Source organism: Koromonas soli, assembly GCF_059726265.1.
Window position 1 is genome coordinate 2,068,740 of sequence record NZ_AP040872.1, and the last position, 230,686, is coordinate 2,299,425.

Sequence of the window (230,686 nt, forward strand, 5' to 3'; positions counted from 1 at the left end):
ATGTCGAGACTGCTCTTTACCGTAACGCCCGAACTTAGTTTGGCAAGGGTTGCCTGGGTCAGGCGGAGATCGATGGTCTTCTTCATGCCGGTGATGAATTGCCCATTGTGATCGAACACTCCGCATACCTCGGTAAGCGTATCGATACTGCGATCCTGCTCGCGACGGAGGCGCAAGGATTGCAGACTGAAACGCGCGACAACTGAAAGCTTGGCGGATGTTTGCGAAGGCTTGAAGAATTGGGTGTGAACATCGAGCGGGATTTCCTGCAACTCTTCCTGCGAGAAGAGCGTGTCCTCCACTTGCTGGCGCGCGGCGAGTTCCGGATCGGTTTCCCGAGCGGGCGCGTAGAAGCCCTTGCGAGCCGAAATGGTGTACTTCACACGTTTGTTGAGCTTTACGCTGATCTTGTGAAACTTGCCGTCGCTCTTGAGATTCAGGGGAGTGAACGAGAGCAGGTAAGCCGCTTCAGGCGCGCCGGCCAGCATCTGCATGCCTATATTTACATCGTTGCGATTGTGAAAGAATGTGCCGCCCGTGGTATAGGCCACTTCGGAAGGAATGTCGGCGCGGGCGGATTGCACTGCTCTCTGATATTCAACCAGAGGTCCAGAAACACCATTTTGGCTTGCGTCAAACATTGGGTCAATCCACAAGCCGCGCGAATCCAGCGCGTGAACAACGACCCCGGAATGCAGCGCATCCTCCAGAATTTTCGTCAAGTTGTCGTGATGCTCAAAAACGAAGAAGCCAGGACTGACCAGAATGATCTCACGCTGCCCGATGACACCAGCGGAGATGCGAACCATCGCTTTGAGATTGTTCAGCAAAGTTTGTTCGTCCGATTTGCCTTCAGCCAGAACCTGATAAGCCGCTGACTCAACATGCCGCCTGGCAATTTCGATTGCGTGAGGAGTGCTTTCCAGGTGTTCACAGTGAATCGTATCCGGAACGGCGGCATCCAGAGCAGCGCTGTCATGCAGTTCTTCCACTTGATAGGCGAAGTAGTAGTTCATGTAAGGGCAGGTGGATTCGGATTCGCGCCTGAGAGTTTCGGGCATGAGGCGCTTGAGGGCCGCATGCAACAAGGCGCGGTCACTGGTGAATTCCTGGCGAATGAGGCCGGAGGTGGTGTACACGGCCATTCTTTCCCATGGTAGCGAGCGATCAATCTGCTCATCTGCGGCCTTGCGGCTAAGGCTCAGATCGCCGGGCGTGAGATGCATGTCGTCAAAGAAGTAGAGAATGAAACGTGACGGCACCGCCCCCGGCTTGGGTGCGATGATTTCCCCATTCTCATCATGCATCTGCAAAGCGGCCGAAACCGGGTCAGGCTCGCTTCCCTTCATCTCGCGGAGCGACGTAATGAGTTGCGGCTTGCCACCTTCGAGGATTTCAAAGTCCTCCCGATTCAGTCCGGAAATGGCCTTGCCCTGGGCATCGCGAACAACAGCGCGAACTAGCACCTGATCCACGCGAACCTTGAATGTGGTCGGCACGTCTTGCTGCGAAATCTCAGGTTGATTTGCGGCCGGCTGCGTCGCTTGTGCGGCAGAGGTTACCGAAACGGTCGCACACAACACGAGAGCAAGCGCAAACGCCGCCTGCTTCCAAATGACGTGAATACGGCACGTACTTCTGCTGGGCATCGTCTGAGCCTCTGGTCACAAAGATTCAATACGCTCCGCTACCAAATTCAGAGTTGAAGAGTTGCCCAATGGTACACCGCAAGGCCAAATTGAATGTAAACAAAGGTAAATCAATAACGGAAGCGATACCGCAGTTCTGCGTAGATTTCGCGAGGTGAATTCCAGTGGAAGCCACCAAAGGTCACGCTGTTGTCGAGTTCAACGCGGCGGTTAGAAATGTTGAGCCCGTTGATGGAAGCAGTGCAGCGCTCGCCAAATTGCTTACTGAGGCTCAAATCGAACGTGGTGTGCGCTGGCAGATACGCGCCGGGATAGGGCTCGCCGGGAAATGAGTTCACAAACCCCGAACCATAAGCGATGTTGGTGGCGGCGTGCATGCGCCACGGCAGAAGGACATTGCCTCCAATGCTGAGCGTGTGGCGCTGATCGTGATCGAGCGGCGACAGTATGACAGGCCAGGTGGATGACTCAGTAAGCGCATTGATGAGTCCACCCGTGATGGCTCCGCCAGCTTCGGCGATTTGATTGGAATAGGCAAGGTGAAGCTGCGTGCGTCGTGCGAGGCGAGGCGAGCGAAGGGTCAGTTCCCAGCCGCGTATGAGTGTAGCCTGGATGGTGACTGGGAAGAACAGGTTCGACTCACCAATGTTGTTGTGGTCGAAATAGTTCGTTGCACGCGTGCGGAAAGTGTCAACATCGAGCGTCCAGCCGCGGAAAGGAATGACGATGCCGAACTGATGTTCTTCATCACGCTCGCCATGGAGAGGGACGAAGCCGAAACTATTTGCGCTTGCAAATTGAAGCAGCGGGCCGGAAGCGGTAATGAGAGGCGGTGCCTGGTAATAGTGTCCGTAAAAGGCGCGCAGCGTCCAATGTAGACGAGGAATCAGCAGGGCGGCGCTGAAGCGCGGACTGATGGCACTCTCGGAAATTGAACCTTCAAAGAGCGTGGGGCGCAGACCGGCGGAAAGAGTGAGCCACGACGCGGGCTTCAGTTTGTCATCTACAAAGAGCGAAACAAGATTGCCAGAACGATGCTCTCGATCGGCAAAAGGAGAGCGCCCACTGCCATCGTTGAAAATTGCGCCGAGCGTCTCACCATCACTCTGGTAAAAGCTGAACATACCGAGTTGAACGTGATTCTTGGGCAGATGTGCGTCGAGAGTAATCTGGCCTCCGGCGTAGCTTGAGGAACGATCCTGACGAGTGGCGATAGGAAAATCAGTGGCAAGCCCGTCATAGTTGGCGCGGTTGAAATGATAAAAGGGCGAAACTGTCAGCATCGCATTTGCGCTGAATGTATGCACCAAGGAGAGATTGAGCAGTGCGTCTGACTCGTGATCTCCATCGCGAAGGCCAAGGCTGGGATACTGACCGTTGCTGAGATTGTTCTGGAGGTCATTGGGAAATGGATCAAAGGGGATCTGGTAATAATCCCGGCGCATCGAAGTAACTAGACGAAACTGATTGGCTCGGTCGAGATTAAAAACCAACGTGCCGAAGGCTCCGTAGCCATTAGTTGCATCGTGCACGATTTCGGGAACCGGTGTCTGAATGCCAAGGTCGCTCCTATTGCCATTGACGCTGGCATAGTATGCAAATCGCTCCGTGTGATCTCCTAGATTGAACTGATCATTGGTCTGGTGGAAGCTGCCCCCACTCAGGACAAGTTCGGCTTCGCGATTGCGTTCAAAGCCGGTGCGCGGGACGACGTTGAACACGGCGTAGGTGCGGTCGCCGAGTTCGGCTCCATAGCTGCCGCGATCTACTTCGAGATAGTCAATGTCCTTGGGATCGAACTGCGGCCCGAGATTGGATGCGATGTTCGTATTGGGAATGGGAACACCATCGACCAGCCAACTCGTCTGATGTCCTCCGCGAACATGTAGCTGATCGTGAGTCAGGTAGGAGCCGGGGACGTAATCGGTGATCATCGCCAGACTGTTGCTGCGCGCCGCTCCAGGAGTGCTTGCGATATCAACGCGACTGATGGTGGTGACGGGAGTGGCCGAGTCGTTGAAGACATTTTCAGCTCGATCCTCGATACTGACACTCTCATGCGCAACAGCGGGGGCGAGTTGAAAATGCAGTATTGGCTCGCTGCCGGAATTCACAACGACTTGCTGCGAGGATTGCGCAAAACCAGCGCTGTCCACGGTAATCGTGTAACTGCCAACCGGAACAGCAGTGAAGAGAAATTCCCCGCTCGCGTTGGAGAGCCCGCGTAACGACCAGTCCGAGGAAGTCGATCGCAGAGTTATGGTCGCGGCCTGAATTGGCCTGTGTTGTGGGTCGTGAACAATACCGCGCGCGGCGCCAAATGACACTGCAAAGACCGATGCCGCCAAGAATAGAATGAGTGCCGAAAGAAATGCTCCGGTGCGAAGCATGCCGTTCCCTCCCCTGCTTTCGCTCCTGTACTCCCCAAAAAGAACACGGGTTAAGCGCGCCCGAAACATTGCTCTCCATTGGGGATGTGAGTTCTCGGCTTTGGGTTGGAAGATAGTTGCTCGATGGCAGCTTTGTGCGGCTCAGAGAGGCAATGGCTTGGCAGCAATTCAGCGGCTGTGCGACACTAAATCTGCTGGCAGTCGCGCGCAACTCATGGCAGCGGCTAGTAACCGATCAAATGCCGGGATGGCGAAATTGGCAGACGCAGCGGACTTAAAATCCGCAGACTCGAAAGAGTTGTGGGGGTTCAAGTCCCCCTCCCGGTACCACAAAACAAAGCACTTATAAGATTTTAAGCCCCTCAACTTCGAGGTGCTTTTTTCGGCTAGTGCTAGTTCTAGTGCTAGCTTGATCAATTTAACTACTCGCAGCGACAACGCCCCCTAATAAGTAGTTGCTAGTTGTGTGAATCTTTGCATGCGAGTTCACCCACACAGGGAATATTGCATCGCAAATTACCTCGAAGTTGCGTTTGCTTTCACCCCACTCGGCGGGAACCAGGCCGGTTCCAGCGCTTTCGAATCGGCCAATGGGGAAGGTTGCAATGCGATGGGCCCAGCGCAGCCAAGTAAAGCTCGTCACACTGTCAGTCAATTTGTGGACCGGATGCACTAAAGGATGAAACCTTCGTTCTGGGCCTCCAAAACAGTGCCCATTATCAATAAACGTGACAGTGTACTTCTTATCCCGAGAGTATCTCCAGAATATGGATTGCCTTACATCACGGTTGCATGTCCACAAGTCAAAAAGTTGAATGCCAACTAAATCATCTGGATTGCGAATTAGATAACGAGAGTTCTGTGGCAAGCAATCGTAGGAGCGGCCCTCCACGCTCGTGACGACCACACTAGATCCCAGGTGTAGCCCTGGATGGATACGCTTTCGGCCTGCGGGTGTTTCGAAGTAGAGTTCCTCGCTGAGATCAGGCGTTAGCTCGACGACCACGGTGGTTGGGACCGGAAGTCCCAAAAGTGCTGCAAGCCTAGCTGCGAGCATTTCATTGGCTAATACGCTGGTGCCCTGAGGATTACATTGAAATTTCACCACATAGAATTTTCCGTCAGCGGCTTGCATCATGCGGGGCTGTGAACCACCGCGTAGGGCACGGACGTGTTTTGTCAACAATATGGGCATGACTAAAGTGCTTGGTCAAAGTGTGGAGATTATGAGCCTGACAATAGGCCAGTTGGCCAAAACGGACAAGTTACGTTGGTTTGCGGGTGTATGAAGCCGTGGGCTTCATACCAATCGACCTGCGCCTGGGTCGTGGCTCTGTGGGACGAAAATCGCGCTCTGAATCGCCCTGCCGCACTAACCGACGGTGCACCCGGATATTGAGAGGGCCTGCGGCTGTTCTGCGGAGGGCATGGGAGATCAGGCCAGAGTGCCGCGGGCTCGTTTGCTTTGCACTTCCCGCAGCGCTGTCCCGCGGCCATCTCCGATGTGTAGCGAGCACAAACGACAGTTCCGACGAGCCAAACTTCGGGCATTACATATAGCCAGTGCCAATCTTGATTGAGATAAGCCAAGTAGTCGCTTGTCGCGGTGCGGTCGCCAGCCTTGGCCCTCTGCCAAACGGTTGAGAGACCGCTGGCCAACAGGCACGATCTCAAAGCTCTGGACGGGATGTGCTGGCAATCGCCCTCAGCTCTTCTAGTCGCGAAAAGCCACATCTGTATTGCGTAAGCGGCGCTGAGTTCCGCGGCATTTACGCCGGGTCTTATACACGTCCGCGCAGGGCTTCGTCTGCATCCTCGGCGAGATCACGAATCAGTTCGAAGAACGCGGGAGACTGTCCGATGAAGAGTCCCATGGCGGTGAGAAACTTCACCACTGCGGTTGCTGCACCCTTGGTTGCCGTCGGACGCACGATGGAGCACGTAGGAAGTTTTCGGCTAAGAAATATAGCCGGCTCAGGCACGATGAGGTTTGTCTGAAACTCTTCTCCTCCAAACGGAGGGGAATTGAGATCTGGGAAAACCAGGGAAGAATCTTTAGGATCGGTCAGCGCAGGCGCATTGCCTGCCTTGTCGCTCCAGGTCTGAAAGTGCATTGCCTCAGTTGGACCGATACTGAGAATAATGCGCAACACGTCTGGATTGGTGGCACGTTGCGCGAGTTGCGGATAGAGGCTGGTCCCGCCCTGCTCGATGGTTCCGAAGTGAAAGCCTGCAGTGTTGGCGATTGCCTGGATGTGATCCTTAGGAGTCAGGTCATCGTCTGTCCTGGGAATTGCAGGATGCTGGCCGACACTCAGGGTTGGAACTGCCTCATCGAAGGTGTCGCCGAAATCGGGGTTCTTGTTGCCACTGCGATATCGCGTCCACTCTGCGGGGTCCAACCTGTACCCAATCCGCCTATTCGGTAGTGCAAGAAGCTCAATGTCGGATGCGTGGGACGAGTTGGACCAAGCGAAGCATGTAGGAGCTCAAACGATGAATAGACTGCTTCTGAAACCAACGCTAATGATCATGGTGGTTAGCCTGCTCTATTCAAGCTGGCTGCCCGCGCAGCAAAGTCCTACTACTAGAAAAGCTACAAGCGTGTGGATCAGTCAAGGCCCCGAGGTTGAACGGGCTGACCCCGACTTTGCGATCGTCAGGTGGACAAGCAACAACCCTGGGGGCTCACCCGTGCACTACGGCATTGTGCGCTACGGCACGGATCCCACACAACTGAGCCAAGCGGCTAAATCTCCAATCCGGCTGAACCCGGGCCATACCTATACGGTTTTCCGCGTGCGCGTGGAGAACCTCAAGCCGCATACAATCTACTACTACACGGTTGACTCGATGGAAGCCAATGGCAGGGGCGACCAGGTGAAAAGCCCCGTCAAGCATTTCACCACACCTTAACAGAGATGTATTGCCGGAATACGGCAGCTCCGTGCTGATATTAAGTGCGCAGTCTCAGCCTGATCACACAGCGCAAGCGCAACTATTCCTTCCGAATCATTTACCCTGAAGTAAGAATGTCATCTAGCATGGCCACAATTACCGCTGTATTGGCGGAGAAGCCCTCGGTTGCGCGCGATATAGCCCGCGTTCTTGGGGCCGCCAAAAAGGGTGAAGGATTTCTGCACGGAAACGGGTACGTGGTGACCTGGGCCGTGGGGCACCTGGTTTCTCTGGCACAGCCGCACGAGATGCGATCCGAGTGGAAGCTGTGGCGCCTGGATTTGTTGCCCATGCTGCCAGCCGACTGGCCTCTGGTAGTGTACGAAAAGACCAAAGACCAGTTCGAGGTGGTTCGGAAAATTCTGAACTCGCCGCGCGTGACTCAGGTAGTGTGCGCAACGGATGCCGGGCGCGAAGGCGAACTGATTTTCCGCTACATATACGGCGCGGCGATGTGCGACAAGCCAGTGAACCGGCTGTGGATCTCGTCAATGACTGCCGATGCGATCCGAAGGGGTTTTGACAATTTGCAGCCTGGCAGCGCCTACGACGGACTGGCCGATGCCGCGCACGGGCGGAGCCGCGCTGATTGGCTGGTGGGGATGAACCTGTCGCGCGCCTATTCTCTGATTTACAACGAGGAACTCTCCGTGGGGCGCGTGCAGACACCGACGCTTGCCATGGTGGTCGAGCGAGAGCTCGCTTTGCGGCAGTTTGTGCCGGAAGAGTACATCGAGGTGATTGCCAAGTTTGAGGGCCTCAGCGAGCGGAAGAAGCAGTTCTACACCGGCACATGGTTCCGGCCGCGCAGTGACCAGGGAAACGAGAAGGAAGCGCAGGCGAAGTTGTCACGACTTCCGGCGGACGGCGAAGAGGCGCGGCGGATCGTTGAACGAGCGCGAACCGGTGAGGTGGCAATCGAGTCCGTAAAGTCGGAGACCCAGCTTGCGCAGCCGCCACTGCTGTATGACCTGACGGAGTTGCAGCGCCATGCCAACCGGCTGTTCGGTTTCAGCGCGCAGGAGACGCTGACGTATGCGCAGGCGCTTTATGAGCGCCACAAACTCATCAGCTATCCTCGCACCGACAGCCGGCATTTGACGGCTGACGTGGCAGCGACTGCACGGAAGATTGCGGATGTGGTAGCGCCGCAGTATCCGCAGATGATGGCCGAAGGAACGGGTACACGGCCGCTGGGCCGACGTTTTGTGGACGACAGCAAAGTGAGCGACCACCACGCGATTCTTCCAAACGCGGTGAATCCCGGCAAGCTAAGCCTCAGCCCTCAGGAGCGCAAGATCTACGACCTGGTGTGTCGGCGCTTTTTGACCATGTGGCATGACGACCATCTGCAGGCCGTTACGACAGTGATCACGGCGATTACGAACCCCGGACAGGATGGCACGGAGGCCACTGTGGATCGCTTCCGTACGTCGGGAACGCTGGTGCAGCAGATGGGCTGGAAGGTGCTCGATCCTCTACCGGAAAAGCGGAAGAAGGGCTCCAAGAGCGGCGATGAGGACGAGGCGGAGCAGGTGCTGCCGCCGGATCTGGTGCAAGGCCAGCCGCAACACGTGTCCGCCATCAATGCCAAGACGAAAAAGACTAAGCCGCCAAAGCGATTCACCGAGGGCACCCTTCTGACAGCAATGCAGACGGCGGGACAGACGCTGGACGAGAAAGAACTCTCGGATGCAATGAAGGACACTGGGCTAGGGACGCCAGCCACGCGGGCCGCGATCATCGAGGTGCTGCTGAAGCGCGAGTACATTGTGCGCAGCGGCAAAATGCTGGAGGCCACGGACAAGGGCATTCACTTGATCGAGGTGGTGCATCCGGAGGTGAAGAGTCCGGCGATGACCGGCCAGTGGGAAGCGTGTCTGAAGAAGATTAACCAGGGACAGGCACAGCTTGGACCGTTCATCGAGGGCATCGGCACATACGTGAGCACGGTTCTGGAGAAGGTGCGAGTGACGCCCAGGCGGCGGTTCGCTCCTACAGCGAAGGCATCGCAAGCTGCAAGCGTTGAGAAAGCAGGCAATGCGGCACCAGCGGCCGCAACTCAAGACAAGATCAGGAAGCCATCGAAGACGGCACGGTTGAATTCCCTGCTGCAGGAGAGGTTCGGGTACAAGACGTTTCTTCCAGGGCAGAAAGCTGCGTGTTTGGCTGCATTGTCGGGTAAAGATTTTTTGTTGGCACTTCCAGACAGGGCAGGAAAGACGTCGTGCTACCAACTGGCCGGGCTCGCACTGGAGGCACCCACACTGGTGGCAAGCGCGCGGGTGGAGTGGATGGAGACCGAGGTTCGAAAGCTGCGCGAGCGCGGGATACCGTGCGACTATATTCACGCGAACCGCCGCCGCGATGCGCTTCGTGCTGTATGCGTGGACTATCTAAGCGGACGGCTCAAGTTCCTTTACTTTGCACCGGAGCGACTGAGCGTGGCTGGGTTTCCGCAAATGCTTGCGAAGCGAGCCCCGGCTCTGATTGCGATTGAGGATGCAGAACGTGCGATACGGTTGAGCCAAGAATTTCTTGCGGACTACGATTTGCTTCGTGAGCACCTCCCGGCGTGGCGCCCAGCGGCGGTGCTGGCGCTTACGCGTGAGCAGACGCCCGCCATTTATAAACAGCTTGCAGAGCTCTTGGGATTGGCGCTGTAGTTGGTCGGGTGCCTCCCCCCAAGGGATGTTCCTCGCCGTCGCTCGAGGTGGAATTAACACCACGAGCGGAATTGCCCTTTGCGGAATTTCCAAATACAAAGATATAGCCTTCGAAACCCCAACTTAGCCCTCGCGCAGCCTCCATCGAGGGAATGAGACTTTGTACTATCCATTTCTGATCGGTCTCGCTTGGTGGGAAGGCTGTGAACTGAGCATTGGAGAGAGCGCGCATGTTAATCCGAATCCTTGGACCGACAGCAGCCGCGGAACTACTGCCGCCGCGCCTCTTACGTCTGCTGAGCTCCGAGCAAGAAGTGGCACAGCGCATCGCGACTGAAGTTAATTAGATGTCATCCGAACTGCTGACCAAGCTCTCAATTTCGTCTACCTTTCGCATGTAGCATTTGTCCGCCGGTAATGGGTGAGCTTGATATTCGCCTCGGAAGGTATGGAGAAGATGAATGAAGTCTCAAATGCGGCCCCAACACTCACACCGCAGTTGCTAAGCAGATTTCGTCATCGGAACTCTCCATTTCCTGGTGCACTACGGAAATCCGCTCTTTGCCCAAAACGGGTCGCGAATCGGCAATTGGTCCAGCAAACTCACGCGGTAGGCGCGAGATACGTTCCCATTGCCACCAGCAGTACTCGGCAGCTAACGTGTTCGACGTAAACAGTCCGGCGGCAAGCTGCCACTCCATCGCTGCCGCGAAGCGGAAGCCATTGCGCTCGTCTTTTTGGGCAGCGCGGACATAATGGACAGCATTCACGACCGCAGCGAACATAGAGAAACACTGTGCACCGACGGCGGCGATCACTGATGTGTGGGTGTGATGGTTGTTCATGGCGTACCTCCTTGCCCTTCGAACACGTAATCACTGTGCAACTGCCATGCCAAATCAATAATTTCGCTAAATAGCTTAAAACAAGGCAGAAGCGAACGAGTGAATATCTGTCGATGTCGAAACTGTAAATAGCACTCCGACACGTCTCGTAAGGAGTAAGACACCAGAGTTGGCGATTGCAGTTGAACTGCAACTGCCGGTCGAGATGAATCATCATCTCTCTTGAGATAAACTGTCCCCCGGTGTTCGACTTTCCAAGAAGAACGATATGAACGGAGATGTCCATCGGCAGGAAAACAGTTCGCGGTACGCAGCAGTGCTTCGCATCAGCGAGGCGATTTCTGCGTGTAAGGATCCACAGGAATTGGCGGCAATTCTGGCCGATCAGCTGATTGATCTTCTTTCCTTCGACCATCTCGATGTAGTCATCTTCAAGGAGGAGTCCACTGAAGTCGAATGGCACGCGTGGGGCAAAGGTCCATTGCCTTTCGCGGGTCTGCCACTGGAAGAAATGCCGGAATGGAACGTGTACAACAGCCAGGAACCCCTCCATATCTGGGATTGGAGCAAAGACGAACGTTTTTCCCGGCTGAAGGAACTGGGCGCCGCATTGGGCGGGGATGCAGGAACTATCGGCTCAGTGATACGCGTTCCCCTGACGACGCCACACCGCCGATTGGGTGCGTTAGGTATCACCAGCGCCCCAGGTACCACCTACAGCACTGATGACGTGGCATTCTTGCAGCTTATCGCACGTGTCGTTGCCTTCGCGATTGATGACAGCCTTAATCTCAGGCGGGCGCAACAACAAAGCGAGAGGCTTCAGTTGCTCCTGAACTTAACGAGTCGAATCACCTCGAACCTCAAACTCCGCGAACTCCTGCGTGCCATTTCCGCCAACATTCGAGAAGTCATGGACTGTGACGTTGCAGTCATTTCTTTGGCTGGAAAGGAAGCAGGAACGTTTAGGGTTTATGCACTGGATTTTCCTGGCGGCAAGGGCCATGTTAACGAAGAACTGCTTGTGTCCCCGGGTCCAAACGATCCCGGAAAGCGGGCCCTTGAGACGTTGAAACCAGTGATCGGAACCATCGCCGATGCACCTGACCCAGGTTGGAAATACTACGAATTAGCTATTGCTGAGGGCGTACAGAATTTCTGTGTCATTCCGCTAGTGAATCATGGCCGCGCGCTCGGGACCCTAGCGCTTGCACGGGTGAGCGAGGGTTCCTTCACGCCTGAGGATGTCGAAATTCTCAGTCAGGCCGCCGGGCAGATAGCGATTGCCATCGAAAACGCGTTGGCTTACGGCGAGATCTCCGAATTGAAAGACAAACTCGCGCAAGAGAAGATATATCTGGAAGAAGAAATTCGCAGCGGGATGTATTTTGAGCAGATCGTAGGGAGCAGTCCCGCGCTAAGCCACGCTCTGGAACTGGTTGAGACCGTCGCCCCAAGCGATTCCACGGTTCTGCTTTTGGGCGAGACCGGAACCGGGAAAGAGTTAATCGCCCGAGCGATTCACGACCGCAGCCGGCGCAAGGACCGAACGTTTGTAAAGCTGAATTGCGCTGCCATTCCTACGGGCCTGCTTGAGAGCGAATTGTTCGGACACGAAAAAGGTGCGTTCACCGGCGCAATCAGTCAAAAGGTTGGGCGAATGGAACTGGCAGATCAGGGGACGCTGTTCTTGGACGAAGTTGGCGACATTCCTACTGAGATTCAGCCGAAGCTGTTGCGTGCGTTGCAGGAGCGGGAATTCGAACGTCTGGGCAGTACCCACACTCGTAAGGTAAACGTTCGGCTAATCGCGGCGACTAACCGTGATTTGGAAGAGATGATCGCTAATCGCGAGTTCCGCAGTGACCTGTTCTATCGCCTGAATGTTTTTCCCATCCGGATTCCTCCACTTCGGGAACGTAAAGAAGATATCCCCCTGCTGGTTAGCTACTTCGTCCAGAAGTTTGCGAAGCAAATGCAAAGGAATATAGAGACGATTCCTACGGCTGTAATGAAAGGGCTGACCGCTTGGGAGTGGCCAGGAAATATCCGGGAACTGGAGAATTTCATCGAGCGTGCCGTGATTCTTACACGTGGCAAGGCCCTCGATGCGCCGCTTGGCGAACTTCGAAAATCAAGAGCAGAGGAACCTGTGCAGAACGTGGCGCCCATGCATGTCGAGATTGCAAGAATCGTGAAAGAAACGATTAGTGCTCTGGACGGCAAGAAAGATCTTACCGACGAATATGCAAGCAAACAGCGCGAAGAAATTGTGGGTGCACTTACGGAATGCAAGGGCCGGGTTGGTGGCGCCGACGGGGCTGCCGTTCGCATGGGCATCAACCGCAGCACTCTCATCTCCCGCATGAAGAAGCTCGGCATCGACCCGCGGAAGTACGCCTGAAGCGGGAGGATGCGCGTCCTCTGCTGCAGCCTCCGCGTTAATGTCTCGGTCGCTTCATAACGGGAGTTGGTTCACTCCTCCCGACGATCTCTACTCCGCATAGCTGTTGAAGCTGCCTTCGACAGTTTCGACTCTCCACACCGCTACTTTCGACACCACCCTGAAAATTCATCAAGTTACGGCCCCTACATGTTTGGCATGTGCCTTGCATTTCTTATCACGCGCGTAGAGGAAAAGACGCATGTTGAGAATTTCGATCGTTGAGGTTCGTAAAGAACGGCGGTTGCTCGTGGAAGGCATGCTCATCGCGCCGTGGTCGGCCGAACTTGTGAGCGCATGCTACAGCGCCCGAGAGGGCTTGGACGGGCGTGAGCTTGTTGTTGAGTTGAAGAACCTGACGGCCATCACCCATGAAGGCGAAAACGCACTGATTGCCCTGATGAACGAAGGAATGAAGTTCCGTAGCTGCGGCGTATTCGCGAAGCAGGTGTTGAGGGAACTCGCTCGTCGAACGAGGAAGCCTTTTCGGGAGGCAGAGGGATGACGTTCTTCAAAGGGGTCGCAAACAGCAAAGCAAACAAATACGAAGGTGCCGAAGGATCGACGGAGCGAGGCACAGACAAGATCCTGACCATGATGTTGAGACGGCATGGGGACAAGGTATGCATCAGCGGGGTAACACGATGAAGTTCAACTACCTATTTCTGATTCTCTTCGCATTCGCGGTTGTATGGCCGTCCACATTGCTGGGTCAACGGCAACAGACGACCGACAATACGCAAACTCCACTGCTCACTCTGGACAATGCTGTCTCCATCGCCTTAGAGAACAACCGTCTGGTAAAGAACTCTGCGCTGGAAGCGCGCAAGTTCGATTTCCGGGTGAGCACGGCGAAAACCCGGCGCCTGCCTCAGTTCCAGGTCGGAGTATTGAGTGGCGAATTGTTACATTCCTTCGACTATACGATTCCCGCCGGTACGTTTGGCACCTACCCAGCTACGGGTCCGATACCGTCGAGGGAGGGGAAAATCCATAATCCAGCGCGATTCACGACAGACGCCACGGCGGCAATCGATCAACCTGTTTCGCAACAGTACAAGATTCACCTTGGCATTCGCGCGACCGAACTTGCACGTGACATTGCGAAGGAAGATGTTCGCGCGGAGCGTCAGAAGATCGCTGCCGAGGTCCGAAACGCGTACTTCAATCTTGTCTCGACGCAGGCGGGGGTCGATGCGACGCGCGAGGCTGTAAGAACGCTGGAAGAAGCACAGCGCGTCACCTCCAAGTACCAACTGGAGCAAACCGTACTGCGGGCCGATGCCTTGGAGATCGACGCGCGACTGGCGAAGGCTGACTATGACTTGTCGGTAGCGGAGAACGGCCTTGCGACTCAGCGCGAACACTTGAACCAACTACTAGGCCGCGATCTGACGACATCTTTCCGGGTTGATTCCATGCCCGAAACTGAAGCAGCGGACCTTACGTTGCAGGTGGCACGAGAGCGCGCAGAGAGGAGCCGGCCTGAAATCCGACAGGCTCAGCTTAAACAGAAGCAAGCCGAGTACGACCGTCGCATTGCAAAGGCTGAATACCTACCCGATCTGAGCGTTTCGGTTCGTTACCTCGGATTCAACAACACAGAATTCATTCCGGGAAACGTTGGTGTCGCAGGTTTCTTCCTCAGTTGGGAACCGTTCGATTGGGGCCGTAAGCACAACGCGGTATCCGAAAAGACTAAGACCGTGGAACAGGCTCGCAATGGCGCCGCGGAAATCCAGTCGCAGATCGCGGTCGAAGTCGGGATGAAGTATCGCAAGTGGCATGAGGCTGCTCTGCTTCTTAAGGTGAGACGAACGCAGCACGAGGCGAATACAGAGCGGCTGCGAGAGGTGAGCACCAAGTACAAGGAACAGGCAGCGCTCATTAAAGACCTGCTTGAGGCACAAGCTCGCACATCGGAAGCGGATTACCAGTATCAACAGGCACTCTCATCGTATTGGGGCGCTCTGGCGGATCTTCGCCGCGCTTTGGGGGAAGAGTAATGATGAAAAAGACTTTTGCAATAGTAGTGGCGGCGCTGCTGTTAATGGTTGGCTGTCATTCCAATAAGCCGCTCGAGCAACCAGCGCAGGGCGTTCACGTCCAGACAATCCAGGCTGCTTCGAACGTTAGCGACGGCCTGCGGTTCTCGGCAGTGGTAACACCTTTTGCGCAGGTTCCGATGGCGTTTCGTATCCCCGGATACGTTACTTCGCTTAAGCAGGTGCGCGCTGAAAGCGGTATTCGCGATATCGCGGAAGGCGACAGCGTGACCAAAGGGGCCGTTCTCGCCCATATCCGCGCGACCGAGTATGAATACAAGGTACACGAGGCGTCGTCGCAGGTAGAGGCCGCGAGAGCCGCGGCCATGAAGGCGCAGCTTGACTTCGATCGTGCCTCGCGCCTCTACGAGGCTCAGAGCCTGACGAAGCCCGAGTTTGAGGCGGCGCGCGCGCAACACGATGGGACACAGGCACAATTGCGAGCTGCCCAGGCGCAGACGGCGGAGGCTGAGGTTTCCTTGCGCGATACCACGATCATCGCGCCGTTCTCCGGCGACATTGTGAAGAAGTCCGTGGAACTCGGGTCCTTCGTAGGACCGGGATCGCCGGCATTCGCACTCGCCAACACCGATGTAGTGAAGATCGTGGTCGGCGTGCCTGATACGGTTGTGCGGTCCATCAAAGTCGGCCGGCCAGTTGATGTCGCTATCGACGCGTTCCCATCGCGCCCCTTTCATGCACGAATCAGCAGGATCTCATCGGCAGCAGATTCCACGACGCGCAACTTCGACGTCGAAGTTGCCATACCAAACCGCGAGCACCTGCTCAAGGTGGGCATGATCGGCTCATTGCAACTGGCGCACAGCTTAGAGGCGAGCGAAAAACATGCTCCGGTTCTGTTAATTCCGCTTTCTGCTATTGTGCAGGCGAATGCTGGCAAATATGGCGTGTTTTTGATCTCACAATCGGCCGCCGGAGACGTAGCGAGTCTTCACAGTGTAGAAATCGGCTCTGTAAATGGGACCGACGTGATGGTGGTAAGTGGGTTGAGTGCAGGCGAGCGGATCATCACTACCGGCGCCAATTTACTGAAGGACGGCCAACGGGTGGAGGTAGTTCAGTGAAATCGGGAAACGTTAACAACAGCCGGAATCTGGCACGATTCTTCACGCATAACCGTCAGATCGCGTGGGTCGCTTTGATTGTCACGTTGGTCTGGGGTGTCTTCGGGTACATGAACATGCCCAAACGTAAAGACCCTGACATCCCCGTGCGTGTTGCCCTTGCCATCTGCCCATGGCCGGGTATCTCCGCAGACAAGGTGGAGCAGTTAGTAACGCGAAAGATCGAGCAAGCTGCCGCAGGCAACAGCAAAGTGGATCGCGTGGAATCCACGACGCAGGACAATGTCTCCGTCGTGACGGTTCGCCTGCTTGATAATATCCAGAACACACAACAGGAATTCCAGGACATCGGGCACCGGCTCTCCCAAATCAACGATCTTCCCGACGGCGCAGGACCGATCACCTGGATCAGTGACTTCGGCGACACGGCGGCGTTGATGCTGACCGTAGCCAGCCCGCCCGTTCCGGATCTGGAAATCGAGTTGCGCGCCCGTGGTGTGCGAGACGCAATCGAGAAGGCGCGCTCAGGAGAGGCGCAGGGACGGGTGACAGCCCTCTACTGTTATCCAGAATCTGTTTCGCACGCCGTCGTTGAGCGCCCCTTTGCAGTATTCGGCACACAGCTGCAGCGGGATGGTATCGGGCGGGATGTTCGTCCGTTATCTGTGGGAAGCTGTTCCGGAATCGATTTTGCAACATCGAAGTCAGACAATGAGATTCAAGCCTACGGACAACAGTTTGTAGAGAAGCGGCTACGAGAGTATGACCTCCATCCAGACGCATGGGGTCCGATCATCATTCGCGATCCCCAATCGGCAAAAGAACGCATCGCGGAAGCCGCCAGCGACCGGTATTCATATCGCCAGCTTGATGACTACACCGATCTGATCCAACGCACCCTGCAACGTGTGCCAGAGGTAGCAAAGGTGCAGCGCGCGGGAGTTCTGCCGGAACAAATTTACCTGGAGTACTCCGACGCTCGGCTTGCGGCCTTCAAGTTGCAGCCGACGAAGATCAAAGACATCCTGAACGCGCGGAATGTCACTGCTCCCGGCGGAGTCGTCCAGACCCAATCAAGAAATGTGCTGATTGACTCGACCGCCGAATTCAAAAGCGCGAAAGAGATTGGCAACGTACTCGTCGGAACATCATCAACTGGCGTCCCTGTGTATCTGCGCGACCTTGTGGATACCTCGCGTGATTACCAGTCGCCAAAGAGATACCTGAATTACATGGACACTCGCGATGCGAAGGGCAATTGGCATCGCAACCGTGCCATCACCCTGGCTGTACAGATGCGCTCGGGCGAGCAGATCTTCAAATTCGGTGAAGCAGTCGATAAGGCGCTTGCAACCGTACGTCCGCAATTGCCTGCTGACCTGATTGTTTCGCGGACTTCCGACCAGCCCAAGCAAGTGCATGAACTTGTCAGTCTGTTGATGGGCAGCCTCTATGAGGCTATCGCCCTCGTCGTCATCGTCGCACTGGTTGGTTTTTGGGATTGGCGTGCGGCGATGCTGATGGCTGCTTCCATCCCGTTGACGCTGGCGATGACCTTCGGGATCATTCACGTTCTGAACGTCGATATTCAACAGGTCTCGATCGCGACGCTGATCATCGCACTCGGATTGCTGGTCGACATGCCCGTAGTTGCCGGCGACGCGATCAAGCGCGAGTTGGGCTCCGGTTCCCTGCGCGATCTAGCCTCCTGGCTAGGGCCCACCAAACTAGCCAAGGCGATCATATTCGCGACCATCACCAACATCGTCGCCTACTTGCCGTTCCTGATGCTGACCGGCGACACTTATTTCTTCCTCTACAGCCTTCCGGTCGTGATGACCTGCACGTTGGTCGCGTCTGTCATCGTGTCGTTCACGTTTATTCCGTTGATCGCCTACTACCTGATCAAGCCGCCGAAACATGTGGAGCCTCCCATGTCGGAGCGGCGCACACATGGCTTTCCGGGTCTCTACTACAAAGTAGGTGACTTCGCGCTAAGACACCGCTGGGGCGTGTTTGGAAGCTCCCTCATTGTGCTGGTGCTTGGTGGAGTGTTCTTCAAGATGCTTGTGCCGCAGTTCTTCCCCAAGGATCTCTCGTATTTGTCGTATGTCGATGTCTGGCTACCGCCGGACGCACCGCTCGGCGCAACAAACACGATTACCGAGCAGGCAGAGTCGGTCATCCGGCAGGAAGCAGAACGGTTCGGGAACGAACATCATCAAAAAGATGTTTTGAAATCACTCACCACGTTTGTCGGTGGTGGTGGTCCGAGGTTCTGGTTCTCCGTCGAGCCTGAGCAACAACAGCTCAACTACGCGCAGATCATCGTCGAAGTTTCCGACAAGCACTTTACCAACAAATTTGTCGGCCCCCTGCAGACGGCTCTGAGCCGGGAAGTCCCTGGAGCCCGGATCGACGTACGGCAACTGGAGACTGGAAAACCAGTTGGCATTCCTGTGTCAGTCCGGATTTCCGGCGCCGACACAGAGGTGTTGCATCGGCTCTCCACCGAACTTCAGACTCTTTTCCGTGCCCAGTCGAATGCGACGCGTGTACGCGACGACTGGGGTGAACCGGCGGTGAACGTCCGGCTGAAGGTTGATCCCGATCGTGCAAATCTCTCCGGGGTGACGAATCTCGACGTTGCACTCTCTTCCGCGGCGGCGATGACCGGAGTACCGGTATCAAACTACCGGGAAGGCGACAAGCAAATTCCTATCGCCGTTCGCTTGCGCATGGAGGAACGTGCGGGACTGTCTGACGTTCAAAACACATACGTGTACTCCAATACCAGCAACCAGCGCGTGCCTTTGCGGCAGGTGTCGCAGGTCACTACTGACATGTCGATACCAAAGATCAAGCGCCGCAACCAATTCCGTACGGTTACGGTATCGGCGTTCCCGATCCCAGGGGTGTTGCCATCACAGGTGCTTACCCCCTTGTTGCCAAAAATCCAGGAATTCCAAAAGCAACTGCCGCCTGGCTATTTCCTCGAGATCGGAGGCGAATACGACGAGCAGCAGAAGGGCTTCAAGCAACTCAGCTTGGTAATGGCTATTTCCGTGTTGCTCATCTACATCGCGCTGGTGCTCCAGTTCAGGAACGCGATCAAGCCTCTGCTAGTGTTCGCGGCGATCCCCTATGGAATGACGGGCGCGTTCGCGGCATTGGCAATCATGGGGCAGCCCTTCGGTTTCATGGCGTTTCTTGGAGTTGCGAGTCTGGTGGGCGTGATCGTCAGCCACGTAATCGTGCTGTTCGACTTCATCGAAGAAGCGCATGAACGGGGAGAGCCATTGCGCGAAGCGTTACTCGATGCGGGTATCGTGCGCTTGCGCCCCGTGATGATCACTGTCGGCGCGACCGTGCTGGGACTCGTGCCGCTGGCCATGCACGGCGGTCCGCTCTGGGAGCCGCTCTGCTACGCGCAGATTGGCGGTCTGACCATCGCGACCTTCGTCACTCTCATACTTGTGCCGGTGCTCTATTCGATCTTCGTGTTGGACTTGAAGCTGATCAAATGGGAAACCGTCGCTCCGGCAGCCGAGTCTGCGACAACTCTGCAAGTCTTGGGCTCGGCGAGTGATGTGAATTCATGAATACTATCGTCCAATTCGTTCTGAAGCACGGCTTCTCAGTCCTGTTCGCTGCGATGTTCGCGCATCAGATAGGGTTCCCCTTACCAGGACCTCTATTCTTGATTGCTGCTGGGGCGCTCGCAAGGAACGGGAACCTAGGCTTCGCGCCCGCGCTCTTCCTGGCTGTCCTTGCATGTGTGCTGGCTGACTGGGTGTGGTACGAGGCGGGTCGGCGGCAGGGTGCCAGGGTCTTGCACTTCATCCATCGTATCGCGCGAGACCCTGACGCCCACGATCGCAGAGCAAAAGAGACCTTCGCTCGGTATGGGCCTCAACTGCTCTTGCTTTGCAAGTTCGTCCCGGGATTGGACGCCGTGGTGCCTCCCATGGCTGGGATAACCCGCACCAGGCGACTCCGTTTTCTTGCCTTAGAAGCAGCTGGAGCGGGCCTCTATTCAGGTGCGTATGCCGGACTCGGTTATGTTTTCAGCCATGACCTGAACCGCGCGGCTAGTTATGCTTCCAGGGCGGGAAAAGTTCTGGCAGCTCTTGCGTTTGCTGGACTGTGCATTTACTGCGCCACGCGCAGGCTGGTTCGGTGGCATCGCCGGTTGCGCGACTCTCGATGTTTGCGCATCACCCCAGCTGATCCAGTGAGATGTGGAGCCTCCGTCGCCAATCCTTGCAGCATCGTTCGAGGACTCGACCATGATCACTAAGACTGAAGCGAAACGGCAGACAGTGTCGGATGCCGTCAGGCTCATGAACACTCAATACGGATGCGGTCCAGTACGGTTCGCCGGAACGCAAGAAGCACTCTATGAACGGCACCTGCTGTTTGACAATAGCGTCAACCTGGCCGGGGCAACGGCGCGCGACAGGTTCGAGGCGCTTGCCCGGTCAGTGCGCGACATTCTATCTCAGCGATGGCTATTAACAGAGAAAACCTACGAACAGCAAAATCCTAAGCGGCTCTATTACCTCTCGATGGAGTTCCTCATCGGCCGCTCGCTCGCAAATAACGTTACGAATCTTCTGCTCGCTCCGCTGGCGAACCAGGTCATCAAGGATAAGAAACTCGACCTCCTGGAGATATTGGAGCAGGAACCCGATGCGGGCCTGGGCAATGGCGGGCTTGGACGTTTGGCAGCCTGCTTCATTGAATCCACCGCGACGATGCAACTCCCGGCGATGGGTTATGGACTGCGATATGAGTACGGCATGTTCCGGCAATTGATTAGGAACGGATGGCAACAAGAGGTGCCGGACAATTGGCTCCGTTCTCCCGACCCGTGGGAAGTCGCTCGCCCGAAGGTGGAACTCAGTTTGGGGTGCTCGTTCGAGCTTAGGGAAGGCAGTGTGCGTCCGGTACCGGGGCGTCCATCGACGCTGATTGGTATCCCATTTGACCGCCCAGTGATCGGATACGGCGGGTCAACGATCAATACGCTCCGTCTCTGGGCCGCGGCCACGCCGGACTACTTCAACTTTGAAGAGTTCTCTCACGGCGATTTTGTAGAGGCCTTCACTCAGATCCTCTCGGCTGAAACGCTAACGCGAGTCCTTTATCCCGATGATTCAAGAGTCATGGGGCAAGGGCTGCGACTTATGCAGGAGTACTTCCTGGTTGCCTGTTCGCTCGCGGATGCGGTGCGCCGGTTCCAACGCGACAACTCGGATTGGCGTTTGTTTGCAGACAAAGTGGCGATTCAGATGAACGATACACACCCGGCTCTGGCAGTGCCGGAGCTCATGCGAATCCTGGTTGACCAGGTGCACATTGGTTGGGACGAAGCCTGGCATATCACACAGAAAACGCTAGCGTATACGAATCACACCTTGCTACCCGAAGCGCTCGAAAAGTGGCCGGTGGAGTGGTTTCAAGACATGCTGCCCAGACAGCTCGAAATCATTTACGAAATCAATCGCCGTTTTCTCGGCGATGTTCGTCGTTGGTTCCCAATAGATGAAAACCGCATGGAGCGCGTGAGCATTATCGAAGAGGGATCCGGCAACAAGAAGGTACGCATGGCCAATCTGGCCGTCGTTGGCTCCCACAGCACCAATGGAGTGGCTGAGATCCACTCGAAACTTCTGCGTGAGACAACGCTAAAAGCCATGGCAGAGATCTTTCCTGAACGCTTCAACAACAAGACGAACGGAGTTACGCCCAGGCGCTGGCTGCTACTGTCCAATCCGGAGCTTTCCAGACTGATCACTGACGCGATCGGAGACGACTGGATCCGTGACTTGAGTCAATTAAGCAAGCTGAATGAGTTCACCGCCGATAGCGCGTTTCGTGACGAATTCAGGAAGACGAAGCGAGACGCCAAGCGCCAATTTTGCGATTGGTTCAGGTGGTCGACGGGGCAGATCCTTGATCCGGATACGATCTTCGATTGCCAAGTTAAACGCATCCACGAGTACAAACGTCAGCTCTTGAACGCGCTTAGGATTGTAGTGCTCTACAATCGGTTACGCGAGAACCCCGGACTGGACATCCATCCCAGGACGTTCATCTTCGCCGGCAAGGCTGCCCCTGCCTACCAGCTCGCCAAAGTGATTATCAAATTCATCAACAATCTGGCTGGCACCATCGATGGCGACCCCGTAGTGCATGGGCGGCTTAAAGTGGTATTCCTCCCCGACTACTGTGTCTCAGTCGCAGAGCACCTGATTCCCGCCAGCGACGTCTCGAACCAAATTTCGACGGCAGGCTACGAAGCCAGCGGTACAAGCAACATGAAATTTATGATGAACGGCGCGCTGACAATTGGCACACGTGACGGAGCGACGATTGAAATGGCCGCGGAGGCGGGCGAGGAAAACTTCTTCCTCTTCGGCCTAACAGCGGAGCAGGTGACCAGCAGTCGCGGGTGGTACAACCCGCACTGGCATTACAAACATGAGCCCGAGACCCGCAAGGCCTTGGATTTGATATTCTCCGACTATTTCAGTACCAACGAACCAGGCGCATTTGCCCCGTTGCGCGACATGTTGCTAACGCACGGTGATAACTATATGCACCTGGCGGACCTGAAGTCATACCTTGAGGCAGACGGGCGGCTGCGCGCGTTGTATGCCGACCCGGACGAGTGGGCGCGCAAGGCCATCTTGAACGTGGCTGGCTCGGGAAAGTTCTCCAGCGACCGCACTATCGCCGAATACGCCGCCGACATTTGGAACGTGCAACCATGTCCAGTGCCAGAGAGGGCATAACCACGGGTTCTTTTATTGGCATAGATTCACAAATCGATTTAGGTAATGATGCCAGGCGGTACGAGGTCTTGGCTCGTTTGGCTGGTTCCTTGGCCTCTCGCACGCCAGAAGAGCTGGCGCGCGACTTGGCCGGTGAACTCCGTCGCGTTTTTGATTTTGATTTCCTTGATGCTCTCGTCTATAAGGATGGTTCCAGCGAAGTCCTCTGGCAGGTAACTGAAACGGGCCAAAGCCCCGCACAGGACATCGTAAGCGAGGAGACGGCGACCTGGTGGGTTTACCAAAATCAGCAACCGCTGATCATCGCTGACTGGAACGACGACGCTCGCTTTCCATGTGTCAGAGACGCACTGAGAGCACATGGAAGTGAGGTTCGCTCTTTCTGCCGCCTGCCTCTTACCACACCTCAGCAGCGCTTGGGAGTATTTGGTATTGCCAGCCTCCAACCCCGTTTGTATACCGCAGAAGACCTCCGGTTCCTCTCGGTGCTGGCCGACAGCTTGGCGCTAATCATCGCGAATGTCCTTGACGCTGCAATATTGCGCAGGACGCAGTCGGACCTAGAAGACAAGAATGCGCGCCTCAGACTGCTTCTTGATCTCACAAATCGTATTACTTCCAACCTCGACCTGCGTGAACTGCTACGGGAAATCTCCGCGAGCATTCGCCAAGTCATGGCTTGTGACGGCGTAGGCATTTCGCTGCTCGACTCGGAGGGAGAAAAGCTCCGTCTTTATGCCCTCGACTTCCCCGAGAGCAAAGGATTACTTCGCGAGGAACTGTTGATTTTACCTGGTGAGGGACCGACTGCAATGGCTCTTGAGAAGCTCAAGCCGGTGATTCAGAACAGGCACGACCCGGTTGCGTATAGCTCCGAAGCCTACAAGAAAATCGTTGGCGAGGGAATCAAGTCCACTTGTCTAGCTCCACTGGTTAGCCGTGGACGTGCGCTCGGTCTCTTGTGCCTCGGACGCACAAACGAAGACTCGTTTAGCAACGACGATGCGGGTTTTCTCATTCAAGTGGCAGGGCAAATTGCCATCGCAGTTGAAAATGCAATTGCCTATGGCGAGATCTCTGAGCTCAAGGACAAACTCGCACAGGAAAAGCTTTATCTAGAAGATGAGATCCGCAGCGAAGCTGATTTTGAAGGAATTGTTGGGCGCAGCGCGGCGCTCCGGCACGTTTTGCAGCTGGCTGAGACCGTCGCGCCCAGCGACTCCACTGTTCTGCTTTTAGGCGAAACAGGGACAGGCAAGGAACTGATTGCACGTACCATCCATGATCATAGCCGACGCAAGGACCACACGCTGGTGCGTTTGAACTGCGCGGCCATCCCCACCGGCCTGCTGGAGAGCGAGCTCTTCGGTCACGAGAAGGGCGCCTTCACCGGCGCGATTTCTCAGAAGATCGGACGGCTCGAGCTGGCCGATCACAGCACACTGTTTCTCGACGAGGTTGGAGATGTTCCCCCCGAGATCCAGCCAAAGCTGCTCCGCGCCTTGCAAGAGCGGGAATTTGAACGCTTAGGAAGTACTCGAACGAAGAAGGTCGACGTTCGCTTGGTCGCCGCCACCAATCGCGATCTGGAAAAAATGACCGAGGACCGGGAATTCCGCAGTGATTTGTATTACAGGCTGAACGTGTTTCCTATCCGTATCCCGCCACTACGCGAGCGTCCGGAAGACATACCGCTCCTGGTACGCAGCTTCACGCAGTGATACGGGCGTCGCATGAGTAAGGATATCCAGACGATTCCCGCATCCACAATGAAGAAGCTCGTTGCCTGGCATTGGCCGGGAAACATTCGGGAGCTGGAGAACTTTATTGAACGCTCAGTGATCCTGACACGTGGCACGACCCTTCAGGTTCCGTTGGACGAGCTAACCCACAGCAAAAGGGCGGTACCTCTCGCTGGTACCCGCGAGTCAGGTGAGCGAGAGGAGATCCTGAGAATTCTCAAGGGAACTAACGGACGCGTTGCTGGACCCCATGGCGCAGCCGAGAGATTGGGATTACCTCGTACAACTCTGATTTCCCGAATGAAGAAGCTCGGAATCGACGCGCGACGACTGTCATAGGGAGCCGAAGAGTCGCAGGAGCAGATCCATACGAGCTTGCGATCACAGAACTCAAGAAAATTGCCAGCCAATCCGCGATGACTCTCTATGCCGTTTCTCTTAGCGAGCCAAGTCGATCCGTCGTGAAGCTATCGACGATCACGATCCCAAAGAATGCTTACAAAACACGCCTTCTCGCCACGATAACCTTGACTATGGCCCCCTCTCACCTCCAGCTTTTCAGTTGCTTACCTACAGCGCTCGCGACGGCGGCCAGAGCAATGCAATCACGGCAATTCAGAAACCGCCGTTCTAAGCTGGCGCACGCCCCTCGAACGCACCAGGAGCTCATGTGATTAGTAGAGTAGGAAGTCGAGTGGCTGTCGAAGTGTTTCGACATTAGTCGAAACCCACATCTCAATGTTCGACACACTTCAGAATGACAACCGCCTCACCTCCTGAAATCCCAACAGATTCAGTCGTTTTACTGTAGGGCGCTCTTTTTGTAGTTTGGCACCTCCCTTGCCTATACAGAAGACGACAAGCCGCAGTCACCCCCAGGGCTTTGTCGATGTAAAGGACTCCACCGTGAGGCTGCTATTACAGCAATGGCGCACCCGAAGAGACAAACCAGCCTGCCGCATCATCCCGAAGTTCCGCGAACTCAGTGGGGAGATATGCGGCAGGCACACTACCTTCGAGAATGCGTTTCTGTCTTTGCGATGGGGTGGCCCCAGGTAGGCGCCGGGCACACTGGAAATTGTCCGGCGCCGCTTAATGAATGGAGTGTGATCATCATGTTTTGGTTCAACAAGAACAATGTCCGGCAGATTTATCCAAGAGATCCTCGATTCGCATCCGTCGCCGAAGTTCGAGAGACATTTGAGTCGCTGAACGAAGAGCTGCTCTGGCTCGCCGAGGTAATTACTGGGGATGCCGACGTGGCGTCTGACTGCGTCGTCAACGCAACCAGACTCAGCGAGAGCCACTCGACAGTCTTTCGCGATTGGCTTGCACAGTGGGCGCGCAACGCGACCGTCCGCGATTCCCTCGGCCATGTGAGAGCGGAAATCTGGCGCACGGCGGAGGAAAGGTATCAGCATGTTCGTTGTTCTCACAGAGGACACGAGGTTCTATCGAGTGCTGAGACTTCAGCACTGCAGTGTTGGCCTGCGATGACATTGGCGGCGCATCTGGACCCACTCTCCAGGACCGTGCTGATTCTCCGGGGGGTCCAACACGCGGCGGTTCAGGATTGTGCATTGAAGTTGAGCGTGCCACGTTCGGCGGTTCTGGCCTCGTACTGCTATGCCATCGGCTGGCTTGCGCGCGGGACGGTATCGCAATTCCACGAGCGCGAGTCAATGTTCGCGCGTTACTTAACTCCGTCTTTACAGAAACTGTAATCGTTTTTGAGAAACGCTGCGCCGGGGGGGAAACGTGAACTCGCTCTGTGTCAGGCGATCGGATCAGAATAACTCTCAAAGTCGTACCGATTCGCGAAGAAGCAATTCTCTAACAGTGCTCGCTGAGAGATTGCTTTGCATTTTGATAGCGTGTCTGTCAGTTGCAACTGCTGCGATTGGCCAACAGGTAGATACCCCCGAGCCGCAAAAGGGAATTATCCTTGGCACAGCAATCGATGTGAACGGCGGCGCCATCCCTGGCGCTACAGTCGTTCTCGCGGTCGTCGAAACAGAGGGCCAGCGTATGGTTGCGGCGAACAATATTGGATTTTTTGAACTTACGGAACTTGAGGCCGGGACACCCTATCAATTAACGATCAGTGCCCAAGGATTTGCAAACTGGACGTCGCCAGTCATTATCCTCAAGCCAGGCCAGTGCCTGATCCTCACGGACATTAAACTGCGGGTCGCAGAGGAACTGACCACGGTAGATGTGCATTACTCATCCGTGGAGGTTGCCACCGAGCAGGTCAAGGTCGAGGAGCAACAGCGCGTGTTTGGTATCGTCCCTAATTTTTATGTTGTTTATGATCAAAACGCCGAGCCACTCACGACGAAGCTGAAATTCAAACTCGCGTTGAAAGTCTCTACAGATCCAATCACTTTCGCCGGCGTAGCTGGCTTTGCCGGAATACAGCAGGCTGCAAACATTCCCAACTATGTTCAGGGTGCGAAGGGCTACGGTCAGCGCCTGGGCGCGGGCGCCTCAGACGGCTTTGCCAATATCATGATTGGCGGCGCCATCCTGCCGTCGCTGCTGCATCAGGACCCGCGCTATTTTTACCAGGGCACGGGGACAAATAAGTCGCGAGTGCTCCACGCACTCTCCAGCCCATTCATTTGCAGGGGAGACAACGGCCATTTGCAGCCAAATTATTCGAGCTTAGGTGGCGATCTGGCCACGGCTTCGCTTGCGAATGCGTACTATCCGGCGTCGAATCGCGGTGCGGGGATGGTGTTTGGAAATTTCCTCATCGGCACCGGCGAGCGGATGTTAAGCCATCTTGCGCAGGAATTTATCCTAGGTAGAGTTACATCCAAAGCTAAGCAGAAGTATTGATGACGCAAGCCAATGCAAAGCGAAGCGGAACTGCGCTACTCGTGAACTTATGAGACCTCCATTCGTGTCGCCGCCGTTTACATCGGGGCTCTCAGCTTGTTCGCTCTCATGGCATCCTAGAAGTCACAAAGAACCTGTTCTTCGTGCTTTAGGGCATTCTTGAGCTCCCGGAGAGAGCCTCCTGTGATCGTTTGTAACAGGGACACTGTCCCTCTGGATGCATCACGACTGCGTTCCGCGTACTCGGTTCCTCGGCCCCGGTGGATGTGGCTGTTGCGTCAGAGCGTGTGCAACTCTGAAGAACTATAGCCACCTCACGCTAACCAATCTCGAGAGAACAGCCGGGACGTTACGGCGGCGCTTCTTACGTTCGCGTTATAGACCTTGACCTTCTTGAACTCGTCGTGCAAACCGCGGTAGTGTTCGAATGGAAAGACGTGATCATCTGCTTACAATTCGGAACTCAATCCTGCATATGCGGTCCACCGGCAACGTCACCTATGGCCTCTTGAAAGAGCGATACCGCAACATCCAGTGCGGAGATGACAGCGGAATCACCTGCCTCTGTGCCAGCGGTCACTGAACGATGATCCTATGGCCATTACGCTGCCCATATCACATGTTCCCAAAGAAACTTGCTAGTGAAGCGTCCGTCATAGCAACGGCCAAAGCAGGTTCACCCGCGTCTGAGTTTCTTCGAATTTCGTGGAAGTAAGTTGCCAAAGGAATCAGATGAGTTTGGCATGACAGTGAGCCGTGCATTTCCATCAACAATCTTTGGAGCGATCAGCAGGCGGCGTTGGATGACTGTCTGCACTTTGATCCTGGCGATGTCCTCCATTATGGCTGCACAGGTCCCCGTAACTTGCGGCGGCACCCCATCGGAGAACACCGCTGCGATTCAAGCGGTGCTCAATGCCAATGCAGGAACAAGCATCGTCTTCCCCGACGGTGTGAACTGCACAGTAAATCCCAACATACTGACGCTTTCGGCCGGCACGATCCTGCGCGGACATGGCACGCTAAAAGTGCCAGACGCCTTCGGACCGTATGACTACGTCCTGACATCGCCCGACTGCACCGGCTGTGACATCGAGGAGATCACAATTGACGGCAACATTGCCAACAACCCAATTCGCAATTTCGACGAGATTGTAGCTCATCCCCGGAATGAACTATTCATCACCGGGGGGCAGAATATCAACATCCAGAACATCACTGTGAAGAATTCAAGCGCGGTAAATAGCGTGGTTGTGAACGGGCTGGGCGTTCAAAATGTAAGGATAACCGAGAACATCTTTACTAATATGGGCGATGATCCAAACCACGTCATTCACGATATGTCGTCGGTATACACGAATGCCGCAAACGTGGCTGTCATCGGGAATACCCTCACGGCGGCGGCGATTTCATCGCCAGCCGGTTACACCGCCATTGAAGTGCATGGCTCGAACACTACTGTCAGCGATAACGTCATCCAGAACTACATTAACGGTGTGAATCTTGCGGGCATCTGGGCTGCTGACGTGAACAACGTATCGGTGACCAGAAACATAATTACTGGCAGTCAACTGTGCGTAGAGATGTGGTCCAGCACTTACGGCTCTCACATGAGCGGCTATGGACTCGATGGGGTGGAGGTTGCAAATAATTCCTGCCGAGTCAAGCAAACCGCGTTCAAGGGTCCAATTTGGGGGAGCTACCATGCGACCTGGGGAATCACAATAGACCCAAATGCTAACTTGCCCGTCGCCAACATCAAGATTCATGACAATTCGATTCTGTTTGACCTTGAGGACTCGGTTAGAACGGGCGACCCCATTTCGCATGGAATTGGCTGGTACTCAGTTAACAAAGTTGCGGCCGACCACCTACTCATCAAGGACAACATTATTGAAAATGCTCCTGTCACAGGGATCAGGGTGTCAGCAGGAACAATATCCGGACTCGATGTGTCGGGAAACACAATTCGCAATGCGGGTTCTTCGCTCGATGAGACCATTTTGTCCTATTTCAAGGTTCCGATCTTCTTATGGTCGTCCGGTTCGATCACCGGCAATGTTTCATACAACCAAATCCTTGACGATTTGGACACCAGCCGCACCGTCTACGTTTTCGTATTAGGAGCGAGTGCGGTAGGCGACCTAGAGATACTTGGGAACAACGTCGCTCTATCCGGAAGCACAACATCTAGCTGGGAAAGCTACTTCTACCAGGACGATGATTACGCGAATCCGCTCGTACAAATGTCGGTTGCTTCGAAGCCTTGGACGATACCCTCCCGCAAGATGCGCGGCGGAAGCGCGGTGTGGGACACGACAATCAATGAGCTCTGGAACTTGCCGGTAGATGGTAGAGATTGGAGTGCCACCTCGGCACTGGCCGGACCATCAAGTGGACCTTATGGCCTTTCGCCGAGCACGACAAGCACGGCAATCAGCACGGGGAGCAATGCCCCGGTGATACTTACCCTCATTTCGACGAACTTTACGGGGACAGTTACACTGACAGCAAACAGCAGTTCGTCGGACGTCAACGCCACCTTGAGTGCTGGTACAGTAACGCTCACCCGCGGCGGGGTGCAGACGGTGACGCTGACGATAGCTCAAGGTGTGAGCGCGGCACACCATGCTCCGTTTCTTCCCTGGAAGAGTGGCGGGGTGATGGTATTCACTGCATTATTGGCGGGTGTACCATTCGCACCGCGGCCAAAGAAGGCGTCGGCAGTGTTGCTGACCGCGCTGGCAGTTGCGGTCGCAGGATTCATGACAGCTTGCGGTGGCGGCGGCACCAGCGCGGCAAAGATTGCTACGAAACGGACTTGCAATGTGACGGTAACAGCAACGGGATCGGGTGCAGTGACAAACCCATCTCCAGTTGTGATTACAGTAGTCGTACCTTAAGGGCGTTATCTGAATCCTTCCCGGCACGCCTTGAATCCTCAAGAGACCTCTTGTCGTCTAAGCAGCAGCTAGAGCTGGCAGCGCATCGGGCAGAGGCGCGAAGTGTCTCCGAACATGCAGATTCAAGACATAGACAGAAAGAAAGAGAGTCACAACCTCAAGGTTGAGTCGGTAATCGTTGGCTCGAGTCTTGCGTTCTCTCTGTTGCAGAGCATCTGCTCTGCCTTTGTGCTGATCAGCGGGGTTCGTCTTGCAATCGGGCTTAGTGCACTGAGTTCCGCGGCTGGCCTCGGATATGCGCTCGAACATTTCCATCGGATCACGTGGCTGCGACTCACGTTGCTCGCAGGAGCGGTTATTGGCTCCCTAGCAACCCTTCTTTCCGTCGCTCGAGCCCGTCGTTTACGTGCGCGTCCCGAGGCACACTGGCGGGTACGCGCGATTTCTCTGCGACAGCGGAGGATGGAGAGCCTTAACCTTCTGATAGCGGTTGCGACCCTCGTCATTGCTTTGGCTGAAGAGTTGCTTCACTTCCGTCTTCTTCGTCACTTCTAACCCGATTGGGTGTCAGCGCACCGTGTTCACTGTCCGCTTCGCCGACCCGCGCTCTCGATGTGCAAGCATCGGCACCAGGCTTCGCTCTTTTCGTCTGAAGAGCCATCCATCAATCGAGAACTTGTCCGGAGTGTTCAACGCAAGGGTGACCAGGGCTGCAATGTACAGCAGATTCATTTCGTAGCCCACTGGGCCAAACTGCGCGCCCGCTGCGGTCACCGCCTTCAGCCTCACAGACGAGAAGCCGTACTGGAGGTGAACGCTGAAGATGGCAGTGAGCATCACCACCGTGAGCGGAATGCTTAGCGGCAACACAAAGGCACCAAGCATGATGCCGACGCCGCCCAATAGCTCGACTGAACTTGTCATCCACGCCATCAGGCTCGGGTGCGGAACTCCGATGGCGGACAGGATAACCGCAAACTGTTCCGGACCTCTGCTTAGCTTGGCGTAGCCGTGAGAGGCGAATCCGAATCCGACAACGAGTCGGAGTGGAAGGAGCGGCCAGCCGTTTTCCGTGAGTCCCATTCGCAGGTCATCAAGAAGTTTCATGACTATGTGACCGGCGAGGCACGAAAAAGTTACAACGCCGCGAGTGCAGTTTGAACTTTGGTCTGATCAATCCTTCTCTGGCGACTTCTCTGCGCCACCCAGCGCCTCGAGATCAAGCCGCGCATGCAAACGCTTGCTGAATCCGAGGGGAAGTTCGAATACCCGGTCATCCGCCGTCAGCAGCAGAATGTTCCGCGTCGAATCCAGAATCGCCGAGCAGATTTCGCAGTGTTCCAGGTGCTTCTGCACCAGTTCCCGAGTTTCCAGCGGCAGCGTGTCGTCCAAGTATCCGGAGATGTAGTCCCACACGTGTTTGCAATCTAGAACCATGGGAAACGCCTCCTGACTGGACTCGGAATCACGTTCTTCAGTTTGGGTGCGAGTTGTTTTTGAAGCATGATGCGCGCTCGATGCAGTCTTACCTTCACCAGGGCGATGCTGATGCCGAGCGCGTTCGACGTCTCAAGTACGCTAAGCTCTTCCACATCTCGCAGCAGAAAGACACGACGATACGTGTCCGGCAAGGTTGAGACGGCCTCTTCTAGCATGCGACGAACCTCTTCCCGCTCCAGAGCTTCCGATGGAATCTCTCGCCAATCTCTCAGCATTGCCGGAGACGCACTTCCCTCTTCTGTCTGCTCATCCAACGAATCCATCTTCACGATCCCCCGGTGTCGAAGACGGCCCCGTGCTTCATTCAGAGCAATACTGATCAGCCACGTGCCGAAGCGAGACTCGGATCGGAAGTCCGCGAGGCTACGGAAGGCCTTCAGGAATGCCTCCTGCGCGACATCCTCCGCATCCGCTTCGTTGTTCATGTAGGAGAGTGCCATCAGTTAAACACTTCGTTCGTATGGGCGAATCAGTTCATGAAAGAGCTGACGGTCGCCGGCAAGAATGGCGGCGATCATCTCGGTCTCGTTTCTTCTGTCGGACTGAGTCTTCATCCGAATACGCCGGCTCCCTTGAATGTTCTGCGCTGCAGGCGTCCGCCTTTGTCGATTAGACCCACAGTGCCACAAAGAGTTACACGAAACCTCTAAGGAGACGTACAAACCTCCCCGCTGGTTGAGTCAATCGATGGATTGAGACATGCAGGATTAGCCTTCGATCGACTTGTCTAGTCTCCGGCATAGCGCATGTTCTGGAGATCAGAGATCAGTCCTGGGCCGTTGGGGTTCCATCCCAACTGTTCCCGTGTTCTCGCGCTGGAAGCCGGGATGTCCCATCCAGCAAATGCCGCGAGCCAGCCAAAATGCTGAGCTGCCTCTTCCGCCGAAAGAGAGACAACCGGAACCTTCAGTCCCTCGCCGATGACCTCCGCTATCTTTCGCATCGGTACGCCTTCTTCTGCGACTGCGTGATATCTGGCTCCAGCGCTGCCTTTCTCCAGAGCCAGGCAATAAAGGGTCGCCGTATCCAGGCGGTGAGCTGCGGGCCAACGATTGAGGCCATCTCCAACATACGCCGAAACGCCCTTTTCGCGAGCCACCTGGATTGCGTAGCTGACAAGCCCCTGCTTCACGGTGTCATGAATTTGGGCAAGACGCACTACCATCACCTTCACACCACGAGACTTCACGGCAGCGGCAGCCTCCTCTGAAGCTGATCGTGGAACCATAGCAGAATCCGCCGGTGCGTCTTCTTCCGTGGCGAACTGAACATGTCCCAAGTTGGCCATCCCGGTTCCAGAGGTGACGATCAACGGACGAGCAGAGCCCGCTAGCATGGAACCAAAAGCCTCGATCACACGGCGATCCGCCTCACAGTTCTCTACATACTTTGAGAAGTCGTGATTGAACGCGGTGTGGATCACCGCGTCGCAGCTTGTGGCTCCAGCACATAGGTTTTCGATGTTTTCAAGATCGCCCCTGTGCGCCTGCGCTCCCGCACGGATGAGCGTCTCAGCTCCTGCATCGGAGCGGGTAAGACCGAGGACCTGGTGGCCGTTGTTGATGAGTTCTGGAACGATGGCGGAACCAATGAAACCAGTAGCACCTGTAACGAAAACACGCATATCAAATCACCTTTGCACTTGTACCGATTGAGTCAAGCTTCGTAAGAACTTCAGCGGGAATCTGCAGCGTTGCCGCCTTTAGATTTTCTCGGAAATGAGCGGCAGAAGATGTTCCAGGAATTACCAGGATGTTTGGTGAGCGCTGGAGTAGCCAGGCAAGCGCAACCTGCATTGGCGTGGCACCCAGGGTGGCCGCCGCATCCGATAAGGCCGACGATTGTAAAGGCGTGAAGCCTCCGAGTGGAAAGAACGGCACGTAGGCGATGCCATCACGAGCGAGATCCGCGATGAGCGAATCGTCGGTTCGATGCGCCAGGTTGTAGTGGTTCTGTACGCAGACGATCGGAACAATCCGTCGCGCTTCTTCGACCTGCTCAGGCGTGACATTGCTCAGCCCAATATGACGTACCAAGCCCTTTTGCTGAAGCTCGGCCATCACCGTGAGCGGTTCCTCTATCGACCCCTCGGCGGGTTCGTGGACATTGAACATACCGCGCAGATTGACCACATCCAGTACATCGAGACCCAGATTGCGAAGATTTTCGTGAACCGCGGCAATCAGTTCCTCGCGAGAGAAAGCAGGAATCCACGATCCGTCGTCGCCACGCCGCGCACTGATTTTGGTAACGATCACCAGATCGTCGGGATAAGGGGATAGCGCCTTTCGTATGATCTGGTTCGTAACATGAGGGCCATAAAAATCGGCTGTATCAATATGATTGACGCCACTCTCAACCACTTCGCGAAGAAGAGCAATCGCCCCCTCGACATCTGGAGGAGGCCCCCATACCAACTTGTTGCCATCTCGCCCTGCAAGCTGCATTGCGCCGTAGCCCATTCGGTTCACAGTCATTGATGTGCCGGGCAATGTGAAACTGCCGCCTGGAGCAATCTTTTCAGTCATTGCGCTCCTCCTGATTCATCCACCACCGCAAGCGGAGATGTTTGGTTAGTTTAGAATTATTTGATGAAGAATTCTTCAGTTTTGGAGTTCGCATTATGCCGACCGACACGGTAGGCCCATTCGCGCCAAGAAAGACGCCCCTTCAAGCACGGGCAATGCTCACGGTCGAAGCCATTTTCGAGGCGACCATTCAGATTTTGCTCAGTTACGGGATGGACCGATTGACCACCACCCGGGTCGCAGAACGAGCCGGAGTCTCAGTAGGAACGCTGTACCAGTACTTCCCCAACAAGCAGTCATTGCTGTTCGCCGTGCTGGAGGACCATCTGGGGAAAGTGGCGAAAGCCGTGGAAGATGCTTGTCGCCTCGCGCATTCCAAACCGCTCGACGATATGGTGCGAGAGGTGGTGGAAGCTTTCGTCGATATCAAGTTCGAACGCGCGGATATTTCCGTCGCGCTCTATCAGATCTCGGCAGATGTCGGCGGACCAGCACTGGTGAAACAGATGGGCGAACGATTGCGGAGGGCATTTGAGACCATGTTGCGAACTGCGCCCGATGCGAAGTCGCTGCCCGATAAATTCTCCATCGACATGTTACTTGCCGCAATGTCGGGCGTAATGCGATCTGTGTTGGAGGAGGGCGCATCCCCGGCAATGATGCGCAAACTGCGCGTGAACCTGGTGCTGCTCTGTCAATCCTACATGGCAGCCGTGATGTGCCATCAAGGCAAGCAACTTCACGACTAGTATCTGACTGTGATTACATACCTACGAATTTGGCATAGAGACTACGCGCAATTGCGATGTCGGTTGTCCCTTTGATGATGGCTCTCCCATCGGGGAAGAGTGTCAGGTCGTACGGATCGCGCCAGAATCTCAATGCAAATTCATTACGTCGGACAATACCCTGCTGACTGAGTCGCTGTTCAAGTTCAACCAGATTGATGGCTCTTCTCTGCTCATGGATCTGGACGGAATTCCTGCCACATAGCGTAATATGGGGCCGTTCTTCTCCTGCAAGGTATGGGAACTCGCGTCGCACGCAGCACTTGCAATCAGGCCTCGGCTCAGATGCAGGAATCTCGGCGCGATCGGTCCACCAGACATCCTGCGTGAGCAAGGTGCGCCGCACCAACTCACTTGCCCCGACAAGAAATTTCAGCGCTTCTCCCGATGCAATTGCACCAATCCCAGCAACCGCCGCATTCAATATGCCCGCAGTCTCACAGGTTTCCAACGATCCGCTCGGAGAATCGGGAAACATACAGAGCAGGCACGCAGTCTCGCCCGGCACTATGTTCATCGTCACGCCAACACTGCCGATTGCCGCTGTATATATCCAGGGAATGTTCTTTGAAATTGCGAAGTCATTAACAAGATAGCGAGTCTCGAAGTTATCGGTCCCATCCATGATCAGGGAACAGTCCCCGATTAGTTTCTCAATATTGTCGGGTGTCAGATCCGCTACTTCAGCTTCGACCCTCACATTGGAATTGCACTGCAGAAGCATTCTGGCGGCGGCGACTGCTTTCGGAAGAAACTCCGCCGCATCTGCCTCGTCAAAAAGAGTCTGTCTTTGCAGATTGCTTGGCTCAACATAGTCCCGGTCGATAATACGTATGGTTCCGACTCCGGCGCGAGTAAGCAGCGAAGCGATTGTCGAACCGGTCGCGCCACAGCCAATGATGGCTACTCGCGAATCTTGTAACTTCCGCTGCCCCTCTTCTCCAATTCCTGGAAAGAGTATCTGACGCGAATAGAACTCGCTGGTTGCCAGTGGCATCAACTATCCTCCACCAACCATCGGAAACACCCCGAGCTTTGCACCCTCATGTAGAGCCTGGTCCAGCGTTGCGTACTTTGAATCAATAAAGACAGTGCCAACCTGCGACTTATCAATCGCAAGCTCTTCCAGCACTCTTTCAATACTGGTGCCCGGCGGATATTCCCGAACCTGTTCGTTGAACCTGCCAATGCGAAATGTAGCGTAAAGCCTTACCTGGACATGCATGAGTCGAACTCCGCGGCTCTCACTTTCTCAAATGCCATGGGCCGCAGCGGATATGTTTCCACTGCGGCCCATGTGTGTTACGCATTCTTAGAAGTTCCAGAATGCATCGATTTCTTCGCCCGTGAAATCCCAAACTGCGTTGTGCGGAGGAATCGTCTCAAGCGAGAAGAATTCAGGCAGCCGGTCGTCTTTGTTTGTAAGTCCAGCATCAAGATTGAACTTGTGCTCGGTCTTAAGAACATACTTACCTAACGACGCGACATCGTCTCCGGTCAAATTGATGCCGAACCGTGCGTTGATAAGGTCCACCAGCGCATTGAAACACGCTGGGTTATCCAAAACAGGGAACGCGATGAAGAGGCACATGCCCGTCGAATCCACCGCCGCTGTAGCGATCTGTAGATTACGTGACAGCTCTACCTGCCCCTCTTTCTTCAGAGGATCGACATGCCCGCCAACTCCCAGGATGTTCGTGGCAACAGAGTAGCCCGAAGTGTGGTCGGCACCCATTGGCGTGGTCACGTAGGTGATTCCAATTCCTTTTACAGCACGAGGATCGTAAGCAGGAATTGCCTGGTTCTTCACGACCGGAACACGGGTCACGCCATACGCTTTGCCTACAGCCGCAGTGCCACCACCAAGGACGCGGCCCAGAGGAGTTCCCTTGCCGATTTCATCCTTGAGAATCCGGATCATCTCCGGGCCATCGCCCCACTTCAGGACGCCGGCTTCCATTGCGACTCCAAACATGACTGACGTCTCGATTGAATCAAGACCAAGGTCATCCATGATGTGATCGGCATCGGCGATGTGATCGAGATTGTCCACGCCATCGTTGGCGCCAATGGCCCAAATGGTCTCGTATTCAAAGCCCGAAGTCATGTACTTGCCCTGCTCATCGTTGTAAATCTGCGAGCACTGTATCAAGCAACCAGGATGACAACCGTGCGTTGGTTTTCCCTTGCGTGCCAGGATCGTATCGTGGAGCGTCTCGCCGGAAATCTTTTCGTGACCCTCGAACTGTCCATACCTGAAATTGCGCGTCGGCAAACCACCAGCTTCGTTCAACACGTTAACCAGAATGCTCGTGCCATAGGTCGACAACCCCTGTCCACTGACTGGGTGCGCGATCAGCGCCTCTGCAAACGCCTTGCCTGCAGCCGTGAACTTTTCCGGGTTGGCGATGGGAAGCTTGGCAGCTCCCGTCGCATCGATGGCGATAAACTTGATCTTCTTCGCACCCATCACCGCGCCGAGTCCGCCGCGTCCGTGACTGCGAAGGTGACTTTCAGGATCTTTGACCGAAATGTTTGAGGTCAGCATTTTCATTTCGCCAGCGGGACCGAGTACGATGACACCGAGTCGCTTGTTATACCGCTCGTTCAAGATCTGGACCGTCTCGAAGTTTCCCTTACCGATCAGTTCGGTCTCTTCCTCAATCCGGGCACCGTTTTGATCGATATAGATTCCACGCCACTTGTCGTCCTTCGGCATGCCTTCGATCACAAGAGCCTTGATACCTAAACGAGCCAGCATCTGCCCAGAGGTCCCTCCGGAATTGCTCTCCTTGATGCCTCCAGTGAGAGGGCTCTTTCCACCTACAGATAACCGTCCCGAATTTGCAGCAGGGGTTCCCGTCAGCAAGCCCGGAGCAAATACCAACTTGTTGAATGGCCCCAATGGATGACACGTTGGCGGCACTTCCGCAGCAACAATTGTCGAGGTCATCGCTCGACCGCCGTATCCAGCCCAAGCTTCTGGAACCGGCTCGCTTTTCACGCTCAGGTCAGTCAGATTGATACGTAAGATTTGGTCCATAACTACTCCTTGACGATCTGTCATTTAACGAGCTCGGAGACCAAAGCGTTCTCGAAGAGTTCTTCTTCAATTTTTGTAAGGGGGACTCCCCGTTAAGGCTCGAAACTCAAACCAAACGACTTGGCACAGAGCTTAGCACTGAAACAGATTCATTTGCCACCCGTTGAGAGTAGTATGTATCACTAATTTGGATTGTTGCGTAAACTCAGAAGTTCGCCCCACTTTTGAGCCCACGGAGACTGCCCAGCAAAAACTGAACTTGAACTTTGCGCGAGAGAGAGTCGAGCACTAGGGCAACCGACATGGGGATTGCCCGTAATCTCTCTAGCAAGTTTGCAGAATGTAATCGCAGCCGGAGGAGCACCATAGACCATTCACGGAGTCCGTCTGGTTTTCAGAGCCTTTTCTCAGTCCCGGCAGTTTGCATATGCCTCGTTCAATATCTCCACCGGGTGAAACACTTTGTAAGGCAGCGCCTGGTTGAACTGGATGCGGCAGCTCAGACAGTCGCTCACCAGTCGCTCAGGTGCGGCTTTTCTGATCTTCTCCATCAAGGGGCGGCCCATTGCCAGAGAAACATGGTGAAACTCCCTCTTCAGGCCCATGATTCCTGAAATTCCGCAGCAGTCAAAAGGACCGCCTACTTGCTCCAACGAGATATTCGGCACCAGGCTGAGAAGGTCAGGCCAAGGTTGTCCAATATTCTGCTGCTTCAGGTGGCAAGGCGCGTAGTAGGCCATGCGTTCTGGCACGCCTCCCAATCTGAGATCGAGTTTGCCCTCGGCGTGTAGTTTCTTTAGGTACTCACCGAGGTCATACACGTGGCTCGCAATCTTGATTCGCTTGAGTCCATCGAACGAGGCGAAGTATCCCTGATCCCGCAGCAGACCATGCACAATGAGATTGAGGGGTAAGGAGGGCTTGTTCCGCTCAGATGCGGGTGTCGCTTTGCCTACTTTCAAATGTTCGTCGAGGCTATCGAGGGGAATGTTGTTCACGTCCCCACCGAATTCGCCCTGAAGCTTTTGAACCATTGCTTTGTATTGGGGCGAAAAGTAAGCGCCTTCAGCAAACATCTCCTTCAACATGTATCCACAGGTTGGACAGGAGCAAACGATGTCGTAACCTTCGTCGATGGCCTCACTGAGCTTTTCCATGTTGAATGCTGCGACGTCAAACGTGAATCTCCTGTCTCCCTCGAGCAGGCTTGGCATACCACAACATTTCTGGCTGGGAACATACACATTCAGGCCGTTGCGTTCCATGACTTCGACCGCCGCCTTGGCCACTTCCGGGAAGAGATACTGAGCAGTGCAGCCCGCGAAATAAGCAACTTTCCGCCCTGCTGACTCCCGCTTCTGATCCAACCCCCGTTCCCTTGCCCATCGCGAGAAGCCCTGGGAAGGAAACTTCGGGAGCTTTCGATCGGCATGAATTCCTGCGACACGCTTCAACAATCCTGCGGTCGCCGTGTTTTCCATGAGAATATTTGCAACTCGCGGGTACGCGCCGCAGACTTTACCGATGCACTGTACATCTTCGAGCACCCTAAGAGCAGGCTTTAGTCCGTCTCGGGCGACGAAAGCATCTTTTGCTTCTCTGATCTTCGCCCGAACGTTGGCGCAAGTACACAAGCCGCACATATTGCAGAGGTCGACAAGACGACGCAGATCTTTCGATGTGATCTGTTCGCCCTTATCCCTCTCCATGTCGTAGAGCTTGTACAACCTGGGGAAGAACAGGCAGGACTGATCCTCCATCGAGGTTCTGCAGTGATCGCAGTCCGCACATAACTCGATTACTTCCCGTGCCATGGCTTCAGGGCTCTTCATGTTCGTTTCTCCAACATAGTCCATGGCAATTGGAATCGCGATGCTCCATCGTTGGCCACAACGGGATTTCAGCAGACCACGTCAGGACAGCATCAAAGCGACTCCTGTCGCTAAGCGCTCAAAGATTACACCACTTCCACGATCGCGACCCATGGCTTTCGGAATAATCTGCGGCGGTTGAGAGCAGGTTCTTTGTTGCTGGCCAGAGAGCCTAGAAAAAAGTGAAACCAGCCTTAGGCGAAATGCCCGAGGCGCACGCGGTAGCGTGATTAGCCTCACAGACAGCCCATATAACCAGTGGGAGCATATCGGAACGGAACGTCTCGTAAACGGAAAAATCGGCTTTCTGGTTGGTGAATGCGTAATTGGATTTTCTCTTGGCTACGTTCAATACTCAGCCCCTTCAACAATTGACAATTGTCATTCAGGAGTTTGCTGACCACAGATTGTCAGCAGCGTAAACCCACGCAAGCAAACAGTTGTACAGGAGATAAGTTAATGGCTACAGTTCGCACCTATGAGCCGCAGGCAACTCCTTCGGCGGCGTCCAGCCGCTCAGCACTCCTGAAGGAGCGCCTACTCAAAGTCACGCCCGAGATCGATTTTGAACGCGCCGAACTCGTAACTGAGTCCTACAAAGCAACGGAAGGTATGCCGACGATTTATCGTCGCGCCAAGGCTCTCGAAAACATTCTCGCCAAGATGGCCATCCGAATCGGTGATGACGAACTTATCGTGGGGAACCACACGCCCAAGCCGCGCAGTTCGCCGATTTTCCCAGAGTTCTCCTACGCATGGATTGAGGCGGAGTTTGATCGCCTTGCCCAGCGAAAAGGTGATGTCTTCCTGATCTCGGACGAGTGCAAACAGAAACTCAGCTCAGTGTTCAAGTATTGGGCCGGAAAGACCTCGCAGGAATATGCAGCGAACTTGATGCCACCGGAAGCCAAGGCTGCACAAGCAAACGGCGTGTTCACCGTGGGCAACTATTTCTTCCTTGGCGTCGGACACATCTGCGTCGACTATGGCAAGGTTCTCGAGAAGGGCTATCTCGGCATCAAGGCCGAGGCGATGCAGGAGCTCTCTACTCTTGACCTGACCAACCCCGAAGATCTGAAGAAATCGCAGTTCCTGAAAGCCGTCATCATTGTTTGCGAGGCTGCCATCAATTTCGCTGACCGCTTTGCAAAGCTGGCGACGGAAAAAGCCAAAGCTGAAAACAATGCCAACCGCAAGACCGAGTTGGAAGAGATTGCCAGCATCTGCCGTCACGTACCTGCAAATCCGGCGCGGAATTTCCACGAAGCCCTGCAATCCTTCTGGTTTGTCCAACTCATCATTCAGCTCGAATCGAACGGCCACTCCATCTCGCCTGGTCGCTTCGATCGCTACATGTTCCCGTACTACGAAAAGGACATCAACAGCAAGAAGCTGACTCGCGAACAGGCCCTGGAATTGATCGAGTGCCTGTGGGTAAAGTTCAACGAGATCAACAAAGTCCGCGACGAAGGTTCAACGAAAGCCTTCGGCGGCTATCCAATGTTCCAGAACCTCATTGTCGGCGGAGTCACTCCGGACGGTCATGACAGCACGAACGACTTGTCGTTCCTGTGCATGGAAGCTACGCAGAACGTGAGAATGCCGCAGCCTTCACTCTCGATCCGTTTCCATCAGGGCACGCCGGAACCGTTCCTGCTGAAAGCTTGCGAAGTTGCTTCGCTCGGATTGGGAATGCCAGCCATTTACAACGACCACGTGGTAATCCCGGCACTGGCATCTCGCGGAGTTACGCTGGAAGATGCGCGCGACTATTGCATTATCGGTTGTGTAGAACCGCAGAAGGGCGGCAAAACGGAAGGGTGGCATGATGCCGCATTCTTCAGCCTTGCCAAGTGTCTTGAGATCGCGCTCAACAATGGTGTCGATCCCATCAGCGGCGAACAACTGGGACCGCTTACCGGAACGTTGGAAACCATGTCCACGTTCGACGATGTTCTCGATGCCTATCGTAAGACAGTCGCTTACTTTGTAAGACTCCTGATCATCAGCGACAATTGTTGCGACCTCGCTCATGGTGCGATCAACCCATTGCCGTTCCTGTCCTCTATGGTTGAGGACTGCATCGCGAAGGGCAAGTCGCTTCAAGAGGGCGGCGCACACTACAACTTCACTGGCCCCCAGGGCGTTGGAGTTGGAAACGTGGGCGATGCGTTGGCGTCGTTGAAGAAAGTCGTTTACACCGACGGTCTGGTTGACCGGAAGGTTTTGGCCGAGGCGCTCCGCAAGAACTGGCAGGGTCACGAAACAATTCGTCAGACCATGCTGAACAAAGCTCCCAAGTTTGGCAACGATGACGACTCTGCCGATGATCTTGCTCGAATCGCTGCGCGCATCTACTGCCAGGAAGTGGAGAAGTACACCAATCCTCGCGGTGGACAATTCCAGGCAGGTCTGTATCCGGTTTCGGCCAACGTTCCATTCGGCGCAGTTGTAGGTGCTTTGCCCGACGGTCGTATGGCTGGAACACCTCTGGCCGATGGTGTCTCGCCGGTATCCGGACGCGATGTTCATGGCCCGACGGCGGCTGCGAAATCAGTCGCAAAGCTCGATCATGAAATCGCCTCCAACGGCACGCTGTTCAATCAGAAGTTCCATCCGTCTGCGCTGAAAGGCGAGTCTGGATGGTCCAATCTTGCTGCCCTGATCCGCACGTACTGCAGTTTGGGTGGAATGCACGTGCAGTTCAATGTAATCAGCAAGGAGATTCTGAAGGAGGCACAGAGCAATCCAGAGCAGTATCGTGGCCTGGTGGTGAGAGTTGCTGGTTACAGTGCTTTCTTCACTTCACTGGACAAGAGCCTGCAGGAAGACATCATTGCCAGAACCGAGCACAGCTTCTAGGGGTGCTTTTGTTTGCTTGAACATTGGGAGCGGCGTAACACGCACGCTCCCAGTTGTTCATCCAGCGTAGAGCTTTGCATGCAGGGCAAAGGAAGTGGAGTGGAAGTATGGATGGCATAGTCTTCGACATTCAAAGATTTACGGTTCATGACGGGCCCGGGATACGAACCGCTGTCTTCATGAAGGGCTGTCCGTTGCGCTGCCCATGGTGCCAAAACCCGGAGTCAGTTCGCAAATCTCCTCAAGTCGCTTACTTCGAGACACTTTGTATTGGTTGTGGAGCTTGCGCCCCGGCCTGTCCCGAAAAAGCAGTGAGAGCGACTGGCAAGCGGATGATCGAAAAAGTAAATCTGGCACTATGCAAACACTGTGGTCTTTGCGCAGAGGCCTGCTGCTCCGGAGCGTTGCACATGACCGGCGCAGTAATGAGCGTAGAAAAAGTTTACGAGACTGTAGCTCGGGACATTCCTTTTTATAAAAACTCCAATGGAGGCGTCACGTTTACTGGCGGGGAGCCCACCTTCCAACCGGAATTTCTCACCGCGATGGCTTCCGAGTTTAAGCGGCGTGGTCTGCACCTCGTGATTGAGACATGTGGCTATTTCCCTTGGGATTCTGCCGCTAGAGCGCTGGAGTTGATGGATATCTTCTATCTGGATATCAAGCATGTCGATGAAGCGAAGCACCGCGAAGTAATAGGAGTAGGCTCCGCTCTTATCCAAGAAAACGCTCGCCGCCTCGATGCTCTGCAAAAGCCGATTCGAGTTCGCGTTCCACTCATACCTGGATTCAATGACACGCCGGAGGAATTCTCGGCCATCCTGCGCTTCGCTTCTCAACTGAAAAATCTGGACAAAGTACAGGTGGAACCCTATCACCGGTTTGGCATCTCCAAATATGGTCACATCGGCTGGGGCTACTCACTAGACGATCTGCAACCACCGACCGATGCTTCCGTCGATGATCTTCTGAGATTAGCCGACAGCATAGGCGTGCCTTGTACCAGATGACAGTATCCTAGCGTTTGCAGCAAAGGTTCAATCATGACCGACCCCAGTGGCCCGGTCATTTTCTTGTCAGCTTTTTTCTACTCAGGCGATGTCAGGAAAGTGCGCCGCGGGGCAGAAGGATGGAACGGGTCAGACTCCGGCGTGAGGCGCAACCCACCCGAGTCTTTTTGCATTTTTTCAGCAGCATGCAACTCGTTTTTGCCCTGCGGAGTGTACGGCGAGCAACTCTCAGGCTGTATTTTCGATCTCCGCGTACAACTAAAGTGCGTCCAAGGTGTTTAGGCATCAAGGAGGTTACTATGCGGGGTGTTCTGATTGCATTCGTAGGTACAGTTCTTGCAGTAGGCACCTGTTTCGCTCAAGGTGGACGCTCCGGGGGCGGGCATGGTGGAGGCTTCCATGGCGGCGGAGGATCGCATGCATTCCATGGCGGCTCCGGCTCTCACGGCTATGGCGGAGGAGGTAGTCGCGGTGCAGCCGTGATGCGCGGCGGTGGAGGTGCCTACCGAGGTAGCGCGGTTCACAGCTATGGCGGTAGCCGTGGCGGGTCGGGATCAGGCTACTCTGGCGGATATAGCGGCAACTATCCGGGCGGCTACAAGGGCGGCAGAGGAAGCGGGTACGGCAGCAACAGCGGCTATGGCGGCGGCTACAACGGAAATTACCCGGGTGGCTACCCGAAAGGCGGTAATGGCGGCGGCTACGGTGGCGGATATAACGGGAATTATCCCGGCGGATATCCGGGCGGTGGCGGCAGTGGACACGGTGGGCACGGCGGATACTATGGCGGCGGATATGGCCATGGCGACCGTGATCATGATCATGGATACTACGGACGTGGCGGATACGGTCGGGGCTATTATGGCCGCGGCTACTACCCGCGTTATCGCTACTATCCGCGCTACTACGGTGGCGGATACACGACCTGGAACATTGGGATTGGGTACTATCCGTACTATGGCGGCTACTATGCCGGATACCCATGCAACCCGTACTACTATGGCTATCCGTACTATGGATGCCCGTATCCGTACGCTCCGTACTACGCGCCAGGAGACGACGAGTAATCAGTTCCCTATTTCGAAGCGGTCTCGGAGGCATTCACTCGGAGCAATAGTCCCGTGCCGCTTCGAAGTTTGAGATCTCCCTTGGTGGATTCGAGGACGAAGTGTCCTTCGGGACTCGTGCGACCTGCATCCTTGATCACGGCTTCAAGTCCAAACACTCCGCAAGCATCATGAGAAAAGACCCATAATGCCTGGGGGCGGTCGTTACCTGCGACCGCACCTCGGCAGTCTGTCCCGGGGCCGGACTCGACCCGGGCAAGAATTCCCCAATCTCCCGCTACACAGACTCTCCCACACGCTCGCCACGCCGCTCGACGATGCCGGGTTCTCGGTACACCGCGTCTCCTCCGATCTGAATCGTATTCTGAGACCACGGCGGGAGCGCGCCACGTTCGAACCCCGTGCGCTGGGATTGCGCAGCTTCGACCTCGAGTTGCGAGGCGATGGCTCGAAGATTGGTCGAGACCGGGATCGCATGGCCAGGAAGATTCACCTGGTTGAAACGAAGTGTCATTGACGCTGGTTGCGATCCGCGCGCACCAGAGGAGGCAATAACCTGACCTACTACGCGCGTCCCCGCCTTGATCCGCTCCCCGTTGGGCAGAGGCACATCCTGCGCAATTCTGGCGATGACGTTTTCACCGGGCTTGGCTTTATTAGCGTCCAGCGGGGTGTCAAGAGAGAGCGGCAGGATGGTTCCGACCGGAATCTGCGGTTGCGCAAAAGCCATGGTGGCAAAGGCACAGACAACGAGGAGAAGAGCTTGGGATTTCATGCGGCACCAGGACGGGTTTTCGCTGAATGATGGGCCTCGCGGAAGCCCGGGTTGCAGAAGCGAAAAAACAAGCGCGGCCCGATATGAGGCCGCGCAGATAAAACGAGAAAATTTCTAGTTGGATCCGCCGCTCATGACGGCCTTGTCGATGCCAGCCTGAAATGGAGTGGCGATGGCGGCGCTTTCAGGATTGAGCAGGCCTTGCTGGCTGGGTCCCAGTCCTAACTTGATGAGCGCCCGAGCATCCGGAACAATCTTGGTCTGCCAGTGATTGTCGCTCTGAAACCGTGTGAGGGCCTCGCGCGTGGCCTGATCCCACTGTCCGCTAGGTTCGCCATTAAGATAGTGTTCACGAATGAGTGCCTGCTGAATCTCGAGGGTGCGAGCCGAATCGATTGACTGCTGACCCCGGAACTTGGGTTTGCTCGCCGCTACGGTCTGGGTCTTCCCTTTCCGTCCACGACGACTGGCGCGAGTAGGCCTGTCTGAGTCGTCGTCCTGAATAGCTTTAGAGGACTTGACTGATTTAGACGATGTTCGAGATGAGCTGACAGGCTTTGTTTTCGATGCAGAGACCGAGTGGTGCGCTCTTACTCGTGTCGGTCCGGGCTTACTCTTGGTGGCGGCCGCTGCCGGCGAGGTGCACAGCAGAGCTGCGGCGGTCACTAGGACTACCTGTTTAAAACTTTGGAATGAAAGCATCCGTTGCACCTCGATGAAATAGGACGTCCGTTACGCCTGCGTGCGGCGTTTGGGCTCGACCGAGGCCAAGATGAAGTGCCAAGCTGAAAGCTGCGCAGCTTCCCTGCAAATAAGTTCGGTCGATCTCCCAAGAATGCTGCCGGACACGTAAAGTTTGATGCCCGGCAACATTCTGGAGATTACTCTAGGGTACTACGGCAGAGTCCCTCCCAAGAAGGTATTTGTCGCTTCGCGGCCTTGTGCGGCCTGCCGAACCACGAACACCACGTCCTGTCCGGACTTCAAACCCGCCTCGATTTTCGTCAAGGAATCCGGGTCGTTTACGGGCTGACGGTTTACTTCAAGGATCACATCGCCGCGCGAGAGCTGAACGGAATCGGCAAAGCTTCCGGGCTTTACGTCGGCAACCAGAACACCCTGATTCGGCTGTAGATTCAGCCTCTTAGCGGTGGCCGCCGGAACCGAACGCACGGTAATTCCGAGTTTGCTCTCCTTGGGCGCCTGCTCCTCGTCGTTGTCCTCGTTGGTGCCGAGTTGAGAGCCGAAGAGTTTCTGACGATCCGCCACGGTAACGGTCGTTTCCTGCGGCTTGCCGTTACGGAGGTATCCAATCTTCAGTTTGTCTCCGGGATGATGCGAGCTGACCTCGTTCACCAGTTCGTCACCGCTGTTTACCGCCTTGCCGCCAACCGACACAATCGAGTCGCCGCTCTTGATTCCACCCTGAGAGGCAGGTCCGCCGGGGGTTACATCCTGCACGACCACGCCCTTGCCGCCGCCGTACATACGGGTGACAGCAGGACTGGTTTCCGCGCTGAAGGTAATTCCGATGGAGCCACGCTCAACCTTGTGCGCGGGCGAGACCAACTGATTGAACACCTGCGCGATAGTGTTCGACGGCAGAGCGAAACCAACTCCCTGGTAGCCGGAACTCTCGGTGTAGATCGCGGTGTTGATGCCGATGATCTCGCCGTCCATGTTGACGAGCGGACCGCCGGAGTTGCCGGGGTTGATGGCGGCATCGGTTTGGATGAAGGACTGGAACTGGCGTCCGGGAACAATGTTACGACCCTTCGCACTGATGATTCCGGCCGTGACCGTGGACTTCAATCCAAACGGGCTGCCGATCGCCAGCACCCAGTCGCCCACCTGCATACTGTCCGAGTTGCCAAGCTTGGCGGCGGGCAGGGGGTGGTTCACGTCGATTTTGATGACGGCGAGGTCGGTTTCACGGTCCGTACCCACGACCTTGGCAGGGTAGCTGACCGTGGCGGGTTCGCCCATCAGGCTGACGCGAATGCGGTCGGCCTTATCGACCACGTGGAAGTTCGTAATGATGTAGCCGTTGGGGCTGACGATGACGCCAGACCCAAGCGACTGTGAGGTCATATCGCCACCGCCGGGCGCTCCCGGGACACTGTCAGGATTCTGTCCGAAGAAGCGATCGAACCAATCCTGAAGACCGCCATTGCCATCCTGCTGATCCTGATCGCCGTCTGGCTGTTGCTGTTGCGGTGGCATGCGGCGGAGGCGCCGATGGGGATTCTTAACCGTGGATTCGGTATTGATATTGACGACCGCAGGCTCTACGGCCTTGGCGACTCGCGCGAATTCATTGTCGTGGGTACGTGCAGCGGGCACCGTCAGTTGGGGTGCGTCGGCGCTGTCCACATTCTTGGCGCGCGCCGTGTAGGTCAGTACGGTGCCGATCAGCAGCACCAACGCCATAGTGACCGACCCTACAAATAGTGGCGCAAAACGATTCTTCTTCTGATACGTCATCTGTTCCTGCGACAATCCGCTTGCATCTTTCAGCGGTTCCATGTGCCCTCCGGCAATTCAATCTGCAACCCATTCTAACTTGTAGGAAAGAAAGGCGTGCACTGGGCCGGGCGCGGAAATGAGCCACGCCGGTTCAGGTTGGTTAGACGCACTGGTGTGGGAATTCGTCAACATTATTTGGGCTACGGCAGGGATATCCGAATTAGGGAAATCCACTGAGCACCTGATCGCTAAGAATTTACCACGTCGTGGTCTCGCCCATCCCCAGCCGCAGGCGTCAGCGGCAACATCCGCAGCTCTGGCCCCGAAATGCGAGGCGGCCTTCCACTATCAGTGTGGGAATGGCTGCCAGAGCGGCAGCGGAGTCCGCCCAGCCGATACGGAACGCGGCGGTGAGGACGAGTCCGGCCAGCGAAATGAGGGCAAGGTAAGCACAGGTGGCAGACTGTACGGCATCGGCTGCAAGAGCGTTGTTCTGCGTTCGCTGGGCCAGTCTGCGCTTCTGCCAGGCGAGCAGCGGCATGATGACAAGCGCCGCGGCAGTAATAGCAATGCCAAGGAAGCTGGGTTCCGGCTGAACTTTGCCCATCAGGGCAAGGATCGAAGCCAGCGCGACGACGGCTGCCAATGCAAACAGCAGCGATCCGGCGATGCGATCGACACGTTTGCGGCTGATGCTCGGCGCGATTGCCAGAATCACAAGCGCAGCGGACAGCAATTCCACAAAGCTGTCTGCCCCAAAAGCGAGTAACGCCGAGCTATGGGCTCGAACGGCGGAGAAGAGCGATACGCTGCACTCGATGAGCATCCAGATGAGCGTGACCGACTGCAGCAGGACAAGATGACTGCGCGATGATGAGAGCGAGTTGGGTATGGTCGTCATGTCCTATCTCTCTAGATGCCGCGACTCGCTGTTCGGCTAGATTGCTTCCTCCGCGAGCTCTTCTTCGGGCTTCTGGACATGTCCGAGAAGTTCGCTGGCGAGAACACCAAGCAGGATGAGGCTGGCTCCGATCACACCACGGGAGCCCAACCGCTCGCCGATCAGCAGGTAGGAAGTCACGCCGGCGAAGACCGGCTCAAGCGAGAAGATAAGCGCGGTGTGCGTAGGGGGCGTGAAGCGCTGCGCCCAAGCTTGGACGATAAAGCATGCGACGGTTCCCACAAGTGCCGTCACCGCCAAAGCCGTAAGCATGGCGGGAGTGAACCGAATGTACCCATGGCGCTCAGCAATGGGGATGGAAACAATCATCCAGCCGGCACAGACCGCGATCTCGATGGGAACAAGGTGCGCGAAATCGTAGTGCTGCGCGCTGCGGCCAAGAACGATGATCTGAAAGGCAAAGGCTACTGCGCAGCCCAGCGTGAGTAGGTCTCCACGATTGAGCGAGGCCAGAGAAAGTCCCTGCCCCGGAGGAACACACAGAAAGTACAGACCGACGAGCGCGGCGAAGACTCCGGCAAGCGTGTAGCGATTTACATGCCGACGCCAGAAAACGGCCAGCAGCAGCGGCACGAGCACAACCGAAATGCCGGTGAGAAATGCGGATTTCGATGCCGAAGTGTAGAGCAGTCCCGCGGTCTGAAATTCATAGCCGAGCCACATGAGTGTTCCGACCTCGGACCCTGCCCGGAAGGCTCCGACGGGCATACGCCGCAGTTCGCGGAAGAAAATCATGCAAAGAACGACGGCTGCGAACACCATTCGAACCGCATTGAACACAAGCGGTGTTGCGTCCGAGAGCGCCGACTTGATTACGATGAACGTGGAGCCCCAGACGAAGGTTGCGGCCACCAGCAGAAGATGTGCCTTGAGCGAACGAGACATCAAACCGACTCCGGCGAAGGGGGCGCAGCAGTCTTCCGTTGGGTCGGAACGGCGGGCGGAAGACCAGCCAGCAGCAGAACCAGCAGGGAGAGACGTTTGAGCGCCTGCTCGCGCCCGATCGGATCGTACCATTCGCGTAACGTATGCGCTCCGCCACCGGAGCCGCCGGCGCCAAGAGCGACCGCCTCCAGGCCAAGCGAAAGCGGAATGTTCACATCGGTCGAGGCGCGGAGGATCTGTGAGTGAATCCCTAGCTGCTTATCGACCGCTCGGATCGCAGCAAGCAGCGGCGAGGTGGCCACGAGTTCTCCCGAGGGGCGCTCGCCAACCTTGGCAATGTGGTGGCGAAGTTGGACCCGCGCGTGAGGGTTGGCCGAAAGTAATTGCGTTTCAGAGCAGGCCTCTACGGCGGCCTGTCGAATGCGTTGTTCGAGTGTGTCCAGTCGATTGGGCTCGCTGGAGCGAATATCCACCTTGAGCACAACGCGCTCGGGGATGGCGTTCACCGACGTTCCGCCCTCGATAGTGCCGACATTGAGTGTTGCGCGCGGATTGGTCGGGAGCGAGACGCGGGCGAGCTTTTCGATCAGGATCGCAGCAGCGACCAAAGGGCTTGGCGTGCCATGGTCGCTCCAGGAATGCCCACCCGGCCCTTCAATCACGATTTCGAAGCGGCGGCTGCCTAGCGCCTCCGAGATAATGCTATCCGTTCCGGCTCCATCCACCGCAATCAGCAGCGCGATCGCCGGCGGAGGCGTGTCATCGGAAATAGTCAGCGGGGTCTTGCCTATATATTCCCGGTAAATGTGGCGCATGCCCTGCAGGTTTCCCTCGCCCTCTTCGCCTACATTGGCGATAAAGAGCAGAGGCAGCGAGGTGACCAAGCCCGAATCATGAAATGCAGACGCCAAGGCCCAGAGCGCGGCCAATCCGGAGCCGTTGTCGCTGATGCCAGGGCCGAGAAGGCGGGCGTGTTCGCGCCGAATGTCCAGTTCAGTCGTAGCCGGAAAAACCGTGTCGAGGTGCGCGCTGAGGGCGACCGAAGGCGCTTCGGAACGAATGCCGGAGCGCATGTCCTCCTGGGTACCGCCTCGCGTCGCCAACACGTTTCCAGCGGCGTCCAGGTAAACGCCGAGTCCCAGCGGTTGCAACCGTTCGAGTAGCCATTCGGCCCGAGTCTGCTCGGCAAAGGTCGGAGCAGGAACGGACGTTATTGCCAGCTGGAAATCGGCAATTTCGCGCTCGTGATGAGAGAACCAGTCAAATAGCTGATGCACGCGCGGGTCAGCGCACAGCGAGTCCACCTCCTGCGCGAGAGCACCGGGCTGGAGCTGATTGCGCTCGGAGGGGAACCTCCACCGATTAAAGGGGCGAAAAGCCATTTCAGACTTGATGGTACACGACAGGCACGGTAGGCGGGCAAGCGATACAGAGTGTCAGCCACACTAGTGACGCGCGCGGAACAGGAGAGAGATGGAGCGCAAGGCAGCCGAGAGTCGCTGGCGAATTCCTCTGCCGTGAACAAAATCCGCAAAAGCCGCCAACGATGAGTATTTGCTGGCGTACGGATACCACCAAAGCTTTTTCGTCCGGGGTAGCAGATCGACGTCCATATAGCGGGGCCGAACCAACTCCTGCATACCGAGAAGGCCGTGCGTGCGTCCGATGCCGCTAAGCTTGAATCCTCCATGCGGTGCACCGCTCACCGCAAATCCCGAGATCAGGTCGTTGATCATCACCGTCCCGGCTGAGATCTGCCGGCCAACAGCAATGGCATGACTGCTAGTGCCCCACACGCTTGCAGCAAGACCAAAACTGCTGTCGTTCGCCAGTGCGATGGCCTCTTCGTCCGTGCTGAAAGGCAATACGGGCAACACTGGGCCGAAGGTCTCCTCACGCAGCAGGTTCATGGACGAATCGACTTCGGTGACGAGTGTGGGTGCGTAGAAGTTGGAACCTATATCCGGGAGGCGGGTTCCGCCGGTATGAATCGTGGCTCCGAGCGCCCGCGCTTCATCCACCTGCTGCTCGACGATTTCAAGTTGCTTAAACGAGATCAGCGGCCCGAGATCGGTATCAGGATTGGAGCCATCGCCAATCTTCAGCTTCGCGATCTTCTCCAGACATTGCGCAATGAACTTCGAGTAAAGGCTGCGATGCACGTAACAGCGCTCGACCGAAAGGCACGTCTGCCCCGCGTTCATCATGGAACCCCATACCGCTGCGCTGGAGGCAACATCCACATCAGCGTCCTCGAGCACGACCATTGCGTCTTTGCCGCCAAGTTCCAACGTCACCGGGAGCAATCGCTCCGCCGCCGCAACGGCCACCTTGCGGCCAGTCGGTACGCTTCCGGTGAAGATCAGCTTGTCGATCGCACTCGCAATCAATGCCTGTCCGGTTTGCGCCAGCCCGGTGATGACCTGGAATGGACGCGGCCGGGAAGCCAATCCTTCCTCGTCGAGAGCAGCACAAACAATGCGTTCCAGTTCGAGCGCAATCTGCGGCGTCAGTTCGCTGGGCTTGAGAACGACGGTGTTCCCTGTGGCCAGTGCGGCAAAAGCGTCAGCGGCAGGAATCGAAAGCGGGTAATTCCATGGCGAGATGATTCCAACGACGCCTAGCGGCTCGTAGGAAAGCTGGCCGCGCTTGAAGCGCAATGCCGGATTCGTGTGCGGAATATCTTCATTGCGAAAAATCTTGGCTGCATTTTCGGCGCAGAAAACAGCTGCGTCGGCGGCCACCATAACATCGTTTACTAACGCCTCCTGCAAAGGCTTACCGGATTCCGCAGTGATGACCTGAGCGAGCGACTCCTTCCGCGCGCAGAGGCTTTTCGCAATGCGGTGCAGTACGGCAGAGCGGCGAGCAATCGGCAGGCGAGACCACCAGAGCTGAGAGAGGTGAGCATCGGCCACCACCGCGGCAACCTGCTCAGCCGAAGCGGCAAAGTATTCGGCCACCGGTTCTCCCGTCGCCGGATTGAAGGTGGAGAACCTCTCGCGGGAGCCGAACTTGCTTACGAGATGAATGCCGGAGTCCATCAGGGCAGTTGTACAGCAAGTTGGATGCAAGAGGAAAGTGGAAGATGAATCAGATTAATATGTCAAACATTGACAATCTTCGTTATCGGCAGCAGCATATGAGATATGAACGTGTCTCTTACGCCAGAACTGGAAAAATTCGTCGCCAGCAAGGTCGAGTCTGGCCGCTACAACTCTGCCAGCGAGGTTGTACGGGAAGCTTTGAGATTGTTGGAAGAACACGACAGAGCGCGCAATGCACAGATCGCAGCTTTCAACCACGAAATTTCCGCACGATTGGAGTCACTGGATTCCGGCAACCATGTTGATCAGGCGGATGCGCGCGAACGCCTGAAACAAAAGTTCCGCACAAAAAAGCTGCGCAGTGCATGAAGCACCTTGTACTAAGCTCTGACGCGGAGCTAGACCTCGACGCAATTTGGGAATACATAGCGCAGGACAGTCTGGATGCGGCCGACAGCTGGATCGATAAGTTATTCAGCGCCTTCGACCAAATCGCGCAATCACCAGGGATTGGACATAAACGCGAGGACCTGACGTCCCTCCCAATGTTGTTCTGGCCCGTGGGGAGCTATATCATCCTCTATCGCGTGAAATCGGAACGAGTCGAAATCATCGCCGTGGCTCAGGGTGGTCGCGATATTCCGAATTTTCTGCATAGACACGACCTCGGCTTCTAATACTCAACCTCAACCAAGTAAAGCCCCTCTGCAGGTGCGGTGGGCCCCGCGGCGCGGCGGTCGTGCGCCTCCAGAATTTCGGGAATTGCAAAAGGGGCGATGCTTCCCTTGCCTACCAGCAGAAATGTGCCTACAAGATTGCGCACCATGTGGTGCAGGAATCCGTTACCGCGCACGACATAGCGCAACTCATCCTCGATGCGCTCAAAGCGCGATTCAAGGATGGTGCGAACGTTGGAAATCGCTTCTGCATCCCCCGCGGCTTCCGCAAGGCGAAGCTTGCGGTCAGGATCAACGGCGGCAAACGATGTGAAATCGTGCTCGCCAACAACCAGAGCAGCCGCCTGTTGCATGGCAGATTCATCCAGCGGATACGGATGGTGCGTAACATAACGTGCGAGAAACGGCGGAACGACATCGCCACGCCATATCCGATATTGATAGGACTTCCCACGCGCCGAGTGCCGCGCATGAAAGCCCACAGGCATTTCCTCCATCGACAGCACGCGTATCGACGCTGGCAGACGATCATTGAGAACGGTGCGAAAGTTGGGCAGAGGAATCGCACTCGCCGTCTCAAATGTCGCCACCTGCGCGAGCGCGTGCACACCGGCATCGGTGCGTCCGGACCCCTGCGGCAGAAGTTTTTCTCCTGTAAGGCTTTCGATGACCTCGGCGAGCGTGCCTTGAATAGTGGGCTTGCCCGGCTGGATCTGCCATCCGTGGAATGCGGAGCCGTCGTAGGCGAGCGTGAGTTTGAGTGTTCGCGTCAACGTTTAAAGGGTGCTGAGTTTCGCATGCAAAGTCAACTGCGCAGGATGTGAACAGTCATCACCACGACATGACAGAACTTGTGTGATCCGGTCAGCTATACTCATTCCTTGCGTGCATCCGCCATCAGAACTGTTCCCGTGCGTTGCAAAAGTTTACAAGCACCGGGAACTTCGGGTGGGAGAATTGCGTAAGAGTTCTTGTGCTTCAACGAAACGCAACCCATTTCCTTCAGGTTGCAGAACGGGTCTTGAGCCCGAGACGAGATTACTGAATTCATAACGGAGAAGAGCGAATGTCCGTTTCGCGTCCAGACAACGTGTTTCACCGAATGGTTGCGTCCATTTCCATCGTCGCTTTAATGTCCTCCAGCTTAATGGCGCAGACGGCAGCGGCGCCTATTCCAAATGCTCCCCAAGCGAGCACGCAGTCGGCAATACAGACAGCGGCACCGAACCCGAAGGCGCAGGAGCAATACACGGCTCCACTCAGCGACTCCACGAAACCGTATTCGATTCTCGGCGTCTGGAAGCCTTACAAGCCGCACGGATTGCCCGAACCTGCCATGAAGAACAGCGACCGCCTTCACATGCTGATTAAAGACGGCAAACTCATGCTTTCGCTGAACGATGCCGTGGCGCTTGCGCTTGAAAACAACTTCGATATCGCAATCGCGCGCTACAACCTCGACATCGCCGACATGGACTTGCTTCGCACAAAAGCAGGTGGAACCGTCCGCGGTGTCTCCAATGGATTGCTGACCGGAACTCCGGGTGGAAACGCTGCAAGCACTAGTACGGCGGGCTCTACCGGAAGCGGTTCCGGTGGTACCACGACCGGCGCGGGCGGCGCAGCATCTGGCTCGGGCGGCATCGTGCAGTCCACGCAGAACTCGGTGGGTTCGGCGATCGATTCCTATGACCCGGTCCTGACGGGAACCGTTGCGACCGACCGCATGCAGACGCCTGTTTCGAATCCGTCAGTGTATGGCGTCAACAGCTACCAGCAGAACACGAATACCTACAACTTCAACTACGCGCAGGGATGGGCGACGGGCACCCTGGCGCAGGTAGCCTATTCGAACCAGAGATTGATCAACAACATCCCGGCAAACAGCCTGTTTGCCTCCACCTTCAATCCGGAGCTCACGGCATCGTGGAGAGCCACGGTTCGCCAGCATTTGCTGCAAGGCTGGGGAATCGACAACAACCGGCGCCAGATCATCATCGCCCAGAACAACCGCAAGGTGACTGACGCGGCATTCCGTGCACAGGTCATCTCGACCGTAGCGCAAATCCAGAACATCTATTGGGACCTGGTGAATGCCTACGAAGATGTGAAGGTAAAGCAGACTGCGATTGAGTTCGCCCAGCGCACTCTGAGCGACAACAAGAAGCAGGTGGAGATCGGTACGTTGGCTCCGATCGAGGTGGTCTCGGCACAGTCGTCGGTCGCGACCGCACAGCAGAATCTCATTGTGTCGCAGACGAACCTGCAGTATCAGCAGTTGATCACCAAGAACGCCATTGCTCGTAACTTCAGCGATCCCTTGTTGACCACCGCAGCGGTGATTCCGACCGACACGATGGTGTTGAGCGATGAGCCGATTCCTCCGGCTGAGGACCTGGTGGCTTACGCGCTGGCGAACCGCCCGGAACTGCTTGAAAGCGAACTGAACCTGCGCAATGGCGAAATCAACAATCGCGCGGCAAAGAATGCTCTGTTGCCGACCTTGGACCTGGTTGGTTATTACGGTTCTTCGGGGCTCAACAACAACTATGGCGATGTGTTCTCGAGCCTCGTAAACCGGAGCCGTCCGGACAAGGGCGCATACGTCTCGCTTACGGTTCCTTTGCGCAATCGCGCAGCTCAGTCCGATCAGATGCGCTCGGAGCTGGAGTATCGCCAGAATCAGCTGAACTATCAGCAGCAGCGGAATCAGGTGAACCTGCAGGTTCGCAACGCCGCTTTTGCCCTTCAGCAGGCCCGGGCGGGAGTGGATGCAGCCCGCGCAGCTCGCGACTACGCACAGCAAAACCTGGAAGCCGAGCAGAAGAAGTATGCCCTTGGAGCTTCGACCAGCTACGCAGTGTTGAATCTGCAAAGCGTCTCGACGCAGGCGGCCTCGAACTATGTAGCTGCGCTTTCGACTTACGAGAAGGCCCGCGTGGCCCTGGATCAGGTGACAGCCCAGACGCTGGAACGCAACGGAATCTCCATGGACGACGCGGCAGCAGGAAAAGTGGCGCATATGCCTGCAATTCCAGGACTTCAGCCCAACCTGACGCCTTCCACGGTGGCTCCTCAGCCTATCGCGAAATAATTTGCTAACCTTTTTCGGGAGGTCACGTCTATCACGTGTAACCTCCTGATGAAGTCTTCAGGCCGGAACGGTTCTTAACCAGAACCTACCGGCCTTAACTTTTTGGCAGCAACTTTGGCCTGCAACTGCTTGCATTTGTTACGATGGGCCGTGCCAGAACAGAGTACAACTCCAGCAGAACTCCAGTCGCTCTCCGTTGCCATCATCTGCTGCGACGAAGAGGCAAACATTGGAAGAACTCTGGAGAGCGTATCTGATCTTGCGGATGAGATCGTCCTGATCGACAGCGGATCAACCGATCGCACGCTGGAAATCGCACAATCCTTTGGCCCTAAGGTACGGATCTACAAAGAGCCGTGGAAGGGGTTTGCGCGGCAGAAGAACTCCGCCATCGATAGAGCCCAAACCCAATGGGTGCTTCTACTGGATGCAGATGAGGCAGTCAGCCCGGAACTGGCTAGGGAAATCCGAGCCCTGCTTTCCGGAAATACGCAGTACAACGCCTACTTCGTGCCGCGCCTTAACTTCATTTTTGGAAGATGGATTCGCCACGGCGGATTTTATCCCGACCGCAAACTGAGGTTATTCCGCAAGGGATCGGCGCGGATTCCCGAGGACATGGATGTGCACGAAACCCCATGCACAACCGAGCGTACCGGGACACTGACCCACGATCTGCTGCACTATCAATACCCTACCCTTGGCCAGTACATCGAGCACATGGACCGTTACAGTTCCGCTAGCGTGCCAAGGGCATTGTTGCGGGGCCGAACAAGCCGCTCACCATGGGCTTTCATGGTGAATGTGGTCCTGAATCCCGCAGCTACCTTCGTGAAGAACTACTTTTTCCGGTTGGGCTTTCTCGACGGACGCGAAGGATTGCTGCTGCACATGTATCACTCGATGTACGTAAGTTGGAAATACGCCAAGGCTTGGGAAAAGAGCCGTTCTGGCGACTTCCCACAATCCCGCTGAACCCCTCTTCGTCAAAGTCGCCTAAGTCACTTCTTCCCCCTTCGTTGTCTTCATTTCTGCAGCAAACCCCTCCTAATTGAGCCGGAGATGATGCTCCTTGCATCTGAAGCATGGGGAGGGTGTGAGATGGCCGAGAGAAAGATTGCCACGGTGATTCCGATAGCGGATGTTCAAGGGCGCAAGGCAAGCCCAAGCGAGCGGCGTTGGGCTGAAACTACTCTGAGGCAGGCCCTCGAACGGCAACCGGAAAAGCCAATCGGCGCGGCCACCGGAACAAATCTGAACAAGGACGGAACGGCCCGGTTCACAACGGTTTCCGGGCGGCCCATCCAACGCCTCTATACACAGGCCGATCTTCCCGAGGATTGGTCGGAGGAAAAATACCTCGGCTATCCCGGCGAGGCTCCCTACACGCGCGGCATTCACGCCACGGGCTATCGCGGCAAGCTATGGACCATGCGGCAGTTCTCCGGGTTTGCATCGCCGGAAGAGACCAACCAGCGTTATAAATACCTGCTCCAGCATGGAGGCCATGGGCTCTCCGTTGCCTTCGATCTTCCGACCCTGATGGGCTACGACAGCGATCACGCTTTCAGCGAAGGCGAGGTGGGAAAGTGCGGCGTGGCGATCGATTCTCTCGAGGACATGGAGATCCTCTTCGACGGAATCGATCTGGAGAAAACGACCGTCTCAATGACGATCAACTCTCCTGCTAGCGCGTTATGGGCGATGTACCTCGTCGTCGCCGAAAAGCAGGGTGCCGACTGGAAGAAGATTTCAGGCACGCTGCAGAACGACATCTTGAAGGAATACATAGCGCAGAAGGAGTACATCTATCCGCCCGCACCCTCCATGCGGCTGGTCATCGACACCTTCGAGTTCGGCTCGTTCTACACTCCACGCTTCAATACCATTTCAATCTCCGGATACCACATTCGCGAAGCAGGTGCGACGGCGTTGCAGGAGCTGGCATTCACCATCTATGACGGTGTCGAGTATGTGGAGTGGGCAATGCGCCGCGGGCTTAACGTGGACGAGTTCGGGCCTCGGCTCAGCTTCTTCTTCAACTCGCATAACGACTTTTTCGAGGAGATCGCAAAGTTCCGCGCCGCCCGCAAGATCTGGTACCGGCTGATGAAGGATCGCTTCGGCGCGAAGAACGAGCGCACATGGCTCATGCGCTTCCACACGCAGACCGCCGGCGTATCACTCACCGCGCAGCAACCGCTAAACAACATCGCCAGAGTCGCCATCCAGGGCTTGGCGGCCGTGCTCGGCGGAACGCAGAGTCTGCATACCGACAGCTACGACGAAGCTCTCGCGTTGCCCACTGAAGAGTCGGCGCGCACCGCTCTGCGCACCCAGCAGGTGATTGCCTTTGAGAGCGGCGTGGCCAATACAATCGATCCTCTCGCTGGATCGTACTTTGTCGAACGCCTGACGCTCGACATGGAAAACGGTGCATTCGAGTATTTCGACAAACTGGACGCCATGGGTGGAATGGTGCGGGCCATCGAGCACGGGTATCCGCAGAAGGAAATCGCCGAATCGAGCTACCAGTTCCAGCGGGCGACCGAGGCGAAAGAGAAGATCATGGTCGGCGCTAACGGTTTTGTCATCGAGGAGGAGCCGCCAAAGACTCTCTACATCGATGAACAGGTTGGCGAGCGACAGAAGGCGAAGCTGCGTGCCGTGCGCAACCGGCGCGACAATGCGGCGGTTCAACGCGCGCTCGATGCACTAAAACGGGCCGCAACGCAAACACCTGAAGCGGGAAAGAACGGGAAAATCTCCGAGGCGAATACAATGCCGTATATCCTCGAAGCAGTGCGCGCGTACGCAACCGTAGGAGAGATTTGCGCGGCGCTGCGCGATGTGTACGGAAGCTATGAAGAGTCAGCCTTCGCCTAAACGTGAATCCGGCGCATTGATCCGCGATCACTACCGCAACCGCACGACCGCCCCGCAACCTCTGGTGCTGATCACCGGCGTGGTCTGGGGTATTGCGCTCCTGTGCCTGAACGTTGCATCGCGCCCAAAATGGGCATGGGCGATGGTCGCGTGCGCCTCGGTGTTGACCGTGTACGTGGCCGTGCGACTGTGGAAGTATGCCGCGGCCATGCGGCGTTAGCATTTGAAGTCGAAAATGTGTTGCACTACATTCAAAGCGTCCGGCATTTGCCGGGCGTTTTCCTTTGACTTCTGGAACAATTGCACGCGAAAGGAGAAGCGATGGCGGAGAGCAAGAGCGCAGTCGAACCATGGATGAGGGGGACTCATCAGGACGTGAAGGCGGTGCTGAGAGCGGTGATTCATGCGCTGGAGCTTGCGCGCGAAGACGTCCACCGGTGGTGCGGTCACCTGACCGATGAAGAATGGAACCTGCGCCCCAACGGACTGGCTCCAGCGGCATTTCACGTCAGGCACATGGCCCGCAGCATCGACCGTCTGCTCACCTATGCGGAAGGCCATCAACTCTCCGAAGAACAATTGCAATTGCTGAAGAGCGAAATGGACCAGCTCGCCACCGGTAAATCAGTTCTGGACGAGTTCGAGGCCGCGCTGACCTCAGCCGAGCGACGCATTCAGGCTTTTGCCAACGCCGACCTGGAGGAGAAACGCGCCTTGGGCCGGAAAGCCCTACCTACGAGCGTAGGCGGACTGCTGGTACACGTTGCCGAACACACGGCCAGGCATGTGGGGCAGGCCGTGACGACAGGAAAGTTGGCGGTCGCCTCCCGAGGAGTGTTCTAGGGCAAAGCTGGCCCTTTTTCCTGACAGTACAAGGAATGTAATCTTTCCACTGGACAAAAGAGCTATGTTTTGCGTATCGCAACAGCTTGCGTAGCGGTATCATAGAGGCGAGTAATTCCTTTTGTATTGGGGACACTTCGCACTTATATGGCAAACGAAACCAGAATTCGCGTACTAGTAGCAAAACCCGGCCTCGATGGACACGACCGGGGCGCTAAAGTGATTGCCCGCGCCCTGCGCGACGCTGGCATGGAAGTTATCTACACAGGACTGCGGCAGACGCCGGAGATGGTAGTGCAGGCAGCGCTGCAGGAAGACGTGGACGTCATTGGATTGTCCATTCTCTCCGGCGCACACAACGCAATCGTTCCGCGCGTGACAGAGCTGATGAAAGACCAGAAGATGGATGACGTGCTGGTTCTGGTGGGCGGAATCATTCCCGATCAGGACGTGGCCGGACTGAAGTCTGCCGGCGTAAAAGGCGTATTCCAGCCTGGCACGCCGATGGAAGACATCGTCAACTTCATCCGCGAGAACGCAAAGCCCCGCGGAGTGCCCGCCTAAACTGATCCGTTCTTTAGAGGCGAATTTGCCCTCACAAAAGTGTATCCGGCAGACCGTGAGCTCTACGGACCTGCCGGATACGGTTGTGAGACGTGGGCATCTGTCAGATCGTTCTCCTTCGATGCACCCGAGATCGAGAAACGATAAAAACCGACCGCCGTCCCGTTATCTGACGACTTAGAGCGTTTCCCTCCCCAAAAGTTTGCTTCCAATCGAGAGCGCGTGCGCGTTTGTGGACGATTCACAACGGGCAGCCACAAAACACCTGCACCTCCGAGCCCTCAGCAAGAATCGCAGATGCGGGTTTGCCCTGAAGAATCGTGGCGAGCTCTCGACCATAAAGTTCAGCCGCATCGCCTTCAAACTCCGCGCATTCTGTCTTCCATACTCTCCAGGGGACATGCTCGACGCGATACTCCAATGTTGTCCCGTCGCGCTGACTGGTGTAGCCCCAGTAGTGCTCCGTAATGAAGTTCTCGTGAGAATACAAGGCGGGCAGATAAGGATCTCCCATCGTCCGTAAACACATCCGGTTCCAGCGAGAGTCGCGCCATCCGTACTCGACAAATCTTCCCGCCATATCATGCCATTCGCTCTTGTGCTTCATCGGAAGGGCGACATACTTCTCGTTGTAGATTCCACGAGCCACGGCGGCAATCGCCCAACGAGGAACCACCTCCCGGATGAACACAACTCCTCTTCGGACTTCTCCAGCCACCAGTCGCCGAACGTAAATTCGCAGGTTCACCTCATCGAAATCACGATGGAACGGGATGGAGAATCCGCGAACCTTTGTCTCAAGAAACCGAAACCCGACAAGGCTGACATATGTCCTTCCATTCCAGCTATCCAGTTCCGTTCCGAGTGGAACAAATCTCGCAATTACGCTTGGATCAACCTCGAAATTCAGCATCAGGAGATCGCGCCACGTGGCCTGAAGGAATATCTTGTCCTTGCTCATAATGTTCGGAGAATCACCACCTCGGGGCACCCGAGTGTAATCCTTCGCACCCGATTTGTGAATCAAAGCCTGAGTACCAGCTTTCGGATGGATGATTGCCTGTTGATTGGGCACTCGGGTAGGCTGGTGCGTTTGCATCTACCTCTGGTGAGGAACTGATGACCGATCTGAAATCCCCTTTGCTCGACAACCAATTAACGTCGACGGTAAAGACCGATACCCCGCGCTATCTCCGCAACCTGGAGTCCTTGAGAGCGCTGGTCGCCGGCTTGCGAGCCGAAGAAGCCAAGCTGCGCGAAGGCGGTGGAGCGAAAGCCATCGACGCTCAACACGGCAAAGGCCGCCTCACGGCTCGCGAGAGGATTTCCCTGCTGCTCGACGAAGGCACTGAGCTCTTTGAGGTCGGCTTGCATGCCGCTCACGGAATGTACGAGGAATGGGGTGGAGCTCCGGCAGCAGGCGTGGTGACCGGACTGGGCCGGGTGCATGGTCGCCTGTTCATGCTCATCGTGAATGATGCAACGGTGAAAGCCGGAGCCTTCTTCCCGATGACGGCCAAGAAGGTCATCCGCGCGCAGAACATCGCCATTGAGAACAGCTTGCCCACGATCTATCTTGTCGATAGCGCAGGAGTCTTTCTGCCCCTCCAAGAAGATGTATTTCCCGATCAGGACGATTTCGGGCGGGTATTCCGAAACAACGCCGTGATGTCTGCCAAGGGCATTCCGCAGATCACGGCCATCATGGGCATGTGCGTTGCGGGAGGCGCATACCTGCCCGTGATGTGCGACCACATCCTCATGACCGAGGGCAGCGGCCTCTTCCTCGCCGGACCGGCACTGGTTCAGGCTGCGATTGGGCAGAAGGTCAGCGCCGAAGAACTCGGCGGAGCCAAGATGCACGCCGAAATCAGCGGCACGGTCGATTTCCGCGAGCCCACCGACGAGGCCTGCATTGCACGCGTCCGCTCGCTGGTGGAAAAAATGGGAGCACGACCCGAGGCTCCGTTCGACCGCATCGAGCCCACCGAGCCTTTGTATGCTGCCGAAGAACTCTACGGCATTGTAGAGACCGATCCGTCGCGCCAGTACGACATGCGCGAGGTAATCGCCCGCATTGTGGACGGATCGCGATTCGACGAGTACAAGACCGGCTACGGCGAGACGCTGCTCTGCGGATACGCCCGCATCGATGGCCACGCCGTGGGCATCGTCGCCAACCAGAAACTGCACGCCACGCAGATCGACCACAACGGCAACAAGCGCACAGAATTCGGCGGCGTCATCTACACGGAGAGCGCCGAAAAAGCTGCACGCTTCATCATGGACTGCAACCAGGGGCGCATCCCGCTCGTGTTTCTGCATGACGTAAACGGCTTCATGGTAGGCCGTGACGCGGAGTGGAGTGGCATCATTCGCGCCGGGGCAAAGATGGTCAATGCCGTATCAAACTCCGTGGTGCCGAAGATTGCCGTCATCATTGGCGGCTCGTTCGGCGCAGGACATTACGCAATGTGCGGCAAGGCCTACGATCCGCGATTCATGTTTGCATGGCCCACCGCTCGCTACTCGGTGATGAGCGGTGAGAGCGCGGCGGGCACGCTGGTCGAGATCAAGCTGAAGCAACTGGAGCGCGAAGGCAAGCCAGCGGACGAAGCCGCGCGAAAGGCTCTCTATGAATCCATTCGCGCCACCTACACCGAGCAGATGAAGCCGCAATATGGCGCAGCCAGGCTGTGGATCGACAAGATCATAGATCCGGCAGAAACGAGGCAGGCTTTGGCGTGGGCACTGTCCGCTGCCCGGAGCAATCCGGTGGTTGAGCCCTTCAGCGTGGGAATCCTGCAGACATAGAAATGCCCTGCGGCCTGTACTTCTCGCCGCAGGGCAGATGGTTTAGAACGCGAAGAAATCGACGACGATATTTGTCTTGCGGTTCACCAGCACGACATTGGCACCAATCAGCACGTGAGCGCAGTTCGGAGGCGGAGGCGGAAGTCTCCGCTCGAGTTCCGGCGGGCATGGATACATATTGCGGCGCAATCCCGGAGGCAGAGTTCCGCGACGTACAAGCTGCCGTTCCAGCCCAGGAGGCAGACGGTCGCGCTTGGCGAGACCCGGTGGCAAATGGTTGCGATTGGAGGCATACCACTCGCGTGCGGCATGCGATTCACGATCGCCATAGTAGCGGTCGCGCGCGAAATCCCTGCGTTCCTCGTCCCGTTGTTCCTGCTTCTCTTGCCCGCGTCCATGGCCATTGCCGCCTTTGTCGGCTAGAGCATTGCCACTGAACAGCAGTGAGGCCGCGAGTGCTGCGGAAACTGCATATCTTCGAACGTTCACATAGTCTCCTGTAGGATGTCGTGCATCCGACGATACGGCGTCCAGCAGTATACGTCCAGATGCTCTTAGGACAATGCCCGTGCGAGGAAACGTCGGCATCCTTTATCCTGTAACGTTATGACTGAGAACACAGTAAAGATCGTGGAGTGTCCTCGCGACGCCTGGCAGGGCCTGACGCGGCAGATTCCCGCCGAAACCAAGGCCGACTACCTGCGCGCGCTGGTAGGAGCAGGATTCAAGCACATCGATGCGGTTTCGTTCGTCTCTCCTCGCGCCGTGCCGCAAATGGCCGACAGCGAAGATGTGTTGAAACGGCTGGACCCGCCGGATGACGTCGAAATCATCGGCATCGTGGTAAACGAGAAAGGTGCAGACCGTGCCCTCGCCACCAACGCCGTGCGCACGCTCGGCTTCCCCTATTCTCTGAGCGAAACGTTCCTCAAGAAGAATCAGAACCAGACAGCCGAAGAAAACAGCGACGCCCTCGAAGCCGTTTGGCGAAAAGCCGAAGAGAGCGACCTCAGCATGGTCGTCTATATCTCGATGGCCTTTGGCAATCCCTACGGTGATCCGTGGGATGTGAATGAGATCGTGCAAGCGGTAGAAAACGTAGCCGACATGGGCATTCAAACCGTTTCGCTGGCCGACACCGTGGGCCTCGCGACACCCGAGCAGGTCGCAGAAGTCTTCGAAACCGTGGTCGGTCAGTTTGATTACATCGAGGTTGGCGCTCATCTTCACGGAACGAAAGACAATGCCACGGCAAAAGTCCTTGCCGCCTACAAAGCAGGATGCAGGCGTTTCGACTCCGCTCTGGGCGGCCTCGGTGGATGCCCGTTCGCGCAGGATGCGCTGGTTGGAAACCTGCCGACCGAAATCGTGCTGAAAACCCTTGCTGACCACGGCGCACAGGTGCCGATCCGCAAACCGCTGGACAATGTGCTGCGCATGAGCGAAGACATTGCGCTGAGGTTTGCGCGATAGGAGCTGCGCTCTAGTGCCGACTTACTGAATTTCGGTGCAAGCCGATTCAGCATACGATAAAATCGCGCGCGATTATGAAAAGAACCCAGAACATCACTCTCGGCCTGTTGGCCGGGATGGCGATGGCCTTCACCTCCGGCTGCCATCGCCAGGCTGAGCGCCGCGACTGCGTGGACGAGCTTGGCCGTATCACCTACGACCAGAATTGCCAGGCGGCCGAGCAGCGCCGTCGATCTGGCTACGGCGGAGGCTTCCCCTACTATCACTATCTCTACGGCGGCAGCTCGGGCGGACGCATCGGCGACACCGTGTTCAACGGCAATCCCATGCCCGGCATGAGTTCCGGCACCGGGCGCTCAGGTGGAATCAGCGGATTCTTCGGCGGCATATCGCGTGGAGGATTCGGCAGCACCGGAAGTCACGGCGGAGGCGAGTAATGCAGCGGCACACGATCACTCCACGCGCAGACTGGAAGGAGAAGGTCGAGAAAGTCGGCTTGGTCTTCCATTCTCTCGACGATGGCAGCGGAACCTACTGGGACGAGTCCGCCTACTACGAATTCACTTCTGCCGAGGTGGATCGTCTTGAGGCCGCGACCGAAAAGCTGCAGGAAATGTGCCTCGCCGCAGGCCAGTACATCATCGACAACAATCGCTGGAGCGACCTGAATATTCCCATCGAGGCAATCGCCGCCATCAAGAAGACGTGGAACGACGAGCCTCCCGCGCTCTATGGACGTTTCGATCTCGCCTATGACGGATATCAAATCAAGCTGCTCGAGTACAACGCAGACACTCCGACCGCGTTGCTCGAAGCCGCTGTTGTGCAGTGGTATTGGTTGCAGGAGTGTTTCCCCCAGGCCGACCAGTGGAACTCGATTCACGAGAAGCTCATCGCAAAGTGGAAAGATCTCAAGGGCTACCTCACCGAGCCGGTCTCATTCGGCTACGTCGAATCCATAGAGGACGAGTTCACCATCGGCTACCTGCGCGATACCGCCGAGCAGGCAGGAATCAAGACGCAAGCCATCCGGATGCTCGACATCGGCTACGACGTCAACACATTCACATTCGTCGATCTTGACAACAAGCCAATTAAAACGATCTTCAAACTTTACCCTTGGGAGTGGATGCTGAAAGAGCAGTTCGGCACTCGGGCACTCGACTTCATGGACAAGGTACAGTGGATTGAGCCCATCTGGAAGATGATGTTCAGCAACAAGGGGCTGCTGGCCATCTTATGGGAGATGTACCCGAACCACGAACTGCTGCTGCCCGCTTATCTCGACAGCCCACGCGACATGAAAGACTTCGTCCGCAAGCCGCTTCTCGGGCGCGAAGGCGCAAACGTCCAGATCGTGCGCAATGGCGAAAAAGAGCAGTCCTATGGCCCCTATGGCGACGAGGGATTCGTGTATCAGGCAATTGCGCCAATTCCCTGCCTCGGTGGCCACTATCCCGTGCTGGGCTCGTGGATGATTGCCGACCAGGGAGCAGCAGGCATGGGCATTCGTGAAAGCGACACCATCATCACCAACAATCGCAGCCGTTTCGTGCCCCATCTGTTCCGGTAATCCAGCGCGGTTGCAGAGGTGGCAGATGCGAGAGTAAGCTTCTGCCGCCATGTACACGACGCTCCGGCTCGACTACGACGCCAAAATCGCAACCATCACCCTGAATCGCGCCGAAAAGCGCAACGCCATCAACCAGCAGCTTATCGATGACTTCCTCGCCGCACTCAAGGAAGTAGAGGACTCTCCCGCCCAGGTGTTGATCCTCACCGGCGAAGGCAAGGCCTTCTGCGCCGGCATGGATCTCGAAGACCTGCAAGCGCTCGTCTCGCAAACGCCCGAGGAGAATCATCGTCACAGCGAGCGCATCGCAACGCTCTGCCGCTCGTTGTATAACTTTCCGAAGACTACGATTGCGGCGGTGAATGGTGCGGCCATTGCCGGAGGCACCGGGCTAGCGACGCTGTGCGATCTCACATTGGCCTCGACAGCGGCGACTTTCGGCTACACCGAAGTGCGGATTGGATTTGTTCCGGCAATTGTCTCAGCGTTCCTGATCCGGCAGGTGGGCGAGAAACATGCGCGCGAGTTGCTGCTCACCGGACGCATCATCACCGCCGCCGAAGCCTATCGCATGGGATTGGTGAACGAAGTCGTCGAACCCACGAACCTGTTGTCCGGCGCCCATAGCCTGGCCGAGCAGTTACTCGAAAACTCACCCGCATCACTGCGCGCCACCAAGTCCCTGCTGCGCGACTACGCCAAAGACACACTGGAGCGCGACATTCTGAGCGGGATGCAGGCAAACGCGTCGATTCGCATGAGCGCAGATTTCAAGGAGGGCGTTGCCAGCTTCCTCGAGCGTCGCAAACCGCGCTGGAGCGAGTAGAGCGCCCCACACGCAATCACGGAATGCGAGTGGCTGCATGTTGTAACCTACAATCATGAGCACAATCTGTGAAACAACGATTCGGGTGCGCTACGCCGAGACGGATCAAATGGCTGTTGTCTATCACTCAAACTACCTCATCTGGTTTGAGGTGGGGCGCGTCGAACTGCTGCGGCAAATGGGATTCAGCTATCAGGAGTTGGAAAACGAAGGCCTGAACCTTCCAGTGGTCGAAGTGAACTGCCGTTACAAACATCCGGCACGGTATGACGACGAACTCACAGTCCGAACCCACATAGGGCATCTCAAGACGTCGGTGGTCCGCTTCGACTACGAGCTCGTGCGCAAATCTGACAATCGCGTGCTGGCCGAGGGCAGCAGCACTCACGTGGTCACGGGACGCGATCTGAAGCGCGCCCACCTGACAGGAAAGTATTGGAACGCGCTCTCGATGGCCGCTGCAAAAGCTGAGCCCGGCGCGAAATCGTAAAAGGGGATTTCATGGCTGCACTGCATTTAAACGGAAACGATCTATCACTGGAAAGTTTTGAACAGATAGTACTGCAGAATCAGCCGGTACTGCTTGAGCCCGATGCGCGCGAGCGTGTATCACGTGCACGCGAGGTGGTGGACGCCCTCGTCGCTGGCGATCGCGTCGCTTACGCCATCACCACCGGAGTAGGACAACTCGCCGACGTGCGCATTTCGCATGAACAGGCACGCGAGTTGCAAATTAACCTCGTGCGCTCACACGCCGTTGGCGTAGGCGAGCCGCTCACGGAACACGAGTCGCGCGCCATGATGCTTCTTCGCGCCAATTCACTTGCGAAGGGACTTAGCGGCGTGCGCACGGAAATCATCGACACGCTCTGCAACATGCTCAACCGGCGCGTCCATCCCGTGATCCCTTCGCAGGGCTCCGTCGGCGCCTCGGGAGACCTCGCTCCGCTAGCGCATCTCGCTCTGGTCCTCATCGGAGAAGGCGAAGCATGGTTCGAAGGACGTCGCATGAGTGGCGGCGAGGCCATGAAGGCCGCCCAGATCCCCACAATCCAGCTTCAAGCGAAGGAAGCCATATCCCTCATCAACGGCACCCAGGCGATGCTCGCTCTCGGATCGATCAGCCTTCTTGAGGCGCGTACGCTGGCCACCACCGCCGACGTGATATCGGCCATTTCGCTCGATACCCTGCAAGGTACAGACGTCGCGTTCGATGAGCGAATCCATCATGCGCGTCCTCATGCAGGGCAGACCATCGTCGCCAAGCACTTGCGCACCATGCTTGAAGGCTCCGCGCTCCGCGAGCGGCACCGCGACTGCAAGCGCGTACAGGACGCTTACTCTATGCGCTGCATCCCTCAGGTGCACGGAGCCGTCCTCGACGTGCTCGACTACGCTCGCCAGGTGTTTGAAACCGAAATGAACTCCGCCGTGGACAATCCCTTAGTGTTCGTGAAGCCGCGCCCCGCGGGCTCGACTCGTCCCACTCCGGCAGAACCGGCCGAGGGCGACGTGATCTCGGGCGGCAATTTCCACGGACAGCCCATTGCATTCGCCTTGGACTTTCTCGCGATCTCGATTTCGGCCCTGGCCGGCATCAGCGAGCGCCGTATCGAGCGTATGGTCAATCCGGCATTGAGCGAAGGCCTGCCACCGTTCCTCGCCGCGGGCGCTGGATTGAACTCCGGCTTCATGATGCCGCAGGTGACCGCCGCAGCACTCGTCAGCGAAAACAAGGTGCTGGGACACCCCGCATCGCTCGACTCGATCACCACCAGCGGAAACAAGGAAGATTACGTCTCCATGGGCATGACCGCCGCGCTGAAACTTCGCCGCGTACTGCAGAATGTGCGCAACGTGCTGGCGATCGAGGCATTGGCCGCAGCACAGGCCGTGGACTTGCTCTCACCGCTCAAGCCCGGTAAGCGTGGCCAGCAGGCACTAAAGGAGATCCGAGCCGTATCGCCCTCAGTCACGCACGACCGTTCGCTTGCGCCCGACATTGCCGCCGTAGCCAACGTCATCTTGCAGGGAAAGATCGCGGTGGCCTTGCGTTAAGCGGCCACAATCTACCGGATTCTGGATGTAGCCCGAACGTGCTATGGAATTCCAGAGGCTAGGAATCCACAGCGCGGCGCAAGCTGGTGAGCCCATGGTGGTTATTTCCAGCCACTTTGGCCGATCGATTGCACTCTTGGAGAGCATTCTTCCTACGTCGGTCGTGTCCGCAGTCTGGGAGCCGACGTGTTTGTGGCGCGGAGTTGAAGACTCCAACGCCACGTGCAAGTTTGTGCCAGCTTGAATTCAGTCAGGGATCAGTCTGCACACAGAGCCATCCGCATGGATGGCTCTTTTTTATGAACCACAAGAGTAAACATCGTTAAGCATTTAGCGTTTGGGTTTTTATGGGTCTTTCTTCGGGTTTCTCCTGAGATTGTTTGCCGTCTCAGGCGTTTCGCACAGATTTGTCTTAAATACCTATTGACATCGCCAATAGAAACACCGCAGATTATGAATTGTCACAGGTGTACGCATTCGCGTGTTTCCTCGTGACGGGAGTTTGCCCCCGCTCTGGCGGCTCCGTACAAATCGAATGGCTACGACTCTAGCGCCCGTTGATTCACGGGAAGTGGTTCGTTGCGACGATTGTCAGTTGGTCCAGTTCCGGACTTCCAACAACATGTGCCGCCGGTGCAAGACCTATTTGGATGCCGTTCCAGAGGTCATTACCATGCGTACTCCTGCCTGCACGCCGGCGGTGGCGACCATGCCTTCCAGTCAGGTCCCGGTTGCGGCGGCAATTCGCTCGCTGCGCATGAGGGCAGGACTGAGCCAGCGCCAGCTTGCACAGCGGATGAGCGTTCCACGCACTTATGTCTCGAAGATCGAGAACGAGAAAGCTTGCCCAACGCTGGGTTCACTGGAACGTCTTGCAGGAGCGTTGCGCGTTCGGGTCTGCGATCTGCTCACAACCGGGCGTACAACCGAGGATGAAGTTCGCGAGCTTTCGCAGGACGAGTTCATTGCCGAGTTGATGCCCTACGTTAGTCAACTGAATGGCATGCAGTGGATGAGCGTTCTGAACCAGGTACGCGAAATGACTGCGATGACCCGCCGTACGGCTTAGGCCGGGTCATCGCAAGACTCGCGCGCACGGCGCACAGGCACTCGTGCGCACGTTAGCAGAGCTGGATAGATAACTTTAAGGGATTCGCTCGCTTCTTATTTAGTGAATGAGCAGTCAGCCGTCTTCCGACTGCCCGACGCAAACTCCGTATAACCGACGACGTGGAAGGCCAGGCGGCTGGCCCATGGGAAGGATCGGTCAGGACACGATGAACAACGCGAATGTCTCGAAGTGCGCGAATCCGGAATGCCATCAAGAATTTCGGCGACTGGGCGAAGGACGATTGTTCGTTCGTCCGGCGCAAAAAGAAGACAAAGGAATCAAGCAGAAAGCCCTCTGGCTGTGCCCCAAGTGCGCGCAGCACATGGAATTGCGGTACGATCGGCGAAAACAGCAATACAATCTGGTTCACCACCGGGCAGCTTGACCGCTGCCCTATACATGGATTGCAAGAAGCCGAACCGTGTGCTAGCTTCAAACTACTCGATTTTTGAGGAATTGCTTTGCACACCACCATCCCCGCCGGGCTGACTCGAAAACAGGCCGAACTCTACGCCAAGCTCGATCCAGAACGGCTACCACAACACATCGCAGTGATCATGGACGGCAATGGCCGCTGGGCCCAGCGCCGCCATCTGCCTCGCATCGCCGGACATAAACGCGGAGTCGAGGCTGTGCGCGATGTGATTACGCTCGGCGCACGCATCAACCTGCATGCGATGACGCTGTATGCGTTCTCGGCGGAAAACTGGAAGCGTCCAAAGACCGAAACCAGCTTTCTCATGAGCCTGCTGCGCACCTACCTCAAGAACGAAGTGCCGCTCATGAACGACAACAACATCCAGCTACGCTACATCGGACGCATCCACGAACTGGCGCCCGAGGTACAGGACCGGATGAATTGGGCGCTGGAGCAGACAAGCAAGAACACAGGCATGATCATGACCCTGGCGCTGAACTATGGCGCACGCGCTGAGCTGATCGATGCCTTTCAGGCGATTGTGGCGGCGGCGGCCAACAACGGTGGCCTCGAGCATCTGAAGATTGACGAAGAAATGGTGTCGCGCAACCTGTACAGCAATCTGCCCGACCCGGACTTGGTCATCCGCACCAGCGGCGAGATGCGACTGTCGAACTTCTTGCTCTGGCAACTGGCCTACACCGAGATCTACGTGACGCAGACGCTGTGGCCCGACTTCGACGGCACCCTCCTTCTCGAAGCTCTTGTCGATTTCCAGAAGCGCGAGCGTCGTTACGGCGACATCGGCGCGGCTGTCTAGAGACTCCTCCGGACGAAATACACAGTCTCCTTTTGCGTCCTGAGTACGTATGAAGGTACCCTTGCTGGTATCGACATGAAACGCATTATTACCGCCGCAATTCTCATCCCGCTTGTGCTGCTTGCTGTTTTCCGTGCGCCGCTGTGGCTGTTCCTCATTTTCACTGTAATTGTGGCGCTGGCCGCAGCCTTCGAATACCTCGGCATCACCGCCGCCTACGGCTTTGAGCCATTTCGACTGCTGACCTACATCTATACGGCTGCGTTGTTCGTGGTCTATTACTACGCTCAGGGATTCGGTGGCGGAGCCCTGCTCGCGGGACTTCTGCTGTTATTCCTGCTTGCGCCCTTTGTGTTGATGATTGCTGCCATGGGTCGGGAAGATCTGAAGACTGCGCTCCCGGGCGCCGCTATGAGCTATCTGGCACTTCCCTACATCGGTCTGCCGCTGCTCATTTTGGCCATGATGCGCGAATCGTTCCGCGGATGGGTATTTGTTCTCTTCACGTTTTTCGCCGTCTGGGTCGGAGACACCGCTGCCATGTACGTTGGCAAGAGCATGGGGCGGCACAAACTAGCTCCCAGAATCAGCCCCGGCAAGACCGTTGAGGGAGCCGTGGCTTCGTTGCTCTTCGCTACCGCTATCTGCTGTCTCTTCACCTACTTCGTACCGCAAATCGCAACCGCCCTCACTAGATCGCACCTGCTGGTCGATCCAATGGAATCGCTGCTCGTCGATACCCCTGCCTATCCCCGTGCACCGCTCTGGATCGCCGCGATACTTGCTGCGGTCATCAACATAGCTGCCCAGGTAGGAGATTTGCTTGAGTCCGTGCTGAAGCGCGGTGCCGGAGTGAAGGATTCCGGAACCATTTTGCCCGGCCACGGCGGCATTCTGGACAGGATCGATGCCCTGCTGCTCGCATTGCCGGTTGCTTTCCTGTTATTCCTTGTCTTTGGGCGCAAATTCGTGCAGGGCTAAACCGGAGCAGTAAGTTAAACTAGTAGTACCTCAAATGAAACGTATCGCAATTCTGGGCTCGACCGGCTCCATCGGTTGCAGCACCCTGAAAATCGTTGAAAGCTATCCTGACTGTTTCGCGGTCGCAACCCTGGCCGCGGGCTCCAATCTTGATCTCGCCTTTGAACAAACTCTTCGCTGGCACCCCAAGCTGGTTTCCGTTGCCCGCGAAGACGCCGCCGAGGCTCTTCGCAAACGCCTGCGCGACGCCGGAGCAACCGACACCGAAGTCGTCTGGGGCACCCCCGGAACGGTAGCCGTAGCCACCCATCCCGAAGTCGACTTTGTCGTGAGCGCCATTGTTGGCGTAGCTGGGTTGGAAGCCACCTATGAAGCAGTGAAGGCTGGCAAAGAAATTGGCCTTGCAAATAAGGAATGCCTCGTCGCCGCCGGTGAGTTGATCACCGCCGAAGCGCACCGCCAGGGCAAGCCCCTTTTGCCCATCGATAGCGAACACAATGCAGTTCATCAGTGCCTGCGTGGCGGCCGCATGAACGAAGTTGATTGCGTTTGGCTCACGGCATCGGGCGGGCCTTTCCTGAACACTCCAAAAGAAGAGTTCGCCAACATCACCGTGGCGCAGGCGCTGAACCATCCCACATGGAAGATGGGTCGTCGCATCACCATCGACTCCGCAACGCTGATGAACAAGGGATTCGAGGTCATCGAGGCCGTCCGGTTGTTTAACACCCCTCCCTCGCGCACCAAGGTCGTCGTTCATCCTCAGAGCACCGTGCACAGCATGGTCGAGTTTGTGGACGGAAGCATCCTGGCCCAGGTGAGTGTTACTGACATGCGGCTGCCGATCCTGTATGCCCTGACTTGGCCGGAACGGATCCAGAGCGATCTGCGATTCGACGTCCTGTCGCTGAAACATCTCGACTTCTGCCCGCCGGATCTGGATAAATTCCCTTGCCTGAGGCTGGCCTATGAGGCGGTCGAGGCGGGCGGAGCAAAGACGGTTGCCCTGAATGCCGCCGACGAAGTAGCCGTAGCAGCTTTCCTTGAGGGCCAAATTCCGTTTAACGGCATTCCGGCCACAATTCAATCCGTTCTAAGTGAAACGCCAGCGCGCAAACCGGAATCTATATATGAGGTTCTTTGTATGGATTCCGAAGCACGCGATTTGGCCCGACGGTATGTAAACGCAGGCGCGAGCGGCTCGCGGGTAGCCGTTACAAGACAAGCACTCCGGTAGGAGGCCAACTATCTCCCATATGATTAGCGCTCTTTACACAGTGGCCGGTGCGGTTCTCGTGCTTGGCGTCATGATTTTGGTGCACGAATTCGGTCACTTCGCCGCCGCAAAACTGCTCGGCGTACGAGTCGAGGTATTCTCGCTCGGCTTCGGCAAGCGCCTGTTCGGCTTCCGGCACGGTGAGACCGATTACCGCGTCTCTGCCCTGCCTCTCGGCGGCTACGTGAAGATGACGGGAGTCAACGCCATCGAAATGCCCGAGGAACGCGCGGAAGGCGACCCGAATGACGAAGGTCAATTTCTGAAGCATCCTCGCTGGCAACGGCTGATCATCGCCGCCGCCGGTCCCGCCGCCAATGGCATCCTGGCCGTCGTACTGCTCACGGCTGTTTTCGCCCTGCACCACGAGATCCCTTATGGGCTCTACCAGCCTGCGGTCGTCGGCTGGTGCGTCCCCGGATACCCGGCGGAACAGGCAGGCCTGAAGGCTGGCGACAAGATTCTCCAGGTTGCCGACACCAAGAATCCGACCTGGCAGGACGTACACAATAAAGTTCTGATCAGCCCCAATCAGCCTCTCGCCCTTACGGTGAAGCGCGGCGATGAAATTTTGCCCATCACGCTCACTCCCAAGGCCGATGGTAAGGCGCAGAGCGGCGATGCGGGATGGCTGCCCCGACAGCCCTTCATCGTCACCGCGCTTGAGCCCGAAATGCCGGGTGCCAAGGCTGGTTTGCAGATAGGCGACGAGATTCTGTCAGCGGATGGCACCCCGATCCAGGCTACCGGCGCCATGCAGGCTTATCTGCAGCAGACCAAGGACAAGCCAGTACACCTGCAAGTGCAGCGCAACGGCAAGCCGCTCGAACTGACGGTCACGCCTCGGCTGACGATGATCGATTCACACCCGATCTACCGTATCGGATTCGGTTCCGAACCCGTACAGGTCGAGCAACTTCCTCTGCCCGAGGCCTTTGGCCGTTCGCTCGAGGAGTGCAAGAAGCTCTCAGGATTGATCTTCGACCTCATCGGACGCATGGCAGAGCGCAAGGTTTCCGTCAAGCAGATGTCCGGCCCCATCGAGATTGTGCGCGTTTCCGGCGAGATGGTTCACCACCGCAGCGCCAACGATGTCATGGGATTCATCGCGATGATGAGCCTGCAACTGGGGCTCTTCAACCTGCTTCCCATTCCCATCCTCGATGGCGGATTGATCGCCATGCTGCTGGTCGAGTCGGCCATGCGCCGCGACATCAACGAGGGGATCAAAATCCGGCTGTATCAGGCTGCGTTTGTCTGCCTTGTGCTCTTTGCCGGAATGGTGATCTTCAACGACGTGGTGAAGATGTTACCGGGGCAGTAGTTCCATTGTGTTCAGCGAAGGGCGCCTGCGGGCGCCCTTTTCACCACCCCGCCAGTGATAAACTATCCAGAGAGCTCTCCATGGCAATCATCAAACGCAGAAAAAGCTACACAGCAAAGATCGGAAATGTCCGAGTAGGTAGCGACGCGCCTGTAATGGTGCAGTCGATGACCAACACAGATACGGCGGATGTCGCCTCCACCGTCAAGCAGGTTGCGGCTCTTGCCGCCGCCGGTTCTGAAGTCGTGCGAGTCACGGTGAACAACGAAGCTGCAGCGGCAGCCGTGCGTCCCATCGTCGAAGAGCTCGCAAGCCGCGGCGTCCATGTCCCCATCGTCGGCGACTTCCACTACAACGGACACATCCTGCTCAAGAAGTTCCCCGATTGCGCGAAGGCTCTCTCAAAGTACCGCATCAATCCCGGCAACGTCTCCATCGGGCGCAAGAACGACGACAACTTCCGCACCATGATCGAGTGCGCCATCGAGAATGACAAGCCGGTCCGCATCGGAGTGAACTGGGGTTCGCTCGACCAGCAACTTCTCGCCCGCATGATGGACGAGAACGCCAAGCTGGCCGAACCCAAAGACCCGCGCGATGTGATGATCGAAGCCATGATCGAGAGCGCGCTTCACTCTGCCGAACTCGCCGAAAGCTACGGCCTGCCGGCTGACCACATCCTGCTCAGCGCCAAAGTAAGCGGTGTCCAGGACCTGGTCGATGTCTATCGCGACCTCGCTTCGCGCTGCGAATATCCTCTGCATCTCGGCCTCACCGAAGCCGGCATGGGAGCCAAGGGCATCGTAGGCAGCACCGCCGGACTCTCAATCCTCTTGCAGGAAGGCATTGGCGACACCATTCGCGTTTCGCTTACGCCCACGCCCGGCGGAGACCGCACGGAAGAAGTTCAGGTCGCGCAGCAGATTCTGCAATCGCTCGGCATTCGCAGCTTCCTGCCGCAGGTCACTGCCTGCCCCGGCTGCGGACGCACCACCTCGACCTACTTCCAGGAACTGGCGCAGCAGATTCAGCTCTTCGTGCGCGAGCAGATGCCCGCATGGCGCAATGAGTACGAGGGTGTCGAGACCATGAAGCTCGCCGTCATGGGCTGCATCGTCAACGGCCCGGGCGAGTCCAAGCACGCCAACATCGGAATCTCGCTGCCAGGAACGTTCGAGGAGCCGAAAGCTCCCGTGTTTATCGATGGACGGCTCGTGACCACGCTCAAGGGCGATCACATCGTTGATGAGTTCAAGCAAATCCTCACCGAGTACGTCGAATCCAAGTACGCAAAGAGGAACGAACCCGCCGAGGTTTAAACTTTACTGCAACTGAAGGAGCCCCACTGCACATGTGGGGCTCTTTTGCTTGCTCCCGAGTTCACCCCACATGCCTTTAACCTTTGTTGGCAAGAAACATCAGTCCGAACACCACCCAGAACCATGCGGAAAATGCAGCCGCGCTCATCATGCTGCGGATTGGAACGCTGTCGATAATCCAGTTATATTTCGCTTCCATCGCTCTCGCCTCCTCACGTAATGTGAACACCCCACGTGTTCCCTTCTGATGCCAGAGATACGCGGGGAGGCCCGAGCTAGTTCCCGATTTCACAAAAATTCATATTGCCTAGAAGTAAGTCACCACCACGATCCAGAAGACCGGATTTTCGTAGCTCGAACTCTTCTGATAGCACGCTCCCACCGAAAAGCCGCTCGCTGGCTGACTCCTGAGCCGTTCCAGCGATTTCGGCGTTTGCGTCAGGTCAACCGTCGTAAATGTCACAGCATTGCTCACGTTCGGCACCGACAGCGCCGCACGCGGATTCAGCTTGTTGCTGGCCGCCATGTCACATGCCTGCCTCCGCAAGCTCGGCGCAGGCACCCGGTTGAGCAGCGGAGCCCCCGCAGCACGACGCATCCGATTCAAGGTAACAGCGATCTGCTCCTCCGCCTCACCTACACTCGCCTCAGGCATCCGCCTTGCAAAATCCTGGGTGACATAAATCCCCTGCGGCGTTCGCACCACCCCAATACCAATCGAGTTGTACTGCGCATCGAGAATGTTGGCGCGGTGCCCCGGAGAGTGCATCAGCGCGTCGTGTGCGCGTTCGGCATTCGCCGCCAGCGCCACGTTTTCTCCGCTCACGTCGAATCTGATTTCCGTCACTCCCAGCCGCTGTGTCAGCTTCGGCTCGTTACCGATCTGATGCTCGACTTCTCCCGTCCGCGCCATGATCTCGCTATGCTTTCGTGCCGCCACCACCAACCGATCATCCACCACCAGCGTGGAAAGCCCTCGCGCCTGCCGTTCGCGATTCACCAGCCGCACAATCTCCTGCTCCGCGTCCGGCGCATAGCGCGATTGCGCCATCGCGCTCGCGGTCATCAACAGCAACAGCACAATGGGGGGAATCATCCGCGATACCCCCCGGCGATAAAGGTGGGGTACAATCCAAGAACCCGGAGTCATCTTATTAGTCATGCAAATCCTTATTGCTATTCTTGCATTCCTTTTCGGAGCATGCATCACGGCAGTGGTCCTTGGTAACCGCAGCTCGGCGATGAAAGCCCAACTAGCCTCGCTCGAAACCGAACTCGCCACCAGCCGCACCAGCCTGGAAACCTCGCAGCAACAACTGAATAAACTCTCGGCCGAGTCGAAAGTTGCCATCGAAGCCCGCTTTGCTGCCGAACGCGAATCCACCCGCCTTGCCGAGCAGCTCAAGCAGCAGGAATTGCAGTCCTCCCAACAACTCGAACAGCAGGAACAGCGATTCGCCGAACAGTTATCCAGCGAGCGCCAGCAATCCCGCGAAAAGCTCGAACTGCTCACCGCCGCACGCGTCGAACTTTCCAACCAGTTCAAGACGCTTGCAAACGACATCCTCGAAGAGAAGTCCCGCCGCTTCACCGAGCAGAACCAGCTAAACCTCTCGCAGTTGCTCGCTCCACTGGCAACGCAGATCAAGGGCTTCCAGCAGAAGGTCGAAGAAGTTTACGTGCAGGAGGGCAAAGACCGCTCCGCCCTTGCCGAGCAAGTCAAGATGCTGATGGGCCTCAACCAGCAGCTCTCCGACGACACCGGAAAGCTCACTCGCGCGCTCACCACCTCGGCTAAAGCTCAGGGCGACCTCGGCGAAATGATCCTCGAGAAGATCCTCGAATCTTCCGGCCTGCGCAAGGACGAGGAATACTTCATTCAGAACAGCTTCCGCAACGAGGACTCGCGTCAGGTGCGTCCCGACGTCATCCTCAAGCTGCCCGAGAACAAGCACCTCATCATCGACTCCAAAGTCTCGCTCACGGCCTATAACGAGTACGTCAACGCCGAAAGCGATGACGTCCGCGACATCGCTCTCGCGCGTCACATGGACTCCGTGCGACGCCACATCAAGGAACTCGCCGAGAAGAACTACCAATCTCTGCACCAGTTGCAGTCGATCGACTTCGTCTGCATGTTCATCCCTATCGAGGGCGCGTTCATGGCCGCTATCAGCAGCGATTCCGCGCTGTGGGGCACCTCCTACGAGCGCAACGTGCTGATGATGAGCCCCAGTACCCTGCTCTTCGTCGTGCGCACCGTCGCCCACCTCTGGCGGCAGGAGCGCCAGAAGCAAAACGTGCAGGACATCGTAAAGCGCGGTGCCGAACTCCACGACAAACTTGTCGGTTTCGTCGAGGACCTCAAGTGCGTTGGCGACCGTCTCGAACAGGCGAAATCAAGCTACACGGACGCCTTCAGCAAACTCGCCACCGGACGCGGGAACGTCATCCGTCAAGCCGAAATGCTGAAAGCCCTCGGCGTAAAACCAAAGAAAAGTTTGCCCGCGGATTTGGTTGAGGCCAGCATGGACGATGAGCCGCTACTCGCGGAGCATGCCGACGCGGTGAGCACATCGTAAGAATTGCAGCATGAAAAGCCCCGCGTGCGCCGCGGGGCTTTTGTTATTTCTAGGAGTGACTATCCGCGCAACGTCCCACCCAGCCCTTCCAATGCCTTGATGATCTGCTGCGACCAGTTCGCAACCTCATCATCGCGCAGCGTGCGCTCCGCTGACTGGAACTGCACCCGCAACAGGAATGAATAAGTTCCCGCCGCCAGCGATCCACCGCGGAAAACCTCAGCAGGAATGATCGCCGTGAGTTCCGCAATCCCGAGCGCCGCAACCTTCTCGCGAATGCTCTCGAACTCCACGCCATCCGGCAGCACAAACGAGAAGTCGCGCGCAACCGCCGGATACTTCGAGATCGGCGTGTACGCAGGCTGATGCAGCGCGTGCTTATACAGGGCCTCAACGAACACCTCTGCGATCAGCACATCCTGTTTCAGCTTGCGGCTTGCCGCGATCTCCGGATGCAACTGCCCGAAGATGGCTACTGTCGTTCCATCCACCCGCACGCGTGCTGAGCGCCCCGGATGCAGCCACGATGGCACCGCGCGATCGTACGTCACACCATCGGTATCGAACGCCGCGAGCAGGCGCTCGACGTCACCTTTCACATGGAAGAAATTCAGCTGCTCCGGCTTACCATGAACGCTCGATTCCCGCGCCGCACCGGTCGCAACGAACGCGAGCGAGTTGTGCTCATCGACTGCCTCGCCTTCCATCGCATACACGTGTCCCGCCTCAAAGAGACGTACATCACTGTTGCCGCGGTTCAGGTTGTACGCCACCTGCAAGAGCAACCCCGGCACCAGAGAAGTGCGCATGAACGAAGCTTCTTCGCTCAGCGGATTTGCAATGCGCACGGGCTCGGCCTTCGCCGCCGCATCGATAAAGAACCGCGCATCCTCCTGCGGAATGAACGTGGACGAAAGAGATTCGTTGTAGCCCAAGGCCAGCAAGCGACTGCGCAGCTCCGCCTGCTTGCGCGCATTCGGCTGTTCGACAACGCCACCCGAAAAGGAAGGTAGCGTGTTGGGAATCCGTAGGTAGGAGTAGATGCGCGCGACCTCTTCAATCAGATCGATCTCTCGCTCTACATCCAGCCGCCATGTCGGCACCATCACCTGGAACTCCGGCCCGTCTCCTTCAATGCCAAACCCAAGCCGATGCAGGATGCGCACGATATCAGCTGGCGCAATCTCCACGCCCAGAATGCGCTTCACTTCGCTTGCTTCCAGCGCAATGCACGGCTGAGGAATCGTGCGGCCCACTACATCAATCTCCTGCGAGACTGCCCCGCCCGCACTGGCCACAATCAGTTCAGCCACGCGCGTGCAAGCCAGTTGCGTTATTCCGCGATCCGCTCCTCGCTCATAGCGATGGGAAGCGTCCGTGTGCATTCCAAGCCTCCGCGCCGTGCGTCGGATGGAAGCCGGATCGAACCACGCCGACTCGATCAACACGTTCTTCGTCGAGTAGGTGATCATTGTAGCTTCGCCGCCCATGATTCCCGCCAGAGCGACAGGCTTCACTGCATCGGCAATCACCAGGTCTTCGGGCGCAAGCTTGCGTTCAACACCGTCGAGCGTTGTCAGCATTTCGCCCGCCCGTGCGCGACGCACAATAATCTTGCCGCCCTCGAGCTTGTCCAAATCGAATGCATGCGTAGGCTGCCCAAGTTCGTTCAGAACGTAGTTCGTCGCGTCCGCCACATTGCTAATGCTGCGCTGGTCAATCAGCTCAAGCCTGTGCGCAATTTCCGCCGGAGCCGCGGCCACCTTCACCCCGCGCACCACGCGTGCCGTGTACCGCGCGCAGCCTTCGGCATCTTCAATCTCGATCGAGAAATCCGCCCGGCCGCTCTCGGTAATCTTCGGTGCAATTGGCGCAAGGTCCAGGTTGTACACAGCCGACACTTCACGCGCCACGCCGTAGTGATTCATCGCATCGACGCGGTTCGTCGTAATTTCGGCTTCCCACGTCTGATCGACACCTTCGCCGAAATAGCCCTCAATGGCGATGCCCGAAATGGTAAGTGCTTCTGCGACATCGCGGTCACTGACCGAGGGAGAGACAAAGTCGCGAATCCAACTTGCTGAAATTTTCATTACGCAAACTGCTCCAGAAAGCGCATGTCACCGTAGAAGAACTGCTGAATGTCATCGACGTTGTAGGTCATCATTGCCAACCGCTCCACGCCCATGCCGAACGCGAATCCGCTAAGCTTCTTCGGGTCGTAATCGACAAAGCCAAACACATTGGGATCGACCATTCCGGCACCAAGCAGCTCAATCCATCCGCTCTGCTTGCATGGACGGCACCCTTTGCCTCCGCAGAACGGACACGAGATCGAAACCTCCACGCTTGGCTCAGTGAACGGGAAAAACGATGGTCGGAAACTGGTCTTCACGTCCGAGCCAAACATCGACTTCATCGCGTGATCAAGCGTTCCCTTCAGATCGCCAAAGGTGATATTCGTATCGACACACAATCCCTCAAGCTGGTGGAACACCGGCGAGTGCGTCGCATCGGGTGCGTCATTACGATGCACCTTGCCGGGACAAATGACGCGCACCGGAGGCGACAGCTTCTCCATCGTGCGGATCTGCACAGGCGAAGTGTGCGTGCGCAGCAGCAGCCGGTCGCGTTGCGCCTTCTGCTCCTGGTTGGCCACAAACAGCGTGTCCTGCGTGTCGCGCGCCGGATGGTTCGGCGGAAAGTTCAGCGCCTCGAAATTGTAATAGTCGCTTTCAATCTCCGGGCCTTCGGCAATCGAGTAGCCCATCTTCACAAACACCGAGATCAGCTCATCCAACGTGCGTAAAACGGGGTGCCGCACGCCAAGCGGGCGCTCAATGCCAGGCAGTGAGATGTCCACCGTCTCCGACTTCAGCTTTTGCGTCAATCCAGCGGTCGTCGCCTTTTGCTCGGCTTCAGCGATAAGGGCCTCAGCCTTCTGCTTCAGTCCATTCACGCGCTGGCCGACGTCGCGTTTTGCAGGACCGGGCGCGGCTTTCAGCCACAGGTCGTTCACCTGCGCCAGCAGGCCGTTCTTGCGCGCCATCCAGCGATTGCGGAACTCCTCGAACGCCTTCGGGTCGGAAGCCGCCTGCGCCTCGGTCTCCAGTGCCGTCACAAACTCCGCGGCAGCCTGGTCGAGCGCGGCGGGAGAGAAATCTTCAAGCTTGGGAACGCTATACATGAGTGCTTTGCTGCTCCTGACTTGCTAGAACAAGAAAAAGCCACGAACGGCTCTAGAAACTCATGAACCGTTTCGGTTCTTGTTTCCGTGCCATTCGTGGCTTTTGATACTAGGTCGAGGACTGCTTTACGCTTGTGCCGGCACGGCGGCCTTGGCCTGCTCGACCAGGGCGGTAAAGCCCGCGGGATCGTTGACGGCGATATCGGCAAGGATCTTGCGATCCAGCTCGATACCGGCGACCTTTAGGCCGTGAATCAGTTGCGAATAGCTGATGCCGTTGAGCTTGGCGGCGGCGTTGATGCGCACGATCCAAAGCGAACGGAACTGGCGCTTCTTCTGCTTGCGGCCGATGTAGGCGAACTTGAGGCCGCGCTGGACGGCTTCCTGGGCTGCCTGGTAGAGCTTCGACTTTGTGAGGAAATACCCACTTGCGCGCTCTAAAAGTTTTTTGCGCTTGTCATGGCGCTTAGTACCACGTTTTACGCGAGGCATTGCTGCTACCTTCCTTTTCAAAACCGCTGGATTCAGAAATCCGCGGGATTATGGCGGCTGGAGGCAGGAGGCTTAAGCCCTTGAACCTCTTCACACACCCGGGTCTGCACCACTTGGTTAACGACCCTTTGTTACACCGGACGAATCGATGCCGTCCGGCGGGAGATCGTCCTACTAGTAGGGGATCATCCTCAACACTTTAGGCAGATCGGCCTTATCGACCATTCCGCCCATATCCATCTGGCGCTTACGCTTCGTGTCCTTCGAAGTCAGGATGTGGCGCTGGAAAGCAAAACCGCGCTTTACCTTGCCCGAACCTGTCTTCTTGAAGCGCTTGGACGCGCCACTGTGAGTCTTCATCTTCGGCATTGTAGGGTCCTAAAAACAACTACTGTTCATTAAACACGAGAACACCCCTTCCGGGCAAACTGCACCGGCGGGAAGTCCTCGGAAATCTTCGCGGAGCGGCCATTAATACAGTAAAAGCCGCAATCAGGGCAGCGCGGCGGTAATCGTCGGCTGCGGGTCGCGCTACTTCTGAACCTTCGGCGGAGCGAGAATCAGATGCAGGGTGTTGCCTTCCTGCCGGGGCATATTCTCGACCACAGCCTTGTCCGCGACGTCTTTGATCAACCGCTGCAGGATCTCACGACCGAGCATCTGGCGGGTCATCTCGCGACCGCGGAAAAAGATGGTCGCCTTCACCTTGTCACCTTCACCCAGGAAGCGCAGAGCATGATTCTTCTTGGTCTGATAGTCGTGCTCGTCCACATTAATGCGGAACTTGACTTCCTTGATCGTGATGACTTTCTGATTCTTCTTGGCCGCGCGCTCCTTCTTTTCCTGCTCATACATGTACTTACCAAAGTCCATGATGCGGCACACAGGAGGCTGCGCGGTGGGTGAAACCTCCACCAGGTCGAGTCCTTTTTCCCTGGCAATTTTGAGCGCGTCGAGCGGCGACATAATGCCGAGCTGCTCGCTTTGATCGTCAATCACGCGAATTTCGCGGACGCGAATACGCTCATTGGTGCGGATAAAACGCTTATCGATACGGTCCTCCGATGGTACTTATAACCGCCATAAAGTATAGCATGGAAAGGAAGTAGCTCCTCAATGCCATCGCGGCGGCAGAATTGTCGAAAAATGCCCGGCTAAGCCTTTACCTTTAGAGCCTTAGCAATGTCATCGCTGATCTGTTCCGGGCTGGTGACGGGAGCAAAACGGCCAAGAACCTTACCCTTGCGGCTCACCAGGAACTTGGTGAAGTTCCACTTAATGGAGTCGCCAATCAGGCCGCCTGCCTCACTCTTTAGATACTTGAACAACGGATGCTGATTCACTCCGTTCACGTTGATCTTCGAGAAGATCGGAAACGTAACGCCATAATTCAGCTCGCAGAAGCCGCGAATCTCGGCATCATTCCCCGGCTCTTGGTGCCCAAACTGATCGCACGGGAATGCCAGGATTTCCAGTCCTTGCTTGCGGTATTGTTCGTAGAGTTCTTCCAGTCCCTTGTACTGCGGCGTAAATCCGCATTTACTCGCGGTATTTACAATCAGCAGAACCTTCCCGCGATAATCCGCAAGCGACTTCTCTTCCCCGCTGTTCAACTTCGCTGAAAAATCGTAAACGGTGGCCATGGAGTCCTTTCAGGGCGAGCCTACTCCACTACCTCACCCAACAGCGCATCACCCTCAATGGAGTGGATGCGCGCATTCAGCATACGATTCGACGCCAGCAAACCTTGCAACCAGAGTTTCTGATAGTTGTTCGTCAGCGCCTCGGTCCTTCCTTGGGAAACCTGCGTCAGCGTGAGCGCCGGGATCATCTTGCCCACGAACTGCTCCTGAAATTCCCGCTTCTTCCCTGCCGCAAGCTCGCGCAAAACGCGGTTGCGCTCCCGCGCTCTCTGCACAGGAACCTGGTCGGGCATTTCGGACGACGGCGTTCCCGGACGCGACGAATAGGTGAACACATGAAGATAGGTGAACGGCAGGCGTTCGATAAACGCGCGCGTCTCCTCGAAATCCTCCTCCGTTTCGCCGGGGAACCCGACCATTACGTCGGCGCCTATCGCGGCCTCGGGCATCGCAGCGTGAATGCGGCGGATGCGGTCTTCGTAATGCCACGGCCTGTAGCGCCGATGCATCCGGCGCAGGATGCGGTCGCTCCCGCTCTGCAGCGGAACATGCGCATGCTTGGCAATGCGTGGTGACGAAGCCGCTAGCGCAATCAACTCATCGCTCCAGTCCATCGGCTCCACCGAACTGATGCGCAGCAGCGGCACGCTCGTGCGGTCGAGAATGCTCTGCAGCAGATCGACAAAGCGCAGGCGCTCCGGCCCCGAGTCGCCGCGCAGATCGCGTCCCCACCGGCCAAGATTGATTCCGCTCAGCACCAGTTCCTGGTAGCCATTGGCCACTAGTTGATCCACATTGCGCAGGATCTCACCCACCGGCAGCGAGCGGCTGCGCCCGCGCACAAAGGGAATCACGCAGAACGAGCAGCGGTTGTTGCAGCCGTCCTGCACCTTGAGATTGGGCCGCGTCTTCTCGTTGTCTGAGTCGAACACCGGAGCGGCCATCAACTGCGTGTGCGCAAAGATGTCTTCGACCACAACCGGCGCCTGATGCTCGCGTACACGAAGTTCGGGCACGCCAAGATGCGCCATCTCTTGCTGTATTGCAGCATTCGAAAGTGAGCCAACCGACACAAAACCATTCCCGGCAGCGATCTCTCCCAGGCGATGCTTATGTGAATTCCCAATCACAATCGACACGCCTTCCAGTGCGGCGATTTCCTCGGGAGCGCGCTGTGCGTAACAGCCTGTAACCAGAATTCGGGCATTAGGGTTAGCACGATGAATGCGACGTATCGCGGCGCGCGCGTCCTGATCGGCCGACGATGTAACCGTGCATGTATTGAGGACGACGACTTCGGCATCCGCAGCCGTGCCCGCTCGACTCAACCCTCGCTCTGAGAGTTGCCGTTCGATCGCGGCTCCGTCGGCCTGCGTGGCACGACATCCGAAGTTTTCAACATAGAAGCTGCCCACGGGAGTATTATATGGGACTCGGGGTGATGCAGTACCCGCTTTACGCCGGTTCTGCGTGATTGAGTTTCATAGTCAAAGATCAGCCATAACCAAAAACAGCCAGCCGCATCCAATGAGAGCTGCTATTCACAACCGGCATTGCCAAAGAATTCTGGGAGCTAGCAATGAAGAGACGAATTTTGATTGTGGACGATGAACTGGCGATCCTTCTTACATTGAAGGCAGTCCTGGAGATGAACGGATTCGAAGTCGAGACCGCCAGTTCCGCGCGTGAAGCGGAGCATAAACTGCGTGCCGGTAAATTCGAGATGGTGATTACCGATATGCGGATGGAAAACGAGACTTCGGGATTCGCCGTGATCCGCGCCGCCCGTGCACAGTCCTACAATCCCGCGACCGCCATCCTCACCGCGTTCCCCAATCTCGGTAGCGACTGGAAGACCCAGGGCGCCGAATCCCTGCTCGTAAAGCCGATGAATACCGGAGATCTTCTTCGCCAGATTGAGGCGTTGTTGATCGCGCACGCCGACAGCAAGCAGAATGGAAAGGCGAGTCAGGAAAGTAAGAAGAATGGGAAGCAGCAGTCCACCGCCGCCCAAAATCCCGTAGTCGTTGAGAAGCAGACTGCCGGAAAGGAAAGCGCTCCGAAAGCCGGTTGATACATCCCGGCTTTATCCTTGTTACCTCACCGCACAAGACTCCGCCTCCCCTTCGGCAGGCGGATCGCATTCCAAAAAACTTCAGGCGGAAACGCTTGATGCCTTCTTGCTCTGACCGAAACATGCGCGGCAATACACCGGTCTTCCCTGTGTCGGACGAAACGGAATGATTGTTTCCTTGCCGCATGCTGAACACACGGCATGAGTTTCGTTTTTCTTGAAGGTGCTCGAGGCCTTGTCCGCTGGAGTCCTCTTCTGCTTGCAAGCCTTGCATCGCTTGGGGAGGTTCTTAAACTGCTTGTCGTGGAAGAAGAGCTGCTCACCGGCGGTGAACACGAACTCCTCGCCACAATCGACACATTTCAGCATCCTGTCCTGGAACTCCATGGGTTCTCCTTTCGGCCCTGACTCCCAAACCTCGTCACCGCTGCCTGCGCCCTCGCGGGGGAGAGGCGATTACCGGAAATGCGATACATATGTTGCGAAATCGTGAAGGGATTACGATCACAGCTAAACTGATCGGGGAATCATACTCCGAATTTGGCATTTTCGTGGGATTTCTATCCAGAGTTTTTGCTGCCAGTTTTGGAAACCGAACATCCACATGTTGGCCGTTCCCCAGCAGTTCCTTCCGTGACGCTTAACTTACTCGAAATCGCCCATACATGGCGTGACCGGTAACAGGAGCTTGGCTGGTTTTCATCGCGCCTTTGGTTCTGGTATGGTCAGAACTCTGGGACGATTTGTTTCACCAGGTGACCGGACGATGGCTTTTGCGCCATTCGCCCGTCCGAGGCTGGAGGTTTCGTTGATTCGACCCTACAAGGGCGTCATGCCCACCATTCCCGAGTCCTGCTACGTGGACGTTTCTGCCCAGGTGATTGGCGATGTCTTGCTGGGTGAAAACGCCAGCATTTGGATGAACGCGGTTGTGCGCGGCGACGTGCATTACATCCGCCTGGGGAAGAACACCAACATACAGGACAACTCCGTGCTGCACGGAATGCTGGGAAAGTGGCCTGTCGTGCTGGGCGATGATGTTACTGTGGGCCACAATGTCACCCTGCATGGCTGCGTAGTCGAAGACCGCTGCCTCATCGGCATGGGTGTTATCGTCCTCAACGGCGCACGGATCGGGCATGACTCGATCATCGCCGCCGGAACGCTCATTCCCGAAGGCACGGTCGTTGAGCCGGGCTCGTTGTGGATGGGCTCGCCGGGCAAGTTCCGCCGCTCCTTGAGCGAAGAAGAGAAGGCAAGCATTTTGACGTATCGAACGAACTATCTGGGCTACAAAGATCAGTATCTGCGGGAGTTGGCCAGTGAGCGCTAGCGCAGAGCCACTTACCACGGAAAAAAAGATTGTTGGCATCCTCATCTATCCTGATGCCGAAGTGCTGGATTTCTGCGGGCCCTATGAGGTTTTTGCCACTACGCGCCTCGACGAGGAAACTCGCCGCGAAACCAAGTCCCCCATCCAGCAACTGCTGGTTTCCGCCACCAAGGACATGGTGCGCGTCAGCGGCGGCATGCAACTGTTGCCGGATGTCGATTTCGCCAACTGCCCCAAGCTAGATATGTTGCTGGTTCCTGGCGGTCATGGCGTCCGCGCTCTGATGCACGAGACGGAATTCGTGGATTGGCTCAAGCGCATGGCGCAGCAGGTGGACCGCCTCGCCTCCGTCGGCGCAGGCTCGCTGTTACTGGCACAAGCCGGACTGCTGATCGGAAAGACCGCCACCACGCACTTTCATTCCGTGGACTTCTTCCGCGAACGGTTCCCGCGCACCTCGCTGCTCCCGGAGTTGCCCATGGTCGTCGATGGCAACATTACAACTGCCAGCAGTATTCGCGCCGGCATTGATATGGCGTTGTACCTGGTGGCTCGCATCTACGGCCAGACGATCGCGCGCGAAGCTGCGCGGCAAATGGAATACCCATATCCGGATGAAAACAGACTCCGGTCAAGGAATAAACAATGATCAAAGCAGTACGCGGAACCCGCGACCTGCTGCCTCCCGACACAGAGCTTTGGAACTTCGTGGAGTGCAAGGTGCGCGAGGTTTTTGCCCGCTACAACTATCGAGAAATTCGCACGCCGATCTTTGAGTCCACCGAGCTTTTTGCCCGCGGAGTCGGCGAAGAAACCGACATCGTCTCCAAAGAGATGTTCACCTGGGAAGACCGTGCTCGCGCCGCCAGCGAGAAAACACAATCGCTCACCCTGCGTCCGGAAAACACCGCGGGCGTCGTGCGCGCCTACATCGAACACGAGCTCGGCCGCAGCGGCCTGCTGCAAAAGCTCTACTACATCGGACCGCAGTTCCGCCGCGAGCGTCCGCAGAAGGGCCGCTACCGCCAGTTCTTCCAGATCGGCGCCGAAGTCATCGGCCCGACCTCCGCTGGCAGCGAGCTTCCTATGCGCGATGCCGAAGTGCTCGACATGCTCACCGCACTGCTCGATGCCGTCGGCCTCACCGGATGGACCCTCTATCTGAACTCGGTCGGATGCGTGAACTGCCGCCCCGCCTACAACGAGGCTCTGCGCAAAGCCTTGGCCAATGTGAAGGACCAGATGTGCAGTGACTGCCAGCGTCGTGCCGAGACCAACCCTCTGCGCGTGCTCGACTGCAAAGTTCCCGAAGATCAGCCCATCATCGAGAAGCTTCCGAAGATCTCTGAGTATCTCGACGAGGGCTGCCGCGAGCACTTTGCGCAGGTGCGCACCATTCTTGACACGCTCGAAATCCCTTACCAGATCAACGAGCGCATGGTGCGTGGCCTCGACTACTACACCCGCACGACCTTCGAGTTCACGCATGGCGAACTCGGTGCACAGAGCGCCGTGCTCGGTGGCGGCCGCTATGACGGCCTCAGCGAGCAGATCGGCGGCCCCAAGGCTCCGGGCATCGGCTTTGCCATCGGCGAAGATCGTCTCGTGCTCGCGCTTCAGGCGCAGCAACAGCAAGCCCTCTCGCCGCTCAAAGCCGTCGTCTTCCCGCTTGGTGCCGGAATGAATCGGCACGCGCTGAAACTCGCCAAGCAGTTACGTTCCGAAGGCGTAGCCGTGGACGTCACCGATGAGAGCTTCCGTATGAAGAAGAGTTTCGAGACCGCGGAAAAGCTGGGCGCAACTTACGCCATAATCGTTGGCGAGAACGAAGTGCAGGCGGATGCTTTCGCCGTGAAAAACCTTAAGAGCGGTGAGCAGACCACGGTTTCACGTGCGGATTTGCTCGCATATCTCGGAACATAGCGGATAAATTTCGCGAAAACCCATGGCGCGCCCGCGAGAATGGCGCGCCATTTGTCGTACGATGGAGAATGCGGTGTTTCTCTCCGCATTTATGGAAAGCGACGATGCAACTTGATTACTTGGGAACACTGAAGCGGACGCACCGCTGTGGCGAACTGCGCGCCAGCGATGCGGGAAGCACGATCACTTTGATGGGCTGGGTGAACCGGCGGCGCGATCACGGAAATCTTATCTTCATCGACTTGCGCGACCGTTCGGGCATCACTCAGATCGTATTCGACAAGGAACGCAATCCTGAAATGCATGAACGCGTCGAGGCCGTGCGCAACGAGTATGTGCTGGCCGTAACCGGCGTAGTTGAGCTGCGTTCGGAGAACACACGCAATCCGAAGATGGACACCGGCGACGTCGAAATCATCGCCACCGAACTCAAGGTACTCAACGAGAGCAAGGTTCCTCCATTCTTCCCTGGCGATGCGAACGTCAACGTGAACGAAGAGGTGCGCCTCAAGTATCGCTACCTCGATCTCCGCCGTCCGGAGATGCACTACAACATCGAGATGCGTCACCGCGTCGCGCTAGCCATTCGCAACTATCTTTCGAGCCAGGGCTTCTACGAGATCGAAACGCCCATCATGACGCGTTCCACTCCCGAGGGCGCGCGCGATTACCTCGTGCCCAGCCGTGTACATCCCGGCGAGTTCTACGCCCTCCCGCAGTCGCCGCAGATCTTCAAGCAGATTCTGATGATTGGCGGCATGGACCGCTACTTCCAGATCGCGCGCTGCTTCCGCGATGAGGACCTTCGCGCCGACCGCCAGCCCGAGTTCACGCAGATCGACCTCGAACTGACCTTCCCCACCGAAGAGATCATCCACAACGTGGTCGAGGGCTTCCTCGATGCGGCCTTCACTGCCGCAGGCTGCACCATCGAGCGCCCCTTCCCGCAGATGCCCTACGACGAAGCGATCCGACTCTATGGCATCGACAAGCCCGACCTTCGCCTGCCCGCGATGACCGACGTTAAATCGGCCTTCGCCCCCGACGCGCTCGAAACCCTCGGTATCGACGCCACTCTGCCCGTCATCGTCATTCGCACGCCGAAGGTTGGCGAGCTCTCGCGTAAAGAGCGCGACGAACACAAAGCGCTGCTCAACGACAAGCAAGCCAAGGTCATCAAGTTCTTCGACGACTTCAAGCGCCTCGAAAAGAGCTGGCCCGAGTCGGTCGCCAAAGTCCGCGAACTATGCGGTGCTGAAGACGGCGATCTGCTCGTCATGGTCGCAGCTCCCAAGAACGCCGACGCTGAGAACGGGACCGCAGACGATGCTGCCGCCGCGCGCCGCCTGCATCGCGCCGAGTTCAATGTGTACACCAATGCTGGCCAGCTCCGTCTCTCACTGGCGCAGCGCTACGCCTCGCGCCACCAGGCATTCGAAGGCAAGGCATTCAAATTCCTCTGGGTCACCGATTTCCCCTCGTTCGAGTGGGACGAGCAGAGCGGAAGCTGGACCTTTGCGCATCACCCCTTCACCTCGATCCACGACGAGCACATGGAACTGCTGAGCGAAGGCGTTAAATCGCAGCGCGATCCGAACTCGGCCTTGGGCGCCATCCGCGCTCGTGCTTACGACGTTGTGCTCAACGGCATCGAGCTTGGTTCCGGCTCGATCCGTATCCACCAGCAGGAAGTCCAAGCGAAAATCTTCGAAGCACTGGGCATGGATGAGGCCGAACAGAAACTCCGTTTCGGATTCTTCCTCGAAGCTCTGCAGTACGGCACGCCTCCGCACGGCGGCATTGCCCTTGGACTCGACCGCATTGTCATGATCCTTGCCGGCGCGCCCAGCCTTCGCGAAGTAATTCCCTTCCCGAAGACTGCCGCCGCCACCGACCTGATGATGGAAGCTCCCACTCCAGTCACCGACGCACAATTACGGGAACTAAACATCGGCATCAAGAAGTAGCTGAACGAAACTGAAGCACTCTGAAGGGCACGCGCCAAGCGTGCCCTTTTCTGCTGCTTTTCCAAACACAAAAAAGCGGCAGTGCCGAAGCACTGCCGCCAGGTAGAAAGTAACAGCTTAGAACGATACGCGCGCACCGATCTGAACCTGACGCGTGCTGTACACGAAGTTGCTGTTCGCAGTCGAGGGAACCATGAACTGCGAAACGCCATTGATGACCGTGCTGCCGTTGTTGTACGGAGTCAGGGTCGGATTGTACGTTCCAGCAGTGGTGCCCGTCGTGTTCGTGATCGTGTAGGCACTGGTGGTGTTCACGCCAGTGACATTGCGATGGTTGAACAGGTTGAACACGTCACCCGAGAGTTCCAGCTTTACGCGCTCGTAAACCGGGAACTGCTTCGAGAGGCGAAGATCAGCCACATAGGTCGGGGGCTGGCGATAGGAGTTGCGTGCGTAACCCGGAATCGCCAACGAAGCACCCGCGCCGAGGAGGCCGTTGCTCACGCTGCTGTAAGTCTGCGAAGTGCCCGTCGAAGAGACAACGGTCACACTCGGATAGGACGAGGCAGCCTGGAGCGTGTTGCCCAGACCATATTGCATCTGGAGAACAGGCGAAGCCTGCCAACCATCGACCACGTACTTCATCCAGCCCGTGTGCTGCCAGGGAGCCTGGATGACGGCATGCAGCGTAAAGCGGCTCGGCACGTTGTACTGCGAGTTGCCGTACATGCCCCAATTCGGTTTCAACGGATCGAGCACGGCACCGTAAGAAGCGGCACCGGTAGTTCCGTTCACGCCGTAGTCAAGCGCATGTGACCAGGTATAGTTCGCCGAGAGCTGTACGTGGTTGCTCATGTGCTTGTCCAACTGAATGACCAGGGCGTTGTAGTTGGAGTTGGTGCCGCTGAAGATGTCGATCACCGAACCGTAGCTCGAGTTCAGGCGCGACGTATAGAACGGCATTTCGACCGTCTTGGTTCCGGTCGTGAGCGGCAAACCACCCTTGATGGTCTGGTTGTCGACCACGTAAGAGATGGTCTTCGGAGGAGTGAGCGTCTTGCCGCCGGACACATACTGCGTGCCAGGAGCTGCAAGGTTCACATCGTTGAAGTTGGTCAAGTGACGACCGAGGCTGCCCAGGTAGCTGATGGACAGGACGTAGTTCTTGCTCAACTGCCGCTGCAACGAGAAGTCGATTTCCTGGATCTGCGGAGCTTTAAACTTCGGGTCGAAGTAGTCCACCGTAAGCGTTCCGGCAGCCGCTGGAGCCGAAGAGAGCACGACAGGGAACGTCGGAGCACTCGTCGCGTTGTATTTCAGGTTATAGACGTTCTGACCGGCGGTAGAACCAGTCGCCGTCATACCGGAGAACAGAGTCGAGTTGATCAGGCGTCCGTAGTAGAGACCGTAGCCGCCACGGATAACCGTCTTGCCATCGCCAAAAGTATCCCAGGCAAAGCCGACGCGCGGTCCATAGTTCTTCGGTCCGCGAGGCAGAGTGCCCGCCGTGAACTTAAGCGAGTTGTTCAGGGTGATCGGGTTCTTCAGTTCGTCGTAAGCCTTCGGCATGATTTCGGCCTCGAAACGCAAGCCGAGGTTTACGGTCAAACGGCGCGACACCTTCCAGTCATCCTGGATGAAACCAGCCCAGTCTTGCGTCGAGAACTGATAGGTCTTCACCGCGTTCTTATAGGAAGAACCCTGGAACGCCTGGTAGTAGTTGCTGTAGTAGTTGGCGTGCTTGAACGTGGAAGAGGTCTGTGCCACGTCATACAGTTGGGCGAAATAGTTCGGGATACCGCTGAAGCTGTATTCGCCGTACTGCTGGTACAGGTTGTTGATGCTGTCGTTGTTGTTGACGAAGTCGATACCAAAGCGAATGTTGTGGTTGTTGCGTGTCACCGTGATGGTGTCGGCAACCTGCGTCTTGAACTCGTCAGGATACGCATAACGGTTACCATACAGAGTGCTGCCCCACTGGAACGCGCTCATGTAAATGTTCGGCGGGATTCCGTACGGGTTGTTCTTGCCGTTCAACAGCGTCTGCGTATCGTAAGCCGAAGGAGCCTGATTCGTTTCAAACTCAAAGTCGCGACCGTACTGGAAGCGGATCTCGTTTGAAACGGTGTTGGTCACCATCGTGTCCAACTTCGCAACGCCCCACGTATCTTTCACGTAGTCGTTACCGAAGGAGTTCGTACCGTAATTATTCGTTGCCTGCGTCTGAATACCGGCAGGAGACCACCAGCGCATACGGTTTACTTCAAATGAAGCGTGGTTCTTCTGGTTGATGATCCAGTCCACCTTCGGGAAGAAGATATCCTGGTCACCCGTACGAGGAGTACGACCTGTATCGGCGATCAGTCCGAGAGCGTTCTGCGTGCCGAACAGTGAGTTAAGCCACAGCGTCTGCGCGGCGTTGTATTCGCTCACGCTTACGAGCTTCATGTTTGCAGTCGATGTGCTCTGGCCGTGATTGATCAGCGAGGCCAACTGGCAGACGTTGTAGTCGGCCGTGATGTTGGAAGCCGTGGTCGAACCGCAGTACCCGGTGGTCCAGGTAGTCGCAGAGTACGAATTCGGAGAGCTGAAGAGGCCTGCGGCGCCGTTCGGAACTGCGGTGCCGGGGAAGTTGCGGTGGAACCGGTCGTAGCTGACGAACCAGAACACGCGGTCCTTCACCAACGGTCCGCCTACGCCGAAGCCGCCCATCTTGCGAACGTCGATCGGCTTATAAGGCGCGGTCGTTGCAGTCTTGGTGGTTGCGTCATAGGTGGTCAGAGTGGTGAACGGGTTCATCGAACCCAGGCTGTTGTTGCGGTCGTACCAGAAAGCTTCACCGTGAATGCTGTTCGTGCCGCTCTTCGTGATGGTGTTAATAACGCCACCGGCCGAACGGCCGTATTCAGACGAGTAGTTCGAGGTGTTGACCTGGAACTCCTGCACCGCAACCTTCGGGGTGGAGTAGCCAGCGCGAGTGCGTCCGCGTTCTTCGGAGAAGTAAGCCTGGTTGTTGTCTGCGCCGTCAACCGTAACATTGTTGAGCAGCGTGCTCATGCCACGGAAGCTGACAAGTCCGAAGCCGCTGGAATCGCTGACGACGCCAGGGGTCAGGAGCACGAAGCTCGACCAGCGTCCGCCGTTGATGGGAAGGTTTTCGATAGCTGTTTCGTTGAGTGTCGGGGCGAAGTCCGCCGAGGTCACGTTGACCAGCGGAGTTTCAGCGGTTACATCGACCTGCTCGGTTGCACCGATCGTCAGGTGCGGGTTTACGCCAGTCAAGCTACCGACGGTGACGGAGACCTTTTCCGCCTTGTAAGCGGCAAAGCCCGTAGCGTTCACGGTCACTGTGTAGGTAGCAGGCTGCAGGTTGGTCACGCGGAAATAGCCGGACTGGTCCGTCTGTGCCGTGAATGTCTGGTTGTTGCCGACATTCTTCACGACCACAGCAGCTCCCGCCACAACCTTGTCCTGGGGATCAACCACGGTACCGCCGATAGCTCCCTCGGTAGTGGATTGGGCCCAGGCTGTGATGGTGGAGAAAACTAGGCAGCAGAATAAAAGCGTCAACAGCAATCGTGTAAAACGACCGCCTGTGATTCCCTTCATTGGTGCTCTCCTGAAACGACGTTTAATGCGCAATAGCTGCGCGTAGGTTTTCACAACTTTGCCGGGCGTTAGCCTCTTGGTGGGCTCTGCCCCGGGTACATCGAAAAATTCTTTCTGTCAGGGTTTCTGCAGCTCTGATTGTACCCATTGTGAGTACGCGAATGAAGCTGAATATTAAAGATCAATTCTTCTTGAAATTCTCGAAGTATTTCTTGACAAACACTCACAATCCTGCCCGTCATCGTTTTCTCACCTTGGCACCTGAGTTTTGCCTAGAAGAAGGCTAAGCGCGGTACCGAATGGCAAACCTGCGGGACTATGCGTAGAATCCTATTCAGAAGAGCGGCGTGCGCAATCCAGATTTCTTGCGCCCAGTTTGCACTTCGTGTTGAACCTTGAAGGTCTTGCCCGTGCGGATGCTCCATTTCTGGTGCACGGGTTCGTTAATTTGCTCCGTATCGATTTTGGGATCTGCTCTTGAATATGCCGCTTTCGAAATTTGAGTCCTCGACCGCCATCGCCAAAGCTCTACGCGACGGTATTGAGCGCCACGTGCGCTACACATTAGTAAGGTCGCTGGATCATCTGACTCCCGCCGAATTGCTCGTTCCCGTCTCGCTGGCCATCCGCGACCTGTTCGTGGACAAAATGCTGGCCACCACCAAGCGTTATGTTCAGGCCGACGCCAAGCACCTCTATTACCTCTCCATGGAATTCCTCATGGGCCGCCTGCTTGGCGATACCGTCTGCAATCTGCGCCTCACAGGAGTGCTCGACAGCGCGTTAAGCGAGTTCGGTGTGCGCTTCGATCAGGTGCTTGAGAGTGAGGCCGACGCGGGACTCGGCAACGGCGGCCTCGGCCGTCTGGCTGCCTGCTTCCTGGAGTCGCTGGCCACGCTCAACATGCCCGGCTACGGATACGGCATCGACTACGAATACGGCATGTTCCGCCAGGAAATCGCCAACGGATTCCAGCGCGAGAAGCCCGATCGCTGGAAGGCCAACGGAACTCCCTTCCAGATCCAACGCCCCGAGGAAGCCATCGTCATTCCTCTCTACGGACGCGTTGAAAATGCGCGCGACGCCGGCAAGTATCGCCAGAACTGGCTCGACTACCAGGTCGTCGTCGGCGTACCCAATGACATGCCTGTCGTTGGATACAACGGAGAGACCGTGAATTATCTGCGCCTCTTCCAGGCGCGCTCATCCGACGATTTCGACATTGAGATCTTCAATCGCGGTGACTACATCCGCGCCGTCGAGCAGAAGATCGGCAGCGAGAACATCTCGCGCGTGCTCTACCCCAGCGACTCGGTCATGGCGGGCAAGGAACTTCGCCTCGTGCAGGAGTATTTCCTCGTTGCCTGCGCCGTGCGCGACATCGCGCGCAATTTCCTCGCCCAGCACAGCTCTTTCGATATGTTCCCGGACAAAGTCGCCATCCAGATGAACGACACGCATCCGGCGCTCGCCGTTGCCGAGCTCATGCGCGTCCTGGTGGACGAGAACAATCTCGAGTGGGAGGACGCCTGGGAGATCACCCAGAAGACCGTTGCCTACACCAATCACACCCTGCTGCCCGAGGCTCTCGAGAAGTGGAGCATCTCTCTCATGGAGCGCGTTCTGCCGCGCCACATGCAGATCATCTACGGCATCAATCACAATTTCCTGCGCAGCCTCACATCCTACTCGTGGGTCGATGGCGAAAAGCTCCGCCGCATGTCGATCATCGAGGAAGGTCACGACAAGAATGTGCGCATGGCTCACCTCGCCATCGTGGCCTCGCATGCCGTCAACGGCGTCTCTGCGCTCCACAGCGATCTCATCCGCATATCGCTCGTACCGGAGTTCGCTCAGCTCTGGCCCGAGAAGTTCAGCAACAAGACCAACGGTGTCGCGCCGCGGCGCTGGCTGCTCAAGGCCAATCCTCACCTCTCGCGCCTGTTGAGCGAAAGCATCGGCGAGAAGTGGATCACCGACTTATCTGAGCTGCGCAAAATCGAGCCTTTCGCCAACGATGCTGGATTCCAGACTCGCTTTGCCGAGGTAAATGTCCAGAACAAGCTGAAGCTTGCGCGCATCATCCGAGACGAGACCGGAGTCGTCACCGATCCCAACTCGATGTTCGACGTACAGATCAAGCGCATTCACGAGTACAAGCGCCAACTGCTCAACGTGCTCCGTGTAATGTACGACTACCTGCGCATCGTCGAGGACGGCGACGCCCCGAAGACGCCCCGCACTGTGCTCTTCGCCGGAAAGGCCGCTCCCGGATACTGGGCCGCCAAGCAGATCATCAAGCTCATCCATAACGTCGCCACCGTGATCAATAAAGATCCCAAGGCCAATCAGCTTCTGCGCGTGGCTTTCCTGCCCGACTATCGCGTGTCGCTGGCGGAGTCAATCATCCCCGCCGCCGACCTCAGCGAGCAGATCTCCACCGCAGGCATGGAGGCCAGCGGTACCGGAAACATGAAGCTTATGATGAACGGTGCCGTGACCGTCGCCACCTGGGACGGCGCCAACATCGAGATCGCAGAGGAAGCCGGCGAGGAGAACATCTACATCTTCGGCCTGCGCGCCGAGCAGATCGAACAAATGCAGCGCAATGGTCTCTACAACTCGCGCGAATACTACGATCGCGATCCTCGCATCAAGCGCGTGCTCGATTGCTTCCTCAACGACCGCTTCTCCTCCAGCGAGCCGGGACTCTTCCGCTGGATTTTCGATGAGCTGATCAATCGCGGAGACCGCTTCTTCCACGTCGCCGACCTGCCGCAGTACATCGATATCAACCAGAAGATCGACGCCGACTTCCAGGACACCGCGAAGTGGCGGCGCATGTCGATTCTCAACACTGCGCGCTCGCACAAATTCTCCAGCGACCGCACCATCGAGGAATACGCTGCCGACATATGGGACCTGCAGCACTATCCGGAGAAGGCCGCCATCATTCCTTCCCCTTCGGTTGCCATCACTCCCGCGCCATCGCTCGAAATCACAGCCGAGTAGTCCCGCTTAGGAATCGAGGCCCCAACTAAACTTGTTGTCGCGAGTTTAGGTGGGGCTTTTTCTCATTTTTCCATTAGCATGTCAGTCGTAACAATCACGCCCCTCTCAGACGCCTTCAACACAAGGGGACGTGTGTGGCAGCACACTTGGTCAAATACAATTTGGAACTGTTCATCTTTAAGGGGAATGATCAATGTCCAATGTTAAGTCGCACAAGGGAGTCATAGGAATCCTAACCGGCGGTGGCGATGTTCCGGGATTGAACCCGGCAATTCGCGCCGTCACCATCCGCGCCCTGCGTGAGGGATACCAGGTCATCGGAATTCGTCGCGGCTGGGGCGGACTGGTCGATATCGTTCGCGAAAAAGATTATGACAACACCGGCAATTATTCGTTTCTTACCGAAGAAATCGTGAATCGCGCCGGACGCACCGGCGGCACATTCCTCCACACGTCGCGCACCAATCCCGGCAAGGTGAAGAAGGATAGCGTTCCCTTGCATCTCCAGGACAGGTACAACCAGGAGAAGAACGACCTCACGCCCGAGGTGCTCGAAAACCTAGCCTGGCTCGGCATCGACTACCTCATTCCCATCGGCGGCGACGACACCCTGAGCTACGGCGTGCGCCTCTACGAAGAGGGCGTCAAGGTCATCGCAATTCCGAAGACCATGGACAACGACGTCCCTGGCACCGACTACTGCATCGGCTTCAGCACCTGCGTCACACGCACCATCCAGATGACGAACTCGCTGCGCACCTCGGCTGGATCGCACGAGCGCTTCCTCGTGCTCGAAGTCTTCGGACGCTACGCCGGATACACTGCCATGCTTCCCACCATGGCTGGCGCCGCGAATCGTTGTGTCATCCCTGAATACAGATTCGAGATCGACCACCTCGCCGAACTGCTGAGCTACGACCGCAAGAAGAATCCCAGCAAGTATTCGGTCGTGCTTGTCAGCGAAGGCGCAATGTTCGAAGGCGGCGAGATGGTTTTCTCCGGCGAAACCACCGACGCCTATGGACATAAGAAACTCGGCGGCATCGGCGACCTCGTCTCCGAAAAACTGAAGGAGATTTCGCCGAAGTACAACGAGGGCAAGACCGTGGACATCATCAACCAGAAGCTCGGATACCTCGTTCGGGGCGGCGATCCCGACGCCATCGACTCCATCGTGCCCATGGCCTACGGCAACCTCGCGCTCGACCTGTTGCTGCGCCGCGTTCACGGACGCCTCGTCGTCCTGAAGAACGGACGCTACGACGACATGCCCATCGACTGCGTCACCGGAAGCAAGAAAGTCGTGGACGTAAAGCAGCAGTACAACGCCGAACGCCTCCGCCCCCACTACAGCAGCTTCCACATGAAGCCGCTGTTCATCATGACCAGCGAGTAGTTTCAGGCGCTATGTTCTGCACTGCCCCGCTCACCCGAGTGGGGCAGTGCGTCTGAGTGGGTGCAACCCAACCCGGCGAACAGTACGAAGTCCACGGTCAATCACGAAATTGCCAAATGCGCAAAGCAGCCTGAGCGCAGCTACATCATAGCCGCAATCTTCCCATGCTGGGAAAGTTAGACCCCAGGTTTACCCCACCGAGAACCATACTCTTGAACAAAGGGTGATATAGTTCCTGGTCAAATCTTTCGGAAAGGACAGAAAGTATGCAGATTCGGGTGAGGAGAGTAGCACTATTAGTTATGATTCTAGGCTTTTGTCTTTCATCAGCCTATTCAATAGTTAGCGGTTGTCCAAAGGTAAACTGGAAATACTACACCTGTGCCCAGTGCGGCAGGCAAGTGTTGATAGGCGCATGCGGAGGAATAGATGGGACTGGTTGCGATCCATTTGCAAGCGGAAATATACCTTGTTGCCCCGACGTTTATGTCATTTCAGCAGGCGCCGGGGATCCATGTAATTGGGCGACAATACTCAGTAACAAAGGTGAAAAGCTAGCGACAGCACCGCGCAATCCAAAGTGCTCGATTCCTGGGAAAGCGATCAAGTAAACTCAAACATGAATACGAAGCGAGCAGTGTGGCGAGCGATAGTCTTGTCGGTGATCACTAGTTGGAGTGGATTGTGCGCGGCTCAAGTTCCCGACGCAACCGCTACGCAAGAGAAATCTTGTGCGACAAAAGAGGGTGTGAATCAACACATCGTCCAAAGGCTTAAGGTCACGAATGTCCGTGATTTTGAATTTCCACCCTTTGGACATTGGGGCGCACCGCTTTGCGATGGCGACGGAAACTTATATTTTCACTCAGTTCCGGACATGCCAGCTTACGATACAATCAGCATTCTCCGACTCGACCCCAAGGGTCAATCCAGCGTCGTCTATCGAATGTCGGCAGAGTATTCCGATTATATGTATATTTCCGCCTCTGTGAGCCCGTCCGGATTGTTGTACGTGTTGGCTCAGACCAGAGCTGGCGATTACACACTTGTTGACTTCAAGTCAGACGGCTATTCGAACAAACCGTCCAAGCTTATCTTGCCCCAACGTGTGGTGTTGACCGGGGTAGCCGCTTTTGACGATGGATCGGCACTGGTAGAAGGATATTACGAAGTAAGCTCATCTTTGAACCTGCACAAAACTAGAAATACCGGAAGGAGATACCTCGCAGTCGTTAACAATGCGGGAGAAATTACCAGAACCGTAGAAGGTGGATTTGCCAATGTGGAGTTGAGCTCAGGTCCGACGATTCCTCCCGAAACAGAAGGGGCCCTTGTAACTTCGGCGAGGCATGCTTTCGTTATCTCGGGTAAAGAAATTCTTGTTCTCTCTCAATCTGGTGCACTAGAACGAAAACTCTCCTTCGAAAAGCCCGAAAGAAGTGCGGTTCCAGTGAGACTGCAGATTTCTGGAGAGCTGGTAGCAATCGCTTTCGCAACCGTCAACAAAGAGCATGAGGTTCAATCGGAATACCTCGTACTCGATGTCCAAAGTGGACAGCAGGTCGGACTGTTTGCTGGGAACAACGAAACTGGGTCAGAAGCAGTATGTTTTCAGCGTGACGAGGGTTTCATTTTCCTAAGCCACGATCCGCGAGCCGGTAAGTTGAGGCGAGTCGTCGCGGAGATTCCATACTCAGTACAAGAGCAACACTAGCTGGATTGCACATCGAACTTATACTGCGCCTGACGTGCGATCAGGCGCAGTGCTTGCGTGTTCGATTTTCACTGTTCTTCCTGCCTAACTAACTGCCGAAGCTCATCCAGCATCTTCAGCATGTTTTCGATCCTGCGCTCGCCAATGGGTTTGACGAGGCCATCGATCTCGCGAAGCTTCGGATCGATTTCTTCCAGCAGTTTCAGTCCTGCATTCGTAATGCGCGTAACCACCACTCGCCGGTCGGACGTATCGCGCGAGCGTCGGATCAGTCCGGCTTTTTCCATGCGCTCCAGCAGACGTGTCACATCCGGCTCGCGGGCAATCATCCGATCGCCGATTTCGCCGCACGTTCGACCGTCCGGCCCCGCGCCACGCAGGATGCGCAGCACGTTGTACTGCGTCATCGAGATGTTGAATGGCCGGATCACCTGCTCAAATCGCGCACTCAGAACATCGGTCGTGCGCAGCAGCGAAACCAGCAACTCCTCTTCGATGGTCGCGAAGGGCTTCGTCTGATGTATCTCTTCTCCTACAGCGCTCGCAGCTTTCCTATTCATAGTCCCTACTTCTCTGATAACCACGGGGCGTCACAGGATGCAAATACTTTGTTGCAACAACTATCTCCGGCCTACAGCCGGTTGATCAACGATGCCACGTACGCCGCGCCAAATCCGTTATCAATGTTCACGATCGAAACATTCGAAGCGCACGAATTGATCATGCCTAGCAGCGCCGCAATTCCATTGAACGCCGCGCCATAGCCGACGCTGGTCGGCACGGCAATCACCGGCACGCCCACCAGTCCGCCGACCACGCTCGGCAGCGCGCCTTCCATTCCGGCGCACACCACCAGCACGCGAGCTTTCTGCAGTTCCTCGCTGTGCGACAGCAGCCGATGCAAGCCCGCCACGCCCACATCGAACAGGCGCGTGACCTTGTTGCCCATCACGTCCGCCGTCACCGCAGCTTCTTCCGCCACCGGAATATCGCTCGTTCCCGCCGAGATGATGCCAATCGTTCCCTTCCCCAGCGTCTCGCATTTCTGCCTCAACACCAGTGTGCGGGCTATCGTATTGTGCTCGGCCTCAGGAAAGCGCGCCGCTGTGAGTGCAACCTGCTCTGCACTGACCCTCGTCGCCAATACGTTGTTGCCCCTCGCAGCCAGACGGGTGAAGATTTCGACAAAGTGCTCGGGAGCCTTGCCCGGCCCAAAGATCACCTCAGGCGCGCCGACACGTACGGCGCGATGATGATCGACCTTGGCAAATCCAATGTCTTCGTAAGGGAGTGTTTTGATCTGCTCAAACGCCGCGTCCGGGGTCACCGCCCCGGCGCTCACCTGTTCAAGCAGGCTTTTCAATCTGTTCGCGTCCACCCTACTAGCCTATCATTCAGAATGCAGAGTTGATGCCCGCACTTGCTGTTCGTAATACAAAGCACTAGGCTAGGTTCGAATGCTGGATTCGAGCAACAACACGAAGCGCACCATCACCCTCGCCGTCACCGGCGCCAGCGGTTCCATCTTCGCGCGAGAAATGCTGCGCGCCCTCGAAGAGGACGACCGCATCGGCTGCGTGAACTTCGTCATCAGCGACAGCGGACTTCGCGTCGCAGCCGAGGAACTCGGCATCAATCGCAGCAACGTGCTCCAGCAACTGCTTGGCTGCGAGCCGCAGAAATCGCGGCTTCTCAACAATCAGGACATCGGCGCAAACATTGCCAGCGGCTCCTACCCGACCGATGCCATGATCGTGCTCCCCTGCTCCATGGGAACTCTGGCCAAAATCTCCCAGGGCCTCGCCTCCAGGCTGATCGACCGCGCCGCCGACGTCTGCCTGAAAGAACGCATTCCTCTTGTGCTCTGCGTTCGCGAGACTCCACTCAATCGCATCCACCTGCGCAACATGTCGCTGGCGGCGGAAGCGGGCGCAACCATCTATCCCGTCATCCCCACTTTTTATAACCGCCCCGAGTCGCTCGACGCCATTTCACGCCAATTCGTAAATCGGGTGCTGAAGCACATCGGCCTCCCCCAAAAAGGAGCCTACGTGTGGAAGCCAGACGACTTACAAAAGTAACGGAGCCCTCGGCCGCTGTTTACCTCCAAGGCAATCCTGCCCCCGTCAGCAAGTCCTATTTACCTTTTCGCCCTGCAGTACCATCCAGCTATTAACAATTTGACAACCATAAAGCGGTCTTTTAGGATGTCCATACACTGGAGAGGAGGTGGTCCGATGGATAAAAGTTCAAGCGACTGTAGCAGACAAATCGTGATCAGTGAGGTGGCTGAGGCTTAGGGCGGAATCGCTCTAACCACTCGCCAGACTTCCCGTTCTTTCTGAAGTTTGTCGCTGGGTTGCGTTTCATCCGTATCTCGCGCACATTGGGTTGCGCCTATCCGGACGGAGTGAGCCCGCCTCAAGCCAATTCACACAGCTAACCGAACGCCCCGCAAGCTACAGTGCGGGGCGTTTTCATTGCACAAATCCCTCAAAAATCATCCCTTCTAGCACCGAAATTACTTTCGTACCTCAAACCTTTGGCATCTGCGTTGACTTAGCCCTGTCCTAAGGTAATCATCATCGTATTGCTAGAACTTAGGCCGTCAGCGCTCAACGCGCCGGATGTAGAGGCGGCGATCCGAGGTGTGTGCTTGAATTCAGGTGTTCTCCGCCGTGCTCTCGTTCTCTCAATTTGTCTCTCCCCAATGTTCCTGGTGGCACAATCGGCTCTCAAGCGCAATCTCAGGATCGAGTCAGAAGTTGATCGCGTCGAGACTTCGAGCAACATTTCTTCCAGCAATGTTGCTCGCATTTCCGCGGGACGTCGCCTTGTGAAGTTCAGCGGAAGGGCTCTGGACGAAGCAAACCTGCCGGTCTCAGGAATTGTGGGAATCACTTTCGCAATCTACGAAGAACAGAGTGGTGGAGCTCCGCTGTGGCAGGAAACACAAAACCTTATGGCGGATGAGGACGGCCGCTACACGGCGCTCCTTGGCGCAAGCAGCGAAACCGGCGTTCCACCCAACGTCTTCTCAGGCGATTCGCGCTGGCTCGGAGTGCTAACGCATATGCCGGGAGCAGTGGAGCAGCAGCGTGTACTGCTGGTGGGCGTTCCGTATGCTTTGCGGTCGGAGGACTCAGAGATGCTGGGAGGAAAACCAGCATCGGCTTACGTCACCGCTGAGATGATGGCGCAGTCACAGACGGTTCAGCCAGTCGTCGGCAACTCGAACCTGCGCTGTTCATTTGTCGATACCGCGAGATCCTCGATCGTCGCTCAGAACGCGAGTGGCGGATATTTTCCTGTCTTTTCGGACGCCTCAGGGAACCTGCAGAATTCGACAGTGATGCAGTCGGGGTCAAACATCGGCATCGGGAATTCGAGCCCAGCGGCTGCGCTGACCATCGGCCCTGATGCCGACACGACAACCCATTACCCTATACTCTCGCAATCAAAGGACAGCAGCGGGGGATGGGGGCAGTTCGTGGGCGCGTGGAGCTCACCTTCCTATTGGGCCATTGGTCCGCTGGATGGGATGTCCGACAACACTGTTCGTATCGGCAATGCAAACCAGCAAGGGACTTGGCAGCCCACACAGAACCTGAACTTGGTCATCGGCGGGAAAGTTGGCATTGGCACCACCACCCCAGACAAGCCACTGACGGTGAACGGCGCGATCCACAGCACCTCAGGCGGCTTCGTGTTTCCTGACGGAACGGTCATGACGACCGCAGCCAGCACAGCCGCGTCGGGTGGATTGCAACTTCAGGGCGCAGATCTGGTGCTTCCGGCGAGCAGCGGAACGAGTGGGGCGGGAAACCTGCAACTGCAAACACAGAATACTTCCGCGGACACAGCAATCGATCGGCTGATGATCGTGGGCTCGCCGAAAGCCATGATCGGAGCGGTTCCAAAAGCGAGCCTGTTCTCGATTCATATTGCGCAGGGCGATGCAGCGGGTGGACGGGTAAGATTCACGATCGTCGCGAGTGATGGAACCAACTATGCGATGGAAACTGGCGAAATGATTTACCTGGCTAGTCCGAAACAGGTCACCTGCGCGGTGGTGAGTTCGCAGATCGGGCCTACGAGCTACACGAATACAATGCTGGCGGTGCCCGGAGTAGGGCAGCAGGGATTTCTGAACGCGCAATGCAATCCGAACACGACCTCTGCCGGAGATCCGATGTTTCAGATTTTTGATACGGCTCCGACGACGTTCACGCCAACGACTCACAAGGTGTATTACACGATAGAGAACCAGTCGCAATCGGCAATTACTCTTCAACCCTGAGTCAGAGGAGCGTGAAGGCCTTGCGGATGACGTCGATGGTGAGTTGCTTCATACCGAGTTCATCGAGTTCCTTTGGCCGAACCCATCGTACTTCGCTTGCGTCGGAAGCCGCTTTGAGGGTGCCAGATCGCGGGTAACAAAGGTAGTCGATGAGCACGTAGTGATACTGCGTACGCCCTTCGCTGTCCGGAAAGATCGAATCGAAAACATCGAGTACCGGGCCGACTTCGACGTCGAGCCCGGTTTCTTCGCGCACCTCACGTGCAACTCCATCGCGCAGTTTTTCTCCTAGATCGAGCGCACCGCCGGGGATGGACCACTCTCCCTGCAGCGGCGGGTTGGCGCGACGCGCAATGAGAACCTGGCCCTCGTGGATGATTACTGCACCCACACCTACGATGGGCAGCGATGGGTAGAGACGAGACATAAAGCTATTGTAAGCTGCGCCGCACAGACAGATGCAGGCGGGGAGGAACTCCCCGCCTGCGCGATATGAGAGGGCGATCTTCTTGAGTATGAAGTGATGCTGACGGAGGTATGAATGAGTTCTTATGAAGTCAGCTCGATGCACCGTCATTCCCGTTGTACAGCACGATGGAGCAAACAGGTTGTAGTTCTGAGAGGACGACGATCATTTAGCGTTCCGACGAGGGACAGTTCCGAAGTGGGCGCTGATAGGAGCAAATAGCTTAAACAAAGATCAAGACGACGCCCGACAGTACACCGCAGGGTTGGGTTGTATTATCGAATTGATGCCTCCGATTCTTAATGCACAAAATCTATCGAAAGCCTTCGGGGCTGAGCCGCTGTTTCGCAACGTTTCATTTACGGTCAATGAGCGTGACCGGATTGCGCTGATCGGGCCGAATGGATCAGGGAAATCAACGCTGCTCAGATTATTGGCCGGGCTGATTGCACCCGATAGCGGCGAGGTCGCGCTGCGTAAGCGCGCAACTCTCGCTTATGTTCCGCAGGAATCGATATTTGATCCTGGACGCACGGTGAGGCAGGTGATCGAGGCAGCGCTGAAGAACTCCACGGTTCCGGCACTGGAGCGCGATGCGCGATTGCACGAAACTCTGGGCCGCGCCGGGTTTGAAGACTTCGAGGCTGAGGCTCACTCGCTTTCCGGAGGCTGGCGAAAGCGGCTTGCAATTGCCGAGGCATTGGTGACGGCACCGGACATTCTGCTGCTGGATGAGCCAACAAACCATTTAGACCTGGCTGGGATTGAGTGGCTAGAGCAGTTATTACAGCAAGCTACGTACGCGTGCGTGGTGGTTTCTCACGATCGCTATTTTCTGGAGAATGTTGCAGGAGAAACGGCGGAACTCGCACGCGTGTATCCCGATGGAATCTTTCGCGTAACTGGGACGTACTCGTATTTCCTGGAGAAGAAGGAGGAGTGGATGAAGGCGCAGGCGCGGCATCAGGAAGCGCTGGAAAACCGCGTCCACACAGAGATTGAGTGGCTGAGGCGTGGTCCGAAGGCGCGCCGAGGCAAGTCGAAATCACGTATCGATCGTGCACACGAATTGATTAACGAACTCGGAGACATGCGCGCGAGAACGCGCACAGCCAGCACGGATCTCGACTTCTCAGCCACGGGACGACAGACGAAGCGGCTGATTGAAGTAGAAGGACTCGCGTACAGCTTCGGCCAAGACAGAGCCATCGTGAACGGACTTGACTTCACGATCACGAATGGGATGCGGGTGGGACTCGTCGGCCCAAACGGTAGCGGAAAAACAACTCTGCTGCGCCTGTTGCAAGGCGAGTTGCAGCCGCAGTCGGGAAAGATACGCAAGGCTGATCATCTGAATGTCGTGTATTTCGAGCAGGACCGCACGCTCGACCCGTACATCACGCTGCGACGCGCATTGGCTCCGGATTCGGACTCAGTCGTGTTCCAGGATCGCGTGATTCACGTGGCGGCGTGGGCTGACCGCTTTCTATTTACTGGAGAGCAGTTGAATCAGCCGGTAAGCCGATTGAGCGGCGGCGAGCGCGCGCGTGTGCTGATCGCGCGGCTGATGCTGCAACCGGCAGACATTCTGCTGCTCGATGAGCCGACGAACGATTTGGACATTCCGACGCTGGAAGTGCTGGAGGAAACGCTGCTGGAATTTCACGGAGCGCTGGTGCTGGTGACGCACGACCGCTATCTGCTCGATCGCGTTTCGACCACAGTTCTGGGACTGGACGGCGTTGGAAACAGTGCGATCTTTGCAGATTATCAACAGTGGGAAGAGTGGCGCGATCAGCAGCGGCGTCCGCAGAAGCGCGAGGCGAGCGAAACGGCATTAGCCGCAGCACAAAGTGCTACACCGGCAAAGAAGAAATTGTCGTACATGGAAGCGCGCGAGTATGCCGCGATCGAGCAGCAGATTTCACAAGCGGAAGCCCGGCTCTCGGCAGCACAGGCTGCAATGAATGATCCGGAAATCCAAACGGATGCTGCGGCGCTGATTTCTGCACAGGAAGAACTCGAGCAGGCCGATCGTGCGCTCGATCAGCTACTAACACGATGGACGGAGTTGGAAGAGAAGCAGCAGTAATCGCGCACTCACGCTTCGAATTCAAACAATGATGAGGCCTTCACGATAGCCGCGGCTGACGGCTTCAGTGCGAGTGGAAGCGCCAAGCTTCGAAAGAATCGAACTTACGTGAAATTTCACCGTGTGTTCGGAGATGTGCAGTCTTGCGCCGATCTCCTTGTTCCCTGCTCCTTCGGCGAGTAAAGCGAGAATCTCGGCCTCGCGTGCCGTGAGCGGTTCCAGGAGCGGAACATCAGCATCGTTTGCTGGCTCGGATGTCGCGGGCAACAGTACATCCAGCACCTCAGGCGATATGATCGTAAGCCCGGAAGCAGCGGATTCAATGGCGCTGAGAATTTCTGTTGGTGTGGCATCGCGAAACAATATGGCGCGGACTCCTGATTGCAACGCGCGGCGTACATCGGATCGTACTAACGTCGCGACCAGCAAAACAAAGGCCGGCGCGCCTGCATGTCCGAGAAGCGATTGCAGGGTTTCGGGCACGACGGCCTCCACCGAGTCGATAAGCAGAATCTCGGGCGAGTAGTCCTGCGCTGCTCGGAATGCGGTGGCGTGATGACCTTCTCCAACGATGGCGAAGCGGGAATCAGCACGCACGAGAGATTCCAGACCCGCACGCGTTACCGCTGACTTCGCTTCCACCAAGACTCGAATCAAACTGCCTCCGCCAATCGAGAGCACTTCAGAAATTGCTCAACAGTATCACTCGAAACTGCATATCCCATTCCATTGACGATCATGCTGTTGATACCAACAACGCTACCCTGAGCATCCGCCAATGGGCCTCCTGAGTTTCCGGGCGCCAGGCGAATGTCGGCGATAAGCCACGGCGAGTTGACGACCGCTTGATGCACCACCCCGGTACTCACGGCTCGCACTCCGTCGCGCGGATTGCCGACCGCAATCACCAGTTCTCCGGTCCGCACTGTTCGCGATGCACGAACAGCGGCTGTAGGAAGCGAATGCGCGCTGACGACCAACGCGGCGAGATCGCGCTTGCGGTCTCGTGCGAGGAGCCATGCTCGCAGCGTCCGGCCATCGCAGAGTTCGACATCATGCACTTGCGAGTCAGCAACATGCGCGTTGGTCACGATCAATCCTTCAGAGTTCCAAATCACTCCGGAACCTTGCGCCCCATGCGAACCGCTGACGCGAACAGTGATTTGTCGCAACCACTCCGCAACGGAAGCTACTCCCCTCCCGATACTGATGCCTACCCCGATACTTGGATTCACCGCTGTTGCCACAACTAGCTCCTCTGCTTCTCACCGACAGTGACGGAGAGATTCAGCAATTGTCCTCCGCGCACGACTTGAAGTGTGATCGCGTTGCCTACGCTTTCGGAGTCAAGATAGGAATGCAGACTGCGCAATCCCTGCACCGATGCGCCCTCGATGGCGACGATGATGTCCCCTAGCAGCAATCCACTGGCGCTGGCGGGGCTGGCGGGCGCGACCGTCACGGCGAGCAATCCAATGCCTGAGTTCATACCCAGTGCCTGTCGTGCGGCCTCGGGAAATGCGACAGGTTGGACACCAACACCGAGGTATCCGCGGGTGACTCGCCCGTGCTGGAGCACCTGACTCACAACACCTTCAACAGTTGACGACGGAATCGTTACTACCGAACGCTGAGGTCCCGACAGCGCAATGCCCAGGACTTCAGCATTTGCATTAATGATGGGGCCGCCCGAGAATCCGGTGAACGGATTGAGATCGAGTCTGAGCCACTGGTCAACTCGCGCTGAACGCCATGTACGCCAGGGCCCGCCAATCGCGCTGATGACACCGTAAGTAGCTGCAAGACCATCTGAGCCTCGACGCGCCACGGCCAGCACGACTTCGCCAACGCGGGGATGGGTTTCGCGCGCGAGCGGAGCCGATCCAGTCGAGCATGAAAGTTTAAGCACGGCCACGTCGGTACCCAGGTCGCGCCCAAGAACATTGGCTTTCGTTTGCTCTCCAGAGGGGAGCACAACCGTGAGTTCATCGCGGTCCCGAATCGTATGTGCCGCTGTGACGAGGAGGCCATCACGCCAGAGGGTTCCACTTACACCTTCGCGGCCACCCTCGGGAACGGCTGCTACAAAAGCTCCGGCGTGCTCCACAGCGTCGGCGAGTGAGTTTGAAAATTGAACCAGAGAACTTGACATGCAATGCTCCTGCCGGCGAGTTGCCAGCCTGCATAGAGTGCACGATTTCTCTGCGTTGCCGCATCGGCCACACGGGTAGCCACCCACTAGACAATCGTCCAGGTCGGCGACGGTGAGCAACTCACGTTTGAGAGAGGTGGATTATGCGGCCTTGCATTCCTTGGCAGTCTTGTCTAATCGAAGACCCAGGAACACAGGTGCGCGCATTTTGAGACCACCCTTCTGCCCTTCATGCGTCCACTCGGTGAATTTGATTTCGGCAACAAGGTCTGGTGTGACGAAGTGAATGCCACGCGAGGTATCTACTTTGTTCGCGAAAGGATTCTTCTTTGTCTCGCGTTCTTTCAGCAGTTTGAAGACTTCGGCCTCGGTCTCGCGAGTGAATCCGGTGCCGGCCTGACCGACGGATAACAAGCGGCCTTGCTTGTCGTATAGGCCAAGCACAAGTGAACCGAAATATTCTCGGCTTCCCTTGGGATCGGTCCAACCGCCTATGACGCATTCTTCGGTTTGCGTTATCTTGATCTTGCCCCAGCAACGCGTGCGCTTCTGCTCGTACCGCGAATCGCGCTTCTTTTCGACAATGCCTTCAAGACCCTGTTCACGCGCCGCAATAAGAAGTTTTGCACCGTCCTCGAAATGATCGGAGTAGCGAACGCGCGAGTCGGGATCAAGCACTTCGCGAAGAAGTCGCTTGCGATCCTCCATTGCTGCGCCCATGAGAGACCACTCGTCAAGGTGAAGCAAATCGAAGGCATAGTAGGCGATGGGAACATCGGTATGGGCAGCGCGTCCGAGTGTGCGTCCGTTCTTGCCGATGCCGGTACGCTGCTGCATGAGGCTGAAACTGGAGCGACCATGTTCGTCGAGTGCGACGACTTCGCCATCAATGAGCGCGCGCTTTGCTTTCACACGGGCGGGCAATTCGGCGGCAATCTCGGCAAACGCTTGCGTCATGTCGTTCTGATTCCGCGAGACCAGGCGAGCTTTGCCATCTTCAATGAAGGCCAAGGCGCGGTATCCGTCCCACTTGATTTCGAAGAGCCATTCTTTCGAATGCTCAGGAGCATCGACCAGGGTGGCAAGCATGGGACGCACGATCTCAGGCATCGCCGCCTTTCGTACGCCTTTAACTTCAGTGACGAGTTTCGACCAATCCATTGACGAATGTCGATCTTTGCCAACTCGCTTCGTGACCACGCGATCCCTGGTCACCACCTTTACTGTTCGGCTGTTGCCCTTGGGCTCGGTTTGTTTGTTGGAGATCCACTCGGCGGATTTTCGGTCCTCGGCAATCTCCTGCATGGAACGTCCTGTGACGGCCGAACCGTCGTGGGCGTCGATGTCATATCCGGGTTCGACGGCTTCATCGCGATGCTTGATGAGAAGCCACTCGGTGCCCTTGGTGCCGGGTCGGCGCGACTTCATGTGCGCAAGCACGAAGCTACCTTGCAGTTTGTGGCCGTGGAGTGAAAACTTGAGATCGCCCTTCTCGAGCATGGCCCTGGCATGGGCTTCTCTCTGTTCTTTGTTCATGTTCTCCGAGCCGTAGGGCTCCCACGTACCCTCATCCCAAACCATTACGGTTCCGGCGCCGTAGTTGCCTTCGGGAATGCGGCCTTCGAAGGAGATGTAATCTACGGGATGATCTTCCACCTGCATCGCCAAACGCTTGTCGGCCGGATCAAGTGACGGCCCCTTTGGGACGGCCCACGATTTGAGCACGCCATCAAGTTCAAGTCGAAAGTCGTAATGCAGGCGTGTGGCTCGATGCTTCTGCACGACGAAGCGCCAGCCTCCGTGCTTGGCTTCGATGGGCTTGGGCTCTGGTGTCTGGGTAAATTTACGTTTGCGCTCGTATTCGGCCAGGGACATGGGTGCTCTCCGAGGTTCCACATCATAGGATGCGCGCAGCGGATTTCTGAACACCTCGGCCGGCAGTGCTTTTCGTGGACCTTGGGCTTCGCGAGTTCTTCTTGAATCCAATACTGGAAATCATTTCTTGCGACAGACGAGGTCGCCCGTGCCAATGGGGACCAGTACCGAATCCATGCGATCGTCAGATAATGCCCGGTCAAGCATAGGACGAAGCTCGCGCTCATGGCTGATGGCGTTGTCTGCAACGAGGATTCCGCCGCGAGCCATGCGGGGCACGACAAGGTCGTAGCAGGGACCGTAGATATCCTTCTCGGCATCGAGAAAGCAGAACGCGATAGCCCCCTCGAAGCAAGGCAGGTGCTCGAGAGCGTCACCGTGGATTAGGTCTATGGCGTCCATCACCCCCGCGGTGGAAAAGGTCTCGCGGGCGAGTGCAACTTTGTGGGCGTCAATCTCGAAGGTGGTGACACGGCGACTGCTGGCGCGGGCTGCCAGCGCGAGCCAGAGCGTTGAATAACCTGCGCTGGTCCCAATCTCTACGATTGCTCCCGAAGGCGCCGAGGCCGCTAGGATCGCGATGAGCCGGGCGGCATCGGGGGGAACCTGCCGAAGGCGTTTGCTATGCGGGGTGCCGTCATTGCGGTCACGGAGATCAATGGCCTCGAGTTCGCGCATCCGGGAAAGCATGGAGGAAGAAATCTCTTCGAACATGGGACCGAATTGTAAAACATCTCCCCCGGATGCCCGTTATCGCGCGCCCGCACCTCTTATTCGCAAACGGCTGATGCTCTCCTTGAGTTCCGTGGAGTCAGGAGTGTATTGCAGAGCGATGGTATAGGAATTGAGCGCCTGAGAATACATCCCTGCGCCTTCAAAAGCTTTGCCCTGGAGCACTAAAAGCTGAGCGTTTGGAGAGATCGAAACAGCGTGCGTAATGTCCGTGACTGCCTGCCGAAACTTCCCTTCCTTCATAAAGGTTTGTCCTCGAGCCGCCAGGGTGCGATAGGCGCCAGGGTTCATCTGCAGAACCGAGGTGAAAGCACTCTCGGCATTGGCGTAGTCGCCCATCAGGAAATACGCGGTTCCAAGATTGTGGTGCGCGTGCTCGGCCAGCTCTGCCGAGATGGGCCATTGAATGGCGCGCTTGTATGCCTCAGCGCTCTGCTCCAGGTTCCCATGTTGCAGATGATAGTTGCCGATATTAAACAGCGCCAAGCTGGAATGAGGATCGAGTTGAAGCGCGATCTCGAAATGGCGAAGGCCCTCGTCTGAGTTGCCAGCGTCGTTCCAGGCTTCGCCAAGGTTTGTCTCAATCAGCTTGTTGGGATGCGAGGTTACCCGCTCGGCATGGGTAAACAGCGTCAGGCTGTCTTGCCAATGCTCGAGGGTCGAATGCATCGCGAAGGCGTATCCGGAAACAGCACAGAAACCAATGATGGCGAGTACAGGTCTGGCAATGGGAACACGCGTGGCGAACTCGGATGCGCCCCAAACGACGATGATGAAGATTCCGATCAGTGGCGTGTAAGCATAGCGATCAGCCATAGCCTGCCCGCCCACCTGGACGATGCCAATGACGGGCAGGAGCGAGACGACGTAAGTTGCCCATCCGACCGGCAGATATCGTTGGCGTCGATAGGTGATGGCCAACGCTGTTATTACAGCGAGTATCAGCACTGCGATGAGCACCCGGGCCAGAGAGATCGAGTTCTCCGGGTGCGGGTAGAAGATGGATAAATTCGACGGCCATGCAGCCTTCTGCAAGTAAGCCAAGTAGGAGACTGCAGCATTCTCGAGGCGCGTCGAAAGTGGAAACCTCTCGGCAAGGGCTCCAGCCGAGCGCTGCGAAAGTATAGCTATCGCAGACGACAGGGCGCTAAGAAGAAAGAGTGGCAACTTCTCTACAAACCGCTTCGTGAATTTCGATGTACTGCGCTCTTCCTCAACGCGATGCAGCGGCCAGTAATCGAGAAGCAGGAGAATGGCAGGCATGGTGACCGCCATCGGCTTCGCGATGAGAGCAAGGACGAATGCCGCTATGACCAGAGAATACCGGCGCCAGCCCGGCGCTTTCACGTACCAGCCATAGGCTAAGACCATCAGCAGACTAAAGAGCGCGCTGAGAAGAGTTTTGCGTTCCGCGACCCATGCGACGCTTTCCACGTTCAGAGGATGAATCGCAAACAGTGCCGCAACAAAGAAGCTTCGCCACGGAGCTTTCGTTCCCTTTGCCAGAAGTAAGAAAAGCAGGAAAACGTTGGCGGCATGCAGCAGGAGATTCGAATAATGATGTCCCGAGGGATTGAGTCCGAAAGCCTGGACATCCAGCATGTGTGAGAGCCAAGTCAGCGGGTGCCAGTTTCCGGTGATCTGATTGGTGAACGCCCATTTGACGTTGCTGCTCGTGAGGCCAGTCACCACATGCGGATTGTTGTAAACGTACTGATCATCGTCGAAGTTGATGAACTTGTGCTTCGCAACTGGTCCGTAGAGCAGCAACGTCATGCAAAGCAGCATTCCCGAGAGCAATAGAAAAAGGCGGTTCGGGGGAATCTGCAACAGGGATGGGCGCGGTTCACAGCTCGCGGTTCCTGAAATGGGCATTTGCTTTTCGAGCGCTTGCAAGAGTATCTCCAGCGCGCAAGTCATTTCGTTCTTAGGATTTATTCACTCTAGCTCCACCAGAAATTGAACGCAATCAGGTTCCGTGCGCAAAAATCGAACAGAGTGAAAGAAAACCAATAGACATTTCGTTGTACTAGTTATACGTTTTGTTTCGTGGAAACGAGAAATAGTGACGCACGCAATGGCGCTCCGCTTTTCAACCGAATCTCGGTGCTGCGCGCGGAGCGCGGCCTGAGTCGGCAAGAGCTGGCCGATGCCGTGGGAATCAATTACCAGACGGTCGGCTATATGGAGCGTGGCGACTACAACCCGAGTTTGGAGTTGGCTTTTCGGCTGAGCGAGTTCTTCCGACTGCCGATCGAGGCAATCTTCTCGCGAGAGCCATTTCGGCCTCTGAGCGAAGAAGTGTATGGCAGGAAGGGCGGGAAGGAGACAGAGATATGAGACGCGCAAGTCTGTTCGGAGTCTCAATGCATTCCATGCGGCGACGAAGAGAGCTGGTACTGGCAGCCTATGCCCTGCTCGCGACCGCTCTATACGTTTGCGCTTCGGTTGATGTCCGCGCGCTGGGATGGTGCGCTGCGGTCTGGTTGATTCCACTGGAGGTCACGCGACGGCTCTTTGAACGCGCATCGAATCTACCCCCAATCGGGTATGCCGTCCGAGGAGCATGGTGCAGAGGCGCAGGAAACGTTTCGCTCGACGAGCGTGAAGCCAGGGTTCGGGACTCCGCCTTCTTTGTGGCCTACTGGCTGATCGGATTGACGGCGCTGGGAATGTGGCTCACGCTTACCGAGCTATATGTCTTCAAGCAAAACAGCATTGTACCGGCTGCCCTGATGTTTTCCTTTGTGCTCATGACGCTGTGTTTCACGTTGCCACAGGCGGTGGTGTTGTGGACTGAACCGGATCTTCCGGAGGAGGGATAGCCATGTTTCAGGAAGCGAGGCTGTGCGGAATATCTTTCCGTAATCGCGAAAGACGGCAGGCGCTGGTAGTGGGGACTTATGCTTTCGCAATTCTGTATCTGGGCCTCATTGCATTCGCTCCACTGCACATATCCAGCTTACTGTCGAACGGATTTGGCTTGGTCCTAATAGGGATCACACATTACATTTTCGGCAGCATAGTGCATCAGCAGACGTTTCCGGATCGCAGGCAGGAGCAGATTCAATCGCTTGGAATGAGTCCCCGACTAATCGGGAGCGAAACAGAGCTCGACGAGTATGAGGCGGCTGTGCGGAACGATGCGTACTATAAGGCCTACAAAATCGTTACGTGGTGCGCGGTAGTGATCACTCCGGCGATGGTGTTCATGCTCACCAGTGGGCAGAAGACTCTGGTACTGCTGGGCGGAGATGCCGTGCTGCTGCTTGGAATTCTGTTCTTCTCAATTCCGCAGGCGATAATCCTCTGGAGTCAGCCAGACTTGGTGGATTAAGGAAACACGGTGACATCGAGTCGGCGCGGCACAGATAAAGGAAAGAGATTTCCTGGGCCGAACCGCACAATGTGACTCTCGTCACGCCACTCTGTGATAGAGTACCCGGATTGCATTTTGGGCTCACTTCACACAAGACGGAGTTCATTGATGTCCACTGCCCCTGTAGAACACACGACCGGCACGCTTAACCCACATCCGGGTCCAGAGCACGTACAGCATGTGTTTCAGATCGCTTCCGGCATTCTTATGTGTGCGGCTTTGCACGCTGTTCTCAAGTGCCGCATTCCCGACCAGCTTGCGGCTGGAGCGAAAAACGTCAGCGAGATGGCGGGAGCCGCAGACGTAAACGAGCAGGCGTTAGGCCGCTGCCTCCGTGCTGTGGCCTCGGCCGGAATCTTCACCGAGATCTCGCCCGGGTACTACGCCAACACCCCAGCGTCGGAAGTTCTGCGCTCGGATCATCCGTCGCAGGCGTTCGACGCGGCACTGTGGCTGACGAATTCGTTCCACTTCCGCACCTATGCCGAGTTTTCGCACTCATTGAAGACGGGCGAGACGTGCGTGGAGCAGGCTGTTGGAGTGCCTTGTTTCGACTACTTCCATACCGACCAGGAGTGCAACAGGGAATTCAACAATGCGATGACGGCGATCACGGCTATGGTGGTTCCGGCGGTGCTCGCAACGTATGACTTCTCTGGGATGGGAACGCTGTGCGATGTTGCCGGCGGGCATGGACTGCTGCTGACCAGCATTCTGCAGAAGCATCCGGACATGAAAGGCATTGTGTTCGATCTCGATCATGTGATTGAGCAGACACGCGAGCGCGTGAAGGCGGCAGGATTGGAAGAGCGATGCCAGGCGGTGAGCGGCAACTTCTTTGAGAGCGTGCCGGTGGCCGACAGTTACATCATGAAGCACATCATTCATGACTGGGAAGAATCGAAGGCTCTGACGATTCTGCGCAATTGTGCGAAGTCGATGAATGGCGATGGGAAGATCCTGCTGGTCGAAGCTATCCTGCCCGAGGGAGACGAGCCACACATGGGCAAGTTGATCGACCTGGAAATGATGGCGATGCCGGGCGGACAGGAGAGAACAGCAGGCGAGTATCGAGATCTGCTGGCCAAAGCGGGGCTTCGCCTGCAGAGAATCGTTCCGAATGATTCGCCGCTTTCGGTGATCGAAGCCGTGAAAGCCAACCGCTGAGAGTTATAACCGAGCGCGGTTCGCGCGCCATAATTGGTGAGATTGAAACTGCTCCAGAGAGCACGGTCTCTGGAGCAGTTCCCTTTTACGAGCCTACTTCTTCTCCCCAGCTTGGGCGCTGATATTTGCCGGAGCCCACGTCCATGATGCATTCCTCAAGGACATCGAGAGCAACATCGGCTTGCTGCTTGGTTACGATGAGCGGCGGACTCAGGCGCAGGGTGTTCGTCCCGCAACCGAGGAAGAGAATTCCCTTCTCGAAGGCTAGCTCGACGACATGATCGCGTTGTTCGCCAGCGGGGGCCTTGGTGTGTTTATCGACGACCAGTTCGATGCCGATCATCAGGCCGCGGCCGCGAACATCGCCTACGAGCGGCAGTCTTTGTGGCCAATCGTAGATGCGGGAGAGAATGTGTTCGCCAACATCGTGAGCGTTGTCGAGCAGCTCGCGCTCAATGATGTCGATGGTTTTGAGAGCGGCAGCGATTGCCACGGGGTTTCCACCGAAGGTAGAAGCATGGGAACCGGGAACCCAGTCCATGATATCGGCGCGCGTGATGAGGGCCGATAACGGCAAGCCGCTGGCGATGCCCTTGGCTACGCAAATCATGTCCGGAGCCACGCCGGAGTGTTCGATAGCCCACCACTTGCCCGTGCGTCCCATGCCGGACTGCACTTCATCCACGATCAGCAGAATGCCATGCTTGTCGCAGAGACGACGGAGTTCCTGAAGGAATGCCGGGGGCGCGGGTAGGTAGCCGCCTTCTCCCTGGAATGCCTCGACCACAATGGCAGCGCACTCTTCAGGTGGAACTTCCGTGCGGAAGATCCAATCCTCGATGTATCGCGCAACATCGCGAGAGTACTGCTCGGGATCGCTGCCCGCAGGACGACGATACAGATTTGGATAAGGCACATGCACCACGCCCGGAACTAGCGGCGAGAAGCGGCGTCGCTGCTGCGCTTTGGAACAGGTCAGCGAGAGCGCTCCCATCGTGCGTCCGTGGAAGGCACCGTGGAAAGCAATGATGTGCTGCCGCCGCGTGTGATAGCGCGCAAGCTTGAGTGCGGCCTCAACAGCTTCGGCACCGGAGTTGCCGTAGTGAACACGATGCGGGCCGGGCATGGGCGCGATCTGCGATAACCGGGCGGCGAGCTCGGTAAGCTGCGGATAGTAAAAGTCGGTGCCGGACATGTGCAGCAGTTCAGCCGACTGCTTCTGTATGGCTTCGACCACTTCCGGATGACAGTGTCCAGTGGATGTGACAGCGATGCCGGCTGAGAAGTCGAAGAATTCGTTGCCGTCCACATCTTCTATCACGATGCCGCGACCACGCTTGGCGACCAAGGGGTAGGAACGAGTATAGGACGGTGAGATGAGCCGGTTGTCGTCGGCGATGATCTTACGGGCGGTAGGCCCGGGAAGCTTGGTGCGGATGATGGGGGCATCCGTCGCTGCAACGGTCATGTTCGAGGGTGGCATGGGTTCCTCCTGAATGCTTTGCTCTGGTGCGGACAGGTATAACGGTGCGGGCCAATGTTCCCGACGAGAGAAGCGCGATCAGGAGCAACAGCCAGCAATATATGTGCGGAGGAGTATGAACCTAGTCGCCAGAGAACAGGTTTGGGCGGCAGTGCGAAGGAGAATCCACAAGATCGGCCCGAGGAGAGGCGAACCGTGACCAGATGGTGCGCGCGGAAACGCTGCGCGTGAATCCATGATCGCGATACGAGCGCGGCTGCGGATGAGAGCTCATGAACAGCATACGGCGCACCCCTCCAAAGAGGTGGCCAGATTATAACCCGATTCTGGGCAGGTAAACGGGCTTTATGTTGTGGGTCAGAGTAGACAAAAAGGCCCCCGTCCGGGAAGAGCCGGAACGGGGACGTTGTGAGTTGCAGCATTTGCTACAGACTGAAGGAGAGTATCTCCTCGACCTTCTCAGGTCCTATGTCCTGACGCTCTCCAAGTTTGTTCCAGCCAAGGTAGTCAAGAACGCTTAGCGATGCTGGTGGGCAGGTCATAGCCCTTGAAATGCGATTTGACGCCGACGCCTTCAAAGAAGGAGCGGGTGGCCTCGATGGCTTTGTCAATCCGCTGCTCCTCGCTGCCGTCATGAATGTTCCAGATACGTTCGGCATATTGCAACAGCTTCGTATGCTTGTTTGGGCGACATGCGGCCAATGTTCCGGGATAGGTAATGGCAAGCGTGCGGGCATAGATTGAGGAATTCAAACTTCTGCATAGAGCAATGCCCCCACGGCTATGAGCTGCGCAAACTTCGCTGCAACTCTTCGCGTTCGAATATTGGGCCTCGGATCTGGTTCGATCTGTGACCGCCGCACCTGAGCCAGTGCCGTAAAATTTCCGGCTTGTTGCGGCATAGGAAGGCACGCCCGTAGAATCGAAGTGCGATTCTAAAAGACTCATTCTGATCTGATTTCCGTACGAAGGAAGATAATGGCGCTCGATTTGTATAACTCACTTAGCGGCAGGATTGAAGAGTTTGCACCGGCAGAGGGCGATACGGTGCGCTTCTATGCCTGCGGTCCCACGGTTTATGACTACGGCCACATCGGTAATTTCCGCACGTTCGTCGCGGTGGACGTCTTCCGCCGCTACATGCGCCAGAGCGGGCTGAAGCTGATGCACGTCATGAACATCACCGACGTGGACGACAAGATCATCAAGAACGCAAACCAGCGCGGAGTGCCAATCGGCGAGTACACGAAGAAGTTCGAGAAGGCATTCTTGGAAGACATGGAGACGCTGGGGATCGAGCAGCCGGAACGCATTTCGCGCGCAACCGAGCACATCACTGAGATGGCGCGGTTCATACGCAAGCTGGCGGATAAGGGCTATGCTTACCAGGCCGAGGACGGTTCGTGGTACTTCCGCATAGCCAAATTCCCGGAGTATGGAAAGCTAAGCAAGAAGGACTTCGCCGGGATGATTACCGATGGCGGCGGCAGGACGGACGCGGACGAGTATGAAAAGGACGACGCCCGGGATTTCGCGCTGTGGAAGGCTCCGAAAGAAGGCGAGGCGAGCTGGGACACGGAGATTGGGCGCGGTCGTCCGGGGTGGCATATCGAGTGCTCCACGATGGCAATGGAGTACCTGGGCGAAACGTTCGATCTGCACGCGGGCGGCGAAGATCTGATGTTCCCGCATCACGAGAACGAGATCGCGCAAAGCGAGTCGCTGACCGGGAAGACTTTCGCGCGACACTGGATGCATGTGCGTTTTCTGCTGGTGGAAGGGCAGAAGATGTCGAAGTCGCTGGGAAACTTCTTTACCCTGCGCGACCTGGTACTGATGGGCCACAAGCCTTCGTCGATCCGATTGCTGCTTTCGTCGGTTCCCTATCGCAAGCAGTTGAATTTCACCTTCGACGGATTGGTGCAGTCGGCAAACTCGGTGGAGCGCTTCAGAAATTTCAAGCTGCGGCTTGAAACTGATCACTGGCCCGAGGGTGCGAATCCTGAAATCTCAGAGATGGCTAAGAAGGCCGTGTGCGAAATGCAAAAGGCTCTGGATGACGATCTGAACACGGCGCAAGCACTAGCTGCGATCTTCGATCTGGTTCGAGATGTGAACGCCGCGGCCGACCATGGCAAGGTTAAGAAGGACGACATTCCGGCGCTGCTCGATGCTTTGGCGAAGTTCGACGAGATCTTTGCCGTGTTGAAAGACGAAGACGGCGCGCACGTGAAGGCAATCGTTGACTGGGCCAAGGCGGAGGGCCTGGAGGACAAGATCAGTCCGGCCACGCTGGAAATTGCGAAAAGCGCGGCATTGAGCGACGCGCAGGTCGAAGAGTTGGTGGCGAAGCATTCAGCAGCGCGCAAGGCGAAGGATTTCAAGACGAGCGATGCCGTTCGCGATGAACTCTTGGCGCAAGGAATTGTGTTGGAAAATACAAAGGACGGCGTGAGGTGGCGGAGGAAGTAAGCCGCGCTCCACTCGCACTCTCCAAAGAGCGGCCATTACGCCGCTCTTTACGTTTAATTCGCGTTCTGTAGGGGGCTAATCGCCTGTGGGTTCAACCGGTTCGAGGTCGAGAGCTTCTTTCTCTGTGGCGCGATGCTGAACCTTGGCTCCGGTCACGAGAATCACTGACAGGATGACGACCACGGAGCCCGCAAGCATGTAACGGTCCATCTTCTCGCCATGAAACGCGCAACCGAGTATGAGAGCGATGATCGGGTTGACGTAAGCATAAGTAGCGACTTTCGCGATGGCAACGTTCTTTAGCAGCCACACGTACGCGGTAAAACCAATGAGCGATCCGGCGAAGATCAGATAAACGATAGCCCACAGAGAACTGGCGGCCCACGTGGCGCGGTGGAAGTCTCCGAAGAGAACGGACAGAACACAGCAGAGGAGTCCGGCGAAGAGCATTTGCCAGCCGCTTGCAGTATAAGGATCGACTGTAATATGCCAGCGCCGGGTAAGGATCGACCCGGTCGCCCAACTGATGCTGGAAAGTAGTACGAGCACGGAGCCGAAGAGCTGGCGGCCTCCAAAATTGGTGTGGCCGGAGATGTCAGGCCAGAGCAGAATTGCTACCCCGAGAACGCCGAGGACGATTCCCGCGAGACCGCGAGGCGAAAGATGGTCGGTGCTATGGCTGATGCGTTCGAGAATGAGAAACCAGAGCGGAGTAACGGCAATGAACAAAGCCGCAAGTCCGGTTGGAATGTAGGTTTCCGCCCATCCAAGCACCACGTTCGCAGTTACGAGCAGCAGAATTCCGATAACGGCAAGGCGCAGGAGATCGCGGCGCGGCATCAGAATGCGGTGGCCGCCGAGAGCCCGGATACCGAGCATGAGCAGTCCGGCTGTGGTGAAGCGCAGACCGCCCATGATAAGCGGCGTGAGGTGGTCCACCGAGAGTCGGATTGCGAGATAAGTGGAGCCCCAGAGCACATAAACCAGCGCAAATGCGATCACAACGTGCAGGCGTCTGGGGGTTGTAACTTGGTTCATGGGATACATCAACTTTATCAGGTTTACAGGACAGTGGAACGAGGCACCGAAACAGAGCTGCCGTTGCACTTGTAAGTTGGACTTTCAAGCGGCAGAATCATAACGACATGCATGGACGCGGTTTCGACGAAGGTTCGGTTGTGTTGTTGACGCTGCACTCGCCGCGGCAGAAATACTTTGGCATTCTGCTCAGGCTGACGGCAGCGGGGGTGGAGCTGCGCGGCGTGTCGCTCGAGTCGCTGGACGATCTGGCCAGGCAGATCCGTGCAGGCGAGCGGGCGGGAGCTTCAACACTGTTCTTCCCCATGCACAGAGTGGAACAAATGGAGCTCGATATGCCTGCTGGCGAGCTACCTTCACTGGCTGAAAGCTTTGCGTCAAACGCCGGGCGCTCGGTGAAGGAAGTCTTTGCAACCGGTGAGAAATGCGCATAACCAACCAGTTCTGGACAGCCCCGAACCAATTAACGCTAATGCGTCTGTTTTTTATCCCTTTCATAAACATCTGCATTGTGGACAGGCGATATCAGACAGCGCTGGTACTGGTGGTAATTGCCGGGTTGAGCGACGGGTTGGACGGGCTGGCAGCAAGGCTGCTTCATCAGAAAACCAAGCTTGGCGAATATCTGGACCCGATCGCCGATAAGCTGCTACTCAGCTCGCTATTTCTGGTGATGAGTTCCAACCAGCTCATCCCTTGGCACTATACGGTGCTGGTATTCTCGCGCGATCTGTCGATCCTGGTGATCTCGGCGCTGCTGTACACCGTCGGGCTAAGGGATTTCCGGCCGGGAATATTTGGCAAGGTAAACACGGGGTTCCAAATTGCCGCAGTGTTCTTCGCGCTGCTGGCTAAGGTTTACAGGGCGGACGTAATACTGATCATCCGGCAGGTGCTGCTGTACGAGGTATTCGCGTTCACGCTGGCATCGGCGCTGCATTACGTTTTGCTTACGGGCCAGAGATTGAAGAAGCTACCAACCGTGAAGTGAAATCGACGGAAAAATAGAAGCCCACATCCGCGCATAGCTGATGTGGGCTTTTACTTTGGATTCTTCCCTTTCCTACCAGGGAGAGGGGCCGGGATGGTAGGAGTGGCCATCGAGAACGTGGTGTTCCCCTTCGTTGGCCGCGTCAATAACCTTGTAGGGTGTAGGGACTTCGAACAACGGCGCAGGCTGGTCTCCACGGGAAATCTTGGTGATGGTGGTGACGAGTTCGCCAGCCCACGGGTCACGATGCATGCTACGCATTACAAGATCGAGTTCGGGCGAGAACCACTGCTCGCTCACAATATTAATGGGGCGGTCATTGCCGATTTGTCCGGCAGGCAAAGTGGTGATCACCCGCGTGCCGAGCGTACGAAATCCCAGAATCGTCTGCTCGCCGAGGTTCTCAGTACGTACAGGATTGGGCGCAGCAAGGAATGGCTGATCGATGCGTACGGCAGGAGGGGCGCTGGACGCGGCAGCCGACTCGGCCGACAGAAAACTAGTATTCAGCTGCCCGGGAACAACGCCGTTCGATGTATTCGGCTCGCCGCGGTGGCGAGGGGAAAACCCATGGAGCCGCCAGTGCGACGTGCCAGTGGAAGGTGCGGGCGACGCCGGGGTGGCGGAGTTGCTAGTCCCTTCCTTAGAGTTCGCCGATAGCAGCGTAGTTCCGGATCCTTGCGCGTTTACCCGGGCTACATAGGAGGGACCGGCGGCGTTGAGCTCGTAGCGATGCGCGATCATTTCCTGAGGATCAAGAACGTAGCCGTAGCCGAGCTTCTGATCGATGATGGTGATGAAGGTCGCCGCGGAAACAGCAGCGGAAACCCCGGGCATCGAGAGCTGCGATTCGCGGCGGATGCGGCCAAGGGCATCGCGATAGATGGTGGAGGTCGTGGCACGCGAGATCCGATTGCCGTCGGTAAAGCTCTGGTGGTGTTCGGTGCGGAATTCGGCAAAGACCGGCTTGCCGATGGTAGCCTTGGCTCCGAGAGGACTGGCAACGCCCATCATGGAAGAGGAAATGGAAATAGGCGGAGGTGCGATCTGAACAGTAATAGGAGGAACCGAGTCGTTGGACGCGGGAGCGGCTGAAGCCTGTCCGCTGGAGGCAGAAGGAACAGGTACCTGTGCAGCGGTTTCCTGCGCCAGCGTGGAATGCGGCAGCACTGCCATGAAACCCGCAAGCGAAAGCGAAGCAGCGCTAATCAGACGAACCTTCATTTGCATGGAACTCCCGACCTTTTCACATCAGTGATCATTCGGACACCATTCATGACTCTGATTCGCGACATAATCTCAAGTACCACAGAACTACAGCGCATCGTTCACTAGCCTTTCCAAATCCCGCTCCAGCAGAAAACACTCGAACGGCAGCCCGCTAATTCGCGACACGGATGGCGCGGGCGACGCCATCGGGACCGATTACGACCTCAGCATTGACGAAAGCATTGCCAACTGTCTGTCCTACATTGGGCTTCACCTGCCCAACCGGAACCTTGATCTTTACCACCTGCATAGGTCCTGAACAGATAACAGGATCGCAATACATAAGGTTCGAGTAGCCGGGCCAAGTGGAACTGGCGGACTGAGCCACATTGCTCGACGCCCCCGTGCTGGCGAGCCTCATGACACTGGGTGCGCTTGGCGATATCTGTGTCACAGGCTCGGAGTCATAACTCTGAGCCCCGGAGTAAGCGATGGTGGGCCGCGAAACGCGCGCCACAACTGGAGCCGGAGATTGAGAACGTTCGGAGGTAAAAGCCGCCGACGCAAGCTGAGACTCGGCCGCCTGGAGTTGCGATGCAATGGAGCGCGACCGCTGCTTAAGGCTGCGTGCGGCAGGCGAAGCAGCGCGAGTGGCCGAACTGGACGCCACTGCGACATTGCCGGAATCTCGTGCCGGAGCGGTGGTCTGCGGCGCGGCAGGCGCCGTAGCGATAGTGGGAGCGCTGACCGTGGGTGTGCCCGTCCACAGGTGGACAGCCGAACCGAATACGGCAAATACGAGTGCGGCGGCAGCAGCTCCGCTCAGCCATGTGCGGGAGCCCGATGCGCGTGCAGTCCACGAGCGAGGCGATGCCCACTCCGGAACGAAGCTGCGCGCCTGAGGCGTGTGCAGTCGCGCCGCCGGAGCCGCGTCAGACACTGGCGTGGAGTTCCAGGCGGCGCGCCGTTGCTGAAGTCGGCGATAGGACTCCATTACAGCGCGATCCGTGGCACGCGACGGACCGGAAGGCGTCACCGCGGCCAACTTTCGCAGGCTAGACTGCAAACTGCTACGGGCGCGAAGGTGCGAGCTGCAGCGCTCGCACTGTTGCGCGTGCTGGCTCGCCTCCGGATGGAGGATGCCGGAAATCATCTCGTCGATGTGAGAGTCAAAGTCTTTGCATCTCATAGCAAACACCCTTGAATGAGTCCACCAGCCTGTTTGCCAGAGGGCTGGATACGAGTTTCGAGCTTTTTTGCGAGCAGGCTGTGAGCGCGATTAAGGCGCGAACGTACGGTTCCCAAATTGCAGCCGAGCTGGGCACTGGCATCGGCGTAAGACATTTCACAGAGATCGCAGAGAACAACCACTTCGCGGTAATGAGACGGGAGCGATTGCACGGCTTCGCGGACAAGGTCAACAGTCTCACCCCGGAGAACTTCGCCGACCGTGTCGTGAGAACTTTCCAGCACAAGCTCGACCTCCTCGCCCCGCTCGTTCTCAGAGGTCAACGGCTCGACTCGGGCCTCGGAACGATAGGCACGCCGGACAAAGTTGCGCGCAATACCGAGAAGGAAAGACACTACCTGGCCCTTGGATTCATCGAACTTCTCGCCTTCCTCCATCAATGTAATGAAGGAGTCGTGGGTGATGTCCTCGGCGAGTGATACCGAACCAGTCATATGCAGAGCGAAGCGATAAACATTTCCTTTTAAACGTTCGTAAAGCGCAGCAAAGGCTTCCTCGTCACCTGAGATGGCGAGGCGGAGGAGTTCGGGCTCCGATAGAACATCGGTCAAGGGCATCGAGCTCACGGCATTGCGGACAACCTGTAGTCCTTACAGTATTACCGACAGGCCGGGGGTTAGTTCCACAAATTTAAGATGAGTTTGCGAAGAACTGGGGTGGATGCTGCTTGAGCAAGACCTGATAAGAGCCTAGAGAAGGCAGCAGGCCCATCGGGAAAGAGTATCTGCTTCCCGGGCAAGCCAGCAAAAGCGCGCACCGCCCGGAGAGAGATAGCTTCACCACGCCATCATCTTTATGGCTGCTCAGATCTCGTAGTCCTCAGGGACCTCCTGATTGGTGAAGAACTCACGATAGATGCTCCTGCGCAGATCGGCGACAGAAGCGCTGGTGCGGTCGCGCGGACGGGGCAAATCGACCCGGACGATGCGTTTGATAGTGCCGGGCCGGGGCGACATGATCACAATGCGGTCGGCAAGGAAGATTGCCTCGTCGATGTCATGAGTGACCAGGATCATGGTGCTGCGATGGGCGCTCCAGATCCTGAGAAGCTCATGCTGCATGCGTATGCGGGTGAGAGCGTCAAGAGCTCCGAATGGTTCGTCAAGCAACAGCAGTTGAGGACGGCTTACTAGTGCGCGGGCGATGGCAACACGCTGAGCCATTCCGCCGGAGAGCTGGTGAGGGTAGCTGAGCTCGAACCCACGAAGGCCGACTAGTTGGATTGAGTCCGCTACTCGGGTGTCGCGCTCGGTGGCAGGCAGCTCGCGGATGCCGAATGCAACATTCTCCTGCACGGTAAGCCACGGAAGAAGGCGATGCTCCTGGAACACCAGCCCGCGGTCCAGCCCCGGGCCGGTAATGCGTTCACCGCCGAGCACGACGGCTCCGCTGTAATTGCCTTCGAGCCCGGCAACGATCCGGAGCAGCGTTGTCTTGCCGCATCCGCTGCCGCCGACAATGCAGGTGAACTCCCCGGCAGGGATGCTCAGGTTTATGTCCTCAACGACAAGCAATGAGCTGCCGTTGGAGCCGAAGCTCTTGGTCACCGAACGAACTTCGAGCGAGCCGTTTTGCGCGACGCCGGAGAGCGCCTCAGCCGATGGCACGTCAATACTACTCACCTGAATCTCCTCGCCCATGTCACTGGGTCTTGTAACGCAAAAGCCTGAGGCCAAGCCGCTCCAGCAAAAAGTCAGTTGTCTTGCCGAGAATGGCGAACAGAATCACCGAAGCCAGGATGACCGAGGCTCGCCCTGTCATCTGCCCGTCGATCATCAGGAAGCCGAGGCCGCGGCTTGCTCCCATCAGTTCGGCGGCGACCACGAACATCCACGCCAGCCCCAATCCGCTGCGAAGACCGACGAAATACTCCGGCAGCGCGGCTGGCAGAATGACCCGGCGAATCATTTGAACAGCGTTGAGGCGGTAGATGCGCCCGACCTCAATCAGCTTGGGATCGACGTGGCTCATGCCGCTGGAAAGATTCAGGTACACGGGAAAGAAGGCTCCCAAGGCGATGAGCGCGATCTTGGAAGTTTCCTGTATACCAAGCCAAAGCAGGAACAATGGCACCCACGCCATCGACGGGATATTGCGCAACGCGTGAAGCAGCGGGTCGAGCAGTTTGCGCGCAATCGATACATATCCGGTGAGCCCACCGAGGAGCGTACCGACCGCCGCACCGATCAGAAAGCCAACGGTGATACGCCAGACCGTGATTTCAAGATGCCTCCACAGTTCGCCAGTACGAGCAAGGTCGACGATGGTTTGCGCAACGACCGATGGTGCCGGAAGCGCATTGGGAGGAAACACTCCCGCGCGGGAAAGCAGTTCCCACGCGATTACTCCGATGACGGGCACCACGAGGCCAAGCAATCGTGAGGGCACGACACGCTTCGCATGGTGTATGGACCGCTCGCGTATCGCCGCAAGCGGTAGCAAGGTTGTCTCTTGTGTGGCACTGCTCATTGTCGTGTTCTCGATGCGTTACACATGCCGTTCTACTTGCTCGCGACGGTTACGCGGACGTACTGCGGATCAATCAGTTCATTTGCACCTGCAGCTACGTCTGTGCTGCTTGCAATGACGCCACTCTTCTTCAGCACGTCGGCAGAGGAGGAGATGACCTTCTTCTGCTCATCGCCAATAACGGAGTTGCTGATGTTGGTGCGTTCGAGCACCTTGGCACCCACCGCATCAGTTAGCTTGGCATCGCGCACGTAAAGAGCTTTGAATTCCGCAGGGTTCTGGAGAGCCCAGAGGCGAGCCTTCTCGTAGGCGGCAAGCACGCGTTTCACGTAATCCGCATGTTGCTTTGCAAACTCCTCGCGAACGTTGAGCACGCCGTAGCTGTTGAGCGATAGGTCGCGATGGAACAAGCGCGAGCCTTTCTCGACTTCAGTCTGCGCCATCAGGGGATCGAGGCCGGCCCACGCATCAACGTCGCCGCGCTCGAGAGCGTTTCTGCCGTCGGAGTGCTGGAGCGGAACGATCTCTACATCCTTCTCGCTAAGTCCTGCCTGATACAGCGAGCGAAGCAGGAAGACATGAGGATCGGTACCACGGGTCACAGCGATCTTCTTACCCTTGAGATCTTCTACCTTCGCGATCGGGCTGTCTTTGCGAACGACTAACGCCGTCCATTCGGGTTGCGAATAGACGTAGATCGTCTTGATGGGGTTTCCGTTGGATTTGCCGATGAAGGCTGCGGCACCCGCGGTGGAACCGAAATCCACGCTCTTGCTGTTCAACAGTTCGAGCGACTTGTTGCTGCCCTGGCTCAGTGTCCACTCAACGCGTACGCCATCTTTTGCAAGGTCGTCTTCAAGGAAATGCTTTTCCTTGAGAACGAGGCTAAGCGGGTTGTAGTAGGCGTAATCGATCTTGAGTACTTCTGGTTTGCCATTGTCGGCAGTCTTGTTGCACCCAGCAAGCGAAAACACAATGGCCAAAAGGACAAATGCGGCAGCTGATCGAATCGATAGATTTCTCAAAATAGTCTCCAAGTGGTTTCGCTCGATGGCGGAATCATTGTTCAGTGAATGTGTGATCAGCATTTGCGATCGCCGCTTGATCCGTGTCCGCGAAGGTGTACAAGGTGCTTGTAATCAGGGTGCGAAGGATCGTTTTCTATGACCTCGCGCTCTTGGACGTAAAGGCGAATGTTGGTGCTGTCGTACAACTTACGGTCTTCGCCGACGTGGCATACCTTCGAGCAGACGCCACAAGGCCAACGGTTTTCGGCCGCGAGTTCCTGGTGCACCTGGGTGCACTTCACGGCATCCAGTTCGCCGATTCGCGAGTTGGGACGAGGGCTGAGAGCCTGCGATGGACAGAGCCTTCCGCAGATCTTGCAACCAGTGCAGAGGTCTTTTGCAATCATCGGATCGCCGGGAAGCTTTGCGGCCGTCACAACCGATACGTATCGCACGCGGGGCCCGTATTTCGGATTGAGCAGGTTATGGCTATAACCAATGGTGCCAAGGCCGGCGTACTTGCCCGCATAGACCTGACTGAAGCACGCCGCCATTTTCTTCAACAGAATCTCGAGGCTGCCATAGCCATCGCGCGGCATGAAGATCGATGCGTGCCCAAGGTTATTCAGCCAGACGGAGAGGCGATAACCCATCTGATCAAGCAGCACATTCGTCGTGTCGTAGAGAACCGTGTGGTTGATGGATGGCGTACTTTCCACGATGGGCAGCAGCATGGGAACACCGAGTACGATGACAGTTTCAGCCTTACGCCAGATGGTTTGCGGCCAGTACTGCGTCTCGAGTTCGTTGTATTCAGGCCATCGGGAAGCAGGAGCAAACCCGACGAGGTCGGCCCCAAGCTTTCTTGCCTCTCTGACAATCTTTTTCTTTAACGCCGCTCCATCCATAACAGCAGAACCTCACATTTGAATCGCCTGAATTCAAAGCAAAATAAAAAACCCACCCGATTGAGTCCGGCGGGTGGGTTGGTACTTCAGATCCTGGTTTAGATAAGTGCTATACCGTGATCTCCCTTGCGCCAGATGAATTCGTGCAGCAACACATGCACATGCAACACATGCACATCATTCGTCCGGTCTGGCAACAAAGCTTCATACGGTTTTGTGGTTATACCTGAATTTGCTCTCAGGAGTCAATGACGATTGTGCCCTGTACGGGCGGGCACTATGGCGAAAGTAGGGGAACCCGAAATGCACGGACTTGCACTTACGGACACATTCTGACAGCAATCTGCTTGCATTCAGGACGCAAGACTTCGGTTACAAAAATGCTCACGTGTTGCTTCGTCACGACATGAAATGAGCACGTTCGACAAGAAGATGAACGAATCTACACGAAATCCCCCGAGCCCGGGTCAGAATGCATGCCAATGAGTGCGATTGATCACCGTACAGCCGCTCGCTTCCCATTGCGGATTCCAGTGGAGATACTGTTTGACGATGGTGCCAAGCTTAGTGTCATCACTAGAGATGTCAGCGCAAGTGGAGTGTTCCTTAGCGTAAACAGGAGTATCGATCTGAAAGATCCTATCCGCTTCCTGATTACGTTTCCCAAGGAGATTACGACCTCCTGCAGGATCGTCACTCTGTGCGACGGAAGTATTGTGCGCAAGGAACCTGGAGGAGAGTGGGATGGGCTCGCGATAAAGATAGAACGATATGAATTCCTGGGATCGAAGCCGTGAAGGCAGCTTGCGCCCCGGGGCATGGGCGCTAGCTCCGGCGCCGTGCACGCGCGCGGAAATCGCGATTCTCAACGACGCTGTCGATCCGATATACGATCGAGTTCCCTTCGCGGCAAGCGTAGGCGAGCCGTGCGCGCTCGCTGCCATCGCCTTGAATCCTCCAGCTTGAGTCCTCACGTGCGAGCTTAAGTTGTGCTCGGGTGCGCCACCACGCATTCACCTGATCGGGAGTGGAAATGAAGGTTTCACCCTGCTCGCTCAGTTTATTGAGATGTGTCAATAGCTTGCGGTAGAGCCCCTGCCGCAGACTGCTCTGAATGTAATCAGGATGGACCAGAATGCTGATGAGTCCATGCTGCTGCTGAATGGCTTCGATCTGCTGTAACCAGAGGTCAATCGAGGTTTGGCGCAATAAATCGAACAAAGCATAGTCTTGAGCCGTGGTAAGAGGGATCTCGAGTAGCTTGCCAATGAAGTAAGGAAAGACCGTACAACAACCGCCCTGCTGTGGTTCGAGATGAGCGACGTTGGGCACAGACATGTCGTACTCGAACTCGAGCGCGTCATACCAGTGCTGATTTCGATACATGGCACCGGCTCGGAACCCCGCAGCTTGGAACTCATGGCCATAACGATTAATAGCCGAGAGGCGCTGCATGAAAGTATGTTCAGACAGGAACAGGTTGCCGGCGTGATCGAGGTCATGAACATTGATCCCAAATCCTCGTTCGCGGATTTCCGACAGGAATTCGGAGGAAACCGGGTAACGACGCTCAGGGATGACCTGGAAAGATGCTCGTATCCCGTGCTCCTCATCAATCCGCATGAGGGTGGGAGAGAAATCTCTTCCGCGGCGGGTTTCAATGTCGTGGGTGACGATGACACAAGAATTGTGGCCCTCAGGCCAAAACCAAATAAAGGGGATCGAGTCGATTCCCTGTGCGCTCATCAGTAGTACAAGTTGTTGTCGCCGAAGGTCCTCAACGCTGACGTCCACCGGCCACGAAGGAAATGGAATATCCTGCCAGCCGGAAAAGTAAAGGCGCTGTAGGTATTTGCGAATGCATACCGGAAGCAGCGGGCGCAACCCGTAGTAAGCGGGACGAAGCAATCTGCCGATAGGATGTCGTTGTTGAGACGAAAGCGAGTACTGCTCTAGAAGGAACTGGTCGATGCACTCGTCGGAAAGCTGAGGAAATTCCGCTGCCTCGGCGGCGGAAATAGAATCCACCAGTGATTCCGGCAATCGATAGTGCTCGAGTAATCGTCGCATCCGATGGGCGAGGCAGTCGCATGGTTGATTCGGTTTCGCATCCAGAAAAGCTCTGCTACCTGCCTACTCTGAAATAAGATGCGTGACTTAGCCTATATGAGGGTACAGAAACTTCCCTGTCGCCTTCAAAGCGTAATCCGGCAGATGGGATAAGACCTGATCAGCAAGATGCGTCACCCACTCCGGAGACTTCCGATGTGAAGGTGGCTCTTTCCAGCAACGTAAGTATGTAAGGCGGGTGCGCCGCGCGCCGAGGCGGTCCTTGAATGTGGCAAGTCCTTCATCGCCTATGTCGGAGCGTCCTAGATCAAGCTCCCGCATACCCTGATCGTGTGATTCCTGAATGGTTCTCCAGAAAAGGAAAGGCATGCCGCCGAGCGGGTTGAAGTGCTCGTGACTGCAGCCATATTTATAGGTAACGACTTGCTTGAACGTGAGTGTCATGACCGCTGCGACTGGAACTCTTTCTTTGTAGGCGACACGCAGGAGTAACCGTTGGCCCCTCGATTCGGACAAATTGCGAAACCAGGCAAACGGCTGCGGTGGCATGCCATGGCGCCGACGCGTTCTCACCAGAAGCGAATAAAAGTGCGAGAGAAGCACTTCAGAGTTTCCGCGTTCATAACGCAGCCCTTCCCTCTCTGCGCGGCGGACCTTCCGCTGGATGCAGTCGCGATGCATGTTGCGAAACAATCCATCCAGCGGTGCTTCAAGAGACAACGTGTGTCGGTAGAAGGTCTCGCTCATTTGCAGGCTGTCCACGGAGCTGAATAGCTCGTCTGGGCAAGATGGCCGGAGCTCAAAATACTCGAAATTCTGTGCCATCATGCGTTCGCGAACGTGAGCCAAAATCTCATGCGTCGCTTCCGCGGATGCTAATGGGTCGCAATGATCGGAGAACGGAAGTGAAACCAGGCGGCGGCCGGTAATCCAGCTATTTACATTGCAAAACACGATCGCGTCCTGTATCGGCTGATCCGGTGAGGAAGTGGTAAAGGCGCGAGACCGATAATCGTAGGTCCTGAAGAGCGCCTCAAGCCATGCACGGCTATGAAACACGCCAGCTTTTGGGTGCTGTAGCAGAAAGCTTTCCCACCTGGAATCTGCTAGCGGATTGATCTCAAAAACCGGCAACCTGGAGCCCTCAAGGTATAGGCACGCTACTTTGGCCCAAACGCTTGATGTTAGCCGAAGCAGGTAAATTGCCAAAGTTCGATTGACCTTTTAAGAACCTGGATTCCGATCCTGCTACGCATAAATCTCGATTTGTGTCATCATCAGCAGCTTCGGGTGCCGGCGGATTTCAGCATCTGATTGAAGCCAGAGTGCATGAAGAGAAAATTAGCAACATTATTCGTTCCCTGCTTCGTAGACCAACTTGCGCCACAGGTGGCCATGGACATGGCTACAGTGTTGAAGCGCATTGGGTTTGACGTGTATTTCCCAGAGGAGCAGACCTGCTGCGGACAGCCCGCGTTCAATGCCGGCTTCTGGGACGAGGCTCGTCCCGTGGCCGAGAGATTCGTTCGCGTGTTCCGTGACGCGGAAGCCGTGGTCTGCCCTTCGGGTTCGTGCACAGCTCTGGTGCGTTGCTCCTATCCCGAATTGCTTGGCAAGAGCGCATTGCGAGAAGACGCAATCTCGCTGGCAAAGCGTGTGTTTGAGTTTTCGGAGTTTCTGGTGGACATAGCGGGTGTGACCGACGTGGGCGCATCGTTTCCGAAGGCAGTGACATACCACGACTCCTGCCACCTTCTGCGGGAATTGCACATCAAGGAGCAGCCGCGAAAGTTGTTGCGAGGCGTTCGCGACCTGCGGTTCGTTGATCTGGGAGCGAGCGAGGAATGCTGCGGATTCGGCGGAGTCTTCTCAGTCAAGTTTCCTGAGATTTCTGGCGCCATGGGAGAGGTAAAGGCCGGGAACATCGAAGCTTCCGGAGCGGAGTTTGTCACAGCGTGCGACCCGAGCTGCCTCATGCAAATTGACGGAGTTCTTCGACGACGAAAAGCGGCCGTCCAAGCTATTCACCTGGCGAGCATATTGGCACAACAGAGTTAAGGAAATCGGATGAGCAATACGGCCCAGGAATTCCATCGGCAAGCGCTGATCAAGACCGAAGATCTTGTACATCGCAAGACAATCCGGTGGGCGATTGATACCTATGACAAGTCCGTGGCCAAAGGGCGCGCCCGCTTCGCAGACTGGGAAGCAGCGAGGCAGCGTTGCTATGAAATCAAGTGGGACGCCGTCAACCACCTGGACAGCTACCTCGAAGAGTTCGAAGCCAACGTACTGAAGCGTGGTGGCAAGGTGTTCTGGGCGGCGGATGCAGAGCAGGCCTGCAAGTACATAGCTGAACTAGCGGCAGACCGTGGCGTAAAAAGCATCGTCAAATCGAAGTCGATGGTCACGGAGGAGATTCATCTCAATCCCCTGCTGGAAAGCAAAGGCTTCCGCGTATGGGAGACGGATCTCGGCGAGTATATCGTGCAGTTGCGGAATGAGCCTCCGTACCACATTGTGACTCCGGCAATGCACCTGAGTCGCGCCGATATTGCAAAGCTGTTCCAGGAAAAGATTCCCGAGGACGTTTCAGGTGATACCCATGAGGAGTTGGTCGCCGCGGCCAGGCGAGCACTGCGACGAGCTTTCTTCTCCGCCGAGATGGGAATCAGCGGAGCGAACTTCCTGGTTGCAGAAACCGGAATGATTGCGCTCACCAGTAACGAGGGCAATGCACGTCTCTGTACAAGCGTGCCGCGTATTCACGTTGCGGTGGCAGGAATCGAGAAGATCATCCCTCGGATGCAGGACCTCGCGACCCTCTGGCCTGTATTGGCGACGGCAGGAACCGGACAGAATCTGACCACCTACAGTTCCCTGTTTGGAGGGCCGCGCGCGCAGGGCGAAGCGGATGGCCCGGAAGAGTTTCACGTAGTACTGCTCGACAACGGACGAAGCGCGCTCCTGGCGGATGCGGAGCAACGCGATTTACTGCAATGCATACGTTGCGGCGCTTGCCTGAATGCTTGTCCCGTATATCGGAATGTCGGTGGGCATACCTACGCCACAACCTACCAAGGCCCGATTGGCTCGGCTCTTACGCCGAACCTCCGCGGAGTGGCCGAATATCAGCATCTGTCTTACGCTTCCTCGCTCTGCGGCAACTGCTCCAGCGTATGCCCGGTGAAGATCGACATTGCGAAACACCTGCTGCACAACCGCCGCAATGCCGTCGCAATGGGCGCTCGTCCGTGGTTGGAGAAGACGGGAATGAGGTTCTGGCGATGGGCAATGATGAGCAGAATCCGATTTACTCTCATCGGGAAGATTGCCCGTACCATTCTGCGGATGACCGGGAGCCTCGGAGCACGTTTGCTTGCTCCATGGACAAAGAAGCGCGAGCTTCCAAACATCCCAAGGCGTTCATTCCGGGAGATGTGGAGGGAGCGTGGCATTCAATAGCAATAATCGCGGTGCTCGTGAACAGATACTTAGAAAGGTTCGGGCTGCAGTAAAACTCGCCGCTCCGAAGAAAGAATCGATGAATACGGGACAAATCTTTCCTCCCGTCACCGGCGACCTTGTCGAGCGATTTCGGGCGGAGTCCGTCGCTAACTACGTGGAAGTGCGGGTAGCGGCCGACTCGTCCCAAACGGCGGAGGCACTGACGGAAGTATTGGATTCGCTGCCCGGGGGCGAGGTGTTCGTGCAAGACTCTCCAGAATTGCGGGATCTAGCTGCCGACGCCATCAGGGAGCGCGTGATTCGGTGGTCAAGTGTATCGGGACCCGCAGAGGCTTCACGTGCGACGATCAGTCGATGCGAGGCGCTCGTTGCCATGACGGGATCCATCCTGGTTTCGAGCGGCGGATGCGGGGGCCGTGGTGCGTCAGTCGTCGCGCCATGCCATATTGTGATCGCCCATCAGCATCAGCTTGTGCCCGATCTCGAGACCGCACTAGGAAAGGCGCGGGAGATCGCGTTTGAGAACTCCTACGTGGGGCTGATCACCGGATGCAGTCGCACGGCTGACATCGAAAAGCTGCTCGTAATCGGCGCCCACGGCCCACGAAGAGTTGTCGTGATACTGCAAACCGGGCAATGATCGCAGGGCAAGCCTTGTGCATTTTTCTGCACAGGCGTTCCAAAGCACTTACCCCGTCCAGATGCAGGCTGTCATTCCCTCCGGAGGAGCTTTTGCACCTTCTCAAGAAGAAGAAAATGTTTTCCCACCGGACTCCCTCCTTTTATCCCTCGTACGGCAGCACTGGAGAATGAATGCAGCAGAGCACGACTTCGTTCGTGGTCACCCCGATGACCAAAACGGAGCCACATATGCACCCTTCTGAAGGCCAATGAAAACAAAGCAGTTCCTTTTTCGCCTCCGCTTCCTTCGCTTCGGAAGAGCTAGCTTTTCGGAGTCCTCGTTTGGAACTGAATGTGCTGAGGTGTGAGTGGGTGATGGGAGTATTGCACCTGCTTTCAGGTGATCTCCCGGATTTCCACAGAGTGCCACATGGGACTCAGAGGGCGAAGCTGTGGCTAGTGCGGTTCAATTCAATTCGATCGAATCGGCAAGCAAACCACTGTGGTACGCATTGCAGACGCGAGCTCGCCACGAGATGCGAATCGGAAAAGACCTTCAGCAGAGGGGTATCCGAGCCTTCGTGCCGACCATTACTGAAACGCATCGCTGGAGCGACCGCAAGAAGCTCGTAGAACTGCCGCTGTTCGCCTGCTACGTGTTCGTGAACATGATCGCCAATGCTGCGGAACGACTAGAGGTGTTGAAGACCGCCGGAGTCTTCAGCTTCGTTCGCGTCAACGGCGCCCCGGCTTCAATCCCCGACTCGCAGATCGAAAGCGTGCAGACGGTACTTGCCAATCGGCTTCCGGTATCTGCTTGCGGATTCATTCACATCGGTCAGCGTGTACGGATTCGTGGCGGCTCGCTGGACGGCGTCGAGGGCATTTTGACGGCGAGCAAGGGGATGAACAAGTTGGTGATCTCGGTTGACCTGCTGCAACAGTCACTAGAAGTTTCAGTCGAAGGTTACAGAATCGAGCCAGTGTAATTCGCACCAGGTAAGCTCAAAAGCATTATTAGATGGTTATCATTCGCTTTATTTAGTGACCGCATACAGCGTTAGTACAAACATCCAAGCAAATCTCTTCCGCTGTTTGTAGTGTCTTCTGCACTAAAGCTTATCTGGGGTGCCACTTGAAACATCTGAATCGTTTCTCACGAGCCGCGCTCGTGCTGCTTGCGTTGTGCGTCCTTCCCTTCACCGAATCTGCTTTTGCAAGTTGCTCCGCTCCTGTCAACGCCATTGAAGCTGAAAACTGCCAGACAGGAACGCCGCAGACGACATGGGATGTCAGCGGGGCGGGGGATTCCACGATTCAGGGGTTCGCGACGGACATTAGCTACAATCGCGGCCAGACCGTGCTTTTCAAGGTCAACACCAACGCCACCAGTTACAAGCTCGACATCTATCGCATGGGCTATTACGGCGGGAGTGGTGCGCGCTTCATAACGTCGATAACGCCCTCGGCGACACTGCCCCAGAAGCAGCCGAATTGCCTCAGCGATTCGACGACGGGACTACTGGATTGCGGCAATTGGGCTGTTTCAGCTTCGTGGACGATTCCGTCGACAGCAACTTCCGGAATCTATTTCGCCAAAGTAACACGCCTTGATACGGGTGGCGCGAGCCACGTTGTCTTCATTGTTCGCGATGACTCCAGCACCTCAGACATTCTCTTTAAGACCTCGGACACAAGTTGGCAGGCATACAACGACTACGGCGGCGGAAACTTCTACACCGGCGGGCCCGGACCGCAGGGTGGCGATTACAAGATCAGCTATAACCGACCATTCCACACCAGGGTGTATGAGTACTACTCCTGGGTATTCAACGCCGAATACCCCATGGTGCGATTCCTGGAAGCGAATGGATATGATGTTTCGTACTTCTCATCGCTCGACGCAGACCGATTCGGATCGCAGATACTTCAGCACAAGATCCTTCTCGCAGTTGGTCATGATGAGTACTGGTCGGGAAATGAACGTGCGAACGTTGAGTCGGCTCGGGCCGCCGGCGTCCATCTCGGATTCTTCGCCGGCAACGAAATCTTCTGGAAGACCCGATGGGAACCGAGCATCGACGGATCGAACACAGCGAATCGCACCCTTGTCTGCTACAAAGAAACCCACGCCAACGCAGTGATTGATCCTCTCGATCCGCCGACATGGACCGGCACCTGGCGCGATCCGCGATTCAGCCCTCCAGCAGACGGTGGACGTCCAGAGAACGCCTTGTCTGGAACGATCTTCATGGTCAACGGCCCCGGTCCCGTAGAAGAGATCAAGATACCTGCAGCCGACGGCAAGATGCGGTTCTGGAGAAATACCAACGTAGCCGCGCAGACCGGAAGCCAAACTTACTCAACCAGTTTCAACGCTCTCGGCTACGAGTGGGACATCGATGCCGATAACGGGGCCCGGCCTGCTGGCCTGTTTGACTTATCGACGGCTACCTACAACGTAAGTGGAAACTACCTCCTGGATTTTGGGTCGAACTACGGCAACGGCACCGCGACCCATCACCTGACGATGTACCGGTACGTAAACGGAAATAACTCCTCGTTAGTATTTTCGACTGGTACCTCGCAGTGGCCTTGGGGCTTGGATGGCAACCACGACGGTGGCACAACCACTCCGGATCTGAACCTGCAACAGGCAACCGTGAACCTGCTTGCCGACATGGGCACGCAGCCCGCAACCTTGCAGACGCAGATAGGTCTGAAATCGGCGGCAGCCTCCACTGATACTACCCCCCCAACGTCGCAGATTACATCTCCTGCAGCGGGTGCGACAGTGCAGCCCGGGACCATCATCAGCATCACGGGAACCGCAGCCGATACGGGCGGTGTTGTTGGCGGCGTGGAAGTTTCGACCGACGGCGGCCTCACCTGGCATCCTGCTTCGGGACGCGGAAGCTGGACCTACAGCTGGACTGTTCCCTCGGCTGGGACCGCAGCCACCATCATGAGCCGCGCCGTTGATGACAGCGCCAACCTTGAAAAAAATCCCCCGAGTGTCGCGGTTAACATTGCAGGCGGGACTCTGCCAGCGGTTACATCCGTTTCTCCGACCAGCGGCGCAACGGGTATAAGCGTATCGACGACTGTTTTGGCTACGTTCAATCACTCGATGAACGCCAGTACCATCAACACCAGCACGTTCCGGCTAACCGATCCGTCGAACAATACTGTGCCTGCAACGGTCACCTACAACAGTACAAACCAGCAGGCAATCCTCACGCCGTCATCTGCGCTGACGACTGCGACAACGTACACGGCTACGGTGGTTGGCGGAAGTTCTGGAGTAAAGGACACATCCGGAAATGCGATGTCCTCCAGCTTTACGTGGACATTTACCACCGCTTCCACCACGTCCGGAGCATGTCCATGCAGTTTGTGGCCTGCATCAGCGGCGCCTTCCAGTACCAACCCCAACGATCCGAACGCAGTGGAGCTTGGTGTTCGGTTCACGTCGGACACGTCCGGCTACATCACCGGAATCCGCTTCTACAAGGGGACGTTGAATACAGGAACGCACGTTGGCAATTTGTGGACGAATTCGGGGACACTGCTAGCGAGCGCGACGTTTGTTGGAGAAACCGCCTCCGGATGGCAGCAGGTATCATTTGCGAATCCGGTTGCGATTCAGTCGAATACCGTCTACGTCGCGTCGTATCACACCAACGCCGGTCAGTATGCCTTTGATCAGGGATACTTCACGACCTCTGCTTACAACAACGCGCCTCTGCACGCACCGCAGGATCTCGCCTCTGCACATAATGGCGTTTACATCTACGGCGCCAGCGCCTTCCCGTCACAAACCTACCAAGCCACAAATTACTGGGTAGATGTGGTGTTCGATACGGTGGCAACACCGCCGGCGCCCGTGGTCACAAGCGTAAGTCCCTCTGCAAATGCGGTGAATGTCTCGACAGGCACGAATGTAACGGTCACGTTCAATCAGGCGATGACCGCCAGCAGCATCAATACCAGCACCGTCCAGTTGCTTGACTCCAACAACACAGCGGTGCCTGCGAATGTAAGCTACAACTCCACAAACTTCACAGCGACACTGAATCCGTCGTCTCCGCTGAACTTCAGCTCGAACTACAAAATCGTGGTAAAGGGCGGGACTGCTGAAGGATCGACGAGCGTGCTTAGCCAGAACGGTACGCCTATGGCCTCTACCTTTACGTCAACCTTCACCACAGGCTCCGATCCATCCACCTATCTGGATGGTCCGGGCGGACCAATCTTGGTAATCACCGGTTCCGCAGATCCGTATTCGACATATCTTGCGGAAATCATGCGCAACGAAGGATTCAACGAGTTCTCGGTGCTCGACATCTCGCAGGTTTCGTCAACGACGCTCGCAAATTATTCCCTCGCGGTGTTAGGTCACGTGTCCCTGACCAGTTCGCAAGCGTCGATGCTCACCACATGGGTGAACTCAGGCGGAAATCTGATTGCAATGCGCCCGGATAAACAGCTCGCCAGCCTTTTGGGATTGACCGACGCAGGTGCTACTAGGGCAGACGCTTACATGGTGGTCAATACGGGATCGGCTCCCGGCGCCGGTATCGTCTCTCAGTCGATGCAGTACCACAGCACCGCCGATCTTTACTCATTGAATGGTGCGCGTGCGATTGCGAACATCTATTCAAATGCCACGACAGCGACCAGCAATCCTGCAGTGACCCTGCAGACGGTGGGAACGAATGGGGGACAGGCCGCTGCGTTCACCTATGATCTGGCGCGTTCGGTAGCGCTGACCAGGCAAGGAAACGTTGCATGGTCCGGCCAGGCGCGCGACGGGCAATCTGGTCCGATTCGCTCCGACGATTTGTACTACGGTGCGGCCAGCTTCGATCCACAGCCTGACTATGTCAACCTGAGCAAGGTCGCCATTCCGCAGGCCGACGAACAGCAGCGGCTATTCGGAAACCTAATCCTGCTGATGCAGTCATCGAAACCCTTGCCGCGCTTCTGGTACTTCCCCAAAGATTACAAGGCAGTCGTGGTGATGACCGGAGATGACCATGGCTCGTTCTATAGCGGAAGCGCCACCGCAAGTCGCTTCAACGACTTCCTGGCGGCCAGTCCTTCCGGTTGCTCCGTTGCTGACTGGCAGTGCGTTCGAGCGACAGCCTACGTGTTCCCATCGATCGTCGCGAGCACCACGCTAACCGATTCGCAGGCTGCGTCCTACATCTCGCAAGGATTTGAGATTGGGGTACATGTGGATTCCTCCCCAACATGTTCCAACTGGACAAGGTCACAGCTCGATTCATTCTACAGTTCCGATATTTCCTCGTTCGCGTCCGAATTCCCGAGCCTGCCTGCACCACAAACTCATCGCATGCATTGCATCGGATGGAGCGATTACGATTCGCAACCGCAGGTTGAGCTGAGCCATGGAATCAGGCTTGACACTACTTACTACTACTGGCCTTCAACGTGGATCAATAACGTGCCCGGCGTATTCACCGGTTCTGGTATGCCGATGCGTTACACCGACCGGAATGGCAACATGATCAACGTTTACCAGGCCACAACCCAGATGACGGACGAGTCTGGTCAGACCTACCCCTTCAATATCGACACCCTGCTTAACAACGCGGTCGGAAGTACCGGGTACTATGGTGCGTTCGTCGCAAACATGCATAACGATGGTGGATCCTACCCTGGACCGGGCGCCAATCAGATTGTCACCTCTGCGCAGTCGCATGGCGTGCCCGTCGTTTCAGCGGCGCAACTGCTCTCGTGGCTAGATGGCCGCAATGCCTCCTCCTTTGGCTCGCTCGCATGGAGCGGGAGCACGCTGAGTTTCACGGTCAATCAAGCGGGGGCGGCTCGCAATTTGCAGGCTCTGCTGCCCACAACCAGCACCCTGGGAAATTTGACATCTCTGACGCGTGGCGGAACAACCGTCTCCTATACGAATCAGACGATCAAAGGCGTCTCGTACGCTGCGTTCGCGGCGACTTCGGGTAACTATCAGGCCGCCTATACGGGCACAGCTTCTACACCTACCCTATCCTCAATCACCCTGTCGCCTGCAACGATCACCGGTGGTGGCACATCGACAGGCACGGTCGCCCTGAGCTCTGCCGCACCCACAAACGGAGCAGTAGTAACATTGGCAAGCAGCAATACTGCTGTAGCGCAAGTTCCAGCAAGTGTTACAGTTCCCGCAGGCAGCACGACCGCAACCTTCAATGTGACAACCACGGCTGTAACCGCATCCACTACGGTTTCGATCTCAGGAACCTATGGAGCGACCCAGAGTGCCACTTTGACGGTTATTCCATCTGCCACGCTCAGCTCTCTAACGTTGAATCCGACGAGCGTTGCTGGCGGCTCGAACTCAACCGGAACAGTAACACTTAGTGCTGCGGCACCCACAGGCGGATCGGTAGTTACGCTATCTAGTAGCAACACGGCAGCAGCAACTGTGCCTGCAAGCGTCACCGTGCCGGCTGGAGCCAGCACAGCCACGTTCCAGGTGACAACCACTTCTGTGACTGCGAACACTACCGTCACAATCTCAGGCACCGCAGGAACGACTCAAAGCGCGACTCTCACGATCACCGCACCTGCAACGCTTTCAGCGGTGTCTCTCACTCCCGCCTCTGTGACTGGCGGTACGAGCTCCACCGGAACCGTGACGTTAACCGCCGCCGCACCCGCGGGCGGAGTCTCCGTCGGTCTGGCCAGCAGCAACACAAGCGTTGCTAATGTGCCGACCAGCGTGACAGTAGCGGCAGGAGTAACCACCGCCACGTTCACGGTAACGACGAGCCCAGTTGCTGCAAATAGCACCGTGGTGATTTCGGCTTCGCTTGGAACCGCAAGTAAGTCTGCAACATTGACAGTGAATGCTCCAACGCTATCAACGTTCACACGTAGCGTCAGCTCGATTGTCGGCGGCAACAGCTTAACTGGCGCGGTAACTCTCACTGGTCCAGCGCCAACTGGCGGAATAGGGGTCACACTGAGCAGCAGCAACACGGCAGCGGCCCAGATGCCTACCAGCGTGACAATACCAGCAGGAGCGACGAGCACCACGTTCACTATCACGACAAGCGGAGTCGCATCATCTACTACGGCGACACTGACGGCTACGAGCGGGGCGACGAAGACCACAACATTAACGGTCACACCAGCATCATTGAGCACCCTGACTCTGAACCCATCAACAGTGAGCCACGGATCCACATCCACGGGAACTGTCACCCTCAATGGCGCAGCACCTCCGACCGGCGCGGTCGTATCGTTGAGCAGCAGCCTCACGTCAGTTGCTCAAGTGCCAGCCTCGGTAACGGTTCCTGCCGGAGCAAAAACCGCGAATTTCATAATAACCACAACTTCGGCAGGCAAGACGAGGATCTCGGCCACCTATTTGGGTACAACCAAGAGTGCCCAACTGACAGTTAATTAAACACCCCGTCAACAGAGACTCACGATGAGTAAGTCCACACAGCAGGACAACACGAGCATTCGCGAGGTAGTCGCCACCTTCGGACGCAGCGAGACGAATCCCGATCCTACATGGGAGAGAGAATTCGCTGCGTGGCTGCAGAGCAATAACGCACGGGAGCAACTTTCCTCGCTCTTTGCAGAACATCGACTCGGCGAAACTGGTTTTGACAAGCTGATGCGGCGTGTACTGATGCGAGCGATTTGCAAGTCAACCGGCGATGGACTCCAGGTCGGCCCCGGCGTCATGCTGATCCACCCAGAGACCATGGAATTCGGCAACTCGGTTTTCATCGGCACGCAGACGATGATCCAAGGCAGATTTGATGGGACCTGCCGAATTGGAAATCACGTTTGGATTGGACCGCAATCGTACTTCGACGCGCGAGATCTAGTGCTAGAAGACTACGTTGGATGGGGACCAGGGGCGAAAGTATTGGGATCCACGCACACCGGCGATCCCGTAGATGTTCCCATCATCACTACCGACCTGATTATCAAGCCGGTCAGGGTTGGATTCGGAGCCGACATCGGAATGAACGCCAGCATCCTCCCCGGCGTAAGCATTGGAGCGCACGCAATCGTCGGTGCCGGGGCAGTCGTGGTTCACGATGTACCTGATTACGCTGTCGTGGCGGGTGCGCCCGCAAAGCTTTTGCGAAAGAGGAAGTAGCACAATCGACGCCGCCTGTTTTGAGAGTTCTACATCAAAGACAAAGTGAGCAAATGATGGGAGACAACATGACACAAATTGCGGGTACACGAGTCCTCGTGACGGGTGGTGCCGGATTTGTTGGTAGCGCAATCATCGATCAGTTGCTGGCCGAAGGCGTGGCCGAGGTTATAGCTCTGGATAACTTCATACGCGGAAGCCGTGAGAACCTGGCAGCGTCCACTGCTCGCAAGGAACTAAAGATCGTTGAAGGCGATATAAGAGACACGAGGCTCGTTGACCGGCTGTGTGAAGGCGTCGATTACATCTTTCACGAGGCCGCCCTGCGGATTACGCGCTGTGCGGAAGCTCCAAAGGAAGCGATAGAAGTGCTCGTTGATGCCACTCAGCACCTGCTCGATGCGGCTGTGAAGAACCGAGTCAAGAAGATCGTGTTTGCGTCATCTGCCTCCGTGTATGGCGAGCCAAGTTACTTGCCGATGGATGAAGCGCATCCCTTCAACAATCGAACCTTGTACGGCGCCGGAAAGATTGCGGCTGAACAGATGCTGCGCGCCTATCACACAACTCACGGTCTTCCCTACATCGCTCTCAGATACTTCAACGTGTATGGGCCGCGCATGGATATGACAGGCGTGTACACGGAGGTTCTGGTTCGCTGGCTCGATGCGATCGACGACAACCAGCCGCCACAAATATTCGGCGACGGAGAACAGTCGATGGATTTCGTTTTTGTCGATGATGTAGCCAGAATCAATCTGCTCGCGATGCAAAGCGATGTCGAAGATGAAGTATTCAATGTGGGAACCGGCGTCCAGACTAGCTTGAAAAAGTTATGCGAGTTGGTCCTAAGCCTTAATCACTCACCTCTGCGGCCGGTATATCGCGATGCACGCAAAGTTGCCAACGTACAGGCTCGCCGCGCAGCCGTAGATAAAGCCGAAAGAATGCTCGGATTCAAGGCACAGGTTCCGCTCGAGCAAGGCCTGCAAAAACTCATCGACTGGAGACGCACGGTAAAGTCGGCCGCGCTGGAGAAAGCAATATGAGCAGCACAAGCACTCTGAAGACAATCCCTGTTGCGCGTCCTTCCTTCGGGGCAGAAGAAGAAGCAGCCGTCCTCGAGGTCATCCGCAGTGGATGGGTGAGCCAGGGACCGCGAGTGGCGGAATTTGAGCGCCGGTTTGCGGAATACGTGGGCGCTCCGCATGCAATTGCGGTCTCCTCTTGCACCACGGCTCTTCATCTTGCGCTGCTCGCTGCGGGCATAAAGTTTGGCGATGAAGTACTTTGTCCCAGTCTCTCGTTCATCGCCACGGCCAATTCGATCGCCTACACGGGCGCGACGCCTGTATTTGTTGATGTTGATCCGCTCACCTACAACATCGATTCGGCCTGCATCGAACCGGCCATTACAGCGCGCACGAAGGCGATCATGGTTGTACATCAAATAGGTCTTCCCTGCGCACTGGATGAGATCACCGCGATTGCATCGGCGCACGGCCTTGCTGTCATCGAAGATGCCGCGTGTGCAATAGGTTCCGAGTATAAAGGTGTGCGAATAGGACGGCCACATACCATGATGGCCTGCTTCAGCTTCCATCCTCGGAAGATCCTTACGACGGGCGAAGGCGGCATGATTACAACTGCGGACGAGGAATGTGCGTCCCGCCTCCGGAAGTTGCGCCAGCACGCCATGTCGGTTTCAGACCTCGCACGCCACAGCGCAAGCCACATCGTGCAAGAAAGTTATGACGAACTCGGATACAACTATCGTATGACCGACCTTCAGGCAGCGATCGGCATTGTGCAACTGGAAAAACTTGAAGGCATGCTGGCGAGACGCCGCGCGCTCGCGGCCCGGTACACCGAGTCCCTCTCCCGCTTCGGCTGGCTGATTCTGCCGACCACTCCAGCAGAATGCCTTCCTAACTACCAGTCGTACATGATTCGAATGACGGATGATGCGCCGGTGTCGCGGGATCGATTGATGCAGCAGATGCTCGACCGTGGAATCGCAACCCGCAGGGGCATCATGGCGAGTCATCGCGAGGCCCCGTACCGCGACGAGCGGTGGGACGACAGACTGCCAAACACGAATCTGGTGACCGACAATGCAATGGTTCTGCCAGTCTTCCATGAGATGACAGATAAAGAACAAGACTATGTCGTAGCCTCGATCGAAGCTGCAGCAGGACTTCAATAGCCTGGAATTCGAAAATCACCGTTCCCTGGATCAATCACTGATGGCACCAAGCGCTCCTGACCAACAGTTCCCCGTTCTGTCCGACTCGCCTGAGGTGCAGGCCGCACCTGACGCGGCGACCAAGGAGAACAGCTACGGCCAGATTCTCAAGTCGTCTGCCATGATCGGGGGATCGCAGGTGCTTAACATCGGCATCGGAATCGCCCGCACCAAGATGATGGCAGTAATTTTGGGACCAGCTGGATTCGGACTGGCAGGCCTTTACAGTTCGATCGCCGACCTTACACTCAGCGTCGCCGGGATGGGAATCAACAGCAGCGGGGTGCGGCAGATTGCAGAAGCCGCAGGCTCAGGTGACACCCAGAGAATGGGGCTGACCGCGACCGTACTGCGACGTACATCCCTGGTTCTGGGCGTGCTCGGCGCGCTGGTGCTGGTGATCTTTTCACGTCAAGTCTCTCGCCTGACGTTTGGAGATCCCACTCATGTCGGGGCTATATGTCTTTTATCCCTGGCAGTGCTGCTGCGCCTTGTATCGGCGGGACAAGGCGCGCTGATCCAGGGAATGCGGCGAATCGGCGACCTCGCGAAAATGGGAGTAATGGGTGCGCTGATCGGCACGGTGGCGGGAATCCCGTTGGTGTACTTTTTTCGCGAGAGAGGGATCGTTCCGTCGCTGGTGTGTGTAGCCGCCATGACTGTCATTACCTCGTGGTGGTATAGCAGGCGGATCTCCGTCCGCGCGCCCGGACTGACGTTTTCCCAAGTTGCAAAGGAGGCGGACGGCCTGCTGAAGCTAGGATTTGTCTTCATGGCGAGCGGACTGGTCGTAGTGGGGGTCGCTTACGCGGTCAGAATCACTTTGCTCCACCGGCTTGGCTTCCAGGCCACGGGGCTTTACCAATCGGCCTGGACTCTCGGCGGGCTTTATGTCGGATTTATTCTGCAGGCAATGGGAGCTGATTTCTATCCTCGGTTAACAGCCAATATAGGCAATCACGAGGTATGCAATCGCCTGGTCAACGAGCAGGCGAGGGTTGGCTTGTTGCTGGCGGGGCCCGGGGTAATCGCGACCCTTACGTTTGCTCCCCTGGTCATTGCGCTGTTGTACAGCTCGAGGTTTGGAGGAGCAATCGGACTTCTCCGCTGGATTACTCTGGGAGCAACGATTCAGGTCATCACCTGGCCAATGGGATTCATATTGATGGCCAAGGGTCGGCGAGCGATGCTACTAGGAAGTGAGTTGGCTTGGGGCATTGTGAGTGTCGCGCTAGCGTGGGCCTGCATCGCTCGCTTTGGTTTGAACGGAGCAGGGATCGCGTTTTTCCTGTCCTATGTATTCCACGGACTGCTGGTATATCCGATAGCGCGTCACCTGAGCGGATTCCGATGCTCGAGTGAAAACCTGCGAACAGGATCGCTCTATTTTGCCTGCATCGCGCTCGTCTTCTGGGCTTGTAGCGCACTGCCGCTGATTCCGGGAGTTTGTATAGGTGGATGCGCATTCGTCCTGATAACCGTCTACTCAATACGGGCACTGCTCGCGCTCCTATCGACCGAAGGTATTCCGAAACAACTCCGCAGATTCCTGATTCGTGTTCGATTTGCAGCACCGAACGTCGCGAGCCGTGAGGCAACATCATCCTGCGACTAAGGCACATCGACAAAACTCCCTCTCGTGCCGCAGTTGAATGTCACACAACCTGCTGTTCTCCTCCGGATAAGAGCGTCTTTATGGGATTTGCACGTTCTGTTGATGTTGTCGTTCCCTGTTATCGATACGGGAATTTTGTAACCCAGTGCGTTGAAAGCGTACTTTCACAATCGGGCGTCGATGTTCGAGTGCTGGTCATCGACGATGCTTCGCCAGACAACACGCCCGAGTACGTAAGCGCGCTCCAGAGTCGAGACTCACGCGTCCTTTCTATCCGGCACCAAGCGAACCTAGGACATCTCTCTACTTATAACGAGGGCATCGCCTGGGCTTCGGCAGACTACATGATGATTCTCTCAGCCGACGATTATCTGCTGCCTGATGCCCTCGCCAGTTCCGTTCAGGTGATGGAAACGCATCCCGAGGTAGGTTTCACCTTTGGCAAAGCGATCGTCGGAAATCCGGAAGATGGGTATCCAATGACTCCGGAGCAAACGCCAGATTACAAAATTCTCAAAGGTCTGGAGTTTATCGAGCTGAGCGGAGCGCGAAATATAGTTCCAACACCAACCGCAATCGTGCGAACGAAGGTTCAAAAGCGAGTTGGTGGTTATCGTCCCGACCTGCCTCACTCGGGCGACATGGAGATGTGGATGCGCATGGCCGCCCATGGCTCGGTAGGCATGCTTTCGCGATATCAGGCCGTCTATCGCCGGCATTCCGGGAATATGAGCTTAGCCTATAGCACTCAGGGTTTACTCCCCGACCTCAAGCAACGCAAGGCCGCAATCGAGGGATTCTTTCAGGAGTTCGGCCACTTGCTGGAGGGTTCAGAAGACCTGCGCCGCAAACTTCTATTCTTACTGGCGCGCGATGCCGTGAGCCTGGCGAGTGGCGCTTTCAATAGAAATGAGCCAGAGCTGACCGCGCAGCTCGCGAACTATGCTTTGCTCCTATCTCGCCGTATTCAAAAGACGGTGCCATGGATGAAACTGAGCTTGAAGAGAGGGTTGGGCTATAACCTCTGGAGCGCGATGAGCAGCGTTAACACGCCTCGGCAAACAGCCTGTCGGTCCCGCAGGAATGAGTGTTGCCTGAAATCTGAAAAGATGAACGGAGCCGGACGTGAAGGATAGATCAAAAACAGCCGTTTGCATCATCGTCGAGAACCTCCCGGTGCCGCTCGACCGGCGCGTCTGGCGTGAGGCGTGTGCGCTGCGAGATGCGGGCTACCAAGTGTCGGTAATTTGCCCAAAGGGGACAGAGCGGTACAACTCAGGTTATGAAATCATCGACGGCATCCAGATTTACAGGCATCGGACATGGGAGGCATCGCGGATCTCAGGTTACTTCCTGGAATACCTATGGGCTCTGGTTGCTGAGTTTTATCTTGCCCTGAAAGTGTTTGCACACACCAGGTTCCGCATTCTGCAAGCCTGCAATCCACCGGATACAATCTTCCTGATCGCTTTATTCTTGAAGCCGTTTGGCGTGAAGTTTATCTTCGACCACCACGACTTGTCGCCCGAGTTGTTCGAAACAAAATTCGGCAGGAAGTCACGGCTGCTCTACTGGCTCACCCGGATGGTGGAATTCTGCTCTTTTCGAGTGGCGACCACTTGCATCGCGACCAATGAATCTTTCAAAGAGATCGCCGTGAAGCGGGGGGGCAAGCGCTCCGAAGATGTATTCGTGGTGAGGAACTGCCCTGACGTCCGCAACCTTTGCCCACGTCCAGCAGCGGCGTCGCATGAGCGGGGGGAGAAACCTTTCCTAGTTGCCTACGTTGGGTTCATGGGACCGCAGGACGGCTTGCATCTCCTGCTTGATGCCATCCGGCACATTGTGATCGAGGAAGGTCGCAAAGACGTCCACTTCCTCCTGATCGGAGGCGGCACCGAGTTGGATAGTCTGCGCGCCAGCGTGGAACGGTATGGAATTGCATCTTTCGTGACATTCACCGGCATGGTTCCGTACGATATGGTGAATTCCTACCTGGCTACTGCCGACATCGGCGTGGCGCCCGACCCCAAGACTCCGATGAACGACAAGTCGACCATGATCAAGATAATGGAATACATGGCTTACGGCTTGCCTGTTGTGCTTTTTGATCTGGAAGAAGGCCGCCGCATTGCAGGCTCGGCAGCACTGTACGCCACTCCCAATGACCCTGTCGATTTCGCCGATAAAATCGCGTCCCTACTGGATTCCGATTCACTACGGCGTCAGTTAGGAGAGTTTGGCCGGGCACAGGTTGAACATCGTTTGAATTGGGAAGTGGAGAAGGCAATCCTGCTCGAAGCATACGGCACGGCACTCCGCTGAGCCAAGATCAGCACGGCAACAGACCAGACAAACTCAATCAACACTCTGGAAGAAAACTCATGAAGATTTCCGTGATCGGGGCTGGATACGTGGGACTCACAACAGGAGCGTGCCTTGCAGAACTCGGGCATGAGGTACTGTGCGCAGACAGCGACCAGGACAAACTAGAGCTGTTGAACAGCGGAGGCGTGCCATTTTACGAGCCTCACCTCGAAATGATCATGCAGAGGAACACCGCCGCAGGCCGCCTGCGATTCGTCGACACCGAAGAAGCGATTGTGCAGAGCGAAACTATTTTCATCTGTGTCGGCACGCCGCCGCTGGAGAATGGCGATGCCGATCTCTCGGCGATTGCAAGCGTCGCACGCAGCATCTCAGAACTTGGGCGCGGATATCGACTCGTGATCGACAAAAGCACGGTGCCGGTCCAGACCGGGCGGCAACTACATCGGCAGCTGGCTCTGCATCGCGCAAACAACCTCGACTTCGACGTAGTCTCGAATCCCGAGTTCCTTCGCGAGGGCACCGCCGTTTCGGATTTCTTCCATCCTGATCGAATCATCGTGGGCGCTGATTCCGAGCGCGCCGTCGGCAAACTCCGCGAAATCTACAGCGCAATTATCGATCGCGCCTTCGACTGCCCCATGCACGGCGAATGCACGGTACAGCGCAAGGTTCCTTTTGTGGTGACCGATATCAACAGCGCGGAACTGGTGAAGCACGCTTCGAATTCATTTCTGGCGATGAAAATTTCATTTATCAACCTTGTGGCGGAGTTGTGCGAGGCCGCGGGTGCGGATATCGAAAAGGTCGCTGAGGGGATAGGCATGGATTCACGCATCGGACCTGCTTTTCTGAAGCCCGGGATCGGGTTTGGTGGCTTCTGCTTCCCCAAGGATCTGCAGGCTTTTGTACGAATCGCCGAAAAGAAGGGCTGCAACTTCTCGCTTCTGAAAGAAGTGGAGAGGATCAATAACAGCCGCATCGAACATCTGATCGAAAAGATCCGCAACGAGATGTGGGTATTACGAGGTAAAACGCTCGCAGTCTGGGGACTCGCCTTTAAACCCAATACTGATGACGTCCGGTTTGCCCCTGCATTGTCCATCATCCGCCGTCTGCTGTCAGAAGGCGCTCACATTCGTGCCTATGATCCAAAGGCGGCGCGAAAGGCTCAGGCGGAGATTGCAGAAATTGAATGCTGCAGCACGATGTACGAAGCCGCGCAATCCGCGGATGCGGTACTGCTGTTGACAGAGTGGGACGAGTTTCGTGCGGTCGACTGGGATGAGTTGCGCGCCACTATGCACCGCCCGCTGATCGTAGATGGCAGAAATATGTTTGATCCGCTAGAAGTGGGTTCCCATGGATTTGACTACCTAGGAATTGGTAGGGCTGCAGCCCTTGAAAGTGCCGCAACAGGTGTTTAACTCCATCCAATAGGATCTGGCGCATGAAGCTAAGCATCGTAATCATCTGCTGGAATGACTGGAAGGTCATTCAGAACTGTCTGGCATCGATATATGCAGCGGATCCGGGTTTCGAATATGAAGTCATCGTTTCAGATAACGGCTCCGCCGACGGATCGCCTGAGCTGATTCGTCAGCACTTCCCTGCCGTGAAGGTTGTGGAAAATGGGGCGAATCTTGGATTTGCTAAGGGCAATAATGCAGGGATCGCGCATGCCTCGGGGGAATACACCTGGATTCTGAATCCGGATACTCTGATGCACGGCGATGCGATTCGCAAGTTCGTAGCTTTTGCGGAGCGGCACCCGGAGGCCGGAGCGTTTGGATGCCGGGTCCTGAACTCCGATGGCTCCTACCAGATCTCCGCCCGGCCATTTCCAACCCTTTGGCGAGAGTGGCTCGGCGCTCTCTATTTGCGCGGGGTCGCGCGTATCGTGCCAAAGCTGGTTTCAGAGTTTTATGCGGGTTGGAGCGGCGAGACGGAGCGAGATGTTGACTGGCAATCAGGATGCTGTGTGCTGTTCCGGACTGCACTACTGAAACAGCTCGGGGGCTTCGATGAACAATTCTTCTACCACTTCGAGGAAGTGGATCTGTGTCGTCGAGTGTGGGACACGGGAAACACAATCCGATTTACGGCGGAAGCAACGATTACGCATCTGGGAGGACAGTCGGTAGGACGATTCCCGGTTCGCTTCGAAGTAGAGAAGTGTCGCAACCGATATCGGTACTACTACAAGCACTTTGGGCGTCAGTCGGCACGCAACGTACGATATGCGTTGCTCGCTCGCATCAAGGTTCGCCAACTCGGATACAGTATTCTCAACCGTGTGAAGCCTTCGACAGCGATTTCGAACCGGCTTGAAATGTATTGCGCCGTGTGTTCGTGGAACACCCAAGTCGATCCGGCGGCATTTGTGGAGTCCGGCCAAGAGCCGCAGGTAGCATCCGAGATCGTCCCTGTGAAATCAATCTAGACAACACACCTCACAGTCTCTTGCGATAGGAGCAAGCATATGCCCGTATCACTTGTTACCGGCGGCGCCGGCTTTTTAGGATCCCACGTAATCGACAATCTGTTGCAACTCGGCCATAAGGTCGTCGCGCTGGACGATCTTAGCGGAGGATTTGCCGATAATGTATCGCCAGAGGCGACCTTCGTCCAAGGCTCCATTCTCGACACAGACCTATTGGAGAGATTGTTTGCCAAGTACCGCTTCAATTTTGTCTATCATCTGGCTGCATATGCTGCAGAAGGTCTTAGTCACTTCATAAAGCGGTTTAACTACAATAACAATCTCGTGGGCTCGGTAAACTTGATCAACAGCTCAGTGAACCACAATGTGGAGTGCTTTGTCTTTACTTCGTCCATCGCCGTATATGGAGCTGGCCAGAGTCCCATGTCCGAGGAGATGATTCCGACTCCAGAGGACTCGTACGGGATTGCGAAGCTAGCGGTCGAACAGGAACTTCGCATTACGAAAGAGATGTTTGGGATGGACTTCATAGTCTTCCGTCCGCACAACATATATGGAGAGCGGCAGAACATCGGCGACCGATATCGAAACGTGGTGGGAATCTTCATGAACCAACTGCTCAAGGGAAAGCCCATGACGATCTTCGGCGACGGGTTGCAGCAGCGCGCCTTCACTCACGTTTCCGATGTCGCGCCAATCCTTGCTGAGTGTGTAAACATCCCGGAGGCGCGCAATCAGTTGTTCAATGTTGGGGCGGACGTACCCTACACCGTGAACTATCTCGCCGAAGCGGTGGCCGAATGCATGAATTGCAGATGCAACGTAGCTCACTTGGAAGAACGAAAAGAAGTGAAAGTCGCTTTCTCCGATCACTCCAAGGCGTTGCAAGTCTTTGGAGACCGTCCGAAAACTGACCTGAAGGATGGGCTGCGAACAATGGCAGAGTGGGTTCAAAAGCATGGGGCACGGGAAAGCAGCGTTTTCGGCAACATTGAGGTTTCAAAGAACATGCCGCCGAGTTGGGCGTCAGTGGTAGCTCCCGTCTAGTTAAGTTACCGATGAGGGTGGAAGCAGCCATGTCACTGCCAACCAAACTCGACAACACACAACGCATGCCCAGCTATGCGCTCCTGACGGCGGCATACAATGAAGAGAAACTGATTGCCGGCACCATTGAGTCGGTCGTCTCGCAAACCGTCCGTCCTGTGCGGTGGGTTATCGCCAGCGATGGATCGACCGACAGGACCGACGTGATCGTCAAGGCTGCATGCGCGCAACACGACTTCATCCGTTTCATTCGGGTCGATCGAGCCGCAACCCGAGGCGTAATCCGAAAGGTGAATGCCCTGAACCTGGCTCACAGCCAACTGCAGGGTACAGAGTACGAGTTCGTCGGAAACATTGACGCCGATCTCTCCCTGGACGAGAACTATTATGAAACCCTGCTGCGCAGGTTTGTTGCGGACCCATTTCTGGGCATCACTGGCGGAATGGTGTGTGAAGACTCACGCGACGGATATCGCGAGCGCCGTTCAAATCGCGCAACCTCCGTCGCACATGCCGCACAGCTGGTTCGGAGGGAGTGTTACGAGCAGATTGGCGGATATGCTCCGATGAAGTATGGTGGCGAAGACTGGTTCGCTGAAGTGAGCGCTCGCATGCTGGGGTGGCGTGTGGCGAGTTGCGAAGGACTCAGCATTTTTCATCATCGTCCCACCGGGGCAGCGGACCGCGTTCTGGTGCATCGTTTTCGCGAAGGCAAGATGGACTATTCGGTCGGTAGCCATCCCGCTTTTGAGATCATTAAGTGCATTCGCCGCATTCCCGAACGACCATTCGGTGTCGGCGCCATGACTCGGCTTGCCGGGTTCTTCTGGTCCTGCGTATCAAAGGAACCTCGTGCCGTCACTTCCGGCTTTGTCGCTTATATACGCTCGGAGCAGAAACACAGGCTGAAACTGCTGTTACCTTTCGTCCGATGAATCGCGCATGTTGCTAATCATCCTGATCGACATACTCGTTGTCGGCACGATTGTAAGTGTGGGCGTGCGGAAGGGGGTGGAAGAATCGCTACCCTATTTCGTATTCTTCGCGGTCCTGCTGCCTGAGGAGTCCCGCTTACGGCTTGCGGGAGTGGTGGACCTATATACCCACCGGATCGCATTAGCGGCGCTGCTCGCGCTCTTTCTATTCTGCAAACGGAAGCGTTCGGCGACGCGAAGGCTGCCGCTGAAGAACCTGATCCAAATTCACATTGCGTGGGCACTTATCTCCACGGGATTGTCCATTGTTTTTGTTACGAGCATCAAGCAGTTGCTGGCACAGGTGCTTGAATACTACTTGCTGTATTACATCATGGTGATGTCGATTACATCTGTGCGAACCATCACGCGGATTCTTTACGCGATGGCCGCTGCAATGACCGCATGCTGCGTCTTTGGCCTATTGGATATCTACGCGCACTGGAGCATTCTGTCGATCTTTCCTGCCGAATTGCAACTTACATATGGTGGGGCGACTACGCTCTACTCCGACCTGTTCGATCGCGGTATCCGCGCCCGGTCTACCTTTCCGCATCCTATCTTGTTCGGCGCGGCAATTGCGATGACCATCCCTCTGGTTTTGCATTTGCTAAGTACCAGCAACAAGACCCCTTTTTACAAGCTTTTCCTTAACATCTCACTTTTATTGATGTTCTGGAGTCTCTATAAGACTAGTAGCCGCGGTCCTTGGATTGCGACTGCGGTTGCGTTGGCGATCCTATCGATTGCAGCTAGGCCAGTGTTGCGTAAGAGAGTGATCGCGATTCTTGTTCTTGCCGTCGCGGTTCTCGTCATCAGGCCCGGGGTAGCACAGACACTGGTGAATATTTACGTTGCCACGTTTGACGGCAGTTCCCATCTCGGAAGCTCTTTCAACTACCGCCCTGCCTTATACCACGCTGTTCAATCCACGTTCAGCGAAAATCCAGACCGCGCTATTGTGGGATATGGCTTGGGCTCATTCCGCGACAAAGGCTTGGTCATCGTGATGCCCGGAATCGAAACCCACCGGTGGTACACCTGCGACAGCACCTGGATTCTTTTCTGGTACGAAGGCGGTTATGTAGGCCTGCTGATCCTTTGTACTCTTCTGCTCAAACCTGCACTGCTGGCATATCGTGCTTTCCGCAAGCTTGGTCCGTCCGACCGGTCCATGAGCCTGGCGTTCCTTTGCTCGATGGTGGTTTTTTATATTGTGATGATCTCTGTTTCGATCTATGGCTGGGGGCAGAATGGCTTGATGTTGTGGACAGTGATATCGTGTTCGATCGCATACGCCGATCTAAAGTACCGTGACCTGCAGCGACCTAAAATTCCTCAGTCTCTGACGTACTCCGGAAAGTCGCGGGTTGCGGAGCCCTGGCGAACCTCCGCGATTTCATCCGCTTTGTTTCGGACGACCGGCGAAGGCCGGTTTCGCACTCATTGATGCCGCTGACAGATCAGATTACGTTTGTGGTTGCCGTGAACAGTCAGCAGGTTCTAAGACAGAATCTTCTAGCTTCTCCATGTCTGCAGCAACCAAACGGGCACGAGGTGTTGATCGAGGAAGGCTTCGCATCGGCCGCTACTGCCTACAACCATGGCCTGAGAAGGGCGCACAACGAGCTGGTGATCTTTGTTCACCAGGATGTATTTCTTCCCGATGCCTGGATTTCTCAATTGCGCGGTGCGTTGCAACACCTTGAAAACACCGATCCGAATTGGGGTGTTTTGGGATGCTGGGGTGTGACTAGAGACGGTGTCTTCCACGGCCATATATTTTCAACAGGTTGGGGTGTGCTTGGCTCTCCCGGCACCCAACCGGAGCCGGTGCAGACACTCGATGAGATCGTGCTTATATTGAGAAAAAGCTCGGGACTCACCTTTGACGAGACTCTACCTCATTTCCACTGTTATGGCGCCGACATTTGCTTGCGGGCTTCAGCGAGGGGAATGAGGTCCTATGCGATGTCAGCTTTCTGTGTTCATAACACCTCGCAGCTCCTCTCGCTTCCGAACGAATTCTATCGTTGCTGCACCCATCTGCGGCGCCGTTGGAAGCAAGTATTGCCGATCCAAACTACTTGCATACGCCTCTCACGATTCAACCTACAGCTATACCGGAGGAAACTGCAGGAACTATTGCTGAGTTGGCTTCGCAATCCATGCCCCAAGCCGCGGGTTTCAGATCCAACCGCCATCATCGACGATATGCGACGAAGCCAGGACCAACACTCCTTTTTCCAACTATGAACTATACCCCCCTGGTGCCGCGAGCTATCACTTTGCGACGTTTTGCGTTTGTGCTATGTGCCGCCATTCTGGCTTGCACAAGCGCATCCGGAGCGGACATTCTGTATATCGACGGCTCGAACGCGGATGCTCACGCTCGCCAGAAGCTCGAAACCGCAACGCGATTCTACGGCCTCGAAATTCTAACAATATCCGTCAGCACGAACCACGACAATGTAGCGGTCCAGAGGGCTCTCCGAAGCGAACGATTAGTCGCGGTGATTATCGCGGCAGACGCGCTCCCTGTGCTGGACCGTCAGCAGATTCTCTCCGCGTTCAGGAAGCGACAATATGGAAACATCCCTTTGTTGATTTCCGGAATCACTCAGGAGACCAAAACCGGGTTGCTGCGAGCGTGGTCGTCCGGTTCGGTGGACGACGCCAAGGAGCTCCATACCGACCCCAAAAGTAACGTTTACAAAATTTCATCGGCAGGCGATATCACCGGTCCGCTTGCGGACCTCACAATTCCCGCGCCACGAGGCACCCTGTGGTACCTGACCTCCTCAGATTCGAAGCTTTCACAGCTGATCATGTCCGTCACCTCCAGCGGCACTGAATTCCCGGTACTTACGAGACAGAAGTCCGACGGCCAGGAGGTCTTTCTCGCGGCAAAGGCCCCTTACTTGGAGACGCCGATCACTCCGGATCCTTACATCCAGTCCGCAGTGTTCGCGAGCCTTGCTCCGGAAATGATCTTCTTGCGGCACGCAGCGGGCGAACGCGCATGGCACAGCCCGGGCCATTATGCGAATCTGACGATCGACGACCCCTGGTTGCGCCAGCCTTACGGAAATCTGGATTACGAGGTGCTTCTGCAGGAGATGCAGGGCCACAACTTTCACACCACCGTGGCATTCGTCCCCTGGAACTTCGACCGGAACCAAGACTCAGTCGTGTCGCTGTTTCGAATGCATCAAGATCGATATTCGATCGCAGTGCATGGCAACAACCACGATCATCAAGAATTTGAAGCTTACGTCAAGAGGCCCCTTGGCAGGCAGGTAAACGACATAAAGCAAGCTGTGGCGCGCATGGAGAGGTTCACTCAACTGACCCATCTTCCTTATGACCCGGTCATGGTGTTTCCGCATTCCATCGCGCCCAGTGACACTATCGCCACGCTGAAGCGTTACAACTTTCTAGCAACCGTCAACTCGGCGAATGTGCCGTTGGGAGCGCAGGCACCTCAAGATCCGGAATTTCCGCTGCGTGACGTAACCCTGAACTTTTCGAACTTTCCTTGCATTCGCCGTTACTCGGTGGAGGCACCCTATCCTGAGTCGCAATTGGCGATCGACGCTTTTCTCGGCAATCCAATACTCTTTTATGCTCACCAGAACTTCTTCTCTTCTGGCATGGGGGCGTTCAGTGCAATTGCAGATCACGTGAATCGTCTTGAACCTGATACGAGGTGGAGGAGTTTAGGGGACATTGCCAGACATCTCTACCTGGAACGGCGGCGTGACGACCGCAACTATGACATTTGGGCATTTACGCCATCGCTTCAAATCGACAATGGCAGCGGCCATGATGCGACATTCTACATCCAGAAGGTGGAGGACTTCACCGTACCTTTCACAGTACTGGTGGATGGCAAAGCCATTCAATACGAGAAATTCGAGAACCGGTTGCGACTGAAGCTTCTAATCCCCGCGGGAGAGAGTCGGCGAGTCTCGCTGCGATATGCGAATGATCTTCACCTGTCGCAGATCAATCCCGGCGATACCTCGCTCAGAGTCACAGCCATTCGTAAAATGTCCGACTTCCGGGACAATGTTGTGTCGCGGACCGCAGCGGGACGACGGATTGAGATGGCTTACACCGCAAACGAGAGCATTTGGAACCTGGCGCTCATCTCTTCACTGGTTGTTGTAGGAGGAATAGTAACCGTGGCGATTTGGGGCGGCAAGAAACGACCCCGAGTACAGCGATTGACCGTAAATAGCTCGCCACGGTAGTAGGCCCTCTGAAGCGGAACTGAGGGGTTTTCCCCGTTTTCTAAGTAAGATTCCACTCGGTGAATGGGGGCAATTGCGCCTATATGCAAAGCCCTCCCTCGGCTAATCTCCAGCAATGCGAAACTCCATAACACTCGCGATTGTCATATTTGCGACGGCGTTGGGCTTTGGCTCCTCGCTCCCAGCGACAACCAGTACCTTCTCCTCGGTATTTGCGTCGGCACAAGCAGGAGATGTCATTCTGCTCTCACCGGGCAATTACGGAAACTTCAACGGCGGGACCAAGTCTGGAATGGTAACCATCCAGCCTAATCCCGGGACCGGCGGAACACAGGCCAATGTCATCTTCGGATCGTTGAACCTTGGTGCTTCCCAGAACCTGACGTTCTCAGGTTTGACCATTGGCGGCGGCACAATCGGCGTCTCGGGCGGGCAGCCCGGAATGCACATTCATATTCTGAATAGCATCTTCACCGCGGGATTGTGCATTCATACTCCGACCAACATAAATCAAGACACACTGATCGACGGAAACACATTCGGTAACATCGGTCAGAGTTGTACTGAAGGTAGATTAGGGGTAAGTGGAGACAACGCCAGTCACTCTGTCACCAACGGGGTAGTGATTTCGAATAATCTATTCACCGGCCCGGGCGGCTCAGGAAGTGGTTCTGACGGCATCCAGATCAACGGTGGCGCGTACGGCACAATGATCGGGCCCGGAAATACGTTTACCGGAATTCTGGAGGCTGGATGCGGTAGCGTCCATTGCGACTCGATACAGTTCTACGGAGCTTCAAACACTACGGTGACCGGAAACTTCTTCTACAACGTCTCGGACGTGATCATGTCGCCCGATTGCAATGGAACTCCTCTGACGTTTACCAACAATGTGCTCGTCAAGGACCCAAATAGCGCTGCAAATGCGATCATGATTGGCGGCGGCAGGGGTGATGTCATCTTGCACAATACCTTTGGTAATAGCCAAACCGATATTCGATTTGGGAATCCGAACGGTTGCGGATTGAGTTCCAATGAAACCGTTACCAACAACATTCTTAGTGGCGGAATCAACTTGACGGAAGGTCAGAGCAGCAGCGCGATTGCGCAAAGCTACAACTTGGACGGCACTGGCACGGGTTCTATCAGTGGCACACCGACTTACGTCGGAGGGTCGAGTCCAAATACGATGAGTGGTTTCCAGTTGACGGCCACATCGGTGGGAGTCAACAAAGCAAGCGACGGGACCAATATGGGCGCTCCAATTGGAACGACTCAGGTAGCTCTGACCCCTCCGACAAGCTTGAAAGCAACGGCTCAGTAAAGCTCATACTAATTTTTGCCTTTCTGACTCCGCGGCAACACGCCGCGGAGTCTTTCTCTCTGCTAACGGTATTCCACAGGACCTCTCACGATCACTTCTCCAACCAGGCAACGCTCATTGCTCATGACCTCAGTCACTCCTACAATCCTGTTCGTCAGTCATGACGCCTCACGCACCGGGGCGCCGATATTCCTCCTCCGCTTCCTACGCTGGTTTCGAGCCAATGTGGACATTCCATTCGAAATACTTGTAGGAAGATATGGCGAACTAGTATCCGAATTTGAGGCCCTTGCTCCGGTCCACTTCTTCACTCCAAAACTGTCCTTCATGCAGAGGGTCGGACGAAAGCTTGGCAGCCGCCCTCCGGACCCGACAACACATCTGGCTGGATTACGAGAGAAACTGCTCCAGCGCAACATCGGAATGATCTACGCCAACACCGCAGCAACCGGTGGTCTTCTTGAGTATCTATCCTTTCTCCAGTGTCCGTCCCTATGTCATGTTCACGAATTGGACGACGTTATACGGACAGTGATAGGGGGAGATCTGACCTTGCTGAAACGACACGTCACATCCTTTATCGCTGTCTCTCGCGCGGTAAAGTCAAATCTGGTTAGGAATCACGGAATCGAGGAAGATTGCATCCGGGTGATTCATGGATTCGTACCGACAACGGGAGAGTGCCTGGCAGCAGACCAGAAACATCGAGTCTTTGCAGAACTCGACATCCCAGTGGACTGTAAACTAATTTTTGCGTGCGGTTCAGTGGAGCCACGGAAAGGTGTCGATTTGTTTCTCAAGGTCGCAGAGCAAACTCCTGCTTTCTATCAGGACAACCCAGTCCATTTTCTGTGGATTGGGGGTCATCCTCATCAAGTTAAGGAGTTACAGCGCACGAGTCGCGACACTATTCACTTCATTGGTCGCCGTCCGACAATCGTACCGTATTGCCAGGCTTCGGATGTGTTTCTGTTGTCGTCGCGGGAAGACCCTTTCCCGCTGGTTGTGCTGGAAGCGGCGTTGCAATCGAAACCGATCGTTTGCTTTGAGTCTGGCGGTGCGCCTGAGTTCGTGGGAAACGACGCCGGGTTTGTCATACCCAACTTCGACACCAGCGAAATGGCCTCGAAGCTCGCATTGCTACTCTCGTCGCCCGAACTTAGCAAGAGCATGGGCGACACCGGAAGGGCGCGGGTACTGAATGAGCACGCTTTGGAAACTTCGGCTCCCGCCATCGTCGACATGATTCAGGAGATGCTGCGCGTCGAGGTATAACCACAGCAGAACCGCTTACACCGCGGGAGCCAACTTAAGGCTGCGACACCCGCACATAAACTACTTCTAGGCATCAAATACCCCGACGAAGTCTGCTATCACATTACTCCCGTTATGCTAACCAGCTGCGATGAAGGTGTGAAGCCAACTCCTGATTTCGTCGGAGTGACGGTGTATGTGCCGTTTGCGAGGTCCGCAAACGAGTAGTTCCGTTGCATCAGCAGAAGTGCCCGCGGGGCTCGTTCGTGCCAGTGTCACAGTCCCCCAGCATCGCATCAAAGTGCTTCTTATGTGCACAACACTCTCAACTCTTCAGTAAACCGACACCAACGCCCTTCGCTACCGAATGCTGACCGTATCGGCTGTGATTTCGCGTCGGCTGGTGCGGTTATCGTTGGGAAGCAATTGCCACCTCCGGCGCGCCTGATATTTACCTGCCCGGGGGCTCGGCGGGAAGCTGGGTGTTCGCAGGTGGCAACGACGGGGACAATGCCATTGCAAAGAAGTCCGGTTTAGCGGACAGGTATTGGTCCACCAGCCCTGGACACGCAAACCGGCGACACCTACTAGGTGCAATCGACCAGTGCACCTTCCGCCGTGAATGGCCTCGCGGGTCCAGTGCGGGCCCACGCCAGACAAATGGAGCTATGCGGCTGTGGAAGTCGTGGCAGCTCGTCAATAAGAAGAAATCGCGAGCGAGCAGAGAAAACCCGCATGTGCCCAATGCACATGCGGGTTTTCTGTTGTTTAAGTCGTGCTTGTTAAGGCGTTGGAACGGTTGCCGAAACAACGGTTGAGTCCGCGCTCTCAGTTCCGCTCGATCCGATAGCCGTTACGGTGTAGTAGTAAGTTGAACCAGCCGTCACGGCTGAGTCGGTGTATGCCGTACCGCTGACAGCGCTGCTCGAGATAAGCGTGAACGGTCCAGCTGCCTGCGTCCCGCGATACACGTTGTATCCCGTCACGCCGCTCGAACTACTCGCCGTCCAACTCAAAGCCACCGAGTGGGCCGTAGATGTTCCCGAAACGCCTGCTCCACTCAGCGAAATTGCCGTCGGTGTGTTGGTCGCATTACTCACCAGCGACAAGTTGCCTGCAGAGGTGCCCGCCGTTGTCGGCGCAAACTTTACCTGGAACGTTGCGCTCTGCCCGGCTGCCAGCGTCATCGGCAGCGTTAGTCCGCTCACGCTAAAACCAGTTCCGCTGACAGTTGCCTGGGAGATCGTCACGCTCGCAGTGCTTGTGGTCACCGCTACATTCTGCGTGCTGCTGGAGCCAGTAGTTACGTTGCCAAAGTTAAGCGCAGTTGTGCTGACACCAAGCGTTCCTGCCGTGGGAACAGAGGCAGTGGTTGTAAACACCACGTCAACCCAGTAATTCGAACCGTTCCATGTTTGCGTTGGGAAATTGCTCGCCGATCCGTACACAAACACTCCACCGTTCTGCAATGCGTGCAGTGGAGAGTTGTCTTTGCCCGACGTACTGAAGTAGCTCTGGTCATCCGCGTAGTGGCCGTTCGGATCATAGTAGGAGGCGGTGTACACCGTGCCCGCTGTGACCGCCACAGGAGTCGCGAAGTTAACCTGCTGCCACCCAGAAGCTGTTTCACTGGTGAATGTCGCAGAAGCGAGCTTCGTGCCCGAGCTGTTCCACAGATTACCTACGTGCGTACCCGTGTTGCCGCTGCTCTTGTAGAACCTGACGCCCGTGACATATCCGCTGACATCTGATTTGAACTGCACTCCGAGTTCAACCGACGCCGTGTCGCCTGCATCGGCAATCGAAGGCACGGTGTTCGCGCTCCAGATGGAGTACGTCGAACCGCTCGTAGTGCCAGCAATGCCTGACCCCGAAAGCGCTACTGTCGTTGTGTTTGACGCATTGCTTACGAGCGAAAGGCTGCCGCTCACACTACCCGTTGCGGTTGGAGCGAACTTCACCTGGAAGGTTGCACTCTGCCCCGCGGCCAGTGTCGCCGGAAGCGTCACTCCGCTGACGGTAAAGCCGGCTCCGGTGATGTTGGCCTGCGAGATTGTGACGCTCGCAGCCGCCGCCGTTATGGTCACATTCTGAGTGCTGCTGGTTCCGGTAGTTACGTTTCCAAAGCTAAGCGAGGTTGGGTTTGCGGACAATGTGCCGGCAGGGCTTACACCGCTACCGCTAAGCGAGATTGAGGATGGCGCGTTAGAAGCATTGCTCACCAGAGAAATGGCGCCAGACACAGGGCCAGCCGTCGTCGGAGCAAACTTCACCTGGAACGTTGCGCTCTGCCCTGCGGCCAAGGTCGTCGGAAGCGTTAGGCCACTAATGCTGAAGCCGTTTCCGCTGGCGGTCGCCTGCGAGATGGTTACACTGGCTGTCGCCGCAGTGACCGTCACATTCTGTGTGCTGCTCGTTCCGGTAGTCACATTGCCAAAGCTCAGGGAAGATGGGCTTGCCGACAATGTTCCCGACGGATTCACGGCCGTACCGCTGAGCTGAACCGTGCTCGTCGAGTCTGCCGCCGTGCTTACGAACGTCACGCTGCTCGTTGCCGAACCTGCAGTCGTCGGCGTAAATGTGACATTGAGAGTCGCGGACTGGCCAGGCGCTAACGTTGCGGGCAGTGTAATTCCGCTCGTTGTGAACCCCGCTGAAGAAGTGTTCAACTGGATCTGCGAAATTGTCAGGCTTGCATTGCCTGTATTGCTGAGAATGATCGAACGCGAGCTGCTCGAACCCACGGAGACCGTACCAAGATTCAGGCTGCTTACGTCTTCCGTTAACTGTCCCACCGCCTGCGAAACGCCGAGAAACTCATAGGCACCAATGTCGTACGCGCTTCCCTGCGGTCTCGTACTGCCGTCGTAATCGTTTGCAACACCAGTATTGGTTCCGCCATCAATGGCGGGACTGGTGGACTGGAGATGGAAATCGCTGTTTGCGATGCTTGCAAAGACGGGATCGAGCGAAAGCGATGCGCTGAATGCCACGGGACTCGCCCCGGCACCATAGAAAAGATTATTGCTGCCTGACAAGTAAGAGCTGCTCGTATTTGGAGTCGTGTAGCTCTCGCCACTCACCAGATTGATGATGTTATTTGACACCAGCACCGGCGTGCTCGCGCCAAATCCGCCCGAATCGGGATTCGCGCGGGCTCCGCAGTCATAGAGGGTGTTATTGAACACGTATGCACGACCCTGTCCGCTGCCGGATACAGTTGCACCCGCATAGCTCGCTTCTACGCCACCTGGAGCGGGTCCGGTTCCAACATGCCGAATGATGTTGTTATAGGCCGCGACTGTTCCCTTGGAGGGATCGACATTGTTCAGGCTGATGCCATCGCACACCGCATCGTGCACATTATTGTCGTGTACGGAGATTGCGTAGTTTGCATTACCGCTGCCATCGAACAGTAGCGCGCGGCAACTGCGTGTGTTCGCGATCTGGTTCCACCCAGCCTCAATGTTATTGCCGTTCGTAAACTGCACGGCTTCGTAATTTGCAGACGAGACGCTCGTCGTCGTTCCGTTATCGTGCACATTGTTGCCAAGCAACCGCATCTGGCTGGCCGAAGATGCTCGTACGCAAGCACCTGTACCCGCGCCATTGGGGCATGAGATGTCGTTTCCAACCAGACGCCAGTTGGTCGAGCCTGTGAGGTCAACCGCTCCACTCGCGCCACGAAGGGTAAGTCCTGACAAGACCCAATAACTATAACTTCCGCTTGGGACGACTACACCGTAACTCTGTCCCGTTGACGAACCAATCGTTACGGTCGCCCCGGGATAAGCCACGATCGCGATCGGGTTTCCGCTTGTTCCCGACTTGGTGATGGCCAGAGACGCACTTGAGGAATCCAGCGAAGTCGCAGTGACTCCGTTCATCGCGTAAACGATGTCGCCCGGCTGGGCAGCATCGCGCGCGTGGGTCAACGTCTTCCACGGCTTCGCGTAGGTGCCCCTCTGCGAGTCACTGCCGGTGCTCGAAACAAAGTAAATGCGGCCGGAGCGAACCGTGAATGCAACACCATTACTGGATTTTCCGCCCACGTTCACAACAAGGTTTCCGCTCACAGCGCTGGTGCCAATCTGAAATGCAATCTGCGTATCAGACCAGCTGAAATACTTGCATGCTGCTGCACCACCAATCGTTACTGTGGAAGTTCCCTGCGATGAGCCAAAACCTTTCCCATAAATTCGGATTATTGAACCTGAGTTGTTAACGCCGCCAGAGTTGGGGCCACTTTGCAAGTCGCTATAGAAAATGGATGGTGACGTCGAAGCTGTCTGCGCTTGCGCGGGACTTAGAAGAAGAAAGAAGGCTACAAAGGCGGACAGTATGCAAATGACTGCCCGGGTAATCTGACTCATGCTCAATATCCTTTTCGCAGCGGCTTACAGTCTTGCGGCTGCTGTGTAATCAGGCCCTGAATGCGTTGCGGTGAAGCGGTTATAGCCTCGGACCGTTTTGTCGATAAGGTGTCTTCAGTCCATGAACTCGCGTGTTCGTGTCGCGAGGTGTTCCGAAACCGCGAATGACGTGGGACCCTGTCGATGTCAGGAGGGTATTTATGCGTGGACGATCTGGATAGGTGAGGTTCACCCCAATGGGGCTGTAGTTCGCCACCTAATACCTATCGGGTAATCCAACAGAGTCTAGGGCGAATCACCAGTGGCTCACTCGGTAAGAAGTACTCAGGTAATCGCTAAGCTGATGATGGCAGGGGATGAATTTCTAAGATGTGAGTAGATGCGAAACCGCGAACTCTGATTGTACTTAGGTACAGGTGCGGTCCTTCTTGCAACCGTAAACAAATTAAGTACGCCGATGAGCTGCTGCCGCTACAAGTGCAACAAGCTAAGCGATATGGATCGTAGGACTAGTCCGGGAGTACCATTCTCCTGATTGTGTCTGAACTTTTGGACAACTACCGACGATACCGTCTGGCAGACGGGGTTCCTGTCACCCGCACCCCGCGTTATAGGAAATGATCGGCTCACATAGGAAAAACTTTTCACACAGATCAACGTGCACGAGAGCTCTTATTCGAGAATTGCCACGCACTCACCCCTCAGCGATGAAGGCTGTTCTTACGTCAACCAGCTTAGGGGTAGCTAAACTGCACAAGATCCTTCGATTCCCGGCAATATTGCTATTTCTCCAGACACGACCATACCTGCAGGAGATGGCACCCATCTTGCTCATTCAAGAAGGCGAGATAGTTTGCTTTGGGGATCAGAAATCATGGACGAAGAGCAGTCACAACTAAGTTTTGAGAAGGTGCTTGCGATCGCCAAGAGACGCATCTGGTGGATCGTTGCTCCCATGTTGGTCGGGCCATTGCTGGGGCTGGCGGTCTCGTATAAAGTCCGTCCGATCTATACCTCGCAGGCGTTCGTGCTGGTGGAACAGCCGAAGATTTCGGACAAGTTCGTAACTCCGATGATCACCGACGAGTTGGAAGCTCGGCTGATTACCATGAAGGAGCAGATTCTGAGTCGTTCCCGACTTGAGCCGATCATCGATAGGATGGCTCTTTACAAGAATCGCGGCGTACTTACGATGGAGGACAAGGTTGATCTCCTTCGAAAGGCTATCGAAGTAAAGACCCTTCGTGCGGATGGAAGCGGGGTTCCTTCCGGCTTCTATATCTCCGCGAATACCGATAATGCACGCTCGGCACAACAAGTCTGCTCTGAAATCCTTTCCATGTTTATGGCGGAGAACTTAAAACTCCGGCAGCAGCGTGCGGCAGGAACGACGAATTTTCTGAATGAGCAGTTGGCTGAATCGAAACAAAAGCTCGACGAGCAAGATGCCAAGCTTGCGCAGTTCAAGGAGAAATACTTTGGTCAGCTTCCCAGTGACGAGCAACGCAATCTCGAGATGATTAACGCCACTCGTACCCGCTTGGAAGCCGTGAACCAGGAACTCAGCCAGGCTCAGCAGCACAGGATCATTCAGGAGTCCACACTCGCTCAGCAACTGAACTCTCGCAAAACTTTGAAAACCGGGGGCAGCATCAGCGATTTGCAGACGGAACTAATCACCTTGCAGTCGCAACTATCGGCTCTCCAGGCGCGCTATACCGATCAGCACCCTGACGTAATAAAGACGAAAGCTCAGATCGAAAGAGTCCAGAAACAACTACGGTCGTCGAAGAGTGCTCCTGACGACAATGCATCCAAAGACAAAGAAGAACTTGCTGTCGAAACTCCGGAAGTCCGTCAGACTCGTGTTGCATTGCGCGTAACAGAGGACACTATCCGTCGCGGACGTGAAGAGCAAAATCGTCTTCAGGCAGAAGTAGGGAAACTACAGGCTCGTTTACAGTTGAGTCCAGCCATCGAAGAGCAATATAAGTCGCTAACAAGAGATCATGAAAGCGCGTTGCAGTTTTATAAAGAACTGCTGAATAAGAAAACACAGTCCGAAATGGCGACCGATCTGGAGCGCCGACAGGAAGGCGAGCAGTTTGCAATCATGGACTCTCCCGACCTGCCTATCAAGCCGACCTTCCCTAACCGAGTCAAGTTCGCTATGGTCGGCCTGGTGGGCGGCATCGGGCTGGGCTTGGTTCTGGCTTACGCTAACGAGAGAAGAGAGGACTTTATCCGGACCGAAGACGACGTCGCACAATTGCTCGAGCTTCCCGTCTTGATTGGGATCCCCACAGTTGGGGGAGAGGTCCAGGAACGAAGTTCGCTGGTTCTGTTTGGAACTCCCAAACGAGGCTCACAGCAGGCCAAGCATCAGCGGATCAGGGCGTGATCATGTACGAAAAACACTTCGAACTGGCGATCGCACCGTTCAACCTGAATCCCGACCCTCGCTTTCTGTACGTTACTGAGCCGATTCGGGAAGCGCTCGCAACGCTTGCTTACGGAGTCACCAATCGCAAGGGTTTCATTGTCCTGACCGGTGATGTGGGCACAGGAAAGACAACGCTGCTCAATGTCTTTATTCAATGGCTCCAAAAGCAGTCCGCCGAAACTGCCTACATCTTCAACCCGCGGCTTGGTCCAGACGAGTTCATTGATTTCATGATGGCCGACTTTGGAATCACTTGTGACTCGGCACTGAAAAGTCGTCGCCTGCTCGCACTGAACGATTGGCTCCTCCAACGGCATCAGATCGGGCGTCCAGTTGTTCTCATTGTTGACGAGGCACAGCAACTCTCCGCAGATACACTGGAAGAACTAAGACTCCTCACCAATCTTGAGACTCCGACCCAGAAGCTGCTTCAAATCGTGCTTTCGGGGCAGACTGAGCTCGACGAGATACTTTCGCGGCCGTCTCTGCGACAACTCAAACAGCGTGTAACCCTGCGTTGCAGGACCTTGCCACTGTCCCAAAAGCAGACGTCTGAATACATTGCACGTAGACTCCGCGTGGCAGGGCGACATGACGCCTCTATTTTCACTCCCGAATCAATTGCGCTAGTCCACCGCTATTCAGGCGGATTTGTACGCCTCATCAATCTGCTCTGCGATCATGGTTTGATCAGCGCGTTTTGTGATGGTGAGCGTCTCGTAGCCCCGCGTCACATTGAACATGCCGCTGCGGAACTTGAGATTGGAAGAATGCATGGTTTCCACCGTGACAATGTTGAAGAAGGATTTGTGCAGCCCCACATAGCACAGGTGCGACCGACGCATAACTTCGATCCGTTGGTGAAAGGGATTACGAAATGAGCCGCATTCACGAGGCTTTGCAAAGAGCGCGCCAGCTACAACCGGAGAACGTTACCGAGATCCCAAGTGTGGATGAGATCATCGCGGCGAGACTGCGCCCCTCGGAGCCTGAAAGCGCTGGAGACATAGCTTCGACCGCGTTGCCGACCACAATGTTTGAACATTCGACAACGCCCGATTCGCTACTGGCGAATTGCGCGCGTGGTGACTGGCCACGCGGCGGTAGCAACCTGGTCTTTTCTCATGACCACAAGCATGCCGCGGGTCAGGAGCCATTTCGCGCACTTCGCTCGCGTCTATACCAAATTCGCGGTTCTGGCTCATTGCACACGCTAGCGGTCTCCAGTGCTGTGCCCGCCGAGGGAAAGAGTTTTGTTTCTGCCAATCTTGCTCACGCCTTGGCGCTACAGAAGGAGCGCAAGGTCCTGCTCATCGATGCAGACCTTCGTCGCGCTGGCGGAATCTCAGCACTTCTCAACGCGCCAATCTCCCCAGGACTCACCGAGTACCTTTTGGGGGAAGCTGATGCAAAGAATGTGATTCACGCGGGCTCCATTCAGAACCTCTACATGATTACGTGCGGGAAACACGTTGCCAATCCTGGGGAGTTGATTGGCTCTTCTCGCTTCACTGCCCTGCTTACGCAACTGCGTCCCATGTTCGACTGGATCATCATCGATACGCCTCCCGTAATCCCCATCGCCGATGCGCGCACCATCGGTGAGGCGAGTGACGCGGTACTGATGGTGGTACATGCGAATTCCACGCTCACCCATCTTGCGAAGCGCGCTATACAGGAATTTCGGCGGGATAAGTTATTGGGAGTGGTGCTGAACCGTACTGCTGAAGCCTCAGCTTCGTACTACTCGACTTACGGGTATGGATACGGGAAGGATGCGCTACAGCCACAGTGAAGAGACCGCGTAAGGCGAAGGTCGTCAGTGCGCGCCTTCGCCTCCAATCACAGCCAGAGGCGTTCGAAGCAAGATTTTCAAATCGAGCCACGGCGACCACGTCCTAACGTATTGCAGATCGAGGCGCACCATATCATTGAACCCGATGCGGCTTCTTCCACTGACCTGCCAAAGTCCCGTGATCCCTGGCTTGAATTCCAATACTCGGCGTTGATGCCACAAGTCGTAGCAATTGACTTCGTAAGGGATGGGAGGCCTGGGCCCGACCAGCGACATATCTCCATTCAGGACATTCCATAGCTGCGGCAGCTCATCAAGGCTCGTCTTTCTTAAGAACCTCCCCAGCGGAGTTACACGAGGATCCTCCGTGATCTTAAACACGCCAACTCCCTTGGCATTGATGTGCTTCGTCGCCGTCCCCTGAATAAACTGTTTCACATAGCTTTCATGGCAAGATTGATCGCTGGCCACAGTCATGGAACGAAATTTCAAAAACGTAAACAGCTTTCCCCACTGCCCCACACGCTTCTGCCGGAATAGTACAGGACCACGAGATCCGCTTTTCACCGCTATTGCAATGACTGCAAAAAGAGGCGACAACGCAACCAGCAGCAATAGCGAGCCAATGATATCAATCGCGCGTTTGATACCGAACTGTAGCTTGTTTTTCGATGGCGGAATCAGTCCCAGGCGAGCGTAAATCCCCTGAGACGGCCCGTCCGAATCCGAGGCGTTGTTCACATCAATCGGCAGTATGTAGGCGGAAAGCACAAAGAGCTGCGCAAGGCCGGCATCTTTGAACGCGGCCTGCAGCTTGTTGATGATAGTTTCGCGTGCACTCTGTGGTGCCGATGAACCGAGTTCGGAGAACAATATGCCCAGCGTTGCGGACTCCTCATACCATCCGCAGCTATCCGTCTCGCGCGTGCACGACTCGACCCCCTCTGCCAACGCTGCAACCTGCGAGATTTTCAATCCCTCGAGCAGTACCAGGATGAATCTTTGCTTTGATCGTTCCGCACGTCTGCATTCCAACGCGATTCGGCGCAGAAAGTCTTTTTGGGATTCGATTGTCTTCTGTCGAACCGGGAAAGATTGTTTACTGCTGGCTGGTGCGGAAGCTTTCACAATGTTGTCCCCAACAGAATTCGACGACCTGCTTTTCTCAAAGAGCAATTATGCTTCCAGAGTATTTAGGCCACCCAGAGCAGCAAGTGCGAGCGCAATGAAGGCCAATTCTGTTGTCTTGCTCTGAAACCTCACTATGCGTCGGCTGCGACTCGCGAACATCGGTGCGTCTTAAAGTGCTTTACGACTTCCTATCGGAAAACTGTTTCCCACCCCCTGGAACTCCTTTTACACATTTTCCCGAGCTTGCCATCTTGGCTCCGCTCAATTCACCTCATATTGGCTATGAATGTGCAATAAGAGTGTTGTGAACATGACGGGCCTTACACATCCGCTACCCGAATTACGAGGAGTCCTGAAGCATACGGTATTTGCCGCGCTTTGCATCCTTGGACTTGCGGTGAGCTGGAACAATCTTCTGCTCTGGCTAACCTTGCCTCGGAGTACTGCTCAATCTTCCGATCTCTGGCTGATCCCTGTAATTTCGGCATTTCTAATCTATGAACGGCGCCGCGACATCTTCGCGCATTCGGAGTTCTGTTTCGCCGGAATACCATTGCTCGCCGCGGGACTCGTCATGGTCACTGCGGCCGCCTTCCCGATACTAACCACCGCTCCCTCTGATCGGATCACCCTCGCCGTTTTGGGCCAAGTCGTATTTGTCATGGGGACATTTCTCACCTGCTATGGGCACGCAGCCTGGCGACGGGCTCACTTCCCCATCGGATTCTTACTATTTGCGGTTCCCTTGCCTGAATCCCTGCTCGAGCCGATCACGCGCTTCCTTCAAGATGGCTCGGCGTTTGTAGTAAACGTGATCTTCAAGTTATTGGGCGTCGCATTCACTCGTGATGGACTTAGTTTCTACTTCTCTGCGTTGAGTATCGATATCGCGCCCGAGTGTAGTGGAATCAGATCCAGCTATGCCCTGCTGGTACTTACCTCTCTGCTCGCGTATTTCGCGCTCAGTACATCGGGACGCCGCTTTTTGTTAATCGCAACGGTAGTTCCAGTCGTGCTTGTGAAGAATGGAATTCGAATCGCGACTATCTGCCTGCTGACGCTATACGTGAACCCATCGGTGATCGATGGCCCCTTACACCATGAAGGCGGGTTCTTATTCTTTGGAATGGCCTTAGCTGTGGAAGTTGCTTTATGCTGGGTTTTGCGCCGCTCTGCATCTGTATCGTTGCGAGATCGCCACTCGCGTGGCATCAACGTTTAAGAGCGTCAAACTATCGAATCAGAGGGTCAAAATATCGAACAGCAGGGCAGGTTCTCAGTGCTGTTCGATTGTCGTTTTGAACCACACTATCAAGCAAGATTCTGCTTCTTCCACAGAATCCCGACGCCCAGAAGCGCCACCGTTCCGAAGCTCAGAAGGCTGCCGGGCTCAGGTACCGACTTGTGTCCGTGGCGGTGTTTTCCACGATCTTCACGGATGATTCTGTGGAGCCGCTCATTCTCTCCCCAGCTTGCATTCGCGTGAATTCGACCACCGCCAGACGAGCTGTCAGTATCCAGCGTTTTGATTTCGGGGCCCCTCGCGCCACGAATCTGCTCTTCGACCGCTCGTTCCGCGAACGCGGGAATCGAAAGGACAAATGCGCAAAGGAACATGGTTGCAGCTAGTTTCCTCATGTTACAGCTCCCTTGGTCTTACCTTACTGCAACACGAATAGATGCACGTCAAACGCCAGTTGTTAGCCCAATGCTGCCCATAATTAAACCTATACACTCGCCGACTTTCTGCACTTATCTGCAGACATCTGCAGAATGTGAATGGAATTCACCATCTCTCGAGCACTTACTCGGCCTCGGCGTGATCTGACGGCTCGGAAGCTCGATCCACCTTCGTCTCTACTACTTGCGGTCGGGCAGACTGCGACCGAATGCGCGGTATGCCGTTATCGCGAATCTTATACATCAGGGCGCGATAACTTATTTTCAGTGCGCGTGCGGCATTCGTTCGATTTCCGTTATGCAAGAGCAGCACACGAGAGATAATCTTGTACTCCAGTTCGCGTACAGCCCGCCGCGTAATCTGCTTCAGCGAGATATCCCCTTCCAGTGAAATCTCCGGCGTATAAACTGCCGTTCGCTGCCGACTAACGTCAGCCAGAGATGATTCCTCTTTGCCGAATACCACGTATCGGCGAATCACGTTCTCCAGCTCGCGAATATTGCCCTGCCAGTCACAAGCCATCAATCTCCTGATACCGGCGTCGGAGAAATGAGGAGTGCGACGACTGAAGACATTGTTGTAGTGCGAAACGAAGTATTCTGCCAGCTTGGGGATATCGCACTTGCGCTCCGCGAGTGTCGGCAAGGCAATCTCAACCCCATGCAGGCGATAAAAGAGATCCTGCCGGAAAAGTCCCGCCCCCATATCTTCTTCGAGACAATGATTCGTTGCGGAAACGATACGTACCTCGACAGCTTGCTCAACGTCGCCGCCGACCCGGCAGATCTTTCCATCCTGCAGCACCTGCAGCAACTTGGCTTGCAGCCCTACGTCCAGGTCCCCGATTTCGTCGAGAAAAAGCGTACCGAGATGCGCCGACTCGAAGCGCCCTGCTTTCCTGGCATACGCGCCCGTGAAGGCGCCGCGCTCATATCCGAAGAGTTCACTCTCCATCAACGTGCCCGGGATCGCGGGGCAGTTTACTTTCACAAATGGGCCTCCCCGCCACGGCGAGTTGTAATGCACGAGACGAGCAACAATCTCCTTGCCAGTACCGCTGGCGCCACGGATTAACACGGGGATGTTGGTCTCGGCCGTTTGCTCAAGCCTGGCCCGGACAAGCTGCATTTCCGGTGTCGAACCGAAGATTACATCCAGAGGAGGCGCATCTGGGGGTGCACCGAAACTGTTCTCCGCGCTAAAGGCGAGTTTATGCATGGGACAAATGTCTCCAGGGATGTTGCAGCACGTAACTCGCCAAAACGAATCTCTTAACTCCAGGGAGTACTGGATGCGCGGTACGCCTCGTAAATGCTCTTCACAATCGTGGTTCCAACGCCGAGTGAGAAATGCTCGACCTACGTGGGAAAAACATTTCACATCCTGAGGCGTTCCTTGCAACTCGCTCGGGCTTAAACTCAACCCTTACGACTCGATGAGTAACGCACGCTCAGAAGTCGCATCAAGGTACGTCGTATCGCGGGCAATGTCGCACATTGTTTGCCCATGATCTTATGAACCGCCACGACCGTGTCCGTCATGGCATTAAGTTTGCAAGCTTCTGCTAAATGAGATGTAACTGACTGGCGATCAATGGCGTCCTGCCGAAGATAGCGGCCAGGAGGAGCTTGCGTAATGAAGAAAATATTGCTGCTGCTGTGCTTCGCTGTCGGCCAGGTATCGGCGCAATCGTATGCCCCGCCGAGTGCGGACCCTACAGCAAGCACGACGACCACACAGACCACAACCACACAAAAGCAATTGTTGCCTCCAACGAGCCCAGACTATGTCATAGGAAGTGAAGACATCCTTCAGATCAATGTCTGGAAAGAGCCCGACATCTCGAGCACAGTTCCAGTACGGTCGGACGGAAAAATCTCGCTTCCATTGCTGAGCGACGTGCAGGCAGCAGGCCTCACGCCTATGCAGCTCTCCGCCTCACTCGTTGAGCACCTTAAACAGTACATTTCCGAGCCGCGTGTAACCGTGATCGTCACGGCTATGAATAGTCGGCGAGCTTACGTCATGGGTCAGGTTGCCCGTCAAGGTTCGGTTTCGCTAGTGGCTAACCTCACCGTGTTGCAAGCGCTGTCTGCTGCAGGCGGCCCATCCCAATTTGCCCGAACCAAGAAGATCTATGTCTTACGCGCTGAACGAGGCAAGCAGCAAAGACTTCCCTTCAACTATGACGAGGTGATCAAGGGCAAGAATCCGGAACAGAACATCCTCTTAAGGCCTGGCGACACAATCGTAGTCCCGTGAGGCGATCACCGTGAAATTTAGAAAGTTAGGAAAGCTCGTGATCCTGTGTGTGGGTGTCTGTGTAACAATGCAGGCTCAGAGTGTGACGCCCAGCGCGCCGCAGGCTCAGAGTACACCCACCTCCGTACCGCAGACTCAAAGTGGACCCACCCCCACACCGCAGGGACTTCCGGCCCCCGTCCAAGCCGACTCCATCGATATCCAGGTCACTCCCGATGAGCGCCCTCTTTCAGGAGGTCAGACATTGGGGATCGGAACATGGGGCCCACGCCGTAGTTTCATCATTCCATCCCTGCGCATCTCAGAGACGATTGATTCCAATCCCTTGTTGCTTAGTGGAAGTGGCAACTCCCAAAGTTTCGCTGAGTTTGGTGGTGACGTGCGCTGGTTTCAGACTCTTGGAAGAAGTGGAGAGCTTCGATATTTCGGCGCAATGAGCTATGACTCGAACCGGCGTGCTCCAGGATACAGCCAGTTCACCAATCTACATAGTTTTGTGGGCTCCAAAAAGATTTCAACCAGGCGCTGGGACCTGCTGATTGCCGACCAGGCGCAGTACTCGCAAGGATCGGAATTCGGAGCGACTGGATTGGAAGGATTGGGAATAATTGCAGACGTCGCCAATCAGTGGGTACTTCCCAACCTTCAACTTTCATCGAATTCCTTACGCACAGATCTGCTGCCAGATCAGAGCATCTACACCGGACGCGTCGGAAGAGTCACGAACACAACCCTTGTTGAGTTCGACTCCCATCTCAGTTCGCGCAGCACTGCCACCCTTGCCGGCTCTTTTGGCATCCTGCACTTCAATTCCAGCCAGTTGACGAACATTAAACAGGGTTCCGTCGTCGCCGGATACAACCGAACTTTGACATCGCGCGACTCGGTTGCGGTCGAAGCTGTGTACACACGATTTGGATACTCCAACTCTCTTCCTTCACTCTCAACCGAGTATTTCTCCTTTCTATACGCAAGGAGAATCTCTGGGCGCAGCAGTCTGGAACTCGGTGCGGGACCTCAGATCTCACAATTCGCCAGCGATAGAAATGTGGGCTGGCAGGGGCGCGCGACATTCTCCTATAGAGTTGGTCGCGTCAACTTGAGTGCTCAGGCAATGCGCACAGTCACAGGCGGCGCGGGTGTATTGAATGGAGTCACCACAACATCAGGGCAAGGCGGAGGCAGTTACGCCATTTCGCGAATATCCTCTGTCTCTTTTTCCGGTGGGATATCCCGCAATCAGCAACTCAGTTTTTCGCAAGCTTTCGATTCCCAGTTTCTGGACGTCGCATTTAGCCGCAACATAGGCCGCTATGCCAACCTATTTCTCTCTTACGACATGCAGCATCAGGCCACACCCTCAAGTTGTTCCGGGACCATATGCGCCTACAGTGGCTTCCGCAATGTCTTCGGCATCGGGCTTGCGTGGACCTATAAACCGATAAGAGTCGATTAACCCCCGAAGGAAGTGAATTGCTTTCCCGAAAGCGCAGTAATTTGCAGAACCGCCCGGCGTGCGGTGATGAACAGCGAAGGTTCTGTGAGAGTAGAGAACGCCCCCTTGAGGGTCATCTGGCAGGTTAATTGCACTGCTCACAAGAGCGGAGAACCTCAGTCGAGCATTCGTCACCGCAATCGTTATTGGAGGATACATGGAGAAGTCTAACGGTTCGGCTTCTGCCCTTCGCATTGTTGAGACGACCCCGCAGGTCGCCGACATTGCCGTGCAGAAGCCCATCGGTCCTTTCCTGGTCAACACCGAAATATTGCCTCTGCAAAGGCGCGCAGAAAAGAAAGCCCTCTCGGTCGGGGTGATCGGCTATGGCTACTGGGGACCTAACATCGTTCGAAACTTCCACACCCAGGAAGAGTCGCAGGTTTCCGTTGTTTGCGATCGTCGTCCGGAAGCTCTGGGCAAGGTCGCCCGGGCCTTCCCGGGTATGGAGGTGACCTCCGATCCTCTGCAGGTCCTGCGGTCTCCCGACGTTGACATCGTCGCAGTAGTCACTCCCGTGTGGACACATTTCGAGTTGGCAAAAGCCGCGCTCGAACATGGGAAGCATGTGTTCGTCGAGAAGCCGTTCACCTCAACATCGGAACAGGCCGAGCAACTCATCGAACTCGCCGAACGTAAGAACCTGAAGATCATGGTGGACCACACGTTCCTGTTCACAGGAGCCGTTCGCAAGATCAAGCAACTGATCGATGCCGGAGAATTGGGTTCTCTCTACTATTACGACACCATGCGGGTGAATCTCGGACTCTTCCAGCATGATGTGAACGTCATTTGGGATCTCGCGCCTCACGATTTGTCCATCATGGACTACCTTTTGTCCAGCAAGCCTGAGGGGGTCGTCGCGACCGGGCAGAAGCACGTCAATAGTGTCGAGGATGTGGCGTTCATCACCGTCTATTACCCCGACAAGCTCATCGCACACGTCAACGTCAATTGGCTCTCGCCTGTGAAGGTGCGCACGACACTCGTCGGCGGCGATAAGAAGATGTTGATGTGGAACGACCTCGAGTCCGACGAGAAGATCAAAGTTTACGACCGTGGCGTTCGCATGAATACGCGTGAAGGCGTATATGACCTGCTTGTCGGCTATCGTTCAGGAGACATGTGGGCTCCGCAGATCGAAGCCACAGAAGCGCTTAAGTTGGAACTCGGATATTTCAACGAGTGCATTCTTCAGGATAAGACGCCTATCAACGATGGCCATGCCGGACTGCGAGTCGTGAAGGTACTGCAAGCCTCGGACGAATCGCTGCGCAATCGAGGAGCTCAGATCTCTCTATGAGTGAACTGGTAAGCATCGCTCCTGACGTGAAACTCGGCTCCAATGTTCGCATCGCGAACTTCGTCAATCTATACGGATGCACCGTCGGTAACGGTACAAAAATTGGCACGTTCGTCGAGATCCAGAAGAACGCCACCGTTGGTAGCAACTGCAAAATATCGAGCCACACCTTCGTGTGTGAAGGAGTGACAATTGAAGACGGCGTTTTCATCGGGCATGGCGTCACCTTCGTCAACGATTCTTATCCGCGGGCCACAACGCCCGGTGGCGAGTTGCAGACGGAGCAAGACTGGGTCGTCGAACCGACGCTCGTAAAATTCGGTGCCTCGATCGGTTCTGGTTCCACCATTCTCTCCAAGGTCACGATCGGCGAACATGCCATTGTCGGCGCGGGTAGCGTTGTCACGAAAGACGTCCCCGCTTACTCCATCGTGGCAGGTAATCCAGCGAAGGTATTGCGTTATCAAACCGCCGAGGCCGCCGCAAAATGAACACGTCGATCCCGTTTTTAGATTTGGTAACACCGCATGTTGAGCTTGAGTCCGAGTTGTTAGAGGTGGTTCGTGCCGCTTTGCATTCCGCTGCCTTCATCGGCGGGCGGACACTGCAGGACTTCGAAAGTCACTTCGCAGCGTTCTCCGGTGCCACCGAGTGCGCCGGTGTAGCCAGCGGAACCGACGCATTACTGTTTGCGTTAATCGCCGGAGGCGTGAAGCCCGGTGACACCGTCCTCACAGTAGCAAATACGTTTATTGCCACTGCCGAGGCCATTACGCAAGCGGGAGCCTTCCCTGAGTTCATCGACGTGGATGAACAGACCTACAACATGAGCCCGACCGAACTCCGTGCCTACCTGGAAGTGTGCGCTATTGATGCCGCCTCCGGGCGTCGCCTCGGACGTCGCACGGGCACTCCGATCACGGCTGTTCTTCCCGTACACCTTTTCGGGCAAATGGCCGATCTGGATGCCATTGGCGAAATCGCCCGCGAGTTCAAGCTCATGCTGTTTGAGGATGCTTGCCAGGCACATGGAGCGGAATACTTCTCCAGCACACAGAACCGCTGGATGAAAGCCGGTTCTGTGGGTATTGCCGGAGCGTTCAGCTTTTATCCTGGCAAGAACCTTGGCGCTTGCGGCGAGGCAGGCGCGGTCACGACTTGCGACCCCGTGATCGCCCGCCAGATCCGGATGCTTCGCGATCATGGACAGGCAAGCAAGTATTACCACGACATCGTAGGCTACAACGGTCGTATGGATGCAATTCAGGCCGGCTTCCTCTCCGTCAAGCTCAAACACCTTCCACTCTGGAGCGAACAACGCCGAGCCGCTGCTAAGCGTTACGATGACCTGTTTAGTTCAGTTCGTGGCGTCGTCACGCCCTTCGTGCCGAACGACTCCAAGCCCGTCTATCATTTATACGTTGTGCGAGTACAGAACCGCGACCACGTGCAGGCACAACTTACCAAGGCGGAGATCGGCACCGGGATTCATTACCCTGTCCCGGTGCACTTGCAGATTGCGTATTCCGATCTCGGGTATGAGAAGGGGGATCTCCCCGTCACCGAGGCTCTCGCGTCGGAGATTCTCTCCTTGCCGATGTTCCCCCAGATCAAGGCCGAGGATCAGCAGCGGGTGGCCGAAGAAGTAGCGAAAGCAACAGAGCAACGACAGCAACTTTCCGTCGCTAGCTGAGGCATTTGTCAGGCCGAACACGTAAGTCTCTGGGCCTCTAGAGTGAAGCAGATCAATAAGTTTGACGGGCGAATCAGACACCATCTCTGATTCGCCCTCGTTCGTTCAGAAAACATTTGAAAGCTGCTGTTGCTTGCATCCTTCGGTATGGCATTGACATCATAACTACTCTGGAATACAGTTCAGGACCCAAAAGCAAGGCAAGAACTTATACTCCCCCGAATGATGTAACACCGGACAGCCGTCTGTGATATCCAGCTATCTATGTGGCTCTGGATGGCTGATAACCGAAACCGTGAGTGTTGAGGCTGTTATAACGCCTAAAGGCTTTTCGCAAATGCCGTCGAACAAATGTAAAGAGCTGACGTCAACTTCCTCTGGACGTCATCTTTTAATTATCGGGAGTGAATCCACGGTTCCGTCCTACCTGCGCGATGTGTTCGTGCGCGACGGTCTGCAAGTCATGTTACTTCCACCGGACCAGGCCCTCGCGCGAATCGAGAAGGGTTTCTTGCCCGACGGAATTCTGTTGCAGGTTTTCGGCCCCCTCGCACTTCAGCAACTTACAAGACTTCGCCAGGCACTCCCGACCGTGCCCATCATCGTGTTCTCGTGCTTCCACGACTCGCGTCTCGTAGTAAAGGCGATGAAGACCGGAGCCTCGGATTACTTTCAACTGCCATTCGATCTCAAAGCGCTCAAGGCTTCGGTCCATCGCTTCTTAACTTTGATCGAGGGAGATGAGGTACGAGTCGAAGCTCACGAGACTCAGTTGCTGAACGACAACTCTTTCGTCTGCGCCAGCCCGCGCATGAATGAAATCCGCGGACAGTGTGCCATCCTCGCCAGGGTCGATCTCCCGGTCTTGATCATGGGAGAGAGCGGCACAGGTAAAGAGATCATTGCGCAGTACATCCATAAGATGTCGCCCCGCTCCCATCGCACTTTCCTCAAGGTTAATTGCGCGGCCATGCCCGCCGACCTGCTGGAAAGCGAGTTATTCGGCTATGAGCAGGGTGCCTTTACCGGAGCCGTGCGTTCCAAGCCCGGCAAGTTTGAAATCTGCAACATGGGCATGATCCTTCTCGATGAGATTGGTGAAATGCCGCCACCGTTGCAGTCGAAACTACTGCAGGTCTTGCAGGACGGAACCTTCTCGCGCCTCGGCGGTCGCACGTCGATCAAGGTCGATGTTCGAGTCATTGCCGCGACGAACATTGATATGAACTCGGCGATTGCTGCCAAGACCTTCCGCGAGGATCTTTTCTATCGCCTGAACGGCTTCTCAATACACATGCCGCCTCTTCGTGAGCGCAAGGAAGAAATTCCGATCATGATTAGGCACTTCATGCGGAAACTCTCCGCCAAGTATGCACGGCAACCTCTCACGATGTCGCAGGAGTTGCTTGAGGCTTACATGGAGCACGATTGGCCGGGGAACCTGCGTGAGTTAGAAAACTCGGTGAAACGCTTCCTTGTACTCGGCGACGAGAAGCACATCCTCGCAGAGTTGAGGAATGCCCGCGGCAACCGCACCTCGGTCGCTGTCCCGCAGCAAAAGACGAGCGCTTTTGACAGCGTTGGTGGCCTCAAGAAACTGGCTCGCAGTGCAATGAACGAAGCCGAGACCGAAGCCATGGGCGAAGCTCTCAGGCGCAATCACTGGAATCGGAAGCAAGCCGCCAGCGAATTGAAGATCAGCTACAAGGCCTTGCTGTACAAGATCAGGCAGTATGGCCTTACGCCGAACCAGGAAGCAGAACAGCGTGCAAAGGCAGTCGGTGAAAGATGAATAAACGATGACGAATCAGACTGTCGCGTCACCCGATTCAGTCCGCAGCCGATATAAGGTCGTGATCACACGACAGGATGGAAGCGTCGCCAAGGGCTACTTCTGCGCGGACACCCCTGCCGACCTCCGAACGCTCGCGCTCGACCTGCACTCCTGCTTTCACCAGGAGTTAAGCAAGCACTATTTGCCTGAAGACGATTCCCTGCCCGCAATGGATTGGTCTCAGGTGAAAGCGGTCTTCTTCGTAAGTTCGTTCCAAGGCGATCGCGAGCGGGAAGTCGTGCGCTTCTATTCGAGCGGTCCCGAGATTCAGGACATCTGGGTTGAGATCGGGTTTAGAGATGGCGAGGTAGTCGAGGGATGCGTTCGCAACTCCCTCGACCATCTCAAAGATGAAGGCTTTTTTCTCTACCCCTCAAGCCCTGACACAAATAACCTGCTCATCTACGTTAATAAGAGCGCCATCGTAAGCTATCGCGTGCTGGGTTTCAGCATGATGCAGGACGAGTAAATCAAGCGGTCACCTTCCTGTTCAAATAACTCCAGGCACTACGAACGATTTCTTCGAGATTCGGATAGCTGGGCTTCCATCCAAGCTCGGCCCTGATCTTTTCTGAGCTGGCCACAAGCGTAGCTGGATCTCCCGCCCTGCGGGGTTCCACCACTGCCGGAATCGCGTGGCCTGTCACTTGTCGCGCACATTCGATCACTTCCTTCACGCTGAACCCATGCCCATTTCCCAGGTTGTAAATGAGCTTCGTGGGTTCTGTTCGCGACTGCAGTGCACCGAGTGCCAGCAGGTGCGCGCTCGCCAGGTCCGAGACGTGAATGTAGTCGCGCACGCAAGTTCCATCCTGCGTGTCATAGTCATCGCCAAAGATACTTACTCGTTCGCGCTTGCCACTCGCCACCTGCAAGATAATCGGGATCAAATGCGTTTCCGGATCATGCTGTTCGCCTAAGGTCTCGGTCGCGCCCGCTGCATTGAAATACCGCAAGCTGGCGTAGGAGAGCCCATACACCCGATGAAACCAGTCCAGCATTCTCTCTACCAGCAGCTTAGATTCACCGTAAGCGTTTGTCGGCTGCAACCTGTCTGTCTCTCTTATCGGAGTGCTTTCAGGATTGCCATACAGTGCCGCTGTCGAAGAGAACACAAAGCTTCGGACTTTATGCGCGAGAGCCGCCTCCAGCAACGTGAGCGCGTTCGCCGTGTTGTTGCGGAAAAACTTTGCCGGATCGCGCATCGATTCTCCAGCCTCGATCCACGCCGCAAAGTGCATCACGGCCTCGGGCTGATACTTCGAGAACGCAGCGTTCAACGCCACGCTGTCACCAATGTCACCCGTAACAAGCGCGGCTTTTGCCGGCACCGATTCGCGATGCCCTTTGCTCAGGTTGTCATACACCACGACTTCGTGGCCTTCAGCAACGAGTTGAGACACAACTACGCTGCCAATGTATCCGGCGCCGCCGGAAACGAAAACTTTCATCTGTAACGTTCCTTCCCCAGAATTAATATCGCCAGCTCGTCAGGTCTGCTCCCGCCGGAGCGGTCTTTGCGATTCGATCCAGTATTTTGTCCAGGTACATTGTGTTGTAATGCAGACGAGTAATGTAGTTGGGGCGCGTCGGATCTCCATTCCAGCAGTGTTCCGCGCGATCGCCATATTTCACTTCGCCTTCGTATGCAGGATTGGAAGTGGACTTGAGAAAGTCTTCCATCAGATACACCGCGTCATTCAGAAAATAAGTATCCGCACTTCCGCAGTAGATGTACAGCTTGCCGCGAAGCTTCGGTCCCAGCGTCGTCCAGTTCTTCTCGAGAATGGCGCGCAGGTCATAGTGCTCGCGCCAGTATTCCGCCACTGCGTGATCGATCACCCCTGTGCGCTTATCGAAGATTTGCTTTGGATAACCATCCTCGCCAACTGGCGAGTAAACCGCTTGCCATATATCGAACTGCTCGCCCGAGCGTCCATGACTTCCCAGCGCTAGCTCGTAGGCGTTGTTCTCTTCCAGAGTCAGTGTCGTGTGGCCAAGGTAATCGCGCATTGCTGGCTGCGCCACTCGCTTGTGCGCTCCCTCAATGTAGAAAGCGTTCTTATCGTTATAGAGATCAATGACCTCGTAAGCCCGGAAGTCGACTGGATCAGGGCATGCAGCGAATGCTCCGTTGTAGCGATCGGGGTAGAATATCTGCACCGCAAGTGATTCCCATCCACCCGTCGATCCTCCATACATGAACCGGGCCCAGCTTTGCCCGATAGCGCGGAACTTCTTCTCGATTGCCGGGATCAGTTCCGTTTCAATTGCGTCACCATACGGCCCTACATTGGCCGAGTTCACTGCATAAGAATCATCGTAATAAGGATTCGCATGTTGGATCTTAACTACGAGGAAGCGCGGGAAGCCTTTCGAAATCCACTGCTGATAGTTCTTGTACGATTCTTCCTGCTGAATCCTGTTATAGCCAGAGATACGAAAACGCTCGCTATAATCCGGCTTCAGATTTGCATCCGGTGGCTCCGTCCTGAAGTCACTGAACTCGCTCACAAAATGGTCGTGCGAAATGAATAACGGATAGTGCGCCTCCTGATGCTCATCAAAACCCTCCGGCACCAGAACCATCGCCGACAAAAACATCGACCTGCCCCAGAACTTTGTTAGCAATTTGCTCTGAATCCGAATATGTCGAACATACTTTGTGTCCTTCGGCTCCGGTATCGGCGGAATCACCTGATCCATTACCACTTGCACCGGCGCAGGGTCCGCGCCAACAACAATCTTTCGCGGCTTGCTGTAGAGGTTTCCGGGAGCCAGGTTCCAATGCTGCCCCTCGCCGCGGTCCATCGGTAACTTCACGGTCTTCCCGTCCGCGCGATGGAACGTCTCATACCGATGCAGCAAGGCCTGTACGTAATACTCGCCCTTGGGCAATTCGCGCAAACTTCTTACCGGATAACCGTCCGCACGCTCATCCATCACTACTGCCTGCCCAGCCTTCATCCCCTCCACATCCACGCCGAAAATAACCTGCGATTTCGGCGTGTCATCAATCTGGTTTCTGGGCTCGTCACTGGGATCGGTCGAAAGCAGAAGATACAAGCGTCCGTCGAGTGGCTCATTTACTCCCGAGAAGCTGATTGCAAACTTTGGAGAGTTCGATTGCGCCCAGAGCGAGCCAAAACCAAGCGTCGCCAGGAGCAACAAGCAGAGGCTGCGAACGACAAAACGTGAGCTCAAGATCATGCGATAGTTTAACTCCTGAGAATCGATTCGGTTGCCAAGTTCCCCGTACTTCGTAGTTGTAGTACAGTACCTCAACGGGTAAGCGTCCGCATCTTCTTGTGGTCGCCTTGGAGCGAACAACATGGCAGTAAGCGCAGTGGCACCTACCGCCCACTCTTCAGACCAGCTCGTCTCATTGCTTTCCAGGATCGTCGATGAACGCCGGATTTTGACGCGTCCACTCGACCTGATCGCGTACGCTTCCGACGCCAGCTTCTATCGCCTTATTCCAAAGGCGGTGGTGCAAGCTGCAAATGAGCAGGAAGTCGCAAACCTCTTCCAATTCAGCCACGATCACGGAATCCCCATAACCTTCCGAGCCGCTGGCACCAGCTTATCGGGGCAGTCCATCTCTGACGGTCTTCTGGTCGAGGTCACTCGCGGATTCCGCGATGTCGAGGTGCTCGACAACGGCGGGCGCATTCGCGTCCGCCCCGGCGTTATTGGCAACCATGCCAACCGAGTTCTGCTTCCCTACGGCGCCAAGATAGGCCCCGATCCCGCATCCATCGCAACCTGCACCCTCGGAGGCATTCTCTCCAACAACTCCAGCGGCATGTGCTGCGGTGTCGATCAAAACGCGTATCACACCTTGGCGTCTTTGCGATTCGTCCTACCCTCCGGCAACGTGATCGACACTGCTTGGCCGGATGCCGAAGAAAGATTCCGCAGCCTTGAACCCGCGCTCGCCAGCGGCATCTTCGATCTCAAAGCACGCATAGAGAGTGAGCCAGCGCTCGCCGACCGCATTCGCCGCAAGTATCGAATGAAGAACACGACAGGCTACGGCATCAATGCATTTCTCGATTTTGACCGCTCCGTCGATGTCTTCGCTCACCTCCTCATCGGAGCCGAAGGCACACTGGCGTTCATCTCTGAAGCAGTGTTGAACACCGTCCCCGATTTGCCGGTGAAGTACACCGGCCTTCTTCTCTTCCCCGATCTCTACGCCGCCTCCGACTCCATCGTGCCTTTGCGTCAGGCTGGCGCGAAAGCCCTGGAGATCATGGATCGCGCCTCGCTGCGTTCGGTTGAAAACCAGCCTGGTGTTCCCTCCATACTCAAGATGCTCGATGCAAATGCGGCCGGTTTGCTGGTCGAGTTCCAGTCCGCCGCAGAATCCGGTCGCACAGAACTCGAAGCCTTGGCAACCGAATCCACATCGCGCCTCAAACTGCTCGAACCTGCGCAGTTCACTCACGCTCCCGCAGCGCAGGCCATGCTCTGGAAGATCCGCGCAGGCATGTTCCCCTCCGTCGGCTCCGTGCGCAAGAGCGGCACGACAGTCATCATCGAAGACGTCGCCTTCCCTATCGAGCACCTCGCCCACGCCGCCCACGACCTCACCGCACTCTTCCACCGCCACGAATACGACAACGCCATCATCTTCGGCCATGCGAAGGACGGCAATCTGCACTTCGTCATCACGCAGTCGTTCAACGATCAGCGCGTCATCGATCAGTACTCGCGCTTCATCGATGATGTAGTCGAACTCGTCGTCAACCGCTACGACGGTGCGCTCAAAGCCGAGCACGGCACCGGACGCAACATGGCTCCGTTTGTCCAAACCGAGTGGGGAGCCGAAGCCTACGAGATTATGCGCAAGGTAAAGTCCCTCGCCGACCCCACAGGACTGCTCAATCCCGGCGTCATCATCAATGATGACCCGCAAGCTCACATTCACGATTTGAAGAGTTTGCCCAGCGTCGAACCCGAGATCGACAAGTGCATCGAGTGCGGCTACTGCGAGCCTCGCTGCCCCAGCCGCGATCTCACCACCACCCCGCGCCAGCGCATTGTGGTGCGCCGCGAAATGAAGCGGCAGGAGCAACTAGGCGGCGGCGAATTTCTCACTCTGCTCGAGCGCGACTTTCCTTACATGGTGCTCGATACTTGCGCCGCCGATGGCATGTGTGCCACCACTTGCCCGGTCAGCATCGACACCGGAAAGCTCACGAAGCGTTTCCGTTCGCTGCGCAATTCGCCTACTTCCAAGCGTATTGCCCGCTTCACGGTAAATAACTTCTCTCTGCTCGAGTCCGCCATTCGCCTCGGGCTCCGCGCCGCGCACTTCGCCCAACGCATCATCGGACTTCGTGGCATGCGTCTGATCACCGGACTGTTGCGCAAAGTCATCGGCCCCAACATGCCTGTGTGGACTCCCGATATGCCGCATGCTGTTCGTGGCGGACTCCCGCGCACCAATCGCATGATCGCCCAGGCCGTGTACTTCCCTGCATGCATCTCGCGCACCATGGGACGCTTGCCTGGCGAACCTAGCGACAGCTCGCTCATGCAGGCGACCATTGCGGTCGCCGAACGGGCTGGCGTTCATCTCTGGATTCCCGAGGACGTGGCTGGAAACTGTTGCGGCACTCCCTATTCATCGAAAGGGTTCGATGAGGCTTGCGACATGATGCTCAACCGCACCATTGAAAACCTCTGGCGCTGGTCGAGCGAAGGCCGTCTGCCGATTATGGTGGACACCAGCCCTTGCACCTACGGCCTTGTGCACGCGCGCGAACACCTCACGCCGGAGAACCAGAAGCGATTCGATCGTCTCAAGATCATCGACAGCATCGAGTTCATGCACGATCTCGTTCTCCCCAACCTGAAGGTGCTTCGGCCGGAAACATCGGTAGCGCTGCATCCCGTATGCTCTGCCATCAAGATGAATCTCACGCCCAAACTCGAAGGCATCGCCCGCCAGTGCAGTGCGAGCGTCTTTACTCCGCCCAACGCGGGATGCTGCGGCTTTGCTGGAGACCGTGGATTCATGTTCCCCGAGCTCACTGCTTCGGCAACCACGCCCGAGGCTGCTGAAGTAAAAGCGCACCAGCACGATGGCTGCTATTCCAGCAGCCGAACGTGCGAGATAGGCATGACTCGCTCGACCGGCGAGATCTACCGCTCCTATATGTATTTGCTGGAGAAAGTCACGCGCGCATAGACCGTGACATAAACTAGATTGAGGCGGTCCAACCCGGACCGCCTCGCTCTATGCTGCAGATTCCGTCAGAGAGTTTTCAGCACGCCTGCCGTAGCGCAGGTACAGAGCCGTGCAGTCATCGGAGAGCGGTGCCGTCTCGCGATACTCATGCACTGCCGCAAACAGTTTGCTTAATGAGAATTCCGAGTTCAACGCTGCTTCCAGTCCGTCGTTCCCCAGGAAATCTCCATTCTGATTTTCTGCTTCAACCACGCCATCGGTGAACAGCAGCACGCGATCCCCATCGCGCAACTGCGCCCGTCCGCTGGTAAAGGTCACAGGAGCCAGCAGCCCAACCGGCAGGTTCTCGTTATCTAATGCTCGAATCGTCCCACGTGAGTACAGCAGCGGCTTCACATGCCCGCAATTGATGTACTCCACCACGCCGTCCTCGTACAACTTCATCATCACCAGCGTCGCGTACTTCTGGCCAACGATCTTGTTGTACACATAGAGGTTCAAGCCTTCGGCAATCTGCTCCAGTTGCAGTCCCTGCCGCAGCAACGGATAAATTGCGCCTTGCAGCACTGACGCCAGCAGTGCCGCCGAGATTCCTTTCCCCGACACATCGGCCACCACCACCGCGACGCAATCCTCAAGCTTGATCACGTCATAGAAGTCGCCACCGATCTCCTTGCACGAGATATTCCGCGCCTCCACCTCGGCAAATGGCAATGACGGAATCTTCACTTCCATCAAGCTGCGCTGAATGCTCGAAGCAATCGCCAGTTCCCGCTGATATGCCAGCGCCTCCTGCTCTGATTTCACAAGGTAGGCATTCTCAACCAGCGCCGCAGCCTCGTGCGCAATCGCGCGAATCAGCTCATGACTCACATCCGGGAGCTTGCCTTTTTCGATTCGACTGTCGAGATACAGCACTCCCATCGCGCCTGTCGCCACGCATCCCGGTCCCCGGAACTGCGATTTTCTCAGTGGAATACAAACAATGCTGCGCAGATCATGTGCAATGATGCTCTCGCGCCCGGTCATCCCCGGGTCACCCATGCTCAGGACAAATTCCGAGGCCGATGCAATTACCTCGTGCAACACTGACTGCGAAATTCCCTTTGCCTCCGTCAAAACATCGCCGCGTTCCGTCCTGCCCGCGGCCAACGTAAGCGTGCCGTCTTCTTTACACAGGAACACAAATCCCCGCTCCGCCTTCGTCAACCGCAGCGAAGCCTCCACCAGCGTCGATAACACTTCGCTCAGAACCGAGGAGTTATTCAGCGCGCGCGCTCCCTCGATGAACATGCTCAGCAAGTGCAGTTCTCCGGGCTTATCCGAAGACGTCTGCCGCGACATGATCATCGAAAGCATCTCGCCGCGAGGGTCGGCCACCGGGCGATCCGTCATGGGCTGCCGGGAGTCCTTGAAGACGAGGTAATTCCCTCCCATTGTGCCCAGCTCAATCCGGTCGCCGCTATGCAGGCAATGCTGCTGAATCGCATGTCCGTTGACGAACGTGCCGTGGCTGCTGCCTAGATCAACGAGGTAATACTCCGAATCGCGGCGTTCAATTTGGGCATGGCTGCGGGATACGTGCGGCTCAGCGATCACCACATCGCGATCTGCTCGTCTTCCAATCGTGACCACGGGCTTGGTCAGTGCAACATGCGATTGCGTCCCGTCGAAGACTATGAGTAATTCAGCCTCCGGCGATTCCCCAACTGAGGCACTGGTCATCGACATACCTCCAAGTTACCGGCCTACACTCATCCTTGTGAATGCTTGGATGCAGGCGGACTCTCCACGGTTCCGATGCTTCTGGCGTAACTTTTCTCGGCCGCAGTGACTTCCGCGCCTCGGATTTTGCTCTGCTTCGAAATAGTGTGTACATTAGGGCGTCGAAGGAAGAACATGGAACACACCCTGCTCACCGCCCGGCTCACCCGCTCCGAACTCCTTTCGGAAAAGACCAAGCATTTGGAGTTCGAAATCGAAGAAGTCTCTGAATTCCCTTTCATCGCCGGACAGTTCATCTCTGTCCGCGAGCCGCGCGGCGAAAAGTTTGTCACTCGCGCCTACTCCATCGCCTCGCCTCCCCGCAAGAACAATACCTTCGATCTCTGCCTCAATCGCGTCGATGAAGGATTCATGTCCAACTTCCTCTGCGACCGCGTCGTGGGTGACGTCGCTCATTTCCACGGCCCGCACGGATTGTTCATTCTCAAGCCCGAAGTTCAGGACATGATCCTCGTTGCCACTGGCACCGGCGTCGCCCCCTTCCGCAGCATGGTTCAGCATCTTTTCGGGGTTGATGGAACCGGGGAGCAACGCCACAATGGCCGCCACATTTGGCTGGTTTACGGTACGCGCTACCCGACGGACATCTATTACCAGCAGGAATTCGAGCAACTCGCGGCCGAACAGCCGAATTTCCACTACGTCGCCACGCTCAGCCGTGGCCCTGAGAGCTGGACCGGTGCCCGAGGTTATGTTCAGCAACACGTCCGCCACATCGTCGGAGATCGCAAAGACATGCATGTGTACATCTGCGGCCTCAACGACATGGTCTCCGCCGTCCGCGCCCTGCTCGTTGAAGAATGTGGATGGGACAAGAAACGCGTCATCTACGAGCGTTACGATTAGGGTGCATGGATGGCGTGCGATCAGCGGCCTACTTCATTGCCCAGAGCGCGAGTTAGTTTTCTTGCCTGACAAATTCCGACCAAAACGAAATGCGGCGACCTCAAGGAGGGAGGAGGTCGCCGCATCCGAGTAGCCAATATTCGGCTACCGAACAAAAGTCTTGAGATTGGTTTTATCCCTGCATCACTCCAGGGAGAGTTCCAGACGCCATCACCGCAAACTGCAATTCTGCGTCTTCCATGTTCAGGTGCTCATGTAGCCATTCTCTGCACAAGTTCCGGAGCCTCAGCGGCGCCGAGAGGTCGTTTCGGCTAAGATCCAGCTCTATCTTGAACATCTCTGCCATCATACCCAGCTCTGCCTCGCAATGATCTTCCAGCAAAGGATAGGACATCTTCATTAGGAACTCCTGTTCGTGCTCCAGATGAAGCAGGATCATCTCGACAAGCTTCTTTGACGCCAAGCGGATCTGCAGCAGATCGCAGGCATACAGTATCGCGTGATTCAGTTCCGTGTACCTGCGCTGGATCTCTGAATGCTCTTCGTCGAGTACGCCCAGCCCAACTACCGGTGCCGTAAATTCCTGAAGTTTGCTCGGCATTCTTTCTCCTCGCCCCGAATGAATGCAATTTACGTTCCTAATCTCAGGCCGGCGCCACAGGGCCACACTCAAGCCCTAAGTGCATGAATGCAAGCACGTTCCGTTTTCCGAAATTCAACCCGGAAAAGCTCGCCTTGCTCGGTTCGGCAAGCATTACGTTGTACATCGAGAACAACTTTCCATTGGCGCCTGCCGCCGAATTGCTCCGACTCTGGCTCGCGTGATCCCTGTTTTGCTTCCGGTGAAGATTCCCTTTCTTACTGCATCCTGCAGACACTAGACTTCATCTATTAAGTTGACAGTAAGTGACTCAGGTTCTATCATCGCAACCATATTAGGTCTGAGTTGGCGTCCAGAAGGGCGCTTTGTCGGGTTCGGTACTCCTGTGGAAGTGCCAACCTCAACAATTTTCGCGATTTACCGCAGGAGGCAATGAACAACAATGGCAAAGATTATCGGCATTGATCTGGGAACTACCAACTCGGTCGTAGCCGTTATGGAAGGCGGCGAACCGAAGGTCATTCCCAATGAAGAAGGTGGCCGGACTACCCCATCGGTGGTCGGTTTCACCAAGAACGGGGAACGTCCTGTCGGCCAAGTCGCCAAGAATCAGGCAATTACGAATCCGGAGAACACCGTCTTTTCCATCAAGCGCTTTATGGGGCGCCGCTACGACGAAGTCAGCGAAGAAATGAAGATGGTGCCCTACAAAGTCGTGCAGTCCGGCGACCACGTGGCCATCGAGGCTCAGGGCAAGGAATACACGCCTCCCCAGATCTCGGCCATGATCCTGCAGAAGCTGAAGAAAGCCGCAGAGAACTACCTTGGCGAGCCTGTCACCGAAGCCGTGATCACCGTTCCGGCTTACTTCAATGACTCGCAGCGCCAGGCCACCAAGGACGCAGGCAAGATTGCCGGTCTCGACGTGAAGCGCATTATCAACGAGCCCACGGCTGCCGCACTGGCCTACGGACTCGATAAGAAGAAGGACGAGACCATCGCCGTGTACGACTTCGGCGGCGGCACCTTCGATATCTCGATTCTGGAAGTCGGCGAAGGCGTCATCGAGGTGAAGTCCACCAATGGTGACACCCACCTGGGCGGCGACAACATTGACCAGCGCGTCGTTGGCTGGCTGGCCGATGAGTTCCGCAAGGAATACGGCCTCGACCTGCGCAGCAAGGGCAATGAAATGGCCATGCAGCGTCTGCGCGACGCCGCTGAGCGCGCCAAGATCGAGCTGTCCACGACCATGCAGACCGAGATCAATCTGCCGTTCATCACGGCAGATGCTTCCGGTCCGAAGCACCTGGTCAAGACGCTCACCCGCGCCAAGCTTGAAGAGATGGTGCGCGACCTGATCGACAAGTCCATCCAGCCTTGTCAACAGGCTTTGAAGGACGCTGGCATCGACGCAAGCAAGATCGATGAAGTCGTGCTCGTCGGCGGCCAGACTCGTATGCCGATGATCCAGCAGCGTGTAAAGGAGTTCTTTGGCAAGGAGCCGCATCGTGGCGTGAACCCGGACGAAGTCGTAGCCGTCGGTGCTGCCATTCAGGGCGGCGTGCTGCAGGGCGAGGTAAAGGACCTGCTGCTGCTCGACGTGACTCCGCTCTCGCTCTCCATCGAAACCTATGGTGGCGTGGCGACCGTCATGATTCCGCGCAACACGACGATTCCGACCCGCAAGAGCGAGGTCTTCTCAACCGCGGCTGACAATCAGACCTCGGTAGAGATTCACGTTCTTCAGGGCGAGCGTCCCATGGCCGCACAGAACCGTACGCTGGGCAAGTTCCATCTGTCCGGCATTCCGATGGCGCCTCGCGGCGTGCCTCAGATCGAGGTAACGTTCGATATCGACGCCAATGGCATCCTCAATGTCACGGCCAAGGACACCGCGACCGGCAAGGATCAGAAGATCGTCATCACTTCCTCCAGTGGTCTCAGCAAGGAAGAGATCGATCGCATGGCCAAGGAAGCCGACGCGCACTCCGCCGAGGACAAAGCCAAGCGCGAGGAAGTTGAAACGCGTAATCAGCTTGATGCCATGGTGTATCAGGTCGAGAAGATGTTGAAGGAGAATGGCGACAAGATATCCGGCGGCGAGCGTGGTGAGGTCGAGAACGCGGTCGGCGATGCCAAGAAGGCGCTCGAGAGCGGTGACCATAAGCAGATGCAGGTCGCACGCGATCGCCTGCAGGCAGCATCTCACAAATTAGCGGAAGCGATGTACAAGGCCACTCCGCCGAATGCCGAAGCCGCGGGAGCTCAGCAAGCTGAGCAACCAAAGTCGGAGCAGAAGAAGGATGATGGCGTGATCGATGCTGAGTATGTGGATGTGGAGGATAAGAAGTAACTCGCCAAAAGAGCGGCGGGAAACATTCGCGGCCGGAGCGGACAGTCGCTTTGGCCGCTTTGCAAAACGGGCAGCTATCTTTTGAGCTGGCCCGCATAGGGGGACACATGAATTTCGAAGTCAACGGCATCCCGTACTTTCTGACGTTCGACACCAGCGAGGCGCAGTGGTTCTTGCTCACGCCCTCTCGTGATGGAATCGAGTCAGTGGAGATTTACCACGACGGCACGCTGCTGACTGGGCCGGCGAAGCCAAATCAGTCCAGTGGCAGCGCAACCCGTATGAATTAGGATCCCCCGATTTCGATCTACGGTTTTAGAGACTGCCCCTGCCGGCAGCCGCCTGCAAGGTGAGCGTAATGGCAGGGGCATTCATTTTGGAGTAAAAGAGCTCTGAGCCTACGCTCGAGTTCAGTCGATATACAAAGGGAAGCAATCCGGCAGAAAGAAACTCTTTGGTGCTTATGCCGGGCACAAGTATGCTGGACTGCAACAGGTTCAGGGAGACGAGCGAGAACAACAACAATGGCCGCAACAGACAAAAAAGATTATTACGCCACTCTCGGATTGAAAAAGACGGCCACGGCTGATGACGTGCGCAAAGCTTTCCGTAAGCTTGCGCGCAAATATCATCCCGATGTGAATCCGGGCGACAAGAAAGCTGAAGAGAAGTTCAAGGAACTCTCCGAAGCCAACGACATTCTCAGCGACCCCAAGAAGCGCAAGATTTACGACCAGCTCGGGTTCTATTCCGACAATATCGACCCTAAGACCGCCGAAGCCTACGCCAATGCTGGCGCTCGTGGCGGAAATCCCTTCGGTGGCGGGAACCCGTATGGCGCAGGCGGCAATCCGTTCGGCGGATACAACCAGGGTGGCCAGCACACCGAGTTCGACTTCCGCGATTTTGACTTCGGCGGAGCCCAACAGGGCGGACGCGGAGGAGCCAGTTTCCGTGACATTTTCTCCGGCATCTTTGGCGGCGGTGGCGTAGCCCAGGAACCCGCTGAGACTGCCGGCAGCGATGTCGAATACAAGGTTCAGGTGCCCTTCTGGGAAGCCATTCGCGGCGGCGAAATGAAGCTGAACATACAGCGCCCGTCGTCCATGGGCCGCATGACTCCCGAGCCAGTGTCGTTCCGCATCAAGCCCGGCACGCGCGACGGACAGCGCATCCGCCTCGCAGGCAAAGGAAATCCCGGGATCCGGGGAGGCCCTCCGGGCGATCTCTACATCATCGTGCAAATTGGTGAGCACCCCGTATTTCATCGCGATGCCGATGACATCCACATCACGGTGCCCATTCTTCCATGGGAAGCCGCGCTCGGCGCGAAGGTCGAGGTGCCGACCATCGATGGACGCACCATGCTGCGCATTCCTCCTGGCACGCAGAGTGGACAGAAGCTGCGCATGCGCGAGAAGGGCGTGCCCTCTGCCACCAAGCCCGGCGTCACCGGCGATCAGATCGTGAAGATCCGCATCGTCGTGCCCGAAATACCAAACGTGGAAGCCAAGGAACTCTGGCAGAAGCTGGAGAAGATGCATCCCGACAATCCGCGCGCGGAGTTGTGGAGCAAGATCTAGTTGAGGAACATAGGCAGTCAGGAACTTGCAAGTTAGAATGTTAGAAAACTTCTATCTATGACGAAACGAAAAGGCAAAGGCGCATACATGATTTCGGTGGTGGCCGAGATGTATGAAATCCACCCGCAGACTCTACGTTTGTATGAGCGCGAGGGATTGCTGAAGCCATCACGCAGCGACGGAAACACCCGCCTCTACACTGAAGACGATCTCAAGCGTCTGGAGTTCATTCTCTCGCTCGCCCGCGACCTCGGCGTCAACATCGCCGGCATCGGCATCATCCTCAACATGCGCGAGCGAATGGAACAGATGCAGCTTCAAATGCAGGAATTCGTGAAGTACGTGCAGCAGGAAGTAATGACGCGCGCCAATCAGGCCATGCCCAAGGAAGGCCTTGTTCCCCTGCGTCGCCCCGTCGTTATCCCGCCCAAAAAGAAATAAGCACCGTCTCCAAAGGAAAGGGGCGCGATCATCGCGCCTTTTGTTCTTTCAGCGTTGTCATCCTGAGCGGAGCAAAGCGGAGTCGAAGGCCCCCTACTCCTGGCAACCCTCACCTACTACTTGATCCAACCCACCCAAACAGGTTTTCCCTTGTCGTCGCGCATCACCATCACATCGCCTCTGCGAGTCAGTTCGCGCACCAGCATCAGTTGATTGCCTTCCACCGTCACAGGAGAGCCTACTACCTCGATCGCGTCGCCCTTGACGAAGGTGATCTCCATCGCCTTCAGAAATTTTTCCGGTGCGATCCACAGATCGACAGCGCCTTTGTCGCTCGTGATCAGGAGATGGACTGTGGCATCCGCGTCCGTTCTCACTTCCTGTACGACGCCCTTGATCTTAACCTCGCTGGTCTTGTCGTATTTGAGCGTGGTCGTCGCGCTTGCCACTGTGAATGCGATCAGAACAGTTACTGCGATTGCCAATACCAATTTGAAGGAAGCCGGCCGAGACATGGTTCACTTCTCCTTTCGGAGGCAGGCATCGGGCTGTCGCAGCACGCTTGTGCTGCTGGCTGCGGCGCGCAGGTGGTTGGGCGTTCATTTCCTGTCTCCCAACCCGGCGGGCGACTCATCCGTCATCGCTCGTTTCAGGTCGCAAACAACGTAGTCCGCAATGGTCTTTTGCTCAGTGAGGCCTATCACATCGGCCCGTGATCAGCAGCCGCAAATCGGGCCTTCAATCTTCAGGGTTGCTCCTGTCGCGAATTCAGGAAATAATCACAGATCGGGTTTTCCGCGTTGCAGGAAAGCAGACGTGCTCTGGCCCTTTTCTTACCGTTACCTTACCCGGCTGAACGTGCCCACAACGGAGTCCGAACGCAGTCGCGTCGAATCCGTGCTAGGTGCCCTGCGCGCCGTTTTGGCCGTGCTCGCTCTCATCGCGTTCACCATGGAAACGCCCGAGCCCGCCAAATTCACCCGCCTCGTTTATGTTCTCCTGATCTTCTGGTTGATTCACAGTGTCGCGGTTTATATCTGGGTATCCAACCGCCCCGTTACCCCAAAATTCCTCATTGCCCTGCACGCGGGAGACATCATCTGGCCGACGCTCATTACTGCCTTCTCTCACGGCTCCAGTTCTCCCTTCGTTCCGATGTACTCGTTCGCGCTGATCTCAGCCGGATTCCGATGGGGTTTTGCTGAAGCTCTCCTCACCTCCGTTGCCGGCGGCCTTGTCCTTGAGATTGAAGCGTTCTTCCTGCGCGGCACACCCTGGGGAGAGTACGAGGGCAATCGCCTGCTTGCCCGCTCCGCCTACCTTCTTGTGCTCGGCTACCTCATCGGAACCCTCGGCGAAAACGAGAAGGAGCGTCGTGCCGAATCGGGTGTAGTCAACCGAGTCCTGCATGCCGCTCGTACGGAAAACAGCTTGGGTGTCGTTTTGGATGCCGTGTTCAAGGAATTCCTAAGCCTCTTCGACGGATCGCAAGTCTTCCTCGTAACGCACGACCTTACGACCGATCACGTTTTCCTCTGGCAAACTCGCCCCGACCGCCTTTCCGACACCCGGCCTTATTGGAAAGAGATCCTGACCGAGGATAATTTCAGCTATCTTCTTCCCGACTATTCCCCAGCGTTTTATTGCAAGCGAGTTTCTTCTACTGCCATACGCATGCTCAATCTGGCTCCGAAGGCGCAGTTCCATGTCGTGAACGGCCAAATACCCGCACTGCCCTTCTTGCCTCCGGACACGACATCCCTGCTTGCCGTCACGTCTGAGCTCGGACACACATGGCGACTCCGGTTCTACATCGCGAATGCGATGGTGGGCAAAAACATGCTCCAGGAGCTTGCCTTCGCCAATTCGCTTTTTGAACAGGCGGCCACCGCGACGTACGGCGTCTATCTCATGCGCAGGATGCGCGCTCGGGCCAGCGCCATCGAACGCGCCCGTGTTGCACGCGAACTGCACGACGGCGTGGTGCAATCGTTGATCTCGGCCGAGATGCGAGCCGATATCCTGCGTCGCCGCACCGAGAAGCATTTCCCGCCCATCGCTCCCGAAGTAGGATCGCTTCAGAGCCTTCTTCGCATTCAGGTCGCCGAGCTGCGCGAACTGATGCATCAACTGAAGCCGGTCGAAGTCGAGCCCGAGCAACTGATCGATCATCTCGCCGAGCAGGTCGATCGCTTCCGGCGCGACTCCGGAATCTCTGCCCGCTTCGTCTCAACAGCCGAAGAGGTTCGTCTCTCGGCCCACGCCTGCCGCGAGATTCTGCTGATCGTCCGTGAAGCCCTGGTCAACGTCCGCAAGCACGCCAAAGCCGAAGACGTTCTCGTCACCTTCGGTCGTCAGGATGGCTTTTGGCGATTAGCGATCAGTGATGATGGCGTAGGCTTCGGCTTTGAAGGTACACTGGCTGGAGTAGAGCTGATGAAGTCCGCAAAGGGCCCGGCGATCATAAAAGAGCGCGTCGCCAATCTCGGAGGCGAGCTTTCCATCAACTCCCAGGCACCTCGCGGTTCGCAATTGTTGATCAAGCTTCCACAAAAGACCTATATCTCACATGGACAGTAAACGATGGATAACAAAGTAACTCTGATCATTGCCGATGATCACACGATCTTTCGTGACGGCCTTCGTCGCCTGCTCGATCTGGAAGAAGGTTTTGAGGTCATAGGAGAAGCAGCCAATGGCGCGGAAGCCATCGCCATGGTGCACCAGCTCCACCCCTCCATCCTTTTGCTCGACCTTGCCATGCCCAAAATGCCGGGCCTCGACACTCTTCGCGAACTTTCGCAGCAAGAGCATTCCACCCGCTCCATTCTCCTCACCGCTGCCATCGAGCGCCGCCAAATCATCGAGGCTCTGCAAATGGGTGCCTGGGGCGTGGTCCTGAAGGAATCCGCCACCGAACTCCTCCTGAAGGCGATCCGTTCCGTTATGGATGGGAAGTATTGGGTAGGCCGGGAGCCCGTCACTGACATGGTGAAATATCTTCGCGAACAGACCGCGCTGCTTACCCCGTCCAAGGCCCGCAGTCTTGGCATCACCCGTCGCGAAACTGAGATTCTCGGCGCTATTGTCGCAGGTCTCAGCAATAAGGAGATCGCTCAGAAGTTTGCGCTCAGCGAAGACACCGTGAAGCATCACCTCACCAACATCTTCGATAAAGTTGGTGTGTCCAGCCGCCTAGAGCTCGCGCTTTTTGCCATCAATAACCAGCTCATCGAGAGCTGAACTCGGCCCCAGTTCTGTATTCGGGAATCAAGATTTAGTCACGTTGTGCCGTGAGTTCCATCACATCGTGAAGCCGATTTGCTGCGCCACACTCTTGCGGACTGGAGAGTTCCATGTCCGCTAACCTGAACGACACGCTGCAGGTGCTCCGCTACGAACTCAACTATCTTGAATTAGGCGGCATTGAGCGCGACCGCAAGCTGGAATCCATCAAGTCTCCCTTCCAGGAGACTTCCGCCTGCCTTAATTTCGCCGATCCTCTACGGGCGCACGCCTGTAGCGAGTGCGTCCTGTTCCAGTTTGTTCCGGAGGAAAAACGCGCGGAGGAATTGCCTTGCCACTACATCCCGCTGAACGATTCCGGCGAGACTGTGGCTGAGCTTCTGGTCAGCGACCGTCGCCGTATGGTGGTCGCACTGGAAGCGTGGCTGCGGGAGAGAATCGCGAAACTTGATGCCAACTCAAAGAACGGCACCAACGGCGAAAAGCACTCCTGACAAATTTCAGGGGAGCCCATCAGGCTCCCCATTCGTTGCTTCGCTTCGTCAGCGCATTACTGCTGCTGAGAACTCATCGCGCCCGGGCTCTTCTTACCCGTGTCCGCGCCAACCTGCGAGGCCACCTGCTTCGCCGTCGCCAGATGCTGCTCAAGAATTGGCAGCGTCTTCTGCGCCCAGGCCTTCACTTCGGGATCCTTTCCCGACTGAGCTTCTTTACGGAACTCGGCTACATCTTTCTCATGGTCTTTCACCATGTCCTGCATATATGCCTTGTCGAAATCTGCACCGGTCTTCGATTGCATCATCTTGGCCGTGTGCTGGTCCTTTACGCTCGGGTTCTTAGGCAGCGTGATTCCCTTTTGTTGGGCAAGCTGCTTGAGCTGATCGTTAGCCTGCGAGTGGTCAGTGACCATCTTGTCGCCAAAAGATTTTACAGCATCGTTTGAGCCATGCTGCTTTGCCATATTGCCCATTGAAACTTCAGCCATGCCGCCCTCGGCCGCTTTCATGATGAAGGCATGGTCTGGACTCTTCATCTTGCTTTCACTGGCATCGTTGCTCATCGTGTCCGGCATGTTGCTGCCCATGTTACCCGGACGTGCTCCAGTTCCTGTGTCTGCCTGGCCCATGCCGGTCGTTGACTGGCCCTGCTGCCCCATACCTTGTTGCTGTCCCATGCCCTGCGATCCCGGACCGCTCTGCGCCATACACATTGCGCCCAGCGTCCCCACCGCCAGAGCATGGAAAATCATTCGTTGTGCCCTCATTTGGCTCTCCTTGATGTATCTGTTGAGACGAGTGGTATGTCCCGTTAGAGACCCTTGAAGAACCGGGCGTTGCACAGCGAGAGACCGTTATCGAGCCACATCCTTTCTGCTCTCTCGCCTTCGTCAAACTGTTTCGGCAGAGGAAAACATTCCCATTCCTAGTCTTTCGCGTCCGCTCCTTTGGTGGCATTCGGCTCAGTATCCTGAGGGAAGGATCGCAACGTCAGTGCCTGTTCCTTTGCAGATTCCTTGCCGTCCGGCTCGCTTCGATGCACCGTCAGCGTGCCCTTGACGACCCAATAACCTTCCTCCGCAGGACTCTTCGCCTGCCCGCGTTCGATCTTGCCCGAGAACTGATACCACACACCCCCGGCCTGCTTTGTTCGAAAACTCAGAGTGTTCCCTTCAAGTTTTGCTTCGGAGAAAAATTGGTCGATGAACTCGGCCTTGTCCAGGTCCTCATCTTTGAAATGCGAAATCAGGCCCGTGACCCTGCCCTCGTTCACCTCGATCTGCACGAACTCACCTTCGTGGATAAACGAGTAAAGGCCAGTGATGTCACCCTGCGCCTCTGGCTTCGAAGCCGTGTTTGTCTGGGCGGCGGCGCCAATCGCAAGCAGCAGTAAGAATAAAGCAGTAGCGAGAACTTTCTTCATGGTGCAATCGAGTATAGCCGAGCGCCGAATTTCCATGGCTATCTCAGCATCGCGATATAATCGCCAGCTTACTCGTGGAAACTCCGTCCGCAACCCGAAAGCAAGCCAGCACCCCCGCCACATCCATCGAGGCCTCGCCTGACGATTTGCGGCTGCTCATCTCCTGGCCCAATCCGCTCAGGGTCTTCTTCGAGAATCTCTTCCTGCTGCTCACTGGACGCGTTGTACCCGCAAATATCACCAGTTCTGCGCCCGACTACGACTTCTGGCAAGGCGTCGACCTCTCTTCTCCCGTCCCAGCTCGGGGCCTGTTCGACTCAGTTCTGGCCCACGCCACTCTGATCGGATTCTTGTACGCGGTTTCCATTTGGCCCCATGCCAAACCTCATCTTGCTTCGCCTCTCACGCGCGTATCGGTGAGCCGATACGAAATCAGCCAATACCTTCCCGAACTGCATGGAGCACCCTCGCCTCAACGTCAAGCGGTAGGCAAGCACGATCCGACCCCCGCGTTGCAGGAAATCATTTCCCTACCGGAAGCGCCCGACAATCTTCGCCAAACCGTCGTCGCTCCCCCAAAGGTCAAACTCGACCGCGACCTCAATCTGCCGAACATCGTCGCCTATGCACCCACCACGCCCGTTCAGCCACTTAGCGCCAGTCAGAGCGATGCCGCCCGTCTCCGTCTTCCCGCAATCATGCCCGAGGTAGTTCAGCCAACTGCCCAAACCAGTTCTCTCCGCTCCGCCTCAAAACTCCCCACCTTCCAACCTGTCGTAGTTCAACCCGCACCGGATGTCGCTACCTCCCGGGCTCGCCTCACACTACCAGCTTTTCGGCCGCAGGTCGTGGAGCCTTCTCCTGCCGTGGCCAATCTCAACCGCGCCGCTACAGCCAATCTTGCTCATCTTGTTCCGCACGTCGCCGAGCCTATTCCCGACGTACCTCAAGTCGCCGATACACAGCCCGCTTCCGGACAAATCATTGCGCTCAATCTCCACCCCGCTGAGGTCCACGGCCCCGTCGATCTTCCCTCCGGCAATCGCCGAGGCACGTTCGCCACATCACCCACTGGACGCCCCGAAGCCACCGGCACGCCTGGCACAGACGCCACCACGGGCGCCGGAGCAGAGCCCACAAAAACTGCCAACGCGCCTGCCGGAATTCATGTCTCCCCCGCGCCCTTGCCCGACTCGCCCATAGCCGCACCCAACGCCATCGCCTCCCAACCAGGAGGCACCGATCCCGATGCTCGCGCAAAACTTATGGCGGCCATGCATCCTCCTCTGGCCTCCATTCCACGCCAGCCAATAGCGCATGAAACCGCCGAACCTCGCAACGATGTTGAAAAGCGCGTTTTCGCCGGACGCCGCTCTTACTCTCTGCAAGTCAACATGCCAAACCTCAACAGCACCACCGGGAGTTGGATCATCCATTTCGCCGAGCGCGTTCCCGGAACTCCTGCTTCCCCAATCGCCGCCCCCGAAGTCATCCGCAAACCCGACCCCGCCTACCCAACCGACGCCATTCACGACGGCGTGCAAGGGACAGTGATTCTGACTGCTGTAATCCGCGCCGACGGCAGCGTCGGCGAAATCAGCATTGCCAAGAGCCTTGATCCTCGACTCGATCGCAATGCCGTGCAGGCGCTATCACATTGGCTCTTCCGTCCAGCCCTCAAGGACGGACACGCCATCGACCTTCAGGCGGTGATTACCGTTCCCTTCCGTGCGAATGCGATCAGGTTCTGATTTAGAGATTTTGTTGCGAAGATGAAGCGGTCCCGGGGCGCTGACTCTCAATTCTCGCGATCAACTCCGGATTGGAACAAACTTCGTAGTAGATGTGGTCGGCCCAGCGCACGAACTTGAAATCCCTGACCTCGACCTGCGCGGTTCTTCCTTCGCGCACAATGATCGGATGGAACAATCCCGCGCTCACCGGCACCAGTCCCCGGTAGAGATGCACTCGGTCCGAGCCCCATGGCATCGGCAACTCCATCTCAAATTCCTCAAGCGAGATCTCGTTCTGCATCTTCTCAAAAGCTGCTTTCGGCAAATGAATGCCGCCCACGTTGTAGTTCAGCAGGAAGTCCTCCAGCGCGCCCGCCGCTGCCTCTTCGTCGGCCGTCTGGAACACGAATACGTTGAACAGTGGATTCGTGTCCTGAATGTATCTGCGCGCACGCTTGTGACAGGCGCTCAGGCGATCGCTCAAATTCAGAGCCTCTGAGATCATCACCTGGTGGCTGCCATCCATCAGGTACATCGGCGGAGCGCTTTGATACGCGATGCCGGTTCCAATCTCCAACTTCGGCAGTCCGCTTTGAGCCGACGCTTTGTTATATGCCCGCACAATATCGAGCATCTCGCGAGCCAGCACGCACGTCCGCGCCACGCCGAGCCCGCGTTCGCCTTCTTTTTCCATCATCGCGAGAATGACGGCATCGCCCTCGATGAAAACCTTCTGCGCGCCATACTTCGGCAACAGTTTATTCACCGGCTCAAAGAAATTCAGGCTGAAGAATGACGCCGGATTCAATCCGCGCTCCACCAGCGAACGTGTCAGAAAGCTCGAGTCCCGCACGTCGGCCTTGATGACCACGTGGTCCTTAACCTTCTGCTCAACCGGCCGCTCCTCTTCCGGCAGCAGATACTCATACAGTGTCCCGTTGATCTCCGAGAGTTCTCTCAGCCTTGAGTTCTGCAGCAGGTTCACCGAATCCAGCGCGTGCTCTAGCACTTCCATCTTTTTCATGTCGCGATGGAAGCGCGACAGGTCAATCAGATATCGTGCCGCGTACCGCATTCGCTCGCTATTCCCTGCCGAACGAACTTTCTGCACCGCGGCCCGCAGCTTCCCATGCGAACGCCCCTCGTGCGTCTCCAGCACTTCCTCGACCCTGCGCAACTCGTCCTTCATGATCAGTGCGCATTTCAACTGCTGCGGCGAAATCACCGCCCCGTACTCATCAATGATCGGAACCGTTTCGTATGCGGCAATCACGTAGTCGATCAGTTCCGCGTCTTCAAGCGTCGCCACCCACCCAGCCGTCAACCCCCGCTGAGCCTTGCCCCTCGGCGACTCATCAGCGAGTCCGCTGAACATCAACGCCTTCGCGTTCTCAGGGTTATTCAGCAGCGACTCGGCCTCAACGTCGCCATCGGCGACCCCCAGGCTTTTCAGGAAGCCCTTTGCAATCTCCACCACTCGCGACACCTGATCGCGATCCCGGTCGTAGCTTCCAAACAGCGCATAGTGCGTCGCTCTGATGAATGGATCGTTGACCGCGTCGGTGAACATCAATCGGTTCGCGATCACCTCGTATCCCGGAGCATCGTCATCTCCGAAAAGCGAATGACGCGTGCTCGCCACCGTTTCGCGCTCCACTTCCGCCATCGTGGAAAGCACATCCTGGGACACCCGCCGCAACACCTGCCGCTTGTTCACCTGGAAGCGAAAGAATCGATCCCGCTGCACCATCTGGTGCAACTCAAGATGACGCTCCGCTCGCTTCTTCAGATTCTCCCGGCAGCGCTCCAACACATTCCCAAATTGCAGCAGCAATTCCGTTCGCAAGAACTTGATGATGGCGACACGGCACAGCATGTCCAACTCAATATCGTCCGCCTGCCGCGCACGACGGAGCGAAGCGAGCTGCAACGCGCTTAGTGCCTGCTTGAACTCCGCAGGGAAATCCACTCCTGTCGTCGGCAGCGCGTCGCCTTTGATATGCGCGCGGCCATACGGAGAGACTCCAAACGGATTCTCATCCTGCACCCGCGCCAGTTGCTGCACGTCTCCATGCTGCTCAATCAGGTTGAAAAGATGGTTCGAGGCGATCTCGGTAAACTTCGAGCTGAGAAAAACGTCCGAGCGCAGGTTATCCACGCCTGCCATCAGTCCCCGAAAGGTGAGTTCCGGAACATAGGGAGTCAGCGTGAACTGACCCGCTAGTTCAGATATTTTCACCCGTCCAAAGAATGGCAACGGCGACATGCAACCTTCTATTCGGAGATTTTGGGAGCTGACTGTGCGACTTTACCACACAGTCTTCGCCCGACGGGAGTTACACTTTCCCCGTTCCTTCGTAACCTTTCCTGCTGACTCTTCCTATCTGCAGTCAGTGTTGGCCGGAAGCTTTTCGCGCCTTCTCGAACTCATCTCCCGCCTTCCACTGAACCATGCTAGGCTGCTCGGCTGCCCTGTATCCCAGAGCAATTCCAAAGCGCGCCATCACCGCGTTTGAGCGATAGTCGTAGTCGTCTTTGAATTCGTCCGTAGGCTGATGATAGCTCTTTTCCATCGCATCACTGTTCGCCTTCACCCACGATTCCGGATGCCCCGCAAAATGATCGCCCGTCTCGATTGAAAACGCCGGCACGCCTACCTTCGCGAAGCTGAAGTGATCCGAGCGATAGTACCCGCCGTTTTCCGGATGCTCCGGCTGCAGGATCGTCATCTTGAAGTCGGCTGCCGTCTTCTGGAAAACTCCTGCGAAGTCCGTGCGCTGATAGCCCTCAGCCTCCACTTCCTTCGGAATCCCCAGCGGCTTGATCGAGTCATAATTCAAATTCAGCGTGATGTCCGAAAGCGGGAGCGGCGGATGCTTCCCCAGATACTCCGATCCCCACAACCCCTGCTCCTCTGCCGTCACTGCCGCAAAATACATTGAGCGCTTCGGCTTCACCTGAGCGGCCGCCACCGCACGCGCCATCTCAATAACCATCGCCGTACCGCTCGCGTTATCCAGCGCGCCGTTGTAAATATTGTCTCCCGGCTGGTTCGGACGAATTCCCAGGTGGTCATAATGCCCGGTGTAGATCACCGCCTGCTTTTTCAGTTCGGCATCGGAACCGGTCACTTTGCCAATCACGTTTTTCGAGTCAAATTTCCGAACGCTCGTCACCACATGCGCATTCACTTTCAACGGCAACGGCATCGCGCGGAAACCCTTTTGCTGGGCGGCGGTCATGATCGCATCCAGATCCTGTCCCGCGTCTGCCAACATCGTGCGCGCCACCGCAAGCTGCACCCACGAAGCCATCGCCAGCTTCGGCTCGCTATCATCCGCCAATCCCGAGCGTTCTCCCGACCACGAGCTTCGCACCACATCCCACCCGTAGCTCGCCATCTCCTTCTTGTGGATCAGGATCACGCCGGCGGCTCCCATCCGCGCCGCCTGTTCGTACTTGTACGTCCACCGCCCGTAATACGTCAGAGCCTTGCCACCAAAATACTTCGGATCATCCGAGGGCGGCTCATTCACCAGCATCAGCAGGATCTTGCCCCTTACGTCGGCTCCGGCATAGTCGTCCCAGCCAAACTCCGGCGCCGTGATTCCATAACCGACAAAAACCACATCCGCATTCACATCGGCTGTCTCGTGCTGATCCAGGTTGAACACCACCACATCATCCAGCAGTTTCAGGTTCATCACCTGCTTCGGAGTCTTCACCGCCACCGTTGTTCCCGGCATCGTGGTCAGCCCAACCATGGGCACCTTCTGGAAATACGTTCCGTTATCCCCCGCCGGCTCAACTCCTGCTTCCTTGAACTGCTTCGCTATATACTCGGCTGCCAGCTCGCCGCCCTTCGTTCCCGTGCCGCGTCCTTCCAGCGCATCGCTCGCCAGGTACTTCACATCCGCGCGAATGCGCTCTGCCTGCACATTGTGCAAGGCCGCCATCATTCCGCTCGACGGCTGCCCAGCGCTCTTTGCGTGTGTTGAACGGCTGTGTTTCCCCGTCCGCGCCAGCCCAGCGCACACCAACGACATACAGACAAAGCAAACAAGCATTACTCTGCGCATATTTCGGATACCAGTCCTCAGAATTCCAACTGTGTTTTCGCTGATTATTGTACGCTGCAGCAGCGCCGCCACAGCATGGCTCAATGCTTCGGCACCTTGCGTAGAATCTTCCTGGTCAGCCCCGTCAACGGCAACTCAAATACTTCGGCGCGCTCCACCCAACGACCTTGCACTTTGCCGCCTGCTCGCAGAGCCTTCGGCCCAAGCCGCACAACACGCACTTCGTAATCTGTGTCAGTGATCGAATGCCTCACCCGCCCCACTGTTTCTACCCCGTCATCCTGCCCCGCCCACTCCGGAAGCTCCCACATCCCCGCCATTTTCTTCTCATGCGCCGCTCGCTGCACTAGGTAAACACGTTCGCCGCGCTCTATCAGGGCACGCGTCAGTTGCACGCGTTTTCTTGGAGCCTGCGCCTTGCTGGTCTCCATCCCCGGAGCCACGCACCACACGCGTACCGGACACACCAGGCATTGCGGGTTCTGCGGCGTGCACACAGTGGCGCCCAGCTCCATCATCGCCTGATTCCAATCCCCCGGATGCTGCACGTCCAGCAGTTCCTGTGCCCGCTGCCAAGCCATCGCATCGGCTCGCGGCTCGCCATCCATCCGGCTCAACACGCGCTCCACATTCCCATCCACCACCGCCACCGGCTCACCGAACGCAATACTTGCGATCGCTGCTGCCGTGTACCGCCCCACACCGGCCAGCTTCCTGAGTCCTTCAGAATTCTCCGGGACCTGCCCTCCGAGTTCTTCCACAACCTGCCGTGCCGCACGATGCAGCATCCGTGCCCGGCGGTAGTACCCCAACCCGCTCCAGCGGGTCAGAACGTTTGCCTCCGTCGCCTCCGCCAGCGTCCGGACGTTGGGAAAAGCGTCCATGAATGTTCGATAGTGTTCCAGCACCGCAGCGACGCGCGTCTGCTGCAGCATGATTTCCGACACCCAAACCCGATATGCGTCCGTATTCTTCCGCCAAGGCAACTCGCGCTTATGTTGTGCATACCAATGAAGGAGCGCGACGCGCAGCTCTGCCGTGGAGGTATTTCGCTTGGGCTCAGGTTTTGCTCTTTTCGCCATCCGTGAGCAGATTGTACCAAGCACCCACGTCCTCAACTCTCAACCCCAACTTTGCTGTAAGCGAGGCTTTGTGTTCTGATGCTTGCTATGAAAAGAAATTCAACCGTGGTTCTCCTACTCTCAGCTGGCATGATGTTTGCCACCAATGCGATAGCTCAGCAAACGCCCGCCCCCAGCGCGCCCGCAAATGCGCCTGCAGGCGCCTCCGCCAGCACCATGTCCGACAAAGACAAGGCTAGCTACGCCGTCGGAATCAGCATCGGACGCACCTTGCAGCGCGATGGCATTCAAGTGGACCCGGCCATGGTGACCCGCGGCATGCAGGACACCCTCAGCGGAGGCAAGGTCCTCCTTACCGATGACGAAGCCCGCACAGCACTCACCAAAATGCAGCAGGATGCCCGCACCAAGCAGGAGGCCGAAATGAAAACCGCCGGTGAATCGAATAAGAAGGAAGGCGAGGCATTTCTCGCCGCCAATAAAACCAAGCCGGGTGTAAAGACCCTTCCCGATGGCCTGCAGTACAAGGTAGAAAAAGAAGGCACAGGCCCCAAGCCCACCGCCTCCGACACCGTCGAGTGCAACTATCGCGGCACCCTGATCAACGGCAAGGAATTCGACAGCTCTTACAAGCGCGGCCAGCCCGCTACCTTCCCCGTCGGCGGAGTCATCAAGGGATGGACCGAGATCCTCCAGATGATGCCGGTCGGCTCCAAGTACCAGGTCTTCATTCCCTCCGACCTTGCCTACGGCGAGCGCGGTGCAGGCCCCGACATCGCTCCCAACGCCACCCTCATCTTCGAAATCGAATTGCTCAGCATCAAAGGCAAATAACCCGTGCTTTTCGCACGTAATGCAAAGAGCCCGCCGACTGGCGGGCTCTTCACATTCACCTCGAAACCTTGAAACCTTACCTACTTCCCGATCTCCACAAACTCAAACCGATCCAGCTGCTTTTCAAACGGAATCGAGAACTGCTTCTCGATCTTCTCGCGGTAGGTCGGTCCCGAGTTGTACGTGCAGAACGGATACAGCTTGCCGTCCGGCGCCGCATAGTGAATCACGCAGCGCTTCACGCGTTCCACGTCGTAGTTGTAGTTGTCCTGGAAGTGCATGCCGGCCACCAGCAGCGTGCGGTAGGTGAACGTGCCGTCCATACCGTCGCGGCCCAGCTTCTTGTTCGTCATGCCCTGGATCGTGTTGAGGAACTTCTCAAACGTCAATCCCGGAGGTGCAAGCTCAGCCTTGAAGTGCTTCTTCAGATCCATCCAGCCCTTCGCACCGTTGTAGTACTTCGCGAGGCCGGTAAACTTCTTGCGCGACAGCTCTTCGATGTCCTGCAGCATCGCCGGAATATCGACAAACTGCGTAACCGGAACTGCCTTCTTCGAACGCTCATCGACGAACATGTAGGTTCCCAGCGAGCAGTGCGGGTGGCTCGAAATCGTCGGCACGCCACGCTGTTCCACCGCTGAGATCAGCTTGCTGAAGGGTGTGACGGCCGTCAGCGGGAACCAGTCGTTGTACTTGTCGAACATCCCCGTCTGATCGCTCAGAGCATGTGCCAGGTCTGTCAGGGTAAAGCGCTTCGCCTCAAGTTCCTTCTTCGAGATGCGGCCCGTAAACGCCACCGGCTGGAAGCTGATGCCGCTGACCGTGTCCACATTCTCAATCGCCAGTCGCAGAATGTCGCCCAACTGGTGATCGTTCAATCCCTTCACAATCGTCGGAACGAACACGATCTTCATTCCAACCTTGCGGCAGTTTTCAATGCACTGCAGCTTCTTGTCCAGCAGCGCCTCGCCGCGCGTCTTCATATAGACGTCGTCGCTCACGCCGTCAAACTGCAGATACAGCGTCGCCAATCCGGCGTCCTTGCACTTCTGCGCAAACTCCACGCTGCTGCCGATCATGATTCCATTGGTCGCGGCCTGCAGATGGGTGAAGCCCATCTCCTTGGCCATCGCCAGGATCTCGATAAACTTCGGGTGAATCGTCGGTTCGCCGCCCGAGAACTGCACCACGCGGCCATCCACCGGACGCTCATTGCGCAGCGCCATCAACATCGTGCGCACCTGCTCCATATCCGGCTCATACAGGTAGCCAGCGGCGTTCGCGTTGGCGAAGCACACCGGGCAGGTCAGGTTGCAGCGGTTCGTCAAATCGACGTTCGCCAGCGCGCTGTGCGATGTATGCAGTGAGCACAGTCCGCAGTCATCGGGACACACAGCCTCGGCGCCCTTGTCCACCGCCGGATTGCTCAATCCCGCGTTATCGCCGAACTCCCACTCTTCCATCTTCAGATAGAGAGCGACATCCGAGTACACACAATCCTTGAAGTCGCCGTGCGTCGGACAGGTCTTCTCCATCATGACCTTGCCGTTCTCTTCGAAGATGCGTGCCGGGATACGCTGTACAGGCTCGCAGTCCGGGCAGAGCGAGGTCGTCGTCTTGGGTAACCCCTTCTGCAACTTCTGAATGGGACCACCAGTCAGCGTCTTTTCAGGTTGCAAAATCTTCAGGTCCGGCCGTTTCGCCGATGCAAATGGGGTGCTCAAAGGCTTGTCTCCGCTCTACTTGAATTAGTGGGTAGTAGATATACTCCCGCGTGTAACCAGTGTGCCTTTTGGCACGAACGGGACACAGTGGCACCGGTCACTTGCTTGAGTGAGGTCACTTTTCAGCGAATCGCAATTCTGCGCATCCAATGGCGATTTCAGGAACCAAACGAACACCTCCGGGGTCATACCCTACAAGCAGCATTTAGTTTGAGAATTTAGGATGCGCTCAATTCCTGCAATTTTCCTTTGAGCGCTCGTTCTCTGGACATACGATTAATCCGTTCCAAGGAGACCGCATGAGACGTCCGTTAGCTATCCTGTCCCTGGCTTTACTCGCACTGCTCACTTCCGCCATCGCTCAACCCGCGGCAAAGCCGTCCAAGCCCATCGCCAGAACCACCCCATCTCATGCCGAGAATTCCGATGCCGCCGAACTCCCCATCCACCGCGTCGTCCTTTATAAGAACGGTGTCGGATACTTCGAACACCAGGGCCGCGTCTCAGGCAATCAGGAATTGAACATCCGCTTCACCACTGCCCAGCTCAACGACGTCCTCAAGTCCCTTACCGTCGTCGATCTCAGCGGCGGACACGTCGGCGGCGTCCGTTACAACTCCATCGCCCCCCTCAGCCAGCGCCTCAGCAACCTGCGCCTCCCGCTCGATGGCGACACCGACCGAGATGGATTCCTCAAAGCCCTTCGCGGCGCTCGCGTCGAGGTCCACGCCTCTGCCTCCTCCGCCACCGGACGCCTTCTCTCCATCGAAGAGGTCACGCGCACCGACAAAGAAGGCAACGAGATCAAGATTTCGCAGCTCTCGCTCATCTCCGACTCCGGCGAGCTCCGCACCTTCGACCTGACGCCCGCCACCTCCGTCCGCATCCTCGAAGGCGACATGAACCGCGAAATCGGACGCTACATGTCCCTGCTCGCCAGCGCCCGCGATAAAGATGTCCGCCGCATGACCATCTCCACCACCGGCGACGGCCCCCGCGATGTTGTCGTCAGCTATATCAGCGAAGTCCCCGTCTGGAAATCGACCTACCGCATCGTCCTCCCGCAGAATGCAAACGGCAAGCCCCTGCTGCAAGGCTGGGCCGTGGTCGATAACACCGTCGGCGAAGATTGGCGCAACGTCCAACTCTCCCTCGTCGCCGGAGCGCCTCAATCCTTCGTCCAGCAAATCTCTCAGCCCTACTATGTCCGCCGTCCCACCGTCGAACTCCCCAAAACGGCCCAACTCACCCCGCAAACCCATGAAGGTTCGTTGGAACCTCAACAATCGGAAGCCTTGAACGCACCAGCCGCCGTCCCCAAAATAGTGACGCCTGACAGAAAGGACAAATCAAGTGGCTCGGCAGGTGGTGTGGTTGGTGGTGTTCTAGGCAAGCTTGGTGCAAGTCATTACGACCGCCTCGAGCGAAACGCGATTTTGGCAGCTACTACGGACACCGAAGCCTATGCGCAGTCCGTCGATTCCACCGCTTCCGGCGAAGCCCTCGGCGACATGTTCGAGTACGCCATCAAGCAGAACGTGACAGTCCTTCAGAACCAGTCTGCCCTCGTTCCCATCGTCCAAGCCCGTGTCGATGCCGAAAAGGTCACTCTCTGGAACGCCAACGACCACACTCCAGTTCGCGCCCTCTGGCTCACCAACTCCAGCGGCCTCACGCTCGATGCCGGCAGCTTCAACATCGTCGAGGGCGGAGCCTTCGCCGGAGAGGGCCTTCTCACCGAGGTCCACCCCAACGAGCGCCGCCTTCTCTCCTACGCTGCCGACACCGCCATTCGCATCAAGTCCGAAGGCGCATCCGAGCAGCGTCCCTACACCCGGCTCCGCGCCACCCGCGGCATCCTCTACCTCACCCGCGAACTCCGCGAAACCCGCACCTACACCGTCTCCAACTCCGACACCACCGAACGCAACGTCGTTATCGAGCACCCAGCCCGCTCCGGCTGGCACTTCCTCTCCACCGACCTCAAGCCCGCGGAGTCCTCAAGCTCGTATCACCGCTTCCGCGTCAAAGTAGCCCCCTCCACCAGCGAAAAGCTCATTGTCGCCGAATACTACCCGCAGCAAACCACGTACGCCCTGACCAACCTCGACGACAACACCATCGCCTTTATCCTGAAATCCGGAAACGTCCAGCCCGAAATCGAGGCCTCCCTGCGCAAGCTTCTCGCCAAGAAGGACGAAATCGCCGCCGTCCAGCGCCAGCTCGAAGACCGCCGCAACCAGGTCGAGCGCATCAACCGCGAGCAGGCCCGTATCCGCGAGAACATGAAGTCCCTCAAGGGCAGCGCCGAGGAAAAAGCTCTCCTCCAGCGCTACGTCACCGGCCTTAACCAGCAGGAAGACCAGCTCGCGAAATTAAACTCTGAAATTTCTGCAAAAGAAGTGGAACTTAATGCCCGCCAGAACGAATACGAACATATGGCTGAGTCGATGACTTTCGACCAAGCCTCATAGTTCCTCCTCCTAAATGACGTTGTCCGCCGACGCACGGCGGACTTTTTTTGCCCCAAATCTCGGTGTTATTCGTTTGGTTTGGCATCATTCCGAACGCAGCAAGGAATCCCAGCCGCCCTCTCACCCCTCCGCCTCCGCCCAAGGTCACCCACCACCAACCGCCCCTTACAGCCTGCTCGCAAAACCTTGCACCGCCCCGATAACCGCCCTGCTCTCCAGCAGCATTACATCGTTATGCCCTGCCCTCTCCAGCCACACGCGCTGCTTCGGCTCATTGGCCAAGTCGAAAACCCTCTCCCCATGCCAGAATGCGATCACCTCATCATGCCTTCCATGAATAATCAGCACCGGACAGCGCACCTTCCGAATCTCTCTTGCATTATCGAACTTATCCCAGGGCACGATCTTCACCTTCGTCAGCACCCGAAATGCCGAAGTAAATGGCGCCTGCGCCACCAATCCCGCCACCGGACGATGCTCCGCAAGATGAATTGCCGCTGCCGCACCCAACGAATGTCCATAAGCAATCACCCGATCCGGAGCCACCCCCAGCGTTCCGGTTAAATACTCGTACGCCGCCTCGAATAAACAGCCGCTTCCGAAGGCGCACCCTCGCTCTGCCCATACCCGTTGTAGTCGTACGCCAAGACCGCGAATCCCGCTTCCCTGAACTTTTCCAGTATCGGCATATCGTCGCCGATATCTTCTCCATTGCCATGGCTGTATAGCAGCGTGTATCGCGCCTCGCGATTCTCCAGATACACCACCGCAATCTTCCCCGCCGCGCAAGGAATCATCATGGCCTTCGTCGCTGGCACCCGCTCAAGCCCAGCCATCGTGTACCCCGCGACATGCGGCTGGAAAATGACGTGATCCGAATAAATCGCCAGAATGATAATCAGCGCATAAACCACCACAGCGCACGTCAGCAGAATCCGCACACCCGCCATCATCACTCTCATCCAGCCCTCCCTGACAAGGGAGAAGTATAGATCGCACCCAAAACAAAACCGCCGGAGTCATTCTCCGGCGGCGCTGTTTTCTACTTGAGCTCTTACTAATCGCCCATTACTTCTTCTGTCTTCTCTTCCTTCTTCGCAGCAGGCTTGCCCAACGCATCCAGCGAAACGAACCCGCCTACCTCTTGCGGCTTCTCGCCCAACACATGCTGCTTGTACAGAGCCATCATCTTCGCGTTCTCGGCGTCCTGCTTCAGTTTGGCATCGCGCGCCCGCAGCTTCTCTTCCCTCGCGGTCTTCGCCACGCCCAGCTTGTCCAGAGTCGTATTGCGACCGGCGTGCACGTGTTCTTCGTTCAGTGCCAGCGAGTGCTCCGTGCTCTCCAATCCCACCTTCTTGCCGCCCGCGAAAATCTCATGCCGCCCATGCTCCTCGTACCACTTCGTCAGCGTAGCCGTCATGTGCATCTTTTCGATAATGTTTCTCCAGCCCACGCCCGTGTTGTACGCGCAGAAGCTGATCTCGCCTTCCTGCGTCGCATACGGAATAATGCACTGCTCCGTGCGCCGGAAGTCGTAGTTGAACAAGTCCTGGAACCACATTCCCGCGATGAACAGGAAGTTCCAGCGATCCGCCCTGCGCTTCTTTACGTCATCCAGCGTGCGGTCCGGACTCGACTTGCCGTACTTCGATTCCGCCTTCTTCGTCGCCGCAAAAGTCTTGTCAAACTTCTTCAGCAGGTCGGTGAACTTGAAGTGCGTCGGCGACTGGAACGGATCATAGTTCCGCGCCAATGCCAGCGCCATTCCCACATTCGACCAGAACGGGCTGCGTCCACCATCGCTCACCTTGGCTACATCTCTCGCCACCTGGTCCGCGTGGATGAACTTCGTTACCGGCACAGCTTCCTTCGTTTCCTTGTCGATCATCAGCGCCATGCCCACACCGCAGTTTGGATGGCATCCGCAATTCAGCGATCCCCAATCCTTTGCGCCGCCATGGACGACGTCTGCCCAATCGCTGAACGTGCCCATGAACGAAATCGGGAACCAGTCCCTCGCCGGCTCACCCAACCCCGTCTGGTCTTTCACGTCATGCGCCAGATGACTCAACGTGTAGCGCTGCGCGACGCGCCGCTCATCCGTAATCGCCTCATCGCGCCCCGTGAACGACACCGGCTGGAACGACAGGAACGAGATCCGCTTCGGGTTATCCAGCGCAAACTGAATAATGCGGCCCACTTGCTCGTTGTTCACACCGTTGACAATCGTCGTCACCGGAACGATTTCCACGCCCGCGTTGTGCAGGTTTTCAATCGCCCTCAGCTTCACATCAAACAGATTGCCCACCGCTCGGTGCGAGTTCGCCGCGTTGCCGATTCCATCAAACTGCAAGTACGCGTAGCGCAATCCCGCTTCTGCCGCTTTCTTCGCAAACTCCGGAGACTTCGCAAACTCAATGCCGTTCGTTGCCGCCTGCACCGAGTTGTAGCCCACCTTGCGCGCATAGGCCACCGCGTCCAGGAAGTACGGAGACAGCGTCGGTTCACCGCCCGAGAACTGCACGCTCATCTGCCGCTTCGGCTTGATCGTGATCGCGTCGTCCAGCAACTGCTTGATCTCTTCCCACGAGAGCTCGTGCACAAAGCCCACCTGGTTTGCGTCCATGAAGCATGGATCGCACATCATGTTGCAGCGGTTCGTCAGGTCAATCGTCAGCACCGACCCGCGTCCGTACTTCACCGTGGATGTGCCGTGATTGTGCAGCTTATCGTCGTTATGCGCGCGCATGTCGCGCCCCGGAAACGACTCTTCCAGGTGACGGAAGAAATCCACATCGACGGCCATCACGTCTTCGAAGTGACCATGCTTCGGGCAGTCCTTCACCATCAGTATCCTGCCGTCGCGCTCGATGATCTGCGCCTTGATCTCGCCCACCTTCTCGTTCAGCAGAATCTCGTATGGCATCTTGCCATCCACAATCTGCTGCCGGATCTCCGGCACGCACTTCGGACAAAGCGAGTCCGTCGTTCTCGGCCATCCCAGCGGAGGCTTGGTCTTCTGATAGGACTTCAGCAGCGGCTTGTCCGCCCACCGAGGCGTAATCGAAGGTTTGGGGTTGATGCTGTTCCACTTGTCAAAAATCACCCACGCAACTTTCGCCACATACGTGAACGCCTTCTCGACATACTTGATCGGCTTATGCATGAACCGCTGTCTCCTCTGCTCTCTGTGTAAGTACCTGGAACAGATCTGCCCTGCAAATGCAGTGCTACAGATCGACAGCATCATGCTAGGGTGTTCTCCCTGATATCCCAATCCGTATCCCACGAACTGCTGCATTCTGCGGCTGACCTGCGAAATATCACATCAAGCGGTGACCTGCGTCACATGTTAAACCACTGAAAGCAGGGACCTTCGTTGACACCCCCACACGGAAGTGCACCATGGAACCGCCAGCCCCAATATCGCGTATCATCTCTTGAAGCTTGCTGGAGCAGAAAACCTAGACCCTTCCGGCAAGCAAGGGAGAAGCCATGTACTGCTCAAACTGCGGCAAGAATATCGGTGACGGCGCAGCTTTCTGTCAGTTCTGCGGGACCCGAGTAGCCCCGCTGCCGCCGGTGTCGCATCCTGTCGTTCAGCGCCGTTTTGCCCGCTACAGCTCTGACAAGAAAATCGCCGGAGTCTGTGCCGGAGTCGCGCGCTATTTTGACCTGGATCCCTCGGTCGTTCGCGCCGTGTGGCTTCTTTGCGTTTTGCTTGGCGGCACCGGCCTCCTCGCCTACATCGTCCTCTGGATCGTCATGCCGCTCGATCCCGAATATCCGCCAATGCTTCCCGCATAAATTTAAGCTGTAGAGCAACGTTGCCCATTGGTGGCCCAGAGTTGGCGATTATGCGCAAGTTCGGCCCAGATTGGGCGGCTACGCGCAAGTTCGGTGGCCCAGAGTTGGCGATTTTCCAACTCTGGGATTTACACGACAAGTCACACCACACCCTGCCCACATACGCCTTTTCTGGATTTGTGGTCAGCACCCAGCCCACATCTAAACCTTCCCAATCACCACCAAACCCTCGGTGCCCCATCTCTGCCCGCTTTTGGCAGAGGCGGGATAGCAAACAGCCCAAATCTAGCCTCTTCCAGTCTCAACCCAACCACCCGCCCACATGTGCCCTCTCCTGGCATATGCGGGATAGCACCCAGTCCACATTTAGCCCCGCAGTTAATCATCGGTATTCCACTTTATTGACCACCCCCGATCAACACTGCAGAATCAAACTGCCGTGGATACCGTCGTGCCGAAAAATCAGATTCATTCCCGCGCCCATCGCTTGCGCCTCGCGATGCTCTACATCGCGCTGCTCACTCTCGCGCTGCTCGCCATCGGATGCGGCGGCAAGAAACACTCTGCGCGCAACGTGCCACCTCCGCCTCCAACCTCGACCGAGAGATCGACCGGCAAGCACTCCAAATCAGACGACAAGCTCGCACGCGATTCCGACTCCCTGCGCTCCGTTCCCGGCATCCACGTCGATCCTCACGCCAAGGTCATCTGGACCGAAGTAGGTTACGCAAGCTGGTACGGCCCCAACTATCACAACAAGAAAGCGGCCAACGGCGAAATCTATAACCAGAACGAGCTGACCGCCGCGCACAACACTCTGCCGCTCAACTCCATCGTGCGCGTCGTCAACCTCAAGACAAACGATGCCACCGTCGTGCGCATCACCGACCGCGGACCCTTCGTTGCCGACCGCATCATCGATCTATCTGCTGCCGCAGCCAAGGCCGTGGACGTTTACCTGCCCGGCACCGCACGCGTGCGCCTCGATGTCCTCGAAGCCCCGCGCCCCATTGAAAAAGGTGGCCGCTGGTGTGTTCAGATCGGCGCCTTCCAAACTCAGTCCGCCGCTATCCATCTCAAGCAGCACCTCATGCGCCGCTACCCCGACGCCCAGGTACTCCAGTTCAAAGGCCCCACCGGATACTGGGTCCGCATCCGCGTCCCGCAGGACGACAAAGAGAAAACCCGCGAAGTCTACGCCCACACCAAAATCGACGAGGGCGGCATCTTCATGGTCCGCCTCGACTGATTTCATTTCATCAACCTGAGCGAAGCGAAGCACCTTGCCTTTGCTCTTGCTTTTGGTTTTGATGTTGCCTTTCCGGTGTCATCCCGAGCGCAGCGAGAGACCCCTACCCCACCTCCGCCCTTCCGCCGAAGCAGCTCTCTTCAACGCAAAAAAATCCCACCGGCCTACTCAGCCGGTGGGTCACCGTTTCCCCTGAGAACGTGTCCGTTTCAGGAGGCTCTGTATCCTTAGACACGCCTCGTGAGAAAAAGTTGTCCCCGAGACAAATTATGTTTCTCAGCAAGACACGATAACGTTTACGCCTCCCGAACTACTTCGCCTCAGCGAACTCCCCTTCCCACCGCGCCACCACCACTGTCGCCAGACAGTTCCCGAGTACGTTAACCGCCGTCCTCCCCATATCCATCAACTGGTCGATCCCCAGCAGAATGAACACCGGCTCCGTCGGCAGCCCAAACGAGCTCACCGTGCCTAGCAGAATCACCAGTGATGCTCGCGATACTCCAGCAACTCCCTTGCTCGTCAGCATCAGCGTCAACATCAGCAGCAGCTGCTGCCCCAGCCCGAGATGCACTCCCGCAGCCTGAGCCACAAACATCGATGCCAGCGCCAGATACAGCGTGCTCCCATCCAGATTGAAGCTGTACCCCGTCGGCATCACGAAAGCGACCACCTGACGCGGCACGCCCAACCGTTCCATCTGCTCCATCGCTATCGGCAGTGCTGCCTCGCTGTTCGCCGTAGCGAATGCCAGCGTCACCGGCTCTGTCACCGCCTTCACAAACCTGCGCAGCGGCACGCCCGCAAACAACGCCACCGGCAGCAGAATTCCCAACACAAAAACCGCGAGCGCCCCATACAGCGTTCCCAGCAGCTTTGCCAGATTCCCCAACACTCCCAATCCCGTCGAAGCCACCGTGTACGCCAGCGCCGCTCCCGCCCCAATCGGAGCAAACAGCATCACGATGTTGGTGAACTTGAACATCGTCTCCGTCAGCGACTCCACCACCGCCAGCAAAGGTCTGCGCCGCTCTTCCCTCACCATCGCCAGCGCAATTCCGAACATCACAGCAAACACCACCACCTGCAGCACCTGACCCTCGGCCACGCTCTTGGCAATGTTCTCCGGAAACACATGCAGAAGCGTATCCACCAGCGTCAGCTTCTGCGTTGGCAGCGCCTCACCCGCCGCGCCCGTAAGATGAATCCCCACTCCCGCCTGCGACAAATGAATCGCCGACAGCCCAATCACCAGCGCAAACGTCGTGATGACCTCGAAATACACAATGGCCTTCACGCCCATGCGCCCCACGCGCTTCAAATCCGCATGCCCGGCAATCCCGCTCACCAGCGTCGCAAACAGCAGCGGAGCAATGATCGTCTTGATCAGCCGCAGAAATATCAGACTCAGCACGCGCAGATTCAGCGCCACTGCCGGAGCGTCATACCCAATCTCCGCGCCCGCCACCATGCACACAAATATCCAGTTCGTCAGCGAGCGCCGCATCCCCGCATAAACAAACAGCGCTGCAATTGCTGCCCACCGCAGCCAAATCCACGCCGCCCCCGCCCCCGCCACCCAACACCCGACCTGATGAATCATCCGCCGCTTAAATCACCGCCGATTCAGGGTGCCCCATTCAAGCCCTCTTTTGGCTTGAGTGGGGTAGTTGCCTTTGCTCTTCAACTTCGCGAAACCTTGAAACCTCGCCTTCCCTACCTCAGCAAATCCTCTAACTCCACACCCGCATCCGTCTTCTCATCCCGATATTTCACAATCACCGGCGTATATACGCTCAATCCCCAATCCTTTGCCTTGCCCTTGCTGATCGCCCTTGCTCCGGCCACCACTACCGCACCTTCCGGCACCACCAGAGGCTCCGTCTCCGTCGCTCGATAAATCTCTCCGCGCACCGTATCAAACAGCGGCGTCGAACGCGTCAGTATCACTCCCGACCCCAGCACCGCTCGCTGCCTCACCTGCGTGCCTTCATAAATGCCGCAGTTGCCGCCCACCAGCACATCGTCTTCAATGATCACCGGCGTAGCGTTCACCGGCTCCAGCACTCCGCCCACCTGCGAAGCTGCGCTCAAATGCACGCGCTTTCCAATCTGCGCGCATGAGCCCACCAGCGCATGCGAATCCACCATCGTCCCCTCATCCACATACGCGCCCACGTTGATGTACATAGGAGGCATGCAGATCACGCCCTTCGCCACATACGCTCCCTCGCGCACCGTCGAACCACCGGGCACAATCCTCACGCCATCCGCACATCCAAAATGCCGTACCGGATAAGTATGTCGATCGACAAATGTAAATACATCGCCCGCATGAGTCTCCTCAGCCGCGCCCAGCCGGAAGCCCAGCAGAATGCCTTCTTTCACCCAGACGTTCGCTTCCCAGCGCCCATCGCGCTTCTCCGCTGCCCTCAACTCTCCCAGCGACAGCGCCTCGCGGAACTGCTTGAATACCTCCAGCGCTCCGCATTCCCTCTTCGCATCCATCCCCAGCGCAAACAGCCGCTCTATCTCGAAACGTAAGTTGTTCATAGTGGATGAAGTATAACTGCAAGGTTTCAAAGTTTCACAGGTTTCCATGTTTCAAAGATGACCGGGTGCCCCACTCGACCGGGTGGCCCACTCAACGTTCTGTTCGTTGAGTGGGGTAGTTGCTTGACCTTGATCTTGCCTTGACTTTGATCTTTTGCTCTTCAACCTCGCGAAACCTTCCCTCACCTTCCCAACCTCCTTCCCTTCCCTTACAATCCCCCTGTGGGGATCTCAGAAGACTTTCTTTCCTGGGCGCATCCCGTCGTGCGCGAATGGTTCATCTCGCGTTTCGGCACGCCCACTGAGCCGCAGACAGCCGGTTGGCCGCACATCCTCGCTCATCGTGACACTCTGATTTCGGCTCCCACCGGAAGCGGCAAAACTCTCGCCGCCTTCCTCGCCTGCATCGACTCGCTCGTCCGCCAGTCGCTCGACGGCGCCCTCGGCCAGAGCACGCAAGTTCTCTACATCTCTCCGCTCAAGGCCCTCGGCAACGACGTCCAGAAGAACCTCGATCAGCCCCTTTTCGAAATCCAGCAACTCGCCGCCCAGCGCGGATACCTCATGCCCGGCATCCGCACCATGGTGCGCACCGGAGACACGCCTCCCCGCGAGCGTGCCCGCATGCTCAAAACCGCGCCGCACATCCTCGTCACCACCCCCGAGTCGCTCTACATCCTGCTCACCGCCGCCCGCAGCCGCGAACTCCTGCGCGACATCCGCACCGTCATCGTTGACGAAATCCACGCCCTCGCCAACAACAAGCGCGGAGCCCACCTCGCCCTCTCGCTCGAACGTCTCGACGTCATCACGCACCAACGCCCCAACCGCATCGGCCTCTCCGCCACCCAGCACCCACTCTCCCTCGTCGCCGAATTCCTCAGCGGTAACGCTGTCGATCTTGCTCTTAGGTGTCATCCTGAGCGCAGCGAAGGACCCCTACACCCAGCAACTCCCTCCCCCGAAACATCGACAAACATCAATCCACCCTCCGAACCGGGTGGCCCACATCCGCCTTCTTTTGGCCAATGTGGGGTAAGCACGCCGCCCAGCGAACGTGGGTTAAGCACACACCCCGCATCTCACGCCTCGGACGAATGTCGGGAACCACTCTATTCATCGACACATATCGATCCACCTCACCACACCCCCACCGTCGTCCACATCCCCTCCACTCGCCCTCTCGACCTCGCCATCGAGCTCCCTTCCACCGAGCTCGGACCCATCGCCTCCAATGAAATGTGGGACGAAATCTACGCCCGCCTTGAGCAGCTCGCGCTCGAACACCGCTCCACCCTCGTCTTCGTCAACACACGACGCCTCGTCGAACGCATCTCCCACCGCCTTGCCGAGCGCATGGGAGAGGACAAAGTCGCCGCCCACCACGGATCGCTCTCGCGCCACCTGCGCCTCGAGGCCGAACGCCGCCTGAAGCAGGGCGAATGCCGCATCCTCATCGCCACCGCTTCGCTTGAACTCGGCATCGACATCGGCAACGTCGATCTCGTCTGCCAAATCGGCTCTCCCCGCGCCATCGCCATCGCCCTCCAGCGCATCGGCCGCGCTGGCCATTGGAGAGGAGCCACGCCAAAGGGCCGCTTTTTCGCCACCACCCGCGACGAACTCGTTGAGTGCGCCGCCATCATCCGCGCCATCCGCCAGGGCGACCTCGACCGCCTCATCATCCCCGAAGCTCCGCTCGACATCCTCGCCCAGCAGATCGTTGCCTGCTGCGCCGCCGACGAGTGGGACGAAGGCGCGCTCTTCTCACTCGTGCGCCGCGCCTGCAACTACCGCGACCTCACTCGCGAGGCTTTCGACAAAGTTCTCGTCATGCTCAGTGAAGGCATCAGCGCCAAGCGCGGACGCTACGGAGCCTACCTTTATCGCGACCAGGTCAACCACCGCCTGCGCGCCCGCCGTGGCGCGCGCCTTGCCGCCATCACCTCCGGCGGAGCGATCCCCGAGACCGCGCTCTACAACGTCGTCGCCCTTCCCGAGGAAACCATTATCGGCACCCTCGACGAAGACTTCGCCATCGAGTCCCACGCCGGCGACATCATGCTGCTCGGCAACACAAGCTGGCGCGTCCACCGCGTCGAGTCCAACTCAGGACGCGTCCTCGTCGAAGACGCCCACGGCCAGCCTCCCACCATCCCCTTCTGGCGCGGCGAAGCCCCCGGCCGCACCATCGAACTCTCTGCCCACGTCGGCCACCTCCGCGAATCCCTCGATAGTGAAAGGGCTTTGGACTGTCATCCTGAGCGCAGCGAAGGCCCCCTACCCCCAGAAACCGCCTCCGATACATCGACACATATCGATCCAGCACGCGTCCCCCACGCCGAACGCGAGGCCAGCTCCGAACCGGGTGGCCCACATCCGCCCTCTCTTGGCGAATGTGGGACGAGCACCCCCCTCGCCTTCCTCGACCCCGAATCTCTCCGCCAGCTCACCGCCTACATTCGCGAGGGCCGCACTGTCCTCGGCGCCATCCCTTCGCAGAGCACCATCATCGCCGAGCGCTTCTTCGACGAAGGCGGAGGCATGCAGCTCGTAATCCATGCGCCCTTCGGAGCCCGCATCAACAAAGCCTGGGGACTCGCTCTCCGCAAGCGCTTCTGCCGCAGCTTCAATTTCGAACTCCAAGCCTCGGCCACCGACGATGGCATCAACATCGCTCTCGCCGAGCAGCACAGCTTCCCGCTCGCCGATGTCTTTCATTTCCTCCAGCCCGAAACCGTAGAGGAAGTCCTCCAGCAAGCCGTCCTCACCGGCTCGCCCATTTTCGCCACCCGCTTCCGTTGGGACGCCAATCGCTCCCTCGCCCTTCTCCGCTTTCAGAACGGACGCAAGGTTCCGCCGCAAATCCAGCGCCTGCGCGGTGATGACCTCCTCGCCGCCGTCTTCCCCGACGTTGCCGCCTGCTTCGAAAACATCGAAGGCGAAATCCAGGTCCCCGACCACCCTCTCGTCGAAGAAGTCATGAAAGACGTCATGCACGAGGCCATGGATATCGACGGACTCCGCCAAGTCCTCGAAGGCATCCGCGATGGCAGCATCCGCACCGTCGCCATTGATACGCCCGTGCCCTCGCAGTTTGCGCACGAAATCCTCAACGCCAACCCTTATGCTTTTCTCGACGATGCTCCGCTCGAGGAACGCCGCGCCCGCGCCGTGCAGCTTCGCCGCACCCTTCCCGCCTCTGTCCTCGAAGAAGCCGGCAAGCTCGACCCTGCTGCCATCGCCCAGGTCATCGAAGAATCGCGCCCCGACCCGCGCGATGCCGACGACCTCCACGACCTCCTCCAAACCCTCATCCTCGTCCCCGCCGATGCACTCAGTTCCTCACAAGAACAAAGCAGTGTTTTTAGCCGTCAGCCTGAGCGCAGCGAAGGACCCCTACGCCTAGCAACCACCTCCCCCGAAACATCGACAAATATCGATCTCCCCCCCGCGGTGCTCCACCCTTCCGGCAACGCCGGAGAATGGGCTAGCTCCTCCGAATCGGGTGGCCCACATCCGCCCTCTTTTGGCGAATGTGGGGTAAGCACCCCGCTCGCATCTCCGCCCTCTAACCTCTCCCTCTGGATGGACTCTCTCATCTCAACCCGCCGGGCCGTCCGCGCCTTCATCGGCCCCCGCGAGTTCTGGGTCGCCTCCGAAAAATCGAAGCACCTTACATCGATATATACCGATCTATCCTTCTCCCCCGAACCTCCGGAACTCGCTCTCGAAGTCCCCTCTCCGGACACGATTCTCGACCGCGCATTGCTCGGCTGGATGCAGCACACCGGACCATTGACCAGCGAGGAATTATCAGCGCTGTTCAGTGTTGATCCTCAGGTCAATGCTTCCGCTCCCAACTCCCCCAGTGCACCCGACGCACCCCCCTCCCCCGATATCCGTAACCATTCCGCCACCTCCTCCGGAGTTTCGCTCGCCTCCATCGAATCCGCTCTCCTCCGCCTCGAATCGACCGGAGCCATCCTCCGCGGACACTTCCGCAGCACCTCCGGGCCACTCGAGTGGTGCGACCGCCGCCTCCTCGCCCGCATCCACCGCCTCACCGTCGCCACTCTCCGCAAGCAGATTGAGCCAGTAACGGCGGCCCAATTCATGCATTGGCTCCTGCGCTGGCAACACGTAGCCCCCGGCACCGCCCTTCGCGGCGACCAAGGATTGCTCGAAGCGCTGCGCCAACTGCAAGGTTTCGAAATCCCCGCGTCTGCCTGGGAGCGTCACATCCTCGGTCGCCGCGTTGCCGACTACGACGGCGGCATGCTCGACCAGCTCTGCCTCATGGGCACTGCCGGCTGGGGACGTTTATCTCCGCATCCTGCCACGCTCGAAGACGCAGGACTCGCAAACCGTCGCGTCGTTCCTACCTCTGTTGCGCCCATCACTTTCTTCCTTCGCGAGGACTGCGCCTGGATGCAGCCCCGCGCCCACGATGTCGAGCAGGAACGCTGTTTAAGCGGCTCCGCGCAACGTGTGCTCGACAGTTTGCGTCGTCGCGGAGCTTCGTTCTTCGCCGATCTCCAGCGCCTCACCGGACTAGAGCGCACCGAGCTCGAGCGCGGTCTATGGGAACTCGTTGCCGCCGGATTCGTCACCGCCGACGGCTTCGATAATCTGCGATCGCTGATTTCCAAAACTCAACCTTCGTCGATCACCTCGCGCAGCAAACGCTCCCGCCACACCGCAGGACGTTGGTCCCTGCTTGGCGACACTCACAACGACGGCTTGGGATCGAGTGATGCAGATGCACTTTCATCCAGTAAACATGAGGATTCCAGCGCTACCGCCCCCGAGCGCATCGAGGCCACCTGCTGGATGCTCATGCGTCGCTACGGTGTCGTGTTCCGCGAAGTTCTCACACGCGAAGCGAATCTTCCGAAGTGGCGCGAACTCCAGGTTGCGTTCCGCCGCCTCGAAGCGCGCGGCGAAATTCGTGGTGGACGTTTTGTCTCCGGTTTCGTCGGCGAACAATTCGCTCTGCCCATCGCCGTCGAGAGCCTTCGCGAAACCCGCAAATTACCTGCCTCAAACGATATCGTCACCATCTCCGCCGCTGACCCCTTGAATCTCGTCGGCATCATCGTTCCCGGCGAACGAGTCCCTGCCATCGGTCCGCGCACCGTCAGCTATCGCAACGGCGTTCATATATCTGGCGTCGAGCCCGCAAACGCGACGCTTTCGCACACACCTTCTACCAACGATCTACCCGAGCGCGAGGCTGCGGTGTAAGCTGTCCAGAATGCGAGTTCGATGGCGCTTTCTTACCATTCCCGTGCTGATTTGTTCCTTGCTGCCTGCACACGCAAGTGCGACCGCACTGCCGCGCATCGATCGCATCGTCATCCTGAAGCAGCGTCGCGAATTGCAGGCATGGGCGCAGGGAAAACTGATTAAGACTTATCAGGTCGCGCTCGGCCCGCATCCGGTCGGGACTAAAGAACGAGAGGGCGATGGGCGCACACCCGAAGGCACATACATGATCAGCGGCCGCAATCCAAAGAGTTCCTACCACCTCTCGCTTCGCATCTCATACCCCAGTGCGGAGGATCGCGCACGCGCAGCGAAGCGCGGCGTATCGCCCGGAGGTGACATCATGATTCATGGACTTCCAAACGGCTACGGATGGGTGGGCCGCGGTCATACGCTCAACGACTGGACCGCAGGTTGCATCGCCCTCAGAAACGACGAGATTGATGAGCTATATCGCGCCGTCCCCGATGGCACCCCGGTGGAGATTCATCCCTGATGCCCGAAGATTTGATTGAGGGTCGCGATTACACCATCGACGAACAAGGCCGTTACGTCTTCACTGCCGCCTACCTGCTCCGTCGCGGAACATGCTGCGGCAGCGGATGCCGAAATTGTCCCTACCGAGGAAAATCGCATTTAGAGCAGGAAACACGCGGTGATCGCGACATTTGACTTATCAGCCCACAGTAGTTGAAAATGAATAAGTCGCAAGCGATTGCGATCCCAACCAAAGTGGGCCTGTGGCGCAGCTGGGAGCGCGCTTCCATGGCATGGAAGAGGTCGTCGGTTCGATCCCGACCAGGTCCACCAAATCCCTTCAACAACTTAGCGGCCCTGCAACTGCTGCTAGTTTCTCTTCCAACCCAAGATTCGACCCAACACCCCTAAACAGCAGCCGTCGTAACCTTGATCGCGTCAAGGAACTTCGCCTGCGCCACCCAATGGAGGTGGGCAATCGGGTCGGCAAATTCAGGATCAGTTGCTGTCGTTCGTCAGTCTGGGAATTTAGCTACCGGATGGAGATCAACCCGGGGATGAATCCCCTGGTCCGGATCGGAGTTTGTGAGTTATGGGATACTGCACTTCTGTTGATTGCGGTGATTGTAGTTGAGCCGTTCTGCGGCCCAGATGTTGAACTTTGGTGAAGCTTCGTTGTGTTGCAAACCGGCCTCGAAAGATCTGCACCGAAATTCTTCTATGCGTTACCGCCCTGGAACACGCGTTTTGTGAAGGCCCAGACACGATTGTGACTCGCGGTCTAGACGTTTAGAGCCGTGAGCGCCGTACAGAATTGTCTTTCTGCACGTTCAGTGATTTCTGAACAGGCTCACTTTGCCTCAGCTGTCTGCAGTTCCAAGCCAGCACGCTCCCCATTAATCAAGATAATTCCGGTATTCAGTAATTGCTGTCCTGTGCAGTCGTACTGTTGAAAGCAATGCAGTGCAGAAAGAGGCAGGATAAACTCCACAGCCAGTGTATGGGCGTTATCGTTGTCTGCCGCGATCTTTACCGTGGTACTGAAATCTATCCCATCGAAGCCGGCGGCATCCTTGAAGTAGCCGAGCACTGGGCGCACGAGGTGCGCAACATGGCGGTCAAAAGCCAGTGCCGCCAACTTGTACTGGGAGTCAGCAACTCCAGCCTCCACCGTCGTCGTCAGTGCGAGTTGTAGATAGGTTCCATGTTTGAACGCAATGAATGCCGGTGGTGCGTACGGCACGAAATGTGCTTCTTTATCCTGCTCTTTGGTTAACTTTTGAATCGTCTGCTGATACCTTGCCTGGAGTTCCTTCAGTCCGTCAGGCGACGACTCATGAACAGGCTCGGCGACAAGCTCCGGCGGCACGCTGGTATGGGACAGTGAAGGCAACGCGGTGCCGGGTGCACGTAAGCCGCCGGTGGTTGCGACTGTGGGGTGGGCACTGGTAAGCGTGGGAGGCGGAGCCTGGTTCTGCCCGGCGCGGGCTTCCGGCATCAACGGCTTTTCTCCCGTCAGCCAAAGCACCGCCGGCTCTCCATTGTGATAGAGCTCGGCATCGAGCAAAAGAGTCTGTTGCGCGAGCGGGTCGTGAGCCTGGACCAGTCGGAAAGCCAGTTCACGCGGTATTACGAGCACCATATTTTCTGCAAATTCGCTGTCCATGCCCATCACCTTGCGGCGTACATGATGCGACACCTCGACAGCAAAGAGATCGAAGTCGGAGGCCGCCCAAAATGGTGGAACCGTGGCCTGAAGAATCGGCAGAATCACGCTGACATAGGTCTGGCGCATGCGGTGATCCGCATCTAGAAGTTTGTCTGAGTACGATGCATAGTAGTTGCCCGTGATCTCCAAGGCCTTCCGATTGTTATAAAGCTCAAAACGAATCGATTGCTGATCGAGCTGTTTCTGCTCGGCCTCATTAATGTCGAGTTTGCGGCTGAAATAGAACGGATAGGGGAACCGATGCTGCCTTAACTCGGTTGAGATCGCCTGCAGTTCCTTCAGGTGCTGCTGCTGCAGCGCGCGCATCGCATGGTCTTTAATTTCCATCGGAGGGATGACTTGTGCAACTGTGCAGGATGCCCAGAGCAAGCCTGCAATTAGCGCGAGCTTACTTGGCCGCATACACCCTCCCCGGAGCCTTGTAAGGCGGGTCGGAAACCGCACGGATATAACTGGATAGGGCCTGAATGTCCGTCTTGGTGAGTGTATAGCCGAACGGCGGCATGGATGCCGATTTGTTCAGCGCTGTGCCGCCATGGCTGATCACCGCGACCAAGTCCGCATCGCTGATTTTGTTGAAGGTGTCGCCCTCGGTGAACGGATGGGGTTTTGGATCGAGATTGTCCATGTTTGACACGCGCTCCGGTGTGGACTCCGGATCATGACATCGGGCGCAGTACTGCACGTTGATCTGCTGGCCCAATGCCTCTTCGTATCCAAGGGCAATCTCATCGATCTTCAATTGAACCTTGCCGGCATTGGTCGCCGCAATCACCTCGAAGTGGCCACTGGTTCCCGGAGCCGAAACTTGCGAGGAGAACTGCCCACTACTATCTGTCAGGCCACTTGGCGGATCAAATTTCATGCTCGTTTGGCCGGAAAGAGAGGTGCGCGCTCCTTGTACGGCCGTTCCTTGGGCATCGTTCACCTGAACCACCACAGGCTGATCGAGCGCCGCGCCGATTCGAGCAACTTGCTTATCTCCGCTAACTAACACCAGGGCGGCGCCAGTCACAGTGGCATCAGAGGAGGCCGGAGAAGAAGGCGCGGTCTTCCTCGCGCAGCTTGACATTCCGAGGGCCGAGATGAGGAGAATAATGCATTCCTTCATTTCTTGTCCCCCCCCTGCTTTGCAGGCACTTTCAACGTCATCAGATATGCCGTCAGTGCCAGGGCGTCGGCATCGTCCATGTGCTGGTTCGGTTCGATGCTGTCAGGTCGCAGTGCTTGAGGATTTTTCAGCCATCGGAACGTCCACGCTGGGGTCAGCCGCAAGCCGGCCTGCCACAGCGCCGGGCCAATGTAGCCTTTGTCTTTTTGTGGATCCACAATATGGCAGGACTGGCAATTGTACTTCGAGTAAAAGAGCTGCTTCCCCTGCTCGGCAAGTTGCGGCATCAAGTTCGACGGCGGAATGCCATCGCGATCGAACGCCGGATCCTGGAACACCATCAGCATATAGTCGGCAAGGGTGTTGATCTCCGCATCGGTCAGATTGAACTTTGGCATGCGGCGAATGAGCGCGGGCCGCAACGTGTTGGGATTCTTCAGGAACTCCAGGAGCCAGGCGCGCTGCACGCTGCTGCCTTCCCAGCTCAGGTCGGGCGCCATGTCGCCGCCGCGACCGTTAATTTTGTGGCAAATGAAGCAGCGCAAATCGTTGATGAGTTGGCCGGCCTTCCCCCCCGGCTGGTATTGCGACTCATGCTGGGCGGCGGTTCGCAGGATCGCCGGAAGCGTGT

The 230,686-nt window shown here is 56.6% G+C and carries 187 protein-coding genes and 2 tRNA genes (2 of these 189 only partly in view); 110 read left to right on the forward strand and 79 right to left on the reverse strand.

The window, feature by feature from the left end:
- Positions 1-1,649 carry the 5' portion of a VWA domain-containing protein gene (locus AC6IY8_RS09040; RefSeq protein WP_497778467.1) on the reverse strand. The gene continues 91 nt to the left of window position 1, outside the view, so the window shows 1,649 of its 1,740 coding nt (coding positions 1-1,649); it begins with the start codon at positions 1,647-1,649; its stop codon lies beyond the left edge, outside the window.
- Between the two features lie 110 nt (positions 1,650-1,759).
- Positions 1,760-4,039, reverse strand: coding sequence for a TonB-dependent receptor (locus AC6IY8_RS09045; RefSeq protein WP_497778468.1), 2,280 nt, complete (start codon positions 4,037-4,039; stop codon positions 1,760-1,762).
- 241 nt (positions 4,040-4,280) lie between these two features.
- Here AC6IY8_RS09045 and AC6IY8_RS09050 point away from each other — a divergent pair.
- Positions 4,281-4,369: transfer RNA gene (locus AC6IY8_RS09050), tRNA-Leu, on the forward strand.
- Between the two features lie 88 nt (positions 4,370-4,457).
- Here AC6IY8_RS09050 and AC6IY8_RS09055 read toward each other — a convergent pair.
- Both AC6IY8_RS09055 and AC6IY8_RS09060 read right to left on the reverse strand, forming a co-directional pair.
- The gene (locus tag AC6IY8_RS09055) at positions 4,458-5,234 is read right to left on the reverse strand and encodes a HipA family kinase (RefSeq protein WP_497778469.1); all 777 of its coding nucleotides are present in this window, start codon (positions 5,232-5,234) and stop codon (positions 4,458-4,460) included.
- A gap of 586 nt (positions 5,235-5,820) precedes the next feature.
- On the reverse strand, positions 5,821-6,441 hold the full coding sequence (locus AC6IY8_RS09060) for a hypothetical protein (RefSeq protein ID WP_497778470.1): 621 nt from the start codon (positions 6,439-6,441) through the stop codon (positions 5,821-5,823).
- 94 nt (positions 6,442-6,535) lie between these two features.
- On the opposite strand from AC6IY8_RS09060, the gene AC6IY8_RS09065 reads away from it, so the two are divergent.
- Both AC6IY8_RS09065 and AC6IY8_RS09070 read left to right on the forward strand, forming a co-directional pair.
- The gene (locus tag AC6IY8_RS09065) at positions 6,536-6,955 is read left to right on the forward strand and encodes a fibronectin type III domain-containing protein (protein ID WP_497778471.1); all 420 of its coding nucleotides are present in this window, start codon (positions 6,536-6,538) and stop codon (positions 6,953-6,955) included.
- A 116-nt stretch (positions 6,956-7,071) separates the two neighbouring features.
- The gene (locus AC6IY8_RS09070) at positions 7,072-9,663 is read left to right on the forward strand and encodes a DNA topoisomerase 3 (RefSeq protein ID WP_497778472.1); all 2,592 of its coding nucleotides are present in this window, start codon (positions 7,072-7,074) and stop codon (positions 9,661-9,663) included.
- Positions 9,664-10,151: 488 nt separating this feature from the next.
- Here AC6IY8_RS09070 and AC6IY8_RS09075 read toward each other — a convergent pair whose 3' ends face one another.
- Positions 10,152-10,508, reverse strand: a complete 357-nt coding sequence (locus tag AC6IY8_RS09075; protein ID WP_497778473.1) for a hypothetical protein — start codon at positions 10,506-10,508, stop codon at positions 10,152-10,154.
- A 268-nt stretch (positions 10,509-10,776) separates the two neighbouring features.
- Between AC6IY8_RS09075 and AC6IY8_RS09080 the strand changes: the two genes are divergently transcribed.
- The 13 genes from AC6IY8_RS09080 (at position 10,777) to AC6IY8_RS09140 (ending at position 30,925) form a co-directional block, all read left to right on the forward strand.
- Positions 10,777-12,912, forward strand: coding sequence for a sigma 54-interacting transcriptional regulator (locus AC6IY8_RS09080; protein ID WP_497778474.1), 2,136 nt, complete (start codon positions 10,777-10,779; stop codon positions 12,910-12,912).
- A gap of 241 nt (positions 12,913-13,153) precedes the next feature.
- The gene (locus tag AC6IY8_RS09085; protein WP_497778475.1) at positions 13,154-13,456 is read left to right on the forward strand and encodes a hypothetical protein; all 303 of its coding nucleotides are present in this window, start codon (positions 13,154-13,156) and stop codon (positions 13,454-13,456) included.
- 139 nt (positions 13,457-13,595) lie between these two features.
- Positions 13,596-14,957 (forward strand): TolC family protein, encoded by a 1,362-nt coding sequence (locus AC6IY8_RS09090; RefSeq protein WP_497778476.1) that lies wholly within the window; start codon positions 13,596-13,598, stop codon positions 14,955-14,957.
- A complete protein-coding gene (locus tag AC6IY8_RS09095; protein ID WP_497778477.1) occupies positions 14,957-16,081 on the forward strand; it encodes an efflux RND transporter periplasmic adaptor subunit in 1,125 nt (374 codons plus the stop codon). The genes AC6IY8_RS09090 and AC6IY8_RS09095 overlap by 1 nt, the downstream gene beginning before the upstream one ends.
- Positions 16,078-19,683 carry an efflux RND transporter permease subunit gene (locus tag AC6IY8_RS09100; RefSeq protein WP_497778478.1) on the forward strand — a complete coding sequence of 1,202 codons (3,606 nt, stop codon included), beginning with the start codon at positions 16,078-16,080 and terminating at the stop codon, positions 19,681-19,683. Before AC6IY8_RS09095 ends, AC6IY8_RS09100 begins: the two co-directional genes overlap by 4 nt.
- 53 nt (positions 19,684-19,736) lie before the next feature.
- Positions 19,737-20,381, forward strand: a complete 645-nt coding sequence (locus tag AC6IY8_RS09105) for a DedA family protein (protein ID WP_497778618.1) — start codon at positions 19,737-19,739, stop codon at positions 20,379-20,381.
- Positions 20,371-22,881, forward strand: coding sequence for a glycogen/starch/alpha-glucan phosphorylase (locus AC6IY8_RS09110; RefSeq protein ID WP_497778479.1), 2,511 nt, complete (start codon positions 20,371-20,373; stop codon positions 22,879-22,881). Before AC6IY8_RS09105 ends, AC6IY8_RS09110 begins: the two co-directional genes overlap by 11 nt.
- Complete coding sequence (locus AC6IY8_RS09115; RefSeq protein WP_497778480.1) at positions 22,857-24,602, forward strand: sigma 54-interacting transcriptional regulator; 1,746 nt, start codon at positions 22,857-22,859, stop codon at positions 24,600-24,602. The genes AC6IY8_RS09110 and AC6IY8_RS09115 overlap by 25 nt, the downstream gene beginning before the upstream one ends.
- A gap of 12 nt (positions 24,603-24,614) precedes the next feature.
- A complete protein-coding gene (locus tag AC6IY8_RS09120; RefSeq protein ID WP_497778481.1) occupies positions 24,615-24,962 on the forward strand; it encodes an AAA-type ATPase lid domain-containing protein in 348 nt (115 codons plus the stop codon).
- Between the two features lie 776 nt (positions 24,963-25,738).
- Positions 25,739-26,347, forward strand: coding sequence for a hypothetical protein (locus tag AC6IY8_RS09125; protein WP_497778482.1), 609 nt, complete (start codon positions 25,739-25,741; stop codon positions 26,345-26,347).
- A 115-nt stretch (positions 26,348-26,462) separates the two neighbouring features.
- On the forward strand, positions 26,463-27,467 hold the full coding sequence (locus tag AC6IY8_RS09130; protein ID WP_497778483.1) for a carboxypeptidase-like regulatory domain-containing protein: 1,005 nt from the start codon (positions 26,463-26,465) through the stop codon (positions 27,465-27,467).
- An 803-nt stretch (positions 27,468-28,270) separates the two neighbouring features.
- Positions 28,271-30,370, forward strand: a complete 2,100-nt coding sequence (locus AC6IY8_RS09135; protein WP_497778484.1) for a hypothetical protein — start codon at positions 28,271-28,273, stop codon at positions 30,368-30,370.
- Positions 30,371-30,472: 102 nt separating this feature from the next.
- Positions 30,473-30,925 carry a hypothetical protein gene (locus AC6IY8_RS09140; protein ID WP_497778485.1) on the forward strand — a complete coding sequence of 151 codons (453 nt, stop codon included), beginning with the start codon at positions 30,473-30,475 and terminating at the stop codon, positions 30,923-30,925.
- Positions 30,926-30,937: 12 nt separating this feature from the next.
- Here the strand turns inward: AC6IY8_RS09140 and AC6IY8_RS09145 are convergent, their stop codons facing one another.
- From AC6IY8_RS09145 to AC6IY8_RS09165, 5 genes are all read right to left on the reverse strand, one after another.
- Positions 30,938-31,477: a DoxX family protein gene (locus tag AC6IY8_RS09145; protein ID WP_497778486.1), complete on the reverse strand. Its 540-nt coding sequence runs from the start codon at positions 31,475-31,477 to the stop codon at positions 30,938-30,940.
- Positions 31,478-31,543: 66 nt separating this feature from the next.
- On the reverse strand, positions 31,544-31,807 hold the full coding sequence (locus tag AC6IY8_RS09150) for an anti-sigma factor family protein (RefSeq protein WP_497778487.1): 264 nt from the start codon (positions 31,805-31,807) through the stop codon (positions 31,544-31,546).
- Complete coding sequence (locus tag AC6IY8_RS09155) at positions 31,798-32,310, reverse strand: sigma-70 family RNA polymerase sigma factor (RefSeq protein ID WP_497778488.1); 513 nt, start codon at positions 32,308-32,310, stop codon at positions 31,798-31,800. Before AC6IY8_RS09155 ends, AC6IY8_RS09150 begins: the two co-directional genes overlap by 10 nt.
- 287 nt (positions 32,311-32,597) lie before the next feature.
- A complete protein-coding gene (locus AC6IY8_RS09160; protein WP_497778489.1) occupies positions 32,598-33,494 on the reverse strand; it encodes an SDR family oxidoreductase in 897 nt (298 codons plus the stop codon).
- Between the two features lies 1 nt (position 33,495).
- Positions 33,496-34,398, reverse strand: a complete 903-nt coding sequence (locus AC6IY8_RS09165; protein WP_497778490.1) for an aldo/keto reductase family oxidoreductase — start codon at positions 34,396-34,398, stop codon at positions 33,496-33,498.
- A 95-nt stretch (positions 34,399-34,493) separates the two neighbouring features.
- Here AC6IY8_RS09165 and AC6IY8_RS09170 point away from each other — a divergent pair, with 95 nt between their 5' ends.
- Positions 34,494-35,147 carry a TetR/AcrR family transcriptional regulator gene (locus AC6IY8_RS09170; RefSeq protein ID WP_497778491.1) on the forward strand — a complete coding sequence of 218 codons (654 nt, stop codon included), beginning with the start codon at positions 34,494-34,496 and terminating at the stop codon, positions 35,145-35,147.
- A 13-nt stretch (positions 35,148-35,160) separates the two neighbouring features.
- On the opposite strand, the gene AC6IY8_RS09175 is transcribed toward AC6IY8_RS09170, so the two are convergent.
- From AC6IY8_RS09175 to AC6IY8_RS09190, 4 genes are all read right to left on the reverse strand, one after another.
- A complete protein-coding gene (locus AC6IY8_RS09175; protein ID WP_497778492.1) occupies positions 35,161-36,183 on the reverse strand; it encodes a ThiF family adenylyltransferase in 1,023 nt (340 codons plus the stop codon).
- Positions 36,184-36,186: 3 nt separating this feature from the next.
- Positions 36,187-36,411: a MoaD/ThiS family protein gene (locus AC6IY8_RS09180; protein ID WP_497778493.1), complete on the reverse strand. Its 225-nt coding sequence runs from the start codon at positions 36,409-36,411 to the stop codon at positions 36,187-36,189.
- Between the two features lie 87 nt (positions 36,412-36,498).
- Positions 36,499-38,229, reverse strand: a complete 1,731-nt coding sequence (locus tag AC6IY8_RS09185) for an aldehyde ferredoxin oxidoreductase family protein (RefSeq protein WP_497778494.1) — start codon at positions 38,227-38,229, stop codon at positions 36,499-36,501.
- Between the two features lie 407 nt (positions 38,230-38,636).
- Positions 38,637-40,061 (reverse strand): heterodisulfide reductase-related iron-sulfur binding cluster, encoded by a 1,425-nt coding sequence (locus AC6IY8_RS09190; protein ID WP_497778495.1) that lies wholly within the window; start codon positions 40,059-40,061, stop codon positions 38,637-38,639.
- Positions 40,062-40,559: 498 nt separating this feature from the next.
- Here AC6IY8_RS09190 and AC6IY8_RS09195 point away from each other — a divergent pair, with 498 nt between their 5' ends.
- The 3 genes from AC6IY8_RS09195 (at position 40,560) to AC6IY8_RS09205 (ending at position 45,039) form a co-directional block, all read left to right on the forward strand.
- Positions 40,560-42,962 (forward strand): glycyl radical protein, encoded by a 2,403-nt coding sequence (locus AC6IY8_RS09195; protein WP_497778496.1) that lies wholly within the window; start codon positions 40,560-40,562, stop codon positions 42,960-42,962.
- Between the two features lie 107 nt (positions 42,963-43,069).
- The gene (locus tag AC6IY8_RS09200) at positions 43,070-43,972 is read left to right on the forward strand and encodes a glycyl-radical enzyme activating protein (RefSeq protein WP_497778497.1); all 903 of its coding nucleotides are present in this window, start codon (positions 43,070-43,072) and stop codon (positions 43,970-43,972) included.
- A 299-nt stretch (positions 43,973-44,271) separates the two neighbouring features.
- A complete protein-coding gene (locus AC6IY8_RS09205; protein WP_497778498.1) occupies positions 44,272-45,039 on the forward strand; it encodes a hypothetical protein in 768 nt (255 codons plus the stop codon).
- A gap of 277 nt (positions 45,040-45,316) precedes the next feature.
- Here AC6IY8_RS09205 and AC6IY8_RS09210 read toward each other — a convergent pair whose 3' ends face one another.
- From AC6IY8_RS09210 to AC6IY8_RS09240, 7 genes are all read right to left on the reverse strand, one after another.
- Complete coding sequence (locus tag AC6IY8_RS09210; protein ID WP_497778499.1) at positions 45,317-45,814, reverse strand: TraB/TrbI/VirB10 family type IV secretion system protein; 498 nt, start codon at positions 45,812-45,814, stop codon at positions 45,317-45,319.
- Between the two features lie 114 nt (positions 45,815-45,928).
- Entirely contained in the window at positions 45,929-46,480 is a 552-nt protein-coding gene (locus AC6IY8_RS09215; protein WP_497778500.1) for a peptidoglycan-binding domain-containing protein, read from the reverse strand.
- A 228-nt stretch (positions 46,481-46,708) separates the two neighbouring features.
- Positions 46,709-48,340 (reverse strand): Do family serine endopeptidase, encoded by a 1,632-nt coding sequence (locus AC6IY8_RS09220; RefSeq protein WP_497778501.1) that lies wholly within the window; start codon positions 48,338-48,340, stop codon positions 46,709-46,711.
- A gap of 235 nt (positions 48,341-48,575) precedes the next feature.
- Positions 48,576-49,181, reverse strand: coding sequence for a cation efflux transmembrane domain-containing protein (locus AC6IY8_RS09225; protein ID WP_497778502.1), 606 nt, complete (start codon positions 49,179-49,181; stop codon positions 48,576-48,578).
- 36 nt (positions 49,182-49,217) lie between these two features.
- Positions 49,218-50,126 carry a DMT family transporter gene (locus AC6IY8_RS09230; RefSeq protein WP_497778503.1) on the reverse strand — a complete coding sequence of 303 codons (909 nt, stop codon included), beginning with the start codon at positions 50,124-50,126 and terminating at the stop codon, positions 49,218-49,220.
- Positions 50,126-51,508 carry a M20/M25/M40 family metallo-hydrolase gene (locus AC6IY8_RS09235; RefSeq protein WP_497778504.1) on the reverse strand — a complete coding sequence of 461 codons (1,383 nt, stop codon included), beginning with the start codon at positions 51,506-51,508 and terminating at the stop codon, positions 50,126-50,128. Before AC6IY8_RS09235 ends, AC6IY8_RS09230 begins: the two co-directional genes overlap by 1 nt.
- A gap of 63 nt (positions 51,509-51,571) precedes the next feature.
- A complete protein-coding gene (locus AC6IY8_RS09240; protein ID WP_497778505.1) occupies positions 51,572-53,170 on the reverse strand; it encodes an aldehyde dehydrogenase family protein in 1,599 nt (532 codons plus the stop codon).
- Positions 53,171-53,275: 105 nt separating this feature from the next.
- Between AC6IY8_RS09240 and AC6IY8_RS09245 the strand changes: the two genes are divergently transcribed.
- Both AC6IY8_RS09245 and AC6IY8_RS09250 read left to right on the forward strand, forming a co-directional pair.
- A complete protein-coding gene (locus AC6IY8_RS09245) occupies positions 53,276-53,542 on the forward strand; it encodes a type II toxin-antitoxin system ParD family antitoxin (RefSeq protein WP_497778506.1) in 267 nt (88 codons plus the stop codon).
- Positions 53,539-53,850, forward strand: a complete 312-nt coding sequence (locus AC6IY8_RS09250) for a type II toxin-antitoxin system RelE/ParE family toxin (RefSeq protein ID WP_497778507.1) — start codon at positions 53,539-53,541, stop codon at positions 53,848-53,850. Before AC6IY8_RS09245 ends, AC6IY8_RS09250 begins: the two co-directional genes overlap by 4 nt.
- Here the strand turns inward: AC6IY8_RS09250 and truA are convergent.
- Positions 53,847-54,623, reverse strand: coding sequence for a tRNA pseudouridine(38-40) synthase TruA (truA, locus tag AC6IY8_RS09255; RefSeq protein ID WP_497778508.1), 777 nt, complete (start codon positions 54,621-54,623; stop codon positions 53,847-53,849). The two genes, AC6IY8_RS09250 and truA, sit on opposite strands and share 4 nt — an antisense overlap.
- A gap of 293 nt (positions 54,624-54,916) precedes the next feature.
- Here truA and AC6IY8_RS09260 point away from each other — a divergent pair, with 293 nt between their 5' ends.
- The 6 genes from AC6IY8_RS09260 (at position 54,917) to AC6IY8_RS09285 (ending at position 61,237) form a co-directional block, all read left to right on the forward strand.
- A complete protein-coding gene (locus AC6IY8_RS09260; RefSeq protein WP_497778509.1) occupies positions 54,917-56,944 on the forward strand; it encodes a TolC family protein in 2,028 nt (675 codons plus the stop codon).
- A 150-nt stretch (positions 56,945-57,094) separates the two neighbouring features.
- Positions 57,095-57,919 (forward strand): glycosyltransferase family 2 protein, encoded by an 825-nt coding sequence (locus AC6IY8_RS09265; RefSeq protein ID WP_497778510.1) that lies wholly within the window; start codon positions 57,095-57,097, stop codon positions 57,917-57,919.
- A 126-nt stretch (positions 57,920-58,045) separates the two neighbouring features.
- Positions 58,046-59,830 (forward strand): methylmalonyl-CoA mutase family protein, encoded by a 1,785-nt coding sequence (locus tag AC6IY8_RS09270; protein ID WP_497778511.1) that lies wholly within the window; start codon positions 58,046-58,048, stop codon positions 59,828-59,830.
- Positions 59,808-60,050, forward strand: a complete 243-nt coding sequence (locus AC6IY8_RS09275; protein ID WP_497778512.1) for a hypothetical protein — start codon at positions 59,808-59,810, stop codon at positions 60,048-60,050. The genes AC6IY8_RS09270 and AC6IY8_RS09275 overlap by 23 nt, the downstream gene beginning before the upstream one ends.
- 101 nt (positions 60,051-60,151) lie before the next feature.
- Positions 60,152-60,673: a DinB family protein gene (locus AC6IY8_RS09280; RefSeq protein ID WP_497778513.1), complete on the forward strand. Its 522-nt coding sequence runs from the start codon at positions 60,152-60,154 to the stop codon at positions 60,671-60,673.
- A 147-nt stretch (positions 60,674-60,820) separates the two neighbouring features.
- On the forward strand, positions 60,821-61,237 hold the full coding sequence (locus AC6IY8_RS09285) for a cobalamin B12-binding domain-containing protein (protein WP_497778514.1): 417 nt from the start codon (positions 60,821-60,823) through the stop codon (positions 61,235-61,237).
- 241 nt (positions 61,238-61,478) lie between these two features.
- Here the strand turns inward: AC6IY8_RS09285 and AC6IY8_RS09290 are convergent, their stop codons facing one another.
- The gene (locus AC6IY8_RS09290) at positions 61,479-62,198 is read right to left on the reverse strand and encodes a YqjF family protein (RefSeq protein WP_497778515.1); all 720 of its coding nucleotides are present in this window, start codon (positions 62,196-62,198) and stop codon (positions 61,479-61,481) included.
- A gap of 158 nt (positions 62,199-62,356) precedes the next feature.
- Between AC6IY8_RS09290 and AC6IY8_RS09295 the strand changes: the two genes are divergently transcribed.
- Positions 62,357-64,051, forward strand: coding sequence for an acyl-CoA carboxylase subunit beta (locus AC6IY8_RS09295; protein WP_497778516.1), 1,695 nt, complete (start codon positions 62,357-62,359; stop codon positions 64,049-64,051).
- 42 nt (positions 64,052-64,093) lie between these two features.
- Here the strand turns inward: AC6IY8_RS09295 and AC6IY8_RS09300 are convergent, their stop codons facing one another.
- Positions 64,094-64,639, reverse strand: a complete 546-nt coding sequence (locus AC6IY8_RS09300; RefSeq protein WP_497778517.1) for a hypothetical protein — start codon at positions 64,637-64,639, stop codon at positions 64,094-64,096.
- 18 nt (positions 64,640-64,657) lie between these two features.
- On the opposite strand from AC6IY8_RS09300, the gene AC6IY8_RS09305 reads away from it, so the two are divergent.
- From AC6IY8_RS09305 to ispG, 12 genes are all read left to right on the forward strand, one after another.
- Positions 64,658-65,524: a hydroxymethylglutaryl-CoA lyase gene (locus AC6IY8_RS09305; RefSeq protein WP_497778518.1), complete on the forward strand. Its 867-nt coding sequence runs from the start codon at positions 64,658-64,660 to the stop codon at positions 65,522-65,524.
- 74 nt (positions 65,525-65,598) lie between these two features.
- Entirely contained in the window at positions 65,599-65,961 is a 363-nt protein-coding gene (locus AC6IY8_RS09310) for a hypothetical protein (RefSeq protein WP_497778519.1), read from the forward strand.
- The gene (locus AC6IY8_RS09315) at positions 65,961-67,097 is read left to right on the forward strand and encodes a glutathionylspermidine synthase family protein (RefSeq protein ID WP_497778520.1); all 1,137 of its coding nucleotides are present in this window, start codon (positions 65,961-65,963) and stop codon (positions 67,095-67,097) included. Before AC6IY8_RS09310 ends, AC6IY8_RS09315 begins: the two co-directional genes overlap by 1 nt.
- Positions 67,098-67,146: 49 nt before the next feature.
- Entirely contained in the window at positions 67,147-67,923 is a 777-nt protein-coding gene (locus AC6IY8_RS09320) for an enoyl-CoA hydratase/isomerase family protein (RefSeq protein ID WP_497778521.1), read from the forward strand.
- Between the two features lie 55 nt (positions 67,924-67,978).
- Entirely contained in the window at positions 67,979-68,413 is a 435-nt protein-coding gene (locus tag AC6IY8_RS09325; RefSeq protein ID WP_497778522.1) for an acyl-CoA thioesterase, read from the forward strand.
- An 11-nt stretch (positions 68,414-68,424) separates the two neighbouring features.
- Complete coding sequence (gene hutH / locus AC6IY8_RS09330; RefSeq protein WP_497778523.1) at positions 68,425-69,981, forward strand: histidine ammonia-lyase; 1,557 nt, start codon at positions 68,425-68,427, stop codon at positions 69,979-69,981.
- Positions 69,982-70,654: 673 nt separating this feature from the next.
- Positions 70,655-71,050 carry a helix-turn-helix domain-containing protein gene (locus tag AC6IY8_RS09335; RefSeq protein ID WP_497778524.1) on the forward strand — a complete coding sequence of 132 codons (396 nt, stop codon included), beginning with the start codon at positions 70,655-70,657 and terminating at the stop codon, positions 71,048-71,050.
- 503 nt (positions 71,051-71,553) lie between these two features.
- Positions 71,554-72,330 (forward strand): undecaprenyl pyrophosphate synthase, encoded by a 777-nt coding sequence (gene uppS / locus AC6IY8_RS09340; protein WP_497778525.1) that lies wholly within the window; start codon positions 71,554-71,556, stop codon positions 72,328-72,330.
- A gap of 75 nt (positions 72,331-72,405) precedes the next feature.
- Positions 72,406-73,311, forward strand: a complete 906-nt coding sequence (locus AC6IY8_RS09345) for a phosphatidate cytidylyltransferase (protein ID WP_497778526.1) — start codon at positions 72,406-72,408, stop codon at positions 73,309-73,311.
- 34 nt (positions 73,312-73,345) lie between these two features.
- Positions 73,346-74,548 (forward strand): 1-deoxy-D-xylulose-5-phosphate reductoisomerase, encoded by a 1,203-nt coding sequence (gene dxr / locus AC6IY8_RS09350; RefSeq protein WP_497778527.1) that lies wholly within the window; start codon positions 73,346-73,348, stop codon positions 74,546-74,548.
- A 19-nt stretch (positions 74,549-74,567) separates the two neighbouring features.
- Positions 74,568-75,911 (forward strand): site-2 protease family protein, encoded by a 1,344-nt coding sequence (locus tag AC6IY8_RS09355; RefSeq protein ID WP_497778528.1) that lies wholly within the window; start codon positions 74,568-74,570, stop codon positions 75,909-75,911.
- Positions 75,912-75,991: 80 nt separating this feature from the next.
- Positions 75,992-77,230, forward strand: coding sequence for a flavodoxin-dependent (E)-4-hydroxy-3-methylbut-2-enyl-diphosphate synthase (gene ispG / locus AC6IY8_RS09360; protein ID WP_497778529.1), 1,239 nt, complete (start codon positions 75,992-75,994; stop codon positions 77,228-77,230).
- A gap of 76 nt (positions 77,231-77,306) precedes the next feature.
- Here the strand turns inward: ispG and AC6IY8_RS09365 are convergent, their stop codons facing one another.
- Together AC6IY8_RS09365 and AC6IY8_RS09370 are read right to left on the reverse strand one after the other, a co-directional pair.
- A complete protein-coding gene (locus AC6IY8_RS09365; RefSeq protein WP_497778530.1) occupies positions 77,307-77,429 on the reverse strand; it encodes a hypothetical protein in 123 nt (40 codons plus the stop codon).
- A 108-nt stretch (positions 77,430-77,537) separates the two neighbouring features.
- The gene (locus AC6IY8_RS09370) at positions 77,538-78,326 is read right to left on the reverse strand and encodes a CAP domain-containing protein (protein WP_497778531.1); all 789 of its coding nucleotides are present in this window, start codon (positions 78,324-78,326) and stop codon (positions 77,538-77,540) included.
- A gap of 145 nt (positions 78,327-78,471) precedes the next feature.
- On the opposite strand from AC6IY8_RS09370, the gene AC6IY8_RS09375 reads away from it, so the two are divergent.
- Positions 78,472-79,812: a DNA recombination protein RmuC gene (locus tag AC6IY8_RS09375; RefSeq protein ID WP_497778532.1), complete on the forward strand. Its 1,341-nt coding sequence runs from the start codon at positions 78,472-78,474 to the stop codon at positions 79,810-79,812.
- Positions 79,813-79,871: 59 nt separating this feature from the next.
- On the opposite strand, the gene pheT is transcribed toward AC6IY8_RS09375, so the two are convergent.
- From pheT to mtaB, 7 genes are all read right to left on the reverse strand, one after another.
- Positions 79,872-81,905 carry a phenylalanine--tRNA ligase subunit beta gene (gene pheT / locus AC6IY8_RS09380; RefSeq protein WP_497778533.1) on the reverse strand — a complete coding sequence of 678 codons (2,034 nt, stop codon included), beginning with the start codon at positions 81,903-81,905 and terminating at the stop codon, positions 79,872-79,874.
- On the reverse strand, positions 81,905-82,999 hold the full coding sequence (gene pheS / locus AC6IY8_RS09385; protein WP_497778534.1) for a phenylalanine--tRNA ligase subunit alpha: 1,095 nt from the start codon (positions 82,997-82,999) through the stop codon (positions 81,905-81,907). The genes pheT and pheS overlap by 1 nt, the downstream gene beginning before the upstream one ends.
- 126 nt (positions 83,000-83,125) lie before the next feature.
- Positions 83,126-83,491: a 50S ribosomal protein L20 gene (gene rplT / locus AC6IY8_RS09390; RefSeq protein WP_497778535.1), complete on the reverse strand. Its 366-nt coding sequence runs from the start codon at positions 83,489-83,491 to the stop codon at positions 83,126-83,128.
- A gap of 174 nt (positions 83,492-83,665) precedes the next feature.
- Complete coding sequence (gene rpmI / locus AC6IY8_RS09395; protein ID WP_497778536.1) at positions 83,666-83,860, reverse strand: 50S ribosomal protein L35; 195 nt, start codon at positions 83,858-83,860, stop codon at positions 83,666-83,668.
- 162 nt (positions 83,861-84,022) lie between these two features.
- Positions 84,023-84,544, reverse strand: coding sequence for a translation initiation factor IF-3 (gene infC / locus AC6IY8_RS09400; protein WP_497778619.1), 522 nt, complete (start codon positions 84,542-84,544; stop codon positions 84,023-84,025).
- A gap of 101 nt (positions 84,545-84,645) precedes the next feature.
- The gene (locus tag AC6IY8_RS09405) at positions 84,646-85,134 is read right to left on the reverse strand and encodes a glutathione peroxidase (protein WP_497778537.1); all 489 of its coding nucleotides are present in this window, start codon (positions 85,132-85,134) and stop codon (positions 84,646-84,648) included.
- A gap of 20 nt (positions 85,135-85,154) precedes the next feature.
- The gene (gene mtaB / locus AC6IY8_RS09410) at positions 85,155-86,609 is read right to left on the reverse strand and encodes a tRNA (N(6)-L-threonylcarbamoyladenosine(37)-C(2))-methylthiotransferase MtaB (protein WP_497778620.1); all 1,455 of its coding nucleotides are present in this window, start codon (positions 86,607-86,609) and stop codon (positions 85,155-85,157) included.
- A 104-nt stretch (positions 86,610-86,713) separates the two neighbouring features.
- On the opposite strand from mtaB, the gene AC6IY8_RS09415 reads away from it, so the two are divergent.
- A complete protein-coding gene (locus tag AC6IY8_RS09415; protein WP_497778538.1) occupies positions 86,714-87,208 on the forward strand; it encodes a response regulator in 495 nt (164 codons plus the stop codon).
- 81 nt (positions 87,209-87,289) lie between these two features.
- On the opposite strand, the gene AC6IY8_RS09420 is transcribed toward AC6IY8_RS09415, so the two are convergent.
- Positions 87,290-87,595 (reverse strand): zinc-ribbon domain containing protein, encoded by a 306-nt coding sequence (locus AC6IY8_RS09420; RefSeq protein WP_497778539.1) that lies wholly within the window; start codon positions 87,593-87,595, stop codon positions 87,290-87,292.
- A gap of 421 nt (positions 87,596-88,016) precedes the next feature.
- Between AC6IY8_RS09420 and AC6IY8_RS09425 the strand changes: the two genes are divergently transcribed.
- From AC6IY8_RS09425 to aspS, 4 genes are all read left to right on the forward strand, one after another.
- Positions 88,017-88,541, forward strand: a complete 525-nt coding sequence (locus AC6IY8_RS09425) for a gamma carbonic anhydrase family protein (RefSeq protein WP_497778540.1) — start codon at positions 88,017-88,019, stop codon at positions 88,539-88,541.
- Positions 88,531-89,190, forward strand: coding sequence for a DJ-1/PfpI family protein (locus AC6IY8_RS09430; protein ID WP_497778541.1), 660 nt, complete (start codon positions 88,531-88,533; stop codon positions 89,188-89,190). The genes AC6IY8_RS09425 and AC6IY8_RS09430 overlap by 11 nt, the downstream gene beginning before the upstream one ends.
- Positions 89,187-90,464 (forward strand): histidine--tRNA ligase, encoded by a 1,278-nt coding sequence (hisS, locus tag AC6IY8_RS09435; protein WP_497778542.1) that lies wholly within the window; start codon positions 89,187-89,189, stop codon positions 90,462-90,464. The genes AC6IY8_RS09430 and hisS overlap by 4 nt, the downstream gene beginning before the upstream one ends.
- A gap of 104 nt (positions 90,465-90,568) precedes the next feature.
- Entirely contained in the window at positions 90,569-92,431 is a 1,863-nt protein-coding gene (aspS, locus tag AC6IY8_RS09440; RefSeq protein WP_497778543.1) for an aspartate--tRNA ligase, read from the forward strand.
- Between the two features lie 117 nt (positions 92,432-92,548).
- Here the strand turns inward: aspS and AC6IY8_RS09445 are convergent, their stop codons facing one another.
- Positions 92,549-96,040, reverse strand: coding sequence for an outer membrane beta-barrel protein (locus AC6IY8_RS09445; protein ID WP_497778544.1), 3,492 nt, complete (start codon positions 96,038-96,040; stop codon positions 92,549-92,551).
- A gap of 483 nt (positions 96,041-96,523) precedes the next feature.
- On the opposite strand from AC6IY8_RS09445, the gene AC6IY8_RS09450 reads away from it, so the two are divergent.
- The 3 genes from AC6IY8_RS09450 to AC6IY8_RS09460 all read left to right on the forward strand — a co-directional run bounded on the left by AC6IY8_RS09450 (position 96,524) and on the right by AC6IY8_RS09460 (position 102,162).
- Entirely contained in the window at positions 96,524-99,052 is a 2,529-nt protein-coding gene (locus AC6IY8_RS09450; RefSeq protein WP_497778545.1) for a glycogen/starch/alpha-glucan phosphorylase, read from the forward strand.
- A gap of 193 nt (positions 99,053-99,245) precedes the next feature.
- Positions 99,246-100,448 (forward strand): 6-phosphofructokinase, encoded by a 1,203-nt coding sequence (locus AC6IY8_RS09455; RefSeq protein ID WP_497778546.1) that lies wholly within the window; start codon positions 99,246-99,248, stop codon positions 100,446-100,448.
- Positions 100,449-101,196: 748 nt separating this feature from the next.
- On the forward strand, positions 101,197-102,162 hold the full coding sequence (locus AC6IY8_RS09460; RefSeq protein WP_497778547.1) for a hypothetical protein: 966 nt from the start codon (positions 101,197-101,199) through the stop codon (positions 102,160-102,162).
- A gap of 68 nt (positions 102,163-102,230) precedes the next feature.
- Here AC6IY8_RS09460 and AC6IY8_RS09465 read toward each other — a convergent pair whose 3' ends face one another.
- Both AC6IY8_RS09465 and larB read right to left on the reverse strand, forming a co-directional pair.
- On the reverse strand, positions 102,231-102,722 hold the full coding sequence (locus AC6IY8_RS09465) for a MarR family winged helix-turn-helix transcriptional regulator (protein WP_497778548.1): 492 nt from the start codon (positions 102,720-102,722) through the stop codon (positions 102,231-102,233).
- 71 nt (positions 102,723-102,793) lie between these two features.
- A complete protein-coding gene (gene larB, locus AC6IY8_RS09470; RefSeq protein ID WP_497778549.1) occupies positions 102,794-103,525 on the reverse strand; it encodes a nickel pincer cofactor biosynthesis protein LarB in 732 nt (243 codons plus the stop codon).
- A 94-nt stretch (positions 103,526-103,619) separates the two neighbouring features.
- On the opposite strand from larB, the gene AC6IY8_RS09475 reads away from it, so the two are divergent.
- Positions 103,620-104,243: a UbiX family flavin prenyltransferase gene (locus tag AC6IY8_RS09475; RefSeq protein WP_497778550.1), complete on the forward strand. Its 624-nt coding sequence runs from the start codon at positions 103,620-103,622 to the stop codon at positions 104,241-104,243.
- A 638-nt stretch (positions 104,244-104,881) separates the two neighbouring features.
- Positions 104,882-106,462 carry a DUF8740 domain-containing protein gene (locus AC6IY8_RS09480; RefSeq protein ID WP_497778551.1) on the forward strand — a complete coding sequence of 527 codons (1,581 nt, stop codon included), beginning with the start codon at positions 104,882-104,884 and terminating at the stop codon, positions 106,460-106,462.
- A 1-nt stretch (position 106,463) separates the two neighbouring features.
- Here AC6IY8_RS09480 and AC6IY8_RS09485 read toward each other — a convergent pair whose 3' ends face one another.
- The gene (locus AC6IY8_RS09485) at positions 106,464-106,889 is read right to left on the reverse strand and encodes an NUDIX hydrolase (protein WP_497778552.1); all 426 of its coding nucleotides are present in this window, start codon (positions 106,887-106,889) and stop codon (positions 106,464-106,466) included.
- A 325-nt stretch (positions 106,890-107,214) separates the two neighbouring features.
- Here AC6IY8_RS09485 and AC6IY8_RS09490 point away from each other — a divergent pair, with 325 nt between their 5' ends.
- Entirely contained in the window at positions 107,215-109,020 is a 1,806-nt protein-coding gene (locus tag AC6IY8_RS09490; protein ID WP_497778553.1) for an ABC-F family ATP-binding cassette domain-containing protein, read from the forward strand.
- Between the two features lie 21 nt (positions 109,021-109,041).
- Here the strand turns inward: AC6IY8_RS09490 and AC6IY8_RS09495 are convergent, their stop codons facing one another.
- The 6 genes from AC6IY8_RS09495 to AC6IY8_RS09520 form a co-directional block, all read right to left on the reverse strand.
- Positions 109,042-109,677, reverse strand: a complete 636-nt coding sequence (locus tag AC6IY8_RS09495) for a response regulator transcription factor (protein WP_497778554.1) — start codon at positions 109,675-109,677, stop codon at positions 109,042-109,044.
- Positions 109,674-110,267, reverse strand: a complete 594-nt coding sequence (locus AC6IY8_RS09500) for a S1C family serine protease (RefSeq protein WP_497778555.1) — start codon at positions 110,265-110,267, stop codon at positions 109,674-109,676. The genes AC6IY8_RS09495 and AC6IY8_RS09500 overlap by 4 nt, the downstream gene beginning before the upstream one ends.
- A 2-nt stretch (positions 110,268-110,269) precedes the next feature.
- Positions 110,270-111,172 (reverse strand): S1C family serine protease, encoded by a 903-nt coding sequence (locus AC6IY8_RS09505; protein WP_497778556.1) that lies wholly within the window; start codon positions 111,170-111,172, stop codon positions 110,270-110,272.
- A 141-nt stretch (positions 111,173-111,313) separates the two neighbouring features.
- Positions 111,314-113,047: a non-homologous end-joining DNA ligase gene (gene ligD, locus AC6IY8_RS09510; protein ID WP_497778557.1), complete on the reverse strand. Its 1,734-nt coding sequence runs from the start codon at positions 113,045-113,047 to the stop codon at positions 111,314-111,316.
- A 120-nt stretch (positions 113,048-113,167) separates the two neighbouring features.
- A complete protein-coding gene (locus AC6IY8_RS09515) occupies positions 113,168-113,737 on the reverse strand; it encodes an O-methyltransferase (protein WP_497778558.1) in 570 nt (189 codons plus the stop codon).
- A gap of 60 nt (positions 113,738-113,797) precedes the next feature.
- On the reverse strand, positions 113,798-115,654 hold the full coding sequence (locus AC6IY8_RS09520; protein WP_497778559.1) for a tetratricopeptide repeat protein: 1,857 nt from the start codon (positions 115,652-115,654) through the stop codon (positions 113,798-113,800).
- 174 nt (positions 115,655-115,828) lie between these two features.
- Here AC6IY8_RS09520 and AC6IY8_RS09525 point away from each other — a divergent pair, with 174 nt between their 5' ends.
- From AC6IY8_RS09525 to AC6IY8_RS09540, 4 genes are all read left to right on the forward strand, one after another.
- Positions 115,829-116,119 carry a helix-turn-helix transcriptional regulator gene (locus tag AC6IY8_RS09525; protein WP_497778560.1) on the forward strand — a complete coding sequence of 97 codons (291 nt, stop codon included), beginning with the start codon at positions 115,829-115,831 and terminating at the stop codon, positions 116,117-116,119.
- Positions 116,116-116,604, forward strand: coding sequence for a hypothetical protein (locus tag AC6IY8_RS09530; protein WP_497778561.1), 489 nt, complete (start codon positions 116,116-116,118; stop codon positions 116,602-116,604). Before AC6IY8_RS09525 ends, AC6IY8_RS09530 begins: the two co-directional genes overlap by 4 nt.
- Before the next feature lie 2 nt (positions 116,605-116,606).
- On the forward strand, positions 116,607-117,116 hold the full coding sequence (locus tag AC6IY8_RS09535) for a hypothetical protein (protein ID WP_497778562.1): 510 nt from the start codon (positions 116,607-116,609) through the stop codon (positions 117,114-117,116).
- A 150-nt stretch (positions 117,117-117,266) separates the two neighbouring features.
- Positions 117,267-118,325, forward strand: coding sequence for a methyltransferase (locus AC6IY8_RS09540; protein ID WP_497778563.1), 1,059 nt, complete (start codon positions 117,267-117,269; stop codon positions 118,323-118,325).
- 85 nt (positions 118,326-118,410) lie between these two features.
- Here AC6IY8_RS09540 and AC6IY8_RS09545 read toward each other — a convergent pair whose 3' ends face one another.
- Both AC6IY8_RS09545 and AC6IY8_RS09550 read right to left on the reverse strand, forming a co-directional pair.
- On the reverse strand, positions 118,411-119,808 hold the full coding sequence (locus AC6IY8_RS09545; RefSeq protein WP_497778564.1) for an acetyl ornithine aminotransferase family protein: 1,398 nt from the start codon (positions 119,806-119,808) through the stop codon (positions 118,411-118,413).
- Positions 119,809-120,315: 507 nt separating this feature from the next.
- Complete coding sequence (locus AC6IY8_RS09550; RefSeq protein WP_497778565.1) at positions 120,316-120,756, reverse strand: hypothetical protein; 441 nt, start codon at positions 120,754-120,756, stop codon at positions 120,316-120,318.
- A 30-nt stretch (positions 120,757-120,786) separates the two neighbouring features.
- Between AC6IY8_RS09550 and cysS the strand changes: the two genes are divergently transcribed.
- Positions 120,787-122,280 (forward strand): cysteine--tRNA ligase, encoded by a 1,494-nt coding sequence (cysS, locus tag AC6IY8_RS09555; protein WP_497778566.1) that lies wholly within the window; start codon positions 120,787-120,789, stop codon positions 122,278-122,280.
- A gap of 75 nt (positions 122,281-122,355) precedes the next feature.
- Here the strand turns inward: cysS and AC6IY8_RS09560 are convergent, their stop codons facing one another.
- Positions 122,356-123,318, reverse strand: a complete 963-nt coding sequence (locus AC6IY8_RS09560; RefSeq protein WP_497778567.1) for an EamA family transporter — start codon at positions 123,316-123,318, stop codon at positions 122,356-122,358.
- A 107-nt stretch (positions 123,319-123,425) separates the two neighbouring features.
- On the opposite strand from AC6IY8_RS09560, the gene AC6IY8_RS09565 reads away from it, so the two are divergent.
- Positions 123,426-123,752, forward strand: a complete 327-nt coding sequence (locus AC6IY8_RS09565) for a hypothetical protein (RefSeq protein WP_497778568.1) — start codon at positions 123,426-123,428, stop codon at positions 123,750-123,752.
- Complete coding sequence (locus AC6IY8_RS09570) at positions 123,743-124,309, forward strand: CDP-alcohol phosphatidyltransferase family protein (protein WP_497778569.1); 567 nt, start codon at positions 123,743-123,745, stop codon at positions 124,307-124,309. The genes AC6IY8_RS09565 and AC6IY8_RS09570 overlap by 10 nt, the downstream gene beginning before the upstream one ends.
- Before the next feature lie 72 nt (positions 124,310-124,381).
- Here the strand turns inward: AC6IY8_RS09570 and AC6IY8_RS09575 are convergent, their stop codons facing one another.
- From AC6IY8_RS09575 to AC6IY8_RS09605, 7 genes are all read right to left on the reverse strand, one after another.
- Positions 124,382-125,533, reverse strand: a complete 1,152-nt coding sequence (locus tag AC6IY8_RS09575) for a hypothetical protein (protein ID WP_497778570.1) — start codon at positions 125,531-125,533, stop codon at positions 124,382-124,384.
- 157 nt (positions 125,534-125,690) lie between these two features.
- Positions 125,691-126,707, reverse strand: coding sequence for an anti-sigma factor (locus AC6IY8_RS09580; RefSeq protein ID WP_497778571.1), 1,017 nt, complete (start codon positions 126,705-126,707; stop codon positions 125,691-125,693).
- Positions 126,704-127,324 carry an RNA polymerase sigma factor gene (locus AC6IY8_RS09585; protein ID WP_497778572.1) on the reverse strand — a complete coding sequence of 207 codons (621 nt, stop codon included), beginning with the start codon at positions 127,322-127,324 and terminating at the stop codon, positions 126,704-126,706. Before AC6IY8_RS09585 ends, AC6IY8_RS09580 begins: the two co-directional genes overlap by 4 nt.
- A 246-nt stretch (positions 127,325-127,570) precedes the next feature.
- The gene (locus AC6IY8_RS09590; protein ID WP_497778573.1) at positions 127,571-128,389 is read right to left on the reverse strand and encodes an ABC transporter ATP-binding protein; all 819 of its coding nucleotides are present in this window, start codon (positions 128,387-128,389) and stop codon (positions 127,571-127,573) included.
- Positions 128,390-128,408: 19 nt separating this feature from the next.
- Positions 128,409-129,236, reverse strand: a complete 828-nt coding sequence (locus AC6IY8_RS09595; protein WP_497778574.1) for an ABC transporter permease — start codon at positions 129,234-129,236, stop codon at positions 128,409-128,411.
- 32 nt (positions 129,237-129,268) lie between these two features.
- Complete coding sequence (locus AC6IY8_RS09600) at positions 129,269-130,261, reverse strand: aliphatic sulfonate ABC transporter substrate-binding protein (RefSeq protein WP_497778575.1); 993 nt, start codon at positions 130,259-130,261, stop codon at positions 129,269-129,271.
- A gap of 56 nt (positions 130,262-130,317) precedes the next feature.
- Positions 130,318-131,151, reverse strand: coding sequence for a hypothetical protein (locus AC6IY8_RS09605; RefSeq protein ID WP_497778576.1), 834 nt, complete (start codon positions 131,149-131,151; stop codon positions 130,318-130,320).
- 482 nt (positions 131,152-131,633) lie between these two features.
- Between AC6IY8_RS09605 and AC6IY8_RS09610 the strand changes: the two genes are divergently transcribed.
- A complete protein-coding gene (locus tag AC6IY8_RS09610) occupies positions 131,634-131,948 on the forward strand; it encodes a PilZ domain-containing protein (RefSeq protein WP_497778577.1) in 315 nt (104 codons plus the stop codon).
- Between the two features lie 28 nt (positions 131,949-131,976).
- Here the strand turns inward: AC6IY8_RS09610 and AC6IY8_RS09615 are convergent, their stop codons facing one another.
- Together AC6IY8_RS09615 and AC6IY8_RS09620 are read right to left on the reverse strand one after the other, a co-directional pair.
- The gene (locus AC6IY8_RS09615; protein ID WP_497778578.1) at positions 131,977-133,179 is read right to left on the reverse strand and encodes a polysaccharide deacetylase family protein; all 1,203 of its coding nucleotides are present in this window, start codon (positions 133,177-133,179) and stop codon (positions 131,977-131,979) included.
- Positions 133,180-133,308: 129 nt separating this feature from the next.
- Positions 133,309-134,280 carry a GNAT family N-acetyltransferase gene (locus tag AC6IY8_RS09620; RefSeq protein ID WP_497778579.1) on the reverse strand — a complete coding sequence of 324 codons (972 nt, stop codon included), beginning with the start codon at positions 134,278-134,280 and terminating at the stop codon, positions 133,309-133,311.
- A gap of 270 nt (positions 134,281-134,550) precedes the next feature.
- Here AC6IY8_RS09620 and AC6IY8_RS09625 point away from each other — a divergent pair, with 270 nt between their 5' ends.
- The 20 genes from AC6IY8_RS09625 to AC6IY8_RS09720 all read left to right on the forward strand — a co-directional run bounded on the left by AC6IY8_RS09625 (position 134,551) and on the right by AC6IY8_RS09720 (position 162,969).
- A complete protein-coding gene (locus AC6IY8_RS09625; protein ID WP_497778580.1) occupies positions 134,551-135,279 on the forward strand; it encodes a (Fe-S)-binding protein in 729 nt (242 codons plus the stop codon).
- Positions 135,280-135,288: 9 nt separating this feature from the next.
- Positions 135,289-136,686: a LutB/LldF family L-lactate oxidation iron-sulfur protein gene (locus AC6IY8_RS09630; RefSeq protein ID WP_497778581.1), complete on the forward strand. Its 1,398-nt coding sequence runs from the start codon at positions 135,289-135,291 to the stop codon at positions 136,684-136,686.
- On the forward strand, positions 136,673-137,329 hold the full coding sequence (locus AC6IY8_RS09635) for a LutC/YkgG family protein (RefSeq protein WP_497778582.1): 657 nt from the start codon (positions 136,673-136,675) through the stop codon (positions 137,327-137,329). Before AC6IY8_RS09630 ends, AC6IY8_RS09635 begins: the two co-directional genes overlap by 14 nt.
- 433 nt (positions 137,330-137,762) lie before the next feature.
- Complete coding sequence (nusG, locus tag AC6IY8_RS09640) at positions 137,763-138,299, forward strand: transcription termination/antitermination protein NusG (protein WP_497778583.1); 537 nt, start codon at positions 137,763-137,765, stop codon at positions 138,297-138,299.
- 146 nt (positions 138,300-138,445) lie between these two features.
- Positions 138,446-144,751, forward strand: coding sequence for a N,N-dimethylformamidase beta subunit family domain-containing protein (locus tag AC6IY8_RS09645; RefSeq protein WP_497778584.1), 6,306 nt, complete (start codon positions 138,446-138,448; stop codon positions 144,749-144,751).
- 24 nt (positions 144,752-144,775) lie between these two features.
- Positions 144,776-145,462 (forward strand): acyltransferase, encoded by a 687-nt coding sequence (locus tag AC6IY8_RS09650; RefSeq protein WP_497778585.1) that lies wholly within the window; start codon positions 144,776-144,778, stop codon positions 145,460-145,462.
- A 68-nt stretch (positions 145,463-145,530) separates the two neighbouring features.
- A complete protein-coding gene (locus AC6IY8_RS09655) occupies positions 145,531-146,511 on the forward strand; it encodes an NAD-dependent epimerase/dehydratase family protein (protein ID WP_497778586.1) in 981 nt (326 codons plus the stop codon).
- On the forward strand, positions 146,508-147,668 hold the full coding sequence (locus tag AC6IY8_RS09660; RefSeq protein WP_497778587.1) for a DegT/DnrJ/EryC1/StrS family aminotransferase: 1,161 nt from the start codon (positions 146,508-146,510) through the stop codon (positions 147,666-147,668). The genes AC6IY8_RS09655 and AC6IY8_RS09660 overlap by 4 nt, the downstream gene beginning before the upstream one ends.
- 40 nt (positions 147,669-147,708) lie before the next feature.
- The gene (locus AC6IY8_RS09665) at positions 147,709-149,322 is read left to right on the forward strand and encodes an O-antigen translocase (RefSeq protein WP_497778588.1); all 1,614 of its coding nucleotides are present in this window, start codon (positions 147,709-147,711) and stop codon (positions 149,320-149,322) included.
- Positions 149,323-149,402: 80 nt separating this feature from the next.
- Positions 149,403-150,458, forward strand: coding sequence for a glycosyltransferase family 2 protein (locus tag AC6IY8_RS09670; protein WP_497778589.1), 1,056 nt, complete (start codon positions 149,403-149,405; stop codon positions 150,456-150,458).
- Positions 150,448-151,647 carry a glycosyltransferase family 4 protein gene (locus AC6IY8_RS09675; RefSeq protein ID WP_497778590.1) on the forward strand — a complete coding sequence of 400 codons (1,200 nt, stop codon included), beginning with the start codon at positions 150,448-150,450 and terminating at the stop codon, positions 151,645-151,647. Before AC6IY8_RS09670 ends, AC6IY8_RS09675 begins: the two co-directional genes overlap by 11 nt.
- A 59-nt stretch (positions 151,648-151,706) precedes the next feature.
- Complete coding sequence (locus tag AC6IY8_RS09680; RefSeq protein WP_497778591.1) at positions 151,707-153,077, forward strand: UDP-glucose dehydrogenase family protein; 1,371 nt, start codon at positions 151,707-151,709, stop codon at positions 153,075-153,077.
- A gap of 23 nt (positions 153,078-153,100) precedes the next feature.
- Complete coding sequence (locus AC6IY8_RS09685; RefSeq protein WP_497778592.1) at positions 153,101-154,093, forward strand: glycosyltransferase family 2 protein; 993 nt, start codon at positions 153,101-153,103, stop codon at positions 154,091-154,093.
- Positions 154,094-154,132: 39 nt separating this feature from the next.
- Positions 154,133-155,140, forward strand: coding sequence for an NAD-dependent epimerase/dehydratase family protein (locus AC6IY8_RS09690; protein ID WP_497778593.1), 1,008 nt, complete (start codon positions 154,133-154,135; stop codon positions 155,138-155,140).
- A gap of 29 nt (positions 155,141-155,169) precedes the next feature.
- Positions 155,170-156,075: a glycosyltransferase family 2 protein gene (locus tag AC6IY8_RS09695; RefSeq protein ID WP_497774231.1), complete on the forward strand. Its 906-nt coding sequence runs from the start codon at positions 155,170-155,172 to the stop codon at positions 156,073-156,075.
- A 7-nt stretch (positions 156,076-156,082) separates the two neighbouring features.
- Positions 156,083-157,564: an O-antigen ligase family protein gene (locus tag AC6IY8_RS09700; RefSeq protein WP_497774232.1), complete on the forward strand. Its 1,482-nt coding sequence runs from the start codon at positions 156,083-156,085 to the stop codon at positions 157,562-157,564.
- The gene (locus tag AC6IY8_RS09705) at positions 157,564-158,370 is read left to right on the forward strand and encodes a glycosyltransferase (protein ID WP_497778621.1); all 807 of its coding nucleotides are present in this window, start codon (positions 157,564-157,566) and stop codon (positions 158,368-158,370) included. Before AC6IY8_RS09700 ends, AC6IY8_RS09705 begins: the two co-directional genes overlap by 1 nt.
- Before the next feature lie 32 nt (positions 158,371-158,402).
- On the forward strand, positions 158,403-160,370 hold the full coding sequence (locus tag AC6IY8_RS09710) for a hypothetical protein (protein WP_497774233.1): 1,968 nt from the start codon (positions 158,403-158,405) through the stop codon (positions 160,368-160,370).
- 115 nt (positions 160,371-160,485) lie between these two features.
- Positions 160,486-161,694 (forward strand): hypothetical protein, encoded by a 1,209-nt coding sequence (locus AC6IY8_RS09715; protein WP_497774235.1) that lies wholly within the window; start codon positions 160,486-160,488, stop codon positions 161,692-161,694.
- A 123-nt stretch (positions 161,695-161,817) separates the two neighbouring features.
- The gene (locus tag AC6IY8_RS09720; RefSeq protein WP_497774236.1) at positions 161,818-162,969 is read left to right on the forward strand and encodes a glycosyltransferase family 4 protein; all 1,152 of its coding nucleotides are present in this window, start codon (positions 161,818-161,820) and stop codon (positions 162,967-162,969) included.
- Positions 162,970-163,730: 761 nt separating this feature from the next.
- Here AC6IY8_RS09720 and AC6IY8_RS09725 read toward each other — a convergent pair.
- The gene (locus AC6IY8_RS09725; protein WP_497774237.1) at positions 163,731-167,321 is read right to left on the reverse strand and encodes a choice-of-anchor D domain-containing protein; all 3,591 of its coding nucleotides are present in this window, start codon (positions 167,319-167,321) and stop codon (positions 163,731-163,733) included.
- Between the two features lie 874 nt (positions 167,322-168,195).
- On the opposite strand from AC6IY8_RS09725, the gene AC6IY8_RS09730 reads away from it, so the two are divergent.
- The 3 genes from AC6IY8_RS09730 to AC6IY8_RS09740 are packed head-to-tail and all read left to right on the forward strand — an operon-like array spanning position 168,196 to position 171,559.
- Positions 168,196-169,722 carry a GumC family protein gene (locus AC6IY8_RS09730; protein ID WP_497774239.1) on the forward strand — a complete coding sequence of 509 codons (1,527 nt, stop codon included), beginning with the start codon at positions 168,196-168,198 and terminating at the stop codon, positions 169,720-169,722.
- A gap of 2 nt (positions 169,723-169,724) precedes the next feature.
- Positions 169,725-170,645 (forward strand): ExeA family protein, encoded by a 921-nt coding sequence (locus AC6IY8_RS09735; RefSeq protein WP_497774240.1) that lies wholly within the window; start codon positions 169,725-169,727, stop codon positions 170,643-170,645.
- Complete coding sequence (locus AC6IY8_RS09740; RefSeq protein ID WP_497774241.1) at positions 170,642-171,559, forward strand: CpsD/CapB family tyrosine-protein kinase; 918 nt, start codon at positions 170,642-170,644, stop codon at positions 171,557-171,559. The genes AC6IY8_RS09735 and AC6IY8_RS09740 overlap by 4 nt, the downstream gene beginning before the upstream one ends.
- 24 nt (positions 171,560-171,583) lie before the next feature.
- Here the strand turns inward: AC6IY8_RS09740 and AC6IY8_RS09745 are convergent, their stop codons facing one another.
- Complete coding sequence (locus AC6IY8_RS09745; protein ID WP_497774242.1) at positions 171,584-172,510, reverse strand: sugar transferase; 927 nt, start codon at positions 172,508-172,510, stop codon at positions 171,584-171,586.
- Positions 172,511-173,000: 490 nt separating this feature from the next.
- Between AC6IY8_RS09745 and AC6IY8_RS09750 the strand changes: the two genes are divergently transcribed.
- Complete coding sequence (locus AC6IY8_RS09750; RefSeq protein WP_497774243.1) at positions 173,001-173,912, forward strand: exosortase/archaeosortase family protein; 912 nt, start codon at positions 173,001-173,003, stop codon at positions 173,910-173,912.
- Positions 173,913-174,001: 89 nt separating this feature from the next.
- On the opposite strand, the gene AC6IY8_RS09755 is transcribed toward AC6IY8_RS09750, so the two are convergent.
- Complete coding sequence (locus tag AC6IY8_RS09755; protein WP_497774244.1) at positions 174,002-174,328, reverse strand: PEP-CTERM sorting domain-containing protein; 327 nt, start codon at positions 174,326-174,328, stop codon at positions 174,002-174,004.
- Between the two features lie 166 nt (positions 174,329-174,494).
- Entirely contained in the window at positions 174,495-175,589 is a 1,095-nt protein-coding gene (locus AC6IY8_RS09760) for a sigma-54 interaction domain-containing protein (protein WP_497774245.1), read from the reverse strand.
- Between the two features lie 417 nt (positions 175,590-176,006).
- Between AC6IY8_RS09760 and AC6IY8_RS09765 the strand changes: the two genes are divergently transcribed.
- The 7 genes from AC6IY8_RS09765 (at position 176,007) to AC6IY8_RS09795 (ending at position 183,427) form a co-directional block, all read left to right on the forward strand.
- The gene (locus tag AC6IY8_RS09765; RefSeq protein ID WP_497774246.1) at positions 176,007-176,633 is read left to right on the forward strand and encodes a polysaccharide biosynthesis/export family protein; all 627 of its coding nucleotides are present in this window, start codon (positions 176,007-176,009) and stop codon (positions 176,631-176,633) included.
- A 10-nt stretch (positions 176,634-176,643) separates the two neighbouring features.
- Positions 176,644-178,089, forward strand: coding sequence for a hypothetical protein (locus tag AC6IY8_RS09770; RefSeq protein ID WP_497774247.1), 1,446 nt, complete (start codon positions 176,644-176,646; stop codon positions 178,087-178,089).
- Between the two features lie 196 nt (positions 178,090-178,285).
- On the forward strand, positions 178,286-179,431 hold the full coding sequence (locus tag AC6IY8_RS09775; RefSeq protein ID WP_497774248.1) for a Gfo/Idh/MocA family protein: 1,146 nt from the start codon (positions 178,286-178,288) through the stop codon (positions 179,429-179,431).
- Positions 179,428-179,922, forward strand: a complete 495-nt coding sequence (locus AC6IY8_RS09780; RefSeq protein ID WP_497774249.1) for an acyltransferase — start codon at positions 179,428-179,430, stop codon at positions 179,920-179,922. Before AC6IY8_RS09775 ends, AC6IY8_RS09780 begins: the two co-directional genes overlap by 4 nt.
- Positions 179,919-181,124, forward strand: a complete 1,206-nt coding sequence (locus AC6IY8_RS09785; RefSeq protein ID WP_497774250.1) for a DegT/DnrJ/EryC1/StrS family aminotransferase — start codon at positions 179,919-179,921, stop codon at positions 181,122-181,124. Before AC6IY8_RS09780 ends, AC6IY8_RS09785 begins: the two co-directional genes overlap by 4 nt.
- Positions 181,125-181,461: 337 nt before the next feature.
- Entirely contained in the window at positions 181,462-182,916 is a 1,455-nt protein-coding gene (locus AC6IY8_RS09790) for a sigma-54-dependent transcriptional regulator (RefSeq protein ID WP_497774251.1), read from the forward strand.
- A gap of 7 nt (positions 182,917-182,923) precedes the next feature.
- Positions 182,924-183,427 (forward strand): DUF6982 domain-containing protein, encoded by a 504-nt coding sequence (locus AC6IY8_RS09795; protein WP_497774252.1) that lies wholly within the window; start codon positions 182,924-182,926, stop codon positions 183,425-183,427.
- Between the two features lies 1 nt (position 183,428).
- Here AC6IY8_RS09795 and galE read toward each other — a convergent pair whose 3' ends face one another.
- Positions 183,429-184,409: a UDP-glucose 4-epimerase GalE gene (galE, locus tag AC6IY8_RS09800; protein ID WP_497774253.1), complete on the reverse strand. Its 981-nt coding sequence runs from the start codon at positions 184,407-184,409 to the stop codon at positions 183,429-183,431.
- Positions 184,410-184,431: 22 nt separating this feature from the next.
- The gene (locus tag AC6IY8_RS09805) at positions 184,432-186,168 is read right to left on the reverse strand and encodes an alpha/beta hydrolase (RefSeq protein ID WP_497774254.1); all 1,737 of its coding nucleotides are present in this window, start codon (positions 186,166-186,168) and stop codon (positions 184,432-184,434) included.
- A 121-nt stretch (positions 186,169-186,289) separates the two neighbouring features.
- Between AC6IY8_RS09805 and AC6IY8_RS09810 the strand changes: the two genes are divergently transcribed.
- Positions 186,290-189,157, forward strand: coding sequence for an FAD-binding and (Fe-S)-binding domain-containing protein (locus tag AC6IY8_RS09810; protein WP_497774255.1), 2,868 nt, complete (start codon positions 186,290-186,292; stop codon positions 189,155-189,157).
- Between the two features lie 48 nt (positions 189,158-189,205).
- Here the strand turns inward: AC6IY8_RS09810 and AC6IY8_RS09815 are convergent, their stop codons facing one another.
- Positions 189,206-190,882 carry a SpoIIE family protein phosphatase gene (locus AC6IY8_RS09815; protein WP_497774256.1) on the reverse strand — a complete coding sequence of 559 codons (1,677 nt, stop codon included), beginning with the start codon at positions 190,880-190,882 and terminating at the stop codon, positions 189,206-189,208.
- Positions 190,883-191,056: 174 nt separating this feature from the next.
- Here AC6IY8_RS09815 and AC6IY8_RS09820 point away from each other — a divergent pair, with 174 nt between their 5' ends.
- A complete protein-coding gene (locus AC6IY8_RS09820; protein WP_497774257.1) occupies positions 191,057-191,788 on the forward strand; it encodes a ferredoxin--NADP reductase in 732 nt (243 codons plus the stop codon).
- Positions 191,789-191,960: 172 nt separating this feature from the next.
- Here AC6IY8_RS09820 and AC6IY8_RS09825 read toward each other — a convergent pair whose 3' ends face one another.
- Positions 191,961-192,389, reverse strand: coding sequence for a hypothetical protein (locus AC6IY8_RS09825; RefSeq protein WP_497774258.1), 429 nt, complete (start codon positions 192,387-192,389; stop codon positions 191,961-191,963).
- Between the two features lie 442 nt (positions 192,390-192,831).
- Here AC6IY8_RS09825 and dnaK point away from each other — a divergent pair, with 442 nt between their 5' ends.
- From dnaK to AC6IY8_RS09845, 4 genes are all read left to right on the forward strand, one after another.
- Positions 192,832-194,745, forward strand: a complete 1,914-nt coding sequence (gene dnaK / locus AC6IY8_RS09830; protein WP_497774259.1) for a molecular chaperone DnaK — start codon at positions 192,832-192,834, stop codon at positions 194,743-194,745.
- A 107-nt stretch (positions 194,746-194,852) separates the two neighbouring features.
- Positions 194,853-195,035: a hypothetical protein gene (locus AC6IY8_RS09835; RefSeq protein WP_497774260.1), complete on the forward strand. Its 183-nt coding sequence runs from the start codon at positions 194,853-194,855 to the stop codon at positions 195,033-195,035.
- Positions 195,036-195,269: 234 nt separating this feature from the next.
- On the forward strand, positions 195,270-196,328 hold the full coding sequence (locus AC6IY8_RS09840) for a DnaJ C-terminal domain-containing protein (protein WP_497774261.1): 1,059 nt from the start codon (positions 195,270-195,272) through the stop codon (positions 196,326-196,328).
- A 57-nt stretch (positions 196,329-196,385) separates the two neighbouring features.
- Positions 196,386-196,769 carry a MerR family transcriptional regulator gene (locus AC6IY8_RS09845; protein WP_497774262.1) on the forward strand — a complete coding sequence of 128 codons (384 nt, stop codon included), beginning with the start codon at positions 196,386-196,388 and terminating at the stop codon, positions 196,767-196,769.
- Positions 196,770-196,885: 116 nt separating this feature from the next.
- On the opposite strand, the gene AC6IY8_RS09850 is transcribed toward AC6IY8_RS09845, so the two are convergent.
- Complete coding sequence (locus AC6IY8_RS09850; protein ID WP_497774263.1) at positions 196,886-197,284, reverse strand: MamS/MamX family magnetosome protein; 399 nt, start codon at positions 197,282-197,284, stop codon at positions 196,886-196,888.
- Positions 197,285-197,585: 301 nt separating this feature from the next.
- On the opposite strand from AC6IY8_RS09850, the gene AC6IY8_RS09855 reads away from it, so the two are divergent.
- The 3 genes from AC6IY8_RS09855 (at position 197,586) to AC6IY8_RS09865 (ending at position 200,509) form a co-directional block, all read left to right on the forward strand.
- Positions 197,586-199,349 carry a sensor histidine kinase gene (locus tag AC6IY8_RS09855; RefSeq protein ID WP_497774264.1) on the forward strand — a complete coding sequence of 588 codons (1,764 nt, stop codon included), beginning with the start codon at positions 197,586-197,588 and terminating at the stop codon, positions 199,347-199,349.
- A gap of 3 nt (positions 199,350-199,352) precedes the next feature.
- Positions 199,353-200,012, forward strand: coding sequence for a response regulator (locus AC6IY8_RS09860; RefSeq protein ID WP_497774265.1), 660 nt, complete (start codon positions 199,353-199,355; stop codon positions 200,010-200,012).
- 113 nt (positions 200,013-200,125) lie between these two features.
- The gene (locus AC6IY8_RS09865; RefSeq protein ID WP_497774266.1) at positions 200,126-200,509 is read left to right on the forward strand and encodes a hypothetical protein; all 384 of its coding nucleotides are present in this window, start codon (positions 200,126-200,128) and stop codon (positions 200,507-200,509) included.
- Positions 200,510-200,565: 56 nt separating this feature from the next.
- On the opposite strand, the gene AC6IY8_RS09870 is transcribed toward AC6IY8_RS09865, so the two are convergent.
- Both AC6IY8_RS09870 and AC6IY8_RS09875 read right to left on the reverse strand, forming a co-directional pair.
- A complete protein-coding gene (locus AC6IY8_RS09870; protein ID WP_497774267.1) occupies positions 200,566-201,279 on the reverse strand; it encodes a DUF4142 domain-containing protein in 714 nt (237 codons plus the stop codon).
- 158 nt (positions 201,280-201,437) lie between these two features.
- Positions 201,438-201,935, reverse strand: a complete 498-nt coding sequence (locus tag AC6IY8_RS09875; RefSeq protein WP_497774268.1) for a hypothetical protein — start codon at positions 201,933-201,935, stop codon at positions 201,438-201,440.
- A 74-nt stretch (positions 201,936-202,009) separates the two neighbouring features.
- On the opposite strand from AC6IY8_RS09875, the gene AC6IY8_RS09880 reads away from it, so the two are divergent.
- The gene (locus AC6IY8_RS09880) at positions 202,010-203,686 is read left to right on the forward strand and encodes an energy transducer TonB (RefSeq protein ID WP_497774269.1); all 1,677 of its coding nucleotides are present in this window, start codon (positions 202,010-202,012) and stop codon (positions 203,684-203,686) included.
- Position 203,687: 1 nt separating this feature from the next.
- Here AC6IY8_RS09880 and AC6IY8_RS09885 read toward each other — a convergent pair whose 3' ends face one another.
- The 3 genes from AC6IY8_RS09885 to AC6IY8_RS09895 form a co-directional block, all read right to left on the reverse strand.
- Complete coding sequence (locus tag AC6IY8_RS09885) at positions 203,688-205,934, reverse strand: hypothetical protein (protein WP_497774270.1); 2,247 nt, start codon at positions 205,932-205,934, stop codon at positions 203,688-203,690.
- Between the two features lie 124 nt (positions 205,935-206,058).
- Positions 206,059-207,627 carry a M28 family peptidase gene (locus AC6IY8_RS09890; RefSeq protein WP_497774271.1) on the reverse strand — a complete coding sequence of 523 codons (1,569 nt, stop codon included), beginning with the start codon at positions 207,625-207,627 and terminating at the stop codon, positions 206,059-206,061.
- A gap of 200 nt (positions 207,628-207,827) precedes the next feature.
- Complete coding sequence (locus tag AC6IY8_RS09895; RefSeq protein ID WP_497774272.1) at positions 207,828-208,829, reverse strand: A/G-specific adenine glycosylase; 1,002 nt, start codon at positions 208,827-208,829, stop codon at positions 207,828-207,830.
- A gap of 87 nt (positions 208,830-208,916) precedes the next feature.
- Here AC6IY8_RS09895 and bamJ point away from each other — a divergent pair, with 87 nt between their 5' ends.
- The gene (bamJ, locus tag AC6IY8_RS09900; protein ID WP_497774273.1) at positions 208,917-209,663 is read left to right on the forward strand and encodes a BamJ family beta-barrel-assembly machinery protein; all 747 of its coding nucleotides are present in this window, start codon (positions 208,917-208,919) and stop codon (positions 209,661-209,663) included.
- An 80-nt stretch (positions 209,664-209,743) separates the two neighbouring features.
- Here bamJ and tes read toward each other — a convergent pair whose 3' ends face one another.
- The gene (gene tes / locus AC6IY8_RS09905) at positions 209,744-211,387 is read right to left on the reverse strand and encodes a tetraether lipid synthase Tes (protein WP_497774274.1); all 1,644 of its coding nucleotides are present in this window, start codon (positions 211,385-211,387) and stop codon (positions 209,744-209,746) included.
- Between the two features lie 299 nt (positions 211,388-211,686).
- Between tes and AC6IY8_RS09910 the strand changes: the two genes are divergently transcribed.
- On the forward strand, positions 211,687-213,861 hold the full coding sequence (locus tag AC6IY8_RS09910; protein ID WP_497774275.1) for a hypothetical protein: 2,175 nt from the start codon (positions 211,687-211,689) through the stop codon (positions 213,859-213,861).
- 165 nt (positions 213,862-214,026) lie between these two features.
- Here the strand turns inward: AC6IY8_RS09910 and AC6IY8_RS09915 are convergent, their stop codons facing one another.
- The 3 genes from AC6IY8_RS09915 to AC6IY8_RS09925 form a co-directional block, all read right to left on the reverse strand.
- Entirely contained in the window at positions 214,027-214,407 is a 381-nt protein-coding gene (locus tag AC6IY8_RS09915) for an alpha/beta hydrolase (protein ID WP_497774278.1), read from the reverse strand.
- A gap of 14 nt (positions 214,408-214,421) precedes the next feature.
- Positions 214,422-214,823, reverse strand: a complete 402-nt coding sequence (locus AC6IY8_RS09920; RefSeq protein ID WP_497774279.1) for a serine aminopeptidase domain-containing protein — start codon at positions 214,821-214,823, stop codon at positions 214,422-214,424.
- Positions 214,824-214,918: 95 nt separating this feature from the next.
- Positions 214,919-217,027, reverse strand: coding sequence for a radical SAM protein (locus tag AC6IY8_RS09925; RefSeq protein ID WP_497774280.1), 2,109 nt, complete (start codon positions 217,025-217,027; stop codon positions 214,919-214,921).
- A 329-nt stretch (positions 217,028-217,356) separates the two neighbouring features.
- Between AC6IY8_RS09925 and AC6IY8_RS09930 the strand changes: the two genes are divergently transcribed.
- Together AC6IY8_RS09930 and AC6IY8_RS09935 are read left to right on the forward strand one after the other, a co-directional pair.
- Positions 217,357-217,668, forward strand: a complete 312-nt coding sequence (locus AC6IY8_RS09930; RefSeq protein WP_497774281.1) for a PspC domain-containing protein — start codon at positions 217,357-217,359, stop codon at positions 217,666-217,668.
- A gap of 451 nt (positions 217,669-218,119) precedes the next feature.
- On the forward strand, positions 218,120-218,917 hold the full coding sequence (locus AC6IY8_RS09935; protein ID WP_497774282.1) for a septal ring lytic transglycosylase RlpA family protein: 798 nt from the start codon (positions 218,120-218,122) through the stop codon (positions 218,915-218,917).
- A gap of 310 nt (positions 218,918-219,227) precedes the next feature.
- Here the strand turns inward: AC6IY8_RS09935 and AC6IY8_RS09940 are convergent, their stop codons facing one another.
- Together AC6IY8_RS09940 and AC6IY8_RS09945 are read right to left on the reverse strand one after the other, a co-directional pair.
- Positions 219,228-220,520, reverse strand: coding sequence for a dicarboxylate/amino acid:cation symporter (locus AC6IY8_RS09940; RefSeq protein ID WP_497774283.1), 1,293 nt, complete (start codon positions 220,518-220,520; stop codon positions 219,228-219,230).
- Positions 220,521-220,633: 113 nt separating this feature from the next.
- Positions 220,634-221,470: a 2,3,4,5-tetrahydropyridine-2,6-dicarboxylate N-succinyltransferase gene (locus AC6IY8_RS09945; protein WP_497774285.1), complete on the reverse strand. Its 837-nt coding sequence runs from the start codon at positions 221,468-221,470 to the stop codon at positions 220,634-220,636.
- Between the two features lie 222 nt (positions 221,471-221,692).
- On the opposite strand from AC6IY8_RS09945, the gene AC6IY8_RS09950 reads away from it, so the two are divergent.
- From AC6IY8_RS09950 to AC6IY8_RS09965, 4 genes are all read left to right on the forward strand, one after another.
- Positions 221,693-226,717, forward strand: a complete 5,025-nt coding sequence (locus AC6IY8_RS09950) for a DEAD/DEAH box helicase (RefSeq protein ID WP_497774286.1) — start codon at positions 221,693-221,695, stop codon at positions 226,715-226,717.
- A 10-nt stretch (positions 226,718-226,727) separates the two neighbouring features.
- Positions 226,728-227,234: a L,D-transpeptidase family protein gene (locus AC6IY8_RS09955; RefSeq protein ID WP_497774287.1), complete on the forward strand. Its 507-nt coding sequence runs from the start codon at positions 226,728-226,730 to the stop codon at positions 227,232-227,234.
- Entirely contained in the window at positions 227,234-227,410 is a 177-nt protein-coding gene (locus tag AC6IY8_RS09960; RefSeq protein ID WP_497774288.1) for a C1orf53 family protein, read from the forward strand. Before AC6IY8_RS09955 ends, AC6IY8_RS09960 begins: the two co-directional genes overlap by 1 nt.
- A gap of 62 nt (positions 227,411-227,472) precedes the next feature.
- Positions 227,473-227,548: transfer RNA gene (locus tag AC6IY8_RS09965), tRNA-Ala, on the forward strand.
- Between the two features lie 517 nt (positions 227,549-228,065).
- Here AC6IY8_RS09965 and AC6IY8_RS09970 read toward each other — a convergent pair.
- The 3 genes in view from AC6IY8_RS09970 to AC6IY8_RS09980 are tightly spaced (each overlapping or abutting the next) and all read right to left on the reverse strand, a layout consistent with a single transcriptional unit that may run on beyond the window.
- Positions 228,066-229,346, reverse strand: coding sequence for a hypothetical protein (locus AC6IY8_RS09970; protein ID WP_497774289.1), 1,281 nt, complete (start codon positions 229,344-229,346; stop codon positions 228,066-228,068).
- Entirely contained in the window at positions 229,333-230,055 is a 723-nt protein-coding gene (locus AC6IY8_RS09975) for a c-type cytochrome (RefSeq protein ID WP_497774290.1), read from the reverse strand. The genes AC6IY8_RS09970 and AC6IY8_RS09975 overlap by 14 nt, the downstream gene beginning before the upstream one ends.
- Positions 230,052-230,686, reverse strand: partial view of a c-type cytochrome gene (locus AC6IY8_RS09980; RefSeq protein ID WP_497774291.1) — the 3' end only. The gene runs 1,435 nt beyond the window's last position; 635 of the gene's 2,070 nt are visible here — the last part of the coding sequence; its start codon lies off the right edge, out of view; it ends in the stop codon at positions 230,052-230,054. Before AC6IY8_RS09980 ends, AC6IY8_RS09975 begins: the two co-directional genes overlap by 4 nt.

Bases quoted from the DNA above. Each gene is read 5' to 3' on its own strand.
- AC6IY8_RS09735 (WP_497774240.1), top strand. From the start codon at position 169,725: ATGTACGAAAAACACTTCGAACTGGCGATCGCACCGTTCAACCTGAAT.
- AC6IY8_RS09560 (WP_497778567.1), bottom strand. From the start codon at position 123,318: ATGAACCAAGTTACAACCCCCAGACGCCTGCACGTTGTGATCGCATTT.
- AC6IY8_RS09315 (WP_497778520.1), top strand. From the start codon at position 65,961: ATGCAGCGGCACACGATCACTCCACGCGCAGACTGGAAGGAGAAGGTC.
- pheT (WP_497778533.1), bottom strand. From the start codon at position 81,905: ATGAAAATTTCAGCAAGTTGGATTCGCGACTTTGTCTCTCCCTCGGTC.
- AC6IY8_RS09940 (WP_497774283.1), bottom strand. From the start codon at position 220,520: ATGATTCATCAGGTCGGGTGTTGGGTGGCGGGGGCGGGGGCGGCGTGG.
- AC6IY8_RS09685 (WP_497778592.1), top strand. From the start codon at position 153,101: ATGAAGCTAAGCATCGTAATCATCTGCTGGAATGACTGGAAGGTCATT.
- AC6IY8_RS09665 (WP_497778588.1), top strand. From the start codon at position 147,709: ATGGCACCAAGCGCTCCTGACCAACAGTTCCCCGTTCTGTCCGACTCG.
- AC6IY8_RS09250 (WP_497778507.1), top strand. From the start codon at position 53,539: ATGAAGCACCTTGTACTAAGCTCTGACGCGGAGCTAGACCTCGACGCA.
- AC6IY8_RS09320 (WP_497778521.1), top strand. From the start codon at position 67,147: ATGTACACGACGCTCCGGCTCGACTACGACGCCAAAATCGCAACCATC.
- AC6IY8_RS09790 (WP_497774251.1), top strand. From the start codon at position 181,462: ATGCCGTCGAACAAATGTAAAGAGCTGACGTCAACTTCCTCTGGACGT.
- AC6IY8_RS09075 (WP_497778473.1), bottom strand. From the start codon at position 10,508: ATGAACAACCATCACACCCACACATCAGTGATCGCCGCCGTCGGTGCA.
- AC6IY8_RS09210 (WP_497778499.1), bottom strand. From the start codon at position 45,814: ATGAAATCCCAAGCTCTTCTCCTCGTTGTCTGTGCCTTTGCCACCATG.
- AC6IY8_RS09730 (WP_497774239.1), top strand. From the start codon at position 168,196: ATGGACGAAGAGCAGTCACAACTAAGTTTTGAGAAGGTGCTTGCGATC.
- AC6IY8_RS09695 (WP_497774231.1), top strand. From the start codon at position 155,170: ATGTCACTGCCAACCAAACTCGACAACACACAACGCATGCCCAGCTAT.
- AC6IY8_RS09765 (WP_497774246.1), top strand. From the start codon at position 176,007: ATGAAGAAAATATTGCTGCTGCTGTGCTTCGCTGTCGGCCAGGTATCG.
- AC6IY8_RS09850 (WP_497774263.1), bottom strand. From the start codon at position 197,284: ATGTCTCGGCCGGCTTCCTTCAAATTGGTATTGGCAATCGCAGTAACT.
- AC6IY8_RS09085 (WP_497778475.1), top strand. From the start codon at position 13,154: ATGTTGAGAATTTCGATCGTTGAGGTTCGTAAAGAACGGCGGTTGCTC.
- AC6IY8_RS09205 (WP_497778498.1), top strand. From the start codon at position 44,272: ATGCGGGGTGTTCTGATTGCATTCGTAGGTACAGTTCTTGCAGTAGGC.
- AC6IY8_RS09795 (WP_497774252.1), top strand. From the start codon at position 182,924: ATGACGAATCAGACTGTCGCGTCACCCGATTCAGTCCGCAGCCGATAT.
- hutH (WP_497778523.1), top strand. From the start codon at position 68,425: ATGGCTGCACTGCATTTAAACGGAAACGATCTATCACTGGAAAGTTTT.
- AC6IY8_RS09945 (WP_497774285.1), bottom strand. From the start codon at position 221,470: ATGAACAACTTACGTTTCGAGATAGAGCGGCTGTTTGCGCTGGGGATG.
- bamJ (WP_497774273.1), top strand. From the start codon at position 208,917: ATGAAAAGAAATTCAACCGTGGTTCTCCTACTCTCAGCTGGCATGATG.
- AC6IY8_RS09570 (WP_497778569.1), top strand. From the start codon at position 123,743: ATGCGCATAACCAACCAGTTCTGGACAGCCCCGAACCAATTAACGCTA.
- AC6IY8_RS09245 (WP_497778506.1), top strand. From the start codon at position 53,276: ATGAACGTGTCTCTTACGCCAGAACTGGAAAAATTCGTCGCCAGCAAG.
- cysS (WP_497778566.1), top strand. From the start codon at position 120,787: ATGGCGCTCGATTTGTATAACTCACTTAGCGGCAGGATTGAAGAGTTT.
- AC6IY8_RS09290 (WP_497778515.1), bottom strand. From the start codon at position 62,198: ATGAGCAAGGACAAGATATTCCTTCAGGCCACGTGGCGCGATCTCCTG.
- AC6IY8_RS09280 (WP_497778513.1), top strand. From the start codon at position 60,152: ATGGCGGAGAGCAAGAGCGCAGTCGAACCATGGATGAGGGGGACTCAT.
- AC6IY8_RS09045 (WP_497778468.1), bottom strand. From the start codon at position 4,039: ATGCTTCGCACCGGAGCATTTCTTTCGGCACTCATTCTATTCTTGGCG.
- AC6IY8_RS09580 (WP_497778571.1), bottom strand. From the start codon at position 126,707: ATGAGATGCAAAGACTTTGACTCTCACATCGACGAGATGATTTCCGGC.
- AC6IY8_RS09240 (WP_497778505.1), bottom strand. From the start codon at position 53,170: ATGGACTCCGGCATTCATCTCGTAAGCAAGTTCGGCTCCCGCGAGAGG.
- AC6IY8_RS09860 (WP_497774265.1), top strand. From the start codon at position 199,353: ATGGATAACAAAGTAACTCTGATCATTGCCGATGATCACACGATCTTT.
- AC6IY8_RS09815 (WP_497774256.1), bottom strand. From the start codon at position 190,882: ATGACCAGTGCCTCAGTTGGGGAATCGCCGGAGGCTGAATTACTCATA.
- AC6IY8_RS09585 (WP_497778572.1), bottom strand. From the start codon at position 127,324: ATGCCCTTGACCGATGTTCTATCGGAGCCCGAACTCCTCCGCCTCGCC.
- AC6IY8_RS09785 (WP_497774250.1), top strand. From the start codon at position 179,919: ATGAACACGTCGATCCCGTTTTTAGATTTGGTAACACCGCATGTTGAG.
- AC6IY8_RS09145 (WP_497778486.1), bottom strand. From the start codon at position 31,477: ATGAAACTTCTTGATGACCTGCGAATGGGACTCACGGAAAACGGCTGG.
- AC6IY8_RS09275 (WP_497778512.1), top strand. From the start codon at position 59,808: ATGAAGAGTCAGCCTTCGCCTAAACGTGAATCCGGCGCATTGATCCGC.
- AC6IY8_RS09065 (WP_497778471.1), top strand. From the start codon at position 6,536: ATGAATAGACTGCTTCTGAAACCAACGCTAATGATCATGGTGGTTAGC.
- AC6IY8_RS09715 (WP_497774235.1), top strand. From the start codon at position 160,486: ATGCGAAACTCCATAACACTCGCGATTGTCATATTTGCGACGGCGTTG.
- AC6IY8_RS09840 (WP_497774261.1), top strand. From the start codon at position 195,270: ATGGCCGCAACAGACAAAAAAGATTATTACGCCACTCTCGGATTGAAA.
- AC6IY8_RS09565 (WP_497778568.1), top strand. From the start codon at position 123,426: ATGCATGGACGCGGTTTCGACGAAGGTTCGGTTGTGTTGTTGACGCTG.
- AC6IY8_RS09810 (WP_497774255.1), top strand. From the start codon at position 186,290: ATGGCAGTAAGCGCAGTGGCACCTACCGCCCACTCTTCAGACCAGCTC.
- AC6IY8_RS09105 (WP_497778618.1), top strand. From the start codon at position 19,737: ATGTTCGCGCATCAGATAGGGTTCCCCTTACCAGGACCTCTATTCTTG.
- AC6IY8_RS09610 (WP_497778577.1), top strand. From the start codon at position 131,634: ATGAGTGCGATTGATCACCGTACAGCCGCTCGCTTCCCATTGCGGATT.
- AC6IY8_RS09185 (WP_497778494.1), bottom strand. From the start codon at position 38,229: ATGGACCAAATCTTACGTATCAATCTGACTGACCTGAGCGTGAAAAGC.
- AC6IY8_RS09475 (WP_497778550.1), top strand. From the start codon at position 103,620: ATGCTGGATTCGAGCAACAACACGAAGCGCACCATCACCCTCGCCGTC.
- AC6IY8_RS09355 (WP_497778528.1), top strand. From the start codon at position 74,568: ATGATTAGCGCTCTTTACACAGTGGCCGGTGCGGTTCTCGTGCTTGGC.
- AC6IY8_RS09630 (WP_497778581.1), top strand. From the start codon at position 135,289: ATGAGCAATACGGCCCAGGAATTCCATCGGCAAGCGCTGATCAAGACC.
- AC6IY8_RS09370 (WP_497778531.1), bottom strand. From the start codon at position 78,326: ATGATTCCCCCCATTGTGCTGTTGCTGTTGATGACCGCGAGCGCGATG.
- AC6IY8_RS09845 (WP_497774262.1), top strand. From the start codon at position 196,386: ATGACGAAACGAAAAGGCAAAGGCGCATACATGATTTCGGTGGTGGCC.
- AC6IY8_RS09135 (WP_497778484.1), top strand. From the start codon at position 28,271: ATGACTGTCTGCACTTTGATCCTGGCGATGTCCTCCATTATGGCTGCA.
- AC6IY8_RS09365 (WP_497778530.1), bottom strand. From the start codon at position 77,429: ATGGAAGCGAAATATAACTGGATTATCGACAGCGTTCCAATCCGCAGC.
- AC6IY8_RS09930 (WP_497774281.1), top strand. From the start codon at position 217,357: ATGTACTGCTCAAACTGCGGCAAGAATATCGGTGACGGCGCAGCTTTC.
- AC6IY8_RS09090 (WP_497778476.1), top strand. From the start codon at position 13,596: ATGAAGTTCAACTACCTATTTCTGATTCTCTTCGCATTCGCGGTTGTA.
- AC6IY8_RS09875 (WP_497774268.1), bottom strand. From the start codon at position 201,935: ATGAAGAAAGTTCTCGCTACTGCTTTATTCTTACTGCTGCTTGCGATT.
- AC6IY8_RS09220 (WP_497778501.1), bottom strand. From the start codon at position 48,340: ATGGAACCGCTGAAAGATGCAAGCGGATTGTCGCAGGAACAGATGACG.
- AC6IY8_RS09165 (WP_497778490.1), bottom strand. From the start codon at position 34,398: ATGACTGAAAAGATTGCTCCAGGCGGCAGTTTCACATTGCCCGGCACA.
- AC6IY8_RS09200 (WP_497778497.1), top strand. From the start codon at position 43,070: ATGGATGGCATAGTCTTCGACATTCAAAGATTTACGGTTCATGACGGG.
- AC6IY8_RS09190 (WP_497778495.1), bottom strand. From the start codon at position 40,061: ATGAAGAGCCCTGAAGCCATGGCACGGGAAGTAATCGAGTTATGTGCG.
- AC6IY8_RS09865 (WP_497774266.1), top strand. From the start codon at position 200,126: ATGTCCGCTAACCTGAACGACACGCTGCAGGTGCTCCGCTACGAACTC.
- AC6IY8_RS09095 (WP_497778477.1), top strand. From the start codon at position 14,957: ATGATGAAAAAGACTTTTGCAATAGTAGTGGCGGCGCTGCTGTTAATG.
- AC6IY8_RS09195 (WP_497778496.1), top strand. From the start codon at position 40,560: ATGGCTACAGTTCGCACCTATGAGCCGCAGGCAACTCCTTCGGCGGCG.
- AC6IY8_RS09080 (WP_497778474.1), top strand. From the start codon at position 10,777: ATGAACGGAGATGTCCATCGGCAGGAAAACAGTTCGCGGTACGCAGCA.
- AC6IY8_RS09505 (WP_497778556.1), bottom strand. From the start codon at position 111,172: ATGTCAAGTTCTCTGGTTCAATTTTCAAACTCACTCGCCGACGCTGTG.
- AC6IY8_RS09655 (WP_497778586.1), top strand. From the start codon at position 145,531: ATGACACAAATTGCGGGTACACGAGTCCTCGTGACGGGTGGTGCCGGA.
- AC6IY8_RS09780 (WP_497774249.1), top strand. From the start codon at position 179,428: ATGAGTGAACTGGTAAGCATCGCTCCTGACGTGAAACTCGGCTCCAAT.
- AC6IY8_RS09120 (WP_497778481.1), top strand. From the start codon at position 24,615: ATGAGTAAGGATATCCAGACGATTCCCGCATCCACAATGAAGAAGCTC.
- AC6IY8_RS09170 (WP_497778491.1), top strand. From the start codon at position 34,494: ATGCCGACCGACACGGTAGGCCCATTCGCGCCAAGAAAGACGCCCCTT.
- AC6IY8_RS09230 (WP_497778503.1), bottom strand. From the start codon at position 50,126: ATGTCTCGTTCGCTCAAGGCACATCTTCTGCTGGTGGCCGCAACCTTC.
- AC6IY8_RS09465 (WP_497778548.1), bottom strand. From the start codon at position 102,722: ATGAATAGGAAAGCTGCGAGCGCTGTAGGAGAAGAGATACATCAGACG.
- AC6IY8_RS09415 (WP_497778538.1), top strand. From the start codon at position 86,714: ATGAAGAGACGAATTTTGATTGTGGACGATGAACTGGCGATCCTTCTT.
- AC6IY8_RS09110 (WP_497778479.1), top strand. From the start codon at position 20,371: ATGATCACTAAGACTGAAGCGAAACGGCAGACAGTGTCGGATGCCGTC.
- AC6IY8_RS09970 (WP_497774289.1), bottom strand. From the start codon at position 229,346: ATGCGGCCAAGTAAGCTCGCGCTAATTGCAGGCTTGCTCTGGGCATCC.
- AC6IY8_RS09180 (WP_497778493.1), bottom strand. From the start codon at position 36,411: ATGCATGTCCAGGTAAGGCTTTACGCTACATTTCGCATTGGCAGGTTC.
- AC6IY8_RS09175 (WP_497778492.1), bottom strand. From the start codon at position 36,183: ATGCCACTGGCAACCAGCGAGTTCTATTCGCGTCAGATACTCTTTCCA.
- AC6IY8_RS09955 (WP_497774287.1), top strand. From the start codon at position 226,728: ATGCGAGTTCGATGGCGCTTTCTTACCATTCCCGTGCTGATTTGTTCC.
- AC6IY8_RS09910 (WP_497774275.1), top strand. From the start codon at position 211,687: ATGAGACGTCCGTTAGCTATCCTGTCCCTGGCTTTACTCGCACTGCTC.
- AC6IY8_RS09300 (WP_497778517.1), bottom strand. From the start codon at position 64,639: ATGCCGACGTTTCCTCGCACGGGCATTGTCCTAAGAGCATCTGGACGT.
- AC6IY8_RS09515 (WP_497778558.1), bottom strand. From the start codon at position 113,737: ATGCTTTCCCGGATGCGCGAACTCGAGGCCATTGATCTCCGTGACCGC.
- AC6IY8_RS09700 (WP_497774232.1), top strand. From the start codon at position 156,083: ATGTTGCTAATCATCCTGATCGACATACTCGTTGTCGGCACGATTGTA.
- AC6IY8_RS09150 (WP_497778487.1), bottom strand. From the start codon at position 31,807: ATGGTTCTAGATTGCAAACACGTGTGGGACTACATCTCCGGATACTTG.
- AC6IY8_RS09890 (WP_497774271.1), bottom strand. From the start codon at position 207,627: ATGATGGCGGCCTTGCACAATGTGCAGGCAGAGCGCATTCGCGCGGAT.
- AC6IY8_RS09375 (WP_497778532.1), top strand. From the start codon at position 78,472: ATGAAAGCCCAACTAGCCTCGCTCGAAACCGAACTCGCCACCAGCCGC.
- AC6IY8_RS09885 (WP_497774270.1), bottom strand. From the start codon at position 205,934: ATGTCGCCGTTGCCATTCTTTGGACGGGTGAAAATATCTGAACTAGCG.
- AC6IY8_RS09305 (WP_497778518.1), top strand. From the start codon at position 64,658: ATGACTGAGAACACAGTAAAGATCGTGGAGTGTCCTCGCGACGCCTGG.
- AC6IY8_RS09285 (WP_497778514.1), top strand. From the start codon at position 60,821: ATGGCAAACGAAACCAGAATTCGCGTACTAGTAGCAAAACCCGGCCTC.
- aspS (WP_497778543.1), top strand. From the start codon at position 90,569: ATGCAACTTGATTACTTGGGAACACTGAAGCGGACGCACCGCTGTGGC.
- AC6IY8_RS09445 (WP_497778544.1), bottom strand. From the start codon at position 96,040: ATGAAGGGAATCACAGGCGGTCGTTTTACACGATTGCTGTTGACGCTT.
- AC6IY8_RS09725 (WP_497774237.1), bottom strand. From the start codon at position 167,321: ATGAGTCAGATTACCCGGGCAGTCATTTGCATACTGTCCGCCTTTGTA.
- AC6IY8_RS09750 (WP_497774243.1), top strand. From the start codon at position 173,001: ATGACGGGCCTTACACATCCGCTACCCGAATTACGAGGAGTCCTGAAG.
- AC6IY8_RS09485 (WP_497778552.1), bottom strand. From the start codon at position 106,889: ATGTCTCGTCTCTACCCATCGCTGCCCATCGTAGGTGTGGGTGCAGTA.
- AC6IY8_RS09345 (WP_497778526.1), top strand. From the start codon at position 72,406: ATGAAACGCATTATTACCGCCGCAATTCTCATCCCGCTTGTGCTGCTT.
- AC6IY8_RS09960 (WP_497774288.1), top strand. From the start codon at position 227,234: ATGCCCGAAGATTTGATTGAGGGTCGCGATTACACCATCGACGAACAA.
- AC6IY8_RS09455 (WP_497778546.1), top strand. From the start codon at position 99,246: ATGTCCAATGTTAAGTCGCACAAGGGAGTCATAGGAATCCTAACCGGC.
- AC6IY8_RS09595 (WP_497778574.1), bottom strand. From the start codon at position 129,236: ATGAGCAGTGCCACACAAGAGACAACCTTGCTACCGCTTGCGGCGATA.
- ispG (WP_497778529.1), top strand. From the start codon at position 75,992: ATGGCAATCATCAAACGCAGAAAAAGCTACACAGCAAAGATCGGAAAT.
- AC6IY8_RS09540 (WP_497778563.1), top strand. From the start codon at position 117,267: ATGTCCACTGCCCCTGTAGAACACACGACCGGCACGCTTAACCCACAT.
- AC6IY8_RS09520 (WP_497778559.1), bottom strand. From the start codon at position 115,654: ATGCCCATTTCAGGAACCGCGAGCTGTGAACCGCGCCCATCCCTGTTG.
- AC6IY8_RS09160 (WP_497778489.1), bottom strand. From the start codon at position 33,494: ATGCGTGTTTTCGTTACAGGTGCTACTGGTTTCATTGGTTCCGCCATC.
- AC6IY8_RS09720 (WP_497774236.1), top strand. From the start codon at position 161,818: ATGACCTCAGTCACTCCTACAATCCTGTTCGTCAGTCATGACGCCTCA.
- AC6IY8_RS09450 (WP_497778545.1), top strand. From the start codon at position 96,524: ATGCCGCTTTCGAAATTTGAGTCCTCGACCGCCATCGCCAAAGCTCTA.
- AC6IY8_RS09920 (WP_497774279.1), bottom strand. From the start codon at position 214,823: ATGAGAGTGATGATGGCGGGTGTGCGGATTCTGCTGACGTGCGCTGTG.
- AC6IY8_RS09740 (WP_497774241.1), top strand. From the start codon at position 170,642: ATGAGCCGCATTCACGAGGCTTTGCAAAGAGCGCGCCAGCTACAACCG.
- AC6IY8_RS09155 (WP_497778488.1), bottom strand. From the start codon at position 32,310: ATGGCACTCTCCTACATGAACAACGAAGCGGATGCGGAGGATGTCGCG.
- ligD (WP_497778557.1), bottom strand. From the start codon at position 113,047: ATGTCCCTGGCCGAATACGAGCGCAAACGTAAATTTACCCAGACACCA.
- AC6IY8_RS09325 (WP_497778522.1), top strand. From the start codon at position 67,979: ATGAGCACAATCTGTGAAACAACGATTCGGGTGCGCTACGCCGAGACG.
- AC6IY8_RS09235 (WP_497778504.1), bottom strand. From the start codon at position 51,508: ATGGCTTTTCGCCCCTTTAATCGGTGGAGGTTCCCCTCCGAGCGCAAT.
- AC6IY8_RS09125 (WP_497778482.1), top strand. From the start codon at position 25,739: ATGTTTTGGTTCAACAAGAACAATGTCCGGCAGATTTATCCAAGAGAT.
- hisS (WP_497778542.1), top strand. From the start codon at position 89,187: ATGATCAAAGCAGTACGCGGAACCCGCGACCTGCTGCCTCCCGACACA.
- AC6IY8_RS09225 (WP_497778502.1), bottom strand. From the start codon at position 49,181: ATGACGACCATACCCAACTCGCTCTCATCATCGCGCAGTCATCTTGTC.
- AC6IY8_RS09420 (WP_497778539.1), bottom strand. From the start codon at position 87,595: ATGGAGTTCCAGGACAGGATGCTGAAATGTGTCGATTGTGGCGAGGAG.
- AC6IY8_RS09820 (WP_497774257.1), top strand. From the start codon at position 191,057: ATGGAACACACCCTGCTCACCGCCCGGCTCACCCGCTCCGAACTCCTT.
- AC6IY8_RS09260 (WP_497778509.1), top strand. From the start codon at position 54,917: ATGTCCGTTTCGCGTCCAGACAACGTGTTTCACCGAATGGTTGCGTCC.
- AC6IY8_RS09535 (WP_497778562.1), top strand. From the start codon at position 116,607: ATGTTTCAGGAAGCGAGGCTGTGCGGAATATCTTTCCGTAATCGCGAA.
- AC6IY8_RS09605 (WP_497778576.1), bottom strand. From the start codon at position 131,151: ATGGATGGAGCGGCGTTAAAGAAAAAGATTGTCAGAGAGGCAAGAAAG.
- AC6IY8_RS09550 (WP_497778565.1), bottom strand. From the start codon at position 120,756: ATGAGTCTTTTAGAATCGCACTTCGATTCTACGGGCGTGCCTTCCTAT.
- AC6IY8_RS09335 (WP_497778524.1), top strand. From the start codon at position 70,655: ATGCGTACTCCTGCCTGCACGCCGGCGGTGGCGACCATGCCTTCCAGT.
- AC6IY8_RS09650 (WP_497778585.1), top strand. From the start codon at position 144,776: ATGAGTAAGTCCACACAGCAGGACAACACGAGCATTCGCGAGGTAGTC.
- AC6IY8_RS09870 (WP_497774267.1), bottom strand. From the start codon at position 201,279: ATGAGGGCACAACGAATGATTTTCCATGCTCTGGCGGTGGGGACGCTG.
- rpmI (WP_497778536.1), bottom strand. From the start codon at position 83,860: ATGCCGAAGATGAAGACTCACAGTGGCGCGTCCAAGCGCTTCAAGAAG.
- pheS (WP_497778534.1), bottom strand. From the start codon at position 82,999: ATGTATAGCGTTCCCAAGCTTGAAGATTTCTCTCCCGCCGCGCTCGAC.
- AC6IY8_RS09690 (WP_497778593.1), top strand. From the start codon at position 154,133: ATGCCCGTATCACTTGTTACCGGCGGCGCCGGCTTTTTAGGATCCCAC.
- AC6IY8_RS09625 (WP_497778580.1), top strand. From the start codon at position 134,551: ATGAAGAGAAAATTAGCAACATTATTCGTTCCCTGCTTCGTAGACCAA.
- dnaK (WP_497774259.1), top strand. From the start codon at position 192,832: ATGGCAAAGATTATCGGCATTGATCTGGGAACTACCAACTCGGTCGTA.
- AC6IY8_RS09835 (WP_497774260.1), top strand. From the start codon at position 194,853: ATGAATTTCGAAGTCAACGGCATCCCGTACTTTCTGACGTTCGACACC.
- rplT (WP_497778535.1), bottom strand. From the start codon at position 83,491: ATGCCTCGCGTAAAACGTGGTACTAAGCGCCATGACAAGCGCAAAAAA.
- AC6IY8_RS09115 (WP_497778480.1), top strand. From the start codon at position 22,857: ATGTCCAGTGCCAGAGAGGGCATAACCACGGGTTCTTTTATTGGCATA.
- dxr (WP_497778527.1), top strand. From the start codon at position 73,346: ATGAAACGTATCGCAATTCTGGGCTCGACCGGCTCCATCGGTTGCAGC.
- AC6IY8_RS09755 (WP_497774244.1), bottom strand. From the start codon at position 174,328: ATGAGGAAACTAGCTGCAACCATGTTCCTTTGCGCATTTGTCCTTTCG.
- AC6IY8_RS09760 (WP_497774245.1), bottom strand. From the start codon at position 175,589: ATGCATAAACTCGCCTTTAGCGCGGAGAACAGTTTCGGTGCACCCCCA.
- AC6IY8_RS09680 (WP_497778591.1), top strand. From the start codon at position 151,707: ATGAAGATTTCCGTGATCGGGGCTGGATACGTGGGACTCACAACAGGA.
- AC6IY8_RS09925 (WP_497774280.1), bottom strand. From the start codon at position 217,027: ATGCATAAGCCGATCAAGTATGTCGAGAAGGCGTTCACGTATGTGGCG.
- AC6IY8_RS09530 (WP_497778561.1), top strand. From the start codon at position 116,116: ATGAGACGCGCAAGTCTGTTCGGAGTCTCAATGCATTCCATGCGGCGA.
- AC6IY8_RS09660 (WP_497778587.1), top strand. From the start codon at position 146,508: ATGAGCAGCACAAGCACTCTGAAGACAATCCCTGTTGCGCGTCCTTCC.
- AC6IY8_RS09705 (WP_497778621.1), top strand. From the start codon at position 157,564: ATGCCGCTGACAGATCAGATTACGTTTGTGGTTGCCGTGAACAGTCAG.
- AC6IY8_RS09490 (WP_497778553.1), top strand. From the start codon at position 107,215: ATGCCTCCGATTCTTAATGCACAAAATCTATCGAAAGCCTTCGGGGCT.
- galE (WP_497774253.1), bottom strand. From the start codon at position 184,409: ATGAAAGTTTTCGTTTCCGGCGGCGCCGGATACATTGGCAGCGTAGTT.
- AC6IY8_RS09055 (WP_497778469.1), bottom strand. From the start codon at position 5,234: ATGCCCATATTGTTGACAAAACACGTCCGTGCCCTACGCGGTGGTTCA.
- AC6IY8_RS09070 (WP_497778472.1), top strand. From the start codon at position 7,072: ATGTCATCTAGCATGGCCACAATTACCGCTGTATTGGCGGAGAAGCCC.
- AC6IY8_RS09670 (WP_497778589.1), top strand. From the start codon at position 149,403: ATGGGATTTGCACGTTCTGTTGATGTTGTCGTTCCCTGTTATCGATAC.
- AC6IY8_RS09310 (WP_497778519.1), top strand. From the start codon at position 65,599: ATGAAAAGAACCCAGAACATCACTCTCGGCCTGTTGGCCGGGATGGCG.
- AC6IY8_RS09545 (WP_497778564.1), bottom strand. From the start codon at position 119,808: ATGCCACCCTCGAACATGACCGTTGCAGCGACGGATGCCCCCATCATC.
- AC6IY8_RS09805 (WP_497774254.1), bottom strand. From the start codon at position 186,168: ATGATCTTGAGCTCACGTTTTGTCGTTCGCAGCCTCTGCTTGTTGCTC.
- AC6IY8_RS09575 (WP_497778570.1), bottom strand. From the start codon at position 125,533: ATGAAGGTTCGTCTGATTAGCGCTGCTTCGCTTTCGCTTGCGGGTTTC.
- AC6IY8_RS09775 (WP_497774248.1), top strand. From the start codon at position 178,286: ATGGAGAAGTCTAACGGTTCGGCTTCTGCCCTTCGCATTGTTGAGACG.
- AC6IY8_RS09405 (WP_497778537.1), bottom strand. From the start codon at position 85,134: ATGGCCACCGTTTACGATTTTTCAGCGAAGTTGAACAGCGGGGAAGAG.
- AC6IY8_RS09270 (WP_497778511.1), top strand. From the start codon at position 58,046: ATGGCCGAGAGAAAGATTGCCACGGTGATTCCGATAGCGGATGTTCAA.
- AC6IY8_RS09895 (WP_497774272.1), bottom strand. From the start codon at position 208,829: ATGGCGAAAAGAGCAAAACCTGAGCCCAAGCGAAATACCTCCACGGCA.
- AC6IY8_RS09295 (WP_497778516.1), top strand. From the start codon at position 62,357: ATGACCGATCTGAAATCCCCTTTGCTCGACAACCAATTAACGTCGACG.
- AC6IY8_RS09975 (WP_497774290.1), bottom strand. From the start codon at position 230,055: ATGAAGGAATGCATTATTCTCCTCATCTCGGCCCTCGGAATGTCAAGC.
- AC6IY8_RS09825 (WP_497774258.1), bottom strand. From the start codon at position 192,389: ATGCCGAGCAAACTTCAGGAATTTACGGCACCGGTAGTTGGGCTGGGC.